A 230686-nucleotide genomic window follows, 5' to 3' on the forward strand; every position below is an offset into this window, starting at 1 on the left:
TGCCTCCTCAACGATTATAACATAGCGCTAATCTTCGAAAGAGATATTCGCCTTGTGCTGGAAGAACTCAATAATTGCAATCCTGACGATATTCCTGAGAAGAAGGTCATGTCATTAGGATTAAAAGTTTCCAGGCTGAATGAAAGATTTCAATTCCTTCAGGATCGTTTTGAGAAAGCATGTATATATCTCACAAAGGAAAACTTTAAACCTTTAAATCATCAACTACATTTGAAAAAATCAATTAGCAATAAAGATAAGGCCCTTTTCAGTTCTTTCGTTAACTCGCTGCCATAAAAAAGCCCCGCAAGGGGCTTATTGTTGAAATCTTTCAGGCGTTACTCCGCATGATTAGAAGCATACACGACAACTTCGGACAAAATCAAGCCTTATGTCGTAATAATGCTAAATTTCGTCACCTTCTTCGCCTAAACTGGTTGCAGATTGAAATTCTCTTGCGGCGTTTCCCTCCTCCTGCTGACAAATGCTTACCAGCGCCTCAAGAAACGGTTTCCAGTTGCGAGTCCATGTTCTGACGTGCAGATCCGGAACGCGCTTCAGTATCACTTTATAGGCTGCGGTAGACGGCACCGCAGAAAATCCATTTCCGCTGCAGCGCTCGCAGGTTTTAAACACCGGCGCGCCGCGCTCGCTTGTGGCCTTGCGGTCTAGAACCTCGCCTTTACCGCCGCAACGACAACGGGCGCTGATCGTTCCCTTGCCTTCGCAAGCATCACAGACCGCCGGTACAACCTCTGTTACCTCCATCCACTGCTCCCAGTCAGACGGTCGAACAGCACGAGAGCGGCAGGCCCAGTATGGAGCTTTACCCCATGGGTACGAAACCTTGCGGGTAATCTGTTCGCGGGTTGTTCGTCCGGTACCACTGCAGCTGTGACACGTCACGCTTGTAGCCGCCGAACGTGAATAATCAGCAAAGGCAAATTGTGCCAACATCTGCATGCACCATCCGAACTGCCCACCAGCTGCTTTGCGAACATTCTTCGGTGCGACATCCATCGCATATCGCGCCAGCGCCTGAACTGCGAGCTGTTCATCCGTTTTGCTGATTCCCGCTTTACCGAAGAACGCCGCCAGGCCGAAGCGCGCGCGGCTGCTGGTGGTACCAATTGCCGCCATTACATCTGTTCCTGTAAGGCGGTCCGGAGAAGTTCCCTTCACGTCGTCGCCGATATGCATTCCCTGAGGACTAAAATGTTTGAGTGATGCTTCCAGTTTCATGCGCTTGCCCCCGCTGTTTTAATGGTTTTAATAGTCTGCATTGCTGGATTGCCTATCTTTTGCGTATCGTCTGGTTTGAGTTTTCTGCTGTGGCGCCGAACGCTGCTTTGCTAACTCCTGGTCAATTGGCAGGAAGTGCCCGTTATAGAATCGTCGGTAAATCGTGCCTAGTTCACCGTTGCGCTGTTTGGTCACGTTAATTTCCGCGATACCTTTCGCTTGAGACTCAGGGTTATAAACTTCGTCGCGGTAAAGCATCATGATCAGATCAGCATCTGCCTCGATCTCACCAGAGTTTTTGAGGTCTGAGTTCATCGGTCGCTTATTGGGCCGCGACTCAACGCCACGAGAAAGCTGGCTCAGGGCAAGCACCGGCGTTTTATTAGATTTAGCCAGACGCTTGAGTCCTTTTGACACCTCACCAACGGCAAGGTCATATCGTGCAGTGCTTTCGATTTTGATGAGTGCCAAGTAATCCACAACCACCAGCGCTATTTCCGGATGCGCCAGTTGTAGGCGGGTAGCTATCTGTTGAATCTGATCTACTGTCAGATCGGTGGAATCAACCATCCAGATACTACGGCCTGTCAGGCGCTCTACACCGTTTGTCAGTCTGGCCCAGTCCTCATCTTCAAAATCAGCAGCCTTTTTCAGGCGCGAAACTGACATGCCGCCGGCAGCAGATACCATTCGCTCTCCGATCTGGATATTTGGCATTTCCATGCTGAAGAACAGCACACCACGGCCCTGCTCAGAAACTTTGTCGATGATATCCAGCGCCAATTCAGTTTTACCCATCGACGGACGCGCAGCGATAAACACCAGGTCTGTTGGTTCAATGCCGCCAGTCTTTGCATCAAGCTCTTCAATACCCGTCATGAGGCTTCTGGCTTCTTCGAGCCCGCGGTTGCGTGCATCTACCCGATCCACTACAGCAGGAAGAATGTCGTCGATGTGAACTGGCTGAACGGTCTTTTCTTCGAGAGAAATTGCGGCAATGCTGTTCTGTGCGGCCCTGAATGCCGATAAAGCTGCATCACCATTGTGAGCACTCCGCAGATCTGCCAGCGCCCTTTCAATAACAGCTTCGGCATCGCGAACAGCTGCATTACGCTCCAGCGTCGAAACGTAGGAAACAAGCGCCGACTTCGCCCATGCGATACGGCTTGAGTCCAGAATGATTGCGCTGTGCTTTGGCATGCTTTCGCAGAGCAATACAGGGTCGATAACACCGGCCCCTCGCGCCTGACGGCAGATCCCAGTGTAGATTTCTCGATACTGTGGTACCGAGAAGGCGCTGGACGGAACTCTGGAGAGAATATCCAGTACCTCAGGGTCAGCACCACGCAGAAAAATCGCGCCGATTACCGCACCTTCCAGATCTTCATTTTTCCAGACAGGGGTCATGCTACTACTCCTGACGCAATAGCGCGGAAACTTCCCCAGCCAAATGCCAGACGGTTGCGTCCACCATCTGTAACCCGATCCACGATTCGCTCACCAATCGTCTCTTTCAGCTGGTCGAAGGTGAGATTGCTGATCAGGATTGTTGGCAAAATACTTTCGTACCGGGCATTGATGATTTCCTGCAGGATAGTCATTTCAGTCGGGCTACCGAACTGAACACCCACTTCGTCGATAATCAGCAGATCCAGTGAAGCAAATCGCTCAATGACATCTTCCTCTGTCACATCAGCATTGTGGCGCCACGTGCTTTTCACAGCCCGTGTGAGGCGCATGACGTCGGTTATTTCCACTTTAGCGAGGTGATCGCGAATGATGCTTTTCGCAATAGAAACTGCCAGGTGGTTTTTACCAGTACCGCAGTTTCCGGTCATGACTAACCCGGTTCCGGCTTTCAGACGCTCAGGCCAACTGTGGGTGTAACGCTGACAGGACGCGAGATTTTTGGCCGCATCCTGATTGATAGCTTGGTAGTTATCGAATTCACATGCTTCGAAACGTCGTGCTATCCCCGCATTGTCCAGCAGGTCGGCCACACGTAATGCACGCAGACTGGATTCGATGTCCGCCAGTTCCGCTTTCACGCACTCCGGGCATTGGGAATGCTTGACGTTTTCAACGCCACGATAGGCTTTTCCAGTTAGGGAAATACGTTGATAGTCACCATGCATTTCACAGGTGGCAGCGTGTACCTCGCCAGATTCCCAACTCCCCCACTGCCATGGTTTTTTATGCTCTACAGCAAACGCCAGTTCTTCACGAAGCCCTTCGCGCTTTGCCACCAGAGCTTCCCTTTCTTCGCGTTGTTTAATATTCAGCATTGTGATATCTCCTGCTTACCAGTTGCAGTCTGACTGGCCGTAATCTTGTTCACTGAACCCTGATACAGGGAGCATTCCGGTTCGTACGTTGGTTTTGCCTGCGGGAGGCTGCCATACATCTTCGAAGTGCCGATCAGGACCGAAGAACGTTGCAGCCTGTTTGACGAACTGAGTCCCCTCGCTACCTGTGGCGCGAACATACCCGGCATAACGGCTTACACCAGCCAGCATTGCCTCAGTGGTAACACCGTCTTTGATTCGAGCTTTCCAGGCTTTCCAGGCAGCTGCCTTGGAGTTACCACCAGCACGTTTTGGGTATGCCTGCCATGCCTGCTCGAACTCGTTGGAATAGTTCTCTTTGGAAGAGCGGTTTTCAGAAGGGGCTTTCCCACGTGCGCTAATATCTTGTGATTCTTGTTTTGAATTTACTTGTGGATCATGTTTTGAATTTACTTGTGGATCTGGGGTCAGATTCTGACGGGTGAAAACGCCATTTTTGTCAGAATCTGACGGGTGAAAACCGTTTGAACATACAGAATCTGACGGTTCAGATTTTGAAGGGTCAGATTCTGACGGGTGAAAACCGTTAGTCCTGCGCTGCTTTTTCAGCGCTGCCACTTTGTCCTTCTCAATGCGTGCCAGAGCCTCGAGACGATCGGCATTCAAATGATAAAGATTGGACGTGTTGCGATTACCTTTACGACGTGATTCACGACGCAGCCAACCGGAAGACTCCAGTTCTGCAATGGCGGTCCTGACCGTGCTTTCCCCGAGCCCCAGTTGGCGGCAAATAGTTTCAACACTCGGATAGCACACACCATCATCATTCGAGTAGTCAGCCAGGCGTGCCATAATCACCAGCTTTGCACCCTTAACGTCATGCGCGGCGCATGCGTCCCAGACGTTACCGAGAATTTTGCTACTCATACAAACTCCTGAACTGGCGTGATTGTGTAGCCGCGAGCTGGCTCAAGACGAACTGCAAGCCCGTTATCGAGAGCACCAATTTTTCTCACTTTCAGGAAACCTGCACGTTCAAGGGCCTTGATCTCCTTAAACATTGCCTGCTTTGAGCAGCAACAGAATTCGTAAAGTACCTGATGATCGATTACTCGTTCCCCTTCTCCATCCATAGAGCCGCCCATCAAAATGCGAAGCATGACCAACCGCTGAAGTGGGTTATCGAATGAATATTTACGTACGAAGTCAGAGTGATTCATGATTCCTCCAGCATGCCGTGACATGTCACACCTCATTATTCTCAGGGGTGGACTCTGTACCCTTTAGTTCTGGCCAGATGCGTTGCCAGTTTTCAGGGTTGAGTGACTGACGGCTTACAGCTCCTCCGCTTTGGATCTCAATTTGTACGCAAATTTCAGGACCAATCACTGAGCCGGTGCTCATAACCTTGCGCAAATAGTTGATTGTTGTCCCGCAACTTTCCGCGAAAGCCCTTTTCTGTCTTGGTGAAAGACTAGCCATGTATCTCTTTAACGTTTCCATATGATGCCTCTGGATAAATCAACAGGATTGATATTACCCACAGGTAATACAATAATCAATACCCACAGGTAATTTACCAACAGGTAACAACTGCTAGAATGAAAGCTATGGACAAATACGAGAAACGCCGCTTAAGGCTCATCCAGTTGCGGGATGAATACTGCAATGGCAACGCATCAGAACTCGCCAGGAAACTGGAGCGAGAGCCTTCCTACGTATCGCGAATGCTGTGGCCAGAAGGTAAGGCAGGCAAAAAACGAATCGCTGACGGGATGATAGAAGTTATTGAGAAGGCCTTTAATTTGCCAAGGGGATGGATGGATGAAATAGGCCTAGAGAATGCAAATGTTAGCTACGTAGGTCCTTACAAACCGAGCAGATCTTATCCTGTTATAAGTAATGTTCAGGCCGGTGCATGGTGTGAAGCTGTGGAAGCCTATAGCTTAAAAGACATAGACATGTGGCTTGAATCTGATGCTCATGTACAAGGTGATGCATTTTGGCTGAAGATTGAGGGCGACTCGATGACTTCACCCACAGGCCTTAGCATACCCGAAGGTACGTATGTTCTTTTTGACACAGGCAGGGAACCTATCAACGGTAGTCTGGTTATAGCTAAGCTTTACGACTCCAATGAGGCAACTTTTAAAAAACTTGTGCTCGACGGTGGAAAATCCTATCTGAAAGGTTTGAACCCACAGTGGCCCGTGGTGCCTATAAATGGTAATTGCCGCATTATAGGGGTTGCTATAGAAACGAAAATGCGCCTCGTTTAGAAGCCTATGATCCTACACCTCAAACCCGGTTCATCCGGGTTTTTTTATCCCTGAAATCACAAGCCAAACAGATAAAGAAATAAAAATCTATAACAATCATATAATTAGAAAATAAATCGCTTTTTATTACCCGTAGGTATTGATTTGCAATGTTACCTATAGGTATATTTCATCCATCGGCAAACAACGGAGCCAATGAGATGAAGAAATCTTCCCATCAAAATACAGGCAGCAAAAAATTTAATATCCACGACAAGCTCAGAGGTAGCAATACTCACTGGTCTCATCGTTTTTCAGCCCAGCCTCATGATGAAGGTTTTAATTACCAGTTCAGAACAACCTGTGTAGATGGGGTAGAGTTTGCGGTTTACGAGCGCATTGATAATTGTTTCGTGTTAGTTGATTTCTTCAAGTCCTATGATGAAGCATGTGATGACGCTAAAAATATAATCGATGATCATCCGGACATTAAGCGGATGTTTTCCGCCAATCAATTAAGATATTAATTAATAAATCTGAATTTAATTAACACCTTTACGGGTGAGGACAGACTCACCCTAAGGAAGTGAATATGCATAATTTACTTAACCCAATAAATAAGCCAGTAGATTATCCTCGTGAATTATTTGTTGACGAAAAAGGCAAGTATACACCAGGCAAAATAATGACATGTCAGATGGGCGGGGATTCTATGCAGCCAACCATCCAGCCATGCGAACTGATCGCTTTCGCTGACTGTGGCGGAAAGATCTCAGAGGCGGGTATTTATGTTTTTACCCGTGATGTTTTCGGGCGACCATGCGTATTCGTCAAGCGTGTTGAGCCAATGCCAAGCGGCGCTCTGGTGATAATTTCTGACAATCATCATTACGAGACTTTTACGCTTGATGCCGACGAGCAGAGCGATATGCAGGTGCATGGCCGTGTGATTGCCTCAATGACTATGAGGCGCTTCGTATGACTTTCATCAAAGACAGAGCAGCTTATAAAACTGCGCGGCTTTTCTTCGAGGCCTATGGCGAAGAATACCGCCATATCACAGACCTTTTCATGCGCAAAGCTTATGGAGTCTGAATATGCTTAGCAAAGATAGTTCAATCGAAACCGCTAAAAACACAGCAGATAACCTTTATCAGTTAATGGAGTTAATTAACTCGAACATTACTGATATGGATATTGAGCAAATAATTTCCTTATCAGGCCTCTGCCTCGATTTATCGGCTCAGGTTTCTATGTGGATGGATTCGGAGTTTGAACGCCGTGAAAAACAACGTAATTGAAACATATCGCCGACGAACTTTAAAAGCAGCGTTATTACGCCACCAGCGTAAAACAGGCAGTAACTGCATTGTTATAAAGCTTAATAAAGGCGGAATTAACACGGTCGAGTTAACAGAGATTCTTCTCGATGGATTATTACGAAAATTCGAAAGGCTCGCGATCAGTGAGTACGGGAATGTCGAAGGCGTAAAAGCTATCAAGGGAATTTACAGCAGCGCTGTCGATGTTAATGGCAGTGGTGAATTTCTTACGGATAGCGGGAAGGAATTAATCGACGAGCTCATTTCTGAGCTGGTTGAGTTCGTCAAAAAACAAAAAGTGGAGGCCCGGATCTGATGGCGCTGACAGCGATACGAATTCCTGAGTGGGTACACCTGCAGGCGGTCCATGTACTCCGCCAGTTCAGAGCCAGGCGAATTCATCCCTGCCGTATGCACGGCTCCGGAAATCTGAGCCTGAGGGTTAATCGTCGCTGGCGGCTGCTGTCCCGAGACGGCGGCCAGAACTGGGAAGTGATGTCACACGAACGCTATAGCAAAGTTAAGGATCGGAAATGAACGATAAACGCACCATAAGTTCGATTGACCTAGCGTTACAGAAACACGATACGCCAGTTGGTCCACTGTTCGTGGCAGTACGCCACGGGCGCACTAAAAAATGCTTCACCCGAGACACAGCAATCAGGTATCTGGCGTTCTTCATGACGACTGAAGCTTTCAGACGCTCTGGATTTAAGCAGCGTCACCCGCGGGTACGTATTGATCGCGATGACAGGGAGGTGTGGCGAGACGGGGAAACAAAGGCTGAGTATCTGGCCGCCCACCAGCGTTGTGTTCGCCGTCTGCGTCGCATCCTGGCGCGTAAGCGAGAAATGGAGAAATGGTGTGAGAAATGGGACGCGATGCATGACCGATTCGTTAAAGAGGTTGATGCACTGCAGGCCATCAAGCCGAAAGGAGTTCAGTGATGGTTAATTCAGCCTTTACTCCGGAGCCGACATCAACAGGCATCCGTTTTGGTAACCGCGTCATTGGTTATTCCGTCGCTGTTCGCCAGCTCGACAATGGCATCTATGACAAACGAATTCCGGATGGATTAGATCTGCTGGCTTGCGTGATGGAAGCGATTGAAAGCGGCTGGTTTACCCCGGGCATCGAGAAAGAAATCATCATTTGGCGCTGGATGCTTGTTGCCGTCTTCATTACCGAGGAGCAGGCAAAGAACGGCACGGTTGAGGTTGCCAACGATTCTGGAGGTTTTGACACCGCAGTTATCTACTCAGGACAACTCGGTTCAATCAGTGTTTATCCCGCGCCAGAGCGGTTCGCACTCGCAAGCCATGTGGAAGGGTTAGCCATTGAGAAATACGGTCAGGAACTCGGCCAGCAGATGGCGCTGCGCATGTACCGGGACATGTTAGATACGGACCCTGAGAACGGGCTTCAACTCTCAAAAATGGGCCGGGAAGGTTTTAATCTCCTTCATGACAGCTTCATTGAACAGATTCAGAAAGAAGGTATGCCTGACATGCCGGTTATGCACTGAGGAGGACGAAAATGAACACTGTAACGATCAATAACAAACAGCTGCCGGCAGTCGAATATCGTGGTCAGCGCGTTGTGACGCTGGCGATGATTGATGAAGTCCACCAGCGACCAGAAGGCACCGCCCGTGCAGCATTTAATCGCAATAAAGACCGCTTTGTTCGTGGTGAGGATTATGAAGAATTAGGTGCAGACACCATACGTACGGACCTTCCCGTTGGCGTTTTTTCGAAATATGCGCCATCAGGTATTGTCCTCTTCGAATCAGGCTACCTGATGCTGACGAAACCATTTAACGATGATCTGGCCTGGAAAGTACAACGCGAGTTGGTAAGTGGTTATTTCCGTCATCAGCAACCACAACCATTGACTGAAATCGAGATGATCGCCGCGATGGCCGCCGATGCCGTTCGCCAGCAAAAGCGCCTGAATCATGTTGAAGAGCAGATCGAAACAGTCACAGAAGCTGTGGAGAACATCAAACGCGGGACCATGCGCGCCGGATATGTCGGTTACCGCCAGGTGGTAGCCAAAAGCGGAATGAGTGACGCCAAGTGCCGAAATTTGGTCAATGCCTACCGCATCCCTACAGACACGCACGAATTTATGACTCCAGACGGGCTGTTGTCACGTAGGGCTATCGTCGAACTGGAGCCGTTTATGGCCGCGTTTCGCCAGATGATGTCAGAAGCTGAACCGCGCGGCACCCGCTGGTATCACCCTAAAATGGGCCTGTTCCAGGCGATTGGGTGGGAGGGTTAAGAATGCACAAATTCTTCGTGGAGACAAACAACCTGAACACTATCAGCGATTGCCTGCAGCAGCTTGTTAACGCAGAAGAAGCGCAGCTCAGCATTGAAGAGCAACTGGCGAGATCGAACAGCTGCAGTGACTGGAGCGCATGGCGGAAAAAGGCTGAAAACGCGCTACGGGTGATCAAAGGTAAGCGACGCATCATCACAGCTCGTCTGGCTGTCCTGCGCCATGAGGAGAAGGAACGCAACCTGCAGCTGCACCAGCAGCACAATGATTTTCTGGTTCAGGCTCTTCGCGAAATTGTAACGCCCTCTTCTTTCGCGCGGTGCGTTCGCCTGGCTAAAGAAAAAGTGGAGGAGAACCATGCAAACCAGTGCTGAAATTATTCTTCTGGTGCCGAATGACTGGGTTAGCGAAAAGGTTCTGATTGCGGTTACCGGGCTTAAGCCCGGAACCATCACCCGAGCCAGAAAAGAATCCTGGATGCTTGGTCGCGAGTACCTGCACATTTCACCAGATGGCAATCCAAAGCCTTCGAGCGAATGCATGTACAACAGAAAAGCAGTTGATCAGTGGATCGAGGCTCAGAAAAAAAATCAACCAGGTGCGAAGACAGCATGAAAAGCAGTACACTCGTCAACGCTCCTGGACGTCAGGAGGGATTAATGGCTAATGCATCATACCCGACAGGCGTCGAAAACCACGGCGGTTCACTCCGCATCTGGTTTGTATATAAAGGCAAGCGTGTCAGGGAAAACCTCGGTGTCCCTGATACTGCCAAAAATCGCAGGATAGCCGGCGAGCTTCGTTCTTCAGTTTGTTTTGCGATAAGGATGGGAAATTTTGACTATGCGGAAAAATTCCCAAACTCACCGAACCTTGCCCGGTTCGGTCAGGATAGAAAGGAAATTACTGTGCTGGAGCTTACCGAAAAGTGGTCTGAGCTGAAGAGGATGGAAATCAGCTCTAACACTATGAGTCGGTACGAATCCATCATAAAAAACATGCTTCCGCGCATCGGCGAAAACAAAATGGTTTCTGCGGTGACCACTGAGGATTTGCTGTACGTGAGAAAGGAGTTGCTGACGGGTTTTCATGTAATGAAGAAGGATCACCGGACACAGGTTAAAGGCAGGAAGTCTTCGACCGTGAATAATTACATGATGCTGATGGCCGAGATCTTCCAGTTCGGAGCGGATAACGGTTATGCGAAGGAAAACCCGTTTAGCGGAATTAACCGCCTCAAAAAAGCGAAAGGTGAACCAGATCCACTCACGACAGAAGAGTTTATCCGGTTTATCCAGGCTTGCGGCCACCAGCAGATGAGAAATCTCTGGTCGCTGGCAGTCTATACTGGAATGAGGCATGGGGAGTTGTGCGGTCTGGCGTGGGAAGATATCGATCTGCATGCCGGAACCATCACAGTGAAACGCAACCTTACCCAGACGAATGAGTTCACCCTGCCAAAAACCGACGCAGGCACTGACAGGGTGATTTATCTCATTCAACCAGCTATTGATGCCCTGAGGAATCAGGCCCAGCTGACGCGCCTTGGCCGGCAGTATGAGATTGAAGTGAAATTGCGGGAATATGGTCAGTCAGTCATACACCCTTGCACTTTCGTTTTCAGTCCTCAATGCGTCAAGCATGGGCCTCGTAGAGGATATCACTACGCGGTTAATTCGATTAATAAAATTTGGGCCCCGATAATCAAGCGCGCCGGAATACGGTACCGCAACGCCTACCAGTCGCGACATACTTATGCGTGCTGGTCATTATCAGCTGGGGCAAACCCAAACTTTATAGCAACTCAAATGGGACATACCGATGCACAGATGGTTTACAAGGTGTATGGAAAGTGGATGTCAGAGAAGAGTGCCGAACAGGTTTCCCTGCTCAACCAGGCGCTTTCACGCTTTGCCCCATCACTGCCCCAAAGCATGGTTGTAGCACAGTAGTAATCTGTAAATTCAAGTGGTTAGCAGCTCTATTGCTACATTTGTATAACACGGGGCACAAAATGCCCTCGACCATAAAACGCGCTTATGTTGTGATCGGGGTTCAATAAATCACTAAACAAGGTATACTCCGGAGTTGTTTATTGTACTAAACGCTCCTGTGAGAGGATGCTACTGCGCACCTATGACTCAATTCGCTTCTCCAGTTCTGCATACGTTGCTGGATACCGACGCGTATAAACTGCACATGCAGCAAGCCGTTTTCCACCATTACTATGACGTTCATGTCGCGGCGGAATTCCGCTGCCGTGGCGACGACTTGCTCGGTATCTACGCAGACGCCATTCGTGAACAGGTCAATGCTATGCAGCATCTGACGCTGCAGGACGAGGAATATCAGTGGCTTTCTGGCCTGCCTTTCTTCAAAGCCGACTACCTGAACTGGCTGCGCGACTTCCGCTATAAGCCGGAGCAGGTCACCGTGGTTAACGATAACGGCAAGCTGGATATTCGCCTTGCAGGTCCGTGGCGGGAAGTGATCATGTGGGAAGTGCCGCTTCTGGCGGTAATCAGTGAGCTGGCTCACCGCTACCGTTCCCCGGAAACAGGCGTAGCGCAGGCGGTGGCCTCGCTGGAAAAAAAACTCGCTGACTTCTCCACGCTGACCGCAGGGCTGGACATGTCCCGCTTCCGCCTGATGGACTTTGGCACCCGCCGCCGTTTTTCGCGCGACGTACAGGAGGCCATCGTTAAACGTCTGCAGCAGGAGCCGTGGTTCGTGGGCACCAGTAACTACGATCTGGCCCGTCGCCTCAATCTGACGCCAATGGGTACCCAGGCGCACGAGTGGTTCCAGGCGCATCAGCAAATTAGCCCTGACCTCGCCAACAGCCAGCGCGCAGCGCTGGCCGCATGGCTTGCGGAGTACCCGAATCAACTCGGAATTGCCCTCACGGACTGTATTACGATGGATGCCTTCCTGCGCGACTTTGGACCTGAATTTGCGGAGCGTTATCAGGGGTTGCGCCACGATTCCGGAGATCCGGTTGAGTGGGGCGAGAAGGCGATTGCTCATTACGAGAAACTGGGCATTGACCCGATGAGCAAGGTGCTGGTCTTCTCCGATAATCTCGATCTGGCGAAAGCCGTCGAACTCTATCGCCATTTCAACGCCAGAGTGAACCTGAGCTTCGGGATCGGTACCCGGTTAACCTGCGACATTCCTCAGGTAAAACCTCTGAATATCGTGATAAAGCTGGTGGAATGTAACGGCAAACCGGTGGCGAAACTCTCCGACAGCCCGGGCAAAACCATCTGCCATGACAAGGCGTTTGTCCGCGCGTTGCGCAAAGCCTTCGATCTTCCCCAGATCAAAAAAGCCAGTTAAGCGCTTAAGGGAGCCTTCATGGCTCCCCTCTTCTTATTTATTTCTCAATTCTTCCCTTTTGACCGCGAAATTTACTTGTCTGATAGCGGATGGCAGGTAACATAGATATCCCCCCATAAGGGTGGACAAGTGTTTATTTTTTCCGACTATTAACAGAGAGAATATTATGAGCGTTGTGCCTGTAGCCGACGTACTCCAGGGCCGTGTCGCCGTTGACCAGGAAGTCACCGTGCGCGGATGGGTGCGTACCCGCCGAGATTCTAAAGCTGGCATCTCCTTCCTTGCCGTCTATGACGGTTCCTGCTTTGATCCTGTACAGGCCGTCATTAATAATTCTCTGCCCAATTACAATGATGACGTTCTGCACCTGACGACGGGCTGTTCCGTTATTGTCACCGGCGTGGTCGTGGCATCCCCGGGCCAGGGTCAGAGTTTCGAAATTCAGGCTTCTGCCATTGAAGTCACCGGCTGGGTTGAAGATCCGGATACCTATCCGATGGCGGCTAAACGTCACAGCATTGAGTATCTGCGTGAAGTGGCGCACCTTCGTCCACGTACCAACCTGATTGGTGCGGTTGCTCGCGTACGTCATACGCTGGCGCAGGCGCTGCATCGTTTCTTCGATGAGCAGGGTTATTTCTGGGTGTCTACCCCGCTGATCACCGCGTCCGATACGGAAGGCGCCGGTGAGATGTTCCGCGTCTCAACGCTGGATCTCGAAAACCTGCCGCGCACCCCGGAAGGTAAAGTGGACTATGACAAAGACTTCTTTGGTAAAGAGGCCTTCCTGACCGTATCCGGTCAGCTCAACGGCGAAACGTACGCCTGCGCGCTGTCTAAAATCTACACCTTTGGCCCTACCTTCCGTGCCGAAAACTCCAACACCAGCCGTCACCTGGCGGAATTCTGGATGCTGGAGCCTGAAGTGGCGTTCGCCAACCTGGACGATGTCGCGGGTCTGGCGGAAGCGATGCTGAAGTATGTCTTCAAAGCGGTGCTGGAAGAGCGTCCGGACGACATGAAATTCTTCGCCGAGCGCGTAGACAGCGACGCGGTAGCCCGTCTGGAGCGCTTCGTCTCTGCCGATTTTGCGCAGGTGGACTACACCGACGCGGTGGCGATCCTCGAGAAATGCGGTGAGAAGTTCGAGAACCCGGTTTACTGGGGCGTAGACCTGGCGTCTGAGCACGAGCGCTATCTGGCCGAGAAGCATTTCAAAGCGCCGGTTGTCGTTAAAAACTACCCGAAAGACATTAAGGCCTTCTATATGCGCCTTAACGAAGACGGTAAAACCGTGGCAGCGATGGACGTCCTGGCGCCGGGCATCGGTGAAATCATCGGTGGCTCTCAGCGTGAAGAGCGTCTGGACGTGCTGGACGCGCGTATGGAAGAGATGGGTCTTAACCCTGCGGACTACAGCTGGTACCGCGATCTGCGTCGTTACGGTACCGTACCGCACGCTGGTTTTGGTCTGGGCTTCGAGCGTCTGATCGCCTACGTGACCGGTGTGCAGAACGTTCGTGACGTGATTCCGTTCCCACGTACGCCCCGTAACGCCAGCTTCTAATCGGCAAAAGACTAAAATGGCCAGCCTGTGCTGGCCATTATTTTATTCTGCATTGTCAGTTTTCGTCAGCGTAAAGTCAGCATCTTCAAACCTTCACCCCGTCACAACCACTACCTGTTACGTTTTGTTTCCGCAAAATATCCAGCCACAAAAAATAAACCACATTCTTATTGCGCTTATTACATCCTCAAGCAATAGCACAAATTTCAACCAGTTTTACAGCCATCCAGAAGGCTTTTCGGCGTCATAAGAAAAAACGAGTCGTTTATCGTCTGTTTATATGAATTGCCTTTATCCAAATTAATCATAAGGAATTCATATATATAGGATAGATACTGTCGCTTAATTCACCAGGGCGTTCTGAAGTTTGAGGTGGTTCACAAAGTTCCCAAAAATACACATTTAGTTACATATATTTTCTTTTGGTAACTCAATCTTGAGAATTGTAGCACTTTCAGGCTAGCGAAACGCTTCGGCGAATGGAAAGATGCCTGTCAGATACATAAAGACACCAAACTCTCATCAATAGTTCCGGAAATATTTATTGACAGAATTTATTGACGGCAGTGGCGAGTGTCATAAAAAAACCAATGAGGGTAATAAATAATGATGAAGCGCAATATTCTGGCAGTGGTAATCCCTGCCCTGCTGGTAGCCGGTGCAGCCAACGCTGCAGAAATCTATAACAAAGACTCTAATAAACTGGATCTTTACGGGAAAGCGGTTGGTCTGCATTACTTCTCTGACTATGCTGGCAACGATGGCGACCAGACTTACGCTCGTCTGGGCTTCAAAGGCGAAACGAAAATCAACGACCAGCTGACCGGTTATGGCCAGTGGGAATACAACTTCCAGGGTAACAACTCCGAAGGCGCCGATGCTCAGAGCGGTAATAAAACCCGTCTGGCGTTCGCAGGTCTGAAATTCGGTGATGCAGGCTCCTTCGACTACGGTCGTAACTATGGCCTGGTGTACGATGCAATCGGCATCACCGATATGCTGCCAGAATGGGGTGGCGACACCGGCAAGAGCGATAACTTCTTCTCCAGCCGTAATGGTGGTCTGGCGACTTACCGTAACAGCGGCTTCTTCGGCCTGGTTGACGGTCTGAACTTTGGCGTTCAGTACCTGGGCAAAAATGACCGTGATGATGCAGTACGTTCTAACGGTGACGGTTGGGCAACCTCAGTTAGCTATGATTTCGAAGGCTTTGGCGTTGTGGGTGCATACGGCGCAGCTGACCGTACCAACAGCCAGCAAAAACTGGACTGGGGTAAAGGCGATAAAGCTGAGCAGTGGGCAACTGGCCTGAAGTATGACGCAAACAACATCTACCTGGCAGCACTGTACGGCGAAATGCACAACGCCGCGCGTTTGAGCAGCAAAGGTTTCGCTAACAAATCTCAGGACTTCTCTGTTGTCGCTCAGTATCAGTTCGACTTCGGTCTGCGTCCATCCATCGCTTACTACAAATCTAAAGCGAAAGACGTAGAAGGCATTGGTGATGAAGATTTCATCAACTACATCGAAGTTGGCGCGACTTACTACTTCAACAAAAACATGTCCACCTATGTTGACTACCAGATCAACCAGCTGAAAGATGACAACAAACTGGGCATCAACAACGATGACACTGTAGCACTGGGTCTCGTCTACCAGTTCTAATCAGTACACCTCTTTGTTATATGCTTAATGAACAGGGCTTCGGCCCTGTTTTTTTATGCCTGACAGAAAATAATGGCGACTTTTGAAAAGCCGCACGCTTTTCGTCGCAAACGGTTGGCATTTTGTAAATCTACCGTTAACCTGATAGCGGATTTCACTTCTGTAATCACAATGGAACTTCGTCATGTTTGAGAACATTACCGCCGCTCCTGCCGACCCGATTCTGGGCCTGGCCGATCTGTTTCGTGCCGACGACCGCCCTGGCAAAATCAACCTGGGTATTGGTGTATATAAAGATGAAACCGGCAAAACTCCGGTACTGACCAGCGTTAAGAAAGCTGAGCAGTATCTGCTGGAAAACGAAACCACCAAAAACTACCTCGGTATTGATGGTATCCCTGAATTTGGTCGCTGCACCCAGGAGCTGCTGTTCGGTAAAGGCAGTGCAATTGTGAGTGACAAACGTGCCCGTACGGCACAGACCCCGGGCGGTACCGGCGCGCTGCGCGTGGCGGCGGATTTCCTTGCGAAAAACACCTCTGTGAAGCGTGTCTGGGTAAGCAATCCAAGCTGGCCGAACCACAAGAGCGTGTTTAATTCTGCGGGTCTGGAAGTGCGTGAATACGCCTACTACGACGCAGCAAACCACTCTCTGGACTTTGACGGCCTGCTGGCAAGCCTGAGCGAAGCGCAGGCGGGTGACGTGGTGCTGTTCCACGGCTGCTGTCACAACCCAACCGGTATCGATCCAACGCTTGAGCAGTGGGAACATCTGGCGAAGCTGTCCGTAGAAAAAGGCTGGCTGCCGCTGTTTGACTTTGCCTACCAGGGCTTCGCCCGTGGTCTGGAAGAAGATGCCGAAGGCCTGCGCGCGTTCGCCGCGGTGCATCAGGAGCTGATCGTTGCAAGCTCCTACTCCAAGAACTTTGGTCTGTACAATGAGCGTGTAGGTGCCTGTACGCTGGTTGCGGCTAACGATGAGACCGTCGATCGCGCGTTCAGCCAGATGAAATCCGTTATCCGCGCTAACTACTCTAACCCGCCGGCACACGGTGCATCTGTCGTTGCGACTATCCTGAGCAACGATGCGCTGCGCGCCATCTGGGAACAAGAGCTGAACGATATGCGTCAGCGTATTCAGCGCATGCGCCTGCTGTTTGTGAACACCCTGGCGGAGAAAGGCGCGGATCGCGACTTCAGCTTTATCATCAAACAGAACGGCATGTTCTCGTTCAGCGGCCTGACCAAAGAGCAGGTTCTGCGTCTGCGTGAAGAGTTCGGCGTGTACGCCGTGGCGTCTGGCCGCGTGAACGTTGCAGGCATGACGCCTGACAACATGGCGCCGCTGTGCGAAGCGATTGTCGCCGTACTGTAATTTGCGCCCACAAAAAAGCCTGCGTTATGCAGGCTTTTTTTATGCGGGTTACCAGACAGGCATTTCATCCTGAAGGAACGGATTATGGAGCCGTTCATAGCCCAGCGTCGACATCGGACCGTGCCCAGGGATAAACGTCACATCATCACCCAGCGGCAATAACTTCTGTTTAATCGACTGAATCAGCTGCCCGTGATCGCCGCGCGGAAAATCGCTGCGTCCTACGCCACCTTTGAAAATCACATCGCCGGAGATCAGCAGACGGGACTGGTCATCAAAGAAGACGATATGGCCTGGCGTATGCCCAGGACAATGCAACACCTGTAAAGTCACATTCCCTATGCTAACGCGCTCTCCTTCGTTCAGCCAGCGATCGGGCGTCAGGGGCTGACACTCATCCAGGCCAAACATGCGGCTTTGGGCGGGTAACCCCTGTAGCCAGAACTCATCTTCTTTTTCCGGACCGACAATCGGCACGCCGTAGTGTTCAGCCAGTTCAGCCGCTGCGCCCACATGGTCGAGGTGACCATGCGTCAGTAAAATCTGCATAAGCGTCACGCCGCTGTCGGCGACTTCCTGCTTGATCTTCTCAGCGTCACCACCGGGATCGACAAGCGCGGCCAGTTTAGTCTGTTCGCACCAGATGAGTGAACAATTCTGGGAGAACGCGGTAACCGGAATAATACGATAGTTCATACTGCTCCTGTGTTTCGTTATTACCAGTGCCGAACCGGACCGGTATCAATATGCACAAAGTTGCTGCTGGGGTAATATCCTACACCACCTGCGCGCATAGATAACGCAGCTTTGCGAATATTGGCTAACGAAACGCCCTCAATATGGAAATCCATTGCCTGTCCCTTCGTGTGATAGCTTTTTTTCGCTACCCCGCGACTGTGGGCGCGCAGTTCATTATTGGTATCAACAGAGCGATAACCAGAAATAAGCTGCACCGGCTTGCTGGTGCCCAGCAGGCCCTGAAGGCGGTAAAGCTGATCAAACAGTCCTGGGTCGATGGCTTTAATTTTATTCGCGCGGAAATCACGGAAAAAATGGTTAAGTCTTGCTAATTCATCCTGAATATAGCCTCTGCCATCGAAGAATTCCGCTTTTAACGACTCACCGGTATGAAGATTGTTGAGCGTTAAAACTCGCGGACGAGGTGTCGAGAGGGTGGCAAATGCTGGCGTCGGCAAGATGGCCGCTGCGCCAAGCGCAACACCACCTAACGCCAGCAGTTTGCGGCGATTAGCGTCAAATTTGTCCATGATAATCAGGTCTACAGGTAAAAGAAATCGTAATATGCTTAGCGCACGAAGGGCACCTTAACTGGCAAAACCGGGTACGTCAAGGCGCCCAACCCCAGTGAATACGCGGCTTGCAGCGATATTGCCCCTTATTCACCCTAACTTACGACAATCATTTTTCCCGAACTGCTTCATTTACCTGATTAATTGTTCCGCTTTTGGCAAAATTTGTGCGCCGGATCGCGCGGTGAGATCATAATTGTAAATATCTGTACGGTACTGAGTCCGCCCGTCTTCGCCCACAAACGCCGTCAGATAGTAGAGATTGACCGGAATATTGTGGCGAATATTAACGTAACGCGTATCCCCTTGTTTCAGGGCATCCGAAATGCGCGTATCGTTCCACCCTGCATCCTGCAGCAGCATATTGGCCAGCTCCGAGGCTTTGTTCACACGCACGCAGCCAGAACTCAGCGCGCGCGTATCTTTCTGGAACAGGTTGTGGTTCGGCGTATCGTGCAGATAGATAGCGTCAGAACTCGGCATATTGAATTTGTAACGCCCTAAAGAGTTATGCGCCCCCGGTGCCTGCTGGAAACGGAACGGCAGGTTTGACGCCGTGATTGTCGACCAGTCGACCATATAAGGATCGATAGCCTCTTTACTGTTCCATCCACGCATCACCGTATAGCCATGACGTTCCAGATAACCCGGATCGTTCCAGACCTTCGGCAGAATGTCTTTACGCGCCAGCGTCGGTGGCACGTTCCACGGCGGGTTAACGACTACGTTATTGAGCGCGCTGCTCATCATCGGTGTTTTGCGGTCCGGACGCCCGACAATCACGCGCGACGCCAGTTTTTCGCTACCGTCCTGGTAATAGACCAGGGAATACGCCGGAATGTTAACCATAATGCCGGTAGAGAGGGTTCCCGGCAGCAGGCGCAAACGCTGGATATTGAGCGCCAGCACCCCTGCCCGCTGCGCAGGCGATACGTTCAGCCAGTCTCGCGTCGTCTGGCCAATGACGCCATCGGCTCCCAGCCCCTGAGCGGCCTGGAATTGCTTCACTGCCGCAACCAGCTCGCGATCGTATGCTGCGGGTTTATTGCTGACGGCAATCGCTTTTTTCTCTTTCACGGGCGCTGACGGGCTGACCGCCGCATTTTGCGGATCGTCGCCTGGCAGGGCGATATGTGGCCCGCCTTCAAGAAGACCCGAGCGCGTCAGGATCTCGCGCAGAGCAGGCACATCGCTGCTCCACTGCCCCGGACGCAGCGTCGCGGTGCCGCGCATCTGCGGCCATGGGCGCGAGTCGCCCACCAGCGCGAGGAGAGACTGGTGAAGCGTGGCGTATTGTGGATGCGCCGGTGCGAGGCTGGCAATAAAGCGCGGCAGTTCGCCATTATCGAGGGCTAACTGCCACTGGTTAATCACCGACAGCGCTGGCGTCACGAGCTTGTACGGCTTATCGCTGTACAGCCAGCGGTTGCCATTGACCGGAATACCCGCCACGAACTGCAGGTAACCCATCATGGCATCGGAAAGCACCACATCTCGCGCCTCCCCTGTTACGGCAGGATCGGTTAACAGCTCAACCCACTTTGTAAACTGCGGCTGAAACCCTGCAATTGCGACCTCCGCCAGCTGTTGCTGAAAGGCACGCACGGCATCGCGGTTTTCCCACATCGGTTTCATATCGCGGGCGGCATAAAGCAGCGTGAGCTGATTGAGATAGACAGGCGTGTAGCCTGACGGCAGCCCCGACTGCAGCTGCTGGCTGAGCGATTCGGCGTCGATGCCTTCCGGCAGCGGCTTAATACCGGCCATGATCGCTGTCGCCGGAGATTGCTCCAGCGGCTGGGACAACGACGTAGGCTGCGTGCCTGTCGTTGCCGAGCTGTCAGTCGGCACAATTTCAGGCTCGTCGGCCTGGGCGGTTAACAGTGGAGCAAACATCACTGCCAGACATAAACTTAGCGCCGACAGCTGACGACCACATTCTTTCTTAAGCAACATCCCTTGCCCCCTGTTTTCACGACATGCCCATCACGTTGGGGCTTTCTTTCATTATAGGTAGACGGCTAAGCTGTTGCCTTACCTTATGTAAAGAAGTTTAAAGATAACGCAGCCCTAAGCACAAGTTAAGTTTAAAAAAAAAGCGGCGCCAGAGCGCCGCTTCGGGTCAGAAGACACTTCAGGAAGCGTCCGCCGTAGTTTCCGGCAGTGACTCCGGCGGCTGCGGCGCAAAGCCGCGCAGCCCGACAACGTGAACGTGCTCGCTGTTCTGGAACACTTTACGCACCAGCTTGTAGGTTGTCCCTTTTTCAGGGCTAATGTTCTCCGGTGCGGCAATGATGAGCTGCATATCGAGACGTTCGCAAAGCTCAAACAGCGTGGCAATGGAGCGCGCATCAAGACGCGCCGCCTCATCCAGGAACAGCAGTCGGCATGGGGAGATGTCTTTGCCGCGCAGACGACGTGCCTCATCTTCCCAGCTCTGCACCACCATCACCAGAATCGACATCCCGGTACCGATGGCTTCACCGGTAGAGAGCGCCCCGGACTCCGCACGCAGCCAGCCGTCTGAACCACGGTTAACCTCAACTTCCATTTCCAGGTAGTTACGGTAATCCAGCAGCTCTTCACCGATGGTTTGCGGCGTACGCTGGCCCATATCAATCTGCGGATTCAGGCGCTGATACAGCTTCGCCAGCGCTTCGGAGAAGGTCAGACGGTTGCTGTTGAACAGATCCTGGTGCTGCTCGTGCTGCTCAGACAGCACTTCCAGCAGCGTCGCGTGGGCTTCACGCACGTTGACGTTGAGGCGCACGCTGTTCACCTGGCCAAACGACACGCTCTGCAGACCCTGGTTCAGCTGGCGAATGCGGTTCTGCTCGCGCTGAATAGTTTTGCGGATGATATTCGCCACGCTGCGGGAGCTGATCGCCAGCTTCTGCTCGCGAGAGGTCAGCTCTTCCGTCAGACGCCCCAGCTCGATTTCCATCTGCTCGATAGCCTCGACCGGATCGTCAGTACGAATGATGTCCTGACGAATACGCTCGCGCAGGTGCTGGTAAACCGCCACGAAGAACTGGATTTTACGTTCAGGGCGTTTCGGATCTTCGGACATGCGCAGAACATCGCGCAGGTGTTCGTTATCCGCCACCGCCAGACGCAGCGCACCCAGCGCCTTATCCGACATGGAACGCAGCTCATCGGCAGAGAGATACGCCAGCTCGCGACGGTGCAGACGACGCTCAACGTTATTGTCTTTCACCATGCGCATTACCGCGCACCAGCCTGCCTTGGCGGTCACGACCTGCTCGCGCATTTCATGGTAGTCGCGCTCCAGCTTGCGCAGGCGACGGGTCAGGTTATCCATCTCCGCTTCACAGAAGGTCAGCGCTTTTTCCAGCTGATTGCGACGCGCGCGGTTATTGCTGAGCTGAGCATGCAGCTCGTCACGACGAATGCGCGCGCGCTCTTCCGCCCCGCTGTCGGCACGGACGCCGATATCCTGAAGCTCTTTCTGCAGGTCGTTTAACAGCTCTTTCTTGGTGTCGAAGGAGCTTTTCAGCGAGGCCAGCACCTGGTTGTACTGGTTCAGCTGAGCGGAGTGGCTGCGCATTGCTTCGCGGGCGCGGGTACGCTCCGCTTCCGCCTGCTCAAGGCGCTGACGCAGCTTTTCATTCAGATCGCTGTTACCGCTCAGCATTTCTGCCGAATCGGAGTAGCCGAAGTGGGCGCGACGCTGCACCACTTCCGTCAGGGCGAACGCCTGCTGACGCGCCTCGCGCTGCACCTGCTGCGACCAGGCATAGTCTTCTTTCAACTGCTCAAACTGTTCCGGGTCGCTCTGCAGGACAGAGACAACCGGCTCCAGCTTCGCCAGCTGATTGCCGTGCTGCTGCACGAAGCGCGCGGCTTCCTGCGCTTCATCCAGGCGCTCCTGGATCTCGTCCACGCGATCGGCCAGGGTGTCATCCGCCAGCAGATTCAGGCGCGGCAGAATACGGTTAAGGGCCGCGACGCCCTCTTTCGCCTGCTCGAACTGGACGCGGCTCTGCTGGTTGTCGCTTTCATGACTGGCAATCGCCCGCTCCAGCTCGCCGCGACGGGTATTGAGCTTGCGAATTTCCGCTTCCGGATCAGCTTCAAAGGCCACGGCCAGATGGCTGCCGATAAAGCGGCTAAACGCCTGATGCAGGCGCTGGGTTTTCTGCACGTCAAACGACAGCGTCGCAAAACGTTCAGATAGCGTTTCACGCTCGGCGTGCAGGCTTTCGATGCGGCTTTCGCGCGCGGCGCGGCCAAACAGCGGCAGTTCCGGGAAGCGGGAATAGCGCCACTGACGGTCGGCGATTTTGACCACCACCGCTTTTTCCAGCTCGTCGACGCTAAATACGCTGTCATCGAACGACTGCGGATCCCCTTCGATCAGGTAAAGATCTTCCGGGCAATCTTCCAGGCCGGCAAGCTGCTCAGAAATCAGCGACAGATCCGGCACCACAATCGCATTACGGGATGGACCGTACAGCGCGGAGAAGTATGGCGCATCGTCCAGACCGACATCGTCGTAAATCTCGGACAGCAGCACGCCGCCAAAACGCTCCGCCAGGGCATTGAGACGCGGGTCTTCCGCACCGCCCGGCTGGCTTAAGCGTTCAATTTCTTCGTCGACTTCACGCTTGCGCGTGCCGACTTCATCACGCTCAACAATGGCTTCGCGCTCACGCTCCAGCAGCTGCTGCAGGTATTCGGTCACTTCCTGACTGGATTCAAACTGCTCGCCGCACTGCTCACTGAGCTGGTTAAGGCTGCTCTGGGCCGCCAGCCAGACCGGTGCACGCTGCAGAAGCGCTTGCGAACGGGACTGCAGCTGTTCCAGCTCCTGACGCAGGGTCATACGCTGTTCGCTGGCGCTGGAGACCGTGTCTGAAAGCGCAGCGATACGCGCCTCGAGTTCCTGATGCAGGGCCTCAAGCTCGTCAAAATCGTAATTTTTGCCCTGACGTTTGCAGAATTCCGCCAGCAGACGCTCGGCTTCCTGCTGCTCGCGCAGGCGCTGTTCCAGCTCGTTCAGACGCATACGCAGCGGCTGAACCTGCTCGGCCAGATGGCGTTGGTTCACGCCGTCGCGCAGCAGTTCACGGGCAACGTCCCAGGCTTCGTTACGCGCCAGCGGGCCGTTAATCGCCACAACCAGCTGATAGGCCTGCTCAAACTGGCTGTGTGCCGTTTGCGCAACGCTCATTTTCTGTTCGAGGGACAGCAGTTTCTCAGTGGCTTCCTGCTCTTTGGCCTGGAAGGTATCCAGCCACTCGTCGGCGCTTTCCGGCGTCAGGTCAGGCAGATGGCACAGCTCTTTCGCGCGCTGTAATGCCTGCAGTGCCTGGGTGTACTGGATCGCGCGCGTCTGCTGCACGTCCAGCGCCTGCTGGTAATCGGCAAGCTGGCTTTTCAGCTCATCCACTTCCAGCTCGGCCGCTTCGGCGCGGGCTTCGTTCTCTTCCTGCATCTCGGCGGCTTCGGCCACCACTTCATTTTGCTCTTCAAGACGAATTTGCAGCTCGTCGAGGTCCGCTTCATAGCGCTCGATTTTTTCCTGCTGACGGAGCGCAGTTTGCACCAGGTTCAGGTGATCGCTGGCGGCCTGGTAGTCGGCTTCCAGGTCGCCCTCGGAACCGTTGTGCTCACCGAGCTCGCGCGCCATTTCGACGTGCTTGTACTGCTCGGCCACCAGCTGTTTGCGGGAGGTAAACAGCTCGCGGCGATATTCTAATGCCTGATCGAGGTGGACGCGGCGCTCGTTGGCGTGGCGCATGTAGTCCGCCGCCACGTAGTTGGTGGCTTCGCTGATCAGGTGTTTAAACAGGTCACGGTCAGACTGGGTAACGCGAATCGCTTCCAGCGTCATGCGGTTTTCACGCAGCGCCGCTTCCATGTCCTGGAAGGCCTTACGCACGCCGCTGTTTTCCGGCAGCAGGTAGTCGCGCAGGGAGCGGGTAATGGCGCTGGAGATACCGCCGTACAGGGACGCTTCGATCAGGCGGTAGTATTTGCTACGGTCTGATGCGGTACGCAGACGACGCGCCACCACGCCGAGATCGAACATCAGCGAGTGGTAGTCGGTAATCGAGTTGAACTGCTTGAACTGCACGCCTTCGATCGCTTCGAGCTTATCTTTCAGCTCCTGGAGCGTCAGCACGCGCGCCTGGCGTTCGTTCAGGGTTTCCGTCAGCAGCGCCGTTGGCTGCATGGACGTTGGCAGCCCCTGGATGGCGAACGGTTTAATATCGACTTTACGATCGCGACCGGCAACCTGCTGCAGGCGTACGCCCACCACCACGCGCTGATGGCGGGAGTTAATGACGTCCAGAACCGAATAGCAGACGCCGGCCTTCAGCTTCCCGTGCAGACCTTTGTCACGGGAGCCGCTTGTGGCACCCGCTTCAGTGGTGTTACGGAAGTGAAGCAGCGTCAGGTCAGGGATCAGCGCCGTGACAAAGGCCGCCATGGTGGTGGATTTACCCGCCCCGTTACCGCCGGAGAGCGTCGTGACCAGCTCATCCAGATCGAACGTTCGGGCAAAGAAGCCGTTCCAGTTAATCAGCGTCAGTGAGCGAAATTTACCGCGTTCAATCATTACTCTTCCTCCCCGCTATCCGGCAGATTCTCTTCATGCTCATCATTGAGCTGCAAATGGTTTTCCACCGGCATCGCTTCACCGTCGCGGATCATGCGAAGCTGCGCTTCACGCGCGTCATCGCCCGCACGCACGTCGGCGCCGAAGCGGAAGACAGATTCCGTAATGCGGAATTTGCTGCTGTCGTGACCCATAAACCAGACCATCCCCAGACGACGCAGACGGTTCAGGGAAGAGCGAACCTTTTCCTGTAATTTCTGACGGTCAAGATCCGACCCTGTGGAGCGGTTGTTCACCAGCTTGAGCAGCTTGCTCTCATCTGCCAGCGTCAACAGCTCGTCGTAAAGCTCCTGCTGGGTGAAGATCCCTTCATTCGCCAGACGTTCCGGGCTGAGGTAGAGGTAGCAAAGAATTTTGCCGACCATCATATCCAGCTCGGAGAGCACGGAACGCGGAATCAGCGTCGTGGAGCGCGGGCGCAGGTAGAAAAACCCTTCCGGCGCGCGGATAAGCTCCACGTTGTAGCGTGCGTAAAACTCTTCCAGATACTCCTGGAAGTCCATCAAAAAGGCGTGATTATCCAGCTCGTCTAAGCCAATGTGACGACCGGCACGCAGCTGGCTGTCCAGCGCCGGAAATAACGGATTCGCCAGCGCCTGTGCCAGCTTAACCGGCATCACTTGTTCAATATTTGTCAATGACATGCGCCTGTACCTTGGCTCCGTAATCGTTAATTGGCTGCCACTTCGGCGGCAGTCCGGTGAAGTCTGCTTGCGCGATACCCAGGCGAACCGCCTGGTCTACCACAATGCGGGCAACGTCGAAGTGGCGCGCGCGCGGATATTGCGCCAGATAGTCGCGCACCACGAGTCCAAGATCCAGCGGAGCTTGTCTGGTTTTATAGACCGCGAGCTGTTCTTCGATCATCGCCGCAAGCTGCTCGCGAATTTCGTTAAATTCTTCGTATTCGAGATCCGGCGGCAGTTCACCGGTCACCTCTTCATCGCGCAGCGCCATCTCTTCGTCGCGCATATCCAGCAGACGATCGGCATTGGCGTAGGTCAGCGCCCACGGCGCATCGAAATAGGTCTGCACCGACTGGCGCAGACGCTGGGCAAAGACGCGGTTCTTATCCATATCGATCGCGGTACGGATAAATTTATGCACGTGTCGGTCATAGCCAATCCACAGGTCGATCGACTGCTGGCCCCAGCTGATGATACGGTCCAGCTTGCTCTGCAGGTCGAACACTAAACGATCGATAAAGTGCAGATCGTCGTGCGCCAGCGTCGCGTCCTGGATGCGCAGCAGGTTCGCCTGCAGCTTATCCCCTGCGGCTTCCAGCGTATCCTGCAGCTCACGCAGCGTACCGGAGGTTTCTGACAGCAGAAGTTCACAGCTGGAGATGGCCGCTCGCCAGTCTTTATTCAGCAGCTGTGCGATATCGTCTTTCACCTGCTGCTGCTGTTCGTCCATCAGGCGCTGGGTCAGATCGATACTGTCGAAGATTTCCGCCACTGAATATTTCAGCGGTGCATAGACGTTTCGGTGCCAGTGGAATTCGTCACCGTCTTCATCTGCCGCATCGGCGGCGCGCTTAAGCTCACCCGCCACGATCGACAGCTGCATGGAAAGACGCAGCGTGGAAAATTCACGCTGGCGGATATAATAATCGGTGATGCCGATGCCCAGTGGCGTCAGGCGATAGATGGCGTTTCCTTCCGCCTGCTCGCTGGTAAAGCGGTTCAGCAGACGTTGACGCACCATATCGTTGATCGCGTTGTTGGCACGGACGCTAATGGTTTCGCTGGTTTGCTCAAACGCATCACTGACGTGGCGGAACGCATCCACCAGTTCACCCTCGCTCATTTCACCATCCAGCCGCTCGCCGTTCAGCGTGGCGACCGCCAGCAGGAAAGAGAGTCTGTCTACCGGCAGCGAGATGGAGAAATCGTTTTTCCTGGCCCAGGCAACCAGTTCGGGGACTGTCTGGGAAAATTCACTCATAGGTTATCCTTGCATCTGCGGCTTGTGCGCGGTGACGTGAATATAGCGGCCAAGGCTGACAAAAGGCTCCTGACGGCAATACCGCGTTTCCAATTCTGTTAAGGTGTCAAAACAGTCACGCTGTTTGTGTTTTTCACGCAGATAATCATGAAACACCCTGACGCCCGTCTTCCCGACAATCTGCCAGCCAATCGCTTCCAGCCAGCCATAAACCTGCTGTGGATCGCGCGGATAGTCCGGGGAAAGCGTGCGCTTTTTCTTTTTGGGCATCCCGACCTGGACATAGTCGAAGTTTCCCGCAACCATGTTGTGCATCAGGAAGCCGTTAGCATTGTAGAACATCAGCGACAGCGTGCCGCCCGGGCGCAACATCGACCACAGGGTTTGTAACACGCTTTGCGGATCGGCAACCCACTCCAGCACCGCATGAAACAATATCAGATCAACCTGGGTTTCCAAATGCTGTGCGATGTCCTGAGCGGCGCATTGTATAAAATGCATGTTGTCGCTCACACCTTTCTCTTCTGCCGCACGCGTCGCGCGGGCGACCATTTCAGCAGAAAGATCGCAAAGCGTGACGTGATGACCGCGTTCAGCCATTTTTATGGCCGTCTGCCCTTCACCACCACCGGCGTCCAGCACGCGCAACGTTTGGCCGCCGAACGTAGCCAGAATGGTGTCCAGATCCTGCCAGAGGATCGTCTGACGGAGCTGCCCCTTCGTGGTGCCATAAATGTTGCGCGAAAATTTTTCCGCGATGTCATCAAAATTGCGATCCCGCATTGGGAGAGTTCCACTCGCTAACTGCAAAACCGCTATTTTGTCACACCCGCGCGGAGAATGAACCTCTCTGGTGTAATATCACCGGCAATCACCTGCTATATGGTCAAAAAAGGAACCAAAAAGGATGCTTTTTACCCTTAAGAAATACATTGGAGGGATGATGCTTCCCCTTCCGCTGCTGCTCATCATCATCGCGCTGGGGCTGGCGCTGGTGTGGTTCAGCCGCTTTCAGAAGAGTGGCAAAACGCTTATCACGCTCGGCTGGCTGGTCTTGCTGCTGTTGAGCCTGCAGCCGGTCGCGGATGGCCTGTTACGCCCCATCGAAAACAGGTACCCAACATGGCAGGGAAATCAGAAAGTGTCGTACATCGTGGTGCTGGGCGGTGGATATACCTGGGATCCTGACTGGGCTCCGAGCTCAAACCTGATCAACAACAGCCTGCCACGGCTGAACGAAGGTATTCGCCTGTGGCTGGCAAATCCGGGATCAAAAATGATCTTCACCGGCGCGGCGGCCAAAACGAACCCGGTGAGTACGGCTGAAGCAGGCGCCAGGGTCGCGGAATCTCTCGGCGTGCCGCGTTCCTCAATCATCACGCTGGACAGCCCGAAAGACACCGAAGAAGAGGCTGCTGCAGTGAAGCAGGCGATTGGCGATGCCCCGTTCCTGCTGGTGACTTCCGCCTCGCACCTGCCGCGCGCGATAATTTTCTTTGAGAAGCAAGGCCTGCACCCGCTTCCCGCACCAGCAAACCAGATGGCCATCGACGCACCGCTCAACCCGTGGGAACGTGCGATCCCCTCCCCGGTATGGCTGATGCACAGCGACCGCGTCGGCTACGAGACGCTCGGACGCCTCTGGCAGTGGCTGAAAGGATCCTCAGGCGAGCCAGGGCAAGAGTGATTTTGTTGCCAGATCGAAGTTTGCGCGATTGAATCGTCCGGTGTTCACCAGCTGCGCGACTTCGTCCCAGAGCAGGTAGAGCCAGCGTCGCCAGAGAAACGCTTCCGCAACGGGGGCGCGTTGAAGGTAATGCCACAGTAAGCCTTCCGCCGCCCCGCTGTCGCTGAGCCTGAACAGCTCATATTCGCGCGGTGCCCAGAGCATGATGCCCGGCCCCACCATTGCCAGAAGCTGATCGCTGCGGGCGTCTTTGAGCATGCTGCGCAGGGTGAAGTTACCGTGGATCAGCACGCAGTTATCGTTAAAACCTTCGAACAGCGCCGGTAAACACTCCCGGGTGCGAAACAGGATACGTTTGTCCTGCATGGTTAAACCGGTATTGTTGAACTGGTTAAGCGTTCCCCACAGCACTTCAACCCGCTGGCGGTACCACAGCGGCCAGAGGTTTTCCTGGGTGCTGTCAACCGGTCCGACAAGTCCACGGCTATCCTGACGGTGCCAGGCCAGCAGCGCCTCGACAATCTGGTCTTTTAGCTGTTCCCAGCGTTCCGGCGTTCGCGCGGGCGCTTCAACGGGCACACCGCGTAAACGTTCAATCAGCAGTACGTCCGGGCCGGGGTGTTCCTCATGGGTCATCACGCCATACACCGTCGGCATACGCACGGTTCCCTCCCGCGCCAGCATCGACATTTTCCATGCAAGCTGCCTGGCAACGCCGGGTGACGTGAAACTTCTTGCCATTAGCGGCATTGGGTTACCCTGACTGTCGTAAAGCGACCAGAGCGCGGTATCGGCTTTTTCACTCACGCATTCGACCCGGCTTAACTTTTCACCCAGCAGATGGCTAAGTTCGGCACGCAGCTGTTCCATATGAGATTACCCCCATTAAGACTACTGCTTTTATAATGAGCGTCCTTAATGAAGATGTCACCCGGAAGAGATCAATCAGGAAAAAGAAAGTGAAAAATAAACCGGAGAGTGCATCTCTCCCAACGGAGAGATGCTGGTAAGATTAACACAGTTCGGCGCGAACGCGCTCAAGATCTTCAGGGGTGTCTACGCCCGTGCCGGGTACTTCCTCAGCAACAGCAACGTGAATTTTCTCGCCGTACCAGAGCACGCGAAGCTGCTCCAGCATTTCGATATGCTCCAGCGGGCTCGGCGCCCAGGCCACATAGCGGCGAATAAAGCCGGCGCGATAGCCGTAGATCCCAATATGACGCAGGAAGGTATCACCGATGGTCTCTTTAGAAAGCGCAAAGCGATCGCGATCCCACGGGATCGTGGCACGGGAGAAATAGAGCGCATAGCCTTCCGCATCCATGACGACCTTCACCGCATTCGGGTTGAAAGCTTCTTCTGCATGATGAATGGGTACCGCCAGCGTGGCCATTCCGACCTGACGCTGCGCCAGGTTTTCGGCCACCTGACGGATAATGACAGCGGGGATCATCGGCTCGTCACCCTGCACGTTTACGATAACCGTATCATCACTGAAACCGCATTTCTCAACCACTTCCGCCAGACGCTCGGTGCCGGACTGGTGATCTGCGCGGGTCATGCATACCTCACCGCCTGCCGCCTCAACCGCACGAGCGACATCCGGATGATCGGTGGCAACAATCACGCGGTCAGCACCGGATTCACGCGCACGTTCAAGGACATGCACGATCATCGGCTTGCCATTGATATCCACCAGCGGTTTACCCGGCAGACGGGTTGAAGCGTAACGCGCAGGAATAATGACAACAAAACTCATGGTTTGCTCTCTTCTGCCACCAGGGAACGGGCTTCGTTTTCCAGCAATACCGGAATACCGTCACGCAGCGGGAAAGCCAGGCTGTCCAGCTTGCAAATGAGCTCTTGTTTGTCCTGGCTGTAGTAGAGTTTGCCGTTGCATACCGGGCAGGCAATAATTTCAAGTAAACGGTGATCCATAGTTCCTCCGTATGGGTAATCGCTAAAGCTTAACACATTCCTTTTTCAGGGCGTGCCTGTTTCCCAGCCACTTCGACAGGATGTAAACAATCCGTCAGGTACCTGGCCCAGCGTCACGTCGTCGGCCCCCTGCCAGCGCGCGAATTCGCTAATGGCGGACGTTAACCCTTTTTCCAGGCTCGCCGTCACCCTCACGCCCTCTTGCAAATAAAGCGCAATGATTTCAAGCGTGCCGGTCTTGCGGTGCATTTTGGCATCCATGCGCCCGACCAGCTGCCCCTTATGCAGGAGCGGTAAAACAAAGTAGCCATACTGGCGCTTTGGGGCCGGGGTATAACATTCCAGCCGGTAGCTGAAATCAAAGAGTTGCTCGGCGCGTTTTCTGTCCCAGACGACCGGGTCGAAAGGCGACAATACTGCGCTGTGGGTCGCCTGCAGTTTCCCCTCCAGGGCCTGAGGCAATAGCGGGAGGAGATCCGCATGTAGCCACATTTCGCCCAGCGTTTCCACGGTAACGGGAATGACGCGCTGTTCGCGTTGCCACATGTCCAGCAGCGGTTTCAGCGCGGGCTGGCGCAGGCGATAATAATCTGCCAGCCATTGCGAGCGAAAAATCCCCAGGCTGCGGGCGCTGTTTTCTAACATAATGGCCTCGGCCGCCTCCTGAGTAAGCAGGTCGCGCTCGTCGTCCCAGTGGGGCATCACGCGATGCGTGAGGTCGTAGACGCGTTGAAAATTACGCCGCTCAATCACCATGACTTTGCCTGAGGTAAACAGGCCTTCGAGATGACGCTTGTGCGGCTTCCACTCCCACCAGCCGCTTGTACCTTTGCGCGGGTGTTCAAAATCGGCGGAGCGTACAGGACCGTTTTCCTGAATATGCGCGATGAGCTGCTCTATTTCAGCCGCATGTTCCTGCATCCACGCCTGCCGGTATTTCCAGCCCATCTTTTCCGGCGCAAGCATACGGTGACGCACAAGGGCAAAATCGCTGCGGGGAAGGAAGCAGGCTTCGTGCGCCCAGTACTCCATCAACTCCCCCTTGCTGAGCGCCTCATCCAGCCACTGAGAAGGATAGCTCCCCAGGCGGCTGAACAGCACCAGGTAAGGGCTACGTGCCACAATATTAATGGTGTCGATCTGGAGTAGCGACATGCGCTGTACGGTAGAGAGAATATCGGCAGGCTGCGCGCGGCGGCGGGGCTTTTTGAGCAGCCCCTGCGCGGCAAGGTGGAGATTACGTGCGGCTGAGAGCGAGAGTTGCGGTAAAGACATGCGTTTTCCTGTCAGTCAAAGCGCCACCAGAACCGCGTAAGCCTTTAGTGCACCAACGCAATCAGTTCCTTGAGCAAATGTTCCGGCTGCTCACCGCTGAGTTCGGCGTCAACCGGCAGATACCACCAGTTATCTTTCGCAAAGGCGCGGCATTTCACCGCATCTTTTTCGGTCATGATCAGCGACTGCCCGGGTACGGTCAGGGCAGCGACCTGCCCTTCCACCAGCGCCTGGTGGTCGGCCAGCGGAACGCGTTTTTCCAGCCGGGCACCACACTGTTCCAGCGTCGCGAAGAAGCGCGGCGGATGACCAATGCCCGCCATCGCTACCAGTGAAGGCAACTCTGAAACCGACCGGCGTTCACCCGTCACCAGGTTGATTGCCAGACCCGGCTGCAGGTGCATCGGGATTTCACCCGTTTTCGCCTCACCACCGTTCACGATCACCGCATCCACGGACGTCAGACGCGAAGCGCGTTCGCGCATGGGTCCGGCAGGTAACCACCAGCCGTTCCCAAAACGGCGAACCCCGTCGATGACCACAATCTCTTTATCTCGCGCCAGGGCATAATGCTGCAGACCATCGTCAGTGATAATGATCTGTACCGCATGTTCGGCAAGCAGGGCCCGGACGGCATCGCTGCGCACCGGGGAGACCGCAACAGGGGCGCCAGTACGCTGGAAAATCAATACCGGTTCATCACCCGCTTCAGCCGTCGTGGTTTCCGCTGTCAGCAACAGCGGGTAATGCGCCGCTTTACCACCATATCCCCGCGATACCACGCCCGGGCGTATACCGCGCTTTTGCAACTGCTCCACCAGCCAGATCACCACCGGCGTTTTGCCGTTGCCGCCCGCCGTAAGATTACCGACAACCACAACGGGCACCGGCGCGCGCCAGGCCCGCTTCACCCCAAGACGATAAAGCAGACGGATAATGCCGCTCACCAGGCCGTAGAGCCAGGAGAGCGGCAAAAGCAGCAGCCACAGCGGGGATTCACCGGACCAGATGCGTGCAATCATTCGCCGAACTGCATCTTATGAAGCTGAGCGTAAACGCCGCGGTGTTCCAGCAGATCAGCATGGCTTCCGCGTTCAACAATGACCCCATCCTCAACCACGACGATTTCATCAGCCTGCTCGATAGTCGACAGACGGTGTGCAATCACCAGCGAGGTGCGGTTCTTTTGCAGCTCATCCAGCGCCGACTGAATCGCGCGTTCAGATTCCGTATCCAGCGCAGAGGTCGCTTCGTCCAGGATTAGGATCGGGCTGTCGCGCAGCAGCGCTCGGGCAATGGCGATACGCTGACGCTGCCCACCGGAGAGCAGTACACCGTTCTCGCCGATGATGGTATCCAGACCGTTATCCATCTTGTTGATAAAGTCCATGGCGTAGGCCATACGTGCGGCGTTCTCAATCTGCTCGCGGCTGTACTCTTCAGTGCGTGCATAAGCAATATTGTTTGCCACGGTATCGTTGAACAGGTGCACGTTCTGGGAGACCAGCGCCACCTGGTTACGGAGCGACTGCAGGGTATACTCCCGCAGATCGTGACCGTCTAACAGAATTTCACCTTCGTCAATGTCGTAGAAACGGGTGATCAGGCTGGCAATGGTCGATTTACCCGAGCCGGAACGGCCTACCAGCGCAACGGTTTTCCCCGCCGGAATGGTCAGGTTGATATTGCGCAGAGCCGGTGTTTCGCGGCCAGGATAGGTAAAGGTCACATTGCGGAACTCAACGTCGCCGTTCGCGCGCTCAATGACGCGTTTGCCTTCATCTTTTTCCTGTTCGGAATCCAGAATGCTGAAAAGGGTCTGACAGGCCGCCATCCCACGCTGGAACTGGGCGTTGACGTTTGTCAGTGATTTCAGCGGACGCATCAGGGCGATCATTGAGGAGAAGACCACGGTGATGGTACCCGCCGTCAGCGTCTCCATGACGCTCGGGAAGCTTGCCGCATACAGAACGAACGCCAGCGCCAGTGAGGCAATCAGCTGAATAATCGGGTCGGAGATAGAAGAGGCCGAGACCATTTTCATCCCCTGCAGACGCATTTTGTTGCTCACTTTATCAAAGCGTTTGGTTTCAACGTCCTGACCACCAAAAATCAGCACTTCTTTATGCCCTTTCAGCATCTGCTCTGCGCTGGTAGTCACCTGCCCCATCGTATTCTGCATATTCTTGCTGATATTACGGAAGCGTTTTGAGACGACGCGGATAGCAATAGAAACCACAGGTGCCAGAACGATAAGGATGAGCGACAGCTGCCAGCTGTAGTAGAACATCATCACGAACAGGCCGATAATCGACGCGCCCTCGCGCACAACCGTAATCAGCGCGCTGGAAGAGGAAGAGGCAACCTGCTCGGAGTCGTAGGTGATCCGCGACAGCAGCGTCCCGGTTGACTGCTTGTCAAAGAACGCAACCGGCATGCCCATCATGTGACTGAACAGCCGACGGCGCATGGTCATCACCACTTTCCCGGATACCCAGGAAATGCAGTAGCTGGAGATATAGCTGGTGATACCGCGTAAGATCATCAGTCCGATAACCACCAGAGGCATCCATAGCAGCACTGAGCGATCCGTTTTACCAAAACCGTCGTCCAGTAACGGTTTGAGAAGCGATAGCATAAAGGTATCGCTGGCTGCGTTGAGGATTAACGCTACACCCGCCACGATCAAGCCTGCTTTAAAAGGGGCAATCATCGGCCAGAGTCGGCGGAACGTTTGCCACGTGGAGAGATCTTTGTCGTTATGCATTCAAAAAACCAGCATTGTTGAAATAGCCGCATATTCTACCCGTTATCGACGGGCGCGCCAAACCACTGATGATACCAACGTGGTAAAATTTGCTCTCGCAAGCGCCGGATTTGCCAGTGATGTTGCGAGAATGTCACCGATATTTGTCCTGAATGAGGGGTATCGTGCCAGATATACCCCTCTTTTCGATAACGTCGAACGACTTTTGCCGACGGGAAATGCCATGCGTTATAGCGGGCCGCAGAATCCAGGGCGATTTGTCCTTCCACCCGCTGTACCAGCGGCAATGAAGACGAGGTATTGCTGCCATGATGGGGGACCTGTATGAGCGTGGCCCTCAGATGACGCCAGTAATGGCTAAGCATAGCCTGTTCCGCCTGCACTTCAATGTCCCCTGTTAGCAGAACGCTTTGCTCCCCATCGTCCACCTTTACCACACAGGAATGGTTATTCCCCTGGGCCGGGTAATTTTCAGGAGGCCAATGGACGGTGAAGGTTAATCCCTGCCATTCCCATTTTTGCCCACGAAAACAAGGGCGGTGCCCCGTCCTGCGTAACGGACTTCTTACCCATATATCCGGCCATGCTTTTTGCAACGACGCGAGGCCTCCTGCATGGTCGAGGTGTTCATGACTGAGAATCACTCCTTCTGGCCGTAGGTGATGCCAGCGAAGCCAGGGAATAATTAACCGCTGCGCGCTGTCTCCGCCCGGCCAGGCGAGCCCGGTATCAAAGAGAATGGCTTTTCCCTGCCTTTCAATCACCATGGACAGCCCCTGCCCCACGTCCAGCATATGCAGCGTCCAGCTCTCGCTTTTTTCCGCTCGCCAGAGGGGAAATGTCAGTAAGACGCTGCCTGCAAAACAAATGGCAGGAACGGTTTTCCAGGCACGAAAACGCCAGGCAATAATACTCAACCACAGCAGTAATGCCATGATTTGCCAGCGTTGATCAACATTCTGCCAGCCATCTGGCAGGCGCATCAGTAGCCAGAAGAGTCCCGCAAGCGACTTATCGGCGGCAAACCAGATGGCACTTTCTACCGCAGCCAGCGGTAGCAAATGGAGCAGCATACCGAGCAGGATCAGCGGGACGGAGACAAACGTTACCAGGGGAACGGCAAAGAGATTCGCGACCAGGGAGGAGAAGCTGAAGCCATGGAAAATCAGAACCTGTAACGGCATGAGCAGCAGCAACATCCCGACCTGCAGATAAATCAGGTTCAGTAGCGGTCGCATCCGTCGTGTCCAATTCCAGTCGGGAAGAGGCAGCCACTGAAACCAGAAAATCAGCGCGGCGACGGCAAAGGCTGACAGAACCAAACTCTGCGAAAGTACGGCCAGGGGATCGTTAATCAGTATCGCCGCGATGCAGCAACTCCAAACCTGCCAGGGAGACCATTGACGGCCAGTAATCCGCAACAGAGCAAGCACCGCAAGGGCGATGATCGTCCTCAGCGCAGGCGGTTGCAGACCGGTAAGCCAGGCGTAGAAAGCAGCAAAGAACGACCCGGCAAGGAGAGGCATTTTCCAGTGGACGCGGTGGCTGGGTAATAAAAACTGGAGTCCACGTGCAAGTAACCAGACGAGAGAGGCTGCCAGCGCGATATGCAGACCCGAAATCGCCATCAGATGCAACGTGCCGGTTTCCCGCATCAGGTCTTTTATTTCACGGGGTACTTCCAGGCGTTCTCCCATCCCAAGCCCCAGGATAACCGCTCCCCATCGGTAAGCTGAAAGTCGGTTTTGCAGCGACATCAGATATTGCGCTCGCAGGCTGCAGCGCCCGTCGACGATCTCCGCACGGGTGAAGCGCCCGCTCAGCGTTTGATGTCGGGCAAAAGCGCTGCGCTGAGAATCATAACCGCCGTCGTTGAGTTCGCCGTGTGCAGGCCTGAGCCTGAGCGTCACGCTCCAGCGCTGCCCTGCACACGCCTTTTGCGGCAGATAATTGCCATACAGCGTTACGCCGGTAGAGGCCCACCAGCGCTTGCCATTGACGCTTAGAATGCTTCCCTGATGTTGAGTGGCGCCGTCGGTCGCGGTGAGCTCTATCTCAGCCTGCACGGCCCCCGTTGTTAAATGCTGCATCGGCCAGACGCTCTCCTGCGCGGCCAAAATGCCCCAGGCACAAAATAACAGCGTCATACCCGCATACCTCAGTCGACTGTTTTGCCATACCGCTAGCACTATCCCGCCAGCCAACATTGCCCACACGGTGTAGGGGGAAGGCAGTTCAGGTAACCAGAGTAACGGAACTATCGCCAGAATGGCGCAGATGCTAAGCGCGGGAATTCCCATTGCTACCTCCCTGTTTCAGGGTGGCAGTATGCAAGCAAGCTGAGCGGTCGTCAGGTGTGAAGAATACGATTTACGGCAAGCGCAGCAAGGTATTTAACGGGTTGCAGAAAACGAAACGGAAAATGCGGGGCACCTTCAGAAAGAAAGCGACGGGTACAAAAAAAGCACCCGCAGGTGCTTTCTTTCGAACCCAGTTTAACCGGCTGGCTAAACTCAGTTGCCGTAAATATTGGCGCGATCGCGCAGTTCTTTACCCGGCTTAAAGTGTGGAACGTACTTACCTTCCAGCTCGACTTTATCGCCAGTTTTCGGGTTACGCCCGGTACGTGGAGCACGATAGTGCAGAGAAAAACTACCGAAACCGCGGATTTCAATGCGCTCGCCCTGGGCAAGAGTGGAGGCCATATGCTCCAGCATCTCTTTTACGGCATCTTCCACTGCCTTGGCAGGGATATGCGGTTGCTGACTGGCAAGTCTTTCAATCAATTCTGACTTGGTCATGATTCCTCCGGTTCCTTTCAAACCAATTAGCTGAACAGCTCATTAAACAAGGGCGGCCGTAGCCGCCCTTTGTTATTGATTACAGGACGAATCCTGTAATCTGTCAAGTTTGCTCCTCATCCTTCGCGCTGTAAATGCGTTACAGCGCAAATGATGCTGAGAACCTGATATTACTCGCCTTTAGCTGCTTTGAAAGCTTCAGCCATTGCGTTGTTAGAGAAGTTTGCATCTTCCTGTTTGTTAACAGTTGCGATTGCATCTTTCTCATCAGCTTCGTCTTTAGCACGAACAGACAGGCTGATTGCACGGTTCTTACGGTCAACACCGGTGAACTTAGCTTCAACGTCGTCGCCTACGTTCAGAACCAGAGTGGCATCTTCAACGCGGTCACGGGAAGCTTCAGAAGCGCGCAGGTAACCTTCAACGCCGTCAGCCAGTTCTACGGTTGCGCCTTTCGCGTCAACTGCAGTGACTTTACCGTTTACGATTGCGCCTTTCTTGTTCAGTGCAACCCAGTTGTTGAACGGATCTTCTGCGAGCTGTTTAACGCCCAGGGAGATACGCTCACGCTCTGCGTCAACCTGCAGAACAACTGCAGCGATTTCGTCGCCTTTTTTGTATTCACGAACTGCTTCTTCGCCTGCAACGTTCCAGGAGATGTCAGACAGGTGAACCAGGCCATCGATGCCGCCGTCCAGGCCGATGAAGATACCGAAGTCAGTGATAGACTTGATTTTACCTTCAACACGGTCGCCCTTGTTGTGGGTTTCCGCGAACTGCTGCCATGGGTTGTTTTTGCACTGCTTCAGGCCCAAGGAGATACGACGACGTTCTTCGTCGATATCCAGAACCATCACTTCCACTACATCACCAACGTTAACAACTTTGGATGGGTGGATGTTTTTGTTGGTCCAGTCCATTTCGGAAACGTGCACCAGACCTTCAACGCCTTCTTCGATTTCAACGAAGCAGCCGTAGTCAGTCAGGTTGGTTACGCGACCAGTCAGTTTAGTCCCTTCTGGGTAACGCTTAGCGATAGCTACCCATGGATCTTCGCCCAGCTGTTTCAGGCCGAGGGATACACGAGTACGCTCGCGGTCGAACTTCAGCACTTTAACAGTGATTTCGTCGCCCACGTTCACGATTTCGCTTGGGTGCTTAACGCGTTTCCACGCCATGTCGGTGATGTGCAGCAGGCCATCAACGCCGCCCAGGTCAACGAATGCGCCGTAGTCAGTGAGGTTCTTAACGATACCTTTGACTTCCATGCCTTCCTGCAGGTTTTCCAGCAGCTGATCGCGTTCTGCGCTGTTTTCGGATTCGATAACGGCACGACGGGAAACAACAACGTTGTTACGCTTCTGGTCCAGCTTGATTACTTTGAACTCAAGCTCTTTGCCTTCCAGGTGCAGGGTGTCACGAACTGGACGAACGTCTACCAGAGAACCTGGCAGGAACGCACGAATACCATTCAGCTCAACAGTGAAGCCACCTTTAACTTTGCCGTTGATAACACCGACCACAGTTTCAGCTTCTTCGTAAGCTTTTTCCAGCGTGATCCATGCTTCGTGACGTTTCGCTTTCTCACGAGAAAGCAGGGTTTCACCGAAGCCGTCTTCTACTGCGTCCAGAGCAACGTCAACTTCGTCGCCAACCTGGATTTCCAGCTCGCCCTGGGCGTTTTTGAACTGCTCTGCCGGAATGGCGGACTCAGATTTCAGACCGGCGTCAACCAGTACTACGTCTTTGTCGATAGCAACAACAACACCGCGAACGATGGAACCCGGGCGGGTTTCGATTTCTTTTAAGGATTCTTCAAACAGTTGAGCAAAAGATTCAGTCATGTTTAATCTTCAGGTTAATATTAACGTCCACCTGGCTCCATGCCGGATGGGGTTGTTTCACATACCCGCCGTCAATCCATTGCAGCGGGGGTACTGCTAAATCGGTCGCGATTACGCGAGTGCCAGTTTTTGGCGCGCATATTGTAGCGCTTTTTCAATCACTTGCTCAATAGTTAAACTGGTTGAATCCAGAACTAATGCATCTTCTGCTGGAACAAGTGGGGCGACGGCGCGGTTACGATCGCGGTCATCGCGCTCTTTTATCTCGGATAAAAGGCGATCAAAGTTAACACTAAACCCCTTTTCCTGCAACTGAAGCATGCGGCGTTGAGCGCGTTCTTCCGAAGAGGCGTCAAGGAAAATTTTCACAGGTGCATCAGGGAATACCACGGTTCCCATATCGCGTCCGTCCGCGATCAAACCCGGGGCCTCACGGAACGCGCGCTGACGGCGTAACAGCGCCTCACGAACGCGCGGGAAGGCCGCTACCTGAGAGGCCGCATTCGCCACTTCCTGAGTACGGATTTCCCCGCTCACGTCTTCCCCTTCAAGGATGACTTCCAGGTTGCCATTGGTCGACACGAAACGCACATCAAGATGCGCAGCCAGCGGAACCAGCGCTTCTTCTGACGCCACGTCCACATGGTGATGCAGCGCAGCCAGAGCCAGCACTCGATAGATTGCTCCCGAATCTAAAAGATGCCATTGCAATGCTTCCGCCATCGCTTTGCACAGAGTCCCTTTCCCTGCGCCACTCGGCCCGTCAATGGTGATTACCGGGGCAATTGCCGTCATCTTTTTCTCCTTAAATAAGGCATACCGTTTACATGAACGCCGCGCATTATACGCGTCAACGTGCGCAACTGTTACCTTTGCGTGCAAATTACGGATTGATTGAAGCAGAGTGTAGAAGAAATGAACGGAAGTGTTCGTCAGGAAGCGTAAGGAAATGCCGCATCAGGTGATGCGGCAAGCGTCATCAGGCCAGCGTGCTAATGCGTGCCAGCTGTTCAAAGTAGTCCGGGAACGTTTTCGCCGTACATTTCGGATCGAGAATGGTCACAGGCGTGTCGGACAGTGCCACCAGCGAGAAGCACATCGCCATACGGTGATCGTTGTAGGTGCCGATCTCGGCAACCTGCAGTTTTGCAGGAGGCGTGACGCGAATGTAGTCTTCGCCCTCTTCCACCTCAGCACCGACCTTACGCAGTTCGGTCGCCATCGCAAACAGACGGTCAGTCTCTTTTACGCGCCAGTTGTAGATGTTACGCAGCGTGGTGGTGCCTTTTGCAAACAGCGCCGCCGTGGCAATGGTCATCGCCGCATCCGGAATATGGTTCATGTCCATGTCGATGGCCTTCAGCTCGCCGTGGGTACAGGAGATGAAGTCATCACCCCAGGTCACAACCGCGCCCATTTTTTCCAGCACGTCCGCAAAACGAATGTCACCCTGTACGCTGTTGCGACCAATACCGGTCACCTTCACGGTACCGCCTTTGATCGCGCCTGCCGCCAGGAAGTAAGATGCCGACGAGGCGTCGCCTTCAACAAGATAGCTGCCCGGAGACTGGTACTGCTGCGCCCCACGCACGACAAAACGCTGATAAGACTGGTTTTCCACCTCAACGCCGAAGGTTTTCATCAGGTGCAGCGTGATATCAATATACGGTTTGGAGACCAGCTCGTCTTTAATCGTGATAACCGTATCCTGCGGCGCCAGCGGCGCGGTCATCAGCAGTGCGGTCAGGAACTGGCTGGAGACGCTGCCGTCAACCTCAACGTGACCGCCGGTAAAGCCCCCGCGCAGACGCAGTGGCGGATAATTTTCCTGCTCCAGATACTCGATCTGCGCGCCGCCCTGACGCAGGGAATCCACCAGATGGCCAATCGGACGCTCTTTCATGCGCGGCTCGCCGGTCAGCACAATGTTGTTGCGCCCCAGACACAGGGCCGCCGCCAGCGGACGCATCGCGGTACCCGCGTTGCCCAGAAACAGCTCAAGCTCTTCACCCGTCTGCAGCGCGCCGCCGTTGCCGGTCACTTCGCAGCGGGTACGATCGTCGGAGAGAGTGTAATGAACGCCCAACGCTTTCAGCGCATTGAGCATATGGCGCACGTCATCGCTGTCCAGCAGGTTTGTAAGGACGGTGGTGCCGTTTGCCAGTGCTGCCAGCAGCAGAGCGCGGTTCGAGACACTTTTTGAACCAGGCAGATTAATGGTGCCATCTACCCGCGCGATAGGTTGTAACGTCAGGGATTCCATGAAAACTTAACTCTCAACTCAACATAATAAAAACCCCGCAGCAGGGCTACGGGGGTGAAAACAGCGCAATTAACCGTGGCGACGTTCGAAGTCGATCATGAAATCGGTCAGCGCTTTAACGCCTTCCAGCGGCATCGCGTTATAGATGGAGGCACGCATGCCGCCCACGACACGGTGACCTTTCAGCGCGTGCAGGCCGGCCGCGAAGGACTCTTCCAGGAACACTTTATCCAGGTTGCTGTCCGCCAGCTGGAACGGCACGTTCATGCGGGAACGATTAGCTTTCGCCACGTCGTTGCGGTAGAAATCGCTCTTGTCGATCACGCCATACAGCAGTTCGGCTTTCTGCTGATTCACTTTGTCCATCTGCGCCACGCCGCCGTTTTGCTTCAGCCATTTGAAGACCAGGCCGGAGAGGTACCAGGCAAACGTCGGTGGGGTGTTGAACATAGAATCGTTGTCGTTCAGCACGGTGTAATCAAGAATGGACGGGCACGATGTATGCGCTTTACCCAGCAGGTCTTCACGCACGATAACAATCGTCAGGCCTGCAGGGCCGATATTTTTCTGCGCGCCCGCGTAGATCACGCCATAACGGCTGACGTCAATTGGTGCAGAAAGAATGGTGGAGGAGAAGTCAGCGGCAACCACGACGTCTTTACCGAAGTTCGGCGTCTCGTCGATGGCAATCCCGTCAATGGTTTCGTTCGGGCAATAGTGCAGATACGCTGCGTTATCAGAAAGCTGCCATTCGCTCATTGACTTCACGGCGCGCAGGCCGTCAACGGTCACTTTGGCGTCAATCACATTCGGCGTGCAGTATTTGTGCGCTTCTTTCACCGCACTGGCCGCCCAGTAGCCTGCGTCAACGTAGTCTGCCGTCGTTTTATCGCCCAGGATGTTTAGCGGTACGCCTGCAAACTGGCCGCGCCCGCCGCCGTGACAGAACAATACTTTGTAGTTCGAGGGAATATTCAGCAGATCGCGAAAATCCTTTTCTGCCTCTTCCGCCACCTGAATAAACTCTTTACCCCGGTGGCTGATTTCCATCACCGACGTACCGAGACCGTTCCAGTCACAAAGTTCCTGTTGAGCCTGTTTAAGCACGTCTGCCGGTAACATTGCCGGACCTGAACTGAAATTAAAGACTTGAGCCATTTCCCCTCACCACGCTAAAAGCCATAAGTTATAACTGTGGATATCGGTTTTATCATTCAGTGACACGCGCCGCAATGTCTAAAACTTATGACCCGTGAAATGTGCCCCACGTCACACAAAACAATCTGCCGCCTCGCCAGGACAAAACCGACAAAATGGCTGTCAGGTGATGCGTTTAGCCCGGCTAACCTTCGTCCATTCCGGATTTGCACAGCGGGGGCATAATTGACGATCCCCCGGCTGCATCGCGACGACATGGCTACATCTCACGCAGGCATACTCGCCTGGCTCAGGTACGGTTCTGAAACGCTCGATCAGCATATCCGGCAGGATGCACAGTCCCGGCCTCACCTCATCGTCAGAATAGTAATAGACGCTAATCTGCCCGTTGGTTTCCATGATCGCCAGACGCACCTGCCCGAGCTGTTCCACGCTGTTGAGGCGTAGCTCCATAAAGAACTCAAACTCGGTCATATTGGCGCTCTGAACGTTTTCCCAGGCCAGCTGACCGTCCTCGACGATAACGACCGGCTTCCCTTCAAGCAGATCTTCCAGCTTTTCACTTTTCGACATCAGCCACATGACAAGCCGGTAAAGCAGCGCCAGGGAGACAAAAACGATGAAGACCGGCACCATCGGCACATCATCATAGAAGGCGACATCCCCCGCCGCGGAACCCAGCGTCAGGATAATCAACACTTCAAAGAGCGACATCTGCCGTACGCCACGGCGGCCCGTGATTTTGAGAAACAGGAAGACGAGGACGAAGGTATACAGGCTGCGAAGCGCGACTTCGCCTAAAAACTCTGGAGGGACTTTATCAAACGCCATCCGCTGGAGATCAAACGCTTTCATTTTTCTATGCCTTAACAGTAGGTTACTGAGTGTAAGCATAGCTCAGGCATTTATTTTCGCCGAAGATAGCACCCGTCACGCAAAACCCGTATCATTGCGCGCTTTACGTACGATAAAAGTGAACGCCATGACTCAAACGTTTATCCCCGGCAAAGACGCCGCTCTGGAAGATTCCATCGCTCGCTTCCAGCAGAAACTGACCGACCTGGGTTTTAACATCGAAGAAGCCTCCTGGCTCAATCCGGTGCCTCATGTCTGGTCCGTGCATATTCGCGATAAAGACTGTGCCCTGTGCTTTACCAACGGTAAAGGCGCGACGAAAAAAGCGGCACTGGCCTCCGCGCTGGGTGAGTATTTTGAGCGTCTGTCCACCAACTATTTCTTCGCTGACTTCTGGCTGGGCGAAACCATCGCCAACGGCCCGTTCGTTCACTATCCGAACGAAAAATGGTTCCCACTGACGGAAGACGACGAACTGCCGGAAGGTATTCTTGACGCGCGTCTGCGTGCTTTCTACGATCCGGAAAACGAACTGACCGCCAGCATGCTGATCGATCTGCAGTCCGGCAACGACGATCGCGGTATTTGCGCCCTGCCCTTTACCCGTCAGTCTGACGAGCAGACCGTCTATATCCCGATGAACATCGTCGGCAACCTGTATGTGTCTAACGGCATGTCCGCCGGTAACACCCGCAATGAAGCGCGGGTACAGGGTCTGTCTGAAGTCTTCGAGCGCCACATCAAAAACCGCATTATTGCCGAATCCATCAGCCTGCCTGAAATTCCGGCAGACGTCCTGGCGCGCTACCCGGGCGTAGTGGAATCCATCGCCAAACTGGAAGCAGAAGGTTTCCCAATCTTCGCGTATGACGGCTCGCTGGGCGGCAAGTATCCGGTGATCTGCGTCGTGCTGTTTAACCCGACCAACGGTACCTGCTTCGCCTCCTTCGGCGCGCACCCGGACTTCGGCGTGGCGCTGGAGCGTACCGTCACCGAGCTGCTGCAGGGCCGTAGCCTGAAAGATCTCGACGTGTTTACGCCGCCAACGTTTGACGATGAAGAAGTGGCCGAGCATACCAACCTCGAAACCCACTTCATCGATTCCAGCGGCTTAATTTCCTGGGATATGTTCAAGCAGGACGCGGACTATCCGTTCGTGGACTGGAGCTTCGCCGGTACCACGGAAGAAGAGTTCGCGACGCTGATGGCGATCTTTAACGCGGAAGACCAGGAAGTGTACATTGCCGATTACGAGCACCTGGGCGTTTACGCGTGCCGCATCATCGTGCCTGGCATGTCTGATATCTATCCGGCGGAAGATCTGTGGCTGGCGAACAACAGCATGGGCGCGCATCTGCGCGAAACGCTGCTGGCTCTGCCGGGCAGCGAATGGGAGAAAGAGGATTATCTGAACCTGATCGCCCAGCTGGACGAAGAAGGCCATGATGATTTCACCCGCGTACGCGAACTCCTGGGCCTGGCGACCGGTAAAGACAACGGCTGGTACACCCTGCGCATCGGTGAGTTGAAAGCGATGCTGGCCCTGGCGGGCGGCGATCTGGATCAGGCCCTGGCCTGGACCGAGTGGACCATGGAGTTCAACCAGTCGGTCTTCTCTGCCGAGCGCACCAACTATTACCGCTGCCTGCAAACCCTGCTGCTGCTTGCACAGGAAGAGGATCGCGAACCGCTGCAATATCTGAATGCTTTCGTGCGTATGTACGGCGCTGAGGCCGTTGAAGCAGCCAGCGCAGCCCTGAGCGGCGAAGCGCCGTTCTATGGCCTGCAGGCTGTTGATAGCGATCTGAAAGCCTTCCCGGCGCATCAGTCGCTGCTGAAGGCCTACGAAAAGCTGCAGAAAGCAAAAGCCGCTTACTGGTCAAAATAAGCGCACATAACATTACCAGCAGTAGGCGTATTCAATCGTCTGGGCTATATTACGGGGCAATTTCATTGCCCCTTTTTTTATTTCCTTCGGCAAGGATTGTTGATTGTAATAATAAAGTTAAACACGGGTAAATATAATAATATTGATCTGGGCTTTACTGTTACTTTTTATGGTTAATACTCCATATTAATTAACTGATAAAGAGGTGGCCGAACGAGAAAATTCAACTCTTTTCATAACTTTTAAAATTTATTTTTATACGTATAATCAAATACTTACTCCGCATTTACTGTAAATCCATACACACTGCGGGCCTATAAGCCAGGCGAGATATGATCTATATCAATTTCTCTTCTATAATGCTTTGTTAGTATCTCGTCGCCGACTTAATAAAGAGAGAGTTAGTGTGAAAGCTGACAACCCTTTTGATCTTTTACTCCCTGCTGCGATGGCCAAAGTTGCCGAAGAAGCAGGTGTCTATAAAGCAACGAAACACCCGATGAAGACGTTCTATCTGGCGATCACGGCTGGTGTGTTCATCTCTATCGCTTTCGTCTTCTACATCACCGCCACCACTGGTACTGCCGGAATGCCTTTCGGCATGGCCAAACTGATTGGCGGCATTTGTTTCTCACTGGGTCTGATTCTTTGCGTCATTTGCGGCGCCGACCTCTTCACCTCAACGGTGCTGATTGTCGTGGCAAAGGCCAGCGGAAGAATTACCTGGGGTCAGCTGGCACGTAACTGGCTTAATGTTTACGTGGGTAACCTGGTTGGCTGTCTGCTCTTTGTTTTGTTGATGTGGCTTTCTGGCGAGTACATGACCGCCAACGGTGGCTGGGGCCTTAACGTCCTGCAAACCGCCGACCACAAAATGCACCACACATTTATCGAAGCCGTTGCTCTCGGCATCCTCGCTAACCTGATGGTCTGCCTGGCTGTATGGATGAGCTACTCGGGTCGTAGCCTGATGGACAAAGCCTTAATTATGGTTCTGCCGGTTGCGATGTTCGTTGCCAGCGGCTTTGAGCACAGTATCGCGAATATGTTCATGATCCCAATGGGCATTGTTATCCGCGACTTTGCGAGCCCGGAGTTCTGGACCGCAGTTGGTTCATCCCCGGAAAGTTTCTCTCACCTGACTATTATGAATTTCATTACTGATAACCTGATCCCTGTCACTATCGGGAACATTATCGGTGGGGGTCTGTTAGTTGGGTTGACATACTGGGTCATTTACCTGCGTGGCGACGATCATCATTGATGGTTTTCTCAGGCAGTAAATAAAAAATCCACTTAAGAAGGTAGGTGTTACATGTCCGAGCTTAATGAAAAGTTAGCCACAGCCTGGGAAGGTTTTGCGAAAGGTGACTGGCAGAATGAAGTAAACGTACGTGACTTCATTCAGAAAAACTATACCCCGTATGAAGGTGACGAATCCTTCCTGGCTGGCGCAACTGACGCGACCACCAAGCTGTGGGACAGCGTAATGGAAGGCGTTAAACTGGAAAACCGCACTCACGCGCCAGTTGATTTTGACACCTCCGTTGCTTCCACCATCACTTCTCACGATGCTGGCTATATCAACAAAGCCCTTGAGAAAATCGTTGGTCTGCAGACTGAAGCACCACTGAAACGCGCAATCATCCCGTTCGGTGGTATTAAAATGGTTGAAGGTTCCTGCAAAGCGTATAACCGCGAGCTGGACCCAATGCTGAAAAAAATCTTCACCGAATACCGCAAAACCCACAACCAGGGCGTATTCGATGTTTACACCAAAGACATTCTGAACTGCCGTAAATCTGGCGTTCTGACTGGTCTGCCAGATGCGTATGGCCGTGGCCGTATCATCGGTGACTACCGTCGCGTTGCGCTGTACGGTATCGACTTCCTGATGAAAGACAAGTACGCGCAGTTTGTTTCCCTGCAGTCCGATCTGGAAAACGGCGTAAACCTGGAAGCGACTATCCGTCTGCGTGAAGAGATCGCTGAACAGCACCGCGCGCTGGGTCAGATCAAAGAGATGGCGGCTAAATACGGCTGCGATATCTCTGGTCCTGCTACCAACGCTCAGGAAGCTATCCAGTGGACCTACTTCGGCTACCTGGCCGCAGTTAAGTCTCAGAACGGTGCAGCGATGTCCTTCGGTCGCGTATCCACCTTCCTGGATGCTTACATCGAACGTGACCTGAAAGCAGGCAAAATCACCGAGCAAGACGCTCAGGAAATGATTGACCACCTGGTCATGAAACTGCGTATGGTTCGCTTCCTGCGTACGCCTGAATACGATGAGCTGTTCTCCGGTGACCCAATCTGGGCAACTGAATCCATCGGCGGTATGGGCGTTGACGGCCGTACTCTGGTGACCAAAAACAGCTTCCGCTTCCTGAACACCCTGTACACCATGGGTCCTTCTCCGGAGCCGAACATCACCGTTCTGTGGTCTGAAAAACTGCCTCTGAACTTCAAGAAATTCGCCGCTAAAGTGTCCATCGACACCTCTTCTCTGCAGTACGAGAACGATGACCTGATGCGTCCGGACTTCAACAACGACGATTACGCTATTGCTTGCTGCGTAAGCCCAATGGTTGTTGGTAAACAAATGCAGTTCTTCGGTGCGCGTGCAAACCTGGCGAAAACCATGCTGTACGCAATCAACGGCGGCGTTGATGAAAAACTGAAAATGCAGGTTGGTCCTAAGTCTGAACCGATCAAAGGCGACGTTCTGAACTTCGACGAAGTGATGGACCGCATGGATCACTTCATGGACTGGCTGGCGAAACAGTACGTCACTGCGCTGAACGTTATCCACTACATGCACGACAAGTACAGCTACGAAGCTTCTCTGATGGCGCTGCACGACCGTGACGTTATCCGCACCATGGCGTGTGGTATCGCAGGTCTGTCCGTTGCTGCTGACTCCCTGTCTGCAATCAAATATGCGAAAGTTAAACCAATTCGTGACGAAGACGGTCTGGCTATCGACTTCGAAATCGAAGGCGAATATCCGCAGTTTGGTAACAACGACTCTCGCGTTGATGACATGGCGGTTGACCTGGTAGAACGTTTCATGAAGAAAATTCAGAAACTGACTACCTACCGTAACGCTATCCCGACTCAGTCTGTTCTGACCATCACCTCTAACGTTGTGTATGGTAAGAAAACCGGTAACACCCCAGACGGTCGTCGTGCTGGCGCGCCATTCGGCCCAGGTGCGAACCCAATGCACGGTCGTGACCAGAAAGGTGCGGTTGCCTCTCTGACTTCCGTTGCTAAACTGCCGTTTGCTTACGCGAAAGATGGTATCTCTTACACCTTCTCTATCGTGCCAAACGCGCTGGGTAAAGACGACGAAGTGCGTAAAACTAACCTCGCGGGTCTGATGGATGGTTACTTCCACCACGAAGCGTCCATCGAAGGTGGTCAGCACCTGAACGTGAACGTCATGAACCGTGAAATGCTGCTCGACGCGATGGAACACCCTGAGAAATATCCTCAGCTGACCATCCGCGTATCTGGCTACGCAGTACGTTTTAACTCCCTGACTAAAGAACAGCAGCAGGACGTTATCACCCGTACTTTCACTCAGTCCATGTAAGTGGAATTGACTGAAATCACGCGTTAACAAGCGTACAATAAAGGCTCCACGTCAGTGGGGCCTTTTTAGCACCCTCTCCACCTCAGTCTCTTTTGTCCGCTATCTATACTGAATGGATAACAGCCAAAACAGACTTAACACAGCCGGCTTTGAGCTGTGCATACACAGGCCCGGGACGGGCCGATGATGGAGATATCACCGCAATGTCAACTATTGGTCGTATTCACTCCTTTGAATCCTGTGGCACCGTCGATGGCCCGGGTATCCGCTTTATCACCTTTTTCCAGGGCTGCCTGATGCGCTGCCTGTACTGCCATAACCGCGACACCTGGGACACGCACGGCGGTAAAGAAGTCACCGTCGACGATCTGATGAAAGAGGTGGTGACCTATCGCCACTTTATGAACGCCTCCGGTGGCGGTGTGACCGCATCCGGCGGTGAAGCCATTCTTCAGGCTGAATTTGTCCGCGACTGGTTCCGCGCCTGCCACAAAGAAGGCATTCATACCTGCCTGGATACCAATGGCTTTGTACGTCGCTACGATCCGGTGATTGATGAACTACTCGAGGTGACCGATCTGGTGATGCTCGATCTCAAACAGATGAATGATGAGATCCACCAGAACCTGGTGGGCGTCTCCAACCACCGCACGCTGGAGTTTGCCAAATACATTGCCGATAAAGGCATCAAAACCTGGATCCGCTACGTGGTGGTACCAGGCTGGTCAGATGACGACGACTCCGCGCACCGCCTGGGGGAATTCACCCGCGACATGGGCAACGTCGAGAAAATCGAGCTTCTGCCCTATCACGAGCTGGGTAAACATAAATGGGTGGCCATGGGTGAAGAGTACAAGCTCGATGGCGTGAAGCCGCCGAAAAAAGAGACGATGGAACGCGTCAAAGGTATTCTTGAACAGTACGGTCACAAAGTGATGTATTAAAGAAAAGGCCCGGTGAAAACCGGGCCTTTTTATATTCTATTTAAAGACGCCGTTAATAACGGACGTCACAATCGCAGTACTCAACGCAATTAAGACCAGGTCGTCACCCACTACGCGCCATTCGTAGCCGGGATAGGAAGGAAGCTGGTCCAGCATTGAGGCCGGAACGGCCTTCTTCGCAATACCCGGAGGCAGTGGTTTACCGCGCGCCAGGTTTTTTGCGATCCCCGGGGGCAGAGACTTATAGCCCGTTAAGCCGTAATTCACGGCCAGATGACGGACATGATCGAAGCTCACGCGAGCATCAACGTCATTACCGACATCTTTGCTGTTTTTGAAGTTCTTATCCGATCTTCCAGGGTTATCCTGTCCGCTATTTTGCTTATTACCATGGTTACCGGAGTTACCAGAATTCCCGTTACCATGATTGCCGCCATTACCTTGTCCGCCACCGTTTCCGTGACCACCGCCGTTCCCGTTGCCAGGATTAGCCATGACCGGAGCCGTTGCAAACGTTAAAGACAACACTACGGCAAGTGCGGTAGTGGAAAAACGACGTATAGACATGATTGTTGCCTTTTAGTGGTAGAACTCATTTGAATTATCGCCAGGCGGGAAAAACAAACAATACGTAAAAGTCTTATATGTGACAGGGACAAAAAAGCCTGTCGATGACAGGCTTTTATTTAATCAGGCGTGTGCCACAGGCGTTGGATGTTCGCCCGCTTTACGCAGAAGCATTAAGAGATAAATAAACGACACGCTGGCGATCATGATAAACAGTAAATTGTCGGAATAATTTTGCATCAGCATCGCGGTAAACGTCGGCCCTAATAAGCTGCCGATGGTATAGCTCAGTAACAGCGCCTGGTTCATTGCCACGAGCTGGTGATGCTCAACTTTCTCACAGGCCCACGCCATCGCGACCGGATAAAGCGTGAAACCTGCCGCTCCAAGAATAAACAGCGCGGGTGCCATCGCGGCATTGCTGAGCATGGCGAGGCATCCCATGATCACCACGAAGACCTGAACGCGCAGCACCAGCAGACGGCCAAAGCGATCAGCCAGACGGCCAATTGGCCATTGTCCAACAATACCCGCACTCACCATCACCGCCATCCAGAAGCCAATTCCGGAGTCGCTGACGCCCTGATGGTTCAGATAAAGCGGCATCAGGCCATAGAGCGAGCCCAGTACAATCCCCGAGATAATGCAGCCGTTAACGCCCAGACGCGCCTGACGCAGTCTCAGCATGGGCCAGACGTGGGTTGCTTCCTGGTGTTCACTATTCTGGTTCACAATGCGGGTAAAGAGCAGCGGCAGGATTGCGGCCAGCACCATGCCCGTTACCCACGGCAGAACGCTCATCAGGTCGGTTGGCAGCTTGCTCACCATCAGTTGTCCCAGCACAGTGCCGACATAGTAAACCATCATGTAGGCAGCCAGCAGGCGTCCGCGGTTGCGGGAGGTACCGCTGCACATCAGCGCACTTTCAACGACCACCCAAATCATCGCGCAGCCTACACCGGCGATAAAGCGCCATGCCATCCAGCTCCAGAAGCCGACCATCAGGCCCAGCCCCGCACATCCGGCGGCGAAAATCAGCGAGGCCAGATAATAGCTGCGGTTAAAGCCAAAGCGCTTAATCAGGCTCCCGGTCACCAGCGTTCCAAGAAGGTTGCCGGTAAAAAAGGACGAGCTGACCATACCCACCTGCCAGGTCGGTAAGTTTTCATGGGCGAGCCACAGCGGGACGAGCGTATTTAACACTGCGATCGCCAGGGTCAACAAAAGCAGGCCACAGAGCAACAGCAGCACTGGCCGGGTATAGGTGGTCATGGATTAAAAACCGTGAGGAAGTTCAGATTTCGTGCGCATCATGCCACTGGCAAAAACAAAGTCAATCCACTGATTTAGCCGCCTCGCACAATATGTTCCCTGTCGATTTAAAAAACTTATCCTGCTAATGCCACGCCTGCTATAGATATTAATTATGTCTCTGTTTTCATTTATTAATGGGCAAAATTAAAACAAAACGACAGACGAAAAATTTCATGATCGAAAAAAGAAAAAGCCGGGCACTCTGGCCCGGCTTGATATAACCCAATACACCGTTAACTGGCGACAGCCATACCAACGGTCATATGCAACCCGTAGAACACGCCGCGACCAATCAGTTCACCCGCCAGTACCAGCACAAAAGCCAGTGACAGCAGCGGCAGCGCCGGCTGATATCCTTTGAGCTGAGGGGCAATCCAGAATACCAGCGCGGCGACCAGCAGAACGATACGCCAGGCCATCAGCGCACCGTAGTCCGGCACCAGGGCAGAGGCCTGCTGAATAGAGCTGTGAATGGTTGCCAGTTCAGAACCCTGCATCAGGGCGACTATCGCACTCACTACCAGCGCCAGCAGCGAAACAGCGGGCAGCAGACGCATTGCCCATCCGTCGACACCCGCCACGCGCAGCAGCAGGTAGCCCAGCAGCGGCCCGCCGATAAACATCGTCAGGAAGAAGCTCATTGGCGTCCAGACGCTGTACCAGGTGGGGACGGTATCGATGGTGTTATAGACACGTATCATCATCCACACGAACACCACGCCCAGCACCATGGTCACAATCAGCCACAGGCTGCGCAGACCCGCAGGCAACTTCTTCATAGCGGCCAGCAGCCAGCCCAGCCCACCGACGGCAAAGAAAATTGCGCCACTGGCGATCTCGTTACTGAGGGATGAGGCACCCACGCGGTTCAGGGAGTTAAACGCGCGCATCGGCGAACCCAGGTGCAGCGTAGAGGCGATAAAGCCGATCCCCATCAGCACCCACAGGCCAAACATACTCAACACCAGGCGCTGCTGCTGTTCAGCATTGAGACGAACTTTCAACAACGCCAGCGCGAGCACAATGAAGCCGCCCGCTACGCACTGACCAAAGACCGTGAAGATCATCAGCGGCCATTCATGCCATCCACTTCCCATCTCACACCTCCTTCGGATTTGCCAGGTAGCCGGTGGTGTCACCTGTAGGACGGCTGTTGGCGTTAGGTTTAATCACAATACTCGGCTTCGTGAAGTGCGCAGACGGCAGCGGTGCCACGGCGGCGAGCTGACCGTGTTTCTGACGCAGCTCTTCAATCGGGCCGAAGTCCAGCGCGCGCAGCGGACAGGACTCGACGCAAATCGGCTTTTTGCCATCCGCTACGCGGGTGTGGCAGCCGTCGCATTTGGTCATGTGGCCTTTAGCGGCGTTGTACTGCGGCGCGCCGTACGGACAGGCCATATGACAGTAGCGACAGCCAATGCAGACATCTTCATCCACCACCACAAAACCGTCTTCGCGCTTGTGCATCGCCCCGCTCGGGCAGACTTTTGAACAGGCGGGATCTTCACAGTGGTTACAGGCAATTGACAGGTAATACGCAAAGACGTTCTGATGCCAGACGCCGTTATCTTCCTGCCAGTCGCCCCCGGCGTATTCGTAGATGCGACGGAAGCTCACGTCCGGCGTCAGGTCTTTGTAATCTTTGCAGGCCAGCTCGCAGGTTTTGCACCCGGTACAACGGCTGGAATCAATAAAAAATCCATACTGAGTTGTCATCGGTTACTCCTTAAACCTTTTCAACCTGGACAAGGTTAGTGTGGGATGGGTTACCCTTCGCCAGCGGCGACGGACGCTGTGTGGTCAGTACGTTAATACTGCCTGCCTGGTCGATGCGGTTGGCATCCGGGCTGTACCAGGCCCCTTCCCCTAACGCCACCACGCCGGGCATCATGCGTGGGGTGACTTTGGCTTCAATATGCACCTCGCCGCGACCGTTGAAGATGCGCACGCGATCGCCATTGCTGATGCCGCGCGCTTTCGCGTCCATCGGGTTGATCCACATCTCCTGGCGGCAGGCGGCTTTCAGCACGTCGACGTTACCGTAGGTGGAGTGAACACGCGCTTTATAGTGGAAGCCGGTCAGCTGCAGCGGGAATTTCGCCGTCAGCGGATCGTTATAGTTTTCAAAGCCCGGCGTGTAGATCGGCAGCGGATCGATAACATCCCCTTCCGGCAGCTCCCAGGTGGAGGCGATTTTTGCCAGCGCTTCGGAATAGATTTCGATTTTGCCCGACGGCGTGGTCAGCGGGTTCGCCTGCGGATCTTCACGGAACGCTTTGTACGCCACGTGGTGTCCTTCCGGATCGCGCTGTTTGTACATCCCCTGCTTTCGGAAGGTATCAAAGTCAGGGAGGTCAGGAATCGCCTTACGGGAGAGTTCATGCAGATGACGCATCCACCCTTCCTGAGTACGCCCCTCGGTGAACTGCTGCTCAACGCCTAGACGTTTCGCCAGCTCAGAGATCATTTCATAAATGGTTTTGCACTCGAAGCGCGGTTTAATCGCCTGGTCGGTAAAGATCACGTAGGACATGTTGCCGCAGGAGGCGTCCAGCGCGAAATCCATCTGCTCAGAGGCGGTGCAGTCCGGCAGCAGGATATCGGCATATTTTGCCGAGGAGGTCATGTGGCAGTCGATCACCACAATCATCTCGCACTTCTTGTCGTCCTGCAGGATTTCATGGGTGCGGTTGATTTCAGAGTGCTGGTTGATGAGACAGTTACCGGCATAGTTCCAGATCATCTTGATCGGCACGTCCAGCTTGTCCTTACCGCGCACTCCGTCGCGCAGGGCGGTCATTTCCGGGCCACGTTCAATCGCATCGGTCCACATAAACATGGAAATGCTGGTCTGAACCGGGTTATCCAGCGTTGGCATACGTTCAAACGGCACTTCATATGAGCCTTCACGCGCGCCGGTGTTACCGCCGTGAATACCGACGTTGCCGGTCAGAATGGAGAGCATGGAAATGGCACGGGTCGCAATTTCACCGTTCGCATGACGCTGCGGACCCCAGCCCTGGCTAATGTAAGCTGGTTTGGCTGAGCCAATCTCACGCGCCAGCTGAACGATACGCTCTGCCGGGATGCCGGTGATGGTGGACGCCCACTCCGGCGTTTTTGCCACGCCATCGCTACCCTGACCGAGAATGTAAGCTTTGTAATGTCCGTTTGCCGGTGCGCTGGCTGGCAGGGTTTTCTCGTCATAGCCGACGCAGTATTTATCCAGGAAAGGCTGATCGACGAGGTTCTCGGTGATCATCACCCACGCCAGCGCTGAGACCAGGGCCGCATCGGTACCCGGACGTATTGGGATCCACTCGTCTTCACGTCCGGCACCGGTGTCGGTATAGCGCGGATCGATGATGATCATGCGGGCATTGGATTTGGCGCGCGCCTGTTCGAGGTAGTAGGTTACCCCGCCACCGCTCATGCGGGTTTCCCCCGGGTTGTTACCAAACAGCACGACCAGCTTGCTGTTTTCGATATCGGACGGACTGTTGCCGTCCGCCCAACCGCCATAGGTGTAGTTCAGGCCAGCCGCGATCTGCGCAGAAGAGTAGTCACCATAGTGATTGAGATAACCGCCGCAGCAGTTCATCAGGCGCGCCACCAGCGTTTTTCCCGGTGGCCAGGAGCGGGTCAGCGTGCCGCCGAGCGTCCCGGTACCGTAGTTCAGGTAGATGGATTCGTTGCCGTACTCTTTAATAAGGCGCTGCATATTGGTGGCGATGATGTCGTAGGCCTCATCCCAGCTAATCCGCTCGAACTTCCCTTCCCCACGCTTACCGACACGCTTCATCGGATATTTCAGGCGGTCCGGATTATAGACGCGGCGACGCATGGAGCGACCACGCAAACACGCACGCACCTGATGTAACCCTTCGTAGTTATCGTCCCCGGTATTGTCGGTTTCGACATATTTAATTTCGCCATCCACCACATGCATACGCAGCGGACAACGGCTACCGCAGTTAACGGTACAGGCACTCCACACCACTTTTTCCGGCGAAGTGGCCGGAGACAGAGCATCTGCCGCCGACGCCAGTCGGGTAAAAGGGAGCGTGAAGGCACTACTGGCTACCGCCAGGCCGCCTATTGCCGTGGTTTTCATCAACCCACGGCGAGTGACCTCGGCAGCCATTAATGCTTCAGGCGCGTTGATTTTCATAGAGACTCACTTTGGTTGCTCACAAAAAAAAGAGAGGCGGCGCAAACCGCTATGTAGTTTTATATATAACGAATATTATCGTTATCAGCTTTTTATGCTGGCTTTCATTCGAAGGAGTATTACTACTTTAGAGGGAGAGGTTATTGCGTCGTATCAAACCAAAGGCATAAAAAAAGCGCCCTGAGGCGCTTTTTTGTTTTAAGACAAATTATTAGCCGATGTACTGCTGGCCTTTCATGTATGGACGCAGCACTTCAGGGATCTCGATACGACCGTCTGCCTGCTGATAGTTTTCCAGCACGGCAACCAGGGTACGGCCCACAGCCAGGCCAGAACCGTTCAGGGTATGCACCAGACGGGTTTTCTTATCAGATTTGCTGCGGCAACGTGCCTGCATGCGGCGCGCCTGGAAATCCCAGACGTTAGAGCAGGAGGAGATCTCACGGTAGGTGTTCTGCGCAGGTACCCACACTTCCAGATCGAAGGTTTTGCAGGCACCAAAGCCCATATCACCGGTGCACAGCGCCATACGACGGTATGGCAGACCCAGCAGCTCCAGCACTTTTTCAGCGTGGCCGGTCATCTCTTCCAGCGCGTCCATGGATTCTTCAGGACGGACGATCTGCACCATCTCAACTTTGTCGAACTGGTGCATACGGATCAGACCGCGCGTGTCGCGACCGTAAGATCCTGCTTCAGAACGGAAGCACGGAGAGTGCGCCGTCAGTTTGATTGGCAGGTCGTCTTCGTCGATGATCTCATCACGCACGAGGTTAGTCAGCGGCACTTCCGCGGTTGGGATCAGCGCGTAGTTGCTGCTGTCTGCTTCCTCGTCCAGCGGACGGGTATGGAACAGGTCGCCGGCAAATTTCGGCAGCTGGCCCGTACCGTACAGCGTATCGTGGTTGACCAGATACGGCACATAGGTTTCGCTGTAGCCATGCTGCTCGGTGTGCAGATCCAGCATGAACTGCGCCAGCGCGCGGTGCAGATGGGCAATCTGGCCTTTCATCACCACGAAGCGAGAGCCGGTCAGCTTAACCGCTGCCGCAAAATCCAGGCCCGCGTGCATTTCGCCCAGCGTCACGTGATCGCGCACTTCAAAGTCAAACTCACGAGGCGTACCCCAGCGTTTCACTTCAACGTTGTCGTTTTCATCTTTGCCGACAGGCACGCTGTCGTCAGGAATATTCGGGATAGCCAGGGCAATATCACGAATTTCGGCCTGAAGAACATCCAGTTCAGCTTTCGCTTGATCCAGTTCTTCACCCAGCTTGTTCACTTCCAGGCGTAATGGCTCAATATCTTCCCCGCGCGCTTTCGCCTGGCCGATGGATTTCGATCGAGAGTTACGCTCTGCCTGCAGATTTTCAGTTTGTACCTGCAGTACTTTACGACGCTCTTCAAGAGCGCGCAGCTTATCTACATCCAGCTTAAAGCCCCGGCGTGCCAGTTTTTCAGCGACTGCGTCTGGCTCATTACGCAGCAGATTGGGATCGAGCATGCTTATCCTGTGCTTATCGAATTAAAATAGGAAATGTGACCACAGCCTGCGGCCACAAGGATACAATTGCCAACATTACCGCAACGATTGAACTAACGGTAGCGTTTTATAGGGCTATTTTGATCCTGTCCGGCGAGCCAGGTGAGCTTTTCACCAATCTTGCCTTCAAGACCTCTGTTTGTGGGGTGATAATAGCGCGTTTGTGCCATCTCCTGCGGGAAATATTCCTCCCCGGCAGCGTAGGCATTGGGTTCATCATGAGCGTAGCGGTATTCCTGCCCATACCCCATCTCTTTCATCAGTTTGGTCGGCGCATTACGCAGATGAACCGGTACATCGTAGTCCGGGCGTTCGCGTGCGTCAGACATCGCGGCCTTAAACGCGGTATAGACGGCATTGCTTTTCGGCGCACAGGCCAGATAGACAATCGCCTGCGCAATGGCACGCTCGCCCTCCGCAGGTCCAACCCGGGTGAAACAATCCCAGGCCGACAGCGCGACCTGCATGGCACGCGGGTCGGCGTTGCCGACATCTTCTGAGGCAATCGCCAGACAGCGGCGCGCGACGTATAGCGGATCGCCACCCGCAGTAATAATGCGCGCATACCAGTACAGCGCCGCATCCGGCGCGCTGCCGCGCACGGACTTATGCAGCGCCGAAATCAAATCGTAAAAACGGTCACCTTTATTATCGAAACGCGCGCTGCGTTCCCCGGCAATTTCGGTGAGCAGTTCCGGTTTTAGCACCCGCTTGCCGGCATCATCGACCTCGGCCATGTCGGCCATCATTTCCAGCGTGTTCAGCGCCCGACGCGCATCGCCGTTAACCAGCTCGGCAATCGCACGACGCGTCTCGTCAGGCAGAACGATATCCTGTCCGCCGTAGCCGCGCGATTTGTCGTCCATCGCCTGAGTGAGAACCTTTTCGATATCCTCGGTCGTCAGCGATTTGAGCAGATAAACGCGCGCACGGGAAAGCAGCGCCGAGTTCAGCTCAAACGACGGGTTTTCGGTGGTCGCCCCAATGAAGAAGATCGTGCCGTCTTCAATATGCGGCAGGAAGGCATCCTGCTGGCTCTTGTTGAAGCGATGGACTTCGTCGACAAAAAGAATGGTGCGGCGTCCGGCGTTGCGGTTCTGACGCGCACGCTCGATAGCCTCACGGATCTCCTTCACGCCGGACGTCACCGCTGAGATACGCTCAACGTCCGCGTTGGCATAACGGGCAATCACTTCTGCAAGCGTAGTCTTGCCGGTGCCTGGGGGCCCCCAGAGGATCATGGAGTGCAAATGCCCCGCCTCAATGGCGCGCGGCAAGGGCTTACCGGCAGCCAGCAGGTGCTGCTGACCGATGTACTGCGCTAAATTTTCTGGCCGCATACGGGCGGCCAGAGGTTGAAACGCGTTATCTGAAAAATCGAGCGACAGATTGCCCACTCACGCCTCTTACTTATTGCGTTGGTCGTCCACCGTTACGCCCTTCGGCGGGGTAAAGGTGAACTTCGATGCATCAACGGCGCCGTTCTGCTGAGATTTGAGCTGATAGCTGCTGCGCTGATCGTCCTGCTCAACCGCGCCGAACTGATTAATGGTACCGTTGGTGCTGACATTAATGGTGAACTGCTTCAGGTTGCCGTTGCTGCCTTTCGGCGTCAGGACAAACTCGTCACCCGTCTGTTTAATATTGTACTGCTGCCAGTCGCTGGCCTGGTTACGGGCAATCAGCATAAATGGCGTATTGCTGGTGGCATCTTTCAGCCAGGTCGCAGTAGCCTGCTCAACAAACGGGTTGTAGAACCATAAAGTTTTACCGTCAGACACCAGGATGCTTTCATCCGGCTGGGTCATGTGCCAGTTAAACAGATTTGGCCGTTTTACCCACAAGTCCCCCTGACCTTCCTGCACCGCGTTGCCGCTGCCGTCCGTCACTTTCTGCGTAAAGCTGGCGTGGAAGCTGCTTACTTTATCCAGTCGGCTTTTAAGGTCGCTGGCTGCATCAGCCCAGACGCTGCTGGCGACAAAACTGGTGAGTAATGCACAGGCGATGGCGATTTTTTTCATTGTTATTCCTTAAAATACGTCTTCCCGATATGGGGTTTCCGACTTCTATTCTGGACCTGCCCGGAGGCAGGCGACAGAAGAAAATGCTTAATTTTGGCTGATTTACCCTTCTTTGCAATCGCGGAAGGTTAATCAAACGGTGGCGGAGCCAGCACCTCGCGGTTACCGTTATGCCCCTGCTCGCTCACAATGCCCTGCGCTTCCATCTGCTCGATGATGCGCGCAGCGCGGTTATAGCCGATGCGGAACTGACGCTGTACGCCAGAGATAGACGCTTTACGTTTTTCGGTAACGAAATTCACCGCCTGATCGAATAACGGATCCAGCTCTTCACCGCCGTCAAAGCCACCGCCGCCGCCTTCGCTTTCCGTGTCGCTGGTAATACCATCGACGTATTGCGGACGACCGCGCGCTTTCCAGTCCTGCACGACCGCGTGCACTTCCTGGTCGCGCACGAACGCGCCGTGAACACGCACCGGAGAGGTGGAGTTCGGCCCGGAATAGAGCATGTCACCCATACCCAGCAGCGACTCTGCACCGCCCTGGTCAAGAATGGTACGGGAGTCAATTTTACTTGATACGGTGAAGGCGATACGCGTCGGAATGTTCGCTTTAATCAGACCGGTGATAACGTCCACGGAAGGACGCTGGGTCGCCAGCACAAGGTGAATACCGGCCGCACGCGCTTTCTGCGCCAGACGGGCAATCAGCTCTTCCACTTTCTTACCGACGGTCATCATCAGGTCAGCGAATTCGTCGACCAGCACCACGATATAAGGCAGTTTTTCCAGCACCGGATGCTGGGCATCCATGCTGTCACCCGGCTTCCAGTACGGATCCGGAATCGGACGGCCCATGCGCGCCGCTTCGGCGATTTTCTCGTTATAGCCGGCCAGGTTACGCACGCCCAGCGCAGACATCAGCTTGTAGCGGCGTTCCATCTCATTCACGCTCCAGCGCAGGGCGTTGGCGGCGTCTTTCATGTCGGTGACCACTTCAGTCAGCAGATGTGGAATACCTTCATAGACCGACAGTTCGAGCATTTTCGGGTCGATCATGATGAAACGCACATCTTCCGGCTGCGCTTTATAGAGCATGCTGAGGATCATGGCGTTCACACCGACGGACTTACCGGAACCGGTGGTACCCGCGACCAGCAGGTGAGGCATTTTTGCGAGGTCTGCCACCACCGGATCGCCAGCGATATCTTTACCCAGCACCACGGTCAGTGGAGATGGGTTATCACGGAACTTGGTGTTATCCAGCACTTCACGCAGGTAGACGGTCTGACGTTTCTTGTTCGGCAGCTCAAGACCAACGTACGGTTTGCCCGGTATCACTTCCACCACGCGCACCGCAACGGTTGACAGCGAACGCGCCAGGTCGCGGGACAGGTTGGAAATACGCGCGGCTTTTACGCCCGGCGCCAGGTTCAGTTCAAAACGGGTGATCACAGGACCCGGCGAGTAGTTCACCACGTCCGCCTTGATACGGAAGTCAGCCAGACGGGCTTCAACCAGACGGGCCATCTGCTCCAGCGCAAACGTATCAACCGGCTCGACTTCAGCTGGCGGCGGCGTCAGCAGATCCAGCGACGGCAGCGGCGTGCTTGGACGCTGCAGCGGACGGCTGTCACCGTTACGCATCAGCAGCGGGTGAATCAGGCTCTCCTGCGGCTGTGGCGCAGGCTGCTGGAACTGCTGTTGCTGCGGCTGCTGTGGTTGCACATACGGCTGTTGAACAGGTTGCTGTGCGTAGGTCGATGGTGTCTGCTGGCGCACAGGCTCAGCTTCCGGCATCACGCTCGGGGTAAATAAAGGCTCGCTTGGGCCATCATCCACCAGATCTTTCATCGGCGAGAATTCAAAGTCCGACAGCGAGAACGGATTTGCCCCTGCCGGCTGTTCACCGGAGTAACGCTGCTGCTGCGTTGCCGCAAACTGGCGCGCTAATTCAGCTTCTGCCGCATCATCTTCGTCTTCCAGCGCAGGTTCGTCGTGCTGATAGTCTTGACCGTAGCGCTGATTTTGCTGCGCAGCGAACTGGCGGGCCAGCTCGTCCTGCTGCATTTCATCAGCCTCATCGTCGTACTCAGACTCGCGCGCTTTTTCTTCAGCCATGCGCTGGGAAGGCAGCTTGATGCCATAAGAAGCAAGCTCACGGCGGGTTGGCACGCGGACGCGGTTAGGACGAGGCAGTTGCGGACCAATCCCCTCTTTCACCTGAGGACGCGGTGCGCCCCCTGTTGCCAGGCTAAAGACCGGTGCCGCCGCTGCTGCGGCCGCAGTAGCCTGCTTAACGCCTTCCGCTACGGGTGCTACAGCAGGCGTCGGGTCGACCGGCGGAACAGAAGGCGCCTTCGTAACCGGCTCCTGCACCGGTTCAGGCACAGGCTGATACCAGGCGGCCAGCTGTTCGCGTTCACGCGCACGGCGCTCTTCGACTTCTTCGAAATAGTACAGCGGTGGACGCGCAGGCTTCACCTCTTCCACGATTTCAGGCTCAGGTTCAGGTTCAGGCTGCGGTGCAACGTAAGGCTGCACAGGTTCAACGGGCTCAGGCACGTACTCCTGATAAGGCTGGGACACTGGCTGCTGATATTGCTGCGGTGCATACTCAGGCTGCGGCGGCTGATAAGGCTGCTGCCACTGTTCCTGCTGCACGGGGATGTAGCTTTCAGGTTCAGGCGCAATAACGGGCTCCGGCGTATGAACACCCGGCGCAGTCTGCCAGTCAACCTGAGGCTGCTGAATAACGGATTCCGGCGGCGGGACCGGCGCGGATGGCATCACGGCGTCGACAGGCGCGGCATACGCCTGCGCAGCGGTCGTCGCGGCGGCGGCAGCCGCAACCGGCTCGGTAACCGAGTGGCCGTTCAACAGTGGATCGTATTCGTCGAAGTCACCCGGCGTGGCATGGCTACCGGAAAAAAGCACATCATCAGGATCGACGGCGGTCCCTGCTGCACGATACTCAACCTGCTCGTCTTCATCCATGCGTTTACCGGAGAAGAGCGCCGCATCGGTTTTACGGCCCAGCGGGTTGGCAAATTTCTCAGCAACACGCTGGCGACGCGCCAGCGCACCGCGCAGAATTCGGGCACGACGAGACTCGCGACGCTGCACAGGCGCGTCGTCTTCCTCTTCATCTTCGTATTCGTCTTCATCCACCCACGTATCGTCACGACGGGTACGGTTACTGGCGAAGGTCAGAATGGTGAGGATAAAGCTGCCAATTTTCTCGGCAATGCTCACCCAGGACCAGCCGGTAAACAGCGTCAGCCCGGCGGCCCAGATGCACAGCAGCGCCAGCGTGCCGCCGCTGCTGTGCAGCATCGGCTGAAGCGCGGAACTTAATAAGCTGCCGATTACCCCGCCAGAGGCGAAGTACCAGATATCATCCGCATTGATCGCTGCCAGCCCGCAGGAAGTGAGAATCAGCGCCAGCGCGCCAATCAGGCGCAGCGAGACAGCGAAATAGTCGATGTAATCATCGTTCTGACGATGACGCCACGCAAACCAGCATCCGCCAATGATAATGACGGGAAGGGTGTAGGCCATCACACCGAAAATGAAAAACAGCGTGTCCGCAAGCCAGGCACCGGGGACACCGCCTAAATTATGGATAGGCTCATGCCATGCAGTTTGTGACCAGCTGGGATCAGAGGGGTTGAAACTGAGTAAGGCTGCCATCAGCCAGACGGCAAAAAGGGCAATAACAATCAGCAAAGCCTCGAGGAGACGACGTCCGCTGCTTAGCTTCGATAGTGTGACTTCTTTGTCTTCAGTGTATTCCTGGCTCAAGAAAGGCTCTCCAGGTATCAGGCATATCCTGCCTGTTTGCTAAAACGGACAACAGCGCCGGGACTCCCCGGCACTGTTGCTGTATGGATTAACAGGAGTGTAATCAAACTACGCTGATTTTGCACCTGTTCCGTGTTAGCGCGTCTTAATAACCAGACGATTGCTCTGTTTGACCTCTTCCATTACCACATAAGTACGGGTGTCGTTCACGCCCGGCAGACGCAACAGGGTTTCCCCCAGCAGCTTACGGTAGGCGGACATATCTGGCACACGGGTTTTCAACAGGTAGTCGAAATCACCGGACACCAGATGACACTCTTGAATTTCTTCAAGTTTTTGTACAGCGGCGTTAAATTGCTCAAACACATCCGGCGCACCACGATTCAGAGTAATCTCAACAAATACCAGAAGTGAGGCATCCAGATAATGCGGGTTCAGCAGAGCCGTATAGCCCTGAATAAAACCCTGTCTTTCCAGTCGGCGCACACGCTCAAGGCACGGCGTCGGGGAAAGTCCCACACGTTTTGAAAGCTCGACGTTGGAAATACGCCCATCCTTTTGCAATTCATTCAGAATGTTACGATCGATACGGTCGAGATCTTTGCCAGGGCGCTTCTTGCTATCTACCATTATTATTGTCTCTCTGTATTCCTTCCCTACTCCTGCCTGGACCCTGTGCACATCACTGTTCAGAGCCTGTACCCGTTAGTCATCACATCGCCTGGTTTTGTATTAGACGCGATGCGGATTCGGGTTCTGTTGGTAAGAAGACCGTTGCCCGAAGGCTGTCACCGACATCACGTATGGCGTCTGTCCACGCCATGCGTAGATTTCACTGACCCGGTAAAAATGGCATTTACGTGCATGCCTATGCGGCATACGGTTAACGCGGTTTTTTTTCTTCCTTGAATGTTTTCGCAAAAGCGCAGGGGATTGTCAAAGCAAAACATCGTTTTTTAGTACAACATGCCGGATATTCATTACGACAGGGTATTAATCCTCATTTTATTGCCTTATAAACGACCGGTTTTCTTAAGAAAGCGTGATGTTATCGCGCGCGATTCATCGTCCACGGCTATTACACAGATTGATATCAAAATTGCTGCGCTCTTTTTTTACGGCAACAAATTCCCTACAATCCAGCCAAATGTCTGCCAACAACAATGGGGATCTCATGGGCACGGCCAAACACAGTAAGCTGCTAATCCTTGGTTCTGGACCTGCGGGATATACCGCGGCGGTCTATGCTGCACGCGCTAACCTGCACCCGGTACTCATCACCGGTATGGAAAAAGGCGGTCAGCTGACCACCACCACCGAAGTGGAAAACTGGCCAGGGGACCCGAACGACCTGACCGGGCCGCTGCTGATGGAGCGCATGCACGAGCATGCCGCTAAATTCGAAACCGAAATTCTGTTCGATCACATCAACAAGGTCGACCTGCAGAACCGTCCGTTCCGCCTGACGGGTGACAGCGGCGAATACACCTGTGACGCGCTGATCATCGCTACCGGCGCCTCTGCCCGTTATCTCGGTCTGCCATCCGAAGAAGCGTTTAAAGGCCGCGGGGTTTCTGCCTGCGCCACCTGCGACGGTTTCTTCTATCGCAATCAGAAGGTCGCGGTCATCGGCGGCGGCAACACTGCCGTGGAAGAGGCGCTGTATCTGGCGAACATTGCCTCTGAAGTGCACCTGATCCACCGCCGCGAGACCTTCCGCGCGGAGAAGATCCTGATCAAACGTCTGATGGATAAGGTGGCAAGCGGCAACATCGTGCTGCACACCAACCGCACCCTGGAAGAGGTGACGGGCGACCAGATGGGCGTTGCCGGTCTGCGTATCCGTGATACCCAGAACACCGATAACGTCGAAACGCTGGAAGTGGCGGGTCTGTTCGTGGCTATCGGCCACAGCCCGAACACCGCGATCTTCGAAGGCCAGCTGGAGCTGGAAAACGGCTACATCAAAGTGCAGTCCGGCATTCACGGTAATGCGACTCAAACCAGCATCCCGGGCGTATTCGCGGCCGGCGACGTAATGGACCACATTTACCGTCAGGCGATCACCTCTGCGGGCACCGGCTGTATGGCCGCGCTGGACGCTGAACGCTACCTCGATGGACTGGCTGAACAAGGTAAATAATCTTTACAAGTCAGTAACAAACGTAAATAAAGGCGGCGATAAGTCGCCTTTATTGTCTCCCCGTTGTAACATTGCGCTGCCCAACTTCTAATAACGTCACCTGCAAAGTACGCAATGGAAAAAACCCGTCAACAAGAGTTAACACGCTGGCTGAAACAGCAAAGCGTTCTTTCCCGCCGCTGGCTTACGATTTCCCGTATTTTGGGTTTCATCAGCGGTCTGTTGATTGTTGCCCAGGCATGGCTGCTGGCCCGCATTCTTAATCACATGATCATGGAGAACATTCCTCGCGAAGCGCTCCTGCTGCCCTTTATTGTCCTGATCCTGATTTTTATCCTGCGCGCCTGGGTGGTGTGGCTGCGTGAGCGCGTCGGTTTTCACGCCGGACAGCACATCCGCTACGAGATCCGCCGTCAGGTGCTCGACAGGCTTCAGGAAGCCGGGCCCGCGTGGATCCAGGGTAAACCGGCCGGTAGCTGGGCGACGCTGATCCTTGAGCAGATTGACGATATGCATGACTACTACGCGCGCTATCTGCCGCAGATGGCCCTTGCCGTCTTCGTTCCGCTGCTGATCGTGATCGCCATCTTCCCGGTGAACTGGATGGCAGCGCTGATTCTGCTGGGCACCGCCCCGCTGATCCCGCTTTTTATGGCGCTGGTCGGGATGGGGGCAGCGGATGCCAACCGCAGAAACTTCCTGGCTCTGGGTCGACTGAGCGGTCATTTCCTCGATCGCCTTCGCGGCATGGAGACGTTACGCATTTTTGGCCGCGGTGAAGCGGAAACCGAAAATATTCGCCTGGCGTCGCAGGACTTCCGTCAGCGCACCATGGAAGTGTTACGCCTTGCCTTCCTGTCCTCCGGCGTACTGGAATTCTTCACCTCGCTGTCGATTGCCCTCGTGGCGGTCTACTTCGGCTTCTCCTACCTCGGCGCGCTGGATTTCGGCCATTACGGCACGGCGGTGACCCTTTCCGCCGGGTTCCTGGCGCTGATCCTGGCGCCGGAGTTTTTCCAGCCGCTTCGCGATCTGGGGACCTTCTATCACGCCAAAGCCCAGGCGGTTGGCGCCGCCGATAGCCTGAAAACGTTCCTGGAAACGCCGCTGGCCCACCCGGAGCGCGGTGATGTAACGCTGAATGCTAAAGACTCCGTGACCATTGAAGCGCAGGACTTTTCCATTCTGTCGCCCGAAGGCAAAGTGCTCGCCGGTCCGCTGAACTTTACCTTACCTGCCGGACAACGCGTGGTGCTTGTCGGCATCAGCGGTTCCGGGAAAAGTTCTCTGCTGAACGCGTTGTCCGGTTTTATGGCCTACACGGGTTCACTGCGGATCAACAAAACCGAACTGCGCAACCTCGATCCTGACGCCTGGCGTAAACAGCTCAGCTGGGTAGGCCAAAACCCGCAGCTTCCCGCCGCGACGCTGCGCGAAAACGTGCTTCTGGCGCGCCCGGACGCGCGTGAAGATGAGCTGCAATCGGTTCTCGACCGCGCCTGGGTCAGCGAATTTCTGCCGCTGCTGCCGCAAGGGGTGGATACCGTAGTCGGCGACCAGTCCGCCGGGCTGTCGGTCGGGCAGGCGCAGCGTGTGGCCGTTGCCCGCGCGCTGCTTAACCCATGCCAGCTTATGCTGCTGGACGAGCCCGCAGCCAGCCTTGACGCACACAGCGAGCAGCGCGTAATGGAAGCGCTTAACGCCGCCTCCCTGCAGCAAACCACCCTGATGGTCACCCACCAGCTGGAAGGGATTGCCGACTGGGACCAGATCTGGGTCATGGAAAACGGCCGTATTGTTGAGCAAGGCGACTACGCCTCTCTCGTTGCCGCCCAGGGGCCATTTGCGACCCTGCTGGCGAACCGTCAGGAGGATATCTGATGCGCGCTCTGCTGCCTTATCTTGCGCTCTATAAACGCCACAAATGGATGCTGACGCTGGGGATTGTGCTGGCGATTGTCACGCTGCTCGCCAGCATCGGCCTGCTCACGCTTTCCGGCTGGTTCCTGTCGGCCTCGGCCGTTGCGGGGTTCGCCGGTTTATACAGCTTCAACTATATGCTTCCGGCCGCCGGGGTTCGCGGTACCGCCATCACCCGTACTGCCGGGCGCTATTTCGAACGGCTGGTCAGCCACGACGCCACTTTCCGCGTGCTGCAGCACCTGCGTATCTATACCTTCAGCAAACTGCTGCCCCTCTCCCCTGCCGGGCTGGCGCGTTTTCGTCAGGGCGAGTTGCTTAACCGCGTGGTGGCGGACGTTGACACGCTGGATCACCTTTACCTGCGCGTGATTTCCCCTATCGTGGGCGCGTTTGTGGTGATTGTGGTGGTCACGCTGGGGCTGTCTGTTCTGGATGTTCCCGTTGCGCTGACGCTGGGCGGGATCATGCTGCTGACGCTTATCGTTCTGCCGCCGCTGTTTTACCGCGCCGGGAAATCCACCGGGGAAAACCTGACGCGCCTGCGCGGGGACTACCGCCAGCAGCTGACCGCCTGGCTTCAGGGGCAGGCAGAGCTGACCATTTTTGGTGCCAGCAAGCGCTACCGCGCGCGGATGGAAAGTACGGAGCTGAACTGGCATGAGGCCCAGCGCCGTCAGTCGGAGCTGACGGCCTTCTCTCAGGCGCTGATGATGCTGATCGGCGGCGTGGCGGTGATTGCCATGCTGTGGCTGGCTTCCGGCGATATTGGGGGAAACACACAGCCGGGTCCGCTTATTGCCCTTTTCGTTTTCTGTGCGCTGGCCGCGTTTGAAGCGCTGGCTCCGGTGACGGGCGCCTTCCAGCATCTGGGGCAGGTCATCGCCTCTGCCCTGCGCATCACCCAGATTGCCGAGCAGGAGCCTGAAGTCACGTTCAGTGCCGGGCAGACCGCTGTCCCTGAGCAGGTTGCGCTGACGCTTGAAGATGTTACCTTCAGCTATGACAAACAGGCGCAGAACGCGCTGGACGGTATCACCCTTTCTGTGAATGCCGGCCAGCGGATTGCGATCCTCGGCCGTACCGGCTGCGGTAAATCGACGCTGCTGCAGCTGTTGACCCGCGCCTGGGACCCGCAGCGCGGTCAGATTCGTTTTAATAATACGTTGCTGACCGATTTCAGCGAGCAGGCCCTGCGCAAAACCGTCAGCGTCGTTCCGCAGCGGGTGCATCTGTTTAGCGCCACCCTGCGCGATAACCTGCTGCTGGCTGCGCCAGAGGCCTCTGATGATGCGCTTCGCGCCGTGCTGGAACAGGTCGGTCTGCATAAGCTGCTTGAGGGCGATGGACTGAACAGCTGGCTCGGTGAAGGCGGTCGTCAGCTTTCCGGCGGAGAGCTGCGCCGTCTGGCGATTGCGCGCGCGCTGCTGCACGATGCGCCGCTGATGCTGCTTGACGAACCCACCGAAGGGCTGGATGCCACGACCGAGAGCCAAATCCTTGATTTGCTGGCCAATGTCATGACCGGTAAAACCGTCCTGATGGTCACGCACCGCCTGCGCGGACTGGCGAGTTTTGATCGGATAATTGTGATGGACAACGGACACATTATTGAGCAAGGTAGTCACGCAGAGCTGTTGGCGAAACAGGGTCGCTACTTCCAGTTTAAACAGCGTCTGTAGACTATATTTGTAGCGTCCTCACTCGCGTACTGGAGTTTTGCTGTCATGCGCCTGGTCCAGCTTTCTCGTCATAACATCGCGTTCCCTTCTCCTGAAGGGGCGCTGCGTGAGCCCAATGGGCTGCTGGCCCTTGGTGGTGACCTCAGCCCTGCGCGGCTGTTGATGGCGTACCAGCGCGGCATCTTCCCCTGGTTTTCTCCCGGCGACCCGATTTTATGGTGGTCTCCCGATCCGCGTGCCGTGCTGTGGCCAGAGCAGTTTCACCTGAGCCGCAGCATGAAGCGTTTCCATGCAAAATCACCGTACCGCGTCACCCTGAACCACGCCTTTGGTCAGGTCATTGAAGGCTGTGCCGAAGACCGGTTTGAGGGAACATGGATAACCCGCGATATCATTACCGCCTATCACCAGCTTCACGAGCTTGGCTACGCGCACTCCATTGAGGTGTGGGACGGCGGAGCACTGGTCGGCGGCATGTATGGCGTGGCGCAGGGGACGCTGTTTTGTGGTGAGTCGATGTTCTCCCGCGCGGTTAACGCCTCGAAAACGGCGCTGCTGGTCTTCTGCCAGGCGTTTGCCCAGCGCGGCGGACGCCTGATCGATTGTCAGGTGCTCAATGAGCACACGGCTTCCCTCGGCGCCGTTGAGATACCGCGACGCCAGTACATCGAGCATCTGGATGCCAGCCGTCAGGAAAAGCTCCCGCGCGACTTCTGGATACCGAGAACGCTCTTTATGCCCAATGCCTAAATGTTTTCCGCATATTTTTTGTGAGGGTGTTATAATTACGCCGCAGAGTAGCTTCTGCCTGTTGCCCCGCCGCCGTTTGGGACCTTCGCTTCAGATAACGTCCTGACGTTTATCCTGTTGTATCCCCTTTACGAATGCGCTTTCCGTTCGGTTGTACCGTGACGCTTGGGCAATGCGCCGAAACTGTTTTGCTGCGTTTCAAACGCGCAATTCTTTACTTAATTGATGAATTTCGGCATTATCTTGCCGGTTCAAAACTTGGTAGTGATACCCCAGAGGATTAGATGGCCAAAGAAGACAATATTGAAATGCAGGGTACCGTACTTGATACGTTGCCTAATACCATGTTTCGCGTAGAGCTGGAAAACGGTCACGTGGTAACTGCGCACATCTCCGGTAAAATGCGCAAAAACTACATCCGCATTTTGACGGGCGACAAAGTGACTGTTGAACTGACCCCGTACGACCTGAGCAAAGGCCGCATTGTCTTCCGTAGTCGCTAATTGTTTTCGCCTGTAATGGCAGATGAATATTTAAAAGGTCGGGTTAAACCCGGCCTTTTTTATTTGTGGCTTTAATTTGGCTATGCCGGGGGATGTATTTTTTGGCAACCTGGTGGCCTCATCCCAGTCCTTTTCCACAGGGAGAGGGCGAAAGGCAGGCATAAAAAAACCGGGCTATTGCCCGGTTTTTAAGACCTACGTAAGAAATCAGTGAGCCGCTTCCGGCTTGTGCTTCGCTGCACTCTGGAAATCGTACGTCAGTTCGTTCTTCGCCTGATCCAGCGCCACGGTCACCTGGCCGCCGTCCACCAGCGAGCCAAACAGCAGCTCGTTCGCGAGCGGTTTCTTCAGATTGTCCTGAATCACGCGCGCCATCGGACGGGCCCCCATCGCACGGTCGTAGCCTTTCTCGGCCAGCCAGTTGCGGGCCTCCTGGCTTACTTCCAGCGACACGCCTTTCTGATCCAGCTGAACCTGCAACTCGACGATGAACTTGTCCACGACCTGATGGATCACCTCGGTAGAGAGGTGATCGAACCAGATAATGTTGTCCAGACGGTTACGGAACTCCGGCGTGAAGATCTTCTTGATCTCCTCCATCGCATCGGTGCTGTTATCCTGGTGGATCAGGCCGATGGATTTACGCTCGGTTTCACGCACCCCGGCGTTGGTGGTCATCACCAGCACCACATTACGGAAGTCCGCTTTGCGCCCGTTGTTGTCGGTCAGCGTCCCGTTGTCCATCACCTGCAGCAGGATGTTGAACACGTCCGGGTGCGCTTTCTCGATTTCATCGAGCAGCAGTACCGCGTGCGGATGCTTGATCACCGCGTCGGTGAGCAGCCCGCCCTGGTCAAAGCCCACGTAGCCCGGAGGCGCACCAATCAAACGGCTGACGGTGTGACGCTCCATATACTCGGACATATCAAAGCGCAGCAGCTCAATGCCCAGTGCTTTAGAGAGCTGAACCGTTACCTCGGTTTTCCCCACGCCGGTCGGGCCGGCAAACAGGAAGGAACCGACAGGCTTGTGCTCATGCCCCAGTCCTGCGCGGGCCATCTTGATCGCTTCGGTTAAGGCCTCAATGGCTTTATCCTGACCAAAGACCAGCATTTTCAGGCGGTTGCCGAGGGTGCGCAGCGTGTCGCGGTCGCTCTGAGAAACGCTCTTCTCAGGGATACGCGCGATGCGGGCCACCACGGACTCAATATCCGCCACGTTAACGGTTTTCTTACGCTTGCTGGCCGGCATCAGGCGCGCACGCGCCCCGGCCTCATCAATCACGTCAATCGCCTTATCCGGCAGATGACGGTCGTTGATGTATTTCACCGCCAGCTCCACCGCCGCACGCACCGCTTTCGCGGTGTAACGCACGTCGTGGTGCGCTTCATACTTCGGCTTCAGGCCGTTGATGATCTGCACCGTTTCCTCGACGGACGGTTCGGTCACGTCGATCTTCTGGAAGCGGCGCGCCAGCGCGCGATCTTTCTCAAAGATGTTGCTGAACTCCTGGTAGGTGGTGGAGCCAATCACGCGGATCTTGCCGCTGGAGAGCAGCGGTTTGATCAGGTTAGCCGCATCCACCTGGCCACCGGAGGCCGCCCCTGCGCCGATGATGGTGTGGATTTCATCGATAAACAGGATGCTGTTGGTGTCCTGCTCCAGCTGTTTTAACAGCGCCTTGAAGCGTTTTTCAAAATCACCACGGTATTTGGTGCCCGCCAGCAGCGAGCCGATGTCCAGCGAGTAGATGGTGCAGTCGGCAATCACTTCCGGTACGTCGCCCTGCACAATGCGCCAGGCAAGGCCTTCGGCAATCGCGGTTTTACCCACGCCAGATTCCCCCACCAGCAGCGGGTTGTTCTTGCGGCGACGGCACAGCACCTGGATCGCGCGCTCCAGCTCTTTATCGCGGCCAATCAGCGGGTCGATACCGCCAACGCGAGCAAGCTGGTTAAGGTTGGTGGTGAAGTTTTCCATACGATCCTCCCCGCCTGCTTGCTCTTCATTGTTATTGACCTGATTGCTGGAATCCGATGCCTGGTTAGGCTCGTCTTTGCGCGTTCCGTGAGAGATAAAGTTAACCACGTCGAGGCGGCTGACTTCGTGTTTGCGCAGCAGATAGGCAGCCTGTGACTCCTGCTCGCTGAAGATGGCGACTAAGACGTTTGCGCCAGTCACTTCACTACGTCCGGAAGACTGGACGTGGAATACCGCGCGCTGCAGCACGCGCTGGAAGCTGAGCGTCGGCTGCGTGTCGCGCTCTTCTTCACTGGCAGGCAGCACCGGTGTGGTTTGTTCGATGAAGGCTTCGAGTTCCTGACGTAGCGCCACCAGATCCACGGAGCAGGCTTCCAGCGCTTCGCGGGCAGATGGGTTGCTAAGCAGTGCGAGCAGTAAATGCTCGACGGTCATAAACTCATGTCGGTGCTCACGCGCTCTGGCGAAAGCCATGTTTAAACTGAGTTCCAGTTCTTGATTGAGCATAGGCACCTCCCCCAATTTTATGCCTTATCAGGCCTTTTCCAGCGTACACAGCAACGGATGCTCGTTCTCCCTCGCATAGTCGTTCACCATCGCCACTTTGGTTTCCGCCACTTCGGCTGTGAAGATGCCGCAGATAGCTTTGCCACGATAATGAACGGTAAGCATCAGTTGCGTTGCACGTTCTACATCATAAGAAAAGAACTTTTGTAGCACGTCAATAACAAATTCCATCGGCGTGTAATCATCGTTCATTAACATAACTTTATACATAGATGGCGGTTTTAGCGCGTCACGCACTTTGTCTTCCGCCAGCTGGTCAAAATCCAGCCAGTCGTTGGTCTTACCCATTTTGCATAACCACTTTGAATCTACCTCAGATGTTAGATAACAATCATCTATTACTGTCATCCGCGATGTCTGTCACAAACTGTTGCAATAGCGTTAACTGCTTCAAACTTTGGTTGATTATTGTCCCATCTCCAGCGCCAAACGCTTGACGACGTCTTTCGTTTCTCTAAATTGTACAAGCGTGAGATGGCGAGGTTTTGAACAGCCCCCACTCCACCACCGGTTCATTCCATCTTAACTTATAAGATTTACGAAGGATGTCGAAGCATGGAAATGGGTACTGTTAAGTGGTTCAACAACGCCAAAGGGTTTGGCTTCATCTGCCCCGAAGGCGGCGGCGAGGATATCTTCGCTCACTATTCCACCATTCAGATGGATGGTTACAGAACGCTCAAAGCCGGGCAGTCCGTCCGGTTCGATGTCCACCAGGGACCAAAAGGCAATCATGCAAGCCTTATCGTCCCCATTGAAGCAGAGACGGTTGCATAGCTCTCTGTTTTATTGTGTACATCCCGCAGTCAAAATGCCAGCCCGATCGGCTGGCATTTTTATTTTCGGGTTATTCCCGAGCCAGCGCATCCACCGGATCCAGCCGCGCCGCGTTGCGGGCGGGCAACCAGCCAAACAAAATGCCGGTAAAGGTTGAACACAAGAATGCGGTAATAATGGCCACCGGCGAGAAGCCAATCTCCCAGCCGGGTAAAAAGAGCTGGAGCGCGAAGGCGATCATCATCGAGAGCGCAATCCCCATCGCACCGCCGACCAGACACACCAGCACGGCTTCAATCAAAAACTGCTGCAGCACGTCGCTGGCTCTGGCCCCGACCGCCATGCGGATGCCAATCTCCCGGGTACGCTCGGTTACCGACACCAGCATGATGTTCATCACCCCGATACCGCCGACGACCAGCGAAATCACCGCCACCAGCGTGAGGAACAGCTGAAGAGTACGTGTGGTCTTTTCTGCCGTTTTCAAGAGGCCGTCCATATTCCAGGTGAAGAAATCTTTCTTCCCGTGGCGCAGGGTGAGCAGCCGCTCAAGCTGCTGCTCGGCCATGGCGCTGTCGTAGCCCTCCTTCACGCGCACGGTGATGGAGTTGAGCCAGGACTGGCCCATAATCCGCCCGGAGATGGTGGTGTACGGCAGCCAGACGCGCAGGATCTTGCTGCTGCCAAACATCGACTGCTTCTCTTCCGCCACGCCGATGACCGTGGCAGGCATGTTGCCGACCAGGATCACTTCGCCCACCACGTTGGCTTTATTGGGGAAGAGCTGCCTGCGCGAGTTTGCGTCCAGCACCACTACCTGCGCCCTGCCCGCCAGCTGTTCGGCGTTAAAGGTGGCGCCTTCGCTGAAGGTCATACCGTAGACGTTGAAATAATCCCCGCTGACGCCGTTCGCGCTGGCCGCCACGTCAACATTGCCCACGCGCAGGCGCAGGTTCTGCGAAACCGCAGGCGTGGCGGAGTTGACCCACGGCTGCTTCTGAATGGCCGCCAGATCGTCGTATTTCAGCGCCTGCTGATACTGCGGCTCGTCGTCACCAAAGTCTTTGCCGGGATAGACGTCAATGGTGTTGGTCCCGATTGCGCGGATATCGGCCAGCACCAGCTGCTTGGCCGCGTCGCCCACCACCACAATCGACACCACCGAGGCGATACCGATGATAATGCCGAGCATGGTCAGCAGGGTACGCATTTTATTGGCCGCCATCGCCAGCCAGGCCATGGTCAATGCTTCACGAAAGCCGCTGGAAAATTGCCCCCATCCGGTTGATGCCGGAAGCACTTCTTTCGGCGCCGCAGCCCTGGACTCACGCGGCGGCGGGTTGCTGACCAGCTCGCCGTCGTGGATCTCAATGATTCGCTCCGCCTGCGCCGCCACCTGCGGATCGTGGGTCACGATAATGACCGTATGCCCCTGATCGCGAAGCTGGTGGAGGATCGCCATCACCTCTTCGCCGGAATGGCTGTCGAGCGCCCCGGTTGGCTCATCCGCGAGGATCACCTGCCCACCGTTCATCAGGGCACGGGCAATACTCACGCGCTGCTGCTGGCCGCCGGACAGCTGCGAGGGCTGATACTCCACCCGCTCCGCCAGCCCCAGGCGCGTCAGCAGCATCTGCGCGCGCTCGAGGCGTTTTTTCCGCTCGACGCCCGCATAGACCGCCGGAACTTCTACGTTCTGAGCGGCATTGAGGTGAGAAAGCAGATGGTAACGCTGGAAGATAAAGCCGAAGTGCTCCCGACGCAGCTTCGCCAGCGCGTCGCCGTCCAGCGTTGAGACGTCCGTCCCGGCCACGCGGTACGTGCCGCTGGTTGGTTTATCCAGGCAGCCGAGAATGTTCATCAGCGTCGATTTACCGGAGCCCGATGCCCCGACAATCGCCACCATCTCGCCCGCCTCCACCCGAAGGGAGATGCCTTTTAGCACCTCCACCGGGCCATCGCCCGACGGATAGCTGCGGCGAATGTCTTTCAGCTCAAGCAATGCCGTCATTTCGCGGCTCCGGGCAGGCTTTCGCTGATGACAACCTCCTCACCCTCTTCCAGTCCTTTCACCACCACCACGTCGGTGTCGTTGCGCGCGCCAATCACCACTTCGCGCTCGCGCGTTTCGCCGTTGCGCAGCACTTTCACTTTATAGCGGCTATCACCGGCGGACTCACCCAGCGCGGAGAGGGGAATGGTCAGCACGTTCTTCACGCCAGTCAGCTGGATATGCACCTGCGCGGTCATGTCGAGACGCAGCACGCCCTGCGGGTTCGGCACTTCAAAACGGGCATAGTAGAAGATGGCGTCGTTAACCTTTTCCGGCGTCGGGAGAATGTCTTTCAGCACGCCTTCGTAGCGCGTCTGCGGATCGCCCAGCACCGTAAACCAGGCATTCTGCCCCGGCCTGAGATGGATAACGTCCGCCTCCGAGACCTGGGCTTTGACCAGCATGGTGCTCATGTCCGCCAGCGTCAGAATGTTGGGCGCCTGCTGCGCGGCAATCACCGTCTGCCCCTGCAGCGTGGTAATTTGCGTCACTTCCCCGGCCATCGGCGCAACGATTTTGGTGTAGTCGAGGTTGGTTTTCGCCGTATCCAGCGAGGCCTGGTTGCGTTTGATTTGCGCGTCAATCGTGCCAATCTGCGCCTGCTTCACCGCCAGTTCCGTGGTGGCCGTATCTAAATCCTGCTGCGAGATCGCCTGGGTTTTGGCCAGCGCCTGCTGACGGGTCAGCGTCACCTGGGCCAGGTTACGCTCTGCCTGCGCCTGCGCGCGCTGCGCGCGCAGCTCCATCAGCGTGGCTTCCACCTCGCGGATCTGGTTCTCGGCCTGTTCAGGATCGATCACGCCGAGCAGCTGGCCTTTTTTTACCTTATCGCCAATCTCAACCGACAGCGTTTTCAGCTGACCGCTGACCTGTGCGCCAACGTCAACCTTGCGCAGGGCATCAAGTTTGCCCGTCGCGAGGACGTTTTGTTGCAGTTCGCCCGGACGAACAATCAGCGTCTGATACTGCGGCACCGGCGCATTCAGCACCTGCCATAGCCAGTACCCACCGGCTAACACCACGACCGCCAGCAGCAGAAACAGCGTTCTGCGTTTTCCCTTGAGGTTCATAAATATTCCAAATAAATGTTCTGGCAATGATAAATGCTGATTCTATCTAAACGACTCCTCAACGAAACCCCTGTTCTCCGAAATCGTCACAATTTGTTTACGAGACGTTGAACGTTCGTCTGCTGAAATAGAAATCTTCATCAAGAAGCAGGATCTAACATGTCTTCCATCGTCGATACACCTTTTTCAAACCTGCCACAGCCTGCATCGGGTTGGCAGCTCTTCAGTCATCTGGCTTCCGGTAAGCTCACGCCAGGGCTGGCGTGGCAAAACCCAGCCTATCGACGTAAATTCATGCTACGTTCGCTGGCGACGCCTGTAAGTACCGCTCGCCTGTTGACGAGCCTTGCAAAACAGCCGAGCCTGATGCAAATGCTGCAGGTGCAGCCAGGACTGCCGTGCCGTCTGCATCGCCCCTGGCTGACGGTGAATATGGATCGCCAGCAGGCCCTTGAGTCCCTTAACTGGCACTATCAAACGATGAGCCGCCATATGCCGGCATCGCTGCTCTCGGGCTATCTGTCGAAAAAGGGCTTCACGCTGCTCACCTTAACCGGTAAAGATGAAGAGCCATTTACCGTCCGCCTGTGCGCCGATGCGTTTCTGGATAAAGAAGGGGAAGCCACCCTCGCCTTCTGCGACCATCAGAATACGGTGCTGGCCGAGATGACCTTCACCCTGTGCCAGTTTGAGGGAAAATCGACGCTGTTTATCGGCGGCCTGCAGGGCGCAAAAGCCCACGTTCCCCATGAGCTGATCCAGGGTGCGACGAAGGCCTGCCATGGTCTGTTCCCAAAACGTCTGCTGGTCGAAGCTGCCATGACTCTCGGCACCGCCTTCCCGGTAGAACAGATTGTCGCCGTCAGTAACGACACCCATATTTATCGCAGCTGGCGCTACCGCAAGAAAAAAGAGGGGAAACTGTTGGCCGATTACGACAGTTTCTGGATCTCCATCGGCGGCGAAAAGCAGGATAGCGGCAACTTCATGCTGCCCCTCGTCATGCCGCGTAAACCGATGGAAGAGATTGCGAGCAAAAAACGCTCCGAATATCGCCGCCGCTACGCGCTGCTGGACAGCCTGATTCAGCAGGTGAACCAGGCGACTCAACGTTAATCCGCTCTCCCGCGTGCCAGCCACAGCACGCGGGAAAACATCTTCCGCAGCAGGGTCGGCACCGCCTCCACGCCCCGTCTCCCCGCTTCCGTCGCCACTTCAATGGCTAAATCCGGTTTTGAAGAACGATGAATAGCTTTGGCGATCACGCGCCGCATGTTCATCGGGACATCGACCGGCACCATGGCAATTCGGTGGAATACGTCGTCGAACCCCTGACGATACATAAAGTGTTCCATGTCCATGGCGGGCAGCATGGTTAAATGGTCGCGCTCTTCCTCGCGCTCGTTATTCAGCAGGCTACGCACGGTCGAGGCATATTTTTTGCCCGCCTCATCACCGTCGACCAGAACGTGCCACTCGATCCCCATCCGGCGGGCAAATTTTATCAGCGGCTTGAGTCCCGACTGGGCAAATTCAATCACCTTGATGCCTTCCGCATCAAAATGGTGGCCGCACTGGCGCGCCAGTTCGTTGATGACCCAGGTTTCCGTCTCTCCTTCCACCAGCAGCCAGCAGCGGGCAAAGAGCGACGACGCGCGGTTAAAGCGAATATGAAACGCGATGCGCCGCCCGTCTTCCGCGTTCAATCCACCCGGACCTAACCGGTAGGCGGAGACGCGGGAAGATTCACGCACCAGACGACAGACGTGCTCGACCGGCGTCAGCGATAATAATTCACCGGAATTGGTGGTCGTAACGCGCTGGAGCGGCAGCAGGTTCAGCAGATGCCATGCCACGGAGAGCATGATGGGATGAAGGCGCGTTTCCGGGTCTTCCACCAGCAGCAGCGGCCTGGCGTCCCGGTCAAGACGAACGGTGCCTTTGGCCTGCAGAAGCGTTGAAAACAGACCCAGCAAAATCACCCGATGGGTACGACCGCCGGGCCGGTCGATCATCCGGTTAATGATATCGAGGTAGCGCCAGCTGCGCTGTTCGTCATGAGAGCGGCGGCGCATCAGGCGATGGCGCGACTCCGACGTTCCCTGCTCGGAAAAATAGTGCTCCAGCAGCTGTACCATTGCGGACAACCCCTGACGAATTTGACCGTCGGTCAGATTCTGCGGACGCGACACCAGCTCTCTCGCCAGAAAATCCAGCTCGCGGGCGGTGACTTCCACTTCCGGCATATTCGGTACAGTACCGTTACGAATGCGCCGCATAAAACGCGCGTCGCGCAGTCGCAGCACCGGCGTCAGGCGGATCAGATGGCGGGCCAGATCGTCGATATTGTCCAGCGGGATCGGGCTGGCCTTCTCATCAAGAAAATCACGCAGGGTCAGCACGCCCTCGTTTTCCGCCATCTCCCCTTCCAGCCGGTAGAATATCCGGTGGAAACCGTCATCGCACGGTACCCAGCAGGGTGACAGCGGGCGGAAGCGACGCACCCGATGGCGCCCGGGTTCGGATTCGCGGAACGTCAGGATGATATGCAGGTGCTTCTCGCGCCCCGTCACGTCGCCGGGGGGGAACCAGAAATCGTCGCGAACGAAGTGATAAAGATCGTCTTCGGGCGAAAGCAGTAACGTCAGCGCATCCAGCAGGCTGGACTTACCCCAGGCGTTCTCGCCGATCAGGACGTTGTTCTGTTCCAGCTGCAGCGACAGGCGGTTAATACCGCGAAACCCGACAATTTCCACACGTTCGAGAAGCATAAATCCCCCGCGCAATGTTCACTTTTTCCTTTAAGTTATCAGCAGTATAGCGGGAGGCGCCCTGTCACGACAGCACAACATTCACCCTGACGAGAATTGGTCTATGCTCTATTTACCGCTGATTTGAACAAGGATTGACATCACATTGCCTTAAATCAAATTAATCGAATTTATTTAAGTGGCGAAGGGGTGTTATTGGTTTCTAAAATACGGACTCTTTGAGTCGTCATCCCTTTATGGCGATATATCCCGCGCGCGGGAAAGCGTGCGGAAAATTATTTGAGGTGGTTATGTTTAGAAAATTGGCAGCAGAATGCTTTGGTACATTCTGGCTGGTATTTGGTGGCTGCGGTAGCGCCGTTCTGGCAGCAGCATTCCCGGAATTAGGTATCGGTTTTGTCGGCGTCGCGCTGGCATTTGGTTTAACCGTATTAACCATGGCATTTGCCGTGGGGCATATTTCCGGCGGTCATTTTAACCCGGCAGTGACATTAGGTTTATGGGCCGGCGGTCGTTTTCCGGCGAAAGAGGTAATTGGTTATATTGTCGCTCAGGTGGTGGGCGGTATTATCGCAGCGGGCGTTCTGTACGTCATTGCCAGCGGTAAAGCTGGCTTCGACGCGGCGGCCAGCGGCTTCGCCTCTAACGGCTTCGGCGAGCATTCTCCGGGCGGTTATTCCATGCTGTCTGCCATCGTGATTGAAATTGTGCTGACCGCAGGTTTCCTGCTGGTGATCCACGGCGCAACCGACAAACACGCGCCAGCCGGTTTCGCGCCGATTGCCATTGGTCTGGCACTGACGCTTATCCACCTGATCTCCATTCCGGTTACCAACACCTCCGTTAACCCGGCACGCAGCACCGCCGTCGCCATCTTCCAGGGCGGCTGGGCGCTTGAGCAGCTCTGGCTGTTCTGGGTGATGCCGATTATCGGCGGTATCCTGGGTGGCGTGCTGTACCGCACCCTGCTGGAAAAACGCGATTAATTGCGCGCGGTGTCGGGTGGCGCTAACGCTTACCCGACCTACGTGAGTGTGCACTTGTAGGCCGGGTAAGGCGCAGCCGCCACCCGGCTTTTTTATTGCCGCTTTACTGAACAGTCTTTATTGGGTAGTGTCTCTGGCGCTCAACAGATACTCAAAAGGACCGGCTGTTCATGTTTTCAGGACTCCTCATTATTCTGCTGCCCCTGATTGCGGGCTATCTCATCCCGCTGCACAGAGAATCCGCATTACGGCTTATCAACCGTTTTCTCAGCTGGATTGTTTACGTCATTCTTTTCTTTATGGGGATCAGCCTGGCCTTCCTGGATAATCTGGCGTCGAATCTGCTTTCCATCCTGCATTATTCTGTGGTCACCGTGGTGGTTATTTTGCTGTGTAATATCGCCGCATTATTCTGGCTTGAGCGCACCATTCCGTGGAAAAACCATCATCATCAGGAAAAACTGCCTTCCCGAATTGCGATGGCGCTGGAATCATTAAAACTGTGCGGCGTCGTGGTGCTCGGTTTTCTTCTTGGGCTGACCGGCTGGGCATTTTTACAGCACGCGACAGAGGCCAGTGAATATACGCTAATTTTCCTGCTGTTCCTGATCGGTATCCAGCTGCGAAATAATGGCATGACGCTGAAGCAAATTGTTTTAAACCGTCGGGGAATGATGGTTGCGGTCATTGTGGTCGCCAGTTCCATGGTGGCGGGCGTGATTAACGCTTTTATTCTCGACCTGCCGCTGAAAACCGGTCTGGCGATGGCGTCAGGCTTTGGCTGGTATTCCCTCTCCGGTATCCTGCTGACCGAATCCTTTGGCCCGGTCATCGGCAGTGCCGCTTTCTTTAACGATCTGGCGCGCGAGCTGCTCGCCATTATGCTGATCCCGGGGCTGGTTCGCCGCAGCCGCTCTACCGCGCTGGGCCTGTGCGGCGCGACGTCGATGGACTTTACCCTGCCAGTATTGCAACGCTCTGGTGGACTGGAGATGGTGCCCGCCGCCATCGTTCACGGCTTTATTTTAAGCCTGCTGGTTCCGGTTCTGATGGCCGTCTTCTCGGCCTGATACCTCTTTGGCGGTAGGGTGCCTGCCGCCAAAATTGCGCTAAATCAATCTCCCTCTATTTTGTAGCAGAAAGCCCTTTTCTCCGTTCTGGCACAGGCATAATCTTAAACATGTATATCAAATATAACTTTAACAGGTGTGATTATGTTTTGTGTGCAATGTGAACAAACCATCCGTACCCCGGCAGGCAATGGCTGCTCTTACGCACAGGGTATGTGCGGCAAAACCGCAGAAACATCTGACCTTCAGGACCTGCTGATTGCCGCCCTGCAAGGCCTTTCCGCATGGGCGTACAAAGCCCGCGAATACGGCATCATCGACCACTACGTCGACAGCTTCGCCCCGCGCGCCTTCTTCTCCACGCTGACCAACGTTAACTTCGACTCTCCGCGCATTGTCGGCTATGCCCGCGAAGCCATTGCCCTGCGTGAAGCGCTGAAGGCGCAGTGCCTGAAGGCGGATGCTAACGCCCGCGTGGAAAACCCGATGTCTGACCTCCAGCTGGTAAGCGACGATCTCGGCGATCTGCAGCGTCAGGCGGCCGAATTCACCCCAAACAAAGACAAAGCGGCGATTGGCGAGAACATTCTCGGCCTGCGCCTGCTGTGCCTGTACGGCCTGAAAGGCGCTGCGGCCTATATGGAACACGCGCACGTGCTCGGTCAGTACGATAACGACATCTACGCCCAGTACCATAAAATCATGGCGTGGCTGGGCACCTGGCCTGCCGATATGAACGCGCTGCTGGAATGCTCAATGGAAATCGGCCAGATGAACTTCCGCGTGATGAGCATTCTGGATGCGGGTGAAACCGGCACCTACGGCCACCCGACGCCGACGCAGGTCAACGTCAAAGCGACCGAGGGCAAATGCATCCTGATCTCCGGTCATGACCTGAAAGATCTCTACAACCTGCTGAAGCAAACCGAAGGCACCGGCGTTAACGTCTATACCCACGGTGAAATGCTGCCAGCGCACGGCTATCCGGAGCTGCGTAAATTCAAGCACCTGATCGGTAACTACGGCAGCGGCTGGCAGAACCAGCAGGTGGAATTTGCCCGCTTCCCCGGTCCTATCGTGATGACCTCTAACTGCATCATCGACCCGACCGTGGGCGCGTATGACGACCGCATCTGGACCCGCAGCATCGTCGGCTGGCCGGGCGTGAGCCATCTTGAAGGTGACGATTTCGGACCGGTGATAGCGCAAGCGCAGCAGATGGCAGGCTTCCCGTACAGTGAGATCCCGCATCTGATCACCGTCGGCTTCGGTCGTGAAACCCTGCTCGGTGCCGCCGATTCGCTGATCGATCTCGTCAGCCGCGAAAAGCTGCGCCACATCTTCCTCGTCGGCGGCTGCGACGGCGCGCGCGGCGAGCGTAACTACTTCACCGATTTCGCCACCCGCGTGCCGGAAGACTGCCTGATCCTGACCCTGGCGTGCGGTAAATACCGTTTCAACAAGCTGGACTTCGGCAACATCGAAGGCCTGCCGCGCCTGATCGATGCGGGCCAGTGTAACGATGCTTACTCGGCCATTATTCTGGCGGTCACGCTGGCGGAAAAACTGGGCTGCGGCGTCAACGATCTGCCGCTCTCCCTGGTGCTCTCCTGGTTTGAGCAGAAAGCGATTGTCATCCTGCTGACCCTGCTCTCTCTGGGCGTGACCAACATCGTGACCGGCCCGACAGCGCCAGGCTTCCTGACGCCGGACCTGCTGGCCGTGCTGAACGAGAAATTCGGCCTGCGTTCCGTGACCAACGTTGAAGACGATATGAAGCAACTGCTGAGCGCGTAAGGAGCTATTCATGACCATGCCAACCTCACACTGCCCGTGGCGGATGCAGGTGCATCACATCCATCAGGAGACGCCGGATGTGTGGACGCTGTCGCTGCTGTGCCACGACTACTATCCGTACCGAGCAGGCCAGTATGCGCTGGTCAGCGTTCGCCATTCTGCGGACACCCTGCGCGCCTACACCCTCTCCTCCACGCCGGGCGTCAGCGAATACATCACGCTCACCGTCCGCCGCATTGATGACGGCGCGGGCTCGCAGTGGCTGACCCGTGACGTGAAGCGCGGGGATTATATCTGGCTCTCCGACGCGCAGGGTGAATTCACCTGCGACGACAAAGCGGACGATAAATTCCTGCTGCTGGCGGCGGGCTGTGGCGTGACGCCGATCATGTCGATGCGCCGCTGGCTGGCAAAAAACCGCCCGCAGGCCGACGTGCAGGCGATCTTCAGCGTGCGCTCTCCGGACGATGTCATTTTTGCCGAGGAGTGGCGTGATTATCCGGTGACGCTGGTGGCTGAGCACAACGCGACGCACGGTTTTGTGCCCGGTCGCCTGAGCCGCGAGCTGCTGCAAAGCGTGCCGGATATCGCGAACCGCACCGTGATGACCTGCGGCCCGGCGCCGTACATGGCTATCGTGGAAGAAGACGTGAAAGCGCTCGGCGTGACCCGTTTCTTCAAAGAGCAGTTCTTCACGCCGGTGGCAGAAGCGGCAACCAGCGGGATTCAGTTCACCAAACTGCAGCCTGCGCAGACCTTCTTTGGCCGCGTGGGCACGACGCTGCTGGAGGCGCTGGAAAGCAACAACGTACCGGTGGCGGCAGCCTGCCGTGCCGGGGTGTGCGGCTGCTGTAAAACAAAGGTGGTTTCCGGGGAGTACACCGTCACCAGCACCATGACGCTGTCCGACGCGGAGATTGCCGAGGGTTACGTGCTGGCATGCTCGTGCCATCCGCAGGGCGATCTGGTCCTCGCATAAACAATAAACGTTCGTTCGTAGGCCCGGTAAGCGTCAGCGCCACCGGGCTTTTTTGCCGGGTGGCACTGCGTTTACCCGGCCTACAACCCCCCTACCGCCACGCAGGTGCTTTCCCCAGCGCAAACCGCCCTGCCCCTAAAAACGCCACCGCCAGCGAGCCGATAAAGAAGTACACCAGGCTTTCAATCGCCCATGCGCCGACCTTGTCGAGCGCGAATGTCTCATCCAATCCCACCATCAGCCATGCCACGATCATCGTAAACGCCAGCACCAGCGCGGCCGGGCGCGTAAAGAGCCCGACAATAATCAGGATCGGCGCCACCACTTCGCCAATCAATACGCCGTAGGCGATAAACCCCGGCAGCCCTTTCTCCACCAGCATACCGCTGATAAAGCCCACCCCGCCAAACAGCTTATGCAAACCGTGAAAGAGCATCAGCCCGCCGACGGCAAGTCGTAACAAGAGTTTGCCAAGATCGTCGCACGATAGCTTTTCATTAACAGCAATTAACAATGATTTAACCATTTGAAATGATTCCTGTTTTCACTGAGATATGACCAGATTATGCTGAAGCGTTGCGCGTGAAAAGCACCTTTTAATTGGGGGGATCTGACGGGCAATACGGAGACTTTCTTCTAAGCTTGTAAGCGTTATCACAAAAAGGAGACGGACAACCATGAAACAAACCGTGGCTGCATATATAGCGAAAACGCTCGAACAGGCTGGCGTAAAACGTATCTGGGGCGTCACCGGCGATTCCCTGAACGGACTCAGCGACAGCCTCAACAAGATGAAGACCATCGAATGGATGCCGACCCGCCATGAAGAGGTTGCCGCGTTCGCCGCAGGTGCTGAAGCGCAGCTTACGGGTGAGCTGGCCGTCTGCGCCGGATCCTGCGGGCCGGGTAACCTGCACCTGATCAACGGCCTCTTCGACTGCCACCGCAATCACGTGCCGGTGCTGGCGATTGCCGCCCATATCCCCTCGTCCGAAATCGGCAGCGGCTATTTTCAGGAGACGCATCCGCAGGAGCTGTTCCGTGAATGCAGCCACTATTGCGAACTGGTTTCATCCCCGGAGCAGATCCCGCAGGTTCTGGCGATCGCCATGCGCAAGGCCGTGCTGAATCGCGGCGTGTCCGTGGTCGTTATCCCGGGCGACGTGGCGCTCAAGGCCGCGCCGGAAGGAGCCAGCACCCACTGGTACCATGCCCCGCAGCCGGTGGTGACGCCTGCCGAGGAGGAGCTGAAAAAGCTGGCGCAGCTGCTGCGTTACGCCAGCAATATCGCCCTGATGTGCGGCAGCGGCTGTGCGGGCGCGCATAAAGAGCTGCTGGAATTTGCCGGAAAGCTGAAAGCCCCGATTGTCCACGCCCTGCGCGGCAAAGAGCACGTCGAATACGATAACCCCTACGATGTAGGCATGACCGGGCTGATCGGTTTTTCTTCCGGCTTCCACACCATGATGAACGCAGACACGCTGATCCTGCTCGGCACCCAGTTCCCGTACCGCGCGTTTTACCCGACGGATGCCAAAATCATTCAGATTGATATCAACCCGGCCAGCATCGGCGCGCACAGCAAGGTCGATATGGCGCTGGTGGGCGACATCAAATCCACCCTTGCCGCCCTGCTGCCGCTGCTGGAAGAGAAAACGGACCGCAAATTCCTTGATAAAGCGCTAAGCGACTATCGCGATGCCCGCAAGGGTCTGGACGACCTGGCCAAACCGAGCGACAAAGCCATTCACCCGCAGTATCTGGCGCAGCAGATCAGCCATTTCGCAGACGAAGACGCCATTTTCACCTGCGACGTAGGCACGCCAACCGTCTGGGCGGCACGCTACCTGAAAATGAACGGCAAACGCCGACTGCTCGGCTCGTTCAACCACGGCTCGATGGCTAACGCCATGCCTCAGGCGCTGGGCGCAAAAGCGACAGCGCCGGAGCGTCAGGTGGTAGCGATGTGCGGCGACGGCGGGTTCAGCATGCTGATGGGTGATTTCCTGTCGGTGGTGCAGATGAAGCTTCCGCTGAAAATCGTGGTCTTCAACAACAGCGTGCTGGGCTTCGTGGCGATGGAGATGAAGGCCGGCGGCTATCTGACGGACGGCACCGAGCTGCACGATACCAACTTTGCCCGCATCGCCGAGGCCTGCGGCATCACCGGCATCCGCGTTGAGAAAGCCTCCGAGGTGGATGAAGCCCTGCAGCGCGCCTTCTCCATCGACGGTCCGGTGCTGGTGGACGTGGTCGTCGCCAAAGAGGAGCTGGCGATCCCGCCGCAGATCAAGCTGGAGCAGGCCAAGGGCTTTAGCCTGTACATGCTGCGCGCGATCATCAGCGGGCGCGGTGACGAGGTGATCGAACTGGCAAAAACCAACTGGCTCAGGTAAAACATCTGGCATCGCCTTTTTAAATATAAGGACATGCCATGATTGATTTACGCAGTGATACCGTTACCCGCCCGAGTCGCGCCATGCTCGAAGAGATGATGGCCGCCCCGGTCGGGGACGACGTCTACGGCGATGACCCGACGGTCAACGAACTGCAGCGCTATGCCGCAGAGCTGAGCGGAAAAGAGGCCGCCCTGTTCCTGCCCACCGGCACGCAGGCCAACCTGGTGGCGCTGCTCAGCCACTGCGAGCGCGGGGAAGAGTATATCGTCGGCCAGGGCGCGCATAACTATCTCTACGAAGCGGGCGGTGCCGCGGTGCTCGGCAGCATTCAGCCGCAGCCGATCGACGCTGCGCCGGACGGCACCCTGCCCCTTGATAAAGTCGCAGCGAAAATCAAAGCCGATGATATTCATTTTGCCCGCACCCGGCTGCTCAGCCTTGAAAACACCCACAACGGCAAGGTCCTGCCGCGCGAATACCTGAAGGCGGCGTGGGAGTTTACCCGCGAGCGCGGGCTCGGTCTGCACGTGGATGGCGCGCGCATCTTCAACGCCGTGGTGGAATACGGCTGCGCGCTGAAAGAGATTACGCAATATTGCGACTCGTTCACCATCTGCCTCTCTAAAGGGCTGGGCACCCCAGTGGGTTCCCTGCTGGTGGGCAATGCGGACTACATCAAGCGTGCCAACCGCTGGCGTAAAATGACCGGCGGCGGCATGCGCCAGGCGGGTATTCTGGCGGCTGCCGGGCTGTATGCCCTGAAAAACAACGTGGCACGCCTGAAGGACGATCACGACAACGCCGCGTGGATGGCGGCGCAGCTGCGTGAAATTGGCGCCGACGTGATGCGCCACGACACCAACATGCTGTTCGTCCGCGTGGGCGATGACCACGCCGCTGCGCTTGGCGAGTTCATGAAAGCACGTGGCGTGCTGATCAACGCCTCACCTGTGATGCGTCTGGTCATGCATCTCGACGTCAACCGCGAGCAGCTGGCCGACGTGGTAAAACACTGGCAGGCGTTTTTACAGCGATAAGGAGCATCACGTGCCGCAACGCATTCTGGTGCTCGGCGCCAGCGGGTATATCGGTCAGCATCTCACCGCGGCGTTAAGCCAGCAGGGGCACCAGGTGCTGGCTGCGGCACGCAATACCGAACGCCTGCAAAAACTCGGTTTGCCGGGCGTTACCTGTCACAACGTTGACCTCAACTGGCCAAAGGCGCTTCCCGCGCTGCTGGAAGGGGTCGACACGCTTTACTACCTGGTGCACAGCATGGGTGAAGGCGGAGATTTTATCGCCCACGAGCGTCAGGTAGCGATGAACGTCCGCGATGCCCTGCTGCAAACCCCGGTGAAGCAGGTGATTTTTCTTAGTTCACTTCAGGCACCTGAACGCGAGCAGTCCGATCACCTGCGCGCCCGCCAGCTGACGGCGGACATCCTGCGGGGGGCCAATATCCCCGTCACCGAACTGCGCGCCGGGATCATCGTCGGCGCGGGGTCTGCCGCCTTCGAAGTGATGCGCGATATGGTCTACAACCTGCCGGTACTCACGCCGCCGCGCTGGGTCCGTTCGCGCACCACGCCGATTGCGCTGGAGAACCTCCTGCATTATCTGGTGGCCCTGCTGGATCACCCGGCGGAGAAACATCGCGTGCTGGAAGCGGCAGGCCCGGAAGTGTTGAGCTATCAGGCGCAGTTCGAACATTTCATGCGCGTCAGCGGCCGCCGCCGCTGGCTGATCCCCATTCCCTTCCCGACGCGCTGGATTTCGGTGTGGTTTTTGAATGTCATCACCTCGGTGCCGCCGACGACCGCCAAAGCGCTGATCCAGGGGCTGAAGCACGATCTGCTGGCCGACGATCGCGCGCTGCGCGCCTTAATTCCTCAGGATCTGATCCGCTTTGACGACGCCGTGCGCAATACGCTCAAGGAAGAAGAACAGCTGGTGAACTCCAGCGACTGGGGCTACGACGCCCAGGCCTTTGCACGCTGGCGGCCTGAGTATGGTTATTACCCGAAACAGGCGGGCTGCACGGTGAAAACCTCCGCGAGCCTGGCCGCGCTCTGGGAGGTAGTGAACCAGATTGGCGGCAAAGAACGGTATTTCTTCGGTAATCTCCTCTGGCAAACGCGCGGGGCGATGGACCTGCTGGTGGGGCACCGGCTGGCGAAAGGCCGCCCGGCACGCCCGTATCTTGAGGTGGGCGACGCAGTCGACAGCTGGAAGGTGATCATCGTCGAACCGGAAAAACAGCTGGCGCTGTTGTTCGGCATGAAAGCCCCGGGGCTGGGCCGACTCAGCTTTACCCTGAAAGACAAAGGCGATCATCGTGAACTGGACGTGCGCGCCTGGTGGCATCCGCACGGAATGCCGGGTCTGTTCTACTGGCTGTTGATGATCCCTGCCCACCTGTTTATCTTCCGGGGAATGGCGAAACGCATTGCGCAACGGGCAGAACAAAAGACGGAAAAGATCTAAATAAAACTCTCTTTCTTTCACCTTTCCCATTGCATAGCGCCGTAATTCACGAAAGAATGCGCACGAAATTCTTTTCAACACAGTGGATAGCTATGAAGGTACTGGTTACCGGGGCGACCAGCGGCTTAGGCCGAAATGCGGTCGAATTTCTGCGCAACAAGGGCATTAGCGTCAGGGCTACCGGTCGCAACGAAGCGATGGGTAAACTGCTGCAAAAAATGGGCGCAGAGTTCGTCCATGCCGACCTGACGGAGCTGGTCTCCTCGCAGGCGAAGGTGATGCTCGCCGGTATCGACACGCTATGGCACTGCTCCAGTTTTACCTCCCCGTGGGGGACCCAGGAAGCCTTCGATCTCGCCAACGTGCGGGCCACCCGTCGTCTGGGGGAATGGGCCGTTGCCTGGGGCGTGCGTAACTTTATCCATATCTCCTCCCCGTCGCTCTATTTTGATTATCACCACCATCGCGACGTGCAGGAAGATTTCCGCCCTGCTCGCTTTGCCTGCGAGTTTGCCCGCAGCAAGGCGGCCAGCGAAGAGGTGATCGACCTGCTGGCGCAGTCAAACCCGCATACCCGCTTTACCGTCCTGCGCCCGCAAAGCCTCTTCGGACCACACGACAAAGTGTTTATTCCGCGTCTGGCGCAGATGATGCACCATTACGGCAGCGTGCTGCTGCCGCGCGGCGGCGATGCCCTTGTGGATATGACCTACTACGAAAACGCCGTTCACGCCATGTGGCTGGCCAGCCAGCCGGACTGCGATAAGCTGATCTCCGGTCGCGCCTACAACATCACTAACGGCGAACCCTGCACGCTGCGCAGCATTGTGCAGCGGCTGATCGACGAGCTGCAGATCAACTGCCGTATCCGTTCCGTGCCCTACCCAATGCTGGATATGATTGCCCGCAGCATGGAGCGCTTTGGCAGTAAAACAGCCAAAGAGCCTGCGCTGACGCATTACGGCGTCTCTAAACTCAACTTTGACTTCACGCTGGATATTTCGCGGGCGGAGAATGAGCTGGGGTATAAACCGGTTGTGACGCTGGATGAAGGGATTATGCGCACGGCGGCGTGGCTGCGGGATCACGGGAAGCTGCATCGCTAGCCTTTTTGCCCGGTGGCGGTCTCGCCTGACCGGGCCTACAACTGCTCCGTACTGCCCCCTCGCCCCATTAGCCTCATGTACGAAAACGGCAACCCGAAGGTTGCCGTTTGCTTTTACAGAGCCGTCCAGGCATCAGCCCATGCCAGGCCAGCGCCGGGTTCGTAGTATGCCGGGGCATTGTTACACCAGCCGCTGTACGGGAACGGTTTGCACTGGAACAGTTTACCGTGGTTGTTCACGATATCACCTGCGTTGTACTTGCTGTTCGCGCTCCAGGCGGCGTAAGAGCCGGAAGTGCCTTCGTCCTTAGACTCGGCTTTCGCTTTCACATTCAGCAGGTAGGACGTGGTGCTGGTCAGTTCACCATCGCTGACGGTCAGGCCGATTTCGTACTGCTGAGCCGTTGCCGACTCTGGCGCCTTGAAGGTCACCACCGCTTTGTCCTGACCGGTCACGGTCTGGCCATCCTGGGAACGCCAGGTGTAGGTCAACTTGTTACCGTCGGCGTCAGTGGAGCCTTCCGCGCTCAGGGAAACCTGCGCACCCGCTTCAACCGCCCCGATTGGGCCCGCAATCTGCGCCACAGGGGCGTGATTCACGGTAGCCGGTTCAACAGGGGTGGTATCTTCCGCTGGCGTCGTATCCGCTGGCGGCGTGGTGTCAGCCGGGGTTTTGTCTTCCCCTGGGGTCACGGCTGAGCCGTCGTCGTTAATGATGTTCACGTTATAGAACTTCTTAACGCAGTTGGTGTAGTCACCCTCTTTGAACGCGCTGAACGGCGTCTGGTACCCCACCAGCTGGCAGGAGTAGGTCTTACCGTCCGGCGTATCCGGGCTCCACCCCCAGTCCTGCTCCCAGTAGATCTTCAGCGCGCCGGCGCCGCCTTCATCGAACTGCTTCATGTTGGCGCAGCCCAGCACTTCATTCGCCGGAACAGGCACTTTCAGGTAGTTCGCGAACTCTTTGTAGTACTTGATGCGGTTTTCAGACTGGGCAATCTCGGTTGGGCCGCCGCACTCTACGCCACCGTTGATGATCTGGGTGGTCACGCCGAAGCCCGGAACCAGGCCGTTGGCTTTATCGTGATCGTTTGGCTGCCAGGTGCCGTCGATAACCTGCAGCATGCTTGGTTTTGGCGGCTGCGGATAGGCGAAGAAGAAGATCGCACTTGCCAGGTTCAGCCAGGTATCTGCCACCAGCTCAGGTTTGTCGAGCAGGGTACGGACGGTGCCAAACATCGCTTCAGAGAACGGACCGTAGTTATAGTTGTAAGACAGCTGCTTCGCGCCGCGGCCAAAGTAGCTTACGAAGTCGCCGTCTTTGTCCTTACCGCATGGCCAGGTCTGTCCCTGCCAGATGTCAGGGTTACATTCGCCGTTATAGCCGCCTTTCTGGCCTTCGGTCCACCCCATTTCACGGACGTGAACCAGGGCCTGACGCCACTCGGCTTCCGGACGCCAGCTCTCATGGCCGCCGGTTTCCTGCGCAAAGTGGGCGAACATGGTCGCCAGCTCTTTGCGGCAGATGGCATCGCTGTCGCGACCATCGTTATAGGTCTTACACAGTGCCGGGAATTTACCAACAGCCTTCAGGAAGTTACTGTAGGTATAAGACTGAGCGCGCAGCGGGAAGAGATATTCCCAGTCGCTGGCCTTCACGATCCCTTCAACGCGCTTGACGTTGTCAGGGTTCGAGGCACGACCTGGCTCAATCTGCTCAACGAGGCTATTGTCCAGGGTCGCAATGGTATCCTTCACCGAAACCATCAGCGGGAAATTGGTCAGCTCTTTTTCCTTTTTCGCCAGATCGCTGGCTTTCATGGTGTACGGCTCACTGCTGGCCGCCTGCAGTGATGCAGCCTGGGCCATAAAGGGTGCAATACATGCCCCCGCCACGAGAACGCTCAGTAATGTCCTTTTCGTCATTTCAAATAATCCTGTATTTAAGCAACTAGGGTGAGTACATTCCCGGCTTATGTATTACTCCCTTAATAAATAAGCCAGAGAGTGTGGTTCTTTTTCATTTTCTGAAGAACACCGAAAGGAATTCTTCAAAAAATAAAAATAATGCTACGGTTATTTACCCGATTTTATTTGCTGATACTTCGCCCACACTTTATGGGCATAACGCATGCGCTGCGGATAATTTTCTTTTTTCAATCCGGCGTTATACGCGCCCACCGCTTCCCAGTTATAGCCATACACGTTTATCATCCCGGACAGGATGGAGGCGCCGACCATAATGGAGGTACAGGGCTCATTAATAAGCTGATTTTCATCAATACCCTGACGTTCTAACTCACTGAAGTGTGAGCTGTTAATCTGCATCAACCCGACGTCACGCGTGCCGTCGTGGTTCCAGCCTACCGCGTGGGGATTCATTCCGGATTCGACTTTGGCAATTGCATACAATAACCACGGATCGACATGATAATAATGTCCGGCGTTATCCCAACAGTTCGCGAATACGCTTTGACTAAACAGCAGTAAAAATATAATCACGCGTTTCATGAGCACCTGCTTTTTAAATACTGAACCTCTTTCCGCTCATCATTAGCGATAATTCTGAAGTGTTGGTCACACCCGAAGTGGGGTGTGACCAACTATTGCGGGTTGATATCATTCCCGCAATCCACGGTTCAGAAGGTTATTTGCAGTCTGTTGAAGGACCTTCTTTCACCCATACATCGCTGTTAGCCGGGTTGTCACCGCGGGTCCACCATTTGGCACGGTAAACGTTGCCCTGGTAGGTTGTGGTTTCGCCGCCGTTATAAACCAGGTCAGAACGCCAGTTCATCTTCACGTTGCTGACCAGCTCCCAGGCATCCACACCGAAGCCAGGCTGGTTGCCTTGCGTCCAGTACTTCGCTTTCCACACCAGATGGTCGAAGCTCACGGTATCGCCACTGTTGTAGATTTTGCTGGCATCCCACGCGGCATATTTGCTGGCGTTAGCATCGACAGGCGCATCGCAGCTACCGGTTGCAGACCCTTCGTCAGATGGCGGGGTCACGTCATCAGACGGAGGCGTAACTTCATCAGACGGTGGTGTAACGTCAGCCGGTTTCGGATTCACGGTAACCTGCACGTTAGACTGCACGCTGGTTTTGCCGTCGCCTACAACTACGCTCAGCGTATAGGTAGACGTGGTGGCAACGTCTGGCGCAGTGATCGTCACGTTCGCGGTATCGGTACCGGTTGCATGCATATCCGCTGGCACGCTCCAGGAGAAGGTCATCGCATCACCGTCTGGATCCACAGCCTGCGCGTGCAGAGCATAGGTTTCTCCTGCCTGCAGCGTCACTGCCTCCATTGCGTTCACGACTGGCGCCTGGTTAGCTTTTGGCGCTTTATTCACAACCTGCACATCAATGGCGTTGCTCAGGCCTTTAGCATCCGTAACCGTCAGGCGGAACACCATGGTCTGGTCGCTGGTCGCTGCCGCAACGTTGAAGGTGGCTTTCGCTTTGGTGCTGTTGGAGAGAGTTACAGATGGGCCAGAAACCTGGGTCCATTTGTAGGTAATCGCATCGCCGTCTGGATCGCTGGAAGCAGAACCATCAAGCGTGACGGTTGCCGGGCCAGAGACGTTCTGATCCGCAGAAGACGCGATTGGCGCATGGTTGGTGACGACCGGATCGACCGGGGTAGAACCGCCCAGCAGACTTTCGTTCATCGCGTTCAGGATGTCGCCGGTATCAGAGTCAATAGACCAGGCAAAGAGTCCGCCCAGGTTTTTCGACAGCACATACTTGCCTTTAGCGGCGGTAGAGCGTGCATCTTCATAGGTGATCAGGTCGCCGGTAGACTTATTGAAGACATATGGCGCTTCAGCATTCGCGTCGTAACCATATTCCCAGCCAGGCTTGCCTTTGTACTCGTTAACGATCTGACGGTAGTCGACCACGCCAGGTTCCCAGGTACCTTTCACCATACCGGTTGCGGTACCCGTGAATGGATTGTCACCGGTGTAGCCATGCACGCCAGTCCAGCCGCGGCCATACATGCCCGCACCCACCACGATCTTGCCTGGCTGTACGCCCTGAGCAAGCAGCGCGTCCACGCCGTTCTCGGTGGTGTAGTTCGTGTCCGGACGCCATGACGGCGCGCGCAGTGCGGCCTGGTGGCCCAGCTCGGTGTTGCTCCAGCCGCCGTAGAAGTCATAGCTCATCAGGAAGATGTGGTCGAGGTACTGCTGAGCAGCGGTGTAATCCACGTGTTCAATCTTATCGCGGCCAGCACCGATGGCGCTGGTCAGTTCATAGGTACGGCCAGTCTGTGCAGACAGCTCGTTCAGCATGGTGCGCAGGTCATGCATCAGGGCGGTATACGTCGCTTTATCCTGCTGCGGGTTACCCAGGTGTTCGCTCACGCCGCCGCCGCCAGGGAATTCCCAGTCGATATCCACACCGTCAAAGAACTTCCAGGTCTGCAGGAAATCTTTCACAGAGGAGACGAAGCGGGCACGGATTGCCGGGTCGCCCATGTGGAAGAACGGATCGGACAGCGTCCAGCCACCGATGGATGGCAGCACTTTCAGGTCCGGATGCGCTTTTTTCAGCGCCATCAGCTGGCCAAAGTTACCTTTGTACGGGTCGTCCCAGTTGGAGACGCCAGACTGCGGTTTTTGCAGCGCAGCCCACGGATCGTGAATGGCGACGGTATAGTCCGGACGACCCGCGCAGTCGCGCTGCAGTACGGAGAAGCTGTTACCGCCTTCAACGGTTTTCAGGCCATCGTTGATGCCGTCGCCGCCACAGATTGGAATGAAGCCATAGAGGATGTGGTTAAGGTTCGCTGCCGGGATTTTATCAACCGGGAAGTTACGATCGTAAACGCCCCATTCAGGGAAATACGCCGCAACCACTTTATCAGTATGTTTGGCGAACGTTTTGTTGTTCTCCTGCAGCGGCGCGTTCAGCGGCAGCAGATGGCTGCCGTCGGTGTCCGCCACGATGATCAGCTTGCTGGCGCTTTTGGTACAGCCGCTGGCATTACAGACTTCCACCTGCTCCTGATAACGTCCGCCCTTTTTCACTTTAAAGGTGGCTGAGCCGCTTGCACCAGCTGCGCCGGTCCACACGGTTTTACCATCCAGCAGCACTTTTGCAGACGTTGGCGCGTCGCCGCTCCACACGTTCCACTCGACTTTCACATCCACGCCGTCGTTATGTACCTTGACGAGGCTGTTGTAATCCTGCGCGGCCTGATCCACCTCGACCAGCGCAAATTTGTCATTGCCGGAGCCGATGGTCGGTGCACCTGGCGCAGCAGCGAATGCAGAACCGGTTGCCGCTGCAATAAAGAGCGCCAGATATTTAGGCTTAATAAATTTCATTTTTCTTTCCTGATAAATTTATTCGTAAACGAAATTGATCCATGTCTTCCTTTAGAACATGGAATGATATTCACATAGTGCGTTTTTAAATACGCAGACAGCCGTTATCCAAACCTTAAAGACGCGTTGTATTCCTCCATTAAAAGATACAAGCTAAAAATCCGTGTAGCTTATGCCTTTTACGATACACTGAGGATAAAAGGTCGTCCTTCTCTTTCCTCGTCGAAAATATTGATAAAAAAACTTGACCCGGTTATTTAATAGGTATTCACAAATAGCTGGCAGGTATAGAGCGCTATTCCAGCAAAAGCCAGATAAGGTCCGAAAGCGATGGTTAGGTTATTTTTATTCGATTTATTTAATAGCAAATAGCCCACTATGCCACTTAATGCGGCAATTAATTCAATCGCAGGCAGTGACTGCCAGCCGCACCAGGCGCCCAGCGCCGCCAGCAGCTTGAAATCGCCGTAGCCCAGCCCTTCCCGACGAGTAAGCAGACGAAACGCCCAGTACACCAGCCAGAGCGAAAGATAGCCTGCCACCGCGCCGAGCAGCGCATCACGCAGGGGCAGCCCGTGGCTGAAGGCGTGGAACAGCAGCCCGGCCCAGAGCAGCGGCTGCGTCAGGCAGTCGGGCAGCAGCTGGTGCTGTCCGTCAATCATCGCCAGCGGCAGCAGAAAGGCCGCCAGCACCCACAGCGAGAAAAGGGATGCTAAGTCCGGTATCCACCGGGCGGTGAGGCCAAAGAACACCGCCGTCAACAGCTCGAGTAAAAATAACCGCAGCGGAATCGGCGACTTGCAGCAACGACAGCGTCCCCTCAGCACCAGCCAGCTCAGCAGCGGAATGTTCTCCCATGCGCGCAGAGCATGCTGGCAGACGGGACAGTGTGACGCCGGGAAAAGCAGGTTGCTGCGGCTCTCCTCCTCTAGCACCATCCCCGGCACGCGATCCACCACAACGCCGAGAAAGCTCCCCAGGATCGCGCCGAATACGCCGCTCATCGCGGCAAACCCGACGGGATAACTCTCCCGGACGAGTATCAGCCCGTTCATGCCACTTTTTTCCAGGTCAGCTGGATTTCGGCCTTCACGTCGCTCAGGTGATCCACGGGCGTGAGGTTCATTTTCTCCAGCCTGACGCCTGACGCGAGGTTCATCTCTCGCAGCCAGTTTTTTAATTCATACACGTTGACCCGGTTCACGACAAAGGCCAGAGTCTGACCGTCCTGACGAATATCGGTCAGCGTCAGGTTGATTTCATGCGCGCTATTCTCCACCACGCTGCGTGGATTATCGGTTTTCACCTGTAGCACCGGCAGATGATTTTTATCAATTTCTGTTTTCATCCAGTTTACCGTTTCAATTTGTCGCGCCAGCGTCGCCTGGCTATTTTTTATCATGTTATCCAGGGGAATTATCCCTGCGTAATAGATGACGGCGCTGCATAAAGCTCCCGCCGCTATTTTTAAAATGAATTTTTCTCTGGTGCTGTATTGTTGATAACGAGATGTAAACTGTGCAATTCGCGCTTTCATTTATATTTCCCTGTAATCATGGCCGTATACGGCGCGTCCTTTGAAATAGGCTGTAACGTAAAATCAAAATTCGTGCTGGCCTGATGAATGAATTCCTGTAATGCCTGCGCGTTTTGCGCACTCACGCTTAATGTCAGGGCTCCCTGCGTGTCGTCATATTCAAACAGCGTAATTTCCATCGACGGAACGGACTGACGGATCTTTTCCAGTTCGTCCATCTGCAAAAAAATGCCTTTAGGCTGCTTCTTGATGTTCTGTCCAAAATGGTACTTAAGGTTGGTCTGGTGACGCATACTCGGAAAATGGTGTTGATAAAGCTCAACCATCTCCTGCTGCACCTGATTTTCCCGATCTGCCAGCATCCACGCCAGGGTGATGCGGGGGCCGAGCAGCAGACCCAGAGAGAGAAGTCCCATCACCGCGATGGCGGCCTTCATCCCTTTCGCCGCCCTCGCGCTGGTCGCTTTCGCGCTGAACGCACCGTGCAGCACGTTGACGCGGCACGCCCGCCACTGCGGCTGGATCAGCACCAGCGGATGTTCTGCCGCCAGCTGTTCGTCAACCCCAATGCCTGGCGGGATGTCCCCGTAGCAGCGGACCTCGCCCTCTCCGGCTTTTTGCATCAGCAGCGGCAACAGGCCAACCTCAACGTTACAGGCGATATGCGGGGACAAGCGCAACCAGTAGTTCTCTTCCCGCGCAACCAGCGTGCTTCCACCCGCCGTGACCGGCAGCAGCCAGGCGTCAGGCAGGACCTGAATGACCTTCAGGCCCGCCTCGTGAAAGCGGGTCAGCCACTGCTGCAGGCGGGCGGAATCTATCGCCACGGCGTCCACCTCGGCGCCTTTTTTGTTCAGCACCGTCCAGTGGAGATCGTCCACCTCACCAATCAGAGTCTCCTCCGCCATCCACGAGAAGGCGGTCGCCTGCGACGCCATTTTCTTCGGCAGCGTAAAGTGGCGGAAGATCATCTCACTGGCGGGCAGCAGCAGACACACGCGCGCAGCCAGAGGATGGTCGGCAAGGGTATGCAGCGCCTGCGGGGTGTCCAGGGTTGTAACCTGTTCGCTTCCCGACTCACACCACATGATTTTCCCGTCCTCACGGCTGTCGGGACAAACAAAAAGGACCTGTTTCATAGCGTTCTACTTTTCTTATTCAATCATTCGGTAACGACGTTGCCACGTCACAATTTCACCGGCTTCGTTATTCACCTGAAGCTGGCTCACCACGCGAAGCGTTAACTCATCGGTATTGCCGGTGTAGTTGACGCGAAAATACCGGCTGTTGATGGAGAGCAACCCGGCCACCTGCGGCAACTCTTCCTTCAACTGCGGGAAGGCCTGTTCCAGCGCTTTGCTGAAGACGTCCATACTTTCCCAGCCGGTTTCCGGCCGCGACTCAATCAGGCGTACGGCATCGTCCGCGGTGAGTTTTCCCGGGAACAGGGCTGCCAGTAAGGGCGCCTGCTCCGGCGTCAGAGTATTGACATCCACCTTGCTGGCCGAGTCCGGCAGCGCGCATAACAGCTTGCTCACTTTCGGGTACGCTGCAGCAGGAAACGCCGGCAGCAGCTTGATCTCGGCAAGGGTGCGCATCATCTGATTCGCAGGCTGACGCGCCGGCACTACGCCAGACCAGGCGTCCATCTCCGCGCCCTCTTTCACCGTCGTGGCGTCGCCGTCGAGATAATCCACCAGCTGCTGATAAATTTCTTCCGCCGCCGTCTGGCTGATGCCGCCGTCCGTCAGGATCTGCTCGACAATCTTCTCTTTTCGCGGTTTTTCCGGCACGGTTGACGCATTTTGATCCTGAGCCACTTTGTCTGCGGCCAGCAGGTTATTGACGTTGAAGCAGTCCTGCGCGTCGTCGACCTGGCTGACCACCGTATAGTCTTCACCCTGCGTCTCCAGCGGCAGGTGCCAGTCGCCCGCCGGGTCGAGCGGTTTGCTCTCGCCGCTGGCGTCGTTCTGCAACCGGTCTTTCACCACTTTTTCCTGCGCCTGCATTGCCCAGCGCAGCTGCTGCTGGCTCACCTGATAGTGGGTTTTCTGCAAATTACGGCAGAACTGCTGGCTGATTTTGGCCGCCAGGGCCGACATCATGACCAGCAGGATCAGCACAACCAGCAGGGCAACACCGCGTTGCTGATGGACCCGGCTCATGGCTTCACGTCCGGCGCAGGCGCATTTTGCGGGGCAGGCGCGTTTTCTGCCGCCGGTGCCGCCGCTTCTGGTATCTCTCCCGGCGTGGTAAACACCCAGCGCCAGGTGTCGCCATTTTCCATGGTCAGCGTAAGCTCCACGCCGTCTGGCAGATGGGCAGAGTCACCCCAGCTTTTTTGCCAGCCCTGGTGATAAAACCGCCACTGCATCGCTTTCACCTCGCTGACGATAGGCACTTCATCGGGTTTGACGTCCGCCGGGCTGTCAATCACCGGCCAGACGTCGCGATACAGACGCCCTTCTTCCAGCCGCCAGCGCACGCGCTCCAGCTGGACCGTGCCACTCACGCCGTTCAGCGTGGTGAATTCCACGGCATCGCCATCCTGTAAAAACAGATCCGGTGCGTTGCGCGGCGCCCGCGCCTGCAGCTGGAAAAAATCGCGCTCCATCAGGCTCCAGGCACGCTGAAGCTGATTAAGCTTCGCCGCGCGGGTATCGGTTGCCGAACTGGTGCGCATCGCGCCGTCGAGAATTTGCCAGGCCAGGGTGCTGATAACCGCAAAAATGGTCAGCGCAATCATGATCTCCAGCAGGGTAAAACCGCGCTGGCGTCGGCTCGTCTTCACTTGCTCTCTTCTCCCGGCCCAATGATCTGAAGCGAAATGACCGGCTGGCTTTTATCGCCTTCGGCGTAAACGCGGATGGCATTGGCCCAACCGCTATTGGCGGTTTTCACCCGCTGCTTATGCCAGTACCAGCTGCGCCCCCCCATGATTTCCGTCCCCTGCTCCTCGGCATCGGGAAAATCGGTTTTGCTGAGCTGGGCTTCAGCCAGCTGATTTTCTGCAACCCAGCTGGCCTGCAGCGTTTCGGCCAGCCCGTGGGTGAAGCGCACGTTCAGGGAGACGGAATTCATCAGCGCCAGCGCGGCGGTGGAGAAAATGACCAGCGCCACCATCACCTCCAGGAGCGTCATCCCGTTCTGCTTAACCTTGCCTTTAGTCATCGTTCTCTACCGAAACCGGGGCCGCGCCCTGCGACACCACGCGGAAGTGATGCTGTTTGTCGTAACTTTGCAGCGTCAGCGTAAAACGCCCAATCTCACCGTCCGGCAGAAAGAGGATCTGGGGGTCGGCCTCGACGTTAGCCGCCAGACGCTGAGGCGAGAGCGACACGTGCATCTCTTCCGGGAAATCGCCCTTCGTGGTAATACGGCCGGCGGATAACGGCACCCAGTGACGTTCGCCGTTTTTATCGTCGAGCGTGACCAGCTGATATTTATCGGTAGCGATCACCAGCCCGACAATATTTCCGTCCATGACCGCGCGGTCTGAACCATAATCAACGAGGGCTTTTAATTGCTGACCAAATATATCCGCACCGCTGCGTGAGGGTATTGTTGAGACAACCATCATGGCGCAACTGGCAAATATCACCAGCGCCAGAATAATTTCCAGCAACGTAAAGCCGCGTTGATTCTTCATTATTTCTCTTTCTTATCCTGAGACCAGTTCGTAATATCGTCTGCGGTGTTGGCTTCGCCATCAGGACCGGCAGAGAAGACGTCTACGGCGCCGTGTTCACCCGGGCTGACGAGCAGATAATCGTTGCCCCACGGATCCTGCGGCAGGCGGCGAATATAGCCGTCGGCGCGGTAGCCGTTGGGAATAGGCGCGATCTCAGGCTTGGTCACCAGCGCCTGCAGACCCTGCTCGGTCGTTGGGTAGCGGTGGTTATCGAGCTTATACATATCCAGCGAGCCTTCGAGCGCAACAATATCGCTGGTCGCCTTTTGCGCGTCCGCTTTTTCTTTATTACCCATTAAATTGGGCACCACCATACTCGCTAAAACGCCGAGAATAACGATCACCACCATTAATTCGAGCAAGGTGAACCCCGCCTGGCGAGCCAGACGTTTTGTTTTTATAGCCATGATTTAACCTACCATATTATTAAGTTGCAGAAGCGGCTGTAATATTGACAGCACGATGAATAAAACAATCGTCGCCATGGAGACCACCAGCGCCGGTTCAAATACCGAGAGCGTTAACGTAATACGATGCTGTAGCGCCGACTCCTGGTTTTCCGCCGCGCGGTCCATTAAGTTGCCTAACTCGCCGCTCTCTTCGCCGGAGGCAATCATGTACAGCATGGTGGGCGGGAATAATTTCGCCTGCTCCAGCGCGGCATAGAGCGAGGCCCCCTGACGCACGGTATCCGCCGCCTGCTCCAGCACCTGCCGGGCGTAGAGGTTTTCGATACCGTCCATCGCGATATACATCCCTTCAAGCAGCGGCACGCTGCTCGCCTGCAGGATGCTGAGCGTGCGGATATAGCGGGCGCTGTTGATCGCGCACACCAGCTTTTTAATCGGCGAGCCGTTCACCAGCCAGCTGTGCCAGCGAAAACGGTTTTTGGCGTTTCTGAGCCAGGTCTTAAAGCCAACAAACCCGCCGCCGAGGATCCGCACGATGTAGATCCCGTACGCCTGCAGGAAATCGCTCACCGCAATCAGCGTGCGGGTGGTGATCGGCAGCTGCTGCTTCATGTGGGTGAACTGCTCGATCACCTGCGGCACCACCGCCACCAGCAGAATGCTGATGACCGCGATGGCGACCACGGTGAGGGTAATCGGGTAGACCATCGCCTGCGTCAGCTTGCTCTTCATCTTCTGGCGCTGCTCGTTGTACTCCGCCAGCTTCTCCAGCACGTCGCCCAGGTGGCCGGTTTTTTCACCGGCCATCACCAGCGTGCAGTAGAGCTTGTCAAAGGCGCGCGGGAACTGGCTGAAGGCGTCGAACAGGGTGTGACCTTCCACCACCTTCTCGCGGATCTCCACCACCATTGCCGCCAGCTTTTTGTCTTCCGTTTGCTTCGAGATCGCCTTCAGCGCGCTCTCGAGCGGCAGTGCGGCGTTGACCAGCGTGGAGAGCTGACGGGTAAACATCGACAGCACCGGCGTGGAGAGCCTGGCTCCGGTTTTTGCTTTTCCGGCAGACGCCGCTTCACGGGTTTCGCTGATGCTGACGGGCATCAGCTTTTGCTCGCGCAACATCTGGCGAACCTGCTTTTGCCCCTCGGCCTGCAGCGTGCCGCGCTGGGTTTTGCCTGCGACATCCGTCGCCGTCCAGGCGTAGAAGGCCATTACGCATCCCCCCCGCGCTCGGCGGTCACACGCATCACCTCTTCCAGCGAGGTGACGCCACTAATCACCTTCAGCAGCCCGTTTTCGCGCAGGCTGTAAGCCTGCTTAAAGAGCTGCGTCTCGATGGACATTTCGTCTTTATCTTCATGAATGGCGCGGCGCATGGCGCTGTCCACCACCAGGAACTCGTGAATACCGGCACGGCCCTGATAGCCGCTCTGGCGGCAGTGTTCACAGCCCACCGCGCGATAAATGGCTTTTGGCGGCGCCTCCATAAAGCTAAACAGCGCTTTTTCATTGGCATCCAGCGGACTGGTGGTCCGGCAGTGCGTACACAGCCGACGCACCAGACGCTGGGCAATGACACCGAGCAGCGATGAACCGATTAAAAAGGACTCCAGCCCCATGTCCCGCAGACGCGTAATCGCCCCGGCGGCGCTGTTGGTGTGCAGCGTAGACATGACCAGGTGACCGGTGAGCGACGCCTGCACCGCAATTTGCGCGGTTTCACCGTCACGAATTTCCCCGATCATCACCACGTCCGGGTCCTGACGCAGAATAGCGCGCAGCCCGCGGGCAAAGGTCATGTCCACGCGCGGGTTAACCTGCGTCTGCCCCAACCCTTCCAGCTCATATTCGATCGGGTCTTCCACGGTCAGGATGTTGCGTTCGTGACCGTTCAGCGCCGAAAGAATGGCGTACAGGGTGGTACTTTTACCGGAGCCTGTCGGCCCGGTGACCAGGATAATGCCGTGCGGGCGCTCAATCAGCCCTTTTAACTTCTCCAGCTCTTCATCGATCAGGCCCAGCTTGTTGATGTCGGGCTTGAGATTGCTTTTATCGAGCAGGCGCATGACCACGCGCTCGCCGTACTGGGACGGAATGGTCGAGACGCGCACGTCGATCGCCTTGCGGCCAATGCGCAGTGAGATACGGCCATCCTGCGGCAGACGTTTTTCGGCAATGTCGAGTTTCGACATCACCTTGATACGCGACACCAGCAGCGGGGCGAGCTTACGCGCCGGTTGCAGCACCGGGCGCAGCACGCCGTCAACGCGGAAGCGAATGCTCAGCGTGCGCTCAAAGGTTTCGATATGGATATCCGACGCGCCGTCCTTAACCGCCTCGCCGAGAATGGCGTTGATCAGGCGGATCACCGGCGAGTTTTCGTCGTTATCAAGCAGATCTTCGTTATCCGGGATCTCCTCGGTTAACGCCATCAGGTCGATATCCGCATCCATGTCGTCCACCAGCTGCTGTGAAACGCCGCTGCTCTGCTGCCAGATTTTGGCCAGCATCTCGTCAAACGCTTCCGGCGTCACAGTAACCGGGACGAACGCGCGGCCCAACACCCGGCGCACTTCCAGCAGTGCTAACACCGGGGTGTCCTCACGGATATAGACGTCATTGTTGTAAAGCAGAACGCCGTTATCTTTTGCGTAGCTGCTGCTACACAGTGTTTTACTCAGTTCGTCCACGTTGCCCCTCCGCCTTACTCTTTAAACGGATTGCGTGTCGCGCGGGTTTTCACCGGTGCGGCGTGAGGGCTTGCTGAAGGAAACGCGGGCAGGACGGCATTGTCGCTCGGCTCAACAATACCGAGCTTTTTCTCTTCCACGCGCTGCATCTGGCGCACCCGGATCTGGTCATATTTCTCTTTCGAGGCCGCGCTGTAGTTGTCGTCGTCACGCAGGACGGTGGTATGAATGAACACCATCAGGTTGCGCTTGGAGGTATCCTGGGAGGTGTAGCGGAACAGCTGACCGACCAGCGGGATATCGCCGAGCAGCGGCACTTTGGACACGGACTGTTTGGTCACATTTTCCATCAGACCGCCAAGCACCACCGTCTGGCCACTGTGGACCATCACTTCGTTATTGATCGTGCGCGTATTGAAGGTCGGGCCGAGGCTGGAGTCTTCCGTCGCGCTGTTGTCGACGCTGGAGACTTCCTGCTCAATCTTCAGATGGATCATGTCGCCATCGTTAATCTGCGGCACAATTTTCAGCTTGGTACCGACCGTCTTACGCTCAACGGAGTTAAAGACGTTATCGCCGCTGGTGGTTTGCGAACCGGAAAGTACCGGCACATCCTGGCCCACGTTGAACGACGCTTCTTTGTTATCCAGCGTGACCACGCTTGGCGTGGAGAGGATGTCATTTTTGCCGTCGGTGGAAAGCGCAGTCACCAGCGCACCAAAATCACCGTTAAAGAAGCCGGTCGCCAGGCCAGTGAAGCTCGCCCCTTTCATGGTGCCATTTTTAATCTGGCTGATTGGCAGGCCGGTGGAGCCGAACTGCACGCCGCCGTGCTTGCTGGTCCACTGCACGCCGAGATCCAGGCCGTTCCCGTCCTGCACTTCCGCGATGATGGCTTCCACCAGCACCTGCGGACGACGGATGTCGAGCTTGTCGATCACCTTCTCAAGGGAGTTCATCACGTTAGGCTGGGCGGTAATCACCAGCGAGTTGGTTGCTTCGTCGGCGGTAATGTTCAGATCGCTGGACGCTGGCGCGGTTTTCGACTTCGGCGCGCCGGCCTTGTCCTTCAGCTGCTCGCCGATGCCGGTGAGTACCGGCACCACCTTGGTGGCGCTGGCATACTTGAGATAGAAGACGCGGGTATTCCCCTCGTTGTTCTGCTCGCGATCCAGCTGATGGATCAGGGAGCGGGTCCGCGCGCGCGCATCTTCCGAACCGCTGATCACCAGGCTGTTGGTTTCGTCATCGGCCACCACTTTGGTCGCCAGCTGCGGCGCGTTCTGCCCTTTCTGCTCTTCGTTGTTGAGGTTATTCAACATCTCCGAGAGCTCTTTGGCGGACGCAAAGCGCAGCGGCACGATTTCACGACGCTGAATACCGTCTTTGTCCACGCGCTGAACCAGATCCACCAGGCGGTTCACCACCGAGGCTTTACCGGTTAGCAGCAGGACGTTGGACGGCTCAAAGTGGACCACGTTACCGATGCCGGTGGCATCGTTGAGCTGACGCAGCAGCGGCGCCAGCTCGCGAACAGGCACGTTTTCCATGCGCACGACGCGGGTGATGATCTCGTCGCCTTTGCCCGGATTTTTACCGTCGGCCAGCGGCGCACCGGCGGTGCGGGCAATGCTCGAGCGCACCACTTTAACCATGCCGTTATCCATCGGGATCACCGACAGGCCGTACAGGTCCAGCACGCTCAGGAAAAACTGGTAATATTCGTCTTCCGTCAACACGTTATAGGTTCTGACCGACACCGTGCCCTGCACGGACGGGTCGACCAGAATGGTTTTGTTCAGATTGCGGCCTACCGTATCAATAAATTCGCGGATATCGGTGTTTTTAAAGCTGGCGCTAAAGTTAGCTGCGAGCAGCGAACTGGAATATAACGACAATGCGGTCAGCGCCACGCACGCCCAAGGAAATTTCTTCATGTCTGTACACTTGTTAATTGTTTAGAACATTGACCCGAATATTTTCAAGGTGAGCGTGACGTCTGACGACGACCTCCGCTTCTTTCATTTTCGACCAGTTGGCAATAATATCTTTTGCCTTTTTTGCATCGGTCATATCGACAGAATTGACTTTTACCGCCACATCACCTTTTTCCAGACCGGCATGACTGTAGAAGTCAGAGGCATTCCTTGGATTAATGTTGTAGCCTTCCAGTTGGCCCTTTTCGATAAGTGGCTTTAACACCAGATAATCATCCAGATGCACGCTTTCAGCACCAGCATCTTTCGTCGATTGGGTTACCGGGCCGCTGTCAACGCCGCCCTTAAAATAGTCAGGTTTATTTAACGCCAGTACCTGCGTAGCACCTTCGTAATTAACCACCACATTGTCTTTGTTTATTTCCTGAATAAAGGCATCGTTAAAACCGGTCAGCGCTTCGCCTTCGCGATAGCTCTTTTGACCACCCGGCGTTTTGATCACGGCGAAGGACAACCAGGCATCGTCGCTGCGGACGATCCCCTCAATTTCGGCAGCGAGCGGGGCTTTTCCGGCCGCTGGCAGGTTGTCCTGACGCACGGCGGCGGTGAAAAGTGAAAATGTCTTTTCTTCCTGACGTTTTTTTTGCGGTTTCGCCGCTGCGTTCGCGAGTTTATTCGTCACTTTTTTATAATCTTTAAAAATGACGTAGCCTTGCTGACCGCAAAAAATCAGCAATACAAACATAATACAGGGCGTTATCCACCGTGAAAAAAGTGAGAGCCTCATTATTCATCTGGCCTTTAGCAAAGCGGAAATAAGCAGCGTCATGCTGCGCCAATATGTGACATAAATAGTAATTAGCGGCCTGACAATCGACCACCTGCTTCGCCGTTAACTTTGATAAAGAAAAAGATTGACCGTCAAAAAAACCAGTGTTAGAGGTAGCCGACAGGTTATTTTTACCCTGCCCGTAAATTGACCATGACGCACCCTTGCCGTACTTTTCTGGGCCATTGCTATTCATGCCCAGAGACGGTAAGTCGTTATGTATCAGAGTCATTTTAAATTTAATCACCCGCCTTTTCGAAAAATCACCCGCGCCTCGGGCGATTTCTTCGTGCCGTATCACCAGGATATTTTCAACCTGCTGAAAGAGAAAACCCAACAGGCGGGGATTATTGGGCTCTTTGCTGATGATGCCCCGCTGCTGGGCCAGTTCAGCGACGCCCTGAAATCCGCAACCCCTGACGTTATTGCCATCAACGCGTTTCCAAAACTGAGTGCCAGTAGCCTGCTGTATAAACTCAACCCAGGAACGAAAGAGAGCAAAAACCGGCTTCAGGCGGTGGATGCCATCCTGCACCAGTGGCAGGGGGGGAAAAGCAGGACGAAAGTGCTGGTGATTAGCCATACCGATGCCATGAAAGAGACCTGTCGGGAGGTGCTGGCTCTGCTGCTGACGCGCGCGCAGGAGCTGGAGTTTCGTCTGTCCGTCGTACTGATGGGTGCAGCGGATCGGGAAGCCGTTCTGATGCAGCAGTCTGAACTGCGTGAATATGCGCATACCTGCCACACCCTGCGACCCCTTACCTGCCGGGAGTTTCTCAGCTACGTTCAGGCGCAGTGTGAAGCGCACGGGTGTGAGCACTCGCCGTTGACCCCGGCGCGCGTGCGTAAAATGCATGCGCTGACCAAAGGGAATATCAGCAAGCTGAACGAGCTGGCGCACCTGTCGATGCTCGCCGCCTGGACCGAAAGCGCAGAACAGGTTAGCCCGCGTCATCTGCGCCTGGCGGCCGGTGAGATCCTGCCTGCGAAAAAACACGGTATGCGCCTGGCTACCGTGGGGCTGTTCGCCTCCGTGCTGTTCGCTGCCTGCGGCTGGTATTTGACCTCCTCGATCGGAGCAAGACTTCCGATTCAACTGCCGGTGCCCGCGAGCTGGAAACAGCAGACGCCCATCGAGCAGGCGCCGGTGGTGCCGGCTATCGACAACGAGGTGGTTAATCAGCCGGATGCGATGCATCAGCTCTATCTGATGTGGGGGTATGACGCCTCGGCGGACGATGCCCTGTGCCAGAACGCCGCGAAGGTGAACCTGATGTGTAAGCAGGGAAATGCCTCACCGGACGCGCTGGCCCAGGAAGGGTATCCGTGGGTGAGTGAACTGAAAACCGGCAACCACCTTAACTATGCCGTGGTCGCCCGCGTCGGGGATAACTCACTCGACCTGCTGATGAATAACCGCACCTGGCAGGTAAGCCGTCACTGGTTTAACCAGCATGCCACCGGCAATTATACCCAGCTCCACCGCCTGACGCCGGAAGGCAAAGACGCCATCAGCGCCACCAGCGATGCGAAGGACATGGGGTGGCTGGATCAGCAGCTGAGCCAGGCCCTTGCCGAGCCGGAAACCCACGCTCAAACCTGGACGACGGAGATGATGAAACGCACCCGCGAGTTCCAGCAAAAAATGCATCTGCGCGTCGACGGTATCCCGGGTGAAGAGACGCTGATGCAGTTGATGCGCGACACTAACACCACGCCGAGCGTGCTGCTTCAGACCCCCCATGCCGCACCGGACGCGAAAACGCAGGAGAAGCATTCCTAATGTCTACCATCTGTCTTGCGGCTCAGCGCAGCTACGTTTCCGGGGAGGCGGTCTGGTTTTCGTACCGCATTCCCCGCCTGAGAAAAATCGCTTCTAACGCCTTTTTAAGAATATTAAGCCTCTGCGTCATTCTGATGGCGGGGCTGTACGCCCACGTATACTGGCAACTGCGCCACCCTGCGCCGGAGCCGGTAAAAAAAGTGAACGTGGCGAAGCCCGAGACGCAGCTTTCCGATATGCACTACGTGTACGTGAGCAAGCCGTTCCCGCATCCGCACCCGAAACCCGTCCCGGTGCAGGCCGACGTCCCTGCCATGCAGGATCTGCCGATTAACAGCGACGACGCCGACTGGCAGCAGATGCCTGACGGCACGGTGCCGCACGATACCTCGCGGGATACCCTCCCCGGAACGGAAGCGCACGACGATGCCGTCGCCCCCCGCACGGAGGGTGACGACGCATCATTAACCGAACTGTTTAAGCAGGCGTTAAAAGAACAAGCGCAGGATTATTCGCAAGGGAAAATACCCGCACCGCCGATTGACGAAACGCAGGATAATACTCAGGCGGGCACATTACATAAAGAAAGTTCCCGGTCTCCATTAAGTAAAAAGGGAGACCGGCTGGAATAGTTAATATTTTTCAGGCAGGTTGGTGATATTAAGGAGCCGACCCTTTTCCACCACAATGTATTGACCTTTTTTCAGATCGGAGAGGATTTTTATAATCGTACTGCGTGCCAGGCTGGTGTATTCCTGAATATAATCATAAACATTAATATCGCGTTGATGATGTACAATCAGTTCATTAATTTCCAGCAAAAATTCGCGCACGACAGAATAGGCGCTGCGGGCAACCAGCACGTCATCGCGCTTGCTCAGGAGACAGATATACCAGGCCAGCACCTTGGTGAGTTCAGGCCACAAGCCTTTCTCGGTCATCAGTTGAGAGAAAACGCTTTTCGGAATCGAGCGCACCACGGTATTCGAGCGGACCAGGCCATACATATGGGACGAATGATAAAAAATGGAAGAGAGTCCAAAAATGCACTGCCCCTGCAGGGTGAACAAGCAGAGCTCGTCGGATTCGCGGCGGAATTCCACTTCACCGCTGACGATAATATGAATAAATTCATTATCGACGGTGGAAATTTTTTGCCATTTCTTTAACGATTTTTCTTCAAATCCTTCCGTTGCGGAAATGATTTTTTCTATTTCATGATGAGGACGTAATTTTTTGCCGTAAATGCTTAACATTGTTATACCCGAATTAAGATGTAAATTTTAGATAAAAAATGGCCACGGTGGAACCACCGAAACTATTCGTATAATCCTGATAAAAAACTTCAAGGAGAATTGATAATAAAAATCACTATGCAGGTGTTATTTTTTATAAATACTTAGCAAGCTATACGTCTATCTTAAATGAGGGTACTTTTAAGTCAATTAACTAAAAATGAATTGAGAATGTACTTAAGATTAATCTCAAGAAAACTAAGGTAATACGGCCTGGTCAGGGGCAGCCCTGAGGACTACCCTTGCCCGTACTTCTCTAAAAGCGCCTCGGCGATGGCCAGGGTTTCTACGTCAGCCACGCCGTTCCACAGCGCGGGGCGGAAGTGCATCTGAAACGCGCTGATCACCCTCTTCTGCTGCTGTTCCGTGGCGTTGTCCGGCACCTCGTAGCCATAGCGTTTCAGCACATCAAGCAGCGCACCGCGCTCGACCTCCTGATAGCGCGGCCGCCCGTTAAGATAGAACGCCACGCGCGCGGGATCGGGCCAGGCTCCTATCCCCTGCTGCGCCAGCTGCTGCCACGGAAACAGCGGGCCGGGATCGTCTTTACGCTGCGGGGCAATGTCTGCATGGGCAACCACGTTCTGCGGCTGAATGTCATAGCGGGCAATAATGTCCCTGGCAAGCGGGATCAGCGCTGCAATCTGCGCAGGCGCAAACGGGGTAAAGGTTTTCACGCCGCCACGCGTTTGCCAGCCGCGGTTCTCGAGCTCAATCCCCACGGACGTATCATTAATCCGGTTGGTGCCGCGCCAGAAGCTAATGCCCGCATGCCAGGCCAGCTCGCTCTCGGGAACCAGCTGCCAGATGCGCGGCTTGCCGTCCGGCGCCGGGGGGCTGGCAGGGATCAAATAGTGAGAGCTGACGTTTTTATCCGTCAGCGTGGCCAGCGAGCTGTCAAAATCATCCGCGGTGTAGTGGATCACCAGCACCTTGATGCGCGGGTAAGCCGCCTGCGCCTGATGACGCGTATCCAGCTCGTAGGCACCTTTATCGATAATCCCCTTTTCCGTAACGCACCCTGCCAGCAGCAGCGCCAGCAGGAGCGTGGCAAACGCACGCCTCATCGCAGGGTTTTCACCGCCGTACCGCTTACGCTCACCATCAGCATGCTGCCGTCTTTCCCGACCGTTTCGTAGTCAATATCGATTCCCACGACCGCATCCGCGCCGAGGGCTTCCGCCTGCTCGCCGAGCTCTTTAAAGGCGATTTCGCGTGCTTTGCGCAGCTCTTTTTCGTATGCGCCAGAGCGGCCACCCACGATATCGCGGATACCGGCAAAAAAGTCACGGAAGATATTGGCGCCGAGAATCGCTTCGCCGGTGACCACGCCGCAGTACTCGGTTATTGTCTGTCCTTCCAGGGTTGGCGTTGTTGAAAACTGCATGGTTTCTCTCCTTCTTTAGCGTTCAATGCCTTAGGCACAGCATTATCGGTTCGTTACGCTATGATTGAAAGGATAGTTAATAAATAAGGAAATCAACATGCGCTATTCAGCTTTAACACTTTTAGTGCCCTGCGCGCTGGTGCTCAGCGCCTGTACCACCACGGTCACGCCAGCCTTTAAGGATATCGGTACCCGCAGCGGCCCCTGCTTTGAGGGCGGCCCGGACACCGTGGCGCAGCAGTTCTATGATTACCGCATTCAGCACCGCAGCAACGACCTCACCGGCCTGCGCCCGTATCTGAGCGATGGTCTGGCAAAACTGCTTAACGATGCCTCCCGCGATCCGCAGCACAACGCGCTGCTGAAATCCGACCCGTTCTCCAGCCGCACCACGCTGCCGGACAGCGCAGAAGTGGCCAGCGCGTCAACCATCCCGAACACGGATGCCCGTAATATTCCGCTGCGCGTGAAGCTGACGCAGGGCAGCCAAACCTGGCAGGACGAAGTGCTGATGATCCGTGAAGGCCAGTGCTGGGCGGTGGACGACGTACGCTACGTGGGCGGCAGCGTGCATGCCCCGGCCGGCACGCTGCGCCAGTCGATTGAGAACCGCTAATTCATCAGTGATAAAAATGTTACCCCCGTAAAATGTCCGGCATTTCTCGCGGAATGCCGACATTTATACTCGCCGCCTTTGCCCTTCGCTATTTTGTGCTATGTTTAAGAGGAAATACGGGTTATATTTAACTTTTAACGCAGAAATATTGCATAACTATTCTGTCAACGGTACTATCTGCGGCCTCAATTGCTATAGATTGCCTGGATGAGTAAAGACTGCCCCGATGAGTATTAAACTAAACGGCATTAACTGCTTCTACGGCGCACACCAGGCGCTGTTTGACATCACGCTGAACTGCCCGGAAGGCGAAACGCTGGTTTTGCTTGGCCCAAGCGGTGCAGGCAAAAGTTCCCTTCTGCGCGTCCTTAATCTGCTTGAAATGCCTCGTTCAGGTACGCTGGCAATTGCCGGTAACCATTTTGATTTCGCAAAGACGCCGTCTGATAAAGCGATTCGCGAGCTGCGTCAAAACGTCGGCATGGTCTTCCAGCAATACAATCTCTGGCCGCACCTGACGGTGCTGCAAAACCTGATTGAAGCCCCGTGCCGCGTGCTGGGCTTAAGCAAAGATCAGGCCATCGCGCGTGCCGAAAAGCTGCTGGAGCGTCTGCGCCTCAAGCCCTACAGCGACCGCTACCCGCTGCACCTGTCCGGTGGTCAGCAGCAGCGCGTGGCCATTGCCCGTGCGCTGATGATGGAGCCTGCGGTACTGCTGTTTGATGAACCAACGGCCGCGCTGGACCCGGAAATCACCGCTCAGATCGTCAGCATTATTCGCGAGCTGGCGGAAACCAACATTACGCAGGTTATCGTTACCCACGAAGTGGAAGTGGCGCGTAAAACCGCCAGCCGTGTGGTGTACATGGAAAACGGGTATATCGTTGAGCAAGGTGATGCGAGCTGCTTCGCTAACCCGCAAACCGATGCCTTCAAAAACTATTTATCTCATTGATTGTGTCAGGGGAAATATAATGAAAAAAGTATTACTTGCCGTGCTGCTTGCTGGCGTTACCCTTTCCGCTACCGCAGCTCAGACCATTCGTTTCGCCACGGAAGCCTCTTACCCTCCGTTTGAGTCCATCGATGCGAACAACAAAATTGTTGGCTTCGACGTGGACCTGGCTAACGCCCTGTGTAAAGAGATCGATGCGACCTGCACCTTCAGCAACCAGGCGTTCGACAGCCTGATCCCAAGCCTGAAGTTCCGCCGTATCGACGCCGTAATGGCCGGTATGGACATCACCCCGGAGCGTGAAAAGCAGGTGCTGTTCACCACCCCTTACTACGATAACTCTGCCCTGTTCATTGGTCAGAAAGGCAAATTCACCTCTGTCGATCAGCTGAAAGGCAAAAAAGTGGGCGTGCAGAACGGTACCACGCACCAGAAATTCATCATGGATAAGCATCCGGAAATCACCACCGTGCCATATGACAGCTACCAGAACGCGAAGCTGGATCTGCAGAATGGCCGTATCGACGGCGTATTTGGTGATACCGCTGTCGTGACCGAGTGGCTGAAAGCCAACGACAAGCTGGCGCCAGTGGGCGACAAAGTGACCGATAAGGATTACTTCGGTACCGGTCTGGGGATTGCCGTTCGTCAGGGCAACACTGAGCTGCAGCAGAAATTCAACGCTGCGCTGGAAAAAGTGAAGAAAGACGGCACCTACGAAACCATCTACAAAAAATGGTTCCAGAAGTAATTCCTGATGAATGAAATTTTTCCTTTAGCAAGCGCCGCCGGGATGACCGTCGGCCTTGCCGTTTGCGCACTGATTATCGGCCTGGTGCTGGCGATGTTCTTTGCGGTGTGGGAATCCGCGAAATGGTTCCCCGTCGCCTGGACAGGCTCCGCGCTGGTCACCGTGCTGCGTGGGCTACCGGAAATTCTGGTGGTCCTGTTCATCTATTTCGGCTCCTCACAGCTGCTGCTCACGCTCTCGGACGGCTTCACGATTAATCTCGGCTTTGCGCAGATCCCGGTGCAGATGCAGATTGACAACTTCGACGTCAGCCCGTTCCTGTGCGGCGTCATTGCGCTCTCCCTGCTCTACTCCGCGTACGCGTCGCAAACCCTGCGCGGTGCGCTGAAAGCCGTGCCGCAGGAACAGTGGGAGTCGGGTCAGGCGTTAGGGTTGTCGAAATCCGCCATCTTCTTCCGTCTGGTGATGCCGCAGATGTGGCGTCATGCCCTGCCGGGCCTCGGCAACCAGTGGCTGGTGCTGCTGAAAGATACCGCGCTGGTGAGCCTGATCAGCGTTAACGATTTGATGCTGCAAACCAAAAGCATCGCCACCCGTACCCAGGAGCCGTTTACCTGGTACATTGTGGCGGCGGCAATCTACCTGGTGATCACGTTGCTCAGTCAGTACATCCTCAAGCGTATTGACCTGCGAGCGACGCGCTTTGAACGGAGACCAGGCTGATGCTTGAATACTTTCCCGAGTTGATGAAAGGGCTGCACACCAGCCTGACGCTGACCGTGGCGTCCATTATCGTGGCGCTGATCCTGGCGCTCATCTTCACCATCATCCTGACGCTGAAAACGCCGGTGCTGGTGTGGATTGTGCGCGGGTACATCACCCTGTTTACCGGTACGCCGCTGCTGGTGCAGATCTTCCTGATTTACTACGGCCCGGGCCAGTTCCCGTCGCTGCAGGAATATCCGGTTATCTGGCATCTACTCTCTGAGCCATGGCTGTGTGCCCTGATTGCCCTTTCGCTGAACAGCGCGGCCTATACCACCCAGCTGTTCTTTGGTGCGATCCGCGCCATTCCGGAAGGCCAGTGGCAGTCCTGCGGGGCGCTGGGCATGAGCAAGAAGGACACGCTGGCGATCCTGCTGCCGTACGCCTTTAAGCGCGCGCTCTCCTCCTACTCCAACGAAGTGGTGCTGGTGTTCAAGAGTACCTCGCTGGCCTATACCATCACCCTGATGGAAGTGATGGGACACGGACAGCTGCTGTACGGGCGCACCTATGACGTGATGGTGTTCGGTGCGGCGGGCGTGGTCTATCTGGTGGTGAACGGCCTGCTGACGCTGATGATGCGCCTTATTGAGCGTAAAGCGCTGGCGTTTGAGCGCAGGAATTAACCGCGCAAGTGCATAAAACGGTATTCATGGAGCGGGTAACCTGATGGGTTATCCGCTTTTTTTTCGCGTTAAAAATAATACTTAATCATTTTTATTGCATATAAATTCATTAACTGGCATTGTACATCCAGGCCGCAGACACGGCGCATCAATAAGACAGACGGGAGCATTACAATGAAAAAGTTAGTTCTGGCCGCATTACTCGCCACCTTCGCCGCTGGCGCATCCGCTGCGGATAAAATCAATTTCGGCGTGTCCGCCACCTATCCGCCGTTTGAGTCGCTGGATGCCAGCAACCAGATCGTCGGTTTTGATATCGATCTGGCGAAAGCGCTGTGCAAAAAGATGCAGGCCGACTGCACCTTTACTAACCATGCTTTTGACAGCCTGATCCCGTCGCTGAAATTCAAAAAATACGACGCAGTGATCTCCGGGATGGACATCACGCCTGAGCGCAGCAAGCAGGTTGCGTTCACCGACCCGTACTACGCCAACTCGGCGGTGGTGATTGCGAAGAAAGGCGCGTATACCTCTTTCGATCAGCTGAAAGGCAAACGCATCGGGATGGAAAACGGCACCACCCATCAGAAGTACCTGCAGGACAAACATCCGGAAGTGAAAACCGTGGCCTATGACAGCTACCAGAACGCGATTATCGACCTGAAAAATGGCCGTATCGACGGCGTCTTCGGCGATACCGCCGTGGTGAACGAATGGCTGAAAACCAACCCGCAGCTGGGCACCGCAACGGAAAAAGTGACCGACCCGCAGTACTTCGGCACGGGCCTCGGCATCGCGGTACGTCCGGATAACAAAGCCCTGCTGGAAAAACTGAACGGCGCGCTGAAAGCGATTAAAGCGGACGGAACGTATCAGAAAATTAGCGAGCAGTGGTTCCCGCAGTAAGATTTTTTTACCGGGTGGCGGCTTCGCCTTACCCGGCCTACGGGGGGAGTTGTAGGCCGGGTAAGCGCAGCGCCACCCGGCACTCTCTCACAGCGGCACAAAGAACCTGAACCGCGCCCCGCTCGCCGACTCCATCAGCCTGATCCCGCCGCCGTGCAGCTCCAGCATCCGTTTCACGATTAACAGCCCCAACCCGCCGCGATTCTCCCGCGATGCCTGGGTGTTGAGCGCCGACGGCCGCTGGAACAGATCGTCGCGCAGCGAGGCATCCACGCCCGCGCCGCTGTCGGACACTTCGACCTGCAGCTGTTCATTTTCCTGCCACACCGCCAGGCGAATTTCTCCGCCGCCAGGCGTATGGCGCATCGCGTTATCCAGCAGGTTGGTCACCACGCGTTCAATCATCGACACATCGGCGTTTACCATCGGCAGCGGCCCCGGCACGTCAATATGCAGATTGACCTCGCGCGTGCGGGCCGTGAGCTCAAACTTCTGCGCCACGTCGGAAATCAGCTCCGCCATTGCGAACCGCTCGCGCTGGGGTTTAATACCGCCGTGTTCAAGGCGCGCCAGCTCAAACAGCTGCTGCGAAAGATGCCGGACTTTTTGCCCCTGACGCAGCGCGGTGGCGAGATACTGCTGGTGCTCCTGCGGCGTCAGGGTGGCGGATTTGAGCGACAGGGTTTCGAGATAGCCCAGCAGCGAGGTGAGCGGCGTGCGGAGATCGTGCGAAATATTGGCGATAAACTCACGACGCTGACGATCGCTGTCGGCCAGCCGATCCCACTGTTGGGTGATTTTGCGCGCCAGCTCGATAAAGCTGTTGCGCAGGATCGCCACTTCATCTTTTGCCGCCGCGTCCGGCGTCTGTCCCGCCAGCAGCCTGATGGCGCTTATGCTGTCCTGCTCCAGCCCGGCGACCTCCACCGTCAGCTGTTTGACCGGGCGCGTGACCCAGTACCAGACCAGCAGCCCTGCCAGCAGCCCAAACAGCGCGACCCACAGCAGCGACCACAGGACGGTACTCCACAGCGCCTTGTGCCAGGCCATTTCCGCCAGGGCGTTTGACTCCTCGCCCTGCAAAATAATGTACAGATAGCCTTTTAGCTCGCCGTCCTGCCGCAGCGGCGTAGCGCTAAAGACTTTTTGATTTTGACTGCGCGGATCGTCGCCCAGTACCGGCATGGCCGTGCCGCTCAGGAAGCTCTGCACCGGCGCCAGGTCGATTTTTTGCCGCTGAATATGGCCCGGCGGGGCAGCGTCGGCGAGGATATCGCCGTCCGGGGAGACAACGTAGAGCTCAACGCTCGGATTAAAGGTCATCAGCCGGCCAAAAAGCGGTTTCAGCGCGCTGCGGTCGACCCTGCCCTGCGCATCCAGAATCGGTTCGCGCTGGACGATCTGCTGCGCCAGCCCGCCCGATAACCGCTGCACCATCGCATTACCGTACTGCATGCTGCTGTAGAGCTGTACCGCGCAGGCGACGGCGGCGCAGAGCATCATCAGCAGGATGAAGAGCAGCGTCAGGCGCTGGCTCAGGCTAAAGCGACGCATCATGCTGCGGCTCCGCAAATTTGTAGCCCTTGCCCCAGACGGTGCGAATGATCTCCGGCTCGGCGGCGTCCTTCTCTATCTTGATGCGCAGGCGGTTGATATGGGTGTTGACGGTATGCTCGTAGCCTTCGTGCTGGTAGCCCCAGACCTGCTCCAGCAGCGCCAGACGGGAGAACACCTCGCCGGGATGACGGGCAAAGAAGTAGAGCAGCTCGAACTCGCGCGGGGTGAGGTCCACCACCTGGCCGTGAAGCAGCACGCTGCGCGCCAGCGGATCGATGGTCAGCCCGTGCGCCTGAATATGTCCGTCAGCTTGCGCCTGCCCCATCGCCTGCTGGCGACGAAACAGCGCTTTGATCCGCGCAATCAGCTCCTGCACGGAGAACGGTTTTGCCAGATAGTCATCGGCGCCGGTTTCCAGCCCGGTAATGCGGTCGGTTTCGCTGCTGCGGGCGCTGATGATGATCACCGGCAGGTAGCGCGTCATCTGACGGATGCGGCGGCAAATCTCCAGACCGTCAACGTTGGGCAGCATCAGGTCGAGGATCACCGCATCCCACGTCTGGGCGTCAAGACGCTGTAAGGCGTTGCCCCCGTCGGGCTCGTGGGTGATGGCGTAGCCTTCGTCTTCTAAATTGAGTCGCAGAAGCGCCGCGATATCGTGGTCGTCTTCTACCAGCAGGATCTGCTTCATGGGTAAGCCTTCATTCATTTCTTATGACGTAAGCTTACCTGATTTCGCAGGGATGAAGAGTTCACATTTTGTTTAAGATTTTACGAGCAACGTCAACACTTCATAATGCGCGGTGTGCGGGAACATATCGAAAAGCTGAACGCGTTCAACGCGATAGCCCGGCAGTTGAGCGATGTCTTTCGCCATGGTCTGCGCGTTGCAGCTGGAATAGATGATGTATTCCGGCGCCATCTGGCTCAGGTAGTCGCATAGCGCATTCCCGATGCCGCGGCGCGGCGGGTTAACCAGCACCAGTTCCGGCACGTTGCCCTGGCCGGTGGCGAACTGCGTGGAGTCGAGCGCCTGGAAGCGCAGATTCGTTAACCCCAGCTCAGAGGCAGACTGCTTCGCGCAGGCAATCGCTTCGGCAGAGATCTCAATCCCGGTGAGCTGCATCTCCGGCGTGGCGCAGTGCAGGCCAAACCCGCCCACGCCGCAGAACAGATCCCACATATGGTGAACGTTCAACGCACGCACCCAGTCGCGGGCGGTGGCGTACAGGCTGCTTGCCACGGTCGGGTTGGTCTGGAAGAAGCTTTGCGGGCGGATCCACAGCGGCACGCCGTTGAAGCGCTCCGCCAGCGCGTGCTGGTCGGTGAAGAAAATCTCTTTCTCCCCTTCCATGATCGCCATATGCACCGGCTGAATGTTCGCCGTAATGACCTTCAGCTGCGGAAGCTGCGCCTGCAACCAAGGCAGGGCCGCGCGCAGCTGCTCAAGCTTAGTTTCAGAGCGCAGCACGAAGCGCAGCATCATGCCGCCGTCGATCTGGCTTTCCGTCAGCAGAAGGTATTTCAGCTCGCCGCGCTTGCGGGCCACGTTATAGGGCGTTAACCCTGCCCGGGCAATAAACGGCTTGAGTGCGGCAAAGACCGGTGCAAAGGAGTCAGGATACAGCGGGCAGTCGGTTAAGTCTTCCGGCGTGCCGTCGCGGTGCAGCATCCCCAGCAGCGGTTTTTCTACGCTGCCGCTGACCACCATTTTGGCTTTATTGCGAAAACCCTGTTCCGGGCCGCTGACGGGTGCGCACCACTCGCCCACCGCGTGTGCTGCCAGCAGCTGTTGCAGGTCGGCCATTTTGGCGGTGAGTTGTTGAGAGACCGGCTGTTCTATCCACTGACAGGAGCGGCAGCGTCCGGCGTCATAGAGTGCGCACTGCATATGAAAACCTTAAGAATCACGAGGGCTGCGATTATACACATTATTGCAGGCGGAAGAACCGCCGACTGGAGGCCGGAACGAAGAGGAGACAGAGCACCAGCATATCCGGCAGCTTTTGCATAAACAGCGCGCGCAGGATCTCACGTTTGGATTCACCGGCAATGCTGAACAGCTCCGGGTAGCCGTAGCCCAGCGAGGCGGCCCACAGATAGCTCGCCGCGGTAATCTGCGTCAGCATATAGACCCAGCGCGCCCAGTTGCGCCCTTTGACCAGCGAAAACGCGCAGTAAATCTCGATAAACACCAGCACCAGGCTGCTCAAAAAGACCAGCGTCAGATTCCACGTCTGCACGCTGCGGTGAATGAATTCACCGATGCCGCGCACGCCCAGGGTGTTTAAAATCATCAGCACGTCCAGGCAGCGGATCATAATAATGGCGAGCGCCGCCACCTGAACCAGTGCAGGTACGTTAGGACGCGCGTGCGTAATACGTGGTTTTTTTAATAATCCCAATGTTTTACTTCCCTGAAAAACAGTGCCGCGTCATGCGCGGCACATCACTGGAAATTTTAAATCCTTCAGCCGCGTCTTGCACGCTGGATATCGCGCACGCGCTGTTTTTCCGCGCGCGCCATCAAATACCAGGCGATAAATCCGACAATTCCGACCACGCCGAGGATGATAGAGGCCAGGGCGTTAATCTCCGGGTTGACCCCCATGCGCACGCTGGAGAAGACCAGCATCGGCAGCGTCGTCGCCCCCGGGCCGGAAACAAAGCTGGCGATCACCAGATCGTCGAGCGACAGGGTAAACGCCAGCAGCCAGCCAGAGATCACCGCCGGCATAATCATCGGCAGCGTGATGATGAAAAAGACCTTCAGCGGCGTCGCGCCGAGATCCATCGCCGCCTCTTCAATGGAGCGATCCAGCTCGCGCAGGCGCGAGGCGATCACCACCGCGACATAGGCGGTACAGAAGGTGACGTGCGCCAGCCAGATGGTGAGCATCCCGCGATCCGCCGGCCAGCCGATGGCGTGCGCCAGGGCCACGAACAGCAGCAGCAGCGCGAGACCGGTGATCACGTCCGGCATAACCAGCGGGGCGGTGATCATAAAGGCGAAGCCGTTCGAACCGCGAAAACGCCCGAAGCGCACCATCACCAGCGCGGCGATCGTGCCCAGCACGGACGCCATGGTCGCCGCCAGCGCCGCAATGGTCAGGCTCAGCCCCACCGCGCTCATCATCGCATCATCGTGGAACAGCTCGCTGTACCAGCGCGTCGACCAGCCGGCCCAGACCGTCACCAGTTTGGAGCTGTTAAACGAGTAGATCACCAGCATCAGCATCGGCGCATACAGGAAGGTAAAGCCGATGACCAGGATCGCAATTCGCCACGGGGAGCGCACTACCGGTAAGTTGTTCATCCGCGATCTCCCATCTGTTTCTGCTGATGCTTGTGGAACCACATGATCGGCACGATCAGCAGCAGCAGCATGATAATCGCCACCGCCGACGCCACCGGCCAGTCGCGGTTATTGAAGAACTCCTGCCACAGCACGCGGCCAATCATGATGCTGTCTGGCCCGCCGAGCAGTTCCGGGATCACAAACTCCCCCACCGCCGGGATAAAGACCAGCATCGACCCGGCGATAATGCCGCCTTTGGTCAGCGGGACAATGACGCTGAAGAAGGTTTTTAACGGACGGGCACCGAGATCGAGCGACGCTTCCACCAGCGAGTAGTCGATACGCGTCAGCGCCGTGTAGATCGGCAGCACCATAAACGGCAGATAGGCGTACACAATGCCAATATAGACCGCGAGATTGGTGTGCAGGATCGTCAGCGGCTGATCGATAACGCCTAACCACATCAGAAAATTGTTCAGCACGCCGTTGTTTTTCAGGATCCCCATCCACGCGTAAACGCGGATCAGGAACGAGGTCCACGACGGCAGGATCACCAGCAGCAGCAGGATGTTTCGCGTCGACGGCTTGCTGTGCGCCACCGCCCACGCCAGCGGATAGCCCATCACCAGACAGCAGAGCGTCGAGATCGCCGCCACCTGCAGCGACTGCAGATAGGCTTCGAAATAGAGCGGATCGTCGGTGAGCTGCAGGAAGTTACCCAGGTTTAAGGTCAGCGTCAGCTGCCCGTCGGCCCAGTCCAACAGGTTGGTGTAAGGCGGGATCGCCCGCGCCATTTCCGCCAGGCTTATCTTGAAAACAATCAGGAACGGCAGCAGGAACAGCAGGATCAGCCACACGTATGGCATGGCGATCACCAGCTTGCGGCCGTGCTTCATCTGCATGCGCGTCAGCCAGTGGGCAAAGCCGCCCGGCTTTTCGACGCGGGCTGGAGGTTCAAGTGTACTCATTGGCCGCTCCTTATACCGTCAGCACAACGCAACTGTCTGCATCCCAACACAGGCGCACTTCGTCGCCCCAGGTCGGCTGCCCCTTGCGGTAGCGATGTTCGTTTTGTAACTGTGCGCTGAGCATCTGCCCGCTTTTCAGGCGCACGTGGTAGATGGAGAGATCGCCCAGATAGGCAATGTGCACCACTTCGCCCACGGCAAAGTTATAGCCATCGGCAGGCGGATCCTCACAGAGCATGATCTTCTCCGGACGCAGCGCGACGTAAACCGGCACGTTATCCACCACCGAGTTATCCGGATCGACCTTAAGCGGATGCTGCAGCCCCGGCGATTCGATGACCAGACCGTCTTCCTGACGATCTTTCAGCAGCCCCTCGAAGACGTTAACCGAGCCGATGAACTCCGCGCTGTAGCGGGTGGTCGGATGCTCATAAATCTCTTCCGGCTCGCCAATCTGAACGAACTTCCCGCGGTTCATGATGGCGATACGTCCGGCCATGGTCATGGCCTCTTCCTGGTCGTGGGTGACCATCACGCAGGTCACGCCCACGCGCTCGAGGATATCGACCACTTCAAGCTGCATACGGTCGCGCAGCTTTTTATCCAGCGCGCCCATCGGCTCATCAAGCAGCAGCAGTTTCGGGCGTTTTGCCAGGCTGCGGGCCAGGGCCACGCGCTGGCGCTGGCCGCCGGAGAGCTGGTGCGGCTTACGCTTGGCGAACTCCTGCATGTGCACCAGGCTCAGCATCTCGGCCACGCGCGCGGTAATTTCAGCCTTCGGCAGCTTATCCTGCTTCAGGCCAAAGGCGATGTTCTGCTCCACCGTCATATGCGGGAACAGCGCGTAGGACTGGAACATCATGTTGATCGGGCGCTGATACGGCGGCACGCTGGAGAGATCCACGCCGTCGAGCACGATCTGCCCGGCGGTGGGCTGTTCAAAACCGGCCAGCATACGCAGCAGGGTCGATTTACCACAGCCAGAGGCCCCCAGAAGGGCAAAAATTTCGCCTTTATAGATCGTCAGGCTGACGTCGTCCACGGCATGCTGGCCATCGAAAGATTTGGTGAGGTTACGAATTTCAAGCAGCGGGGTCAGCGCTTTACGGACTTTCGCCTGCGGGCGGGGGATCGCGTCATTCACGGGGTGTTCTCCGGTAGAGATCAAATCATGGTGCAGGCGCACCAGAACGGTGCGCCTGTTGCCGGGGGCGCTTCGCTTGCCCGGCCTGTGACAAAGGGTTATTTACCGCTTTTCACCTTGGTCCACGCGCGGGTACGCACGCGGTCAATTTTTGGATCCTGAACTTTCAGGGTGAAGAGCTTGGCGAACACATCCGCTGGCGGATAGATAGCCGGGTTATTACGGATTTCTTCGCTCACCAGCGGCACGGAGGCCTTGTTACCGTTCGCATAGTAAACGTGGTCGCTGATGTGGGCGATCACCTCAGGACGCATCAGGTAGTTGAGGAACTGATAGGCTTCGTCTTTGTTTTTCGCATCAGCCGGCATCGCGAAGACGTCGAAGAACGCCAGCGCCCCCTCTTTCGGAATGAAGTAGGAGACGTTCACGCCGTTTTTCGCTTCTTTCGCGCGGTTTGCCGCCTGCCATACGTCCCCTGCCCAGCCGATCGCGACGCAGATGTCGCCGTTCGCCAGGTCGTTAATGTACTGGGACGAGTGGAAGTAGCGAATGTTTGGACGCAGCTTCAGCAGCAGATCGGTCGCCGGGCCGGTGTAATCATCGGCCTTATTGCTGTTCGGATCTTTGCCCAGATAGTTCAGCACGGTCGCGAAAATCTCTTCCGGCGCATCGAGGAAGGAGACGCCGCAGCTTTTCAGCTTCTCGAGGTTTTCCGGCTTCAGCACCACGTCCCAGCTGTCCAGCTTCACGTCCGGGCCCAGCGCGGCTTTGACTTTATCCACGTTGTAGCCGATACCGGTGGTCGCCCAGAGATACGGCATCGCGTATTTGTTGTCCGGGTCGTGCTTAGCCACCAGCTTCAGCACTTCCGGATCGAGATTTTTCCAGTTCGGTAATTTGCTCTTATCCAGCGGCTGGAAGACGCCTGCCGTCAGCTGGCGCTCCAGGAAGCTTGCGGAAGGCACCACGAGGTCAAACCCGGTGCTGCCCGCCATCAGCTTTCCTTCCAGCACTTCGTTGGAATCGAACACGTCGTAGACGACTTTAATGCCGGTCTCTTTTTCAAAATTTGCCACCGTGTCCGGCGCAATATAGTCAGACCAGTTATAAACGTGCAGCGTTTTTTGTTCCGCAGCGAGCGTGCCGGCAGAGACGGCCATCAGAGCACCCGCAACCAGACCCGATAACCATTTTTTATTCAAGGCGATCATAGTGTTATTCCTTCTGAAAGCTCGTTAACAAACGAACTAAAACTGTGCAATCAGGATATATGCAAAAATCATGCATAGTTTGTCGCTCTGCTCAAAATAAAAAGAAACCTCTTTACCCGGCAGCTTCCGCTCGCTTTTTTAAGCATCGCAAGAATAACTGTAGCCCGTGTCCCCGGCTATAGCCCAGACGAAAAAACGCCTTTTATCAATTTTTTATGCAGGTTAAGTCTACGTGATAAGCCGAAACGGCCTTCAGGGAGGTGAAATATTCTTTAAAGAAAGGTTAAAAGCAGCAGAAAAAATGGCCTTCTGCAGCCGCTATGGCAGCGACTGCGCAAAAGTCAGACAGGCTTAGTGAAGAAAATTGGGAGATGCATCATTATTCTCTGCATCATCTTCCGCGCTATACAGCAGATGGTGTGCATTGGCTTCCATCATAACCATGGAAATTTGCTCTTCGCTCAAGCGCATAAACCAGGCGAACTGCTTGAACGACAGCCCTGCCCCGGAGAATAAAGACTGGCAAACGACCAGTTTTGGCAGATTATCATCCTGTATGTCGAGAAATGCCTTCACCGTCAAAGAACTGGCATTGATTGCCGACAGGTCGGAAGCCAGCGCCAGCAGCGCGGAGGGCTTCACTTCGGCCAGCGCGGAGAAAAGGATCACGTCGTTAATCAGATCGATTTTGGCATCGAAAATGCCGTCGAAATTCTGCATATGAGGCAGATGCAGCGCCTGGCAGGAATCACATTCGAAGAACGTAATTCCGGCATCATCAAGCCATTGACGTAACGTATCCAGTGTAGGTACGACCTGTAAATCCATCGCGATGCAGCCTCTTTAATAAAAACTTCGCATAGGGTACTTAAAAAGCGCGCGGTAATCCATTTAACCACCCGTTTTCAGACAGTAGCCCGGCGTCGCATGACGCTCGATCCATAAGATCATTTTACCCGCAATATCGACCCCTGTGGTTTTTTCCACACCTTCCAGCCCCGGCGAGGCGTTCACCTCCATGACCAGCGGCCCGCGCGTCGCGCGCAGAAGATCTACACCCGCCACGTCCAGCCCCAGGGTTTGCGCCGCTTTCACGGCAATTTCCCGTTCGCGATCGCTGATATCGGCAATTCTGGCAATGCCGCCGCGGTGAAGGTTAGAGCGGAAATCGCCCTCTTTGGCCTGACGTTCGATCGCCGCCACCACCTCGTTACCCACCACGAAGCAGCGAATATCGCGCCCTTTCGCCTCTTCGATATACTCCTGCACCAGAATGTGGGCATTGAGGCCCCGGAAGGCATCAATCACGCTCTCCGCCGCCTGACGGGTCTCCGCCAGCACCACGCCAATGCCCTGCGTGCCTTCCACCAGCTTGATCACCAAAGGCGCGCCGCCCACCATGTCGATCAGATCGCTGGTGTAGTCCGGGGAATGGGCAATCCCGGTGACGGGAAGATCGATCCCCTGACGGGCAAGAAGCTGCAGCGAGCGCAGCTTGTCCCGGGCGCGGGAAATGGCGACGGATTCGTTGAGCGGGTAGCTGCCCAGCATCTCGAACTGGCGCAGCGCGGCGGTGCCGTAATAGGTAATCTGGGAGCCGATGCGGGGAATCACCGCATCAAAGTGCGGCAGCTTGCGGCCTTTGTAGTGAATCGACGAGGCGGCTGGATCGATGTTCATATAGCAGGACATCGGGTCGAGGATTTCAACCTGATGCCCGCGTTTCGCCGCCGCTTCTCGCAGGCGCTTACATGAATAGAGCGTTCCATCCCGGGACAATATGGCAATTTTCACCCTGCACCTCTCTGAAGACATGGAAAAAGCCTGCGTATCATATACGCAGGCAGGCGCAGGATAAATGGACTATCGCGTCGCCCAGCCCTGTTTGTGCAGGTAATCAAGAATAAACGGGCGATTTTCTTTAATGATGGTGCGGCGAATATGGTCAGTCCAGGTGTCGCGGCGGTTATTGCTGCCGCGCGTCATGTAGTAATTCGCCAGCTCTTCATCGTAGTGATTCAGGACATCCTGATCGACCGGCTGGTAGTGGTTTTCATGCACCAGCATCGCCGCAGGAATGCGCGGCTTCAGATCCGGGTTATCCGCCGGCCAGCCAAGGCACAGGCCAAACAGCGGCAGCACGTGTTTTGGCAGCTTCAGCAGGTCGGTCACACTTTGAATGTTGTTACGCAGGCCCCCAATGTAGACGCCGCCTAACCCCAGCGACTCCGCCGCCGTAAAGGCGTTTTGCGCCATCAGCGCGGTATCCACCACGCCCAGCAGCAGCTGTTCGGCCAGGCCCAGCTCGGCCTCAGGGCAGATCTGCAGGTGGCGGTTAAAGTCGGCGCAGAATACCCAGAACTCGGCAGCCTGAGCCACATGCTTCTGCCCGCCGGTCAGCGTCACCAGCTGTTCACGCATCGCCGGGTCGGTAATGCGGATAATGGAGCTGCACTGCAGGAAGCTGGAGCTGGAGGTCGCCCTTGCGCTGTTAATAATCGCTTCGCGCTGCGCATCGGTAATCGGCTCATCGGTGAAGTGGCGAATGGAACGATGGGAAAGGAGCAGGTCTATGGTTGGCGTCATCTTGTCTCTCTTTGTCTTGCTTAAACCGTATGGCAGCCAGTATAGGCAATGATATGCGCGGTGTAATTGGCGAAACATAGCTCATAGATATTATAACGACAGGCGAAACCTTCTTTAATGACGACAGGTTATGGGGCACTATACGTGTCATTCGCCGTCAGGCTTGTTTTTTTGAGGAGAGAGAAATGTTTGCAGTTATTTTTGGTCGTCCAGGGTGCCCTTACTGTGTGCGCGCGAAAGAGCTGGCTGAGAAACTGACCGAAGAGCGCGATGACTTCAACTTCCGCTATGTGGACATCCACGCGGAAGGCATCACCAAAGCCGATCTGGAAAAAACTGTCGGTAAGCCGGTTGAAACCGTACCGCAGATCTTCCTCGATCAGAAACACATTGGCGGCTGCACCGACTTTGAAGCTTACGCCAAAGAGCACCTGGGCCTGTTTGCTGCCCAGTAATGAAATGAAAGGACGCCCTCACCGAGAGGGCGTTTTTATTTGTGGTGTCGTCGGTTATGAAACAGACTTCGCACAAATAAGTAGCAGAGCGCGCCAAGGGCGCACCAGAAAACAGCGCTCATCAACCACGCCAGCTCCTGCCAGAAACTCCGCGTAGAGATATACAGCAAGCGCATCATCAGCAAACAGAGCGGCGCGGCCAGCATGGCGCCCAGCAGTGGCTTCACCACCTCCCCTTTACGGGAGAGAAAACTGGCTGCTGCCCCCGGCAGGGTAAAAAAGAGCAACCCGAGCTCCGGATGACCCGACGCCCTGAATGCCCCTTTCACGTTAAAAGCAAGCGACATGCATACGACCGTGAACAGCAAAAAGCAGCTGATCACCCCCGCCCAGTTTCGTTTCATATTCAACCTATCCTCCTGACTTATCTCTATCAAATACACTTTCGTCGGGTAGACGCCCAGTCAGATAAAGCAATGCGGCAATCCTTGCCAAAGTACGCACAGGGTGATGCGATAATCAGTAGCTGTCAGTAGCTAATGCGATTAAACTACACGCCAGCTAATGTTTTAGGGAATAAAGCAGGAAACAGGGAGCGTTAACGCTTTTCCCTGACCCCAAAAACAGTAGCCCAAAAAGTCCTTTCATTCAACAACTTACTGGTAAACAAGAAGTTAGCCTCCGTGAATATAAACGTCGCAGACTTGTTAAATGGGAATTACATCCTGTTATTATTTGTGGTACTGGCGCTGGGTCTTTGCCTGGGTAAATTGCGCCTGGGTTCGGTTCAACTCGGTAATTCCATTGGCGTTTTAGTCGTCTCCTTATTATTAGGCCAGCAGCACTTCAGCATTAACACGGACGCGCTCAACTTAGGTTTTATGCTGTTTATTTTTTGTGTTGGCGTGGAAGCGGGGCCGAACTTTTTTTCTATTTTCTTCCGCGACGGCAAAAATTATCTGATGCTGGCGCTGGTGATGGTCGGCAGCGCGCTGCTGATCGCGTTAGGGCTGGGTAAACTGTTTGGCTGGGATATCGGGCTAACGGCCGGTATGCTGGCAGGCTCGATGACCTCCACTCCGGTGCTGGTGGGTGCCGGTGATACCCTGCGCCACTCCGGGATGGCCGGGGAACAGCTCTCCACCGCCCTCGACCACCTGAGCCTGGGCTATGCCCTGACCTATCTGATTGGTCTGGTAAGCCTGATCGTTGGCGCACGCTACCTGCCAAAACTGCAGCATCAGGATCTGCAGACCAGCGCCCAGCAAATCGCCCGCGAGCGTGGTCTGGATACCGACTCCAAACGTAAAGTTTATCTCCCGGTGATCCGCGCCTACCGCGTCGGGCCGGAGCTGGTGGCATGGGCAGACGGCAAAAATCTGCGCGAGCTGGGGATTTACCGCCAGACGGGCTGCTACATCGAACGTATCCGCCGCAACGGCATTCTGGCGAACCCGGACGGCGACGCGGTGCTGCAGATGGGCGACGACATCGCGCTGGTGGGTTACCCGGACGCCCACGCCCGTCTCGACCCGAGCTTCCGTAACGGCAAAGAGGTGTTCGACCGCGACCTGCTCGACATGCGCATCGTCACCGAAGAGATCGTGGTGAAAAACCATAACGCCGTAGGCCGCCGCCTGGCGCAGCTGAAGCTGACCGACCACGGCTGCTTCCTCAACCGCGTGATCCGCAGCCAGATTGAGATGCCGATCGACGACAACGTGGTGCTCAACAAAGGTGACGTGCTGCAGGTCAGCGGCGACGCGCGACGCGTAAAAACCGTGGCCGACCGCATCGGCTTTATCTCTATTCACAGCCAGGTCACCGACCTGCTGGCCTTCTGCGCCTTCTTTATCGTTGGCCTGATGATCGGGATGATCACCTTCCAGTTCAGCAACTTTAGCTTCGGCATCGGTAACGCCGCCGGGCTGCTGTTCGCCGGGATCATGCTGGGCTTCCTGCGAGCGAACCACCCGACCTTCGGTTACATTCCGCAGGGCGCGCTGAACATGGTGAAAGAGTTCGGTCTGATGGTCTTTATGGCGGGCGTGGGCTTAAGCGCGGGCAGCGGCATTGGCCACAGCCTGGGTGCCGTTGGCTGGCAGATGTTGGTTTCCGGACTTATCGTCAGCCTGGTGCCGGTGGTTATCTGCTTCCTGTTCGGCGCCTACGTGCTGCGCATGAACCGCGCCCTGCTCTTCGGGGCGATGATGGGGGCGCGTACCTGTGCGCCTGCTATGGAAATCATCAGCGATACCGCGCGCAGCAACATCCCGGCGCTGGGGTATGCAGGTACATACGCTATCGCTAACGTGCTGCTGACGCTGGCGGGTACGCTGATTATCATCATCTGGCCAGGACTCGGATAACTCCTAAGAATGCGCGTGGCGGAAAATATTTTTGTTACGCGCAGAACTTTTTTATCAGGGGGCAGTCATAACTAGTGCCACTGCTTTTCTTTGATGTCCCCAATTTGTGGAGCCCATCAACCCCGCCGTTTTGGTTCAAGGTTGATGGGTTTTTTGTTGTCTGAAGTTCGTGCCTTGTGGCGAACAGCCATAGGCAAAGCCTTCCTACGCCGTTTCAATCGCATATAGCAGTTCAACCAGATCAACCGCACTTACATCATCCCAGCGAAGGTAGCTCGACAGAGAGCTTGTTCCCGAATCTTGCCCTAAAACGCGCTGGCATATTGCCTGGTGGTCAACGGATGCAGATACCCAGACAGCACCACTCTGCTGACAAAAGTAGGTCGAACCTTTCAACCCATCTCTCTGAATACGTTTCTTCCAGGTGTCTACCTGCTGTGTCGTTACTCTTAAACTCATCATTTCCCCTGAGTAAATCAAGCATTCCTACATGGTGATCAATAAAATATCAGGATGAATCAGCGTGGAAAATATACGTGTTTGATTTTTATCCTGACACAACATTCAGCAGAGCAGAAGCCATGCTTCATCCAACACCAGTTCCTGCTGTGAAAGATATCTATTTTTGGTGGTTTAAAGAAATCCCCCCCTGGTGTTCCTATTGAGGGATGCATTACTCAAGATGGATACACGTTGCTCTATGTCGGTATTTAACCCGATAAAAAATCAAACCTAATAGCCGCGCTAATCTTCGGCATCGCATCAAAACCCACTATAACGGTAACCCAGAAGGTTCAACACTCAGGCGCACACTGGAAGTTCTGCTTGTGGCGAAGAACAATTTCCCGCTCCGTCGTGTTGGTTCAGGCAAGAGAACGACATTTACTCATCCTAGCGAGCAATGGTTGGATCAATGGATGGAAAAGAATGCTAAGGTTTATTGGGTCGCAGATGAAGAACTTTGGGTGCTGGAAAAGACGTTGATTTCCAGCACTCCCTTACCATTAACCTTCAGGGGAAACAACCACGCCTTTAAACCCATGCTCTCAGTAATGCTCAGTTAAGCCATGGCTGAAGCCAAAGTAATGGAGATCGCAGATGAAACAGGATCTAGCAGGAGTATAGTTGCAGAAATGATGAGGCAAGCTGTGGAAGTGGACTGAACCAAATATGAAATCCGCCGCTTTCTAAGCTAGTTCTTCACGATAATTTTGTTACATCAGCGGTGGGTAAGACTCAGTAAAAACAATATTCCTGCATACCTTTGGGTATGAGTCGGTGATGCGCTGATCTTTTGCGGGCGGCAAACTTATCGAAAAAAGCCTAATGCGTCACGAAGGCATGCCCGCAATCGATATTAATGCACTGGTTGTACCGTTCCTATTTGGTATCAAAATCACCCTTTTTTCACACTACATATCCAGTTGTCCCGGTCCGCTTCGGTCAAAATCCCGGTGTGGATCATGTTGGAGAGAAGGCGTATGATTTTTGCGAATGGTACGTTCATTGCGGAATAATGACAACCACTAGCTGTTTTGTTATGTCTTGCAAATTGTGTCGTTGATGGTACAAATAGACTGAAGGATAAAAAGCTAACAGGAGGATGAATGAGCGTTATCAATCCAATAAGTTCTAATATATTTAATGCTGAATTATTAAACTCTCCAGCAGCGGCACTTGCAGCGTGGATATCCATCTTTGGAGCTGTTATAACCTTGCTCACAATCGTTGCCAGAGCATTATTCAAATATCGGAGGTCTCATGATTTAATACTTAAAAAATCCGGAATCCCAGCTTTTTTACTAAATTTCTTCTTTATTCGAATATCATTAAAAAAACTGCCTACTATCACATGGGTTGAAAAAACCGTAACCATTCTTTTTTCGCTTCTTTTTTTGTATTCTATTTATCTTTTTGGACCAGCGCTCATCCAAGCCATTAAGACTCCGCCAAATAGTACGATACTTTACTGGAAAAGTTCAGGCGAGTCATTTTACATATCAAATAAAATCGCGACTGCGGCTACAATTTTCTCCGTTCCTGACTGGGAAATTTCAAAGGATGATTGCACGCAACCATTCCCTTCTTATACAGAGAAATACAAGTCATTAACAATTGAACAAAAAGAAGATCTTTGTAAATTGCTAAACACTGATGAAGGAAAGGCTTTCATTGATAAATCGATTAAGAAGTTCATCAAAGACAAAATTTTTATTTACTCCATTACTCCAATGGGCATGTTTATTTTATTATGGCTATCCATGGGCTTAATGCTCACCATTCACTATTCTAAAAAAGTTAGAAAATACATTCTAACGGAACAAAAAAATGCAATTCTTTGGGTAAATGGCGAATTCAAGGCAGAAGGTATTTATGCAATATATCAAGAGTTAGAACGATAAACTCTTTTTTACACTCAACAATTGTCATGTGTATAAAGAACTTCCAGCTCCTTACGGCTTACACGATCACATAAGGCGTAATGTTGTTTCCATTCAATATACTGTAACACCCCGGCTAACTCAACGCTGAAAGAGTTCGCAGCAGCAGCTTTTTCAGCGGTTTGGTGGTACATCACGCGTTGTACCTGCGAGAACTGGAAATGATGTATTTTCTGGTGGAATCTGCGTTTATGCGCGCGGGCGTGCTAACCCAGCAATGGACTAATAGTCAAAGCCCTTATGATGCTTCTGACACGATCCTGAAACTTATGGACAGGCACTAATGTGCTTTCTCAAACGCTGGCTCAAATCTCAGAACCAGTTTTTCTTCTGGACCTATATACCCATCATCCTCACGTTCATTTTTGGCTATGTCCTTGACATTTATTTCCCTGAGATTAGCCAGGGATTCACCCTCCTGTTTTACTTGGTTACACTGGGGCTGGCTTATTGGATATGACATTGAGGACCATAAAATCTTCACGTTTACTAATAAGGAAATGTCTACACCCACACATTTCTGACTTGGAGACGAGAACCGCTCGCCAAACTGGTTTTGTAAAAGCTTCTTTTAATCCGCTTCTGTATGAGCTTTTTCTGTCCTTCCTGCTTTTCCCTCTTCTCTCACCGGCCATTAATATATATGATTTAATGCATATGATAAATGACATTCAGGATGACCGAATGCTCCACCCACTCCACCTCTTCAAAACCCTCTCCGACGAAACGCGGCTCGCCATCGTCATGCTGCTCCGCGAAGCGGGCGAACTGTGCGTCTGCGATCTCTGCGCAGCCACCGCCGAATCTCAGCCGAAGGTTTCCCGCCATATGGCGCTGCTGCGCAAGTCCGGGCTGGTGATCGACCGTCGCGAGGGTAAGTGGGTCCATTACCGTCTCTCTCCCAACATGCCTGCATGGGCGGCAGCCGTTATCGACACCAGCTGGAACTGCCTGCGGGAAGAGACGCGTATGAAGCTGAAAAACCGGCTTCCGGGTTCGTGCTAATCAAAACACATTCACAAAAACAGATATAAAGGAGTAAGCGATGTTTCTGGCAGGGGCAATTTTTCTGTTTACGCTGGTGCTGGTCATCTGGCAGCCCAAAGTACTGAGTATCGGCTGGAGCGCGACTATTGGCGCCGTGCTGGCGCTGGCCAGCGGCGTGATTCACATTAACGATATTCCGGTAGTCTGGAATATCGTCTGGAACGCCACGGCAACGTTTATCGCCGTTATCATTATTAGTCTGCTGCTGGATGAGTCCGGCTTTTTCGAGTGGGCAGCGCTGCACGTCGCTCGCTGGGGGAAAGGTCGGGGGCGATTGCTGTTTACCTGGATTATCCTGCTGGGCGCAGCCGTCGCAGCGCTGTTTGCTAATGACGGCGCGGCGCTGATCCTCACGCCTATCGTCATCGCCATGCTGCTGGCGCTGGGGTTCAGCAAGCAGGCCACGCTGGCGTTTGTGATGGCGGCAGGTTTTATCGCCGATACCGCCAGCCTGCCGCTGATTGTCTCCAACCTGGTCAACATCGTGTCGGCGGACTTCTTCGCGCTGGGGTTCAGCGAATACGCCTCGGTGATGATCCCGGTGGATATCGCTGCAATTGCCGCAACGCTGGTGATGCTGCACCTGTTCTTTCGCAAGGAAATTCCTCCAGAATATGACCTGGCGAAACTCCAGGAGCCTGCGCGGGCCATTCACGACCTCCCGACGTTCAGAACGGGCTGGATCGTCCTCCTCCTTCTGCTCGTCGGTTTCTTCGTGCTTGAACCTCTCGGCATTCCGGTCAGCGCCATTGCGACCGTCGGCGCGCTGATTTTATTCGCTGTCGCAAAACGCGGACATGCGATAAATACCGGAAAAGTGCTGCGCGGCGCGCCGTGGCAGATCGTCATCTTCTCGCTGGGGATGTATCTGGTGGTGTATGGCCTGCGTAATGCCGGGCTGACGGACTCTCTCACAGGCGTACTGAATAGCCTGGCCGGACACGGGCTGTGGGCCACCACGCTGGGAACCGGGTTCATCACCGCGTTCCTGTCATCCATAATGAACAATATGCCCACGGTGCTGATTGGCGCGCTCTCCATTGACGGCAGCACGGCAACAGGATTGATAAAGGACGCGATGATTTACGCCAACGTGATTGGCTGCGATCTGGGGCCAAAAATCACGCCTATTGGTAGTCTCGCCACCCTGCTCTGGCTTCACGTGCTGGCGCAGAAAAACATGACGATTACCTGGGGCGGCTATTTCCGGACGGGCATCATCATGACGCTGCCGGTCCTGTTTGTGACGCTCGCCGCCCTGGCGCTACGTCTCTCCTTCACACTGTAATGAGCCACTGATATGAGCCACATCACCATTTACCACAACCCCGCCTGCGGCACCTCGCGCAACACGCTGGAGATGATCCGCAACAGCGGCGCGGAGCCAGAGATTATTCTCTATCTGGAAACCCCGCCGTCGCGCGATACGCTGACCGCCCTGATTGCCGATATGGGCATTTCGGTGCGCGATTTGCTGCGTAAAAACGTGGAGCCCTATGAGCAGCTCGGCCTTGCCGACGATAAGTTCACCGACGACCAGCTTATCGATTTTATGCTGCAACACCCGATCCTGATTAACCGTCCGATCGTGGTGACGCCGCTGGGCACCCGCCTGTGCCGCCCGTCTGAAGTCGTCCTCGACATTCTGCCGGACGCGCAGAAAGGGGCGTTTACGAAAGAAGATGGCGAAGCGGTGGTGGACGCCAGCGGGAAGAATATCCTGAAAAAATAATCCATCCTCAGGTGGACGACAGGGCCAGCGCCCGGCGGGCCCTGAACGCCTGGAGAAAACAACCGCCCGCTAGCTCGCCACGCAGACCCGGTTGCGCCCCTCACGTTTTGCACGATAAAGCTCACGATCGGCTCGCGCCAGGGCTGACTGCACGCCATGTTCAATCTCCAGTTCATCCGGCGTCATGCATACGAGCCCCATGCTGGCGGTGAAGCGGATCGTCTGCCCGTTGAAATCGACGTTCTGGCTTGCAAGGCTCATCCGTACGCGCTCGGCGATCTCAGCGGCCGTCTCCAGAGAGGTCTGCGGCATTGCCACGACAAACTCTTCCCCGCCGAAGCGGGCGACAATGTCGCTGCCTCTCACCAGTGCCGGAAGCGCGTTGCCAATATGCTTCAGCACCGCATCGCCGCCGTCATGGCCCCAGGTGTCGTTAATACGCTTGAAGAAATCCAGATCCATGCTCATCAGGCACAGGGGCTGCTGATGCCGACGGGCAAGATTGCAGGCCCGCAAAGACCACTCATCAAACTGGCGACGGTTTGCCAGCCCGGTGAGCGGATCGAGCCGCGCCTCCTGCTGGAAACGCGCCCGCTGCAGGGCGTTGACGTGGATGTAATGCATCAGAAACCACTGCGTAATGGAGATAACCAGAATCGCCAGCGCCGTCCACAGAGCCTGATAATACCAGCCGTGCAGCACGTCTTTTCTGGCCAGCCCGACGGCCAGCACCCATTTGCGTTCGTTGAGGTTAAGAAATACTCCCATACGTTCAACGCCATCAATCGGAGAGGTATATCGTTGGACCTGTGCGGTATCGCTTGCGTATTCCAGCAGCTTCGCGAGGCGCGGGTCGGAGGTGTTCAATTGCGAACCGTCATTCGCCCCCATACGGGCAAGCTGCACCGCATTGTCACGATCAAGGACCGCCATCGCCCCACCCTGACCTAAATCGAAGCCCTGCGCTTCCATTTTGCGAAACATATCGTTCATGGTGTTACCATTGAAGAAACCCAACGCACCACCTAGAAAGCGACCATGTGCGTCGCGCACTGCACGGAACATCACGAAGCCCAACATGTTTTTATCCGTGCCGTTGCTCTGCCAGTAAAACAAACTTTCGGTAACTTCATCCCGGCGAAAATCAGTAAACAGAGGGTGCTGCCGAAAGCTGGCCTGCGTAAGCGTAGAGGCGTCCAGAGCGCGCTCAAAAGGAAATAGCGCGCGGCTGCTGAGAAAATCACCGTCTTCATCAAAGACGACAACGCCATCCAGCCAGGCGCGCTTGAGCTCCCCTTGCAGGAATGGCTGCGCGTTTTCAGGCGTGACCGTATGGTTGAGCAGAAAGGCATTCCCGATAAAGCGCATCTGGTAGCGCATCGCGTTAAGGCTGGTATCAAACTGCTGGGACTGGAGTATGGCCGTATTGCGAAGGATACGTGCGGCGTTATCCTCCACATAGCCGCGCTGGTAGAGCAGATGCCCAATCAGCAGACTCGCCTGAACCACAATCAACAGTACTAACAACGCTCTCTTTTTTGCCAGACTGACCTGCACGAACCAGGTACTTACTTTTTCACCCAACGCCAACCTCAACCACTGAACAGTAAATAACCACCGCGGTGGATAGTCACGTGTTCGGTCCGGATTGTCAACATGGAGAAAAATCGTAATACATTGAAAAATATGAACTAATTTTCTTTATTTAACGGTGTAATGCCCGCAATCCTCCCCACCATCGCCCGAATCTCCTCCCGGCTTAACGGCGCCCGGTCGGTGACATAGTGCAGCGTCATCCCTTCGATAAACGCGTCCAGCGCGCGGGTGGTGACCGGGTCGAACCACTGCTCCAGCGTGGTCTGGCTCATCTTCATCCAGTCCTGCATCACCGTTTTGAGCGCCGCGCTGCGGTGCATAAAGGCGTAGAGCTGATACATCAGCGCCATGTTGTGCGGCGTGGTCACCTGCGAGCTGTGGATCAGCGTGGTGATGGATTCGCACGCCATTTCCGGCCCGGTGACGCCCGCGAAGAAATCCCGGTACTGCTGCGACATCTGGCGGGTAAACCACGTGAAGGCCTCCTCCAGCAGCGGCTCCATGCCGTCGAAATAGTAGGTCATCGACCCCAGCGGCACGCCCGCGCAGGTGGCGATTTTACGGTGCGTGACGGCGTGAATACCGTGTTCAGCAATGGTGTCGAGCGTCGCCTGCAGGATCTTCTCCCGGCGATGCGGATCGTTGGGTGGTCTGCTCATCAATTCCTCACCTGGTTTGTGTACAAATGTACACAAACTTGCTAGTGTTGTCGCTATTGTTGTACTTCTGGTGCTATCCCGATGACGCTGACCTCTCCCCGCAAAGCCCTGCAGCTCCGCCTGTGGGCGCTGTTTATGTTCTTCTTCATTCCCGGTCTGCTGATGGCCTCCTGGGCCACGCGCACCCCCGCCATTCGCGATATTTTGTCCGTCTCTACCGCGGAAATGGGCATCGTGCTGTTCGGCCTGTCGATAGGCTCCATGAGCGGCATTCTCTGCTCCGCGTGGCTGGTAAAGCGCTTCGGTACGCGGGCGGTGATCCGCACCACCATGTGCTGTGCGGTAGTTGGGATGATCGTGCTGAGCGCGGCGCTGTGGTTTGCCTCACCGGTGCTGTTTGCTCTGGGGTTGACGGTGTTTGGCGGCAGCTTTGGTTCGGCGGAAGTGGCGATAAACGTGGAAGGGGCAGCGGTCGAACGTGAGTTGAACAAAACCGTGCTGCCGATGATGCACGGCTTCTATAGCCTCGGCACGCTGGCCGGTGCGGGCGTGGGGATGGCGCTGACGGCCACTGGCGTGAGCGCGAATCTGCATATTCTGCTGGCGGCGCTGGTGTGCATCATTCCCATTCTGACCGGCATCCGGTCCATCCCGGACGGCACCGGTAAAAACTCCGCGGACGAACAGCATTCTGCCGAAAAAGGGCTGCCCTTCTACCGCGATTTCCAGCTGATGCTGATCGGCGTGGTGGTGCTGGCGATGGCGTTCGCGGAGGGGTCCGCCAACGACTGGCTGCCGCTGCTGATGGTGGACGGTCACGGCTTTAGCCCGACCTCCGGCTCGCTGATTTACGCCGGGTTTACGCTGGGGATGACCGTCGGGCGCTTCACCGGCGGCTGGTTTATTGACCGCTACAGCCGCGTGGCGGTAGTGCGCGCCAGCGCCCTGCTCGGCGGGCTGGGTATCGCGATGATCATTTTTGTGGATGTGGACTGGATTGCCGGCGTCTCGGTGATCCTCTGGGGGCTGGGCGCGTCCCTCGGCTTCCCGCTGACCATCTCTGCCGCCAGCGATACCGGCCCGGATGCCCCGACGCGCGTCAGCGTGGTGGCAACCACGGGCTATCTCGCCTTCCTGGTCGGGCCGCCGCTGCTCGGCTTCCTCGGGGAGCACTACGGGCTGCGCAGCGCCATGCTGGTGGTGTTAGGGTTGGTCATCATCGCGGCGCTGGTGGCGCGCGCGGTGGCAAAGCCGGAAACGAATCAAACGACACTGGAGAAGGGATATGAGCGTTAAACTGATCGCCGTCGACATGGATGGCACATTCCTGAGCGATGCCAAGACCTACAATCGCCCGCGCTTTCTGGCGCAGTACGCGCGCATGAAGGCGCAAGGCATTCGCTTCGTGGTCGCCAGCGGCAACCAGTACTACCAGCTCATCTCCTTTTTCCCGGAGATTGCGCATGAAATTTCATTCGTCGCCGAAAACGGCGGCTGGGTCGTGAGTGAGGGTGAAGACGTCTTTAACGGTGAACTGTCGAAAGCCCATTTCGAGACCGTCGCGAGCGTCTTAAACGACGTTCCCGGCATTGAGATTATCGCCTGCGGGAAGAGCAGCGCCTACACTCTCAAGTGCTATGACGAGGGCTTTAAGGCCATCGCGGCGAAGTATTATCACCGTCTGGAAATGGTCAGCGATTTCGACAACCTGAACGATATTTTCTTCAAGTTCGGACTCAACGTGTCCGATGATGAAATTCCGCGTATTCAGGCGCTGCTGCATGAAAAGCTCAGCGACATCATGGTGCCCGTCACCACCGGTCACGGCAGTATCGACCTCATTATCCCCGGCGTGCATAAGGCCAACGGCCTGCGGATCCTGCAACAGCGCTGGGGGATAGAGAGCAGCGACGTGGTGGCCTTCGGCGACAGCGGCAACGACGTGGAGATGCTGCGCCAGTCCGGGTTCAGCTTTGCGATGGCAAATGCCAGACCACATATCAAAGCGGCAGCGCGTTTTGAAGCACCGCACAATAACGATGAAGGCGTGCTGGATGTGATTGAGAAGGTGTTGAACGGGGAGGCACCGTTTAATTGACCGCGTGCGGTCTGGTGCCCTTACCCTAGCCCTCTCCCACAGGGAGAGGGCATAAGAATTAAGGTTGCAGAGCGTTTCCGACGCGCTTGTCTTTCAGGAATACCACCATCAGGCCAACCCACAGCACGCCATTGGCGAGGTTAAACAGGCTGAACAGCCCGTTACCGCCCATCGCGTAGGCATGCTTGCTCACCTCGATACCGACGGTAAAAATCAGCATCTGTAGCATCCCCATCGCCGCGGAGACCGTGCCCTTACTCATCTCGCTGGCAAACAGCGTCAGGCGCACCAGCCCGGCGTTCGCCACGCCAATCCCGAAGGCGTAGATACTCAGCCCCGCCGTCATCCACAAATAAGCGTGAGATGACGCGACGGTTGCCACCGCCGCCAGAATCAGCCCTGCCGCAATCGGCCAGCCGCCCATGATAATCAGCGAGCGCACGGTGCGGCGTGACGTCAGACGAGCCAGCACCAGGTTACCGATAATCAGCGCGCCAAAGATCGGCACCTGCAGCAGGCCGTACTCGTAGCTGCTGAGCTTTTCACCGCTGATGATAATGACCGGAGACTGGGCAATCCACGCCAGCAGCGGCAGGCTAACGAACCCGGTCGCCAGCGCGCCCGCTACAAAGCGGCCGTTTTTCAGCACCTCTTTGTAATCCCGACCCAGCTCTTTCAGCGAGAGTTTCTCGCCGATGCGGGTGGCGGTTTCCGGCATCGCACGGTGCAGGCCAAAGAACGCGATGGCGGCGAGAACGGCAAAGAGCACAAACATCCCTTCCCAGGGGGCCATATGCACCCATGCGGCGCCCACCAGCGGCCCGAGCAAGGGAGCGATCAGCGCCACGTTCGCCATCAGCGCGGTGATTTTGATACACACCGCCTCTTCAAACGACTCCTGAATGGCCGCATACCCCACGGCGCCGATAAAGCACAGGCTCACCCCCTGCAGGAAGCGCAGCAGGGTAAATTGTTCAATATTTTGCGCCAGCAGCGTGGCAAGACAGGTCACGATAAACCACACCACGCCCGTCAGCATCACCGGACGACGGCCAATACGATCCGACAGCGGGCCTAACAGCCACTGCAAAAACATGCCGCCGGCCAGATAGGCGGTCATGGAGGTCGGTACCCACTCAATTCCGGCGTTGTATTGCGCCACCACGGCCAGCATACCGGGCTGAATCATATCGTTGCCGATATAGGTAGAAAATTCGTAGAGCACCAGACACAGGGGGAAAAGCAACGCCTGACGACCCAGACGTGAACCTGAAGAAGAACGGTTTAACATGCAATCTCTTTATAATGACAAAATCGCGACGAGTGTAATGAAATGCCGCAGCCCGAGATAGTGATTTATCGAGGATAAACAGAAATAAAGCACATATCGTCTTCGTTTAAGGTTTCCTTAATTTGACAGATTTATGATAGCCCCATTACTCGTCAACGACCCCAAATTATGTCTCTCACCTCCAGCCGTTCAGAATTGTCTAAGTTACAGACAAATAAGACAAAACGCCTTTACCGCTTGCCGTCCCGCTTTTATGGTTATCAGCTTTTCATACTGATAGTCCTTGCCGTGGTGTTTACGTGGCTATCGCGCAATGAAGCGCTCGACAGATGGATCACCGGCTTCTGGTATGACGCGGCGACGCAGAGCTTCCCGCTGCAGAAAGACCACCTGCTGGATCTGCTCAACCATCGTCTGGCGAAGTACATTGCCATCGCTTTAGGCGCCGTGGCGCTGTTTTACGGCGCGTACAAGCGTAACGCGAGGCTGGTTACGGCGGCGCTGCTGATGGGGCTTGGCGCGCTGGTCGTGGGCGTGCTGAAAAGCATGAGCCATCACAGCTGCCCGTGGGACCTGGTGGAATATGGCGGTAAGGCGATGTCCTATCCCCTGTTCAGCGCCGTCCCGGCGGACAGCGGCCCGGGGCGCTGCTTCCCCGGCGGCCATTCTTCCAGCGGCTTTATGGTGATGGGACTGTTTTTTGCCTTCTGGCGCGAGCGGCCGCGTCTGGCCTGGAGCTTTGTCGTTCTCGGCATTTTGCTGGGTCTGGCGATGGGCTTCGGTCAGGTCATGCGCGGGGCGCATTTTTTCTCTCACAACCTGTGGGCCGGGTGGTGGGTCTGGTTTTCCCAGGTGGCAGTCTACGGGCTGGTTTCCACCCGGTTTGCTAAAGAGTGATAACGCTATGCTAGAGAATCTGAATTATCAGCTGTTTTATCTGATCAACGCCACCCCGGCCTCGCCCGAGTGGATGATCGACTTCGCCACCTTTCTGGCAAAAGATCTGATCAGTATCGTGCCCGCGCTGGCAGCCATCCTCTGGCTGTGGGGACCTCGTAGCCAGGTGAAAGCGCAGCGCAAGCTTGTAATCAAAGTGGCGATGGCTCTCGGCGTAAGCGTCCTGGCAAGTTACATTCTGGGCCGTGCGTTCCCGCACGATCGTCCGTTTGTCGATCACGTCGGCTATACCTTCCTGCACCATGCGCCGGATGACTCTTTCCCGAGCGATCACGGTACGGTGATCTTCACCTTCGCACTGGCCTTCCTGTTCTGGCATCGCCTGTGGTCGGGTGCGGTGCTGATGGTGGTCGCGGTGGCCATCGCCTGGTCTCGCGTGTATCTGGGCGTCCACTGGCCGCTGGATATGGTGGGTGGCTTCCTGGTGGGGCTGATTGGCTGCGTGAGCGCGGCTATCCTGTGGAGCCTCATCGGGGAAGCGCTCTACCGTGCGCTTTCTTCACTCTATCGCGCCATTTTCGCCATCCCGATCCGCAAAGGCTGGATACGTGACTAACCCCGACCTGACAGGTTACACTTGAACCCCCGCCCTGCGGGGGTTCATTTTTTTATGCCGAGGAACTATGGAAACACGTCGCGATGACCGCATTGCTCAGCTGCTGCAGGCGCTGAAGCGCAGCGATAAGCTGCATCTTAAGGAAGCCGCCAACCTCCTCGGCGTCTCGGAGATGACCATTCGTCGGGATCTGAACAGCGAGAGCGCGCCCGTCGTGCTGCTGGGCGGATACATTGTGCTTGAGCCGCGTAGCGCCAGCCATTATCTGATCAGCGACCAGAAGACGCGCCTGGTGGAAGAGAAACGCAAAGCCGCGCGGCTTGCGGCTTCCCTGGTACAGCCGCACCAGACGCTGTTTTTTGACTGCGGTACCACCACGCCGTGGATTATCGAAGCCATCGACAGCAGCATTCCGTTTACCGCCGTCTGTTATTCCCTGAACACCTTTCTGGCGCTTCAGGAGAAACCCGAGTGCCGGGTGATCCTCTGTGGCGGTGAGTTTCACGCCAGCAACGCGATCTTTAAGCCGCTCAACCTGCAGGACACGCTCAGCAACCTCTGCCCGGATATCGCGTTTTATTCTGCCGCGGGCGTCAATGTGCGCCAGGGGGCAACCTGCTTTAACCTGGAAGAATTACCGGTCAAGCACTGGGCGTTGAGCGCCGCGCAGTACCATGTGCTGGTGGTCGATCACAGTAAGTTTGGTAAGGTGCGTCCGGCAAGAATGGGCGAGCTGGCGCAGTTCGATGCCATCGTCAGCGATTGCCGCCCGGACGACGAGATTGTGGCCCACGCGAAAGCGCAGCAGGTGAAGTTGATGTATTGAGGTTATGCCGGGTGGCGGCTTCGCCTTACCCGGCCTACAACGGCTCGAACGTAGGCCGGGTAAGCGCAGCGCCACCCGGCAAAAACTTAGCTAAACCAGCTGCCGAACCACCCGTGGAATTTCATCATCACGAAATCCCACATCCGGCTGAAGAAGCCGCCCTCTTCCACCGCTTCCATCACAATCAGCGGACGCTGTTCAATCGACTTACCGTTAAGCTGGAAATCAATCGTCCCAACCACCTGGCCTTTTTTCAGCGGGGCGGTGAGCTGCGGGTTGGTCAGAGTGTAGCTGGCCTTCAGGTTTTTCAGCTGGCCGCGCGGAATGGTTACCGAGCCCGCCTCACCCGCGCCCAGGTTCACCTCGCTCTTGTCACCAAACCAGACGCGCTGGCTGACGAACGTGGCATCCGGTTTAATCGGCGTCACGGTTTCATAAAAGCGGAAGCCCCAGGTCAGCAGTTTTTCTGATTCGTTAAAACGAATGCGGTCGGTTTTGGTGCCCAGCACTACCGAAATCAGGCGCATGTCGCCCTGGGTCGCGGAGGCCACCAGGTTATAGCCTGCACCCGCCGTGGTGCCGGTTTTCATCCCGTCCACGTTGACGTTGCTGCTCCACAGCAGGCGGTTGCGGTTCGGCTGGCGAATTTTGTTGAAGGTAAACTCTTTCTCTTTGTGGATGGCGTATTCATCCGGCACGTCGTGGATTAGCGCTTTCCCCAGCAGCGCCATGTCGCGCGCGGTGCTGAACTGGCCCGGCGCATCCAGGCCGTGAACCGTTTTGAACGTGGTGTTGGTTAAGCCCAGCTTCTGCGCGTAACCATTCATCAAGCCAATGAAAGAATCCTGGCTGCCGGCAACGTAGTCGGCCAGCGCGATGCACGCATCATTTCCCGACTGAATAATCACCCCTTTATTCAGATCGGAAACGGAGACCTGATCCCCTGGCTTCAGGAACATCACGGAAGATCCGCGCAGGGCCGGATTGCCGGTCGCCCAGGCGTCTTTCCCGATGGTCACCATATCGTCCAGCTTGATCTTGCCCGCTTTCAGCGCCTGGCCTACCACATAGCTGGTCATGATTTTGGTCAGGCTTGCCGGATCGAGTTTCTCATCCGCATTCCCTTCCGCCAGCACTTTACCGCTGGCGTAGTCCATCAGGATCCAGGCGCGCGCATCCATAGGCGGCGCTTCGGGCGCAGCCTGTTCAGCTGCGTAGAGCGTTGGTGCAAACAGGAAAAGAAGCGCAGAGCCTGCCGCCAGGCTGCGCAGAGAAGTCATTTTACGCGTCATAAATGCCACCCGAGTGTCCATTCAAAAATTACGTCACATCACCGTGTCGCAAGAAGCGATGAGTAATAGCGCACTAAAACCGTTAAAGAAACCCAACGAGGGTAAAGTTATTAAAGTTTATGCAATAACATTCAGATACGCTTTGATTAAGGCGATTTTTTTGTCTTCTGTTGCGTAATTGTTAGGTTTATCTCACCATGGCGAAAAGCTGATTCGGATTCACATCTCATCGGGAGTAAATATGATTACGCTGTGGGGCAGGAATAATTCGACCAACGTTAAGAAAGTGCTCTGGACGCTGGAAGAGCTGGATTTACCGTTCAATCAAATCATGGCAGGCATGGCGTTCGGCGTGAACAAGGAGGCCGACTATCTGGCCATGAACCCGAATGGCCTGGTGCCGCTGCTGCGCGATGATGAAACGGACGCGACGCTTTGGGAGTCCAACGCGATTGTGCGTTACCTCGCCGCCCAGTACGGTCAGGGCCGCCTGTGGGTAGAAAACCCGGCCCGCCGCGCCCAGGGCGAAAAGTGGATGGACTGGGCGAACCAGACGCTGTCTCCGACCCACCGCGTGATCCTGATGGGGCTTATCCGCACGCCGGAAGCGGAACGCGATTATCCCGCGATTCACGCCGCGCAGGATGCCTGCGAAAATCTGTTTGCGATGATGGATGACGAGCTGGCGAAGCACGCCTGGTTCTCCGGCGAGGCGTTCGGCACCGGCGATATCGCCGTGGCGCCATTCGTCTGGAACCTGACCAACATGGGCCTGAAGTGGACGCCGCGCCCGCACCTGGAGCGCTGGCTTAAACAGCTGAGCGATCGCCCGGCGTACCGTAACGTCGTGATGATCCCGGTTACCTGATTACGCGCCGGACGGGCTGACTTTCAACAGCTGCCCGTCCGTCTCGTCGGTCAGGACATACAGATACCCATCCGGCCCCACCCGCACATCGCGAATACGCTGATCCCGGTCGCCCAGAATGCGCCCGTCCTCTGTCACCTTGTTACCCTCCACGCTCAGCACGATCACGTCCTTCTCCTTCAGCGCGCCGATAAACAGCTTGTTTTTCCACTGCGGGAAGACGTCGCTGTTGTAGAACGCCATGCCGCTTACCGCGGGTGAGACTTTCCAGACGAACAGCGGCTTCTCGGTACCCTCAACGTGCTCGCCTTTGGCTTCCGGGATTTTCAGCCCGCTGTAGTTAATGCCGTGCGTGGCCAGCGGCCAGCCGTAGTTCTTACCCTTCTCCGGGATATTGATCTCATCCCCGCCGCGCGGGCCGTGCTCGTTCAGCCACAGCGTGTCGCTCCAGGGGTTCATCGCCATCCCCTGCGGGTTGCGGATGCCGTAAGACCAGATTTCAGGTCGCGCACCGGGGGTATTCACAAAGGGGTTATCCGGCGGGACTTTTCCATCTTCGGTGAGGCGCACCACTTTGCCCTGCAATTTATCCAGATCCTGCGCCGTGGGACGCTGGTTATTCTCACCGAGTCCGATAAAGAGGGAGCCTTTGCCGTCGAACACCAGCCGTCCGCCGAAATGGTTACCGGTTGAGAGTTTCGGCATCTGGCGGAACGCCACCTGGAATCCCTCGATGCGGGAATAGTCGTCGCTCAGGCGGCCAAAGCCCACCGCCGTTCCGGCTTTGCCGTCATGCCCAGCCTCGGCGTAGCTCAGCCAGACGCGGCGCGACGTTTCAAAATCCGGCGCCAGCACCACATCCAGCAATCCTCCCTGGCCGTTTGCCCAGACTTTCGGTACGCCGACAATCGGATCGGAGAGCCCTTTTCCGGCCTGCCAGCGTTTGAGCTGGCCACCCTTCAGGGTCACCAGCAGCCCGTTATTATCCGGCAGGAATGCCAGGGACCAGGGGTGATCGAGTCTGTTTTGCAGCACCTCGACCTTAACCGCCTCTGGCGCGGCTAGAAGTGAAAACGGAATAAATAACGCAGGCAGGGAAATCAGCGAGGATCGAGGCATAACGCGCTCCTTTATCGGCATATGGCTTAAAGATTAGCCACTGCGTCCGGGCGCGTTACCACTTTTACAAAAGCTTAATCAGAAGGGGGAGTTGCCTCCCCCGGGATCAGTGCTGTTCGAGCTGTTTGTGCTCGTTCAGACACATGATGCATAGAGAGAGCGTTGTCAGGCAGTTTTCAAGCTTCTCCGCGTTTACGGCGATAAAATTCGGGCAGTCGTGGCGTCCGTTCATCAGACACACCCCTGCAATGGAGAGCACCTCGGCGGCGCGGCGCAGCGCGACTTCTTCACTTTCGCCGTAGTTCGCCTGCAGGGCCGGTGCTTTTTCACGCATGAAATTGCAAAGTTCAAACAGGTTATCACGCAGATGTTCGCTTTCGCTGACTGACATATACCCTTTTGCCTTCCTCAACTGCAGGTACGCGGCCAGGTCGATTCGGGCGTTGATCAGCTTGTTCAGCAGATCGCGTTTTAGTCTGTCAACGGTCATGCTCTTTCCTCCTCTGTCAGCCATTGTGCATAGTCAGGATAAGTACATTTTTTGTACAGTTTAATGCCTGGGATCAATTTTTATTAACTGATTAACATTATTTACAATGTTACAATCTCTGCCCGGCGCATCCGCCTTGCAAAGAGTGTATAAATCCCCCGCGATACGCTGTAAAATCCCGCCCTGATAACTCCATAATTGATGAATTTTTAACCTATGAGCAATGTTACGCACCAGCCGAAAATCGGCTTCGTCTCCCTGGGCTGCCCGAAAAACCTGGTGGATTCAGAACGCATCCTGACCGAACTGCGCACCGAGGGCTATGACGTGGTGCCAAGCTACGACAACGCCGATATGGTGATCGTTAACACCTGCGGGTTTATCGACAGCGCGGTCCAGGAGTCACTGGAAGCCATCGGTGAAGCGCTGACCGAAAACGGCAAAGTGATCGTGACCGGCTGTCTGGGCGCGAAAGAAGACCAGATCCGCGAAGTGCACCCGAAGGTGCTGGAGATTACCGGCCCGCACAGCTACGAGCAGGTGCTGCAACATGTTCATCACTACGTGCCAAAACCCAAGCACAACCCGTTCCTGAGCCTGGTGCCGGAACAGGGCGTGAAGCTGACGCCGCGCCACTACGCGTACCTGAAAATTTCCGAAGGCTGCAACCACCGCTGCACCTTCTGCATCATCCCGTCCATGCGTGGCGATCTGGTGAGCCGTCCAATCGGCGAAGTGCTGGCGGAAGCCAAACGTCTGGCCGATGCGGGCGTGAAGGAACTGCTGGTCATCTCCCAGGACACCTCAGCTTACGGCGTGGACGTTAAGCACCGCTCCGGTTTCCACAACGGCGAGCCGGTGAAAACCAGCATGGTCGGCCTGTGCGAGCAGCTGTCCAAACTCGGTATCTGGACACGTCTGCACTACGTTTACCCGTACCCGCACGTTGACGACGTGATCCCACTGATGGCGGAAGGCAAGATTCTGCCATACCTGGACATCCCGCTGCAGCATGCCAGCCCGCGTATCTTGAAGCTGATGAAACGTCCTGGCTCCGTTGACCGTCAGCTGGCCCGCATCAAGCAATGGCGTGAGATCTGCCCGGATCTGACCCTGCGCTCCACCTTCATCGTTGGCTTCCCGGGTGAAACCGAAGAAGATTTCCAGATGCTGCTCGACTTCCTGAAAGAAGCGCGTCTGGACCGCGTCGGCTGCTTCAAGTACAGCCCGGTAGAAGGCGCAACCGCTAACGAGTTGGCGGATCAGGTGCCGGAAGAGGTTAAGGAAGAGCGCTGGAACCGCTTCATGCAGCTTCAGCAGCAGATTTCTGCCGAGCGTCTGCAGGAAAAAGTGGGCCGCGAGATCATGGTTATCATCGACGAAGTGGACGAAGAAGGCGCGATTGGCCGCAGCATGGCGGACGCCCCTGAAATCGACGGCGCGGTGTACCTGAATGGCGAAACCAACGTTAAGCCGGGTGATATTATTCGCGTGAAGGTTGAAAACGCGGATGAGTATGACCTGTGGGGTAGCCGGGTTTAATTCCCCCCACTCCGCTTTTGTAGGCCGGGTAAGGCGAAGCCGCCACCCGGCACATTTCACTGCACTACCCCTTTATCCTCGGATCCAGCGCGTCGCGCAGCCCATCCCCCAGCAGGTTAAACGCCAGCACGGTCAGGAAAATCGCCAGGCTCGGGAAAATCGCCACGTGCGGCGCAATCACCATATCGGCCCTCGCCTCGTTCAGCATCGCGCCCCACTCCGGCGTCGGGGGCTGTGCCCCTAACCCCAGAAACGACAGGCTGGCCGCCGAGATTATCGACACGCCGATACGCATGGTGAAGTAGACCACGATGGACGACACCGTCCCCGGCAGAATATGGCTGAAGAGGATGGTCGCATCGCTGGCCCCCATACTGCGGGCCGACTCGATGAAGGTCTGCTGTTTCAGCACCAGCGTGTTGCCGCGCACCAGGCGGGCAAAGGCCGGAATCGAAAACACCGCGACCGCAATGATGACGTTGGCCATGCCGCTGCCCATGATCGCCACCACGGCAATCGCCAGCAGAATGCCGGGGAAGGCAAACAGCACGTCGCAGATGCGCATGATGATGCGGTCCCACCAGCCTTCGTAATAGCCGGCGACCAGCCCCAGCACGATCCCGATTGCCGCGCCGATCAGCACCGCAAACACCCCGGCGGCGAGCGAGATCTGCGCCCCCACCAGCACCCGGCTAAAGATATCCCGCCCGAGAGAGTCCACGCCGAACCAGTGGAGCATCGAGGGCCCGTCGTTCAGGCGGTCGTAGTCAAAATAGTTTTCCGCATCAAACGGCGCCACCCACGGCGCCACGATCGCCACCACGATCAGCAGCAGCACGAACAGCCCCGCCGTCATCGCGACCGGCTGGCGGCGGAAACGCCGCCAGAATTCAGACCACGGGGTGCGGATGTGGTCCGGTTTTAGCCCCGGCATGGCGTTTAATACGGCCTGACGCCGCCAGTTCAATAATCGCATCTTACTTATACCTGATGGCCGGGTTAATGGCGGCGTAGAGCACGTCCACCACGAGGTTGATAAGAATAAACTCCAGCGAGAAAAGCAGGACTTCCGCCTGAATCACCGGGTAGTCGCGCATCTCGACGGAATCGACCAGCAGACGTCCCAGCCCCGGCCAGTTGAAGACCTTTTCCACCACGATAGAGCCGCCCAGCAGGAAGCCAAACTGCAGCCCCATCATCGTCACCACCGGGATCATCGCATTGCGGAACCCGTGCTTGAGAATGACCCACTTCTCGCTGACCCCTTTCGCCCGCGCGGTGCGAATATAATCTTCGCTCAGCACGTCAACGAACGAGGCGCGGGTAAAACGGGCCATTACCGCCGACACGGCAGCCCCCAGCGTCATCGAGGGCAGGATGTAATGCTTCCAGGTATCGGCCCCGACGGTGGGCAGCCAGCCCAGCTCAACGGAGAAGATCTGCATCAGCAGCATCCCCAGCGCGAACGCCGGGAAGGAGATGCCGGTCACCGCCAGCGCCATGCCGAGCTTGTCCGGCCAGCGGTTACGCCAGACGGACGCCACAATCCCGGCGCCAAGTCCGAACACCACGGCCCAGCTCATGCTGGCTATCGTTAACCAGAACGTGGGCATAAAGCGGGTGGCGATCTCCTCCGACACCGGACGACGCGACACCATCGAGATACCAAAATCGCCCTGCAGAACGTTGCCAATATAGTGCAGAAACTGCATATACAGCGGCTGGTCAAGACCCAGCTGTTTACGCACCAGCTCAATGACCGTGGCATCCGCTTCAGGCCCGGCAACCAGACGCGCCGGATCGCCCGGCAGCATATGGACAAACAAAAACACCAGCACCGCCACAATCAGCAGCGTCGGGATAAGCCCCAGCAGGCGTTTACAAACATAGTTCAGCATGGGCGTTATTTTAAATCCGCATCGTCAAAGCTAAAGCCCGTGTCCGGCATGATGTAGAACCCGGTCAACGCTTTGTTATGGGCTGACACCAGTTTCTCCACCACCAGCGGCACCCACGGCGACTCTTTCCAGATGATGTCCTGCGCGTCCTTGTAGAGGCGTGCTTTCTCCTCCGGTTTGGTGGTTTTCAGCGCGTCAGCCAGGTCTTTGTCCACCTGCGGGTTGCTGTAGAATGCGGTATTGAACAGGGTTGGCGGCCAGTTCTGCGAGGCAAACAGCGGCGACAGCGCCCAGTCGGCTTCACCGGTCGAGGCCGACCAGCCGGTGTAGAACATCCTCACCCCGCTCTCTTTCTGCCCTTTCCCCTCGACCTCTGCCGCACGCTGCCCGGCATCCATGGCGGTAACCTGCGCCTTAATCCCCACCTGCGCCAGCTGCTGCTGGGTAAACTGCAGCACCTTCTGGGCGGTACTGTGGTTATGCGACGACCACAGCGTGGTGCTAAAGCCGTTCGGATAGCCCGCCTCTTTCAGCAGCTCGCGCGCTTTGGCCGGATCGTACGGCCACGGCTGATAGCTTTGCGCATACGCGATAGCCGGCGGCAGCACGCCGGTGGCCGGGGTGGCATAGCCCGCAAAAGCGACCTTCACCAGCGCCTGACGGTTAATGGCATAGTTAATGGCTTCGCGCACCTTCGGATTATCGAACGGCTTTTGCGTGACGTTCATGCTGATGTAGCGCTGCATGATCGACGGGCTGGCGACCAGCTCCAGCTTGCTGTTTTTCTCCAGAATGGCGGCCTGCTCGTACGGGACCGGGAAGGCAAACTGCGCCTCGCCGGTTTGCAGCATCGCCGCACGGGTATTGTTATCCACCACCGGACGCCAGGTGATGGTGTCCAGCTTCGGCAGCCCTTTCTGCCAGTAGCCCGCGTATTTCTTCACCTTCACAAAATCGGTCTGGTTCCAGGTGACCAGCTCGTACGGACCGGTACCCACCGGGTGGAAGCCAATCTCCTTGCCGTATTTCTTCAGCGCGGCAGGGGAGATCATCGCCGTCGCCGGGTGCGCCAGGATATTGATAAACGCGGAGAACGGCTCTTTCAGGGTGATTTTTACCGTCGCCGGGTCGACCACCTCGGTTTTGGCGATGTTTTTATAGAGGTTATAACGCTTGAGGCTGTTCTCAGGATTGCTGGCGCGATCGAGGTTTACCTTCACCGCGTCCGCATTAAAGTCGGTGCCGTCCTGGAACCTCACCCCGGTTTTGAGCTTAATGGTGTACACCAGCCCGTCATCCGAAACGGTGTACCCCTCCGCCAGCACGTTTTTAAGCTTCATCTCTTTATCCAGGCCAAACAGGCCCTGGTAGAACGATTTCGCCACCGCCTGGGAGAGCGTGTCGTTAGCGTCATACGGATCCAGCGTGGTGAAGTTAGAGCCGACGGCGACCACCACATCTTTGGCAGCGAACGCGGGGGCAGCGGCCAGGGCTGCCGTCACGCTCGCGGCTAACAACCATCTACGCGCTACAAATGTAACCATTATGTTCTCCTGCCTGTTGAAAGTTATAACCGCGAAAAGGCATTGTCCTGACGCGGGGGAGCCACGAAATGACCCGGACCGACCTCACGCAGCGCCACGCGCTCCACGGCCTCGCCGCGTTTACGAATATTGCTCGGCATTTCATCCTGCAGCAGCACGCGCTGGCCGTGACGATGCGCCGGATCGGCGACCGGGACCGCCGCGATGAGCTTGCGGGTATAAGGGTGCTGTGGGTTCTCGAACACCGCCCTTCGCGGCCCGATTTCCACGATTTGCCCCATAAACATCACCGCCACGCGATGGCTAATGCGCTCAACCACCGCCATGTCGTGCGAGATAAACAGGAAGGCGATCCCCATATCCCGCTGTAAATCCAGCAGCAGATTGATGATTTGCGCCCGGATAGAGACATCCAGCGCCGAGACGGATTCATCCGCAATCACCACTTTCGGGTTCAGCGCCAGCGCGCGGGCGATGCAGATACGCTGCCGCTGCCCGCCGGAAAACTCGTGCGGATAACGCCAGGCGTGTTCCGGCTTCAGGCCAACGCGCTCCAGCAGCCAGGCCACGCGACGCTGCGCCGCCTCGCCGTCGAGCAGGTTATGCACCCGCAGCGGCTCCATGATCGAATACCCCACCGTATGTCGCGGATCGAGGGAGGCATACGGATCCTGAAAAATAAACTGAATATCCCGCCGCACCGCCTGCAGCCTGCTGTCCGGAAGGGTATCAATGCGCTCGCCGTTAAAGGTAATGCTTCCCTCCTGCGCGTCCACCAGACGGAGCAACGCGCGCCCGGTCGTGGATTTACCGCAGCCGGACTCCCCTACCAGCGCCAGCGTTTCGCCCGGCCAGAGGTCGAAGCTGACGTTTTCCACCGCGTGCACTTCGCGCTTTACGCGGTTCAGTACACCGCTGCGCAGCGGAAAACGCGTGACCAGATTGCGCACTTCCAGAATGGGCTTGCCCGGCACCACGGTGTCCTGCTCGCGTTCCTCCTCCTGCGGCTCAGACGCCTCCAGGGAAATCAACGGAAAACGACGCGGCAGATCGCTGCCGTTCATCGCCCCCAGGCGCGGAACCGCCGCCAGCAGCACTTTGGTGTAAGGATGCGCGGGCGCGTGAAAAATCTGTTCAACCGGTCCGGTTTCCACCGCGCTGCCCTTGTGCATCACCAGCACCCGATCGGCGATATCGGCGACCACGCCCATATCGTGGGTGATGAAAATCACCCCCATCTCCATCTCCTGCTGCAGCACCTTGATGAGCTGCAGGATCTGCGCCTGAATCGTCACGTCCAGCGCCGTCGTTGGTTCATCGGCAATTAGCACAGCTGGACGGCAGGAGAGCGCCATGGCAATCATCACCCGCTGGCGCATGCCGCCGGAAAGCTGATGCGGATAGCGGCCCAGGATGGCCTGCGCCTCCGGAATGCGCACCAGCTCCAGCATGCGTCGGGCCTCGTTGAGCGCTTCATCACCGCTTAGCCCCTGATGCAGGCGGATGGACTCGGCAATTTGTTCCCCGACCGGGAACACCGGGTTCAGGGAGGTCATCGGCTCCTGAAAGATCATCGCAATGTCCGCCCCGCGCACGCCCTGCATCTGCGCGCCGCTCAGCTCGTTTAAATCAATGACCTGACGGTTACGGCGGCGCAGCAGCATTTTCTCGCTGCTGATTTGCCCGCCCGTCTGTTCCAGCAGGCGCATCAGCGCCAGCGCGGTGACCGATTTCCCGGAGCCGGATTCGCCAACAATCGCCAGCGTCTCGCCGCGCCTGAGCGTGAACGATAAATTCTGTACTGCGGGGATGAACTGCCGCTCTTCCTGAAACGCAATATTCAGCTGATGGACAGCCAGCACTTCGCGGTTGTCCAGCTCTTCACTGTGCGGCACGCGCTGCCCCCTTATTCACGATAGATCCCCGTGCTCGGCTCATCGCCGGCATAGCCCCAGGCGCGGTACATGCCTTCACTGTTGAACGGCAGGGCCACGTTGCCCTCGCGATCCACAGCAATGAGTCCGCCGACGCCGCCCAGGGCAGGCAGTTTCTCCATCACCACGCGCTCGCAGGCTTCGCTGAGGCTTAAACCGCCGTAATCCATCAGCGCGGTGATGTCGTAGGCCGCAAGGGCACGAATAAACACTTCCCCGGTGCCGGTACACGACACCGCCGCCGTCGCGTTATTGGCATAGCAGCCGGCGCCCGGCAGCGGGCTGTCGCCCACGCGTCCGGGGAGCTTGTTGGTCATCCCGCCCGTGGAGGTTGCCGCCGCGAGGTTGCCCGCTTTGTCGAGCGCCACCGCGCCGACCGTGCCCATTTTGCTGCGCTCATCCAGCGGCGCAGTATGGTCAAGCTGCGTCATACCCGCCGAACGGGCGTCCAGCAGCTGCTGATAGCGCGCCTCTGTGGAAAACAGATCGGGCGATACCGGCTCCATTCCGTGTTCGAAGGCAAACCTCTCCGCCCCCGCGCCCGTCAGCAGCACGTGCGGGCTCTCTTCCATCACCAGACGCGCGGCCAGCACCGGGTTACGCAGGTGGCTGACGCCTGCCACGGCCCCCGCTTTCAGGGAGATACCGTCCATGACGCAGGCATCCAGCTCGTGGGTTTCATCCCGGGTAAAGACCGAACCGATCCCCGCATTAAATAACGGGCACTCCTCCAGCAGGCGTACCGCCTCGGTGACCACGTCCAGCGCGCTCTCGCCCGCTTCCAGCATTTTCTGGCCCGTTTCGACAATGGCGTACAGCGCGTCGATGTAGCGCTTTTCCTGCTCAGGAGTGAGCTGTGCACGGGTGATTGCCCCGGCCCCGCCATGAATTGCGATTACCGCCTTAACCATTCGCATCACCCGTTAGCCTGTTTTGCGGCTTTTTCTATAAATATCATTATCGTCGACGAAACTTCAGATGATTTTTGAATATAGAAAGACGTAACAGTGATGTAAAGCGTACACCCTCCGGTCATACAGTTAGCCGCACTTTTCTGCCATAATGGACGCTTTCGTTGTTACTCCGCAGGAGCCCACCATGGATTTTACCGCCGGACTGATGCCGCTTGAGACGGCACTCACGCAGATGCTTGACCGAGTTTCCCCGCTGCATGACGTTGAGACGCTGCCCCTCGTGCGCTGTTTTGGCCGTATTGCCGCACGCGATATCGTCTCCCCGCTCAACGTGCCGGGGTTTGATAACTCCGCGATGGACGGTTACGCGGTACGCCTGGCGGATCTCCAGACGGGTAACGCCCTGCCGGTGGCGGGTAAAGCCTTTGCGGGTCAGCCGTTTAGCGGCGAATGGCCTGCGGGCACCTGCGTGCGCATCATGACCGGCGCGCCAGTTCCGGCTGGCTGCGACGCTGTCGTCATGCAGGAAGAGACCGAACAGACCGACGACGGCGTGCGTTTTACCGCCAGCGTCAAAGCGGGCCAGAACATCCGCCGCACGGGCGAAGACATCACCCTCGGCGCGACCGTTTTTGCCGCCGGGCAAAGGCTGACGGTGGCGGAGCTGCCGGTGCTGGCCTCGCTCGGCATCGCGGAAGTTGACGTTATCCGCAAAGTGCGCATCGCCGTTTTCTCCACCGGCGACGAGCTGCAGTTTCCGGGCCAGCCGCTGCAGGACGGCCAGATTTACGACACCAACCGCCTGGCGGTGCACCTGATGCTGGAGCAGCTGGGCTGCGAGGTGATTAACCTCGGCATCATTCCAGACGATCCGGAAAAACTGCGCGCGGCGTTTATCGAGGCGGATAAATCCGCCGACGTGGTCATCAGCTCCGGCGGCGTCTCCGTGGGCGAAGCGGATTACACCAAAACCCTTCTTGAAGAGCTGGGCGAAATCGCCTTCTGGAAGCTGGCGATCAAGCCGGGCAAACCGTTCGCGTTTGGCAAGCTTCCACACAGCTGGTTCTGCGGCCTGCCGGGTAACCCGGTCTCCGCCGCGCTGACCTTCTACCAGCTGGCGATCCCGCTGCTGGCGAAGCTTTCCGGCAACAAGGCCAGCCCGCTGCCGGAACGCCTGCGCGTGCGTGCCGCCACGCGGTTAAAAAAATCGCCGGGCCGTCTCGACTTCCAGCGCGGCATTCTGGCGCGCGGCGCGGACGGTGAGCTCGAAGTGAGCACCACCGGACATCAGGGTTCGCACATTTTCAGCTCCTTCAGTCTGGGCAACTGCTTCATCGTGCTGGAGCGCGAGCGCGGCAACGTGGAAGCCGGCGAATGGGTTGAGGTCGAGCGCTTTAACCACCTGTTCGGAGGCTGACATGACGGTGGAGCTGAGCGATCAGGAGATGATGCGCTACAACCGCCAGATTGTGCTGCGCGGGTTTGATTTCGAAGGTCAGGAAGCGCTCAAGGCGGCCAGCGTGCTGGTCGTCGGGCTGGGCGGGCTGGGCTGCGCCGCCGCGCAGTACCTTGCCGCGGCGGGCGTAGGAAGCATGACGCTGCTGGATTTCGATACCGTGTCGGTGTCCAACCTGCAGCGCCAGACACTGCACAGTGACGCGACGGTGGGCCAGCCGAAAGTGGAATCCGCCAGGGCTGCGCTGGCGCGTATCAACCCCCACGTTCAGTTCACGCTGATTGACGCAATGCTGGATGACGACGCGCTCTCCGCGCAGATTGCCCGGCACGATCTGGTCCTGGACTGCACGGATAACGTCACCGTCCGTAATCAGCTCAACGCGGGCTGTTTTGCTCACAAAACCCCGCTGGTCTCCGGCGCGGCGATCCGCATGGAGGGGCAAATCAGCGTCTTCACGTACGCCGAGGGTGAACCCTGTTACCGCTGCCTGAGCCGTCTGTTTGGCGAGAATGCGCTGACCTGCGTTGAGGCGGGCGTGATGGCGCCGCTCGTCGGCGTGATTGGTTCACTGCAGGCAATGGAAGCGATCAAGGTGCTGACGAATTACGGCACGCCGGCAGCGGGGAAAATCGTGATGTATGACGCGATGACCTGCCAGTTCCGCGAGATGAAGCTGATGCGTAATCCGGGGTGTGAGGTGTGTAGTCAGTAAAAAGTCGGGTGGCGGCTTAGCCTTACCCGACCTACAACGGCTCGAACGTAGGCCGGGTAAGCGCCAGCGCCACCCGGCAGCCGCGTCAGATGGACGTCCGTCCAAACGCCCCCTGCCAGTCCTGCTCAAACTTCACAATCGCTGCGTCTACCGCCGGAGAGGTAATAAACTGCTGCGCCACGTCCAGCGGCAGCGTGATGGACTCGCAGCCTGCCAGCAGGCAGTCCAGCGCCTGACGCGGGGTTTTAAAGCTCGCGGCCAGCACCTTTGACTGCGGCGCGTGCAGCGTCAGCAGCTGTTGCAGCTCAATTACGGTCTGAATCCCGTCCCCGCCCTGCGCGTCCACGCGGTTAACGTAAGGGGCCACATACTCTGCCCCCGCCAGCGCGGAGAGCATCCCCTGCGCGGCACCGTAGACCGCCGTGCCCAGGGTCGGGATCCCTTCCGCCTTCAGCATCTTGATCGCCGCAAGCCCTTCTGCGGTCACCGGCACTTTCACCACCAGATCGTTAATGATGGCGCGCAGCTTACGTGCGTCTTCCACCATCCCTTCGGCGGTGGTCGCCATCACCTGCGCTAACAGACGGCCTTTACCGCCCAGCGCGTCGTGCAGCGCGGGCAGCAGTTCGTCGAGCGGCGTTTTACCGGCCGCAACGATGCTTGGGTTGGTGGTCACGCCCGCCAGCGGGAAGATACGCGCCAGCTTTTTGACTGCCGCAACGTCAGATGTGTCGAGATAAAGTTCCATGATGTCACCCTCAAAATTAGCCTGCACTTACCCTATCACGACAAAACCTGCTCAAGAGTTGACCTGCATCAAGATAACTTTCATTCGAAAGTAATTTAATCTTCATATGCAAGATGAGAGGCGAAAAACATGATCTTCAATATTCAGCGTTACTCTACCCACGACGGCCCCGGAATTCGTACCGTGGTGTTCCTGAAAGGCTGCTCGCTGGGCTGTCGCTGGTGCCAGAACCCGGAAAGCCGCTCCCGCAGCCGGGACGTGCTGTTTGATGCGCGTCTGTGCCTGGACGGCTGCGACCTTTGCCAGCAGGCGGCACCGGGCTGCATCGAACGCGCGCTGAATGGCCTGGTCATCCACCGCGAAAAGCTGAGTGAAGAGACGCTTGATGCCCTCACCGACTGCTGCCCGACGCAGGCGCTGACCGTTTGCGGCGAAGAACAGCAGGTCGAGGAGATCATGGCGACCGTACTGCGCGATAAACCCTTCTACGACCGCAGCGGCGGCGGGATCACCCTCTCCGGCGGCGAACCGTTTATGAACCCGGAGCTGGCGCACGCGCTGTTTAAAGCCAGCCACGACCAGGGTATCCACACCGCCGTCGAAACCTGCCTTCACGTGCCGTGGCACTATATCGAGCCGTCATTACCGTACGTCGATCTGTTCCTCGCCGACCTGAAGCATGTCGACGGTGACGTTTTCAAGCAGTGGACGGACGGTTCGGCTAAGCGCATCCTGGACAACCTGAAACGCCTGGCCGCCGCCGGGAAAACGATCACCATCCGCGTGCCGCTGATCCAGGGCTTCAACGCGGATGAAGCCTCCATCACCGCCATTACCAACTTCGCTGCCGATGAACTCGGCGTCGACGATATTCATTTTCTGCCGTATCACACGCTGGGCATGAACAAATACACCCTGCTCGGTCAACCCTACTCTGCCCCTGACAAACCGCTGGATAACCCTGCCCTGCTGGACTTCGCACAGCAGTACGCCTGCCAGAAAGGGTTAACCGCGACCTTACGAGGATAAACCTATGACCACCCTGAATCTCAACACCCTCAGCGAGCGCATTAAGGCGCACAAAACGGCCCTGGTGCATATCGTGAAGCCGCCGGTCTGTACCGAGCGCGCCCAGCATTACACCGAAATGTACCAGCAGCACATGGACAAGCCGATCCCGGTGCGCCGCGCCCTGGCGCTGGCGCATCACCTGGCCAAGCGTACCATCTGGATCAAGCACGACGAGCTGATCATCGGGAACCAGGCAAGCGAAGTGCGCGCCGCGCCGATCTTCCCGGAATACACCGTCTCCTGGATTGAGAAAGAGATTGACGACCTGGCGGACCGTCCGGGCGCGGGCTTTGCGGTGAGCGAAGAGAACAAGCGCGTGCTGCATGAAATCTGCCCGTGGTGGCGCGGCCAGACGGTGCAGGACCGCTGCTACGGCATGTTCACCGACGAGCAGAAAGGCCTGCTGGAAACCGGCATCATCAAAGCCGAAGGTAACATGACCTCCGGCGACGCGCACCTGGCGGTGAACTTCCCTCTGGTGCTGGAGAAAGGTCTCGACGGCCTGCGCGCCAAAGTGGCCGAGCGCCGCTCGCGCATCAACCTGACGGTGCTGGAAGACCTGCACGGCGATCAGTTCCTGAAGGCGATCGATATCGTGCTGGAAGCGGTGAGCCTGCACATCAAACGCTTCGCCGATCTGGCGCGCGAGATGGCCTCCACCGAAACCCGCGAAAGCCGCCGCGACGAGCTGCTGGCAATGGCGGAAAACTGCGACGTGATTGCCCACGAGCCGCCAAAAACCTTCTGGCAGGCGCTGCAGCTGTGCTACTTCATTCAGCTGATCCTGCAGATTGAGTCCAACGGCCACTCCGTCTCCTTCGCGCGTATGGACCAGTATCTCTATCCGTACTACCGCCGCGACGTGGAGCTGAACCAGAGCCTGGACCGCGAGCACGCCATCGAGCTGCTGCACAGCTGCTGGCTGAAATTGCTGGAAGTGAACAAGATCCGCTCCGGCTCGCACTCGAAGGCTTCCGCCGGTAGCCCGCTGTACCAGAACGTCACCATCGGCGGCCAGAAGCTGGTCAACGGTGAGCCGATGGACGCGGTGAACCCGCTCTCCTACGCGATTCTGGAATCCTGCGGTCGCCTGCGCTCCACCCAGCCGAACCTGAGCGTGCGCTACCACGCGGGCATGAGCAACGACTTCCTCGACGCCTGCGTGCAGGTGATCCGCTGCGGCTTCGGGATGCCGGCGTTCAACAACGATGAAATCGTCATTCCGGAATTCATCAAGCTCGGCGTTGAGCGCGACGACGCCTACGACTACGCGGCCATTGGCTGTATCGAAACCGCGGTGGGCGGCAAGTGGGGCTATCGCTGCACCGGCATGAGCTTCATCAACTTCGCCCGCGTGATGCTGGCCGCGCTGGAAGGCGGCCGCGACGCCACCAGCGGCAAGGTATTCCTGCCGCAGGAGAAAGCCCTCTCCGCCGGTAACTTCGACAACTTCGAGGAGGTGATGGCGGCCTGGGATAGCCAGATCCGCTACTACACCCGCAAATCCATCGAGATTGAGTATGTGGTGGACACCATGCTGGAAGAGAACGTCCACGATATTCTCTGCTCGGCGCTGGTGGACGACTGCATCGAGCGCGCGAAAAGCATCAAGCAGGGCGGCGCGAAGTATGACTGGGTCTCCGGCCTGCAGGTGGGCATCGCTAACCTCGGCAACAGCCTGGCGGCGGTGAAGAAGCTGGTGTTCGAACAGGGCGTCATCGGCCAGCAGCAGCTGGCGGCGGCGCTGGCCGATGATTTCGACGGGCTGACCCACGAGCAGCTGCGCCAGCGCCTGATCAACGGCGCGCCGAAGTACGGCAACGACGACGACAGCGTGGACATGCTGCTGACCCGAGCCTATCAGACCTACATTGAAGAGCTGAAGCAGTACCATAACCCGCGCTACGGCCGCGGCCCGATCGGCGGTAACTATTACGCGGGCACCTCTTCCATCTCTGCGAACGTGCCGTTTGGCGCGGCGACGATGGCGACGCCGGACGGACGTAAGGCGCATACCCCGCTGGCGGAAGGGGCCAGCCCGGCTTCGGGTACGGACCACCTCGGCCCGACGGCGGTAATTGGCTCGGTGGGCAAACTGCCGACGGAAGCGATTCTCGGCGGCGTGCTGCTGAACCAGAAGCTGAACCCGTCAACGCTGGAAAACGACAGCGATCGCCAGAAGCTGATGGTGCTGCTGCGCACCTTCTTCGAGGTGCATAAGGGCTGGCATATCCAGTACAACATCGTCTCGCGCGAAACGCTGCTGGAGGCGAAGAAACACCCGGACCAGTACCGCGACCTGGTAGTGCGCGTCGCAGGTTACTCGGCGTTCTTCACCGCCCTGTCGCCGGATGCGCAGGACGATATTATCGCCCGTACTGAGCATACGCTGTAAGAAAACGCCCGGTGGCGCTGCGCTTACCGGGCCTACAGAGTCTCCCCGTAGGCCGGGTAAGGCGAAGCCGCCACCCGGCTTTCTGACTTTCATTCGAAATTAAATTTGTGCTCCTCGTCACCTTGTTATTAGAATGTTTCAAAACGCAGTGACCCAGGAGCACAGTATGACCGTTAAAGTTATCGTCACCGATATGGACGGAACTTTCCTTGATGATGCCAAGCAGTACGATCGTGACCGCTTCCAGGCACAGTTTGAACAGCTTAAAGCCCGCGACATTGAATTTGTTGTCGCCAGCGGCAACCAGTATTACCAGCTCATCTCCTTCTTTCCGGAGCTTAAAGATCGGATCTCCTTCGTGGCGGAAAACGGCGCGCTGGTGTTCGATCGCGGCGAGCACATTTTTCACGGCGAGCTGACGCGCCATGAATCGCAGATCGTGATTGGCGAACTGCTGAAAGACAAAGGGCTGAACTTCGTGGCCTGCGGGCTGGAGAGCGCCTACGTCAGCGATAAAGCGCCGGATGCGTTCGTGGCGCTAATGGCAAAGCACTACCACCGCTTAAAGCGCATCAGCGATTACCGCGACATTGACGACGTGCTGTTTAAGTTCTCCCTGAACCTGCCGGACAGCGATATCCCGACTCTGGTGGATAAGCTGCACGTCTCCCTGGACGGCATCATGAAGCCGGTCACCAGCGGCTTTGGCTTTGTCGATTTGATTATCCCCGGCCTGCACAAAGCGAACGGCATCAGCCGTCTGCTGAAGCGCTGGAAAATCTCTCCGCAAGAGTGCGTGGCCATTGGCGACAGCGGCAACGATGCCGAGATGCTGAAGCTGGTGAAATATTCCTTTGCGATGGGCAACGCGGCAGAGAGCATCAAAGAAATCAGCCGCTACAGCACCGATGACAACAACCATCACGGCGCGCTGAACGTCATTCAGGCCGTGCTCGACAACCATTCCCCGTTCGACGCCTGATCCTCTTCTCGCCGGAGCCCTGCTCCGGCACCCTCACTCATTTTCCCGTCCTGTGGCGCACGTCAAGTTTTTAAACTTGCATTAACTTATTTTTAACTTAAAGTATCACTTGTAGACACTTTTACTTTCGAATGAAAGATGCGAGGCAGTTATGACCTTTACCAGTGAAACCTTGCCGGCGGATCACAAAGCGGCAATCCGTCAGTTGAAACGTGAATTACGCGCGCAGATCGGCGACGTGCAGGCGGTGTTCGACAAGCTCAGCGACAGCATTGCCACCCGCGTGGCGGAAATTAACGCCCTCAAAAATAAAGGTGAATCCGTCTGGCCGGTGATTCCGTTTAACGATGTGAAAAACGGCACGATTACCGACGCACAGCGCGAGGCCGTTAAGCGCCGCGGCTGCGCGGTGATTAAAGGTCACTTCCCGCGCGAGCAGGCGCTGGCGTGGGATCAGTCGATGCTCGACTACCTCGATCTGAACAAGTTTGACGAGGTGTACAAAGGGCCAGGCGATAACTTCTTCGGCACCCTGACCGCCTCCCGTCCGGAGATTTACCCGATCTACTGGTCGCAGGCGCAAATGCAGGCGCGCCAGAGCGAAGAAATGGCGCAGGTGCAGTCGTTCCTGAACCGCTTATGGACGTTCGAGAGCAACGGCAAGCAGTGGTTCGACCCGGACGTGAGCGTGATTTACCCGGATCGTATCCGCCGCCGTCCGCCGGGAACCACCTCGAAAGGGCTGGGCGCGCATACCGACTCCGGCGCGCTGGAGCGCTGGCTGCTGCCGGCATACCAGCAGGTTTTCGCCCGCGTGTTTGACGGCAACGTCGAGAAATACGATCCGTGGAACGCCGCGCACCGTACCGAAGTGGAAGAGTATACCGTCGATAACACCACCAAATGCTCGGTGTTCCGCACCTTCCAGGGCTGGACGGCGCTGTCGGACATGATCCCCGGCCAGGGGCTGCTGCACGTAGTGCCGATCCCGGAAGCAATGGCGTATATTCTGCTGCGTCCGCTGCTGGACGACGTGCCGGAAGACGAGCTGTGCGGCGTGGCGCCGGGGCGCGTGCTGCCGGTTTCCGAGAAGTGGCACCCGCTGCTTATCGAGGCGCTGACCAGCATTCCTGCGCTGGAGGCGGGTGATTCGGTGTGGTGGCACTGCGATGTGATCCACTCCGTCGCGCCGGTGGAAGATCAGCAGGGCTGGGGCAACGTGATGTACATCCCCGCCGCACCGATGTGCGAGAAGAACCTCGCCTACGCGAAGAAGGTCAAGGAAGCGCTGGAAACCGGCGCGTCGCCGGGAGACTTCCCGCGCGAGGATTATGAAAAAACCTGGCAGGACCGCTTTACCGTGAACGATCTCAACATCCACGGCAAACGCGCGCTGGGCATGGTCTAGCTGTCGTACAGCCCTTCCCGCTCCACGGCGGTGCGTCGTTTCCCCTGACGTATCCGCCGTACCGATTCCCGCACGGCCAGCGTGCCGTTCAGCAGCAATGTGCCCACCGGCGCGTCCGGGCGCATGAGCCGCTGCTGGAGCATGTGTACCGCTTCCGTTCCCAGCTCATCGCGGGGAACATGCACGGCCGTTAATGGAACATCCTGAATCGCCGCCAGGTTAAAGCCGTCGATGCTCATCACCGAGACGTCCTGCGGCACGCGCAGGCCGTGGTTTTGTAAGGCGCTGATGGTGCCCGCCGCCATAAAGTCGCCACCAACCAGGAACGCCGTCGGCAGGTCTTTTCCCTGCTGCTGATTTAGCCAATCGCTCACCAGCTGCTCCGTTTCGCGCGCGCTGAAGCTGGGCACCACCAGCAGATCGCGCCTGTCGTTGAACGCCAGGTTGTGAGACTGCCACGCGTCGCGGATCCCCGACAGGCGCAGCTCCATCGTGTAGCGACGCAGGCATAGCACGTTCATCACCTCGCGGTGTCCCATCTCGAACAGGTACTCCGCCGCCCGCTCGCCGATGGCGCGGTGATCCGGGGCGACGGCAGGCAGGCGCATGCGGCGGTCCCGGCAGTTAATCAGCATGCAGGGTTTGCCCACGTCCACCGCCAGATCGTGGATATGCGGATCGTCAATACCGAGAAGAATGGCCGCCTGCGTATCCGGCTCGTTCATCCGCGCCAGAAACAGCTGGGCGTCGCTGTCGTTCTCCTCCAGCGCGCAGTAGCGCAACCGGACCTCGTGGGAGGCAAGTGCTTTGCTCACGCTCTGGATCACGCGGTAGTAAAAGATGTCGGACCGCTCGTCAAACGCCCGCTGCGGGGCAAAAACCACCAGGCTGTTAAGCAGCAGACGCCCGGCCGCCATGCCGTCCATTACCCCCAGCTCGCGCGCGCACGCCAGCACCTTTGCACGCGCTTTTTCGCTGGTATTCGCTTTCCCCGCCAGCACCCGCGACACGGTGCTGATGGAGAGCTGCGTGCGGGCCGCGATTTCGGTGATTTTTAGCCTTTTGTCCATTTTGTGATCTGGCTCCATTTGCGAAATGAAAAAATTTTCATAGCGTGTTTGTCAGGCAATAACTGGCATGAATGCCATCATGCCAGAGTGTTTTCGTCGGTTATGAGAAATTTTGCACAAAATCCACTTTTGCCCACTCATTTTCTTCCTTAAGGTGAACTTGTCACACAGCTTCCATACTAGTTGTATAGCAACTTAAGCATTATAAGCGGATAGAAATCAAAGGCATAACAATCTGTGTGACACCTGAACCTCCTTCCCCTTACCGTCCGTCTTGTGGAGAGTAAAATGAGTCAGGACATCAATAACACCATTGCGACAAGCAAAACCCGTCGCGTCATCAAGAACCTGCGCTGGTACGTGCTGGTGCTGTTCTTACTGGGCGTCACCGTTAACTACATCACCCGAAATTCCTTAGGTATTCTCGCTCCGGAGCTAAAAGAGAGCCTCGGGATCACCACCGAGCAATACTCCTGGATCGTCGGCGCGTTTCAGATCGCCTATACCATTTTCCAGCCCCTGTGCGGCTGGCTGATTGACGTCATTGGCCTCAAGATTGGCTTTATGGTCTGCGCCGGGATCTGGGCGCTGATGTGTATTTTCCATGCGGGCGCCGGAAGCTGGCTGCACCTGGCCATACTGCGCTTCTTTATGGGGGCTTCAGAAGCCGCTGCCACCCCGGCGAACGCCAAAACCATCGGCGAATGGTTCCCGAAATCAGAGCGTCCCGTTGCCGCCGGTTGGGCGGGCGTGGGCTTCTCCATCGGCGCGATGCTGGCTCCCCCTATCATCTACTTTGCTCACGCCTCGTTCGGCTGGCAGGGGGCGTTTATGTTTACCGGCGTGCTGGCGCTGCTGTGGGTGATCCTCTGGTGGGCGTTCTACCATAACCCGGAGCAGCACCCGAACCTGAGCAAGGACGAGCTGGCGTTTATCAAGCAGGATAACGAACCGGCGCCGGTCAAACTGCCCTTCCTGACCGCGCTGAAAACCGTTTCAAAAAACAAACGTTTCTACGGTATCGCCATTCCGGCCTTTATGGCAGAACCGGCCTGGGCGGTGCTGAGCTTCTGGGTGCCGCTGTACCTTGCCAAAGAGCACGGTATGGACCTGAAGCAGATTGCGATGTTTGCCTGGCTGCCGTTCCTCGCCGCCGACCTCGGCAGCGTGGCAAGCGGCTACCTGACGCGTCTGTACACCCGTCTGTTCGGCTGCTCCCGCGTGAACTCGGTTGTCGCCAGCTCCGTGACGGGCGCGTTCCTGATGATCTCGCTGGCCATCGTGGCCATTACCCGCGACCCGTATATCACCATCGTGCTGATCTCCATCGGCGGCTTCGGGCACCAGATCATCTCCTGCATGCTCAGCGCCCTGGTCGTGGAGTCGTTCGACAAAGGCCAGATGGCGACCGTCAACGGCATGCGCGGCTCGGCGGCGTGGATCGCCAGCTTCCTGTTCTCGCTGTTAATCGGTGTGACCGCCGACAAAATCGGCTTTAACCCGCTCTTTATTGCCATGGGCTTCTTTGACCTGATTGGCGCTCTCTTCCTGGTAGCATTTATTGCTGAACGTCGCGCGAAGCGCGCCTGATAGTGGATGTATTGCATATGAAAACCCTGAAAAACTGGACCCTTGATACGCAGTCGGCAAACCATCTGGAACTGCTGGTCGATAGCCAGCACCGCCTGTGCCTGTATGTGCTGGAAGAGAACCTGTTCCGCGTGCTGATCAAACGCAAGGGCGAGCTGGCGCTGGACCGCACCTGGAGCATCGCACCGGAAAAAGACGTGCCGTGGGAAGGTCGCCGTCGCGACGATATCAGCGGCTTCTCCTGCCCCGCCTGGACGCTGACGCAGCAGGACGATACGTTAACCGTGGCAACCGAGCAGCTGCGCGTCACCGTCCACCAGCCGCTGTGGCTGGAGTGGCACTACCGCAATGACGCGGGCGAGTGGCAGCCGCTGGTCAACGACCGCCCCACCAGCGCCTACCTGCTGAACGCCCACGGCGACGGCGTGGCGCACTATCTGAGCCGCCGCAAGGACGAGCGTTTCTACAGCCTGGGTGAGAAAGCGGGCGATCTGCAGCGCAACGGTAAACGCTACGAGATGCGCAACCTCGACGCGATGGGATACAACGCCGCCAGCACCGATCCGCTGTACAAGCACATTCCGTTCACCCTCACCCGCCGCGACGACGTGAGCTACGGCCTGTTCTACGACAACCTGAGCAGCTGCTGGCTGGATCTCGGTAACGAGATCGATAACTACCACACCGCCTATCGCCGCTGGCAGGCGGAAGCGGGCGATATCGATTACTACCTCTTTACCGGCAGACGCGTGCTGGACGTCACTAAAGCCTTTGTTCGCCTGACCGGAAGAACGCTGTTCGGACCGAAATGGAGCCTGGGCTACAGCGGCTCAACCATGCACTACACCGACGCGCCGGACGCGCAGAATCAGCTGATGAACTTTATTCGCCTGTGCGAAGAGCACGCCATTCCGTGCGACTCATTCCAGCTCTCCTCCGGCTATACCTCCATCAACGGCAAGCGCTACGTCTTCAACTGGAACTATGACAAAGTGCCGCAGCCGAAGGTGATGAGCCAGGCGTTCCACGACGCGGGGCTGCGGCTTGCGGCCAACATCAAGCCGTGCCTGTTGCAGGACCATCCGCGCTACAGCGAAGTGGCTGAACGCGGTCTGTTCATTCGCGATTCAGAAACCGATGCACCCGAACGTTCCAGCTTCTGGGATGACGAAGGCTCACACCTCGACTTTACCAACCCGCAGACGGTGCAGTGGTGGCAGAACGGCGTCACCACGCAGCTGCTGGAGATGGGCATCGACTCCACCTGGAACGACAATAACGAATATGAAGTGTGGGACGGGGAAGCCCGCTGCTTTGGCTTCGGCCAGGAGATTGCCATCAAGCATATTCGCCCGGTGATGCCGCTGCTGATGATGCGCGCCTCGCTGGAAGCGCAGCAGCGCTATGCGCCGGAAAAGCGTCCGTATCTGATCTCCCGCTCCGGCTGCGCCGGGATGCAGCGCTACGTCCAGACCTGGAGCGGCGACAACCGCACCAACTGGGACACCCTGCGCTATAACATCCGCATGGGGCTGGGCATGAGCCTGTCCGGGCTGTTCAACGTCGGGCACGACGTCGGCGGTTTCTCCGGCGACAAGCCGGACGCCGAGCTGTTCGTGCGCTGGGTGCAGAACGGCGTGATGCACCCGCGCTTTACCATTCACTCGTGGAACGATGACCACACGGTGAACGAGCCGTGGATGTATCCGGGCGTCACGCCTGCCATTCGCGGCGCGATTGAGCTGCGCTACCGCCTGCTGCCGTATCTCTACACCCTGCTCTGGCAGGCGCACGCCGACGACGAGCCGATGCTGCGCCCGACCTTCCTCGACCACGAGCACGACGCGCAAACCTTCAAAGAGTGCGACGACTTCCTGCTGGGCCGCGACCTGCTGGTCGCCAGCGTCGTCGAGGCCGGGCAGCGCGAGCGCCGCGTCTGGCTGCCGGATAACGAAACGGGCTGGTACGATTTTTACACTCACGCGTGGTATGCGGGCGGGCAATCCATCGTCCTCGATGCGCCACTCGAAAAACTGCCGCTGCTGGTGCGCGCCGGAGCCGCTCTGCCGCTCAGCGAGCGCATCACGCATGTGAGTGCCGAAAAAGATACGACCCGCGAGCTGAAGCTGTTCCCGGTGAAAGGCGTCGGCACAACCTCGGGGCTGCTGTTTGAAGACGACGGTGAAAGCTGGGGCTACCTGAACGGCAATGCGCTGTGGGTGGAATGGGAGATGGTGTGCGATGGCGCAAGTATCAACCTGAAGGTGAACGTGCGCGGCGACTATTGTCCGGCATGGAAGGCACTGAAGGTATCATTACCGGCGGGGGAAAAACGTACGCTGCGGGTGAACGGGATTGAAAGGAGTGAGTGGGTGCTCTGAACATTGCCGGGTGGCGGCTTCGCCTTACCCGGCCTACAAAGTCACCCGTAGGCCCGGTAAGCGAAGCGCCACCGGGCTTTTTTTTAGCCGTCGATACCTTTGCTGCGCAGGTAATCTTCGTAGTTACCGGTGAAGTCCACCACGCGCTCTGGCGTAATCTCGATCACGCGGGTTGCCAGCGAGCTGACGAACTCACGGTCGTGAGAGACGAAGATCAGGGTGCCCTGATACATCTCCAGCGCCATGTTCAGGGATTCGATCGATTCCATATCCAGGTGGTTAGTCGGTTCGTCCATCACCAGGATGTTTGGTTTTTCCATCATCAGCTTGCCGAACAGCATGCGGCCTTTCTCGCCACCGGAGAGCACTTTAGCCGGCTTTTTGATGTCGTCCTGGCTGAACAGCAGACGGCCCAGGATGCTGCGCACCGCCTGCTCGTCGTCGCCTTCCTGCTTCCACTGGCTCATCCAGTCAAAGACGGTCAGGTCATTTTCGAATTCGTACTCATGATCCTGCGCGTAGTAGCCAATCTGCGCGTTCTCGGACCATTTCACGGTGCCGTTGTCCGGCTGCAGTTCGCCGACCAGGGTTTTCAGCATGGTGGATTTACCCACGCCGTTGGCGCCCAGAATGGCAATCTTCTCGCCCACTTCCAGCAGCAGGTTGAAGTTTTTAAACAGCGGGCCTTCATCGAAGCCTTTGGTAAGGGCCTCCACTTCCAGCGCGTTACGGAACAGCTTCTTGTCCTGCTCGAAGCGGATGAACGGGTTCTGACGGCTGGAGGCTTTAACCTCTTCCAGCTTGATTTTGTCGATCTGACGCGCACGCGAGGTCGCCTGACGCGACTTAGAGGCGTTAGCGCTGAAGCGGCTAACGAAGGACTGCAGGTCCGCAATCTGCGCTTTCTTCTTGGCGTTGTCCGCCAGCAGACGCTCGCGCGCCTGGGTGGCGGCGGTCATGTACTCGTCATAGTTGCCCGGATACACGCGCAGCTCGCCGTAGTCCAGATCCGCCATGTGCGTACAGACCATGTTCAGGAAGTGACGGTCGTGCGAGATGATGATCATGGTGCTGTCGCGGTCGTTGAGCGTCTGCTCCAGCCAGCGGATGGTGTCGATGTCCAGGTTGTTCGTGGGTTCGTCGAGCAGCAGGATGTCCGGGTTAGAGAACAGCGCCTGAGCCAGCAGCACACGCAGCTTCCAGCCTGGCGCAACTTCGCTCATCGGGCCGTAATGCTGTTCAACCGGAATGCCGACGCCCAGCAGCAGCTCGCCCGCACGCGCTTCCGCAGAGTAACCGTCCATCTCGCCGTACTGCGTTTCCAGATCGGCCACCTTATAACCATCTTCTTCGCTCATTTCGGCCAGCGCGTAGATGCGATCGCGCTCCTGCTTCACTTCCCACAGCTCCGCGTGCCCCATGATCACGGTGTCCAGCACGGTGAACTCTTCGAAGGCGAACTGATCCTGACGCAGTTTACCGATACGCTCGTTCGGATCGAGCGACACGTTGCCGAGGGTCGGCTCCAGATCGCCGCCGAGGATCTTCATGAAGGTGGATTTTCCGCTACCGTTGGCGCCAATCAGGCCGTAACGGTTGCCGCCGCCAAATTTGACGGAAATGTTTTCGAACAGCGGCTTACTGCCAAACTGCATAGTGACGTTGCTGGTAACTAACACGGGGAGATTCCTGCGAAAAGTGTGATAAACACGGCATTATGCCACAATTCCGAATTGAGATCCCGTGTTGCGGCAATCCACTAAACTTTAACAAAATCGAAAAAAATGTGATTTCGTACACATCTGAATTCCCTGTTAGCGGGAATGCACATATAATGCGCTCCCATCACAGATTCAGACTTATCAACTCATCGCCTTAATGGCTTAGATACCTCGCACAACATGAACATGAAATTAACAGCGCTTTTTGCGGCGGCGTTAGCCGTAGTAGGTTTTTGTAAGACCGCGTCTGCGGTGACTTATCCCCTGCCGACCGACGGAAGCCGTCTGGTGGGTCAAAACCAGGTGGTGACGGTGCCTGAGGGTAACTCTCAGCCGCTGGAGTATTTCGCCGCGCAGTACCAGCTGGGCCTGTCTAACATGCTGGAAGCGAACCCGGGCGTTGACCCGTATCTGCCAAAAGCAGGTACCGTGCTGAATATTCCTCAGCAGCTGATCCTGCCGGATACCGTTCATGAAGGTATCGTGATCAACAGCGCCGAAATGCGTCTGTATTACTACCCGAAAGGCACCAACACCGTTATCGTGCTGCCAATCGGTATCGGCCAGCTGGGCAAAGACACCCCGCTGAACTGGACCACCAAAGTTGAACGTAAGAAAGCGGGCCCAACCTGGACCCCTACCGCCAAAATGCACGCGGAATACATCGCTGCGGGCGAACCGCTGCCAGCCGTTGTGCCAGCCGGCCCGGATAACCCGATGGGTCTGTATGCTCTGTACATTGGTCGTCTGTACGCGATTCACGGCACCAACGCCAACTTCGGTATCGGTCTGCGCGTAAGCCACGGCTGCGTGCGTCTGCGTAACGACGACATCAAGTTCCTGTTCGAAAACGTGCCGGTCGGTACGCGCGTGCAGTTCATCAACGAACCGGTGAAAGCGACGTCTGAGCCAGACGGCAGCCGCTACATCGAAGTGCACAACCCGCTGTCCACCAGCGAAGACCAGATCAACAACAACGAGATCGTGCCGATTACGCTGAACAGCGCGGTGCAGTCCGTGACCTCTCAGCCTGACGTGGAAACCACCATCGTCGACCAGGCGATTCAGAACCGTTCCGGTATGCCGGTGCGTCTGAATTAATCACGCGCATCAAAAAAGCGGGCTTCAAGGCCCGCTTTTTTTTATCCGTTATTCACGATAACAATCCCGCCGTGGTCGTACCGATAGTGGCAGTGGGCATACTCCAGCGCGGTGCCATCTTCCAGATAAATGACCTGCTCCACCTCCAGCACCGGATCGGTTTCCTCACAGACCAGATGCTCTCTGTCCAGCGCGCTGGGCTTTAGCGCCCGCACCACCCGGTATGACCCCATAATTTTCAGCCCCAGGGTCTCCTGCACGTACTGGAACACCGAACCTTCAAGATGGCTTTTCGTCAGGCCCGGCACCAGATTCATCGGCATCACCGTGGAATCCAGCGACATGGGTTCGCCGTTTAATAAGCGCAGACGAATAAAGTCATAGACGGGCGCATCGGCGTTAATCATCAGCGACGCCTGCTCTTTTTCGTTCGGGAAGCGCAGTTCAAAATGCACCACCTGGCTCGTGACCGTGCCCAGATGTGCCCAGGTTTTGGTGGCACCGAAATAGTCGCTGCCGGAAAGATCCCACTGCGAGAGCTGGAGGAAGTTTTTGCGGATGAACGTCCCTTGCCCCTGGCGGGTATAGACCAGCCCTTCGACGATCAGCTGGCGCATCGCCTGCTGGATGGTCATCCGGCTGGTGCTGAACTCCGCCGCCAGCGCAAACTGGTCCGGGAGCGGTTCATTGGCGGCGTACTGCTGGCTGATAATGCGTTTCTTGATTTCCCGCGCTATGGTGATGTACTTCGCCGCCATCGTCCTTCCTTACAGTTAGTTTTCTATCCCGCTGTTTTTCAACGCCACTCGCTCGGCAATCTTGAGGAAAGGCAGGTAGAAGAATACACCAAATACGATGATTGCCAACTGCACTACCACCGCCCGCCAGTCCCCTGCCGTCGCCAGCCAGGCGCTGAGAATCGGCGGCGTGGTCCACGGGATCATCACCACGCAGCGCGACATGAATCCCAGCGTGGTACAGAGCCAGGCGAAGTAAATGCCGATGGCGGGCAACAGCACAAACGGGATCATCAGCGGCAGGTTAAAGACAATCGGCAGGCCGAAGATCACCGGCTCGTTGATGTTGAACAGGCCCGGCGCCAGCGACAGGCGCGCTACCTGCTTCGCCGACTGCTGGCGCGAGAAGATAAATATCGCAATCAGCAGCGAGATCGTGCTGCCGGTTCCGCCCACCATGCCAAACGTCGGCACGAAGATGTTGTTGATGATGTGCGGAATGGGCTGGCCGTTGGCGAAGGCCAGCATGTTCTCGTTGGTGTTGATCAGCAGGAACGGCTCCAGCACCACGCTGTTGACCACCGACTGATGAATACCGAGCGTGAACAGGAAGTTGCCGAAGCTGTAGATGAAAATCGTCCCCGGCAGGCTGGTGTTGATCAGCCGCAGCGGCTGCTGGATAAAGGTGGTAATGAGATGGATCAGATCCGTGTGCAGCACGTTTGCCAGCACGGCCGCCAGCACCGCGAACAGGGAGAGCGTGAGGATCGTTGGGATCAGCGCGGTAAAGGATTTGCTGACCGCTGGGGGCACATTTTCCCCGAGCGATATGTGCAGCGCCTTCAGGCGCGAAATCGCGATAAACACTTCCGTTGAGAGCAGCCCAATCAGCACCCCGGCGAAAATCCCGGTGGAGCCGATATTGGCGAAGGTCAGCACCTGCGTGACGTTCACCGCGGCGTCGCTGCCAACGGGCGTAACCTGTAAGCGCATCGGCATCATGATGATAAAACTGCTGACGGCGATAACCACTGCCGAAACCGGGTTGTCGAAATCTTTGTTGCGCGCCAGTGACCAGGCGATCATCGGGGCCAGCAGCAGCGCGGCGATGTTAAGCGTGCCGTTGATAATCGCCTCGCCCCACACTTTGAAGTGTGCCAGCGTATCGCCGTGAAAAATCCACGGGAACACCACGTTGTTCACCAGCACCGCCAGGCCGGCGAGGATGAAAATCGGCATCACCGTGGCGAAGGCGTCGCGCAGGGAGCGCAGGTGCACCTGGTTTGCCAGGCGCGCCGAGAACTCAACAAACTTATCGACAAAGGACTGCATGTGCGGTGTGATTTTTGTTTCAGACATAGCGGCGTGTTCCCATCAATCAGTCACAAAAACGGCCCGGCAGCGTACGGCTTACATCTCGCGTCCGTTGGTATGGATAACCTGTTTTAACCACGCGTAGCTCTTCTTCGGCACGCGCCTGAGGTCTTTCAGGTCGTGGTTTTCCCGGTTGACGTAGACCACGCCGTAGCGCTTACGCATGTCGCCCTGGGAGCTGAGAATGTCGATTAACCCCCAGCCGAGGTAGCCCATGACCTCTGCCCCATCCTCGAATATCGCCGCTTTCATCGCCTCGATGTGCGCCCGGTGGTAGTCGATGCGGTAGGTATCCTCGATGGGGTTGACGCCATCCCAGGACTCAATCACGCCAATGCCGTTTTCAATCGGGAAGACCGGCATGCGCCAGTCGTTGGCGTAGCGGGTAATGATGGTGCGAAAACCGAGCGGGTCGATCTGCCAGTTCCACTCGGTGGCTTTCAGGTAGGGGTTATTTTTCTCGCCGTGCAGCAGGTAATAGTTGACCGGCGTGCCTTCCGGGATCGCATCGCTGTCCAGCGTTTTGCTGGCGTAGTAGCTGAAGGCCATATAGTCGTTTCTGGTGCGCGCCAGTAGCGCTAAATCTTCGGCGCGGTAGATATCACCAAAGCCTTCCTGCTCCACCACCGCCATCACCGCCGGGCTGTAGCCCTGCCCGGCAAAGACGCGCAGCAGGTTCTGGTTGAGGAACTCGTCATACTGCTGGGCGCAGAAGATATCGCGCGGTTTGCAGGTGGCCGGGTAAACCAGCTGGTGCGCCAGCATGCCGCCCATCAGCTGGCCCGGTTTCGTCTGGTGCAGATACTCGGTCAGCGCCATGTGCGCCACCATGGTATGGTGCTGCAGCTCGTACAGCTCGCGCAGGGTTTGATCGCCTTTCATGTAGCCAGAAATGCGGAATGCTTCCGGCATATGGAAGATGTTCTGCTCGTTGAAGGTCAGCCAGTACTTCACGCGGTCGCCAAAGCAGTCGATCATCTTTTTACCGTAGCGGATAAAGGCGTCCATTACGCGGCGGTCATTGAAGCCGTTGTACTCCTGCGCCAGCGCCAGCGGCATATCGAAGTGGTAGAGGCAGATCATCGGCTCAATACCGCGGGCGATGAGATCGTCAATAAAGCGGTCGTAAAACGCGATGCCCTCGTCGTTGAACGCGCCGTCACCCTGCGGACAGACGCGGCTCCAGGAGATCTGGAAGCGGTAGCAGTTCATGCCCAGATCCTGCATCAGGTCGAAATCTTCCCGGTAGCGATGGTAGGAGTCGGTCGCGACTTTCCAGTCGGAGATGTTCTCCCCAGCTTCGCGAATGTCGTACACCGACATCCCCTTCCCGCCCTCGTTCCAGGCCCCTTCCGTCTGCATGCTCGATACCGAGTTGCCCCATAAAAAGTTGGCCGGCAGCTGATTGCTCATGTTTCCTCCCTATATGACTAGTCATTTAAAATTTCATGACTAGTCATATAGGCGAAGATGGCATGTCGATCAAAGCGGAGGATCGTTTTTTGTGAGGTAGGTTAGAAAGAAGACGTCGGGCAGGAAAAATGTATCGCGCCAACCCTGTTATTGAGGCCGGTGCGTTAGCCTATGCAAAATCACATTTCCCGATCGTGCCGCTGGCTGGCCTCATAAAATCACTATTAACTTAATGAGCACGAACCACGGCCCAGGCCGAAAAATAAAAATCTCAACCCTATCAAATGGAAAATGACGCTCATGAAGATATCTACTAGCCGTATCGCATTCGCTCTCAGCTTAGCGTTGCCATGCTCAATGACTCACGCGGCAACGGTGTATACGGGTGATAAGGTGCAGGGGGTGCCGGTTATCTCGACTCTGGATGTATCAGACCTGACAGCAGGACAACATCGCTTCATGTTCGAGGGGGTTGAGACAGGAACAGGACAGCGCTGGTATGTCCCCATCATGGTGGCAAAAGGCAAAACGGACGGGAAGAACGTTCTGCTGCAGGCGGGCGTCCACGGGGATGAGCTAAACGGAGTGCGCATCGTACAAAAAGTGATGGAACAACTGGACCCCGCAAAAATGAACGGCAGCGTTATTGGCATTATAGGTCCAAACCGTTCTGGACTTGAAAGGGTCTCCCGGACATGGTCCGTTTCAACCGATGGGGGCGAGACGATCGACTACAACCGCGTGCATCCAGGAAAAGAAACGGGTAACCCTGCCGAGCGTCAGGCATGGATGATGTGGAATAAGGTTTACAAGGGAAATGTCGACCTGGCGATTGACTATCACACCCAGTCTACCGGAACGGCTTATCCGCTGTTCATTTATGCCGACTACCGCAATGCGGATGCCCGGACGATTGCAGAACTTTTTCCGGCCGATCAAATTAAGAAAGATCCCGGCGAAGCCGGCTCAATGGAGACAACCTTTATTCAAAATGGTATCCCGGCGATAACGGCCGAGACGGGAGAGCCGAGGATTTACCAGCAGGATATGATTGCCAGGGGTGTAGAGGGTGCCCTCAATGTACTGATTCATTACAAGGTGATTGAAGGCAAAATCGGCGCAACCGCCATCAGCAATAAAACGTATATTGGTAATGCGATCAGTTCAATACGAGCGACCACGGGCGGGTTTGCGGAAGTTTTCGTTAAACCCGGCGACACGGTAAAAGCAGGACAAGAGGTCGCCCTGCAGCGAAATGCATTCGGTGATGTTGTCGCGAAGTATTCAGCAGAGCGGGACGGCAAAGTACTGTCAGTTGGAACAGATGTCGTGAGAGAACCCCGAGCCCTGCTGGTAAGAATCCTTGAGCAAAACCCAGCGGCAACCTGCAAAGACGGTTGCTGATTCCCACCACAGCCCATCGTTGAATCGGCAAAAGCGTGCTCAGTGAAATAAGCCGCTTTCGCCGATTTCTGTACCGATGGGCAAACAAATTTAAAAATTACCTGATGCGGAGAGTTACTGTTGCGCGAGCTGATTACGGCGATACTCTCCCTGCCGCTCCAGCATCCAGCCGGGATACTCGCGCGGCAGCGCGCTCACCGCATCAAGCTGCCTGAGCTCGTCTTCGCTTAAGCGGATCCCGGTGGCGGCAATGTTGTCGTCCAGCTGTTCAACGCGTTTCGCGCCAATGATGACGCTGGTCACCGCCTTCTGGTGCAGTAGCCACGCCAGCGCGATTTGCGCGACGGAGACGCCCTTACTTTCGGCAATCACGCGCATCACGTCCACGCAGTCAAAGGCGCGCTCTTTGTTCACCGGCGGGAAGTCAAACTCCAGACGGCGGCTACCGGCTTCGCTCTGCCCGTCGCGGCCATATTTTCCGCTCAGCAGGCCGCCCGCCAGCGGGCTCCAGACCATCAGCCCGACGCCTTCGCTCTGCATCATGGGGACCAGCTCGCGCTCAAGATCGCGTCCGGCGATGGTGTAATACGCCTGGAGGGATGCGAAGCGCGCCAGCCCGAGGCGCTCGGAAATGCCCAGCGCTTTGGCAATCTGCCACGCCGCCCAGTTCGAGACGCCGATATAGCGCACGTGACCGTGCTGCACCAGGTTATCCAGCGCATACAGCGTCTCTTCAATCGGCGTGGCCGGGTCGAAGCCGTGCAGCTGATAGAGATCGATATGATCCAGCTGCAGGCGGCGCAGGCTCTCCTTCACGCTGCTGATGATGTGATAGCGCGAGCTGCCGCGCGAGTTCACTCCTGCCGTTCCGGTTTCGCCGAACACTTTGGTGGCGACGACCACGTTCTCGCGCGGAACGTTCAGGTTTTTCAGCGCCTGCCCGAGGATCGCCTCCGAACGGCCTTCCGAGTAGACGTCGGCGGTGTCGATAAAGTTGATGCCCGCGTCCAGCGCGCGGCCCACCAGCTGCTCGGCTTCATTTTGCTGGAGCTGGCCAATCTTGCCCCACATGCCGCCTTCACCGCCGAACGTCATGGTGCCGAGGCAGAGTTCAGAAACGAACAGTCCGGTATTGCCCAGTTTTTGATAACGCATAACGCTTTCCTCGCATGTCGATTGGGTGTCTGTTAGTTATACCCGCCCCTCTGCTATCGCGAATGTGGCGTTCCTGTCCGTTTCTTGCCCAATCCTCTGAATATTTATCCGCGCGGGGCGTCGCCAAAGACGCTGTAGTCCGGCAGCCGCACCTGCTGATACGGCTCCCAGCCGCCGCCGAGCGCCTTGTAGAGCGCCACCAGATCGAGTGCGCTTTGCACCTGCGCCTGTGCGCGCTGCTGCTGGGCCTGCGCCAGCTGCCGCTGGGCGTCCAGCACGTCGATAAAGCTGGCGATCCCCTGACGATAGCTGTCGCTCGCCAGGTCAAAGGCGTTTTGCAGGGCATCAATGGTTTTCGCCAGGCCCGCTTCACGCTGCTGGTCGGTGCGATAGCTCACCAGCGCATTTTCGACATCGCCGAGCGCAGTCAGCACCGTTTGACGATAGTCCAGCACCGCCGCCCCCTGCTGCGCGCGCGCCACCTTCACGCTGGAAACCAGTCGACCGCCCTGGAAAATCGGAATGGAGACCTGCGGGCCAAAGCTGTAGAAGTGGCTGCTCCAGTCGGTCAGCCAGTTGGTTTCGCTGTTGCGCAGGCCAAACTGCCCGGAGAGGGTAAAACTCGGGAACAGCTGGGCCACCGAGACGCCAATCTGCGCCGTGGCGGCATGAAGATTCGCCTCCGCTTCGCGCACGTCCGGACGGCGTCGCGCGAGCGTAGACGGAATGCCGGTTTGCACGATATCCGGCAATGCGGGCATCGGCTGCACGCTTTGTAACTCCGCATCGAGCGCCCCCGGCGGCTTGCCAAGGAGGATCGCCAGGCCATTCATCGCCTGCCGCGCCTGCGCCTGGTACTGCGGCAGCTGCGCCTCCAGGTTACCCAGTTGCGCCCGCGCATTCTCCACATCCATCTGCGGCGACAGCCCGCCCCGCTGGCGGCTTTCGGTCAGATCCAGCGTCTGCTGCGCGCTTTTAATCTGGGTGTTCAGCGTGGCGATAATGCTCTGCGCCCCGCGCAGCTGGAGCCACGCGCGCGCCACTTCCGCCTCCAGCGACACCAGCGCGTCGTTACGCTGCTCGATAGCGGCTTTCTGCTGCGCTTCGGCGGCTTCCACCTGTCGGCGCACCTTGCCCCAGAGGTCAATTTCCCACTGGGCGTCGAAGCTGCCCTGGTAGAGGTTGATCGGCTGCGTCAGGGGGCCTAACGCGCCCCGCAGCTCAGGATCGACATTATCCAGCTGGTCATACACGCCGTGGGATTTCAGCTCCCCTTCCAGCCCGAGCTGCTGGCGCGTCGCCTGCAGATTGCCGTTCACCGACGGGTAAAACGCCCCGCCCGCCTGGTTAATCTGCTCGCGCGCGCCGGCGATGCGCAGCACCGTCTGCTGCAGCGTCAGGTTTCCGGCGATGGCGCGCTCAACCAGGCTGTCGAGCTGCGGCGAGCCGAAGGTCTTCCACCAGCGCGGGTTGGTCGCGGCGGAGGTCGTCTGCGATTTTACCCCGCTGTCGCCCTTATCGTTCCAGTGCGTCACGGCAGGCGGCGCGGGCGGCTGATAGTCCGGCCCGACGGCGCAGCCTGCCAGCAGCATCATTATCATCAGGGGGTGTAAACGTCTGTGTATCATCAATGTGCTCCTGCACTCCCCTCGCTCTTAACCGGCGAGAGCAACAAACAAAACGGAATCAATAGCAAGGCCACGGCGCTCAGAAGGGTAAAGACGTCGATGTAGGCCAGGAAGCGCGACTGCTCGATCATGGTCTGGTACAGGCGTCCGGTGGCAATCCCGGTGGGATCGCCCACCTGGGTCGTGAAGTTCTGGATCGCCTGGGCGCTTTCGCGTATTGCCTGCTGAAACTGCTCGTTAAACGGCGAGGCGTGGTACGCAAGGTGCGCGCTATGCGCCTGAGACCGTTCGGTGATGGCCGCCGTCGACAGCGAGATCCCGACCGAGCCCGCGACGTTACGGAACATAGTGAACAGCGCCGCCGCGTCGGCATTCAGCCGTCTTGGGATCGAAATAAAGGCAATGGTGGTCAGGGGCACAAACAGGAACCCCAACCCCAGCGACTGGGCGCTGCGGAACAGCACCAGGGTTTCAAAGTCGATATCCGGGGTCAGCGTGCGCGACCAGAAGAACGACACCGCCAGGCAGGTAAAGCCAAAGGCGATAATCCAGCGCGTCTGCACCACCGGCATCAGCTTCAGCACCAGCGGGATCGTTAATACAATCAGCACCGCCCCCGGCGACAGCACCAGCCCGGACCAGGTGGCGGTATAGCCTAAATCCTGCTGCGCCAGCTGGGGGATCACCACCGAGCTGCCGTACAAAATCATCGCCATCCCCGCCATCAGCAGGCTGGAAATTGCAAAGTTGCGGTCCTTCATGCAGTGCAGATCCACCACCGGTTTTTTGGCATACACCAGCCAGTAAATGGCACCGATAATGCCGATTAGCGTTAACACCGCGAAGGTACGGATAAAGTTCGAGTAGAACCAGTCCTCATCTTCTCCCCGGTCAAGCATCACCTGCAGGCAGCCAAGCCCTAAAGCGATCAGGCCGATCCCCGTCCAGTCGATGGTCAGCTTCTCTTTAGACTTGCTCTCCCACGGCGGATCTTCCAGCAGCTGGTAGATCGCCAGCACCGTAACAATCCCCACCGGGATATTGATGAAGAACACCCAGCGCCAGGAGTAGTTGTCGGTGATCCAGCCCCCCAGCGTCGGGCCGAGGACCGGTGCAACGATAATCGCGATGGAGGAAAGGCCGAACGCTTTGCCCCTGTCCTCCGGCTTAAAGTAGTCGAGCAGTACCGACTGCTGCGTGGGCTGCAGCCCGCCGCCAAAAAAGCCCTGCATCACGCGGAACAGGATGATCTGCCACAGCTCGGTGGCGATGCCGCAGAGGAACGAGCAGACGGTAAACATGACGATGCAGATCAGGAAGAACTGCTTGCGGCCAAATACCCGGCTCAGAAACGCCGAGATGGGCAGCACGATGCCGTTCGCGACCAGGTAGCTGGTTAATACCCAGGTGGATTCGTCATAGCTGGACGAGAGTGAACCCGCCACGTGGGGCAGCGCCACGTTGACGATGGTGGTGTCGAGGATCTCCATAAACACCGCCAGGGTGACGACAATCGCCACCGCCCACGGATTGCTGGCGGGCTTCCAGCTGTCGTGGCTGTGATCCGTCATTCCACCGTCACCTTCGGCGCGACCGACAGCCCCAGCGGCAGCGGTTTGTTCGGATCGAGCCCCTTATCAATCACGATTTTCACCGGCACGCGCTGCACAATTTTGACAAAGTTACCGGTGGCATTTTCAGCCGGGAAGGCGGAGAAGCGCGAGCCGCTGCCCTGCTGGATACTGTCAACGTGGCCCTCAAGCGCCATATCCGGCCACGCGTCGACCGACACGGTGACTTTATCACCGGGCTTCATGCGCTCAAGCTGGGACTCTTTGAAGTTCGCCACCACCCACACGTTCGGCGAAACCAGGGAGAACAGCGCCGTACCCGCCTGCACCAGCGTACCGGGCTGCACGTTGCGTTTGGTGACAAACCCGTCGAACGGGGCGCGAACTTCGGTGTAAGAGAGGTTCAGATTGGCCGTTTCCAGCTGCGCTTTGGCCTGTTCGACCTGACGCTCGCGCGCTTCAACGTTGGTTTCCTGCTGGCGGATTTGCAGCTGTACCTGCTCTGCCACTTCCAGCTGCGCCTGAGCGCTGGCCAGACCCGCCTGGGCACTGCGCAGTTGCGCATTCGCAGAATCAATACTTTGCTGGGTGGTCGCCCGCGGATCGACGCCGCGCTGGCGGCGATACTCCGCCTGCGCGTTCGCCAGATCGGCCTGCGCTTTCAGCACCTGCGCTTTGGCTTCGTCACGCTGGGCGGGATACTGCACTTTGGAGAGTGCGAGCTGCGCCTGGGCCTGGTGCAGCTGCGCGATAGCCAGCCCAAGCTGGGCCTGAGCCTGATCGCGCTGCGCGGTGGTATCACGCGGATCGATGACCACCAGCAGATCGCCTTTTTTCACGCGCTGGTTATCGCGCACCCGCAGCTCGGTGACGTAGCCTGCCGTTTTCGGGGCAATCGTCACCACGTCGCCGTCGGTAAAGGCGTCGTCGGTCGTCTCTTCGTTGCGGGTTAAAAACCACCAGACCAGCGCCACGACGACCATCACCACCACGACAATGCCGAGGATAATTAACGGTTTTTTGCCCGGGCGCTTACGCTCATTATTGTTTTTATCCTGCTCGTCAGCAGGTGGAGTTTGATCTTCAGCCATAGTTCAGCAACGGTCCTGTCAGTGAGCGGCATCACACTATGCCGTTCACTAAAGCTAGGACGTTGCTATACGTTTGCCAGGAAAAACTGACAAATTGCGCACTATATGAGAAGGAATATTCCGAAACCGATCGCCGCGGCCCAAACCAGCATCGGGATTGACCAGAGATGGAAGCGCCACCAGATGCGGCGATCGTTGGCCATGCGCAGGGCTATCAGGTTGGCCAGCGAGCCGGGCAGCAGCCCAAACCCGCCGATATTCACCGCCCAGGCCAGCAGCGTGTCCGGCGGAACATAGTTGAGCAGCAGAATGGTGGAAGGCACGTTGCTGATAAACTGCGACAGGCCAATCGCCGTCAGCCACAGTCCCGGCTGAGACAGCGTGCTGACGCTGTGGAGCACGTTTTGCAGCACCGGAAGCTGAATAAGCAGATGCACATCAATAAACATCACCATAAAGACCAGCAGCAGCGTCCAGTCCACGCTGACCAGCACGCGTCGCGCGAGGACGACAAAGCCCGCGGCGACAAGCAACACGCCCGCCACCTCATACTTCAGCTCCAGCGCGAACAGAAAGACGATGTATAACCCGAGGCAGCTCCAGACCAGACGCGGCTGCCACTGCGGGCCCGTGGTGCCGCTGTGGTACTGCAGTTTTTTATCCGGAAAGGCAAACCAGCAGACCGCCAGCAGCGACAGCATCATCACCAGCGCCAGCGGCGCCATCTGCCAGGTAAAAGCGGCGAACGACAGCCCGGAACGGCCCCAGAGGAGGATATTTTGCGGGTTACCGATGGGCGTAAACAGAGAACCGGCATTAACGGCGAGCGCTTCGAAGATGATCAGCCGGCTTACCGGGATCTCGCAAAGCTTACGCAGCGTGAGGGTGAGGGGCACGATGATAAACAGCGCCACGTCGTTGGTCAGAAACGTCGACAGCACCGCGGCGGAGAACACCATAAACAGGGACAACCTGCGCTCGGTGGCAAAGCGGCGCACCATTTTACGGCCCAGAACGTCAAAATAGCCGCTCAGCTCAACCCCTTTGGTGAGCATCATCAGGCCGCTCAGGGTAATGATGGTGCGCCAGTCAATGGCAGCGGGCCAGGCCTGCGGCGCAAACGGCACAAAGAGGCTTAACCCTGCGCCAATGAGTAATAAGAGATGGAAGAAACGATCGCGTGCCAGGGCCTGCAGTCCAGGGATTTTCATTCAGCGGAGGGACCATATTTAAGGGTAAATTCGCGAAACTTCACCAGCGTCTCTTCGCTGACGTGGTGTTCCATGCCTTCCGCATCCCGGCGGGCAATCTCCGGGCTGACGCCCAGCACCAGTAAAAAATTCTCGACAAGCTGGTGGCGCTCGCGGCTCTCCTGCGCGAGTTTCTCCCCTTCCGGCGTCAGAAAGACCCCGCGCCAGGGGATCATTTCAATTAGGCCCACGGAGGCGAGACGTTTTAACATTTTTGCGACAGTTGGCTGCGATACCCCCAGCCTGGCGGCCATATCGACCTGACGCGCTTCCCCGACCTCACGAATCAGATCGGAAATGAGTTCAACATAATCATCAATCAGTTCACGCCGGTGCGCTTCTCGGACCTGGCGAAAACCTTCGACATGCTCTTCAACATTCACCAGTTGCGTCGTTTTTTTAATGGTTGGCTTACCTGCGCGACGGTTCATTGTACTTCCTCAGTGGGGTGACGCTTCCAGCGCCCGGTATCGAGAGCGCACATTGTAAACCATCCCTCCACAAGCACAAAAAATTAACGAAATAGCCATAGCTATACAATATAGCCTGTGCTATATCTGTATGTAATGCAGTCACCCTTCACGGATCGAAGGGATCAAAAATCAGGAGGTCTTATGAACGAATTCAAGAGGTGCATGACCGTGTTTACCCACTCCCCCTTTAAAGTGCGCTTAATGCTGCTGAACATGCTGTGCGACATGTTTAACGGTAAACCGCATCAGGATGACAAACCTTCCCACTAAGCGGCGTTGCGGTACGCCGCTTCATTTTCCCGTCACAATCTCGCTCTAAACTGGCTTCCAGCCGCCTTATTCCCGATCTTTTTTACGGATTTGCAATCCCCTTCGCAAAACATCTGCTTAGCAACTGTTGATATTATTTAGCGCTCGCACTATCTTCTTGCAGCCCTGCACAATTTGCGGCTCGCTGAAGCGGACCCTCATTCCCTCTCCACGCACTGTCAGGCAGGTTATGACCCTTGACGCCAGGGTGAGCACATGGCGTTTTCATCCATGATAGTGACCTATGAATGTAACCCTGATAGATACCGTTGTGACCCGCAGCCGGGCCTTAAGCCCGTGGACGGGTTTTTACTTTTTGCAGTCATTACTGATTAACTTTGCGCTGGGTTATCCCTTTAGTCTGCTCTACGCGGTGGCCTTCACCTGCATTCTGCATGTGCTATGGCGCGCCGCCCCGCGCGCGCAAAAAGCGTTAATCGGCATCTGTTCACTGGTTGCTGCACTCTATTTCCCGTTTGGTCAGGCGTACGGCTCGCCAAACTTTAATACCCTGCTGGCGCTGCACTCGACCAATATGGAAGAGTCGACGGAGATCCTGACGATCTTCCCGTGGTACAGCTACGTGGTCGGGCTCTTTATCTTCGCATTGGGCGTTATCGCCATCCGTCGTCAGCCGGGCGAGAAAAAATCCTGGGGTAAGATCGACATACTCTGTCTGGTGTTCAGCGTTGCCGTGGCGTTTGTCGCCCCCATCCAGAACATTCCCTGGGACGGTAAGCTAAGACTTATTAACATCGGCTATCCGGTTTTCCGCTTCGTGAAAGACGTCGTTGTCAATAATAAAGAGGTTCTCGACGAACAGGCCCGCATGGCTGAGCTTTCCAATATGAAAGACACCTGGAACGTGCTGGCCGTGAAGCCGAAATATCACACCTATGTGGTGGTGATTGGCGAAAGCGCGCGTCGCGATGCAATGGGCGCGTTTGGCGGCCACTGGGATAACACCCCGTTTGCGAGTTCGGTCAAAGGCACCCTGTTTACCGATTATGTCGCGGCCAGCGGCTCGACGCAGAAATCACTCGGTCTGACCCTTAACCGGGTGGTGGATGGCAAACCGCAGTATCAGGATAATTTCGTCACCCTGGCAAACCGCGCGGGTTTTCAGACGTGGTGGTTCTCTAATCAGGGGCAAATTGGCGAATACGATACGGCGATTGCCAGCATCGCCAAACGGGCTGACGAAGTGCAGTTCCTGAAAAATGGCGACTTTGAAGCTGACAAAAACACTAAAGACGAAGCGCTGCTGAAAATGACGGCGCAGGTCTTCGCCACCCCGCGCACCCAGCCGCAGCTGATCGTCCTGCACCTCATGGGGTCGCACCCACAGGCCTGCGATCGGACAGGCGGAAAGTACGCGGAGTTTGTGCAGTCCAAAGAGACCTCCTGCTATCTCTACACCATGACGCAAACCGACGACCTGCTGAGCAAGCTGTACGATCAGCTGCGCAATACGGGCGACAGCTTCTCCATGGTCTATTTCTCGGATCACGGGCTGGCGTTTAAAGAGCGCGGTAAAGAGGTGCAGTATCTAGCGCACGATGACAAGTTCCAGCAGAACTTCCAGGTGCCGTTTATGGTGCTGTCGAGTGACGATAAAACGCATCGCGTCATTAAAGCACGCCGTTCAGCAAATGATTTCCTGCAGTTTTTCTCGCAGTGGACGGGGATTACCGCCGGGCAGATAAAAAATGTTTATCCGTTTGTCTCTAACAAGAAAGCTCCCCCAGTATACGTTACCAACTTCAAGTTACAGAAAGTTGACTACAACCATCTGGGTACGGATATTTTTGATATTAAGAATAAGTAATTGCCGTCTCGTGCGGACCGATGCCCTCTCCCACGGGGAGAGGGAACCAACACTCAAAACGGCAACCTCAGGTTGCCGTTTTGCTTTTATCTTCGACAAAAAAAATCCGCCACAGTGGGCGGATTTTTTATTTAATCACCGAAGTGATTAGAAGCGGTAACCTACGCCCGCGATCCAGGTGCCAACGTCAACGTTGCGGATACGGCTCTGCTCATAGGAGAAGTCCAGAGCAACGTCCTGGATTGGGTTGAACTGCAGGCCTGCGCCATAGGAGAAGCCGTAGTCGCTGTTGCTTGCAGTGCGGTTCAGACCTTCGTTTTCGGTCTGCTGGAATTTACCGTAGCCAACACCTACAACACCGTAGATGCTTGCCCAGTCGTTCAGACGGTAAGCTGGACCAGCAGTGATACCGTAGTACTGGCCTTTGTTGTATGCGCCGTTTTCAGAACGATCTTTCTCGGTGTAGGTGAAAGAACCGATCACGCCCAGTGGGTTGTTATCCTGCTCGTAACGATACTTCAGGTTGAAACCGTTAGCTTTGTTCATCACGCCCTGATAGTCGCTCTGAGCGTAACCACCAGTAACAGTAGAAGTAGCAGCTACAGCGGTACCTGCGGAAACAGCCAGTACAGCGGCCAGTGCTGAAAGACATGCAATTTTTTTCATAACCACCTCAAATGTGATCCAAGTAAGTCCGTAAGTTTTAAATATATCAAAAAAATTTGCGAAACTCTTTGTGATTCGTGATGTCTAATGAAACCTTTCCTGTAACAGAACGTTTCCAGCGTAAGCTATCTCTTTCAAATCACATGCAATTTTCACTACTAAATGCGCATAGTGCGCGTCTGCGCCGTTACATTCATCCAGATTATTCCTAATCTGACAGGCGATAAATCCACCAGCGCTTATCCATTTTACGGATTTCACCTGCTTTTTTTTCAACAGCGCCTCAACCGTCGCCGCATATTTCCTTTACACTGCAACCTTTACCTCATTTGACATAAGCTGACAGGAGAAAGGATGCCTGGGTTATCCCGCACGTCGTCGGTCTGGTTGCCGGTTGCAGTCATACTCATTGCCATGTTGTCCATTCAAAGCGGCGCCTCGCTGGCAAAATCGCTTTTTCCACTGGTTGGCGCGCCCGGGGTGACCGCCCTGCGTATTGTTCTGGGCACGGCGATACTGGTGGTCATTTTTAAACCGTGGCGACTGCGCTTTAAAAAGGAGCAGCGTTTACCGCTGCTGTTTTATGGACTCTCCCTGGGGGTGATGAACTACCTGTTCTACCTCTCCATCCAGACGATACCGCTGGGTATTGCCGTCGCGCTGGAGTTTACCGGCCCGCTGGCGGTGGCGCTGTTCTCCTCCCGACGTCCGGTCGATTTTATCTGGGTTGTGTTGGCCGTACTGGGCTTATGGTTCCTGCTGCCGCTGGGCCAGAGTGTTTCTGAGATTGACCTGACGGGCGCAGCGCTGGCGCTGGGCGCAGGTGCCTGCTGGGCTGTCTATATCCTCACCGGCCAGCGCGCAGGGGAAGAGCACGGACCGGCAACGGTGGCGCTGGGTTCCCTGATTGCGGCCATCGTGTTTGTGCCCATCGGCATGGCGCAGGCGACAGAATCGATCTGGCAATGGTCCGTCATGCCCATCGGGCTGGCGGTTGCGATTCTCTCTACCGCACTCCCCTACTCTCTGGAGATGATTGCCCTTACGCGTCTGCCGACGCGCATATTTGGCACCCTGATGAGCATGGAGCCTGCGCTTGCAGCCATTTCCGGGATGGTGTTTCTCGGTGAAACCCTGACATTGACCCAGACGCTGGCGCTCTGCTCGATTATCGCGGCATCAATGGGATCGACGCTCACCATGCGCCCCGAACCTAAAGTTGAGAAAGTGGATATCAACTAAGGCCATATATTCTGCATGGCTTCCACGCCATGCAGAATAAAGGCCAAAAAGACAGTCGTTATAATTTCTTACACTCTGATTTCTGCCAGCTAAATATCCCTCTGCGCTGACTTCCTCATTCAGCAATTAAGATTGATCTGTATCAATTTAAAAATTACTCAACATTTTCAATAGATTAAATTCTCAACCTCCTTCTCGCTATTAAACCGATAGGCACAGCCAAACCGCAGAGAAAAAATCCGGTGCTATACTTAGTTCCGTAATTACCTGGGACATAAACATCAAGAGGATATGAGATTATGAGTACCGCTAAACTGGTGAAAACGAAAGCGTCTAATCTGCTTTATACCCGTAACGATGTATCGGACAGCGACAAAAAAGCGACTATTGAGTTGCTGAATCGCCAGGTGATCCAGTTCATCGATCTTTCGCTGATCACCAAACAGGCCCACTGGAATATGCGCGGTGCAAACTTTATTGCCGTTCATGAAATGCTGGATGGCTTCCGCACAGCACTGGTTACCCACCTCGATACGATGGCTGAACGTGCCGTTCAGTTAGGCGGCGTGGCGCTGGGTACCACACAGGTGATCAACAGCAAAACCCCGCTGAAAAGCTATCCGCTGGATATCCATACCGTTCAGGATCACCTGAAAGAGCTGGCGGACCGCTACGCGATTGTGGCGAACGATGTGCGCAAAGCGATTAGCGAAGCGAAAGACGAAGATACCGCAGATATCTTCACCGCCGCGTCCCGCGATCTGGATCAGTTCCTGTGGTTCATCGAATCTAACATCGAATAATTCATACGAATTTTCTATCAAACCCTCGCCTTCCGGTGAGGGTTTTGCACATCTATGGTGCACGTTTTTTGCCTGAGAACGTGCAAAAGTGAAGAAATTGTAATAATCACCTCACACAACCGTTAACGGAAGATTGTTTTTTCGTCAGAATTTACGCTAAATATCTCCCCGTCAGTTGAGCCAAACGAAGCGCACCAAAACAGTGCCCCACTTTGGTGCAATAAAACCTCATTGCCCCATTTATTGTGCAATGCATGACATCATCCCCTTTGCAAAACAACAGCTTGTAAAGTTGGCACGATTTTTTCATTGTGCCACCTGTTCTCGCAGGGGATCGCCCCGTGGATATAAAAGGAAATGCTATGAAGTCTGTATTAAAAGTTTCACTGGCTGCACTTACCCTGGCTTTTGCGGTGTCCTCTCAGGCTGCCGACAAACTGGTTGTGGCGACCGACACGGCGTTCGTTCCGTTTGAATTCAAACAGGGTGATAAATACGTTGGTTTTGATGTGGATCTGTGGGCCGCAGTCGCAAAAGAACTCAAGCTGGATTACACCCTGAAGCCGATGGACTTCAGCGGCATCATCCCGGCGCTGCAAACCAAGAACGTTGATCTGGCGCTGGCGGGTATCACCATTACCGACGAGCGTAAAAAAGCGATCGACTTCTCTGACGGCTACTACAAAAGCGGCCTGCTGGTGATGGTCAAAGCCGATAATAACGACGTAAAAAGCGTGAAAGATCTCGACGGCAAAGTGGTGGCAGTGAAGAGCGGCACCGGGTCAGTTGATTACGCGAAAGCGAATATCAAAACCAAAGACCTGCGCCAGTTCCCGAACATCGACAATGCGTACATGGAGCTGGGTACCGGCCGCGCTGACGCAGTGCTGCACGACACGCCAAACATCCTGTACTTCATCAAAACCGCGGGCAACGGCAAGTTCAAATCTGTGGGCGAATCTCTGGAAGCTCAGCAGTACGGTATCGCCTTCCCGAAAGGCAGCGACGACCTGCGCACGAAAGTTAACGGCGCGCTGAAAACGCTGAAAGAGAACGGCACCTATAACGAAATCTACAAAAAATGGTTCGGTACCGAGCCTAAATAATTTCACCTGAATTCAGGTTTGTAACGCCCGGTGGCGCTGCCGCTTACCGGGCCTACATTTTTCGTTTTTCACCACGGTATACAGGAATACATCATGCAGTTTGACTGGAGCGCCATCTGGCCTGCCATTCCACTCTTGCTTGAAGGCGCTAAAATGACCCTGTGGATTTCGGTCCTGGGTCTGGTTGGCGGGTTGATTATCGGTCTTGTCGCCGGTTTCGCCCGCACCTACGGTGGCTGGATTGCAAACCACATCGCACTGGTTTTCATCGAAGTGATCCGCGGCACCCCCATTGTCGTGCAGGTCATGTTCATCTACTTCGCCCTGCCTATGGCATTCACCGACCTGCGCATCGACCCGTTCAGCGCCGCCGTCGTCACCATTATGATCAACTCGGGCGCCTACATTGCGGAAATTACCCGCGGTGCGGTGCTGTCGATTCATAAAGGGTTCAGTGAAGCCGGTCTGGCATTAGGCCTTTCACGTCGCGAAACGATCCGCCACGTTATTCTGCCGCTGGCGCTGCGTCGCATGCTGCCACCGCTGGGTAACCAGTGGATCATCAGCATTAAAGATACGTCGCTGTTCATTGTTATCGGCGTGGCCGAACTGACCCGTCAGGGGCAGGAGATCATTGCTGGCAACTTCCGCGCGCTGGAAATCTGGAGTGCGGTGGCCGTTGTCTACCTGATCATTACTCTGGTTCTGAGCTTCGTTCTGCGTCGTCTTGAAAGAAGGATGAAAATCCTGTGATTGAATTTAAAAACGTTTCCAAGCATTTTGGCCCAACCCAGGTGCTGCACAATATCGATCTGAACATCAAACAGGGTGAAGTGGTGGTGATTATCGGGCCATCCGGCTCCGGTAAGTCGACCCTGCTGCGCTGCATCAACAAGCTGGAAGAGATCACCAGCGGCGATCTGATTGTCGACGGTCTGAAGGTGAATGACCCGAAAGTGGATGACCGTCTGATTCGTCAGGAAGCGGGCATGGTGTTCCAGCAGTTCTACCTGTTCCCGCACCTGACGGCGCTGGAGAACGTGATGTTTGGCCCGCTGCGCGTGCGCGGTGCCAACAAAGCGGCGGCAGAAGCGCTGGCGAAAGATCTGCTGGCGAAAGTCGGCCTCGCAGAACGCGCCCATCATTACCCTTCCGAGCTGTCCGGTGGTCAACAGCAGCGCGTGGCGATTGCCCGTGCGCTGGCGGTCAAACCGAAGCTGATGCTGTTTGATGAGCCTACGTCCGCACTCGACCCGGAGCTGCGTCACGAGGTGCTGAAGGTCATGCAGGATCTGGCGGAAGAAGGGATGACGATGGTTATCGTGACCCACGAAATCGGCTTCGCGGAGAAAGTGGCGTCCCGCCTGATCTTTATTGATAAAGGCCGTATCGCGGAAGACGGTAACCCGCAGGAGTTGATTGCGAATCCGCCGAGCCCGCGTTTGCAGGAGTTCCTGCAGCACGTCTCCTGATCCCTCGCGTTACGCTAAGCCGGGCCTGCCCGGCTTTTTTACGCCAGATTGTTCCCAAAAATCCCCCTCCGCGTCCCGACTTCTATACTTATCATTTTGTTCGACATTTTCACCGGAGGACGCCGTGCCGTGGATCCTGTTGCTGTTGATTAGCCTGTTTAGTGCGCCATCGTTCGCCGTCGCGATCCCCGGTGTGACCACCGGAACAACCGCCAGCCAGCAAAATACGCCCTCTCCGGAACCGGATGTTGAACAGAAGAAAGCGGCTTACGGCGCGCTTGCCGACGTTCTTGAGAACGACACCTCCCGAAAGGAATTAATCGAGCAGTTGCGCAAAGCCGCCGCCACGCCGCCCCAGGAAACCGTTCCGACCCTCACCCCTCCGCAGGAGGAGGAGCAAAAAACGGTGCTGGAAAATGTCACCGACGTGAGCCGCCACTATGGGGAAGCGCTCTCCTCGCGCTTTGCCCAGCTCTACCGCAACCTGATTGGCTCACCGCATAAGCCGTTTAACCCACAAACGTTTACCGCCGCCGCCATGCAGTTCCTGATGCTGGCCGGTGCAGTCTTCCTTTTTTACTGGCTGGTGCGCCTGTGCGCGTGGCCGCTGTACCGCAAAATGGGGCAATGGGGACGCAGAAAGAATCAGCAGAAAAGCAGCTGGCTGCACCTGCCGCTGATGATCGCCTCAGCGTTTATCATCGATTTACTGCTGCTGGCGCTGACGCTGTTCTTAGGCCAGATGCTGGCCGACAGGCTGAACGCGGGCAACAAAACCATCGCCTTCCAGCAGTCGCTTTTCCTGAATGCCTTTGCCCTGATTGAGTTCTTCAAGGCGCTGCTGCGGTTACTCTTTTGCCCTCACGTGCCGGCGCTGCGTCCCTTCTCCATTCGGGACGAGAGCGCAACATACTGGGCGCTGCGCCTGAGCGTGCTCAGCGGGCTGATTGGCTACGGTCTGCTGGTTGCCGTGCCGATCATCTCCAACCAGGTGAACGTCCAGTTTGGCGCGCTGGCAAACGTCATTATCATGCTCTGCATTACCGTCTGGTCGCTGTACCTTATCTTCCACAATAAAAAGACCATCACCGAGAGCCTGCTGCATCTGGCCGATCGTTCCCTCTCGTTCTTCAGCCTGTTTATTCGCGCATTCGCCCTGGTGTGGCACTGGCTGGCAAGCGCCTACTTCATCGTATTGTGCTTCTTCTCGCTGTTCGACCCGGGAAACAGCCTGAAATTTATGATGGGGGCAACATTCAAAAGCCTGGCCATTATCGGCATCGCGGCATTTGTCTCGGGGCTGCTGTCGCGCTGGATCTCGAAAACCATCACCCTGTCGCCGCAGGTACAGCGTAATTACCCTGAACTGCAAAAACGGGTGAACGGCTGGATGTCGGTATCCCTCAAGGTAGCGCGCATTCTCACCGTCTGCGTGGCGATCATGCTGCTCCTTAACGCGTGGAGCCTGTTTGATTTCTGGAACTGGCTGCACAACGGCGCAGGTGAAAAAACGGTCGACATTCTGATTCGCATCGCGCTGATTTTGTTCTTCTCTGCCGTCGGCTGGACGCTGCTGGCGAGCCTCATCGAGAACCGTCTGGTGTCGGATATTCACGGCAGGCCCCTGCCCAGCGCGCGGGCCCGCACCTTGCTGACGCTGTTCCGCAACGCGCTGGCGGTCATCATCAGTACCATCACCATCATGATTGTGCTGTCAGAAATCGGGGTGAATATCGCCCCGCTGCTGGCCGGTGCAGGTGCCCTGGGGCTGGCGATCTCCTTCGGGTCGCAAACGCTGGTGAAGGATATTATTACCGGCATCTTTATCCAGTTTGAGAACGGGATGAACACGGGCGATCTGGTGACCATCGGGCCGCTGACCGGCACGGTGGAGCGGATGTCGATTCGCTCGGTGGGCGTGCGTCAGGATACCGGGGCGTACCACATCATCCCCTGGTCCTCGATCACCACCTTTGCCAACTTTGTGCGCGGCATTGGTTCCGTGGTGGCGAACTACGATGTGGACCGTCATGAGGATGCCGATAAAGCGAAGCAGGCGCTGCGCGATGCGGTAGAAGAGCTGATGCAGATGGAAGATATTCGCGGACTGGTGATTGGCGAGCCGTCATTTGCCGGCATTGTCGGGCTGACGAACACGGCCTTTACCCTACGCGTGTCGTTCACCACCCAGCCGCTGAAGCAGTGGACGGTGCGCTTTGCGCTCGACAGCATGGTGAAAAAGCACTTCGATCTGGCGAACGTGCGGATGCCGGTACAGACGTATCAGGTCCTGCCGCCGCCCGCAGCGCCGCTCCCTCCGCAGGAGCCGACGCTGTAGCCGGGTTGCCGGGTGGCGGCTTCGCCTGACCCGGCCTGCGACGCAGCGCTATTTGCAGCGTTTGTTATCGTCCATAAATGACCAGGCGATAAAGCGGCTTTGCTTCTGGCCCTGCGCCATCTCTTTTTTCACTACTTTCACCGCGCCCGCTTCGGTGAGCGCGCGGTAAAGTGGCGGCAGGTTATCTCCGCGGGAAACCAGCGTCGTAAACCACTTCACCTGACGGCCAAACTGTTTGCTTTCCGCAATCATGCGCAGGATAAAGGCCACCTCGCCGCCTTCACACCACAGCTCCTGCTGCTGACCGCCGAAGTTCAGCGCGGCGTCTTCAGCCTGACCCAGGTTGCGGCGCTTGCGCTCGCTGCCCGCGCGGGCTGCTGCCGCCGAATCGTGGAACGGCGGGTTGCACATCGTGGCGTCATAGGTTTCATTTTTATGAATAATGCCGTTGAAGATTGAGGCGGCCTCTTTCTGACGACGCAGGCGAATGGCGCGGCTTAATCCCGGGTTAGCGTTGATAATCGCCTGGGCGCTGGCGAAGGCCTCAGCACCGATTTCGCTTCCGGTAAAGCGCCAGTGATACTCATGCGCGCCGATCAGCGGGTAAATCAGGTTCGCCCCGGTGCCGATATCCAGCACGGTCGCCTGCTGAGGAATAATGCCATCACGGTCTTCAGCCACAAGATCGGCAAGGTGATGAAGGTAATCCGCGCGGCCCGGAACGGGTGGGCAGAGAAAGCCTTCCGGAATATCCCAGTTCGCCACACCGTAGTAGTGTGCGAGCAGCGCTTTGTTCAACATTTTAACCGCCTGGGGGTCAGCAAAGTTGACCGAAGGTTCACCCGCGGGGGTCTGGACAATGTAGTCCTTTAACGGCGGGCAGCTCAGGCATAACGCATTCATGTCGTAGCGGCTGCGGTGGCGGTTTCGTGGGTGCAATCCCGGCTTTTGGGAAGTCATGGCGTTCTCCTTTAAACAGCGGCGTAAGATACCCTTTGCTGGCCTAACGGTAAATCTTTCTCTGCGGCGCTGAAAAAGCCGCCATAAATCAAACACCTTTATGTCTATGATCTGTCAGCGTAATGTCAATTTTTATCGTTCAAAAAATAAGCAGATCATCATCAAATATTTGCGCTAAGTCACACTCGTCAGGCTTCTAAACTTAAGGGGAATCACCTGTTGTTTCCTCATGAGGATGTGATTATGAAAAAGTACCTGACCCTTGTTGTTATCGCCTCCGCCCTGACGACCGCGTCATTTTCTGCGATGGCCGTTCAGTCGCTGACCCAGAGTACCGACACCAGCCAGCTTCAACCTGCAGGCACCGTCTCCGTAAGCCGCGCCAGTAACCTGGACGATCTGCAGAATAAACTGGCGGAAAAAGCCCGCCAGGAAGGTGCAAAAGGCTTCGTGGTGAATTCCGCTGGCGGAGATAACCATATGTACGGCACAGCGACCATCTATAAATAATCTGCCCCACCCCATGACTGCATCTGCCTGCCAGATGCAGTTTGCTCTCTTCCTCGCCTTGATTGTTCATTTTTTAACCCCACATTAAAAGCAGGGCATGACACCATTTCAGGAGGATGCTATGGCTTCCGGTTGGGCGAATGATGACGCCGTAAACGAACAGATCAACAGTACGATTGAAGATGCGGTTGCGCGCGCTCGCGGTGAAATCCCACGCGGCGAAAGCCTGAAGGAGTGCGAAGAGTGTGGAGAACCTATCCCGGAGGCGCGGCGAAAAGCCATGCCAGGGGTAAGGTTATGCATTACCTGTCAGCAGAATAAAGATTCAAAAAATGCTTCACATTCAGGTTATAATCGCAGAGGTTCGAAAGACAGCCAGTTACGTTGACTTTCCTTTACCTAAGTTAACCGCCGGGGCGCTTACCTTTACGCTCACGATTTTTAGCGAACCGCGTAGCAAAATGTGCCCTTCATTTTTGTTCTGTAAAGCGCATCCACAAGAAGTGTAAAGCGCCACTTTGAATTTATTAGTAATCAATAAGTTATTTGTCATTCAATTTTTTTGATTGACCACGTCAATTCTCTTCGATTTTATCTCTCAAGAAAAAACGTGATACTCATCACATCGACGGAACATCGTCCCCTTAACAGAAACACCTGCGAGAGATTACTTATGAAAACCATCAAATATGCTGTAGCTGCTGTTGCCCTGTCCGCTCTGTCTTTCGGCGCTTTCGCCGTAGAGCCAGTCTCTTCTGCTCAGGCACAGAACATGAACAAAGTCGGTGTGGTGAGTGCTGATGGCGCGACCACCCTGGACGGTCTGGAAGCCAAACTGGCTGAGAAAGCGGCTGCTGCCGGTGCAAGCGGATACACCATTACCTCCGCTAACGGCAATAACAAGCTGAGCGGTACCGCGGTTATCTACAAATAATCGCCTGAATGAATGCTGTCCCCTCGCCAAACCCTCTGGTGAGCTGCTCCAACCCTCATTGACCCTGTTGTTTGTTACCCTTGCTTGCCCGTCCGCCACTGGACGGGCTTTTTTTTGCCTAAAACGCCGCGTCCACGCGTTTGAGACCGGCCTCGACCGTATCAACTTCCCCGGTTGCCAGCAGGCAGCAGGCCATCTGCAGCTTAATGGACTGCGGCACAGGCACGTTTCCGGCGAGGCACTGTTCAATCCAGTGCGCGGTGGTGTGCGGGTCTTTCGCTTCAGGGAGAATGACGTCCGTATTCTCTTCCCCGCGCGCCAGAACAGCGCGCGTACCGGCAGAATCGATCAGCATCAGCTGAGGGCAGCGGAGTGGATTGGCATACACCTCACCTTCTGTACCGTGCATCAGCAGCGCCCTGCCGCCAATCTCCTCAAAAAATTTCCCGACACGCCCCACGTATTCCGGGTGCGATACGCTGGAAAGGCGCAATGCGGCATCTTCTGCAAACGGCGTCGCCAGCTTCGCCAGGGTGTGGGCGCTGTTGCGCACGCCCATCCGCCAGCGCATATCCAGCTGCTTTTCCAGCGGCGGGCACAGGGCTCCGACGGGGATGTAAACCGGCTGATGGCCATCCAGCTTCGCCTGCGCCTGTCCTGCATGACGCGTTGGCTCAATCCCCAACATGCCGAAAATGGTCTCCGTCAACACGCGGGTGGGATCTTCGCTGACCCCGTGAACCACCACCGGGAACCCCAGCTTATGCAATAAGATCGCCAGCAGCGGAGTGAGGTTTGCCTGCTTGCGCGCGCCGTTATAGCTCGGGATGACAATCGGCATCGGTTTTGCCACCGGCGGCGTCAGGCGCAGCGTTTGCGCCTGCATCGCCTCGTAAAAACCGCGCATCTCCGCTTCGCCTTCGCCTTTGATACGCAGCGCAATCAGGATGCCGCCCATCTCCAGGTCAGGTACCTCGCCATCGAGCATTCGGGTATACAGGGCGCGAGCAGTTTCATGGTCCAGATCGCGGGCGTGGTTTTTGCCCCTGCCTACCTCTTTGATAATCTTGCGATAATCCACGACATCTCTCCTGAAAATATCCTTCTGGTAACAATATAGCCCTGTTAAACGTTCGGACGTTAGTTTTTTTCTACATCATCAACGTTCTGTTTTTAAGGATAAAAAAGAAACTCAAGCATTATTTCAATTATTTGTGATTCCTGCAGAAGATTCTTAATGCACCATTATTTGTTTAAATAACCAGCGGAAAGTCATTAAGGGTCAACGGTGAAAACGTCCAGGCAACGCTCTCACCAGAAACATATCAGGATTTGTTATGAACAAGGTTGCTTTAGGTTTAATCATCGCCGCAGCGGTGGGATGTTCTGCATCCACGTTTGCGGCAACAAACGGTGAAGGTCAGATCAATTTCACCGGTGAAATTATCGATTCTGCTTGTCAGGTCGTGAATGGATTAAGTAATCCATTAAATGTTCAGCTGGGAAAAGTGTCTAAAACGGTATTTACCGGCGCTGGCTCTACCAGCACATTAACGAAGTTTGATATTCAGTTAACGAATTGTCCTGACACGGTCACCTCCGCAGCCATTAATTTCGGCGGTACGCCAGATGCGAATAACAACGCTACGCTGGCCTTAACGCCAGATAGCGATGCGGCGACCGGTGTGGCAATTCAGTTGGTTGATGCCTTAGAGCAGCCTGTCAGCCTGTATACGCCATCGCAGCAGTATCAATTAACCTCCGGTACGGCGGTTAACGATCTGGAATTTGGTGCCCGTTATATCCAAACCGGCGCTGCGATCACCGCAGGCCCTGCTAACTCTGTATCGACCTTCACCGTTATTTATAACTGATCTTATCAATCCTGAGATATTAATGCTTTTGCGGGCATTAATATCTCATCTATTTATTGAGAAATCTGTATGCGCCACGGTTATTTACTGAGCACGCTTTTACTGGTAGCCGCCACTGCACATGCGGGCGTCATTATTAATGGCACCCGTCTGGTCTACCAGGGAGATAAAAAGGAATCATCTCTTGGTCTTTCAAATCCAGATGCGACGGATTATCTGGTGCAGTCCTGGGTTGATTCCGGCGGTAAAAACCTGGCCAAAGCCCCGTTCCTCATCACCCCGCCGCTTTTCCGTCTGGATGCCAAAGAAGATAACGTTCTGCGCGTGGTACGCACGGGCGGAAATTTGCCTGAAGACAGGGAATCCCTGTACTGGTTGAATATTAAAGCGATCCCTTCCTCAAAGCAGGTGGAAGGCGTGAATACGCTGCAAATTGCGATTAATACCCGTATTAAATTGCTGTATCGCCCGTCTGCGGTAAAAGGCAGACCAGAAGACGTGGCCGATAAGCTTGAATGGCGTCGCGAAGGTAACGAGCTGGTGGTGAATAACCCCACGCCGTTTTATATGAATTTCCAGGCGGTCACCCTGAATGGTCAGAAAGTGACGAAAGCGACCTGGGCCGTTCCAAAAACAGAAACGCATTTTGCCATACCGGGTAATGTCAGAGGCTCGAACGTGACGTATTCCATTATTACTGATTACGGCAGCATCAGCCATACCTGGTCGAAATCCGTTCATTAATACTTTTCCCCGGTAATAAAATAATCATGTACAGCCATAAAAAGCCGTTCATCTGCCGATTTTCGTCATTGCTGGTCATTCTTTTTGGCCTGGCGATGGCGATCTTTGCGCATCAGGTTATGGCTGATGATTATTTTAACCCTGCCCTGCTGGATATTGATAATCCCCAGCAGGGAAAAACCGATTTATCCGTCTATGAAAAAGGCCCAGGCCAGGCGCCGGGTAAATATCAGGTTACGGTGTTTATCAATAATAATAAAATTGATACCCGCGATGTCACCTTTACGCTGCAGAAAGACGATCACGGCAACAGCACGCTGCAACCTTGCTTTACCGTGGACGATTTAAAAAGCCTCGGGATCAAGACCCAAAAATATCCGCAGCTGAAAGCCAAAGGCCAGTGCGCCGATTTACACGCCATCCCTGCGGCATCCGCGACCTTCCGCGTTCGCAACCAGCAACTGCTGCTGAGCATTCCCCAGTCGGCGCTCGGTCAGGTGCCTCGCGGCTACATTGACCCAAAAGAGTTTGACGAAGGAATTAACGCGGGCCTGCTTAACTACAGTGCAAATGCCAGCCAAAGCCATGCGCGCCAGCCGGGTGAACAGGATAACAGCAGCCAGTACGTTAACCTGCGTCCGGGTTTGAACATTGGCGCATGGCGCATTCGCAACTATTCCACCTGGAATCGCAGCACCACGGGTAACGAGGAGGACCAAAAATTCACCTCCGTATATACCTACGCGCAACGCGATATTGTGGCGATGAAAAGCGACCTCACCGTCGGCCAGAGTTCCTCGCCTTCCGACGTTTTTGACAGCGTACCCTACACCGGCGTGGAGCTGAAATCCGATAACGACATGCTGCCGGACAGTGAAAAAGGCTACGCCCCCATTATTCGCGGCACCGCCCACAGTAACGCGCAGGTGGTGGTACGCCAGAACGGTTACATCATTTATCAGAACACGGTCGCCCCCGGCGCGTTCGAAATTAACGATCTCTACCCCACCGGCAGCAGCGGCGATCTTCAGGTCACCGTGAAAGAGACCGATGGCAGCGAAAGCCATTTCGTCGTGCCGTTTGCCTCCGTGCCGGTATTGCAGCGTGAAAAAAATCTGCGCTACAGCGTGACTGCCGGACGCTACCGTTCTTATGACAACGACGTCGAGAAGACCCCGTTTGCCCAGGGCAGCGCCATCTACGGTTTACCCTACGGTTTCACCGCCTACGGTGGCGTGCAGCAGAGCAGCCATTACCAGTCTCAGGCGGCTGGCGTCGGGAAAAACATGGGCGATTTAGGCGCCTTTTCCATTGACGTGACCCGCGCGAAGGCCCTGTTGAAAAAACAGCAGGCCAGCAAAGGCCAGTCGTGGCGCGTGCGCTATAGCAAAGACATCGCCCGGTCAGGCACCAACTTCTCGCTGGCCGGCTATCGCTATAACAGCAAAGGGTTTTACACCCTTGAAGACACCATGGAGTCATATACCCGCTCCGACGACTGGTCTGCACCGCAGCAGCGCCGCGCCCGAACCGAAGCCACCATCGACCAGACGCTGGCGGAAGGCTGGGGATCCGTCACCCTGAGCATGGTGAAAGAGACGTACTGGAGTCAGAGCCAGAACATGACCTCGATGAGCGTCAGCTACAACAATAGCTGGCACGGGGTGAGCTACAGCCTCAGCTACAGCATGAACAAAAACACCCAGGACAGCGATGAAGACGGTAACGAGGTGACAAACGACAACCAGTTCTCGCTGAGCGTCTCGGTGCCGCTGGACCGCTGGATGCATAACACCTGGGCCACCTACAACCTGAACAACACCAAAGACGGCACGACGCAGAACATCGGCCTGAACGGCACGGCGCTGAAAGAGGACAACCTGAACTGGAACATCCAGGAAGGGCTGAGCAGCACCGGCAGCGGTAACTCCACCAGCATCAACGCCGATTATAAAGCGACCTATGGCGAAGTGAGCGCAGGCGTCAGTCAGGATAAATATCAGCAGACCGTGAACGTCGGTTTGCAGGGCGGCGTGGTTGCCCATGCGAACGGAATAACCCTGAGCCAGCCGCTCGGTGACACCATCGCGCTGGTGAAAGCGCCGGGCACGCACGGAACCCATATCACGAACCAGACGGGCGTCGAGACCGACTTCCGCGGCTACACCGTCGTGCCTTTTGTTACCGCGTATCGCCACAACACCATCGCGCTGGATACCGAAACGCTACCGGACAACGCCGACGTCACCCACGCGGCGCAGATCGTGACGCCAACCCGCGGGGCCGTGGTGCGCGCCAGCTTTAACACCCGCGTGGGTAACCGCGTCCTGATGACGCTTACGCAAAAGGGTAAACCGCTGCCCTTCGGCGCAACGGTCACCACCGAGGATAAGGACAGCGAATTTATTGTCGGGAATGACGGCCAGACCTACCTCTCTGGTCTGCCGCAGCAAGGGCATCTCTACGTTTCCTGGGGACAGGGGGCGAACGAGCACTGCGTCGCTGACTATGCGCTAACGGATGAGAAAGAGAAAACCAGCATCATTAACGCTGCCGCGCAGTGTCACTGATCCACCGTTCAGGCTAACGATTATGCAAATGATTAAACAGTGCTTTTTCTTACTGGTTCTGGGAACCGCCGCGTTATTTATGCCGCATGCGAAGGCGACCTGTACTACGCCAGACCTGCCGAAAATGATCAACGTGGCCTCTATCTCCGTTCCCACGACGCTGGCCGTTGGCGAAACGATCCCGGGTACAGAGCAAATCGCCCATATCGCCGGTAATTGTGACAATGCGGAAGATAAGGGGCTGGAAATTGTCTCTTGTTACTACGGCACAGGGTCTGAGATTCCAGGCCTGAAAGGTGTTTACGATTCCGGAGTCCCTGGGATCGGTGTGGCCCTGATGAACGATCAGGGGCAGCGCATCAGCGGAGCCGGAGGCGTTAACTGCATTTCCACAGGAACGCCGTTGGGTTATGTTTCCAGCGATGGCAAACAGACCTTTAATTTCGACGTTACGCTGGAGTTGGTCAAAACCAGCGATACCGTAGCGTCAGGCACGCTGAATCAAAGTCAGACCCGTTTTGGGATCGGGGTTTATCACCACGAAGGGCTGGGCGATCCCAACACCATCTCCTATGCTGGCAACGTTATTCTGAAAGAGGTCACCTGCTCCGTCCTGCCGAAAAACCTGACGGTCAATCTGGGGGATTTCCCGGTCAGCGATTTTATCAGCGTGGGGATGCTCTCTTCCCCGGCACGAAACTTTGACGTCACGGTGAACTGCAACAGCACCGTACAGCCTGAAGTGAAAATTACCAGCTCAAACGGCTATGAAACGGCCTTCGAAGGGGTGCTGAAACTCACGCAGCAGACTGGCGCCGCGACGGGCGTCGGTGTCCGAATGCTGTTCGACGACAATATCGCCACCTTTGATACCTACGTTAACACCCGAAGCGAAGCCATTGCCAACGAAACGCTGACCATACCGTTTGAGGTGCGCTACGAGCAGGTCAGCGACGTGGTCACTCCCGGTCCGGCCAACACCGTTGCCACCATCACGCTTGCTTATAAGTAACTGACATGAAGAAGATAATTGCGTTTCTGGCGCTGGGGCTGATCGCCCAGGCACACGCCGAGGATATTCAGATCCAGATGACGGGCAACATTTACGCCAATACCTGCATCATCGACAGCGCCAGCCGGAACCTGACGGTGGATTTAGGTCAGGCGGCATCCGGTGATTTTAAAGACGTGGGCGATACCGGCGAGTGGAAAGACTTTTCCCTGTCAGTATCCCACTGCCCGCCAAGCCTCGCGCTTGCCACCGCCTACTTCTATGGCCAGGCGGACAGCACGCACCCCACTAAATTCGCCAATATCGGCAGCGCAAAGGGGCTGGCGCTGGAGCTGGCAGACCGGCAGGACAATATTCTCATCGCTCCGCAGGCGAGCTTTAACGCGGTGATTAATCAAAACGATCACACGGCCACCTTCCCACTCGCCGCACGCTACTACGCCACCTCCATGCCGGTGAGCGCGGGGACGTTCAGCAGCGTGGTGCAGGTGACCTTCACTTACCAGTAGGACCGCGCCCCTTAGCACGGATGCTTTTCCTGCGCCCGGCGGTCAGTGTTGCCGGGCGTTTTTTTACCTCGGGGACCTCTGGCTGTTCAATCGGAAAGATCGGCAGCGCGTTTAACAACCGTTGGCCGTAATTTTTAGTGAGCAGACGCTTGTCATAAATCACCACCTCCCCCCAGCAGCCGTGGCTACGGATCAGACGCCCGACCTGCTGAATAAGATTAAACGACGCCGCAGGTAAACTCTGCACCTCAAACGGATAACGGTTGAGGCTCTTCAGCCACTCGCCCTCGGTGATAACGACCGGGCTGTCGATGGGCGGGAAAGCAATTTTATGAATATGCACCTGCGTCAGGTAATCGCCCTTCAAATCCAGACCTTCCGCGAAGGACTGCAATCCTACCAGCACGCTGCGCTCGCCGTTATCGATGCGCTTGCGATGGGTTTCCACCAGCCGGTAACGGGGCTGGTCGCCCTGGACCAGCAGAAGCAGGCGCAGGTCGGTCACATGTTCCAGAAAACGCTGCATCGCCCGTCCGCTGGCAAACAGCACCAGCATGCCGGGGTACTTTCTGCTCTCAACCTGTTCGCGGAAGTAGGCCGCCATCTCCGCAATGTGCTGCTCTTCGTTGTCAATAAGCGGCTCATACTTCATGCGCGGGATCACCAGCTTCCCCTGCTCGCAGTGGTTAAACGGCGAATCCAGCGCGACAAAACGATCGCCCGCTTTCTCTTTCAGGCCGCTCATCTCCTGCAGCCGCGAGAAGCTGTTCAGGGAGCGCAGCGTGGCGGAGGTCACGACCACGTGCGGCACGCTGCGCCAGATGAGCTTTTCCAGCTGATCGGCCACACGGATGCCCACGCAGTGGAAAAACAGGTGGACCTGGCCGTCGCGCATTTCACGGGTGGCCCATTTGGTGACCGGCGCGCCCGACGCCTGCGCCATCGAGGCCAGCCGCCAGAGCTTGCTCTGGGCTTCGAACATGCCGAGCGCACGGTTCATTTGCAGCAGAATGCGGTGCAGGCGAACAACGTCATGGGTGCCGGTTTTCTCGCTGAGATCGTTTAAGAACATCTCCGCCAGCCCGCGCAGCTTTTCCAGATGCTTCGCCAGCTGCTGGCAAATCTCCATCACCTCCTCCGGCAGTTCGCCCATCGCAAAGCGGTGTTCCGCCTCCTGGGTTGCGGGAAGATAAAGATTCAGGATGTTGTTCAGCGACGAGATAAGGCTGTAAACCTCTTCGCAGTGGTCGCTCAGACGCTCCGGCACCGCCAGCGGCGGCGTGGTTTTCGGCCGGAACTGCTCCATGCAGGTGGCGACAAGCTTGCAGAAGAGATCCAGCTGCAGGCGGAACCAGGGGGCGGTAATTTCTGCGCTCATCTCCAGCGCGTCGCGCGCCACGTCGGGCAGATGGTGGCCTTCGTCGAGCACCAGCAGCAGGTTTTTCGGCTCAGGCAGCACCGCTTCACTCTCCAGCGCCGCCATCACCAGGGCGTGGTTAGCCACCACCACTTCGGCTTCCTGAATTTCACGCCGGGCGACGAAGAACGGGCATTCGCGATAATAGTGACAGTTGCGGTTCAGACAGCTGGCTTTGTCCGTGCTGAGCCTGCGCCACAAATCGTCGCTGATGGCTTTATCGGTGTGATCGCGCAGGCCATCCCATTTATAGCCATCGAGATCGCCTTTCAGCGTTGCGCAGAGCTCCTGCTCGGCTTTGTTGTTTGGCGTGAGATCGTCGTCGAGGAACGCCAGCAGATCCTGTTGCGACGCCTCGCTGCTGGCAAGCCCTGCCAGGTTACGCGGGCAGACGTAGCGCCCGCGACCAAAGGCGGCCGTAAACCGCAGGTCGGGGATGATTTTGCGCAGCAGGGGCAAATCTTTGCTGAAGATCTGGTCCTGCAAGGCCACGTTGGCAGTGCTGACCACCAGCGTTTTGTCTTCCTCCCGCGCGATGGCGATGCCGGGAATGAGATACGACAGGGTTTTCCCGACGCCGGTCGGGGCTTCAATCGCCAGATGTCGCCCGTCGTCCCCGGCGAGCGTTTTTGCCACGTCGGCAATCATCTGCCGCTGCGGCGCTCGGGGGATAAAATCGGGGATCTGCTGCTGTAGCGCCTTATACCAGGCGCCTATTTGCGCTTTCAGCGCCGCGGTTAAAGCCATTGGAAAACCTGAAATACTGTATAAACAGCCACTATTGTGGCACTTTCTCTTCGCTGCCGCAAAAAGAAAAGCCCGGCTTTACGACCGGGCTTCCAGATTACTGCGGGTTAGCAGGCTTGCGCGGGCGGCGTCGGCGCTGCCCTTCCCCTGCCGGCTTGCCTTCGCCGCTGCGCCACGGATTGTCACCGGCCGGTTTGCTGTCGTTGCCACGACGCGGCGGTTTGCCCGCTGTCTTCGGCGCGCCACCTTCGGCACGACGCGGCTGCTGGCCGCGACCACCGCCGCCCTGACCGCGACCGCCCTGGCGACCGTTCTGAATCGGCTCGGCTTTGATCGACGGATCCACTTCATAACCCGGGGTTTCGATGCGCGGGATCTCTTTCTTCAGCAGGCGTTCGATGTCGCGCAGGAGCTTGTGCTCGTCCACGCACACCAGAGAGAGCGCTTCACCGGTGGCCGCCGCACGACCGGTACGGCCGATACGGTGCACGTAGTCTTCCGGCACGTTTGGCAGCTCGTAGTTCACCACGTGCGGCAGCTCTTCAATGTCGAGGCCACGGGCGGCGATGTCGGTCGCCACCAGCACGCGGATGTCGCCAGACTTGAAGTCCGCCAGCGCACGGGTACGCGCCCCCTGGCTCTTGTTGCCGTGGATCGCCGCACTGCGGATGCCGTCTTTGTTCAGCTGTTCCGCCAGGTGGTTCGCGCCGTGCTTGGTGCGGGTAAAGACCAGCACCTGCTGCCAGTTACCCTGGCCGATCATCTGGGAGAGCAGTTCGCGCTTGCGCTTTTTATCCACAAAGTGAACGTGCTGCGTCACCTGCTCAGAGGCGGTGTTGCGGCGCGCCACTTCCACTTCCAGCGGGTTATGCAGCAGCTTTTCCGCCAGCGCCTTGATCTCGTCGGAGAAGGTCGCGGAGAAGAGCAGGTTCTGACGACGCGGCGGCAGCTTGGCCAGCACGCGGCGAATGTCGTGAATAAAGCCCATGTCGAGCATGCGGTCGGCTTCGTCCAGTACCAGAATTTCGATGTTATCCAGCTTCACCGCGTTCTGGTGTTCCAGATCCAGCAGACGGCCCGGCGTTGCCACCAGCACGTCCACGCCGCCGCGCAGCTTCATCATCTGCGGGTTGATGCTGACCCCGCCGAACACCACCAGCGAGCGAATGTTGAGATAGCGGCTGTAGTCACGCACGTTCTCGCCAATCTGCGCGGCCAGCTCGCGGGTTGGGGTGAGGATCAGCGCACGAACCGGACGACGGCCTTTGGCGTGCGGCTGATTTTTTACCAGCAGTTCTAACAGCGGCAGCGTAAAGCCCGCGGTTTTACCGGTGCCGGTCTGGGCGCTGGCCATCAGGTCACGGCCCTGAAGAACGGCAGGAATAGCCTGTTGCTGGATTGGGGTTGGCTCAACGTAGCCCTGCTCTGCGATCGCGCGCAGAATTTCCGGGTTCAGGCCAAGGGAATCAAAAGACATAAAAACTCCGAACCGCCCCGACCATCACAGGTGTAGTTTTCAGGGAGATATAACAATTGAGAGGACAAAAACCACAATGTCGCGAAGGGGCGGAGTGTAGCAGCTTTTGTGACGTGGCGCATAAAATATCCCTCCGCGTTCCCTCGACGGGGATGCAAATCAAGCATAATCTTAATCAATCGATTGATTAATTTTTAATGCCGCCATGAATACAACACCCACAACAACCAAAGGTGAACAGGCCAAAAACCAGCTTATTGCCGCCGCGCTGGCGCAGTTTGGCGAGTACGGGCTGCACGCGACCACCCGGGATATCGCGGCGCTGGCGGGGCAGAACATTGCGGCGATTACCTACTATTTTGGCTCAAAAGAGGATTTATATCTCGCCTGCGCCGAGTGGATTGCCGATTTTATCGGCACGCAGTTTCACCCGCACGTCGAGGAGGCCACCGCGCTGCTCGGCCAGCCGTCGCCCGATCGCGAGGCCATCCGCCAGCTGATCCTGAGTGCCTGCCACAACATGATCCGCGTGCTGACGCACGACGATACGCTCAACCTGAGCAAGTTTATCTCCCGCGAGCAGCTCTCCCCCACTGCCGCCTACCAGCGGGTACACGATCGGGTCATTGCCCCGATGCATACCCACCTGACCCGGCTGATCGCCGCCTATACCGGGCGGGATGCCAACGATACCGCGACAATTTTGCATACCCACGCCCTGCTGGGTGAAATCCTTGCCTTCCGTCTGGGCCGGGAAACCATCCTGTTACGCACCGGCTGGACACAATTTGATGAGGATAAAGCCGCGCAGATCGGTGAGGTGATCGCCTGTCATCTCGATCTGATCCTGCAAGGCTTAACGCAAAGGAGCCTGAAGTCATGAAAAAACCTGTCGCCATCATTCTGGTGGTCGTTGTGTTGCTTGCCGCGGGCGTCGGTGGATGGCTGTGGTACCAGAGCCATCAGGATAAAGGCCTGACGCTGTACGGTAACGTGGATATTCGCACGGTGAACATGAGCTTCCGCGTGGGCGGACGTCTCGCCTCGCTGAACGTGGACGAAGGCGATGCCATTAAAAGCGGGCAGACGCTGGGGATGCTGGACAAAGCGCCCTATGAGAACGCGCTGCTGCAGGCCAAAGCGGGCGTCTCCGTTGCGCAGGCGCAGTATGACCTGATGCTGGCCGGCTATCGCGACGAAGAGATCGCCCAGGCCGCTGCCGCCGTCAAACAGGCGCAGGCGGCCTATGACTACGCGCAGAACTTCTACGCTCGTCAGCAGGGGCTCTGGAAAAGCCGCACCATTTCCGCGAATGACCTGGAAAATGCGCGCTCCTCCCGCGACCAGGCGCAGGCAACCCTGAAGTCCGCGCAGGATAAATTAAGCCAGTACCACACCGGTAACCGCCCGCAGGATATCGCCCAGGCGAAAGCCAGCCTTGAACAGGCGCAGGCCCAGCTGGCGCAGGCAGAGCTGGATCTGCACGACACCACGCTCATCGCACCGTCTGACGGCACGCTGATGACCCGCGCCGTCGAGCCGGGCAGCATGCTCAGCGCCGGAAGCACCGTTTTAACCCTGTCGCTCACCCGTCCGGTGTGGGTGCGCGCCTACATTGATGAGCCCAATCTCGGCCAGATGCAGCCGGGCCGCGAGCTGCTGCTCTATACCGACGGTCGCCCGGACAAGCCGTATCACGGCAAGGTGGGCTTTGTCTCCCCTACCGCCGAATTCACGCCGAAAACGGTTGAAACGCCGGACCTGCGTACCGACCTGGTGTATCGCCTGCGCATCATCGTGACCGATGCGGACGACGCCCTGCGCCAGGGCATGCCCGTCACCGTAAAAGTGAACAGCGGGGAACGACATGAATGACGCGGTTATTCAGCTCAACAGTCTGGTTAAACGCTTTAAGGGGATGGATAAGCCTGCGGTCGCGCCGCTGAACTGCACCATCCGGAAAGGCTACGTGACCGGGCTGGTCGGTCCGGACGGCGCGGGGAAAACCACGCTGATGCGGATGCTGGCGGGGTTGCTGAAGCCGGATGAAGGATCGGCCCGCGTGCTGGGCCTGGATCCGATAAAAGACGACGGCCCGCTCCACGCCATGCTCGGCTATATGCCGCAGAAGTTTGGCCTGTATGAAGACCTGACGGTGATGGAAAACCTGAACCTGTACGCCGACCTGCGCAGCGTCACCGGAGAAACCCGGGAGAAAACCTTCGCCCGCCTGCTGGAATTTACCTCGCTCGGCCCGTTCACCGACCGGCTGGCGGGCAAGCTCTCCGGCGGGATGAAGCAGAAGCTGGGGCTGGCCTGCACGCTGGTGGGCGAGCCGAAGGTGCTGCTGCTGGACGAGCCCGGCGTCGGCGTCGACCCGATATCGCGACGAGAACTGTGGCAGATGGTGCACGAGCTGGCGGGCGACGGGATGCTAATCCTCTGGAGCACCTCCTACCTCGACGAAGCGGAGCAGTGCCGGGACGTGCTGCTGATGAACGAAGGCGAGCTGCTCTATCAGGGCGAGCCGACGACGCTGACGCAGAGCATGGCCGGGCGCAGCTTCCTGCTGCACAGCCCGCAGGCGTCCAACCGCTCGCTGCTGCAGCGGGTGCTCAGGCTGCCGCAGGTCAGCGACGGGATGATTCAGGGCCGCTCGGTGCGGGTCATCCTCAAAAAAGAGGCCACCGTCGACGATATTCGCCGGGCGCCTGGGATGCCGACGATTGAGATAGAAGAGACGGCGCCGCGTTTTGAAGATGCGTTCATCGACCTGCTGGGCGGCGCGGGGACCTCCGAGTCGCCGCTTGGGGCGATCCTGCACACGGTGGAAGGTACGCCAGGCGAAACGGTGATCGAAGCCAAATCCCTCACCAAAAAGTTCGGGGATTTCGCCGCCACTGACAACGTGAATTTTGCCGTGAAGCGCGGCGAGATTTTTGGCCTGCTCGGACCAAACGGCGCGGGAAAATCCACCACCTTTAAGATGATGTGCGGCCTGCTGGTGCCGACGTCCGGCAAAGCGCTGGTGCTGGATATGGATCTCAAAGTCAGCTCCGGCAAGGCGCGCCAGCACCTGGGTTATATGGCGCAGAAGTTCTCGCTGTACGGCAACCTGACGGTCGAGCAGAATCTGCGCTTTTTCTCCGGCGTGTACGGCCTGCGCGGACGGGCGCAGAACGAGAAAATCCGCCGCATGAGCGACGCCTTCGGGTTAACGACGATTGCTTCCCACGCCACCGACGAACTGCCGCTCGGCTTTAAGCAGCGGCTGGCGCTGGCCTGCTCGCTGATGCACGAGCCGGATATTCTGTTTCTGGACGAGCCGACCTCCGGCGTTGATCCCCTCACCCGCCGCGAGTTCTGGCTGCATATCAACAGCATGGTGGAAAAAGGGGTAACCGTGATGGTGACCACCCACTTCATGGACGAGGCGGAGTACTGCGACCGCATCGGGCTGGTGTATCGCGGCAAGCTGATTGCCCACGGCACGCCGGACGACCTGAAAAACCAGGCCGCCGACGACGCGGTGCCGGACCCGACCATGGAGCAGGCGTTTATCACCCTCATCCACGACTGGGATAAGGAGAATGCCCATGCGCAGTAACGCCATTTCCTGGCGCCGGGTGCGCGCCCTGTGCGTAAAAGAGACGCGGCAGATCGTGCGCGATCCCAGCAGCTGGCTGATTGCGGTGGTGATCCCCCTGCTGCTGCTGTTTATCTTTGGTTACGGCATTAACCTGGACTCCAGCAAGCTGCGGGTCGGGATTTTACTCGAACAGCAGAGCGAAGAGGCGCTGGACTTTACCCACGCCATGACCGGTTCGCCCTACATTGATGCCACCATCAGCGACAACCGCCAGGAGCTGATCCAGAAGATGCAGGCCGGGAAGATTCGCGGTCTTATCGTCATTCCTGTGGATTTTGCCGCCAACATGGCGCGGGCAAATACCGATGCGCCGATCCAGGTCATCACCGACGGCAGCGAGCCGAACACCGCGAACTTCGTGCAGGGCTACGCGGAGGGGATCTGGCAACTCTGGCAGATGCAGCGCGCGGAAGACCGGGGCGAGACGTTTGAACCGCTTATCGACGTGCAGACGCGCTACTGGTTTAACCCCGCCGCCATCAGCCAGCACTTTATTATTCCGGGCGCGGTGACGATTATTATGACGGTGATCGGCGCGATTCTGACCTCGCTGGTTATCGCCCGCGAGTGGGAGCGCGGCACCATGGAGGCGCTGCTTTCCACCGAAGTGACGCGCGTCGAGCTGCTGCTGTGCAAGCTTATTCCCTACTACTTCCTCGGCATGCTGGCGATGCTGCTCTGCATGCTGGTGTCCGTCTTTATCCTCGGCGTGCCGTACCGCGGCTCGCTGGTGGTGCTGTTCTTTATCACCAGCCTGTTTTTACTCAGCACGCTGGGGATGGGGCTGCTCATCTCCACCATCACCCGCAACCAGTTTAACGCCGCGCAGGTGGCGCTGAACGCCGCTTTCCTGCCGTCGATTATGCTGTCCGGGTTTATCTTCCAGATAGACAGCATGCCTGCCGTCATCCGCGCCGTGACCTACATTATCCCGGCGCGCTACTTCGTGAGCACGCTGCAAAGCCTGTTCCTGGCGGGGAATATTCCGGTAGTGCTGATTATCAACACGCTGTTTTTAATGGCGTCGGCGGTGATGTTTATCGGGTTGACGTGGATGAAAACCAAACGGCGGTTAGATTAAGGAGCGCGCATGTTTCACCGTTTATGGACGTTAATACGCAAAGAGCTGCAATCCCTGCTGCGCGAGCCGCAAACCCGCGCCATTCTGGTGTTGCCGGTGCTGATCCAGGTTTTACTGTTCCCGTTTGCCGCCACCCTTGAGGTGACCAACGCCACCATTGCCATTTACAACGAAGACAACGGCAAACATTCCGTCGAGCTGACGCAGCGCTTTGCGCGTGCGAAGGCCTTTACCCACATCCTGCTGCTGAAAAGCCCGCAGGACATTCAGCCCACCATCGACACGCAAAAAGCGCTGCTGCTGGTGCGGTTCCCGGCGGATTTCTCCCGCAATCTGGATACCTTCCAGACCGCGCCGATGCAGCTGATCCTCGACGGGCGCAACTCCAACAGCGCCCAGATTGCGGCCAACTACCTCCAGCAGGTGGTTAAGGATTACCAGCAGGAGCTGATGGACGGCAAACCGAAGCCCAACAACAGCGAACTGGTGGTGCGCAACTGGTATAACCCAAATCTGGACTACAAGTGGTTTGTGGTGCCGTCGCTGATCGCCATGATCACCACCATCGGGGTGATGATTGTGACCTCTCTCTCCGTCGCCCGCGAGCGCGAACAGGGCACGCTGGATCAGCTGCTGGTCTCTCCGCTCGCCACCTGGCAAATTTTCGTCGGCAAAGCGGTGCCGGCGCTGATTGTCGCCACCTTCCAGGCGACCATCGTGCTGGGCGTGGGAATATGGGCCTACCAGATCCCGTTCGCCGGATCGCTGGCGCTGTTTTACTTCACGATGGTGATTTACGGGCTGTCGCTGGTGGGGTTTGGGCTGCTGATTTCCGCACTCTGCTCGACGCAGCAGCAGGCGTTTATCGGGGTATTCGTCTTTATGATGCCCGCGATCCTGCTCTCCGGGTACGTCTCGCCGGTTGAGAATATGCCGGTGTGGCTCCAGGATCTGACGTGGATAAACCCGATACGCCACTTTACGGATATCACCAAGCAGATCTATCTGAAGGATGCGAGTCTGGATATTGTCTGGGGAAGTTTGTGGCCGCTACTGGTCATCGCGGCCACGACAGGCTCAGTGGCCTATGCGATGTTTAGACGCAACATCGCGTAGCTTTTTCTCTTTGGTCAGCAACGAGACCACCGCAGGCCCTGCGAGGATTGCCAGACCCGCCAGGGCCAGCAGCAGGTTGTTTTGCAGCACGCGTGACAGCAGCCACAGAACAATCATCGCCGCACCAAAGTACCATGTGGTGGTGAGCTCTTCGAGCACGTCACCCACCTCGCGCCAGCGCGCGTCATGGTGGCGCTGTAAAAACAGCATCGACAGCACGGTGACGCCGTAAAGGACGCATAGCCCCAGGCCAACACGTACCAGCGTGCCGCTCATCCAGCCCATCACCAGTACGGCCACGACCAGTAAATGCAACATTATCTGCCAGCAACTCAGGCCAGTTGCGACACGAACACGTTGTTGCCACTTCATGGCTTCTCTCCTGAAGGATTTTTCTCTGCTTAATCAGACTACCGCACTTTACGGAAAATTCCGTAACGCCGCATCTTTTTGTGACGACGACTACACTTTATTTTCATCGGGATAGTCACTCAGGAAGGAGCTTATGACGAAAAAAATGCAGCATTTCTCGCTTAAAGTGCTGACGATAAACATTCATAAGGGCTTCACAGCATTTAACCGCCGCTTCATTTTACCGGAGCTGCGCGACGCGGTGCGCACCGTCAGCGCGGATATTGTCTGCCTGCAGGAGGTGATGGGCGCGCACGAAGTACATCCGCTTCACTTTGAGAACTGGCCCGACACGCCGCACTATGAATTTCTGGCCGATACCATGTGGAGCGATTACGCCTACGGCCGCAACGCGGTCTATCCTGAAGGTCATCACGGCAACGCGGTGCTGTCGCGTTATCCCATTGAACATTATGAAAACCGCGACGTTTCCGTCGGGGAGAGCGAAAAACGCGGCCTGCTCTACTGCCGCATTACCCCGCCCGACCTTGAGCTGCCCATCCACGTCGGCTGCGTTCATCTGGGACTGCGCGAAGCCCATCGTCAGGCGCAGCTGAAAATGCTGGCCGAATGGGCCAACGCGCTGCCTGACGGTGAACCTGTTGTCGTGGCAGGCGATTTCAACGACTGGCGCCAGCGGGCAAACCATCCGTTGAAGGTGGATGCCGGGCTGGAGGAGATCTTCACCCGGGCGAACGGCAGGCCTGCGCGCACGTTCCCGGTCCGTTTCCCGCTGCTGCGGCTTGACCGCATCTACGTTAAAAATGCCCACGCCAGCAGCCCGACCGCCCTGGCGCTTCTCAACTGGCGGCATCTTTCCGACCATGCCCCGCTCAGCGCGGAGATCCACTTATGAAATGTTCCTGGCAGGAAGGCAACCGGATCACGCTGCTGGTCAACGGGGACGAGTATTACCCGGCCGTGTTTAAGGCAATTGATAACGCCCAGCAGAAGGTGATCCTCGAAACCTTTATCTGGTTCGAAGACAACGTCGGCAAGCAGCTGCACAGCGTGCTCCTGCGCGCCGCACAGCGCGGCGTCAAAATTGAAGTACTGCTGGATGGCTACGGCTCGCCGGACCTCAGCGATGGGTTCGTCAATGAACTGACCGCCGCAGGCGTGGTATTCCGCTACTACGATCCCGGCCCTCGCCTGTTCGGCATGCGGACCAATCTTTTCCGCCGAATGCACCGCAAAATTGTGGTGGTGGATGAGACGGTAGCGTTTGTCGGCGGCATTAACTACTCGGCGGAACATATGTCCGACTACGGCCCGGAAGCGAAGCAGGATTACGCCATTCGCATTGAAGGCCCGGTGGTGCAGGACATCTTGCTGTTTGAGCTGGAGAACCTGCCGGGGAAAGAGGCCGTACGCCGCTGGTGGCGACGCCGCCATCGCCCGGAAGAGAACCGGAAGCCCGGCGAAGCGCAGGCGCTTTTCGTCTGGCGCGACAACGGCGAGCACCGGGACGACATTGAACGTCACTATCTCAAGATGCTGGCCAACGCCAAGCGCGAAGTGATCATCGCTAACGCCTACTTTTTCCCGGGCTATCGACTGCTGCATGCCATGCGAAATGCAGCAAGACGCGGCGTGCGCGTGAAGCTGATTGTCCAGGGCGAGCCGGATATGCCGATCGTCAAAGCCGGGGCGCGGCTGCTGTACAACTACCTGGTGAAGGGCGGCGTCCAGATCTACGAATATCGTCGTCGACCGCTGCACGGCAAAGTCGCGCTGATGGACGATCACTGGGCCACCGTGGGCTCCAGCAACCTCGATCCGCTGAGCCTGTCGCTTAACCTTGAAGCCAACCTGATCATTCACGACCGCCAGTTTAACCAGACCCTGCGGGATAACCTGCAGGCGTTGATCGTTAACGACTGCGTGCGCGTGGATGAGTCTATGGTTCCCAAACGCACCTGGTGGAACCTGGGCATCAGCGTGGTGGTGTTCCACTTCCTGCGGCATTTCCCGGCGATGGTCGGCTGGCTGCCGGCGCATACGCCGAAGCTGGCGCAGGTGGACCCGCCGGTACAACCCGAAATGGAAACCCAGGACCGCATAGAAGCGGAAGACGGAGGCAAACCCTGATGTCAAAATCGCATCCACGCTGGCGTCTGGCAAAAAAGATCCTCACCTGGGTATTCTTTATTGCCGTCGCGGTGCTGCTGGTGGTCTACGCGCAGAAAGTGGACTGGGAAGAGGTGTGGAAGGTCATCCGCAACTATAACCGGATGGTGCTGCTGGGCGCGACGGGGCTGGTTATCGTGAGCTACCTGATGTACGGCTGCTATGACCTTCTGGGTCGGGCCTACTGCGGCCACAAGCTGGCCAAACGTCAGGTGATGCTGGTGTCGTTTATCTGCTACGCCTTTAACCTGACGCTGAGCACCTGGGTCGGGGGGATTGGCATGCGCTATCGCCTCTACTCGCGGCTCGGCCTGCCGGGCGGGACCATCACGCGTATTTTTTCCCTGAGCATTACCACCAACTGGCTGGGCTATATCCTGCTCGGCGGGGTGATCTTCACCATCGGCGTCGTGCAGCTGCCCGCGCACTGGTATATCGACGAGGCCACGCTGCGCATTCTGGGCATCGTGCTGCTGCTGATTATCGCCGTTTATCTCTGGGCCTGCGCGTTTGCAAAGCGCCGCCATATGACCATCAAAGGGCAAAAGCTGGTCCTGCCCTCGTGGAAGTTTGCGGTGCTGCAGATGGCGGTCTCCAGCGCCAACTGGATGGCCATGGGGGCGATTATCTGGCTGCTGATTGGCGAGGACGTCAATTACTTCTTCGTGCTGGGCGTGCTGCTGGTGAGCAGCATTGCCGGGGTGATTGTGCACATTCCGGCGGGGATCGGCGTGCTCGAGGCGGTGTTTATTGCCCTGCTGGCCGGGGAGCATGTTTCTCAGGGAACGATTATCGCCGCCCTGCTGGCGTACAGGATGCTGTATTACTTCCTGCCGCTGGCGCTGGCAACGGTCTGCTATCTGGTGCTGGAAAGTCGGGCGAAAAAGCTGCGGGCGAAGAATGAGAGGATGCTAGCGAAGTGAATAAGTCGGGTGGCGGCTTCGCCTTACCCGACCTACGGTTCGCGCTTCGCAGGACGGGCAAGGCGAAGCCGCCACCCGGCAAAGCAATCTTAACGACGGTTGCCTAAAATCCGCAGCAGCATCAGGAACAGGTTGATGAAGTCCAGATAGAGCGTCAGCGCGCCCAGAATCGAGTATTTGCGCAGGTTTGAACTGTCGCGCACGTCGATCTGCTCGCCGATGTTTTTCAGCTTCTGGGTGTCATAGGCCGTCAACCCGACGAAGAGCACCACCCCGATATAGGTCACGGCCCACATCAGCGCGTCGCTCTTGAGCCACAGGTTCACCAGTGACGCCAGCACAATCCCGATCAGCCCCATAAACAGCATGCTGCCGAAACCGCTCAGATCGCGCTTCGTGGTGTAGCCGTACAGGCTCATCGCACCAAACATCCCGCCGGTGACCACGAAGGTGCTGGCGATGGAGGAGTAGGTGTAAACGATGAAAATACTGGAAAGCGTCAGCCCCGTTAGCGCCGAATAGAGCATAAACAGGGTCGTTGCCATGCCGGCACTTAGCTTGTGCACCAGACCCGAAAGCACAAACACCAGCGCCAGCTGCGCAATAATCAGCCCAAAGAAGGTGATTTTGCTGGAGAAGATAAACATCATCAGCTCCGGCGTATTCGCCGCATACCACGCGATAAACGCGGTAAGCAACAGGCCGACCGTCATCCAGCCGTACACCTGAGCCATATACGTCTGCAGGCCGCTACGGGTCTGCTGCACTATTGAATCGGAACGCGGAAATCGGTCCATGATTCACTCCTGATTAAGATTAAGTAGACACACTCGTTAAGAGTAACACATCCACGTAAACCGACTACCAACGGCTGGCGGCCTGTTTATCGCTGTCGCGAGATTCTACCCAGCGATCGCCTTCCGGCGTGGCTTCGCGCTTCCAGAACGGCGCTTTGGTTTTGAGGTAATCCATAATGAACTCCCCTGCCGCAAACGCGCTGCCGCGGTGCGCGCTGGTCACCCCGACAAAGACAATCTCCTCGCCGGGCCACATCTCGCCGATACGGTGAATCACCGTGACGCGTCCGAGCGGCCAGCGGCCTCGCGCCTCGACCACTATCTCCGCCAGCGATTTTTCGGTCATGCCGGGATAGTGCTCCAGCGTCAGCGCCTTCACGCTGTCACCGAGGTTGTGATTGCGCACTTTGCCGGTAAAGGTCACGACCGCACCGTCTTCGTCGCGTTCCGCCAGCCAGCTGTATTCCGTCCCTACGTTAAAGCGCTCAGGGCCAACCAGAATGCGGGTTTCACTCATATTAGCCCCCTGTGACCGGCGGGAAGAAGGCCACTTCATCCCCGGCCTTCAGCGGATGGGTAAGCTCCACCAGCGTCTGGTTAACGGCGGCCAGCAGCTTGCCTTCGTCGAGCGCCAGCGCCCAGCGGTCGCTCTGTGCCGCCAGATGCGCACGCAGGGCCGCAACGTTTTCAAAAGACGCATCCAGCGTCAGGCTGTCGGTATTCACCAGCTCGCGCACCTGCGCAAAAAAGAGCACCTTAATCATGGCTGTCCACCTTAAAATCTCCGGATTTGCCGCCGCTTTTTGCCAGCAGGCGAACCGGGCCAATCACCATGTCTTTCTGCACCGCTTTGCACATGTCGTAGATGGTCAGCGCGGCCACGGACGCTGCCGTCAGCGCCTCCATCTCCACGCCGGTTTTGCCGGTTAAGCGGCACAGCGATTCAATGCGCACGCGATTGTGCTCCGGCTGCGCCTGCAGGTTTACCTCCACCTTGCTCAGCATCAGCGGATGGCACAGCGGAATTAAGTCCCAGGTGCGCTTGGCGGCCTGAATACCGGCGATGCGGGCGGTGGCAAAGACATCACCCTTGTGATGGCTGCCGTCGATAATCATCGCCAGCGTTTCCGGCAGCATGGTGACGAACGCTTCGGCGCGCGCTTCGCGCACCGTTTCCGCTTTGGCGGAGACATCCACCATATGCGCTTCGCCAGCGGCGTTAATGTGGGTCAGTTGTGACATAGCTTATTTCTTTAAATGGGGATGGAAATTACACGGACGGGTACGGGCATCCAACTGCGGGGCGATGATGTTTTCCCACGCGGTGCGGCAGGCTTTGGTCGAGCCCGGCATGGCGAAAATCAGGGTGTTGTTCGCCACCCCGGCAACGGCGCGCGACTGGAGCGTGGAGGTGCCAATCTCTTCAAAGGAGAGCATGCGGAACACCTCGCCGAAGCCTTCCACCTCGCGATCGAACAGCGGGATCAGCGCTTCGGGGGCCTGATCGCCTGCGGTAAAGCCGGTGCCGCCGGTGAGCAGCACCACCTGCACCTCATCGCTGGCGATCCACTGAGAGACCTGCGCGCGAATGGCGTAGCGGTTCTCCTTCACGATCGCTTTATCGACGATGTGATGCCCCGCGTCATGGGCCGCCTCGCGCAGCCAGTGGCCGGAGGTATCATCCTCTTCGCCACGGCGGTCGGAAACGGTAAGGATAGCAATGCGTGTCGGGATAAATTCTGCGCTTACCTGACTCATCTTCTGATTCCTTCTTAAGCCTGATTACCCGCCGATGTAAGACAGGTTCTGAGTAATGCCGGTATTGCCCTGATGCAGGAAGTGGGTCTGTTTTTTATGCGTCAGCGCTTCAGAAATGCGCGCTTCAAGTGCCTCCTGCTGGGCATCGTCTGCCAGCAGATCGCGCAGGTCCACGCCGCCGTCCCCGAACAGGCAGAGATGGAGTTTGCCGACGGAAGAGACGCGCAGGCGGTTGCAGCTGGCGCAGAAGTCTTTCTCGTAAGGCATGATAAGCCCAATTTCGCCTTCGTAATCAGGATGGCAGAAGACCTGCGCCGGGCCGTCGCTGCGCTGGCGGATCTGGTGGATCCAGCCGCGTTTCAGCAGCGCGTCGCGCAGCACCATGCCGGAGATGTGATGACGGCGGAACAGCTCGCTGCCCTCGCCGGTTTCCATCAGCTCAATAAAGCGCAGCTGAATGGGGCGGGATTTGATCCAGGCGAGGAAGGTGTCCAGCTGATGGTGGTTGACGTCGCGCATCAGCACCGTATTGACTTTGACCTTCTCGAACCCGGCGCTGAACGCCGCGTCGATGCCGTCCATCACCTGGCGGAATTTATCCTGGCCGGTAATGGCGTGAAACTGGCGGGCGTCGAGACTGTCCACGCTGACGTTAATGGCGGTTAAGCCCGCATCGCGCCAGGTGGCCACGTCGCGCGCCATGCGGTAACCGTTGGTGGTCACGGCAATCTGGCGAATGCGGTCGTTTTCACGCACGGCGGCAATGATGTCCGGGAAATCACGGCGCAGAGAGGGTTCACCGCCGGTCAGACGCACTTTTTCGGTGCCGAGCTCAGAGAAGGCGCGCGTGACGCGGCGCACTTCATCCACGGAGAGAAAGCCGTTATTGGTGACGCTGCCCGGTTTGTAGCCGTCGGGCAGGCAGTAGGTGCAACGGAAGTTGCACACATCGGTAATCGACAGACGTAAGTAATAAAACTTACGCGCGAAAGCATCAGTAAGTTGTGAAGCCATGTACACCTTTCCAGATACGGGAGGCACAGTCATTTCTTTCTGTACCCTGGTGGCAAATTCGCCACGGCCAGAGCGCCATATCTTTCGACACAGGCACAAGGGCTAGAGTGTATGTTTTCAGTGTTGAAAACGTGGTTAAGGCGATAGTAGCGCGGAAAGTCTGACAGCGCCATTATCGCTTTTCGCTATATAATTGCGTATATAGCGAATCAATCCTGCATTTTCGCTACAGAATACCTAAAAACTGCACTTTCACATTGATATACGTCATTTTGCTTCGGGTGAGGCATCGTCTTTTAGGGGTAGTTAGGTTACTGTTACGCGATCGAACGTGATAAGGAATACGTATGCGCAATCGCACTTTTGCGGATCTTGACCGAGTGGTCGCTCTTGGCGGAGGCCACGGCCTGGGCCGCGTTATGTCCTCTTTGTCGTCACTCGGCTCAAGGCTGACAGGGATAGTGACCACCACCGATAACGGCGGCTCAACCGGGCGGATCAGACGTGCCGAAGGCGGTATTGCCTGGGGCGATATGCGCAACTGCCTGAACCAGTTAATTACCGAGCCGAGCGTCGCGTCGGCGATGTTTGAGTACCGTTTTGGCGGCAATGGCGAACTTTCCGGGCATAACCTCGGAAATCTGATGTTAAAGGCGCTGGATCACCTGAGCGTAAGGCCTCTTGAAGCCATCAATCTGATCCGTAACCTGCTCAAAGTGGACGCATTCCTGATCCCCATGTCTGAACAACCGGTTGACTTGATGGCCATCGACGCCGAAGGGCATGAAGTGTACGGCGAGGTGAATATTGACCAGCTTCTGCTGCCGCCCAAAGAGCTGATGACTTACCCGAGCGTGCCGGCGACGCGTGAAGCCGTAGAAGCAATTGGCGATGCGGATTTAATTCTGATCGGCCCGGGCAGCTTTTACACCAGCCTGATGCCGATCCTGCTGGTGAAAGAGCTTGCGCAGGCGCTGCGCCGCACCCCGGCGCCGATGGTCTATATCGGTAACCTGGGCCGTGAGCTGAGCCCGGCAGCGGCGAGCCTGTCGCTGGCGGACAAGCTGGACCTGATGGAGCAGTACGTCGGTAAGAAAATTATCGACGGTGTCGTGGTTGGGCCAAAAGTGGATGTGACAGGGATTGGCGATCGCGTGGTGGTGCAGGAGCCGCTGGAGGCCTCAGACATCAAGTACCGTCACGACCGCCACCTGCTGCGCGAGGCGCTGGAGAAAGCGATTCAGGCGTTGGGTTAACAAAAACCCCGGTGGCACTGCGCTTACCGGGGCGACAAAAGACGCTAAACCTGTAGGCCCGGTAAGCGCAGCGCCACCGGGCAAAAAACTCACGATGCCGCGATAAACAGATCCCGTAGCTGATGAAGCTGGTCGCGGATCTGCGCCGCCTCTTCGAACTCCAGGTTCTGCGCGTGCTGCATCATCTGCCCTTCCAGCTCGTGAATCTTCTGCTGCAGCGCTTTTGGCGTCAGCACGACGGTATCTTCTTCCACCACTGAACGCGCCTTGCCGCGGCCTTTCGCTTTGGTTTTGGCAATGTTCTGGCCCAGCGCCAGAATATCCACCACCTTCTTGTTCAGCCCCTGCGGCGTAATGCCGTGTTCTTCGTTGTAGCGCTGCTGTTTCTCGCGGCGGCGCTCCGTCTCACCGATCGCTTTCGCCATCGACGGGGTAATTTTGTCACCGTACAGAATCGCTTTACCGTTGACGTTACGCGCGGCGCGGCCAATGGTCTGAATCAGCGAACGCTCGGAACGCAGGAAGCCCTCTTTATCCGCGTCCAGAATCGCCACCAACGAGACTTCCGGCATATCCAGACCTTCCCGCAGCAGGTTAATCCCTACCAGCACGTCAAACTCGCCCAGGCGCAGGTCGCGGATAATCTCCATGCGCTCCACGGTATCGATATCCGAGTGCAGATAACGCACCTTCTCGCCGTGCTCTTCGAGATACTCGGTCAGGTCTTCCGCCATACGCTTGGTGAGCGTGGTCACCAGCACGCGCTCGTTAATGGCGGAACGGGCGCGGATCTCAGAGAGCAGGTCGTCTACCTGCGTCGCCACCGGACGCACCTCGATAATCGGGTCCAGCAGCCCGGTCGGACGCACTACCTGGTCAACCACCTCATCGCCCGATTTTTCCAGCTCGTAGTTGCCCGGCGTGGCCGAGACGTAGATGGTTTGCGGCGCCAGCGCCTCAAACTCTTCGAACTTCATCGGGCGGTTATCCAGCGCTGACGGCAGGCGGAATCCGTACTCCACCAGCGTCTCTTTACGCGCCCGGTCGCCGCGGTACATTCCGCCGATCTGCGGGATCGTGACGTGGGATTCGTCGATCACCAGCAAACCGTCGGCCGGAAGGTAATCAAACAGCGTCGGCGGCGGCTCGCCCGGCCCGCGCCCGGAGAGGAAGCGGGAGTAGTTTTCGATGCCGGAGCAGTAGCCCAGCTCGTTCATCATCTCCAGGTCGAACTGAGTACGCTGGCTGAGGCGCTGCTCTTCCAGCAGCTTATTGTTCGCCAGCAGCACTTTGCGGCGCTCGGCCAGCTCCACTTTGATCTCTTCCATCGCCTGCACGATACGCTCGCGCGGCGTCACGTAGTGCGTTTTCGGGTAGATGGTGAAGCGCTGGATCACCGACTCAACGTGTCCTGTAAGCGGGTCGAAGAGCGACAGGCGTTCGACCTCCTCGTCAAACAGCTCAACGCGCAGCGCCATATCGTCCGATTCCGCCGGGAAGATGTCGATCACTTCGCCGCGCACGCGGAACGTACCACGCTGGAAGGCCTGGTCGTTGCGGGTGTACTGCAGCTCCGCCAGACGACGCAAAATCGCGCGCTGGTCGATGATCATCCCCTGCGTCAGGTGCAGCATCATCTTGAGATAGAGATCCGGGTCGCCCAGGCCGTAAATCGCCGAAACAGAGGCCACCACAACCACATCGCGACGCTCCAGCAGCGCCTTAGTGGCCGACAGTCGCATCTGCTCAATGTGTTCGTTCACCGACGCATCTTTCTCGATGAAGGTATCAGAGCTCGGCACATAGGCTTCTGGCTGGTAGTAATCGTAGTAGGAGACGAAATACTCAACGGCGTTTTCCGGGAAGAACTCTTTCATCTCGCCGTAAAGCTGCGCCGCCAGGGTTTTGTTGGGCGCCAGCACCATCGTAGGGCGCTGGAGATCCGCAATCACGTTGGCAATGGTAAAGGTTTTACCCGAGCCGGTAACCCCGAGCAGCGTCTGGTGCGCCAGCCCATCTTCCAGCCCCTCTTCCAGACGACGGATCGCTTCAGGCTGATCGCCAGACGGACGGAAAGCAGAATTCAATTTGAACGGTTTACTCATGGGCGACAACCTGATGACGTTATAAGCGGCAGGTGAATAATTTTACTCCTTGTTGCCAGGAATGCCAGTAAAAAACACTGGATGAAAAACCAGTAGCATGTCAGGATATTTAGCATAGCGCCTGAATGATTAGCGTGATAGCGGCCAAAATTTGGACAGTGGCAACATAAAACACCAGTCAGGTCAGGTTATCCCCAGAACTTTTTCTTTTTTAACATTTGTCAAGCCAGGTAATGATAGTTTTATGGCAACGGGTGACACTTTCATGACGGGAATTGATTTTATCTAACCAGTTAAAAAATAAACGATATTTTCTAAAGCCGCGTTTCGCGTCAATTTGGGCGTAAGCCGCGTCTTCTCTCGCTTATCGCGTGTTTTCTAACTCTAATGCACATGGTTATCCACAGGAATAGTGGATAACTGCTTCCAGCCCATACAGACTGGCGCTCTGCAAATTCCCGGATTTTCCCACGAGGCGGCAGCAAAAAATTTTTATAGCTCTTTTTTGCTGATTAACAGTCGCGTCATTCATAACCAACTGACGAGATCTTGCTCACATTTCCATCATTTCTGGCTCTGCACCACAACTCAACACCGTCGGCACCGTCGATGTGCAATCCCCCTTTTTAACCCCCGCGCTTCTGTGGCTTATTCCTAAAAAAGACGCTTTTTTAATCACTTTCCGCTTTATGGCAGGGGTTTTGCAGTTTAACAACGAGCCACACCTACACACATTTTTAAGGAGAGAAAGATGTTGAGCCTGCGTGCAGTGAATCAGTTTTACGGAAGTCAACATACGCTATGGAATGTGGATTTAGATTTTCCGCAAGGGATGTGTACAGGCGTCGTTGGCCTGCCGGGGATGGGGAAAACCACCCTCATGAACTGCATCGCCGGGAAAGTGCCCGTCGAAAGCGGCAGCATCATCTGGTATGAGGCGGGCGCGCCGCCGCGCGATTTGCTCAATCCGCCACCAGAACAGCGTTCCGGGCCGGGAATAGGCTATGTCTCGCAGGACAGGCGGATCTTCTCCCAGCTCACGATTGAGGAGAACCTGCATATCGCCATGCGGGCGACGGGGAAACCGAACCCGGAGGCGAAAAATGACGTTTACGACCTGTTCCCGGCGCTCTATGCCTTGCGACGAACCCGCGCCAACATGCTCTCTCCGGACGACCAGTATCAGCTGGCGCTGGCTAATGCGCTGGTGAACCGCCCTCACCTGCTGATCCTGGATGAACCGCTGCACGGCGCGGGGCACAGCGTTGCCCAGAAGCTGGTGCAGCTGCTGGGGCGCTTAAACCGGGAGTTAGGGATGACGGTGCTGTTAGCGGAGCAGCAGCTGTCGTTTATCCGCCGGGTGGCGGACCGTTTCTGTCTGCTCTATCGCGGGCGTAACGTGGCGCAGGGCCACGTTAACGAACTGGATGACGAGCTTATCGCTCACTGGATGTCGCGGGAAGCAAAACGCTGAGATCGAGATAACGTCCGGTTTCGGCATTTTCCGCGCCGTCAGCCAGCCAGGGGATCTCCCCGAGGCACGGCGCGGGAAGGACGCGCCTGAGCGTCGCCAGATACGCCTGATGGCGTTTACCCGGCGCAACCACGTCGTTGGCTATCCAGCCCGCAAGACGCAGCCCTGCCTGCTGTACGGCCTGTGCGGTCAACATGGCGTGATTGATGCAGCCCAGCTTGACGCCGACGACAAGAATGACCGGAAGCTGCTCGGCCTGCACCCAGTCAGCAAACGTCTGCGTGTCTGAAAGCGGCGTAAACCAGCCGCCGGCCCCTTCCACCAGCACCCAGTCGGCCTGATTTTCCAGCGTCCGCAGTCCGGCAGACAGCACGGCGAAATCAATCGGACGGCCTTCATCCGCGCTGACAATGTGCGGCGAGGTCGGTTCGGCAAAGGTGTACGGATTAACTGCAGAATAGGCGAGTTCACGCGTGCTGTTACGCTGGAGCGCCAGCGCGTCGGTGTTGCGTAACCCTTCCGCCGTCATCTCGCTGCCGGACGCCACGGGCTTATACCCGGCGGTGTTTTTCCCGAGCAGCCGTGCCGCCTGCAGCAATGCCGTGCTGGCAACCGTTTTGCCCACTTCTGTGTCCGTGCCGGTGACAAAATAACGTTCAGTCACGTTCGATAACCCCATGAAAAAGTTGATAGGAGAGCGGGAAATGCCCCCGCTGCTGCGGCCAGGCCAGCTCAAGGCGCTGCAGCTGCCCCCGGGTAAGCGGTTTTTTCTCGCGTCCGGTATGCAGGTGCGTGGCGCCGATGCCCTTCAGCGAACGCATGGCGCTGAACGCATCGCTAAAATTGAGCGTGATGGTCTGCATCGTGCTGCGATAGCGCCAGCCTGCCAGCGCCTGCGTCACCTGCTCATGCGATAAAAACCGGTTAGCGTGCGGCTGTTCATCGACTGCCCGCCAGGCCTGATTCAGCTCCGGCAGCGAACTTTCCAGCAGGGTGGTAAAGGCCACCTTCCCGCCCGGCCGCGTCACGCGATAAAGCTCGCGCAGGGCCTGCGGCAGGCTACTGCACCACTGAACCGCCAGATGGCTCCAGACCAGATCGAACTGCGCGTCCGCCAGCGGGATCGCCTCGATATCGGCCAGCAGATAACGATCTGCCGCCTGCCGCTGGCGTGCCTCTTCCAGCATCCGGGCTGAGAGATCGATAGCCGTCACCTGGCTTCCCGCCCCGCGCCAGTAGCGGCTGTTGCTGCCGGGACCACAGCCGGCGTCCAGCACTTGCGCAAACGAGGTCTCGCCAAGGGCGGCCAGAAGCCCCTGCGCGCTCAAACGCTGCAGCTCATCATGCTGCGAATAGCTCTGCGCGGCGCGGCCGAATGCCGCCGCGATGGCCTGCTTATTCACCGGCATCATGGAGCGCCTCCAGCAACGTCTCAATATCCTGTGCTTCATGCGCCGCCGTCAGGGTTAAGCGCAGCCGCGCCGTGCCCGGTGGGACGGTGGGCGGGCGGATGGCCGTGACCCACATGCCCCGCTGGCGCAGCGCCTGTGCCAGTGCCAGCGCGCGGGCATTTTCACCGACAATCACCGGCTGGATAGCGCTCTGCGAATCGGGACTGTGGAAAGGCAGCGCCGCGAGTCCCTGACGGAAGCGCGCAATATGCTCTGCCAGCCGCTGGCGACGCTCATCTCCTTCTGCGCTGCGTATCACCGCCAGCGACGCTGACAGCGCTACGGCCTGCGCCGGAGGCATGCTGGTGCTGTAAATCAGGTGGCGGGCAAACTGCAGCAGATAGTCGGCGACGGGTTCGCTGCACAGCACGGCGGCGCCGCTGACGCCAAAGCCTTTGCCGAAGGTGACAATCAGCAGCTCCGGCTTCACGTTTTGCTGGTATGCGCTCCCGCGCCCTTCGTCGCCCATCACGCCAGTGCCGTGGGCATCGTCCACCAGCAGCCAGGCATGCTGCCGCTTTGCGGCCTCGTGTAGCGCGGCAAGCGGCGCGCTGTCGCCGTCCATGCTGAACACCCCTTCCGTGACCGCCAGCTGTTGTCCGTCGCAGGGTTTATCCAGCAGCGCAGCAAGCTGCCCCGCATCGTTATGGGCAAAACGCCGCAGCTGCGCCGGGCTTAAATTTGCCGCCTCCAGCAGGGAGGCGTGGCTTAAGCGATCGGCGACAATGCGATCGTCCTTGCCCATCAGGGCCGTGATGACCGCCTGGTTGGCGGCAAAGCCGGAGATAAACAGCAGCGCGCGCGGGTAGCCCAGCCAGTCGGCAAGCGCCTCTTCCAGCGCCTGATGCGCCGTGGTGTATCCGCTGACGTGTCCCGATCCGCCGCTGCCCACGCCAAACCGCTCCGCGCCCTGCTGCCAGGCGCGGATAATGGCCGGATGCTGGCTGAGCCCGAGATAGTCGTTGCTGGAGAAATTGCAGAACTGCTGGCCTTCACGGGTAAGAAAACGGCCCGCGCCGTTTTCCACCACCCTGCGAACGCGAAATGCCTCTGCCGCCCGACGCTCGTCGAGCGCAGAGTTGATACGTGCCTGCCAGGTCATACGGCTGCCGCGTTGTAGAACTGGTCGGTGTCGGCGTTAAAAATCTGCTGCTCCAGCTGCTGCTGTTGCTCGTTATCGCCCGTCAGCACCTCGGTCTGATGCGGGTTCAGCCCCAGCTTGCGGAACAGCTGAACGTCTTTGTCCTCTTCCGGGTTCGGCGTGGTCAGCAGCTTGCAGCCGTAGAAGATGGAGTTGGCCCCGGCCATAAAGCACATCGCCTGAGTCTGCTCGTTCATCTGCTCGCGGCCCGCTGAGAGGCGAACGTAAGACGTTGGCATCATGATGCGCGCCACCGCGATGGTGCGGATAAAATCAAACGCATCCACGTCCTCGTTATCCGCCAGCGGCGTGCCCTTGACCTTCACCAGCATGTTGATCGGCACGCTTTCCGGCGGAGTCGGCAGGTTCGCCAGCTGCAGCAGCAGGCCCGCGCGGTCTTTCACCGTCTCGCCTAAGCCCACGATGCCGCCGGAGCAGACCTTGATCCCCGCGTCACGCACCTTATCCAGCGTATCCAGACGCTCCTGGTAGGTACGCGTGGTGATGATATTGCCGTAAAATTCCGGCGAGGTGTCGAGGTTGTGGTTGTAGTAATCCAGCCCCGCCGCCGAGAGGCGCTGCGCCTGCTCTTCGTTGAGCGTGCCGAGGGTCATGCAGGCTTCGAGGCCCATCTCCTTCACGCCCTTCACCATCTGCTCCAGATACGGCATGTCGCGATCGTGCGGGTTCTTCCACGCCGCGCCCATGCAGAAGCGGGTTGATCCAGCGTTTTTCGCCTTGCGCGCGGAGTCGAGGACCTGCTCGACCTCCATCAGGCGCTCTGACTCCAGACCGGTTTTGTAGCGCGCGCTCTGCGGGCAGTATTTGCAGTCTTCGGGGCAGGCGCCGGTCTTGATCGACAGCAGCGTGCTGACCTGAACATGGCGGGGATCGAAGTGCTGGCGATGCACCTGTTGGGCTTCGAACATCAGCTCAAGGAAAGGTTTGTTGAATAATTCAGTAACTTGCGACATCGTCCAGCGTGCGTGGTGAGCCATCGGGCTTCTCCAAAGGGTTTTGTTAATTTTCGGTTCGGTTTATACTCGTAAACCTAAAACTTTTCAAAATGGTTTACAAGTCGATTATGACCCTGGACGATCTCGCCTTCGACAAGCAGCATATCTGGCACCCTTACACCTCCACCACCCGCCCCCTTCCCGTCTATCCGGTGGCCTCCGCCCACGGCTGCGAGCTGCACCTCGCCAGCGGCGAGCGGCTGGTTGACGGGATGTCCTCCTGGTGGGCGGCGATTCACGGGTATAACCACCCGCGCCTGAACGCGGCGATGAAGGCGCAGATTGACCAGATGTCGCACGTGATGTTTGGCGGGATCACCCACCAGCCCGCGGTGGATTTATGCCGCCGTCTGGTGGCGATGACGCCTGACTCGCTGGAGTGCGTGTTCCTGGCGGATTCCGGCTCCGTGGCGGTGGAAGTGGCGATGAAAATGGCGCTGCAGTACTGGCATGCGAAGGGCGAAGCGCGCCAGCGTTTCCTCACCTTCCGCAACGGCTATCACGGGGATACCTTCGGAGCGATGTCGGTGTGCGATCCGGACAACTCCATGCACAGCCTGTGGAAGGGGTATCTGCCTGAAAACCTGTTCGCCCCTGCGCCGCAGAGCCGCTTCGACGGCGAGTGGAACGAGATGGACATGGTCGGCTTCGCCCGACTGATGGCGGCGCATCGTCACGATATTGCTGCCGTCATTCTTGAACCGATCGTGCAGGGCGCGGGCGGAATGCGGATGTACCACCCGGAATGGCTGAAGCGTATTCGCAGGATGTGCGACCGCGAGGGCATTCTGCTGATTGCCGATGAGATCGCCACCGGCTTTGGCCGCACCGGCAAGCTGTTTGCCTGCGAACATGCGGGTATTGCGCCGGATATTCTATGCCTCGGTAAAGCGTTGACCGGCGGCACCATGACGCTCTCCGCCACGCTCACGACCCGCCAGGTGGCCGACACCATCAGCGACGGTGAAGCCGGCTGCTTTATGCACGGCCCGACGTTTATGGGTAACCCGCTGGCCTGCGCCGTGGCGAGTGAAAGCCTTGCGATTCTGGAGAGCGGCGAGTGGCAGACGCAGGTTGCGGCGATAGAAGCGCAGCTGAAATCGGAGCTGAGCGCCGCCTCGGGCGCGAATTTCGTGGCGGACGTGCGCGTGCTGGGCGCCATTGGGGTGATTGAAACCACCCATCCGGTGAATATGGCGGCGCTGCAGCGCTTCTTCGTGGACCAGGGCGTGTGGGTCCGGCCTTTCGGCAAGCTTATCTATCTGATGCCGCCGTACAGCATCACGCCAGAGCAGCTTCGAAAATTAACCGACGCGGTTGTAACAGCCGTTAACATTCCCGCGCATTTCACGATTTAACCCAATGCATTACACTTGCTGAACGAGCGATCAACGAGGGTAAACCGTATGAAAATCATCAGTAAAGATCTGCGCGACGGTGAAAAGCTGCCGGAACGGCACGTTTTCAACGGCATGGGGTATCAGGGCGATAACATCTCCCCGCACCTGGCGTGGGACGAGGTTCCGGCAGGCACCAAAAGCTTTGTCGTGACCTGTTATGACCCGGATGCGCCAACCGGTTCCGGATGGTGGCACTGGATTGTGGCGAACCTGCCTGCCGACACGCGCGTGCTGCCGCAGGGTTCCGGTTCAGACCTGGTTGCCCTGCCTGAAGGTGCCATTCAGACGCGTACTGACTTTGGTAAAGCGGGCTACGGCGGCGCGGCGCCGCCAAAAGGGGAAACCCACCGCTATATCTTCACGGTGCACGCGCTGGACGTGGAGAGAATTGAGGTCGATGAAGGCGCGAGCGGCGCGATGGTCGGGTTTAACGTGCATTTCCATTCTCTGGGGAGCGCGTCGATTACGGCGATGTATTCGTAAAAAAAGCCGGGTGGCGGCTACGCCTTACCCGGCCTGGATTTCGTACTCGTAGGCCCGGTAAGCGCAGCGCCACCGGGCAAAAAAATCACAGCACCGAAGGTAACAGCCCCACCAGCCGCCCTTCTTCCAGAAGCTGCATCGCCTTATCAATATCCGGGGCAAAGAAGCGGTCATCATCGTAATGCGTGACGTGCTCGCGCAGCACCTGGCGCGCCTGCTCCAGCAGCAGGCTGGATTTGAGCCCTTCACGCAGATCGATACCCTGACTTGCAGCCAGCCATTCCACCGCCAGCACGCCGCGGGTGTTGGAGGCCATCTCCCACAGACGACGTCCTGCAGCCGGTGCCATCGAAACGTGATCTTCCTGATTGGCCGAGGTTGGCAGGCTGTCCACGCTGTGCGGGTGCGACAGCGCCTTGTTCTCGCTTGCCAGCGCTGCGGCCGTCACCTGAGCAATCATAAAGCCCGAGTTGACCCCGCCGTTACGCACCAGGAACGGTGGCAGCTGGGACATGTGTTTATCCATCATCAGCGCGATGCGGCGCTCGGACAACGCGCCGACTTCGGCAATCGCCAGCGCGATATTATCCGCCGCCATTGCCACCGGCTCGGCGTGGAAATTACCGCCGGAGACCACCTCGTTTTCCTGGGCGAACACCAGCGGGTTATCGGACACCGCGTTGGCCTCCACCAGCAGCACCTCCGCCGCCTGGCGCAGCTGCGTCAGGCACGCGCCCATCACCTGCGGCTGGCAGCGCAGGGAATACGGATCCTGCACCTTCTCACAGTTGTGGTGTGACTCCGCGATCTCGCTGGTGTCGGTAAGCACGTGACGGTACATCGCGGCGGCATCAATCTGTCCCCGCTGACCGCGCACCTCGTGGATGCGGGCATCGAACGGGCGACGCGAGCCCAGCACCGCTTCGGTGGTCAGCGCACCGCACACCACCGCCGAGGCAAACAGATCTTCCGCTTCAAACAGGCCGCGCAGCGCGAAGGCGGTCGATGCCTGAGTGCCGTTCAGCAACGCCAGCCCCTCTTTCGCCGCCAGCGTGATCGGCGTTAAGCCGGCTTTTTTCAGCGCCTCTTTCGCAGGCAGCCACTCGCCCTGCCAGCGCGCTTTGCCTTCGCCCAGCAGCAGCAGCGACATGTGCGCCAGCGGCGCGAGATCGCCGGAGGCACCGACGGAGCCCTTCGCCGGGATCCACGGATAGACCTCCGCATTAACCAGCGCCATCAGCGCCTGAATCACGCTCAGGCGAATGCCGGAGAAACCGCGCGCCAGGCTGTTGATTTTGAGCACCATCATCAGACGGACAATCTCATCGTCAAGCGGCTGACCCACGCCCGCCGCGTGCGACAGCACCAGCGAACGCTGCAGGTTTTCCAGATCGTGCGTCGCGATGCGGGTCTGCGCCAGCAGCCCAAAGCCGGTATTAATCCCGTAAGCCGTGCGCCCTTCGGCAACGATGGCTTCAACGCAGGCCACGCTGTCGTTAATGGCGGCGTGGGCGCTTTCATCCAGCGACAGGGTGACCGGCTGACGCCAGACGTTACGCAGCTGCTTGAGCGTCAGTGAGCCGGGAGTGAGTGTTAACGCGTTCATTCA

212 protein-coding genes, 1 pseudogene and 1 riboswitch (2 of these 214 cut by a window edge) are annotated in these 230686 nt (G+C 56.6%); of the genes and pseudogenes, 97 read left to right on the forward strand and 116 right to left on the reverse strand.

What is annotated here, in order from left to right; translation table 11 throughout:
* Window positions 1–297: the end of a hypothetical protein gene (locus ACOTXI_RS02110; protein WP_016240226.1), read on the forward strand. It extends 654 nt beyond the left edge of the window; only the last 297 of its 951 coding nucleotides appear in the window; its start codon lies beyond the left edge, outside the window; it ends in the stop codon at window positions 295–297.
* A gap of 108 nt (window positions 298–405) precedes the next feature.
* On the opposite strand, the gene ACOTXI_RS02115 is transcribed toward ACOTXI_RS02110, so the two are convergent.
* The 6 genes from ACOTXI_RS02115 to ACOTXI_RS02140 are packed head-to-tail and all read right to left on the reverse strand — an operon-like array spanning window position 406 to window position 5030.
* The gene (locus tag ACOTXI_RS02115) at window positions 406–1242 is read right to left on the reverse strand and encodes an antitermination protein (protein WP_421633860.1); all 837 of its coding nucleotides are present in this window, start codon (window positions 1240–1242) and stop codon (window positions 406–408) included.
* Window positions 1243–1269: 27 nt separating this feature from the next.
* On the reverse strand, window positions 1270–2649 hold the full coding sequence (locus tag ACOTXI_RS02120; RefSeq protein ID WP_323619720.1) for a replicative DNA helicase: 1380 nt from the start codon (window positions 2647–2649) through the stop codon (window positions 1270–1272).
* Window positions 2646–3527 carry an ATP-binding protein gene (locus tag ACOTXI_RS02125; protein ID WP_228861752.1) on the reverse strand — a complete coding sequence of 294 codons (882 nt, stop codon included), beginning with the start codon at window positions 3525–3527 and terminating at the stop codon, window positions 2646–2648. The genes ACOTXI_RS02120 and ACOTXI_RS02125 overlap by 4 nt, the downstream gene beginning before the upstream one ends.
* Window positions 3528–3542: 15 nt before the next feature.
* On the reverse strand, window positions 3543–4454 hold the full coding sequence (locus ACOTXI_RS02130) for a helix-turn-helix domain-containing protein (RefSeq protein WP_323619717.1): 912 nt from the start codon (window positions 4452–4454) through the stop codon (window positions 3543–3545).
* The gene (locus ACOTXI_RS02135) at window positions 4451–4747 is read right to left on the reverse strand and encodes a hypothetical protein (RefSeq protein ID WP_058660279.1); all 297 of its coding nucleotides are present in this window, start codon (window positions 4745–4747) and stop codon (window positions 4451–4453) included. The genes ACOTXI_RS02130 and ACOTXI_RS02135 overlap by 4 nt, the downstream gene beginning before the upstream one ends.
* Before the next feature lie 25 nt (window positions 4748–4772).
* On the reverse strand, window positions 4773–5030 hold the full coding sequence (locus tag ACOTXI_RS02140; RefSeq protein ID WP_213320056.1) for a transcriptional regulator: 258 nt from the start codon (window positions 5028–5030) through the stop codon (window positions 4773–4775).
* 107 nt (window positions 5031–5137) lie between these two features.
* On the opposite strand from ACOTXI_RS02140, the gene ACOTXI_RS02145 reads away from it, so the two are divergent.
* The 16 genes from ACOTXI_RS02145 to aspC all read left to right on the forward strand — a co-directional run bounded on the left by ACOTXI_RS02145 (window position 5138) and on the right by aspC (window position 17339).
* The gene (locus tag ACOTXI_RS02145; RefSeq protein WP_111969765.1) at window positions 5138–5806 is read left to right on the forward strand and encodes a LexA family protein; all 669 of its coding nucleotides are present in this window, start codon (window positions 5138–5140) and stop codon (window positions 5804–5806) included.
* A gap of 200 nt (window positions 5807–6006) precedes the next feature.
* Window positions 6007–6312 (forward strand): hypothetical protein, encoded by a 306-nt coding sequence (locus ACOTXI_RS02150; protein ID WP_058660281.1) that lies wholly within the window; start codon window positions 6007–6009, stop codon window positions 6310–6312.
* 65 nt (window positions 6313–6377) lie between these two features.
* Entirely contained in the window at window positions 6378–6767 is a 390-nt protein-coding gene (locus ACOTXI_RS02155; RefSeq protein ID WP_111969742.1) for a S24 family peptidase, read from the forward strand.
* A 115-nt stretch (window positions 6768–6882) separates the two neighbouring features.
* A complete protein-coding gene (locus tag ACOTXI_RS02160) occupies window positions 6883–7086 on the forward strand; it encodes a hypothetical protein (protein WP_110820593.1) in 204 nt (67 codons plus the stop codon).
* The gene (locus ACOTXI_RS02165; protein WP_150325238.1) at window positions 7067–7423 is read left to right on the forward strand and encodes a hypothetical protein; all 357 of its coding nucleotides are present in this window, start codon (window positions 7067–7069) and stop codon (window positions 7421–7423) included. The genes ACOTXI_RS02160 and ACOTXI_RS02165 overlap by 20 nt, the downstream gene beginning before the upstream one ends.
* Window positions 7423–7644 carry a hypothetical protein gene (locus ACOTXI_RS02170; RefSeq protein ID WP_045261750.1) on the forward strand — a complete coding sequence of 74 codons (222 nt, stop codon included), beginning with the start codon at window positions 7423–7425 and terminating at the stop codon, window positions 7642–7644. The genes ACOTXI_RS02165 and ACOTXI_RS02170 overlap by 1 nt, the downstream gene beginning before the upstream one ends.
* Window positions 7641–8054 carry a hypothetical protein gene (locus tag ACOTXI_RS02175; protein ID WP_333020659.1) on the forward strand — a complete coding sequence of 138 codons (414 nt, stop codon included), beginning with the start codon at window positions 7641–7643 and terminating at the stop codon, window positions 8052–8054. Before ACOTXI_RS02170 ends, ACOTXI_RS02175 begins: the two co-directional genes overlap by 4 nt.
* Window positions 8054–8632 carry a hypothetical protein gene (locus ACOTXI_RS02180; RefSeq protein ID WP_421633861.1) on the forward strand — a complete coding sequence of 193 codons (579 nt, stop codon included), beginning with the start codon at window positions 8054–8056 and terminating at the stop codon, window positions 8630–8632. Before ACOTXI_RS02175 ends, ACOTXI_RS02180 begins: the two co-directional genes overlap by 1 nt.
* Window positions 8633–8643: 11 nt before the next feature.
* On the forward strand, window positions 8644–9393 hold the full coding sequence (locus ACOTXI_RS02185) for an ORF6N domain-containing protein (RefSeq protein WP_251843151.1): 750 nt from the start codon (window positions 8644–8646) through the stop codon (window positions 9391–9393).
* A 2-nt stretch (window positions 9394–9395) separates the two neighbouring features.
* On the forward strand, window positions 9396–9767 hold the full coding sequence (locus ACOTXI_RS02190; RefSeq protein WP_063932928.1) for a hypothetical protein: 372 nt from the start codon (window positions 9396–9398) through the stop codon (window positions 9765–9767).
* Window positions 9751–10008, forward strand: a complete 258-nt coding sequence (locus ACOTXI_RS02195) for an excisionase family protein (protein ID WP_058657756.1) — start codon at window positions 9751–9753, stop codon at window positions 10006–10008. Before ACOTXI_RS02190 ends, ACOTXI_RS02195 begins: the two co-directional genes overlap by 17 nt.
* Before the next feature lie 44 nt (window positions 10009–10052).
* On the forward strand, window positions 10053–11345 hold the full coding sequence (locus ACOTXI_RS02200) for a tyrosine-type recombinase/integrase (protein WP_058657755.1): 1293 nt from the start codon (window positions 10053–10055) through the stop codon (window positions 11343–11345).
* Window positions 11346–11529: 184 nt separating this feature from the next.
* A complete protein-coding gene (pncB, locus tag ACOTXI_RS02205; protein WP_021240866.1) occupies window positions 11530–12732 on the forward strand; it encodes a nicotinate phosphoribosyltransferase in 1203 nt (400 codons plus the stop codon).
* A gap of 166 nt (window positions 12733–12898) precedes the next feature.
* Window positions 12899–14299: an asparagine--tRNA ligase gene (asnS, locus tag ACOTXI_RS02210; RefSeq protein ID WP_023615887.1), complete on the forward strand. Its 1401-nt coding sequence runs from the start codon at window positions 12899–12901 to the stop codon at window positions 14297–14299.
* Between the two features lie 606 nt (window positions 14300–14905).
* Complete coding sequence (ompF, locus tag ACOTXI_RS02215; protein WP_008499948.1) at window positions 14906–15964, forward strand: porin OmpF; 1059 nt, start codon at window positions 14906–14908, stop codon at window positions 15962–15964.
* 184 nt (window positions 15965–16148) lie between these two features.
* On the forward strand, window positions 16149–17339 hold the full coding sequence (gene aspC / locus ACOTXI_RS02220; protein ID WP_008499949.1) for an aspartate transaminase: 1191 nt from the start codon (window positions 16149–16151) through the stop codon (window positions 17337–17339).
* A gap of 48 nt (window positions 17340–17387) precedes the next feature.
* Here aspC and ACOTXI_RS02225 read toward each other — a convergent pair whose 3' ends face one another.
* The 7 genes from ACOTXI_RS02225 to cmoM all read right to left on the reverse strand — a co-directional run bounded on the left by ACOTXI_RS02225 (window position 17388) and on the right by cmoM (window position 28025).
* Window positions 17388–18035, reverse strand: a complete 648-nt coding sequence (locus ACOTXI_RS02225; RefSeq protein ID WP_008499950.1) for an MBL fold metallo-hydrolase — start codon at window positions 18033–18035, stop codon at window positions 17388–17390.
* Window positions 18036–18055: 20 nt separating this feature from the next.
* Window positions 18056–18607 (reverse strand): YcbK family protein, encoded by a 552-nt coding sequence (locus ACOTXI_RS02230; RefSeq protein WP_008499951.1) that lies wholly within the window; start codon window positions 18605–18607, stop codon window positions 18056–18058.
* 174 nt (window positions 18608–18781) lie between these two features.
* Window positions 18782–20605 carry a L,D-transpeptidase gene (gene ldtD, locus ACOTXI_RS02235; protein ID WP_103786700.1) on the reverse strand — a complete coding sequence of 608 codons (1824 nt, stop codon included), beginning with the start codon at window positions 20603–20605 and terminating at the stop codon, window positions 18782–18784.
* A gap of 178 nt (window positions 20606–20783) precedes the next feature.
* Window positions 20784–25235: a chromosome partition protein MukB gene (gene mukB / locus ACOTXI_RS02240; protein WP_058654658.1), complete on the reverse strand. Its 4452-nt coding sequence runs from the start codon at window positions 25233–25235 to the stop codon at window positions 20784–20786.
* A complete protein-coding gene (mukE, locus tag ACOTXI_RS02245; RefSeq protein WP_008499954.1) occupies window positions 25235–25939 on the reverse strand; it encodes a chromosome partition protein MukE in 705 nt (234 codons plus the stop codon). The genes mukB and mukE overlap by 1 nt, the downstream gene beginning before the upstream one ends.
* Window positions 25920–27242, reverse strand: a complete 1323-nt coding sequence (gene mukF / locus ACOTXI_RS02250; RefSeq protein WP_008499955.1) for a chromosome partition protein MukF — start codon at window positions 27240–27242, stop codon at window positions 25920–25922. Before mukF ends, mukE begins: the two co-directional genes overlap by 20 nt.
* A 3-nt stretch (window positions 27243–27245) precedes the next feature.
* Window positions 27246–28025 (reverse strand): tRNA uridine 5-oxyacetic acid(34) methyltransferase CmoM, encoded by a 780-nt coding sequence (cmoM, locus tag ACOTXI_RS02255; protein WP_032649174.1) that lies wholly within the window; start codon window positions 28023–28025, stop codon window positions 27246–27248.
* A gap of 124 nt (window positions 28026–28149) precedes the next feature.
* On the opposite strand from cmoM, the gene elyC reads away from it, so the two are divergent.
* Complete coding sequence (gene elyC, locus ACOTXI_RS02260) at window positions 28150–28929, forward strand: envelope biogenesis factor ElyC (RefSeq protein WP_058654659.1); 780 nt, start codon at window positions 28150–28152, stop codon at window positions 28927–28929.
* On the opposite strand, the gene ACOTXI_RS02265 is transcribed toward elyC, so the two are convergent.
* The 13 genes from ACOTXI_RS02265 to ACOTXI_RS02325 form a co-directional block, all read right to left on the reverse strand.
* On the reverse strand, window positions 28906–29799 hold the full coding sequence (locus ACOTXI_RS02265; RefSeq protein WP_048027209.1) for a YcbJ family phosphotransferase: 894 nt from the start codon (window positions 29797–29799) through the stop codon (window positions 28906–28908). The genes elyC and ACOTXI_RS02265 overlap by 24 nt on opposite strands.
* Before the next feature lie 142 nt (window positions 29800–29941).
* Window positions 29942–30688, reverse strand: coding sequence for a 3-deoxy-manno-octulosonate cytidylyltransferase (gene kdsB / locus ACOTXI_RS02270; RefSeq protein WP_058654660.1), 747 nt, complete (start codon window positions 30686–30688; stop codon window positions 29942–29944).
* Window positions 30685–30867 (reverse strand): protein YcaR, encoded by a 183-nt coding sequence (gene ycaR / locus ACOTXI_RS02275; RefSeq protein ID WP_006174474.1) that lies wholly within the window; start codon window positions 30865–30867, stop codon window positions 30685–30687. Before ycaR ends, kdsB begins: the two co-directional genes overlap by 4 nt.
* Before the next feature lie 45 nt (window positions 30868–30912).
* Window positions 30913–32142, reverse strand: coding sequence for a winged helix-turn-helix domain-containing protein (locus ACOTXI_RS02280; protein WP_058654661.1), 1230 nt, complete (start codon window positions 32140–32142; stop codon window positions 30913–30915).
* Between the two features lie 44 nt (window positions 32143–32186).
* Window positions 32187–33164 carry a tetraacyldisaccharide 4'-kinase gene (gene lpxK, locus ACOTXI_RS02285; RefSeq protein WP_008499962.1) on the reverse strand — a complete coding sequence of 326 codons (978 nt, stop codon included), beginning with the start codon at window positions 33162–33164 and terminating at the stop codon, window positions 32187–32189.
* Window positions 33161–34909, reverse strand: coding sequence for a lipid A ABC transporter ATP-binding protein/permease MsbA (gene msbA, locus ACOTXI_RS02290; RefSeq protein ID WP_008499963.1), 1749 nt, complete (start codon window positions 34907–34909; stop codon window positions 33161–33163). Before msbA ends, lpxK begins: the two co-directional genes overlap by 4 nt.
* A 35-nt stretch (window positions 34910–34944) precedes the next feature.
* Window positions 34945–37209, reverse strand: coding sequence for a ComEC family protein (locus ACOTXI_RS02295; RefSeq protein ID WP_058654662.1), 2265 nt, complete (start codon window positions 37207–37209; stop codon window positions 34945–34947).
* A 213-nt stretch (window positions 37210–37422) separates the two neighbouring features.
* Window positions 37423–37710, reverse strand: a complete 288-nt coding sequence (gene ihfB, locus ACOTXI_RS02300; protein ID WP_008499965.1) for an integration host factor subunit beta — start codon at window positions 37708–37710, stop codon at window positions 37423–37425.
* Window positions 37711–37880: 170 nt separating this feature from the next.
* Window positions 37881–39554: a 30S ribosomal protein S1 gene (gene rpsA / locus ACOTXI_RS02305; RefSeq protein WP_008499966.1), complete on the reverse strand. Its 1674-nt coding sequence runs from the start codon at window positions 39552–39554 to the stop codon at window positions 37881–37883.
* Window positions 39555–39665: 111 nt separating this feature from the next.
* Window positions 39666–40349 carry a (d)CMP kinase gene (gene cmk, locus ACOTXI_RS02310; protein WP_008499967.1) on the reverse strand — a complete coding sequence of 228 codons (684 nt, stop codon included), beginning with the start codon at window positions 40347–40349 and terminating at the stop codon, window positions 39666–39668.
* A gap of 184 nt (window positions 40350–40533) precedes the next feature.
* Window positions 40534–41817: a 3-phosphoshikimate 1-carboxyvinyltransferase gene (gene aroA / locus ACOTXI_RS02315; RefSeq protein ID WP_058654663.1), complete on the reverse strand. Its 1284-nt coding sequence runs from the start codon at window positions 41815–41817 to the stop codon at window positions 40534–40536.
* Window positions 41818–41886: 69 nt separating this feature from the next.
* Window positions 41887–42975 carry a 3-phosphoserine/phosphohydroxythreonine transaminase gene (serC, locus tag ACOTXI_RS02320; protein ID WP_025912936.1) on the reverse strand — a complete coding sequence of 363 codons (1089 nt, stop codon included), beginning with the start codon at window positions 42973–42975 and terminating at the stop codon, window positions 41887–41889.
* Between the two features lie 162 nt (window positions 42976–43137).
* Window positions 43138–43830, reverse strand: coding sequence for a DUF421 domain-containing protein (locus ACOTXI_RS02325; protein ID WP_058654664.1), 693 nt, complete (start codon window positions 43828–43830; stop codon window positions 43138–43140).
* A 127-nt stretch (window positions 43831–43957) separates the two neighbouring features.
* Between ACOTXI_RS02325 and ycaO the strand changes: the two genes are divergently transcribed.
* From ycaO to pflA, 4 genes are all read left to right on the forward strand, one after another.
* A complete protein-coding gene (ycaO, locus tag ACOTXI_RS02330; RefSeq protein ID WP_045417297.1) occupies window positions 43958–45718 on the forward strand; it encodes a 30S ribosomal protein S12 methylthiotransferase accessory factor YcaO in 1761 nt (586 codons plus the stop codon).
* A 406-nt stretch (window positions 45719–46124) separates the two neighbouring features.
* Window positions 46125–46982, forward strand: a complete 858-nt coding sequence (gene focA, locus ACOTXI_RS02335; RefSeq protein WP_008499974.1) for a formate transporter FocA — start codon at window positions 46125–46127, stop codon at window positions 46980–46982.
* Window positions 46983–47033: 51 nt separating this feature from the next.
* A complete protein-coding gene (gene pflB / locus ACOTXI_RS02340; RefSeq protein WP_023310992.1) occupies window positions 47034–49316 on the forward strand; it encodes a formate C-acetyltransferase in 2283 nt (760 codons plus the stop codon).
* Between the two features lie 203 nt (window positions 49317–49519).
* Window positions 49520–50260, forward strand: a complete 741-nt coding sequence (gene pflA / locus ACOTXI_RS02345) for a pyruvate formate lyase 1-activating protein (protein WP_008499976.1) — start codon at window positions 49520–49522, stop codon at window positions 50258–50260.
* Between the two features lie 36 nt (window positions 50261–50296).
* Here pflA and ACOTXI_RS02350 read toward each other — a convergent pair whose 3' ends face one another.
* The 10 genes from ACOTXI_RS02350 to lrp form a co-directional block, all read right to left on the reverse strand.
* Window positions 50297–50827, reverse strand: a complete 531-nt coding sequence (locus tag ACOTXI_RS02350; RefSeq protein ID WP_008499977.1) for an anti-virulence regulator CigR family protein — start codon at window positions 50825–50827, stop codon at window positions 50297–50299.
* Window positions 50828–50950: 123 nt separating this feature from the next.
* A complete protein-coding gene (locus ACOTXI_RS02355) occupies window positions 50951–52099 on the reverse strand; it encodes an MFS transporter (protein WP_008499979.1) in 1149 nt (382 codons plus the stop codon).
* Between the two features lie 275 nt (window positions 52100–52374).
* Window positions 52375–53238 (reverse strand): dimethyl sulfoxide reductase anchor subunit family protein, encoded by an 864-nt coding sequence (locus ACOTXI_RS02360; protein ID WP_008499980.1) that lies wholly within the window; start codon window positions 53236–53238, stop codon window positions 52375–52377.
* A gap of 1 nt (window position 53239) precedes the next feature.
* Window positions 53240–53857 carry a DMSO/selenate family reductase complex B subunit gene (locus ACOTXI_RS02365; RefSeq protein ID WP_008499981.1) on the reverse strand — a complete coding sequence of 206 codons (618 nt, stop codon included), beginning with the start codon at window positions 53855–53857 and terminating at the stop codon, window positions 53240–53242.
* Between the two features lie 10 nt (window positions 53858–53867).
* Window positions 53868–56312 carry a dimethylsulfoxide reductase subunit A gene (dmsA, locus tag ACOTXI_RS02370; protein ID WP_087855561.1) on the reverse strand — a complete coding sequence of 815 codons (2445 nt, stop codon included), beginning with the start codon at window positions 56310–56312 and terminating at the stop codon, window positions 53868–53870.
* Window positions 56313–56523: 211 nt separating this feature from the next.
* Entirely contained in the window at window positions 56524–57816 is a 1293-nt protein-coding gene (serS, locus tag ACOTXI_RS02375; protein ID WP_008499983.1) for a serine--tRNA ligase, read from the reverse strand.
* Between the two features lie 92 nt (window positions 57817–57908).
* Window positions 57909–59252, reverse strand: a complete 1344-nt coding sequence (gene rarA, locus ACOTXI_RS02380; RefSeq protein ID WP_008499984.1) for a replication-associated recombination protein RarA — start codon at window positions 59250–59252, stop codon at window positions 57909–57911.
* Between the two features lie 9 nt (window positions 59253–59261).
* Window positions 59262–59876, reverse strand: a complete 615-nt coding sequence (gene lolA, locus ACOTXI_RS02385) for an outer membrane lipoprotein chaperone LolA (protein ID WP_021240884.1) — start codon at window positions 59874–59876, stop codon at window positions 59262–59264.
* Window positions 59877–60004: 128 nt separating this feature from the next.
* Window positions 60005–63679: a DNA translocase FtsK 4TM domain-containing protein gene (locus ACOTXI_RS02390; protein WP_087855562.1), complete on the reverse strand. Its 3675-nt coding sequence runs from the start codon at window positions 63677–63679 to the stop codon at window positions 60005–60007.
* 135 nt (window positions 63680–63814) lie between these two features.
* Window positions 63815–64309, reverse strand: a complete 495-nt coding sequence (gene lrp, locus ACOTXI_RS02395; protein WP_000228469.1) for a leucine-responsive transcriptional regulator Lrp — start codon at window positions 64307–64309, stop codon at window positions 63815–63817.
* 544 nt (window positions 64310–64853) lie between these two features.
* On the opposite strand from lrp, the gene trxB reads away from it, so the two are divergent.
* From trxB to infA, 5 genes are all read left to right on the forward strand, one after another.
* The gene (gene trxB, locus ACOTXI_RS02400) at window positions 64854–65822 is read left to right on the forward strand and encodes a thioredoxin-disulfide reductase (protein ID WP_021240886.1); all 969 of its coding nucleotides are present in this window, start codon (window positions 64854–64856) and stop codon (window positions 65820–65822) included.
* Between the two features lie 114 nt (window positions 65823–65936).
* Window positions 65937–67703 carry a heme ABC transporter permease/ATP-binding protein CydD gene (gene cydD, locus ACOTXI_RS02405; protein WP_039266070.1) on the forward strand — a complete coding sequence of 589 codons (1767 nt, stop codon included), beginning with the start codon at window positions 65937–65939 and terminating at the stop codon, window positions 67701–67703.
* The gene (gene cydC, locus ACOTXI_RS02410; protein WP_021240888.1) at window positions 67703–69424 is read left to right on the forward strand and encodes a heme ABC transporter ATP-binding protein/permease CydC; all 1722 of its coding nucleotides are present in this window, start codon (window positions 67703–67705) and stop codon (window positions 69422–69424) included. Before cydD ends, cydC begins: the two co-directional genes overlap by 1 nt.
* A 45-nt stretch (window positions 69425–69469) precedes the next feature.
* The gene (gene aat / locus ACOTXI_RS02415; protein ID WP_008499991.1) at window positions 69470–70174 is read left to right on the forward strand and encodes a leucyl/phenylalanyl-tRNA--protein transferase; all 705 of its coding nucleotides are present in this window, start codon (window positions 69470–69472) and stop codon (window positions 70172–70174) included.
* A 284-nt stretch (window positions 70175–70458) separates the two neighbouring features.
* Window positions 70459–70677 carry a translation initiation factor IF-1 gene (gene infA, locus ACOTXI_RS02420; RefSeq protein WP_002211347.1) on the forward strand — a complete coding sequence of 73 codons (219 nt, stop codon included), beginning with the start codon at window positions 70459–70461 and terminating at the stop codon, window positions 70675–70677.
* A 207-nt stretch (window positions 70678–70884) separates the two neighbouring features.
* On the opposite strand, the gene clpA is transcribed toward infA, so the two are convergent.
* Window positions 70885–73164 (reverse strand): ATP-dependent Clp protease ATP-binding subunit ClpA, encoded by a 2280-nt coding sequence (clpA, locus tag ACOTXI_RS02425; RefSeq protein ID WP_014831269.1) that lies wholly within the window; start codon window positions 73162–73164, stop codon window positions 70885–70887.
* Between the two features lie 27 nt (window positions 73165–73191).
* Complete coding sequence (gene clpS / locus ACOTXI_RS02430; protein WP_006174393.1) at window positions 73192–73512, reverse strand: ATP-dependent Clp protease adapter ClpS; 321 nt, start codon at window positions 73510–73512, stop codon at window positions 73192–73194.
* Between the two features lie 267 nt (window positions 73513–73779).
* On the opposite strand from clpS, the gene cspD reads away from it, so the two are divergent.
* The gene (cspD, locus tag ACOTXI_RS02435; protein WP_008499993.1) at window positions 73780–74001 is read left to right on the forward strand and encodes a cold shock-like protein CspD; all 222 of its coding nucleotides are present in this window, start codon (window positions 73780–73782) and stop codon (window positions 73999–74001) included.
* 70 nt (window positions 74002–74071) lie between these two features.
* On the opposite strand, the gene macB is transcribed toward cspD, so the two are convergent.
* Together macB and macA are read right to left on the reverse strand one after the other, a co-directional pair.
* Complete coding sequence (gene macB, locus ACOTXI_RS02440) at window positions 74072–76012, reverse strand: macrolide ABC transporter ATP-binding protein/permease MacB (protein WP_008499994.1); 1941 nt, start codon at window positions 76010–76012, stop codon at window positions 74072–74074.
* Window positions 76009–77124, reverse strand: a complete 1116-nt coding sequence (gene macA, locus ACOTXI_RS02445; protein ID WP_008499995.1) for a macrolide transporter subunit MacA — start codon at window positions 77122–77124, stop codon at window positions 76009–76011. The genes macB and macA overlap by 4 nt, the downstream gene beginning before the upstream one ends.
* A gap of 159 nt (window positions 77125–77283) precedes the next feature.
* Between macA and ACOTXI_RS02450 the strand changes: the two genes are divergently transcribed.
* Window positions 77284–78240: a VirK/YbjX family protein gene (locus ACOTXI_RS02450; RefSeq protein WP_008499996.1), complete on the forward strand. Its 957-nt coding sequence runs from the start codon at window positions 77284–77286 to the stop codon at window positions 78238–78240.
* On the opposite strand, the gene ACOTXI_RS02455 is transcribed toward ACOTXI_RS02450, so the two are convergent.
* Complete coding sequence (locus ACOTXI_RS02455; protein ID WP_008499997.1) at window positions 78237–79895, reverse strand: ATP-dependent endonuclease; 1659 nt, start codon at window positions 79893–79895, stop codon at window positions 78237–78239. The genes ACOTXI_RS02450 and ACOTXI_RS02455 overlap by 4 nt on opposite strands.
* A gap of 290 nt (window positions 79896–80185) precedes the next feature.
* Here ACOTXI_RS02455 and aqpZ point away from each other — a divergent pair, with 290 nt between their 5' ends.
* The 4 genes from aqpZ (at window position 80186) to hcr (ending at window position 84727) form a co-directional block, all read left to right on the forward strand.
* On the forward strand, window positions 80186–80881 hold the full coding sequence (gene aqpZ, locus ACOTXI_RS02460; protein ID WP_008499998.1) for an aquaporin Z: 696 nt from the start codon (window positions 80186–80188) through the stop codon (window positions 80879–80881).
* 170 nt (window positions 80882–81051) lie between these two features.
* Complete coding sequence (locus tag ACOTXI_RS02465) at window positions 81052–81951, forward strand: lysine exporter LysO family protein (protein WP_023292898.1); 900 nt, start codon at window positions 81052–81054, stop codon at window positions 81949–81951.
* Between the two features lie 144 nt (window positions 81952–82095).
* Window positions 82096–83748, forward strand: coding sequence for a hydroxylamine reductase (gene hcp, locus ACOTXI_RS02470; RefSeq protein ID WP_058654666.1), 1653 nt, complete (start codon window positions 82096–82098; stop codon window positions 83746–83748).
* Window positions 83749–83758: 10 nt separating this feature from the next.
* Window positions 83759–84727, forward strand: coding sequence for an NADH oxidoreductase (hcr, locus tag ACOTXI_RS02475; protein WP_058654667.1), 969 nt, complete (start codon window positions 83759–83761; stop codon window positions 84725–84727).
* 91 nt (window positions 84728–84818) lie between these two features.
* Here the strand turns inward: hcr and ACOTXI_RS02480 are convergent, their stop codons facing one another.
* The gene (locus ACOTXI_RS02480) at window positions 84819–85253 is read right to left on the reverse strand and encodes a DoxX family protein (RefSeq protein ID WP_008500002.1); all 435 of its coding nucleotides are present in this window, start codon (window positions 85251–85253) and stop codon (window positions 84819–84821) included.
* A gap of 151 nt (window positions 85254–85404) precedes the next feature.
* On the opposite strand from ACOTXI_RS02480, the gene poxB reads away from it, so the two are divergent.
* The 4 genes from poxB (at window position 85405) to ACOTXI_RS02500 (ending at window position 90716) form a co-directional block, all read left to right on the forward strand.
* Complete coding sequence (poxB, locus tag ACOTXI_RS02485; RefSeq protein ID WP_025912921.1) at window positions 85405–87123, forward strand: ubiquinone-dependent pyruvate dehydrogenase; 1719 nt, start codon at window positions 85405–85407, stop codon at window positions 87121–87123.
* Window positions 87124–87161: 38 nt separating this feature from the next.
* Window positions 87162–88163 carry a low-specificity L-threonine aldolase gene (gene ltaE, locus ACOTXI_RS02490; RefSeq protein WP_058654668.1) on the forward strand — a complete coding sequence of 334 codons (1002 nt, stop codon included), beginning with the start codon at window positions 87162–87164 and terminating at the stop codon, window positions 88161–88163.
* A gap of 10 nt (window positions 88164–88173) precedes the next feature.
* Window positions 88174–89610: an SDR family oxidoreductase gene (locus ACOTXI_RS02495; protein WP_058654669.1), complete on the forward strand. Its 1437-nt coding sequence runs from the start codon at window positions 88174–88176 to the stop codon at window positions 89608–89610.
* A gap of 92 nt (window positions 89611–89702) precedes the next feature.
* Window positions 89703–90716: an NAD-dependent epimerase/dehydratase family protein gene (locus ACOTXI_RS02500; protein ID WP_008500006.1), complete on the forward strand. Its 1014-nt coding sequence runs from the start codon at window positions 89703–89705 to the stop codon at window positions 90714–90716.
* A gap of 113 nt (window positions 90717–90829) precedes the next feature.
* Here the strand turns inward: ACOTXI_RS02500 and ACOTXI_RS02505 are convergent, their stop codons facing one another.
* The 16 genes from ACOTXI_RS02505 to ACOTXI_RS02580 all read right to left on the reverse strand — a co-directional run bounded on the left by ACOTXI_RS02505 (window position 90830) and on the right by ACOTXI_RS02580 (window position 107376).
* Entirely contained in the window at window positions 90830–92641 is a 1812-nt protein-coding gene (locus ACOTXI_RS02505; RefSeq protein WP_008500007.1) for a chitinase, read from the reverse strand.
* 150 nt (window positions 92642–92791) lie between these two features.
* The gene (iagB, locus tag ACOTXI_RS02510) at window positions 92792–93226 is read right to left on the reverse strand and encodes a type III secretion system invasion protein IagB (RefSeq protein WP_008500008.1); all 435 of its coding nucleotides are present in this window, start codon (window positions 93224–93226) and stop codon (window positions 92792–92794) included.
* 136 nt (window positions 93227–93362) lie between these two features.
* Complete coding sequence (locus ACOTXI_RS02515; RefSeq protein ID WP_087855564.1) at window positions 93363–96053, reverse strand: glycosyl hydrolase family 18 protein; 2691 nt, start codon at window positions 96051–96053, stop codon at window positions 93363–93365.
* A gap of 257 nt (window positions 96054–96310) precedes the next feature.
* Window positions 96311–97108, reverse strand: a complete 798-nt coding sequence (locus ACOTXI_RS02520) for a prepilin peptidase (RefSeq protein ID WP_058654671.1) — start codon at window positions 97106–97108, stop codon at window positions 96311–96313.
* Window positions 97105–97590, reverse strand: coding sequence for a type II secretion system protein GspM (gene gspM / locus ACOTXI_RS02525; RefSeq protein WP_021240906.1), 486 nt, complete (start codon window positions 97588–97590; stop codon window positions 97105–97107). Before gspM ends, ACOTXI_RS02520 begins: the two co-directional genes overlap by 4 nt.
* Entirely contained in the window at window positions 97587–98729 is a 1143-nt protein-coding gene (gspL, locus tag ACOTXI_RS02530) for a type II secretion system protein GspL (RefSeq protein ID WP_058654672.1), read from the reverse strand. The genes gspM and gspL overlap by 4 nt, the downstream gene beginning before the upstream one ends.
* 15 nt (window positions 98730–98744) lie before the next feature.
* Window positions 98745–99755: a type II secretion system minor pseudopilin GspK gene (gspK, locus tag ACOTXI_RS02535; RefSeq protein WP_008500014.1), complete on the reverse strand. Its 1011-nt coding sequence runs from the start codon at window positions 99753–99755 to the stop codon at window positions 98745–98747.
* A complete protein-coding gene (gene gspJ / locus ACOTXI_RS02540) occupies window positions 99752–100381 on the reverse strand; it encodes a type II secretion system minor pseudopilin GspJ (protein ID WP_025912913.1) in 630 nt (209 codons plus the stop codon). The genes gspK and gspJ overlap by 4 nt, the downstream gene beginning before the upstream one ends.
* Complete coding sequence (gene gspI, locus ACOTXI_RS02545; protein WP_023292909.1) at window positions 100378–100761, reverse strand: type II secretion system minor pseudopilin GspI; 384 nt, start codon at window positions 100759–100761, stop codon at window positions 100378–100380. Before gspI ends, gspJ begins: the two co-directional genes overlap by 4 nt.
* A complete protein-coding gene (gene gspH, locus ACOTXI_RS02550) occupies window positions 100754–101239 on the reverse strand; it encodes a type II secretion system minor pseudopilin GspH (RefSeq protein WP_008500017.1) in 486 nt (161 codons plus the stop codon). Before gspH ends, gspI begins: the two co-directional genes overlap by 8 nt.
* A complete protein-coding gene (gspG, locus tag ACOTXI_RS02555) occupies window positions 101239–101688 on the reverse strand; it encodes a type II secretion system major pseudopilin GspG (RefSeq protein WP_039025173.1) in 450 nt (149 codons plus the stop codon). The genes gspH and gspG overlap by 1 nt, the downstream gene beginning before the upstream one ends.
* Before the next feature lie 3 nt (window positions 101689–101691).
* A complete protein-coding gene (gene gspF / locus ACOTXI_RS02560) occupies window positions 101692–102900 on the reverse strand; it encodes a type II secretion system inner membrane protein GspF (protein WP_058654673.1) in 1209 nt (402 codons plus the stop codon).
* A complete protein-coding gene (gene gspE, locus ACOTXI_RS02565; protein ID WP_058654674.1) occupies window positions 102900–104378 on the reverse strand; it encodes a type II secretion system ATPase GspE in 1479 nt (492 codons plus the stop codon). Before gspE ends, gspF begins: the two co-directional genes overlap by 1 nt.
* A gap of 14 nt (window positions 104379–104392) precedes the next feature.
* Window positions 104393–106315 (reverse strand): type II secretion system secretin GspD, encoded by a 1923-nt coding sequence (gene gspD, locus ACOTXI_RS02570; protein ID WP_023343662.1) that lies wholly within the window; start codon window positions 106313–106315, stop codon window positions 104393–104395.
* Between the two features lie 13 nt (window positions 106316–106328).
* Complete coding sequence (gspC, locus tag ACOTXI_RS02575) at window positions 106329–107060, reverse strand: type II secretion system protein GspC (protein WP_025912911.1); 732 nt, start codon at window positions 107058–107060, stop codon at window positions 106329–106331.
* On the reverse strand, window positions 107011–107376 hold the full coding sequence (locus ACOTXI_RS02580; RefSeq protein WP_126287221.1) for a hypothetical protein: 366 nt from the start codon (window positions 107374–107376) through the stop codon (window positions 107011–107013). The genes gspC and ACOTXI_RS02580 overlap by 50 nt, the downstream gene beginning before the upstream one ends.
* Between ACOTXI_RS02580 and ACOTXI_RS02585 the strand changes: the two genes are divergently transcribed.
* Together ACOTXI_RS02585 and ACOTXI_RS02590 are read left to right on the forward strand one after the other, a co-directional pair.
* Window positions 107362–108927 (forward strand): ExeA family protein, encoded by a 1566-nt coding sequence (locus ACOTXI_RS02585; protein ID WP_058654675.1) that lies wholly within the window; start codon window positions 107362–107364, stop codon window positions 108925–108927. The two genes, ACOTXI_RS02580 and ACOTXI_RS02585, sit on opposite strands and share 15 nt — an antisense overlap.
* Window positions 108927–109559 carry a hypothetical protein gene (locus ACOTXI_RS02590; protein ID WP_058654676.1) on the forward strand — a complete coding sequence of 211 codons (633 nt, stop codon included), beginning with the start codon at window positions 108927–108929 and terminating at the stop codon, window positions 109557–109559. The genes ACOTXI_RS02585 and ACOTXI_RS02590 overlap by 1 nt, the downstream gene beginning before the upstream one ends.
* Here ACOTXI_RS02590 and ACOTXI_RS02595 read toward each other — a convergent pair whose 3' ends face one another.
* The 3 genes from ACOTXI_RS02595 to ACOTXI_RS02605 all read right to left on the reverse strand — a co-directional run bounded on the left by ACOTXI_RS02595 (window position 109560) and on the right by ACOTXI_RS02605 (window position 111609).
* Window positions 109560–110183 carry a helix-turn-helix domain-containing protein gene (locus ACOTXI_RS02595; protein ID WP_055321943.1) on the reverse strand — a complete coding sequence of 208 codons (624 nt, stop codon included), beginning with the start codon at window positions 110181–110183 and terminating at the stop codon, window positions 109560–109562.
* A gap of 275 nt (window positions 110184–110458) precedes the next feature.
* Window positions 110459–111289 (reverse strand): N-acetylmuramoyl-L-alanine amidase, encoded by an 831-nt coding sequence (locus ACOTXI_RS02600; RefSeq protein ID WP_058654678.1) that lies wholly within the window; start codon window positions 111287–111289, stop codon window positions 110459–110461.
* Window positions 111286–111609 (reverse strand): heavy metal-binding domain-containing protein, encoded by a 324-nt coding sequence (locus ACOTXI_RS02605; RefSeq protein ID WP_008500028.1) that lies wholly within the window; start codon window positions 111607–111609, stop codon window positions 111286–111288. Before ACOTXI_RS02605 ends, ACOTXI_RS02600 begins: the two co-directional genes overlap by 4 nt.
* 97 nt (window positions 111610–111706) lie before the next feature.
* Here ACOTXI_RS02605 and ACOTXI_RS02610 point away from each other — a divergent pair, with 97 nt between their 5' ends.
* The 6 genes from ACOTXI_RS02610 to artJ all read left to right on the forward strand — a co-directional run bounded on the left by ACOTXI_RS02610 (window position 111707) and on the right by artJ (window position 116228).
* Window positions 111707–112225, forward strand: a complete 519-nt coding sequence (locus ACOTXI_RS02610; RefSeq protein WP_058654680.1) for a lipoprotein — start codon at window positions 111707–111709, stop codon at window positions 112223–112225.
* Window positions 112226–112451: 226 nt separating this feature from the next.
* The gene (gene artP, locus ACOTXI_RS02615; protein ID WP_008500030.1) at window positions 112452–113180 is read left to right on the forward strand and encodes an arginine ABC transporter ATP-binding protein ArtP; all 729 of its coding nucleotides are present in this window, start codon (window positions 112452–112454) and stop codon (window positions 113178–113180) included.
* Window positions 113181–113199: 19 nt separating this feature from the next.
* On the forward strand, window positions 113200–113931 hold the full coding sequence (gene artI / locus ACOTXI_RS02620; RefSeq protein ID WP_008500032.1) for an arginine ABC transporter substrate-binding protein ArtI: 732 nt from the start codon (window positions 113200–113202) through the stop codon (window positions 113929–113931).
* Between the two features lie 6 nt (window positions 113932–113937).
* Window positions 113938–114654, forward strand: a complete 717-nt coding sequence (gene artQ / locus ACOTXI_RS02625; RefSeq protein ID WP_103786702.1) for an arginine ABC transporter permease ArtQ — start codon at window positions 113938–113940, stop codon at window positions 114652–114654.
* On the forward strand, window positions 114654–115322 hold the full coding sequence (gene artM, locus ACOTXI_RS02630) for an arginine ABC transporter permease ArtM (RefSeq protein WP_008500034.1): 669 nt from the start codon (window positions 114654–114656) through the stop codon (window positions 115320–115322). Before artQ ends, artM begins: the two co-directional genes overlap by 1 nt.
* 174 nt (window positions 115323–115496) lie before the next feature.
* Entirely contained in the window at window positions 115497–116228 is a 732-nt protein-coding gene (gene artJ / locus ACOTXI_RS02635) for an arginine ABC transporter substrate-binding protein ArtJ (RefSeq protein ID WP_008500035.1), read from the forward strand.
* 87 nt (window positions 116229–116315) lie between these two features.
* Here artJ and ACOTXI_RS02640 read toward each other — a convergent pair whose 3' ends face one another.
* The 11 genes from ACOTXI_RS02640 to nfsA all read right to left on the reverse strand — a co-directional run bounded on the left by ACOTXI_RS02640 (window position 116316) and on the right by nfsA (window position 126992).
* Complete coding sequence (locus ACOTXI_RS02640) at window positions 116316–117785, reverse strand: sensor histidine kinase (RefSeq protein WP_058654681.1); 1470 nt, start codon at window positions 117783–117785, stop codon at window positions 116316–116318.
* Window positions 117769–118476: a response regulator transcription factor gene (locus ACOTXI_RS02645; protein WP_008503450.1), complete on the reverse strand. Its 708-nt coding sequence runs from the start codon at window positions 118474–118476 to the stop codon at window positions 117769–117771. The genes ACOTXI_RS02640 and ACOTXI_RS02645 overlap by 17 nt, the downstream gene beginning before the upstream one ends.
* Before the next feature lie 72 nt (window positions 118477–118548).
* Complete coding sequence (gene rlmC / locus ACOTXI_RS02650) at window positions 118549–119676, reverse strand: 23S rRNA (uracil(747)-C(5))-methyltransferase RlmC (RefSeq protein WP_008503449.1); 1128 nt, start codon at window positions 119674–119676, stop codon at window positions 118549–118551.
* A 40-nt stretch (window positions 119677–119716) separates the two neighbouring features.
* Entirely contained in the window at window positions 119717–120190 is a 474-nt protein-coding gene (locus ACOTXI_RS02655) for a YbjO family protein (protein ID WP_008503448.1), read from the reverse strand.
* Between the two features lie 65 nt (window positions 120191–120255).
* Window positions 120256–121101 (reverse strand): putrescine ABC transporter permease PotI, encoded by an 846-nt coding sequence (potI, locus tag ACOTXI_RS02660; RefSeq protein ID WP_008503447.1) that lies wholly within the window; start codon window positions 121099–121101, stop codon window positions 120256–120258.
* Complete coding sequence (gene potH, locus ACOTXI_RS02665) at window positions 121098–122051, reverse strand: putrescine ABC transporter permease PotH (RefSeq protein WP_008503446.1); 954 nt, start codon at window positions 122049–122051, stop codon at window positions 121098–121100. Before potH ends, potI begins: the two co-directional genes overlap by 4 nt.
* A 10-nt stretch (window positions 122052–122061) precedes the next feature.
* On the reverse strand, window positions 122062–123195 hold the full coding sequence (potG, locus tag ACOTXI_RS02670; protein WP_021240929.1) for a putrescine ABC transporter ATP-binding subunit PotG: 1134 nt from the start codon (window positions 123193–123195) through the stop codon (window positions 122062–122064).
* A gap of 98 nt (window positions 123196–123293) precedes the next feature.
* Window positions 123294–124406: a spermidine/putrescine ABC transporter substrate-binding protein PotF gene (potF, locus tag ACOTXI_RS02675; RefSeq protein WP_008503444.1), complete on the reverse strand. Its 1113-nt coding sequence runs from the start codon at window positions 124404–124406 to the stop codon at window positions 123294–123296.
* A gap of 351 nt (window positions 124407–124757) precedes the next feature.
* Complete coding sequence (locus tag ACOTXI_RS02680; RefSeq protein ID WP_003858385.1) at window positions 124758–125234, reverse strand: YbjN domain-containing protein; 477 nt, start codon at window positions 125232–125234, stop codon at window positions 124758–124760.
* 63 nt (window positions 125235–125297) lie between these two features.
* Window positions 125298–126200, reverse strand: a complete 903-nt coding sequence (gene rimK / locus ACOTXI_RS02685; RefSeq protein WP_032623133.1) for a 30S ribosomal protein S6--L-glutamate ligase — start codon at window positions 126198–126200, stop codon at window positions 125298–125300.
* A 69-nt stretch (window positions 126201–126269) separates the two neighbouring features.
* Window positions 126270–126992: a nitroreductase NfsA gene (nfsA, locus tag ACOTXI_RS02690; RefSeq protein WP_008503442.1), complete on the reverse strand. Its 723-nt coding sequence runs from the start codon at window positions 126990–126992 to the stop codon at window positions 126270–126272.
* A gap of 185 nt (window positions 126993–127177) precedes the next feature.
* On the opposite strand from nfsA, the gene ACOTXI_RS02695 reads away from it, so the two are divergent.
* The gene (locus ACOTXI_RS02695) at window positions 127178–127447 is read left to right on the forward strand and encodes a GrxA family glutaredoxin (RefSeq protein WP_006809455.1); all 270 of its coding nucleotides are present in this window, start codon (window positions 127178–127180) and stop codon (window positions 127445–127447) included.
* A 35-nt stretch (window positions 127448–127482) separates the two neighbouring features.
* Here ACOTXI_RS02695 and ACOTXI_RS02700 read toward each other — a convergent pair whose 3' ends face one another.
* Window positions 127483–127851, reverse strand: coding sequence for an inner membrane protein YbjM (locus ACOTXI_RS02700; protein ID WP_023326986.1), 369 nt, complete (start codon window positions 127849–127851; stop codon window positions 127483–127485).
* 279 nt (window positions 127852–128130) lie between these two features.
* Here ACOTXI_RS02700 and ACOTXI_RS02705 point away from each other — a divergent pair, with 279 nt between their 5' ends.
* Both ACOTXI_RS02705 and ACOTXI_RS02710 read left to right on the forward strand, forming a co-directional pair.
* The gene (locus tag ACOTXI_RS02705; RefSeq protein WP_008503440.1) at window positions 128131–129816 is read left to right on the forward strand and encodes an aspartate:alanine antiporter; all 1686 of its coding nucleotides are present in this window, start codon (window positions 128131–128133) and stop codon (window positions 129814–129816) included.
* Window positions 129817–130541: 725 nt separating this feature from the next.
* A complete protein-coding gene (locus tag ACOTXI_RS02710; protein WP_330998468.1) occupies window positions 130542–130880 on the forward strand; it encodes a GIY-YIG nuclease family protein in 339 nt (112 codons plus the stop codon).
* Between the two features lie 259 nt (window positions 130881–131139).
* Here ACOTXI_RS02710 and ACOTXI_RS02715 read toward each other — a convergent pair.
* Window positions 131140–131196, reverse strand: a pseudogene (locus tag ACOTXI_RS02715) (ogr/Delta-like zinc finger family protein); the annotation flags it as partial.
* Window positions 131197–131423: 227 nt separating this feature from the next.
* Between ACOTXI_RS02715 and ACOTXI_RS02720 the strand changes: the two are divergent.
* The 4 genes from ACOTXI_RS02720 to arsC all read left to right on the forward strand — a co-directional run bounded on the left by ACOTXI_RS02720 (window position 131424) and on the right by arsC (window position 135036).
* On the forward strand, window positions 131424–132218 hold the full coding sequence (locus ACOTXI_RS02720; RefSeq protein ID WP_058654683.1) for a DUF6216 family protein: 795 nt from the start codon (window positions 131424–131426) through the stop codon (window positions 132216–132218).
* Between the two features lie 723 nt (window positions 132219–132941).
* Window positions 132942–133262 carry a metalloregulator ArsR/SmtB family transcription factor gene (locus tag ACOTXI_RS02725; RefSeq protein WP_058654685.1) on the forward strand — a complete coding sequence of 107 codons (321 nt, stop codon included), beginning with the start codon at window positions 132942–132944 and terminating at the stop codon, window positions 133260–133262.
* Between the two features lie 40 nt (window positions 133263–133302).
* Window positions 133303–134592, forward strand: coding sequence for an arsenic transporter (locus tag ACOTXI_RS02730; RefSeq protein WP_058654687.1), 1290 nt, complete (start codon window positions 133303–133305; stop codon window positions 134590–134592).
* A gap of 12 nt (window positions 134593–134604) precedes the next feature.
* Window positions 134605–135036 (forward strand): glutaredoxin-dependent arsenate reductase, encoded by a 432-nt coding sequence (gene arsC / locus ACOTXI_RS02735; protein WP_021240937.1) that lies wholly within the window; start codon window positions 134605–134607, stop codon window positions 135034–135036.
* A 69-nt stretch (window positions 135037–135105) separates the two neighbouring features.
* On the opposite strand, the gene ACOTXI_RS02740 is transcribed toward arsC, so the two are convergent.
* Entirely contained in the window at window positions 135106–136620 is a 1515-nt protein-coding gene (locus ACOTXI_RS02740) for a sensor domain-containing diguanylate cyclase (RefSeq protein WP_058654688.1), read from the reverse strand.
* Window positions 136621–136727: 107 nt separating this feature from the next.
* The gene (locus ACOTXI_RS02745) at window positions 136728–137291 is read right to left on the reverse strand and encodes a TetR/AcrR family transcriptional regulator (RefSeq protein WP_021240939.1); all 564 of its coding nucleotides are present in this window, start codon (window positions 137289–137291) and stop codon (window positions 136728–136730) included.
* Window positions 137292–137372: 81 nt separating this feature from the next.
* Between ACOTXI_RS02745 and ACOTXI_RS02750 the strand changes: the two genes are divergently transcribed.
* Window positions 137373–138587 (forward strand): MFS transporter, encoded by a 1215-nt coding sequence (locus ACOTXI_RS02750; protein WP_058654689.1) that lies wholly within the window; start codon window positions 137373–137375, stop codon window positions 138585–138587.
* A complete protein-coding gene (locus ACOTXI_RS02755; protein WP_058654691.1) occupies window positions 138577–139389 on the forward strand; it encodes a Cof-type HAD-IIB family hydrolase in 813 nt (270 codons plus the stop codon). Before ACOTXI_RS02750 ends, ACOTXI_RS02755 begins: the two co-directional genes overlap by 11 nt.
* A gap of 58 nt (window positions 139390–139447) precedes the next feature.
* Here ACOTXI_RS02755 and ACOTXI_RS02760 read toward each other — a convergent pair whose 3' ends face one another.
* Window positions 139448–140680 carry an MFS transporter gene (locus tag ACOTXI_RS02760; RefSeq protein ID WP_021240942.1) on the reverse strand — a complete coding sequence of 411 codons (1233 nt, stop codon included), beginning with the start codon at window positions 140678–140680 and terminating at the stop codon, window positions 139448–139450.
* Window positions 140681–140848: 168 nt separating this feature from the next.
* Here ACOTXI_RS02760 and ACOTXI_RS02765 point away from each other — a divergent pair, with 168 nt between their 5' ends.
* From ACOTXI_RS02765 to deoR, 3 genes are all read left to right on the forward strand, one after another.
* Window positions 140849–141577 carry a phosphatase PAP2 family protein gene (locus ACOTXI_RS02765; protein ID WP_021240943.1) on the forward strand — a complete coding sequence of 243 codons (729 nt, stop codon included), beginning with the start codon at window positions 140849–140851 and terminating at the stop codon, window positions 141575–141577.
* 7 nt (window positions 141578–141584) lie between these two features.
* Window positions 141585–142193, forward strand: a complete 609-nt coding sequence (ybjG, locus tag ACOTXI_RS02770; RefSeq protein ID WP_058654692.1) for an undecaprenyl-diphosphate phosphatase — start codon at window positions 141585–141587, stop codon at window positions 142191–142193.
* Between the two features lie 67 nt (window positions 142194–142260).
* A complete protein-coding gene (gene deoR / locus ACOTXI_RS02775; protein WP_023292922.1) occupies window positions 142261–143019 on the forward strand; it encodes a DNA-binding transcriptional repressor DeoR in 759 nt (252 codons plus the stop codon).
* 86 nt (window positions 143020–143105) lie between these two features.
* Here deoR and dacC read toward each other — a convergent pair whose 3' ends face one another.
* Window positions 143106–144311, reverse strand: a complete 1206-nt coding sequence (dacC, locus tag ACOTXI_RS02780; protein WP_058654758.1) for a serine-type D-Ala-D-Ala carboxypeptidase — start codon at window positions 144309–144311, stop codon at window positions 143106–143108.
* A 241-nt stretch (window positions 144312–144552) separates the two neighbouring features.
* Between dacC and ACOTXI_RS02785 the strand changes: the two genes are divergently transcribed.
* On the forward strand, window positions 144553–145179 hold the full coding sequence (locus ACOTXI_RS02785) for a glutathione S-transferase family protein (RefSeq protein WP_103786704.1): 627 nt from the start codon (window positions 144553–144555) through the stop codon (window positions 145177–145179).
* Here the strand turns inward: ACOTXI_RS02785 and ACOTXI_RS02790 are convergent, their stop codons facing one another.
* A complete protein-coding gene (locus ACOTXI_RS02790) occupies window positions 145180–146298 on the reverse strand; it encodes a PQQ-dependent sugar dehydrogenase (protein ID WP_023326977.1) in 1119 nt (372 codons plus the stop codon).
* Between the two features lie 106 nt (window positions 146299–146404).
* Window positions 146405–146788 carry a biofilm formation regulator BssR gene (gene bssR, locus ACOTXI_RS02795; RefSeq protein WP_021240947.1) on the reverse strand — a complete coding sequence of 128 codons (384 nt, stop codon included), beginning with the start codon at window positions 146786–146788 and terminating at the stop codon, window positions 146405–146407.
* Window positions 146789–147004: 216 nt separating this feature from the next.
* Between bssR and rimO the strand changes: the two genes are divergently transcribed.
* Window positions 147005–148330, forward strand: a complete 1326-nt coding sequence (rimO, locus tag ACOTXI_RS02800; protein ID WP_008501203.1) for a 30S ribosomal protein S12 methylthiotransferase RimO — start codon at window positions 147005–147007, stop codon at window positions 148328–148330.
* Between the two features lie 64 nt (window positions 148331–148394).
* Here the strand turns inward: rimO and gsiD are convergent, their stop codons facing one another.
* Genes gsiD through iaaA form a run of 5 tightly spaced genes read right to left on the reverse strand, consistent with a single transcriptional unit; the run spans window position 148395 to window position 154617 of the window.
* Window positions 148395–149306, reverse strand: coding sequence for a glutathione ABC transporter permease GsiD (gsiD, locus tag ACOTXI_RS02805; RefSeq protein ID WP_021240948.1), 912 nt, complete (start codon window positions 149304–149306; stop codon window positions 148395–148397).
* A 1-nt stretch (window position 149307) separates the two neighbouring features.
* Window positions 149308–150228, reverse strand: coding sequence for a glutathione ABC transporter permease GsiC (gene gsiC, locus ACOTXI_RS02810; RefSeq protein WP_008501201.1), 921 nt, complete (start codon window positions 150226–150228; stop codon window positions 149308–149310).
* Window positions 150229–150233: 5 nt separating this feature from the next.
* Window positions 150234–151772: a glutathione ABC transporter substrate-binding protein GsiB gene (gene gsiB / locus ACOTXI_RS02815; RefSeq protein ID WP_008501200.1), complete on the reverse strand. Its 1539-nt coding sequence runs from the start codon at window positions 151770–151772 to the stop codon at window positions 150234–150236.
* A gap of 23 nt (window positions 151773–151795) precedes the next feature.
* Window positions 151796–153667 carry a glutathione ABC transporter ATP-binding protein GsiA gene (gsiA, locus tag ACOTXI_RS02820; protein WP_058654695.1) on the reverse strand — a complete coding sequence of 624 codons (1872 nt, stop codon included), beginning with the start codon at window positions 153665–153667 and terminating at the stop codon, window positions 151796–151798.
* Window positions 153668–153678: 11 nt separating this feature from the next.
* The gene (iaaA, locus tag ACOTXI_RS02825; RefSeq protein WP_025912889.1) at window positions 153679–154617 is read right to left on the reverse strand and encodes a beta-aspartyl-peptidase; all 939 of its coding nucleotides are present in this window, start codon (window positions 154615–154617) and stop codon (window positions 153679–153681) included.
* Between the two features lie 187 nt (window positions 154618–154804).
* Between iaaA and moeA the strand changes: the two genes are divergently transcribed.
* Both moeA and moeB read left to right on the forward strand, forming a co-directional pair.
* Window positions 154805–156037, forward strand: a complete 1233-nt coding sequence (gene moeA, locus ACOTXI_RS02830; RefSeq protein WP_058654697.1) for a molybdopterin molybdotransferase MoeA — start codon at window positions 154805–154807, stop codon at window positions 156035–156037.
* Window position 156038: 1 nt separating this feature from the next.
* Window positions 156039–156791, forward strand: coding sequence for a molybdopterin-synthase adenylyltransferase MoeB (gene moeB, locus ACOTXI_RS02835; RefSeq protein WP_008501196.1), 753 nt, complete (start codon window positions 156039–156041; stop codon window positions 156789–156791).
* 85 nt (window positions 156792–156876) lie between these two features.
* Here moeB and fsa read toward each other — a convergent pair whose 3' ends face one another.
* Window positions 156877–157539, reverse strand: coding sequence for a fructose-6-phosphate aldolase (gene fsa / locus ACOTXI_RS02840; protein ID WP_058654699.1), 663 nt, complete (start codon window positions 157537–157539; stop codon window positions 156877–156879).
* Between the two features lie 129 nt (window positions 157540–157668).
* Between fsa and ACOTXI_RS02845 the strand changes: the two genes are divergently transcribed.
* From ACOTXI_RS02845 to ACOTXI_RS02860, 4 genes are all read left to right on the forward strand, one after another.
* The gene (locus tag ACOTXI_RS02845; RefSeq protein ID WP_025912885.1) at window positions 157669–158568 is read left to right on the forward strand and encodes a glycyl-radical enzyme activating protein; all 900 of its coding nucleotides are present in this window, start codon (window positions 157669–157671) and stop codon (window positions 158566–158568) included.
* A 4-nt stretch (window positions 158569–158572) separates the two neighbouring features.
* Entirely contained in the window at window positions 158573–161005 is a 2433-nt protein-coding gene (locus ACOTXI_RS02850) for a formate C-acetyltransferase/glycerol dehydratase family glycyl radical enzyme (protein WP_058654700.1), read from the forward strand.
* A gap of 166 nt (window positions 161006–161171) precedes the next feature.
* The gene (locus tag ACOTXI_RS02855) at window positions 161172–161987 is read left to right on the forward strand and encodes a Cof-type HAD-IIB family hydrolase (protein WP_058654702.1); all 816 of its coding nucleotides are present in this window, start codon (window positions 161172–161174) and stop codon (window positions 161985–161987) included.
* A 151-nt stretch (window positions 161988–162138) separates the two neighbouring features.
* Window positions 162139–163395 carry a DUF1479 domain-containing protein gene (locus ACOTXI_RS02860; protein ID WP_045333975.1) on the forward strand — a complete coding sequence of 419 codons (1257 nt, stop codon included), beginning with the start codon at window positions 162139–162141 and terminating at the stop codon, window positions 163393–163395.
* Here the strand turns inward: ACOTXI_RS02860 and ACOTXI_RS02865 are convergent.
* Window positions 163392–164465 carry a LacI family DNA-binding transcriptional regulator gene (locus ACOTXI_RS02865; protein ID WP_058654703.1) on the reverse strand — a complete coding sequence of 358 codons (1074 nt, stop codon included), beginning with the start codon at window positions 164463–164465 and terminating at the stop codon, window positions 163392–163394. The genes ACOTXI_RS02860 and ACOTXI_RS02865 overlap by 4 nt on opposite strands.
* Window positions 164466–164753: 288 nt before the next feature.
* Here ACOTXI_RS02865 and ACOTXI_RS02870 point away from each other — a divergent pair, with 288 nt between their 5' ends.
* Together ACOTXI_RS02870 and ACOTXI_RS02875 are read left to right on the forward strand one after the other, a co-directional pair.
* Window positions 164754–166055: an MFS transporter gene (locus tag ACOTXI_RS02870; protein ID WP_008501189.1), complete on the forward strand. Its 1302-nt coding sequence runs from the start codon at window positions 164754–164756 to the stop codon at window positions 166053–166055.
* 17 nt (window positions 166056–166072) lie between these two features.
* On the forward strand, window positions 166073–168436 hold the full coding sequence (locus tag ACOTXI_RS02875; protein WP_421633862.1) for a TIM-barrel domain-containing protein: 2364 nt from the start codon (window positions 166073–166075) through the stop codon (window positions 168434–168436).
* A gap of 83 nt (window positions 168437–168519) precedes the next feature.
* Here ACOTXI_RS02875 and ACOTXI_RS02880 read toward each other — a convergent pair whose 3' ends face one another.
* Complete coding sequence (locus tag ACOTXI_RS02880; protein ID WP_008501187.1) at window positions 168520–170115, reverse strand: ABC-F family ATPase; 1596 nt, start codon at window positions 170113–170115, stop codon at window positions 168520–168522.
* Between the two features lie 222 nt (window positions 170116–170337).
* Between ACOTXI_RS02880 and ldtB the strand changes: the two genes are divergently transcribed.
* Window positions 170338–171258, forward strand: coding sequence for a L,D-transpeptidase (gene ldtB, locus ACOTXI_RS02885; protein ID WP_044596939.1), 921 nt, complete (start codon window positions 170338–170340; stop codon window positions 171256–171258).
* 41 nt (window positions 171259–171299) lie between these two features.
* Here ldtB and ACOTXI_RS02890 read toward each other — a convergent pair whose 3' ends face one another.
* Genes ACOTXI_RS02890 through ACOTXI_RS02900 form a run of 3 tightly spaced genes read right to left on the reverse strand, consistent with a single transcriptional unit; the run spans window position 171300 to window position 174782 of the window.
* Window positions 171300–172016 (reverse strand): GntR family transcriptional regulator, encoded by a 717-nt coding sequence (locus ACOTXI_RS02890; protein ID WP_058654708.1) that lies wholly within the window; start codon window positions 172014–172016, stop codon window positions 171300–171302.
* Between the two features lie 15 nt (window positions 172017–172031).
* A complete protein-coding gene (locus ACOTXI_RS02895) occupies window positions 172032–173354 on the reverse strand; it encodes a PTS sugar transporter subunit IIC (RefSeq protein WP_023292937.1) in 1323 nt (440 codons plus the stop codon).
* 51 nt (window positions 173355–173405) lie between these two features.
* Window positions 173406–174782 carry a glycoside hydrolase family 1 protein gene (locus tag ACOTXI_RS02900; protein ID WP_008501183.1) on the reverse strand — a complete coding sequence of 459 codons (1377 nt, stop codon included), beginning with the start codon at window positions 174780–174782 and terminating at the stop codon, window positions 173406–173408.
* Between the two features lie 300 nt (window positions 174783–175082).
* Here ACOTXI_RS02900 and ACOTXI_RS02905 point away from each other — a divergent pair, with 300 nt between their 5' ends.
* A complete protein-coding gene (locus ACOTXI_RS02905) occupies window positions 175083–176186 on the forward strand; it encodes a succinylglutamate desuccinylase/aspartoacylase family protein (RefSeq protein WP_058654710.1) in 1104 nt (367 codons plus the stop codon).
* Window positions 176187–176300: 114 nt separating this feature from the next.
* On the opposite strand, the gene ACOTXI_RS02910 is transcribed toward ACOTXI_RS02905, so the two are convergent.
* From ACOTXI_RS02910 to mntR, 6 genes are all read right to left on the reverse strand, one after another.
* Entirely contained in the window at window positions 176301–177341 is a 1041-nt protein-coding gene (locus ACOTXI_RS02910) for an aldo/keto reductase (protein WP_058654713.1), read from the reverse strand.
* A gap of 104 nt (window positions 177342–177445) precedes the next feature.
* Entirely contained in the window at window positions 177446–178969 is a 1524-nt protein-coding gene (locus ACOTXI_RS02915) for an efflux transporter outer membrane subunit (RefSeq protein WP_045405936.1), read from the reverse strand.
* Window positions 178969–180540 carry a DHA2 family efflux MFS transporter permease subunit gene (locus ACOTXI_RS02920; RefSeq protein WP_008501179.1) on the reverse strand — a complete coding sequence of 524 codons (1572 nt, stop codon included), beginning with the start codon at window positions 180538–180540 and terminating at the stop codon, window positions 178969–178971. The genes ACOTXI_RS02915 and ACOTXI_RS02920 overlap by 1 nt, the downstream gene beginning before the upstream one ends.
* Window positions 180537–181631, reverse strand: a complete 1095-nt coding sequence (locus ACOTXI_RS02925; protein WP_008501178.1) for an HlyD family secretion protein — start codon at window positions 181629–181631, stop codon at window positions 180537–180539. Before ACOTXI_RS02925 ends, ACOTXI_RS02920 begins: the two co-directional genes overlap by 4 nt.
* A 101-nt stretch (window positions 181632–181732) precedes the next feature.
* Complete coding sequence (locus ACOTXI_RS02930; RefSeq protein WP_008501177.1) at window positions 181733–182842, reverse strand: anion transporter; 1110 nt, start codon at window positions 182840–182842, stop codon at window positions 181733–181735.
* On the reverse strand, window positions 182839–183312 hold the full coding sequence (mntR, locus tag ACOTXI_RS02935; RefSeq protein ID WP_008501176.1) for a manganese-binding transcriptional regulator MntR: 474 nt from the start codon (window positions 183310–183312) through the stop codon (window positions 182839–182841). Before mntR ends, ACOTXI_RS02930 begins: the two co-directional genes overlap by 4 nt.
* 183 nt (window positions 183313–183495) lie before the next feature.
* Here mntR and mntS point away from each other — a divergent pair, with 183 nt between their 5' ends.
* Window positions 183496–183624 (forward strand): manganase accumulation protein MntS, encoded by a 129-nt coding sequence (gene mntS, locus ACOTXI_RS02940; RefSeq protein WP_008501175.1) that lies wholly within the window; start codon window positions 183496–183498, stop codon window positions 183622–183624.
* A gap of 283 nt (window positions 183625–183907) precedes the next feature.
* Window positions 183908–185491, forward strand: coding sequence for a phosphoethanolamine transferase (locus ACOTXI_RS02945; RefSeq protein WP_008501174.1), 1584 nt, complete (start codon window positions 183908–183910; stop codon window positions 185489–185491).
* Between the two features lie 147 nt (window positions 185492–185638).
* On the opposite strand, the gene ompX is transcribed toward ACOTXI_RS02945, so the two are convergent.
* Window positions 185639–186157, reverse strand: coding sequence for an outer membrane protein OmpX (gene ompX, locus ACOTXI_RS02950; protein WP_008501173.1), 519 nt, complete (start codon window positions 186155–186157; stop codon window positions 185639–185641).
* A 354-nt stretch (window positions 186158–186511) separates the two neighbouring features.
* Here ompX and rhtA point away from each other — a divergent pair, with 354 nt between their 5' ends.
* The 6 genes from rhtA to ybiO all read left to right on the forward strand — a co-directional run bounded on the left by rhtA (window position 186512) and on the right by ybiO (window position 193118).
* Window positions 186512–187399, forward strand: coding sequence for a threonine/homoserine exporter RhtA (rhtA, locus tag ACOTXI_RS02955; RefSeq protein WP_058654715.1), 888 nt, complete (start codon window positions 186512–186514; stop codon window positions 187397–187399).
* Window positions 187400–187698: 299 nt separating this feature from the next.
* A complete protein-coding gene (gene dps / locus ACOTXI_RS02960; RefSeq protein WP_008501171.1) occupies window positions 187699–188202 on the forward strand; it encodes a DNA starvation/stationary phase protection protein Dps in 504 nt (167 codons plus the stop codon).
* 362 nt (window positions 188203–188564) lie between these two features.
* Entirely contained in the window at window positions 188565–189308 is a 744-nt protein-coding gene (glnH, locus tag ACOTXI_RS02965) for a glutamine ABC transporter substrate-binding protein GlnH (RefSeq protein ID WP_008501170.1), read from the forward strand.
* 93 nt (window positions 189309–189401) lie between these two features.
* Entirely contained in the window at window positions 189402–190061 is a 660-nt protein-coding gene (gene glnP / locus ACOTXI_RS02970; RefSeq protein ID WP_003858462.1) for a glutamine ABC transporter permease GlnP, read from the forward strand.
* The gene (glnQ, locus tag ACOTXI_RS02975) at window positions 190058–190780 is read left to right on the forward strand and encodes a glutamine ABC transporter ATP-binding protein GlnQ (RefSeq protein WP_008501169.1); all 723 of its coding nucleotides are present in this window, start codon (window positions 190058–190060) and stop codon (window positions 190778–190780) included. Before glnP ends, glnQ begins: the two co-directional genes overlap by 4 nt.
* A gap of 124 nt (window positions 190781–190904) precedes the next feature.
* Window positions 190905–193118 carry a mechanosensitive channel protein gene (gene ybiO / locus ACOTXI_RS02980; protein ID WP_008501168.1) on the forward strand — a complete coding sequence of 738 codons (2214 nt, stop codon included), beginning with the start codon at window positions 190905–190907 and terminating at the stop codon, window positions 193116–193118.
* A gap of 48 nt (window positions 193119–193166) precedes the next feature.
* Here ybiO and rlmF read toward each other — a convergent pair whose 3' ends face one another.
* Window positions 193167–194078, reverse strand: coding sequence for a 23S rRNA (adenine(1618)-N(6))-methyltransferase RlmF (gene rlmF / locus ACOTXI_RS02985; protein WP_421633863.1), 912 nt, complete (start codon window positions 194076–194078; stop codon window positions 193167–193169).
* A gap of 243 nt (window positions 194079–194321) precedes the next feature.
* Here rlmF and mcbA point away from each other — a divergent pair, with 243 nt between their 5' ends.
* From mcbA to ybiJ, 3 genes are all read left to right on the forward strand, one after another.
* The gene (gene mcbA, locus ACOTXI_RS02990; protein WP_008501166.1) at window positions 194322–194588 is read left to right on the forward strand and encodes a DUF1471 family periplasmic protein McbA; all 267 of its coding nucleotides are present in this window, start codon (window positions 194322–194324) and stop codon (window positions 194586–194588) included.
* Window positions 194589–194709: 121 nt separating this feature from the next.
* Window positions 194710–194976: a DksA/TraR family C4-type zinc finger protein gene (locus ACOTXI_RS02995; RefSeq protein ID WP_008501165.1), complete on the forward strand. Its 267-nt coding sequence runs from the start codon at window positions 194710–194712 to the stop codon at window positions 194974–194976.
* A gap of 285 nt (window positions 194977–195261) precedes the next feature.
* Window positions 195262–195522 (forward strand): DUF1471 family protein YbiJ, encoded by a 261-nt coding sequence (ybiJ, locus tag ACOTXI_RS03000; RefSeq protein ID WP_013097471.1) that lies wholly within the window; start codon window positions 195262–195264, stop codon window positions 195520–195522.
* 118 nt (window positions 195523–195640) lie between these two features.
* On the opposite strand, the gene ybiB is transcribed toward ybiJ, so the two are convergent.
* Window positions 195641–196603, reverse strand: coding sequence for a DNA-binding protein YbiB (ybiB, locus tag ACOTXI_RS03005; protein ID WP_008501163.1), 963 nt, complete (start codon window positions 196601–196603; stop codon window positions 195641–195643).
* Between the two features lie 256 nt (window positions 196604–196859).
* Here ybiB and ACOTXI_RS03010 point away from each other — a divergent pair, with 256 nt between their 5' ends.
* From ACOTXI_RS03010 to ACOTXI_RS03030, 5 genes are all read left to right on the forward strand, one after another.
* Window positions 196860–197396: a fimbrial protein gene (locus ACOTXI_RS03010; protein ID WP_008501162.1), complete on the forward strand. Its 537-nt coding sequence runs from the start codon at window positions 196860–196862 to the stop codon at window positions 197394–197396.
* 69 nt (window positions 197397–197465) lie between these two features.
* Window positions 197466–198140, forward strand: coding sequence for a fimbrial biogenesis chaperone (locus ACOTXI_RS03015; RefSeq protein ID WP_008501161.1), 675 nt, complete (start codon window positions 197466–197468; stop codon window positions 198138–198140).
* A gap of 26 nt (window positions 198141–198166) precedes the next feature.
* Entirely contained in the window at window positions 198167–200710 is a 2544-nt protein-coding gene (locus tag ACOTXI_RS03020; protein ID WP_421633864.1) for a fimbria/pilus outer membrane usher protein, read from the forward strand.
* Between the two features lie 22 nt (window positions 200711–200732).
* Window positions 200733–201722 carry a fimbrial protein gene (locus tag ACOTXI_RS03025; RefSeq protein ID WP_008501158.1) on the forward strand — a complete coding sequence of 330 codons (990 nt, stop codon included), beginning with the start codon at window positions 200733–200735 and terminating at the stop codon, window positions 201720–201722.
* Window positions 201723–201727: 5 nt separating this feature from the next.
* Window positions 201728–202231: a fimbrial protein gene (locus ACOTXI_RS03030; RefSeq protein WP_008501157.1), complete on the forward strand. Its 504-nt coding sequence runs from the start codon at window positions 201728–201730 to the stop codon at window positions 202229–202231.
* Here the strand turns inward: ACOTXI_RS03030 and dinG are convergent.
* Together dinG and rhlE are read right to left on the reverse strand one after the other, a co-directional pair.
* Window positions 202218–204395 (reverse strand): ATP-dependent DNA helicase DinG, encoded by a 2178-nt coding sequence (dinG, locus tag ACOTXI_RS03035; protein WP_008501156.1) that lies wholly within the window; start codon window positions 204393–204395, stop codon window positions 202218–202220. The genes ACOTXI_RS03030 and dinG overlap by 14 nt on opposite strands.
* A gap of 97 nt (window positions 204396–204492) precedes the next feature.
* The gene (gene rhlE / locus ACOTXI_RS03040; protein WP_008501155.1) at window positions 204493–205872 is read right to left on the reverse strand and encodes an ATP-dependent RNA helicase RhlE; all 1380 of its coding nucleotides are present in this window, start codon (window positions 205870–205872) and stop codon (window positions 204493–204495) included.
* Between the two features lie 205 nt (window positions 205873–206077).
* Between rhlE and cecR the strand changes: the two genes are divergently transcribed.
* The 5 genes from cecR to ACOTXI_RS03065 are packed head-to-tail and all read left to right on the forward strand — an operon-like array spanning window position 206078 to window position 211718.
* Entirely contained in the window at window positions 206078–206755 is a 678-nt protein-coding gene (cecR, locus tag ACOTXI_RS03045; protein WP_008501154.1) for a transcriptional regulator CecR, read from the forward strand.
* Window positions 206752–207747 (forward strand): secretion protein HlyD, encoded by a 996-nt coding sequence (gene hlyD, locus ACOTXI_RS03050; RefSeq protein WP_008501153.1) that lies wholly within the window; start codon window positions 206752–206754, stop codon window positions 207745–207747. The genes cecR and hlyD overlap by 4 nt, the downstream gene beginning before the upstream one ends.
* Complete coding sequence (locus tag ACOTXI_RS03055) at window positions 207740–209479, forward strand: ATP-binding cassette domain-containing protein (protein WP_008501152.1); 1740 nt, start codon at window positions 207740–207742, stop codon at window positions 209477–209479. Before hlyD ends, ACOTXI_RS03055 begins: the two co-directional genes overlap by 8 nt.
* Window positions 209469–210602 carry an ABC transporter permease gene (locus tag ACOTXI_RS03060; protein WP_008501151.1) on the forward strand — a complete coding sequence of 378 codons (1134 nt, stop codon included), beginning with the start codon at window positions 209469–209471 and terminating at the stop codon, window positions 210600–210602. The genes ACOTXI_RS03055 and ACOTXI_RS03060 overlap by 11 nt, the downstream gene beginning before the upstream one ends.
* 9 nt (window positions 210603–210611) lie before the next feature.
* Window positions 210612–211718, forward strand: a complete 1107-nt coding sequence (locus tag ACOTXI_RS03065) for an ABC transporter permease (RefSeq protein WP_008501150.1) — start codon at window positions 210612–210614, stop codon at window positions 211716–211718.
* On the opposite strand, the gene ACOTXI_RS03070 is transcribed toward ACOTXI_RS03065, so the two are convergent.
* The gene (locus tag ACOTXI_RS03070; RefSeq protein ID WP_008501149.1) at window positions 211680–212090 is read right to left on the reverse strand and encodes a YbhQ family protein; all 411 of its coding nucleotides are present in this window, start codon (window positions 212088–212090) and stop codon (window positions 211680–211682) included. The two genes, ACOTXI_RS03065 and ACOTXI_RS03070, sit on opposite strands and share 39 nt — an antisense overlap.
* 133 nt (window positions 212091–212223) lie before the next feature.
* Here ACOTXI_RS03070 and ACOTXI_RS03075 point away from each other — a divergent pair, with 133 nt between their 5' ends.
* From ACOTXI_RS03075 to ACOTXI_RS03085, 3 genes are read left to right on the forward strand one after another with little or no spacing between them, the layout of a single operon-like run.
* Window positions 212224–212985, forward strand: coding sequence for an endonuclease/exonuclease/phosphatase family protein (locus ACOTXI_RS03075; protein ID WP_008501148.1), 762 nt, complete (start codon window positions 212224–212226; stop codon window positions 212983–212985).
* On the forward strand, window positions 212982–214220 hold the full coding sequence (gene clsB, locus ACOTXI_RS03080) for a cardiolipin synthase ClsB (protein ID WP_058654720.1): 1239 nt from the start codon (window positions 212982–212984) through the stop codon (window positions 214218–214220). Before ACOTXI_RS03075 ends, clsB begins: the two co-directional genes overlap by 4 nt.
* Entirely contained in the window at window positions 214220–215182 is a 963-nt protein-coding gene (locus tag ACOTXI_RS03085) for a lysylphosphatidylglycerol synthase domain-containing protein (protein ID WP_008501146.1), read from the forward strand. Before clsB ends, ACOTXI_RS03085 begins: the two co-directional genes overlap by 1 nt.
* A gap of 89 nt (window positions 215183–215271) precedes the next feature.
* Here the strand turns inward: ACOTXI_RS03085 and ACOTXI_RS03090 are convergent, their stop codons facing one another.
* The 6 genes from ACOTXI_RS03090 to moaA form a co-directional block, all read right to left on the reverse strand.
* Entirely contained in the window at window positions 215272–215979 is a 708-nt protein-coding gene (locus tag ACOTXI_RS03090) for a Bax inhibitor-1/YccA family protein (protein ID WP_008501145.1), read from the reverse strand.
* A 64-nt stretch (window positions 215980–216043) separates the two neighbouring features.
* Window positions 216044–216496 carry a molybdopterin synthase catalytic subunit MoaE gene (moaE, locus tag ACOTXI_RS03095; RefSeq protein ID WP_008501144.1) on the reverse strand — a complete coding sequence of 151 codons (453 nt, stop codon included), beginning with the start codon at window positions 216494–216496 and terminating at the stop codon, window positions 216044–216046.
* 1 nt (window position 216497) lies between these two features.
* The gene (gene moaD, locus ACOTXI_RS03100) at window positions 216498–216743 is read right to left on the reverse strand and encodes a molybdopterin synthase sulfur carrier subunit (RefSeq protein ID WP_008501143.1); all 246 of its coding nucleotides are present in this window, start codon (window positions 216741–216743) and stop codon (window positions 216498–216500) included.
* Entirely contained in the window at window positions 216736–217221 is a 486-nt protein-coding gene (moaC, locus tag ACOTXI_RS03105; protein WP_008501142.1) for a cyclic pyranopterin monophosphate synthase MoaC, read from the reverse strand. The genes moaD and moaC overlap by 8 nt, the downstream gene beginning before the upstream one ends.
* Window positions 217222–217224: 3 nt before the next feature.
* Window positions 217225–217737 carry a molybdenum cofactor biosynthesis protein B gene (gene moaB / locus ACOTXI_RS03110; protein WP_008501141.1) on the reverse strand — a complete coding sequence of 171 codons (513 nt, stop codon included), beginning with the start codon at window positions 217735–217737 and terminating at the stop codon, window positions 217225–217227.
* A 24-nt stretch (window positions 217738–217761) separates the two neighbouring features.
* Window positions 217762–218751, reverse strand: coding sequence for a GTP 3',8-cyclase MoaA (moaA, locus tag ACOTXI_RS03115; RefSeq protein WP_008501140.1), 990 nt, complete (start codon window positions 218749–218751; stop codon window positions 217762–217764).
* A riboswitch (molybdenum cofactor riboswitch) is annotated at window positions 218739–218873 on the reverse strand. It overlaps the preceding gene by 13 nt.
* Before the next feature lie 225 nt (window positions 218874–219098).
* Here moaA and yvcK point away from each other — a divergent pair.
* Window positions 219099–220007: a uridine diphosphate-N-acetylglucosamine-binding protein YvcK gene (gene yvcK, locus ACOTXI_RS03120; protein WP_008501139.1), complete on the forward strand. Its 909-nt coding sequence runs from the start codon at window positions 219099–219101 to the stop codon at window positions 220005–220007.
* Window positions 220008–220096: 89 nt separating this feature from the next.
* Here yvcK and uvrB read toward each other — a convergent pair whose 3' ends face one another.
* Window positions 220097–222112 (reverse strand): excinuclease ABC subunit UvrB, encoded by a 2016-nt coding sequence (gene uvrB / locus ACOTXI_RS03125; protein ID WP_008501138.1) that lies wholly within the window; start codon window positions 222110–222112, stop codon window positions 220097–220099.
* Between the two features lie 751 nt (window positions 222113–222863).
* On the opposite strand from uvrB, the gene ACOTXI_RS03130 reads away from it, so the two are divergent.
* Window positions 222864–223586, forward strand: a complete 723-nt coding sequence (locus ACOTXI_RS03130) for an ABC transporter ATP-binding protein (protein WP_058654723.1) — start codon at window positions 222864–222866, stop codon at window positions 223584–223586.
* On the opposite strand, the gene bioD is transcribed toward ACOTXI_RS03130, so the two are convergent.
* From bioD to bioB, 4 genes are read right to left on the reverse strand one after another with little or no spacing between them, the layout of a single operon-like run.
* Entirely contained in the window at window positions 223549–224250 is a 702-nt protein-coding gene (bioD, locus tag ACOTXI_RS03135; protein ID WP_023343618.1) for a dethiobiotin synthase, read from the reverse strand. The two genes, ACOTXI_RS03130 and bioD, sit on opposite strands and share 38 nt — an antisense overlap.
* On the reverse strand, window positions 224243–224998 hold the full coding sequence (gene bioC, locus ACOTXI_RS03140) for a malonyl-ACP O-methyltransferase BioC (RefSeq protein WP_058654724.1): 756 nt from the start codon (window positions 224996–224998) through the stop codon (window positions 224243–224245). The genes bioD and bioC overlap by 8 nt, the downstream gene beginning before the upstream one ends.
* A complete protein-coding gene (gene bioF, locus ACOTXI_RS03145) occupies window positions 224982–226139 on the reverse strand; it encodes an 8-amino-7-oxononanoate synthase (protein ID WP_058654726.1) in 1158 nt (385 codons plus the stop codon). The genes bioC and bioF overlap by 17 nt, the downstream gene beginning before the upstream one ends.
* A complete protein-coding gene (bioB, locus tag ACOTXI_RS03150; RefSeq protein ID WP_008501133.1) occupies window positions 226136–227176 on the reverse strand; it encodes a biotin synthase BioB in 1041 nt (346 codons plus the stop codon). The genes bioF and bioB overlap by 4 nt, the downstream gene beginning before the upstream one ends.
* An 86-nt stretch (window positions 227177–227262) precedes the next feature.
* On the opposite strand from bioB, the gene bioA reads away from it, so the two are divergent.
* Together bioA and ACOTXI_RS03160 are read left to right on the forward strand one after the other, a co-directional pair.
* On the forward strand, window positions 227263–228552 hold the full coding sequence (gene bioA / locus ACOTXI_RS03155) for an adenosylmethionine--8-amino-7-oxononanoate transaminase (RefSeq protein WP_072205913.1): 1290 nt from the start codon (window positions 227263–227265) through the stop codon (window positions 228550–228552).
* A 48-nt stretch (window positions 228553–228600) separates the two neighbouring features.
* Window positions 228601–229077, forward strand: coding sequence for a kinase inhibitor (locus tag ACOTXI_RS03160; RefSeq protein WP_021240999.1), 477 nt, complete (start codon window positions 228601–228603; stop codon window positions 229075–229077).
* A gap of 85 nt (window positions 229078–229162) precedes the next feature.
* Here the strand turns inward: ACOTXI_RS03160 and hutH are convergent, their stop codons facing one another.
* Window positions 229163–230683 (reverse strand): histidine ammonia-lyase, encoded by a 1521-nt coding sequence (gene hutH / locus ACOTXI_RS03165; RefSeq protein ID WP_058654730.1) that lies wholly within the window; start codon window positions 230681–230683, stop codon window positions 229163–229165.
* Window positions 230680–230686, reverse strand: the final stretch of a protein-coding gene (gene hutU, locus ACOTXI_RS03170) for a urocanate hydratase (RefSeq protein ID WP_008501128.1). The gene runs 1682 nt beyond the window's last position; 7 of the gene's 1689 nt are visible here — the last part of the coding sequence; the start codon falls outside the window, past its right edge — the gene reads right to left on this strand; it ends in the stop codon at window positions 230680–230682. The genes hutH and hutU overlap by 4 nt, the downstream gene beginning before the upstream one ends.

The sequence above is a fragment of the Enterobacter cloacae complex sp. BZL2005 genome, from assembly GCF_049238885.1.
GTDB lineage: Bacteria > Pseudomonadota > Gammaproteobacteria > Enterobacterales > Enterobacteriaceae > Enterobacter > Enterobacter roggenkampii.

Excerpts from the sequence above, each read along its gene's own strand:
- ACOTXI_RS02115 (WP_421633860.1), bottom strand. The coding sequence starts at position 1,242 with ATGAAACTGGAAGCATCACTCAAACATTTTAGTCCTCAGGGAATGCAT.
- ACOTXI_RS02120 (WP_323619720.1), bottom strand. The coding sequence starts at position 2,649 with ATGACCCCTGTCTGGAAAAATGAAGATCTGGAAGGTGCGGTAATCGGC.
- ACOTXI_RS02125 (WP_228861752.1), bottom strand. The coding sequence starts at position 3,527 with ATGCTGAATATTAAACAACGCGAAGAAAGGGAAGCTCTGGTGGCAAAG.
- ACOTXI_RS02130 (WP_323619717.1), bottom strand. The coding sequence starts at position 4,454 with ATGAGTAGCAAAATTCTCGGTAACGTCTGGGACGCATGCGCCGCGCAT.
- ACOTXI_RS02135 (WP_058660279.1), bottom strand. The coding sequence starts at position 4,747 with ATGAATCACTCTGACTTCGTACGTAAATATTCATTCGATAACCCACTT.
- ACOTXI_RS02140 (WP_213320056.1), bottom strand. The coding sequence starts at position 5,030 with ATGGAAACGTTAAAGAGATACATGGCTAGTCTTTCACCAAGACAGAAA.
- ACOTXI_RS02145 (WP_111969765.1), top strand. The coding sequence starts at position 5,138 with ATGGACAAATACGAGAAACGCCGCTTAAGGCTCATCCAGTTGCGGGAT.
- ACOTXI_RS02150 (WP_058660281.1), top strand. The coding sequence starts at position 6,007 with ATGAAGAAATCTTCCCATCAAAATACAGGCAGCAAAAAATTTAATATC.
- ACOTXI_RS02155 (WP_111969742.1), top strand. The coding sequence starts at position 6,378 with ATGCATAATTTACTTAACCCAATAAATAAGCCAGTAGATTATCCTCGT.
- ACOTXI_RS02160 (WP_110820593.1), top strand. The coding sequence starts at position 6,883 with ATGCTTAGCAAAGATAGTTCAATCGAAACCGCTAAAAACACAGCAGAT.
- ACOTXI_RS02170 (WP_045261750.1), top strand. The coding sequence starts at position 7,423 with ATGGCGCTGACAGCGATACGAATTCCTGAGTGGGTACACCTGCAGGCG.
- ACOTXI_RS02175 (WP_333020659.1), top strand. The coding sequence starts at position 7,641 with ATGAACGATAAACGCACCATAAGTTCGATTGACCTAGCGTTACAGAAA.
- ACOTXI_RS02180 (WP_421633861.1), top strand. The coding sequence starts at position 8,054 with ATGGTTAATTCAGCCTTTACTCCGGAGCCGACATCAACAGGCATCCGT.
- ACOTXI_RS02185 (WP_251843151.1), top strand. The coding sequence starts at position 8,644 with ATGAACACTGTAACGATCAATAACAAACAGCTGCCGGCAGTCGAATAT.
- ACOTXI_RS02190 (WP_063932928.1), top strand. The coding sequence starts at position 9,396 with ATGCACAAATTCTTCGTGGAGACAAACAACCTGAACACTATCAGCGAT.
- ACOTXI_RS02195 (WP_058657756.1), top strand. The coding sequence starts at position 9,751 with ATGCAAACCAGTGCTGAAATTATTCTTCTGGTGCCGAATGACTGGGTT.
- ACOTXI_RS02200 (WP_058657755.1), top strand. The coding sequence starts at position 10,053 with ATGGCTAATGCATCATACCCGACAGGCGTCGAAAACCACGGCGGTTCA.
- pncB (WP_021240866.1), top strand. The coding sequence starts at position 11,530 with ATGACTCAATTCGCTTCTCCAGTTCTGCATACGTTGCTGGATACCGAC.
- asnS (WP_023615887.1), top strand. The coding sequence starts at position 12,899 with ATGAGCGTTGTGCCTGTAGCCGACGTACTCCAGGGCCGTGTCGCCGTT.
- ompF (WP_008499948.1), top strand. The coding sequence starts at position 14,906 with ATGATGAAGCGCAATATTCTGGCAGTGGTAATCCCTGCCCTGCTGGTA.
- aspC (WP_008499949.1), top strand. The coding sequence starts at position 16,149 with ATGTTTGAGAACATTACCGCCGCTCCTGCCGACCCGATTCTGGGCCTG.
- ACOTXI_RS02225 (WP_008499950.1), bottom strand. The coding sequence starts at position 18,035 with ATGAACTATCGTATTATTCCGGTTACCGCGTTCTCCCAGAATTGTTCA.
- ACOTXI_RS02230 (WP_008499951.1), bottom strand. The coding sequence starts at position 18,607 with ATGGACAAATTTGACGCTAATCGCCGCAAACTGCTGGCGTTAGGTGGT.
- ldtD (WP_103786700.1), bottom strand. The coding sequence starts at position 20,605 with ATGTTGCTTAAGAAAGAATGTGGTCGTCAGCTGTCGGCGCTAAGTTTA.
- mukB (WP_058654658.1), bottom strand. The coding sequence starts at position 25,235 with ATGATTGAACGCGGTAAATTTCGCTCACTGACGCTGATTAACTGGAAC.
- mukE (WP_008499954.1), bottom strand. The coding sequence starts at position 25,939 with ATGTCATTGACAAATATTGAACAAGTGATGCCGGTTAAGCTGGCACAG.
- mukF (WP_008499955.1), bottom strand. The coding sequence starts at position 27,242 with ATGAGTGAATTTTCCCAGACAGTCCCCGAACTGGTTGCCTGGGCCAGG.
- cmoM (WP_032649174.1), bottom strand. The coding sequence starts at position 28,025 with ATGCGGGATCGCAATTTTGATGACATCGCGGAAAAATTTTCGCGCAAC.
- elyC (WP_058654659.1), top strand. The coding sequence starts at position 28,150 with ATGCTTTTTACCCTTAAGAAATACATTGGAGGGATGATGCTTCCCCTT.
- ACOTXI_RS02265 (WP_048027209.1), bottom strand. The coding sequence starts at position 29,799 with ATGGAACAGCTGCGTGCCGAACTTAGCCATCTGCTGGGTGAAAAGTTA.
- kdsB (WP_058654660.1), bottom strand. The coding sequence starts at position 30,688 with ATGAGTTTTGTTGTCATTATTCCTGCGCGTTACGCTTCAACCCGTCTG.
- ycaR (WP_006174474.1), bottom strand. The coding sequence starts at position 30,867 with ATGGATCACCGTTTACTTGAAATTATTGCCTGCCCGGTATGCAACGGC.
- ACOTXI_RS02280 (WP_058654661.1), bottom strand. The coding sequence starts at position 32,142 with ATGTCTTTACCGCAACTCTCGCTCTCAGCCGCACGTAATCTCCACCTT.
- lpxK (WP_008499962.1), bottom strand. The coding sequence starts at position 33,164 with ATGATTGCACGCATCTGGTCCGGTGAATCCCCGCTGTGGCTGCTGCTT.
- msbA (WP_008499963.1), bottom strand. The coding sequence starts at position 34,909 with ATGCATAACGACAAAGATCTCTCCACGTGGCAAACGTTCCGCCGACTC.
- ACOTXI_RS02295 (WP_058654662.1), bottom strand. The coding sequence starts at position 37,209 with ATGGGAATTCCCGCGCTTAGCATCTGCGCCATTCTGGCGATAGTTCCG.
- ihfB (WP_008499965.1), bottom strand. The coding sequence starts at position 37,710 with ATGACCAAGTCAGAATTGATTGAAAGACTTGCCAGTCAGCAACCGCAT.
- rpsA (WP_008499966.1), bottom strand. The coding sequence starts at position 39,554 with ATGACTGAATCTTTTGCTCAACTGTTTGAAGAATCCTTAAAAGAAATC.
- cmk (WP_008499967.1), bottom strand. The coding sequence starts at position 40,349 with ATGACGGCAATTGCCCCGGTAATCACCATTGACGGGCCGAGTGGCGCA.
- aroA (WP_058654663.1), bottom strand. The coding sequence starts at position 41,817 with ATGGAATCCCTGACGTTACAACCTATCGCGCGGGTAGATGGCACCATT.
- serC (WP_025912936.1), bottom strand. The coding sequence starts at position 42,975 with ATGGCTCAAGTCTTTAATTTCAGTTCAGGTCCGGCAATGTTACCGGCA.
- ACOTXI_RS02325 (WP_058654664.1), bottom strand. The coding sequence starts at position 43,830 with ATGAAAGCGTTTGATCTCCAGCGGATGGCGTTTGATAAAGTCCCTCCA.
- ycaO (WP_045417297.1), top strand. The coding sequence starts at position 43,958 with ATGACTCAAACGTTTATCCCCGGCAAAGACGCCGCTCTGGAAGATTCC.
- pflB (WP_023310992.1), top strand. The coding sequence starts at position 47,034 with ATGTCCGAGCTTAATGAAAAGTTAGCCACAGCCTGGGAAGGTTTTGCG.
- pflA (WP_008499976.1), top strand. The coding sequence starts at position 49,520 with ATGTCAACTATTGGTCGTATTCACTCCTTTGAATCCTGTGGCACCGTC.
- ACOTXI_RS02350 (WP_008499977.1), bottom strand. The coding sequence starts at position 50,827 with ATGTCTATACGTCGTTTTTCCACTACCGCACTTGCCGTAGTGTTGTCT.
- ACOTXI_RS02355 (WP_008499979.1), bottom strand. The coding sequence starts at position 52,099 with ATGACCACCTATACCCGGCCAGTGCTGCTGTTGCTCTGTGGCCTGCTT.
- ACOTXI_RS02360 (WP_008499980.1), bottom strand. The coding sequence starts at position 53,238 with ATGGGAAGTGGATGGCATGAATGGCCGCTGATGATCTTCACGGTCTTT.
- ACOTXI_RS02365 (WP_008499981.1), bottom strand. The coding sequence starts at position 53,857 with ATGACAACTCAGTATGGATTTTTTATTGATTCCAGCCGTTGTACCGGG.
- dmsA (WP_087855561.1), bottom strand. The coding sequence starts at position 56,312 with ATGAAAATCAACGCGCCTGAAGCATTAATGGCTGCCGAGGTCACTCGC.
- serS (WP_008499983.1), bottom strand. The coding sequence starts at position 57,816 with ATGCTCGATCCCAATCTGCTGCGTAATGAGCCAGACGCAGTCGCTGAA.
- lolA (WP_021240884.1), bottom strand. The coding sequence starts at position 59,876 with ATGAAAAAAATCGCCATCGCCTGTGCATTACTCACCAGTTTTGTCGCC.
- lrp (WP_000228469.1), bottom strand. The coding sequence starts at position 64,309 with ATGGTAGATAGCAAGAAGCGCCCTGGCAAAGATCTCGACCGTATCGAT.
- trxB (WP_021240886.1), top strand. The coding sequence starts at position 64,854 with ATGGGCACGGCCAAACACAGTAAGCTGCTAATCCTTGGTTCTGGACCT.
- cydD (WP_039266070.1), top strand. The coding sequence starts at position 65,937 with ATGGAAAAAACCCGTCAACAAGAGTTAACACGCTGGCTGAAACAGCAA.
- cydC (WP_021240888.1), top strand. The coding sequence starts at position 67,703 with ATGCGCGCTCTGCTGCCTTATCTTGCGCTCTATAAACGCCACAAATGG.
- aat (WP_008499991.1), top strand. The coding sequence starts at position 69,470 with ATGCGCCTGGTCCAGCTTTCTCGTCATAACATCGCGTTCCCTTCTCCT.
- infA (WP_002211347.1), top strand. The coding sequence starts at position 70,459 with ATGGCCAAAGAAGACAATATTGAAATGCAGGGTACCGTACTTGATACG.
- clpA (WP_014831269.1), bottom strand. The coding sequence starts at position 73,164 with ATGCTCAATCAAGAACTGGAACTCAGTTTAAACATGGCTTTCGCCAGA.
- clpS (WP_006174393.1), bottom strand. The coding sequence starts at position 73,512 with ATGGGTAAGACCAACGACTGGCTGGATTTTGACCAGCTGGCGGAAGAC.
- cspD (WP_008499993.1), top strand. The coding sequence starts at position 73,780 with ATGGAAATGGGTACTGTTAAGTGGTTCAACAACGCCAAAGGGTTTGGC.
- macB (WP_008499994.1), bottom strand. The coding sequence starts at position 76,012 with ATGACGGCATTGCTTGAGCTGAAAGACATTCGCCGCAGCTATCCGTCG.
- macA (WP_008499995.1), bottom strand. The coding sequence starts at position 77,124 with ATGAACCTCAAGGGAAAACGCAGAACGCTGTTTCTGCTGCTGGCGGTC.
- ACOTXI_RS02450 (WP_008499996.1), top strand. The coding sequence starts at position 77,284 with ATGTCTTCCATCGTCGATACACCTTTTTCAAACCTGCCACAGCCTGCA.
- ACOTXI_RS02455 (WP_008499997.1), bottom strand. The coding sequence starts at position 79,895 with ATGCTTCTCGAACGTGTGGAAATTGTCGGGTTTCGCGGTATTAACCGC.
- aqpZ (WP_008499998.1), top strand. The coding sequence starts at position 80,186 with ATGTTTAGAAAATTGGCAGCAGAATGCTTTGGTACATTCTGGCTGGTA.
- ACOTXI_RS02465 (WP_023292898.1), top strand. The coding sequence starts at position 81,052 with ATGTTTTCAGGACTCCTCATTATTCTGCTGCCCCTGATTGCGGGCTAT.
- hcp (WP_058654666.1), top strand. The coding sequence starts at position 82,096 with ATGTTTTGTGTGCAATGTGAACAAACCATCCGTACCCCGGCAGGCAAT.
- hcr (WP_058654667.1), top strand. The coding sequence starts at position 83,759 with ATGACCATGCCAACCTCACACTGCCCGTGGCGGATGCAGGTGCATCAC.
- ACOTXI_RS02480 (WP_008500002.1), bottom strand. The coding sequence starts at position 85,253 with ATGGTTAAATCATTGTTAATTGCTGTTAATGAAAAGCTATCGTGCGAC.
- poxB (WP_025912921.1), top strand. The coding sequence starts at position 85,405 with ATGAAACAAACCGTGGCTGCATATATAGCGAAAACGCTCGAACAGGCT.
- ltaE (WP_058654668.1), top strand. The coding sequence starts at position 87,162 with ATGATTGATTTACGCAGTGATACCGTTACCCGCCCGAGTCGCGCCATG.
- ACOTXI_RS02500 (WP_008500006.1), top strand. The coding sequence starts at position 89,703 with ATGAAGGTACTGGTTACCGGGGCGACCAGCGGCTTAGGCCGAAATGCG.
- ACOTXI_RS02505 (WP_008500007.1), bottom strand. The coding sequence starts at position 92,641 with ATGACGAAAAGGACATTACTGAGCGTTCTCGTGGCGGGGGCATGTATT.
- iagB (WP_008500008.1), bottom strand. The coding sequence starts at position 93,226 with ATGAAACGCGTGATTATATTTTTACTGCTGTTTAGTCAAAGCGTATTC.
- ACOTXI_RS02515 (WP_087855564.1), bottom strand. The coding sequence starts at position 96,053 with ATGAAATTTATTAAGCCTAAATATCTGGCGCTCTTTATTGCAGCGGCA.
- ACOTXI_RS02520 (WP_058654671.1), bottom strand. The coding sequence starts at position 97,108 with ATGAACGGGCTGATACTCGTCCGGGAGAGTTATCCCGTCGGGTTTGCC.
- gspM (WP_021240906.1), bottom strand. The coding sequence starts at position 97,590 with ATGAAAGCGCGAATTGCACAGTTTACATCTCGTTATCAACAATACAGC.
- gspL (WP_058654672.1), bottom strand. The coding sequence starts at position 98,729 with ATGAAACAGGTCCTTTTTGTTTGTCCCGACAGCCGTGAGGACGGGAAA.
- gspK (WP_008500014.1), bottom strand. The coding sequence starts at position 99,755 with ATGAGCCGGGTCCATCAGCAACGCGGTGTTGCCCTGCTGGTTGTGCTG.
- gspI (WP_023292909.1), bottom strand. The coding sequence starts at position 100,761 with ATGACTAAAGGCAAGGTTAAGCAGAACGGGATGACGCTCCTGGAGGTG.
- gspH (WP_008500017.1), bottom strand. The coding sequence starts at position 101,239 with ATGAAGAATCAACGCGGCTTTACGTTGCTGGAAATTATTCTGGCGCTG.
- gspG (WP_039025173.1), bottom strand. The coding sequence starts at position 101,688 with ATGGCTATAAAAACAAAACGTCTGGCTCGCCAGGCGGGGTTCACCTTG.
- gspF (WP_058654673.1), bottom strand. The coding sequence starts at position 102,900 with ATGGCCTTCTACGCCTGGACGGCGACGGATGTCGCAGGCAAAACCCAG.
- gspD (WP_023343662.1), bottom strand. The coding sequence starts at position 106,315 with ATGAAGAAATTTCCTTGGGCGTGCGTGGCGCTGACCGCATTGTCGTTA.
- gspC (WP_025912911.1), bottom strand. The coding sequence starts at position 107,060 with ATGTTTGTATTGCTGATTTTTTGCGGTCAGCAAGGCTACGTCATTTTT.
- ACOTXI_RS02585 (WP_058654675.1), top strand. The coding sequence starts at position 107,362 with ATGTATCAGAGTCATTTTAAATTTAATCACCCGCCTTTTCGAAAAATC.
- ACOTXI_RS02580 (WP_126287221.1), bottom strand. The coding sequence starts at position 107,376 with ATGACTCTGATACATAACGACTTACCGTCTCTGGGCATGAATAGCAAT.
- ACOTXI_RS02590 (WP_058654676.1), top strand. The coding sequence starts at position 108,927 with ATGTCTACCATCTGTCTTGCGGCTCAGCGCAGCTACGTTTCCGGGGAG.
- ACOTXI_RS02595 (WP_055321943.1), bottom strand. The coding sequence starts at position 110,183 with ATGTTAAGCATTTACGGCAAAAAATTACGTCCTCATCATGAAATAGAA.
- ACOTXI_RS02600 (WP_058654678.1), bottom strand. The coding sequence starts at position 111,289 with ATGAGGCGTGCGTTTGCCACGCTCCTGCTGGCGCTGCTGCTGGCAGGG.
- ACOTXI_RS02605 (WP_008500028.1), bottom strand. The coding sequence starts at position 111,609 with ATGCAGTTTTCAACAACGCCAACCCTGGAAGGACAGACAATAACCGAG.
- ACOTXI_RS02610 (WP_058654680.1), top strand. The coding sequence starts at position 111,707 with ATGCGCTATTCAGCTTTAACACTTTTAGTGCCCTGCGCGCTGGTGCTC.
- artP (WP_008500030.1), top strand. The coding sequence starts at position 112,452 with ATGAGTATTAAACTAAACGGCATTAACTGCTTCTACGGCGCACACCAG.
- artI (WP_008500032.1), top strand. The coding sequence starts at position 113,200 with ATGAAAAAAGTATTACTTGCCGTGCTGCTTGCTGGCGTTACCCTTTCC.
- artQ (WP_103786702.1), top strand. The coding sequence starts at position 113,938 with ATGAATGAAATTTTTCCTTTAGCAAGCGCCGCCGGGATGACCGTCGGC.
- artM (WP_008500034.1), top strand. The coding sequence starts at position 114,654 with ATGCTTGAATACTTTCCCGAGTTGATGAAAGGGCTGCACACCAGCCTG.
- artJ (WP_008500035.1), top strand. The coding sequence starts at position 115,497 with ATGAAAAAGTTAGTTCTGGCCGCATTACTCGCCACCTTCGCCGCTGGC.
- ACOTXI_RS02640 (WP_058654681.1), bottom strand. The coding sequence starts at position 117,785 with ATGATGCGTCGCTTTAGCCTGAGCCAGCGCCTGACGCTGCTCTTCATC.
- ACOTXI_RS02645 (WP_008503450.1), bottom strand. The coding sequence starts at position 118,476 with ATGAAGCAGATCCTGCTGGTAGAAGACGACCACGATATCGCGGCGCTT.
- rlmC (WP_008503449.1), bottom strand. The coding sequence starts at position 119,676 with ATGCAGTGCGCACTCTATGACGCCGGACGCTGCCGCTCCTGTCAGTGG.
- potI (WP_008503447.1), bottom strand. The coding sequence starts at position 121,101 with ATGAACAACTTACCGGTAGTGCGCTCCCCGTGGCGAATTGCGATCCTG.
- potH (WP_008503446.1), bottom strand. The coding sequence starts at position 122,051 with ATGAGTACACTTGAACCTCCAGCCCGCGTCGAAAAGCCGGGCGGCTTT.
- potF (WP_008503444.1), bottom strand. The coding sequence starts at position 124,406 with ATGATCGCCTTGAATAAAAAATGGTTATCGGGTCTGGTTGCGGGTGCT.
- ACOTXI_RS02680 (WP_003858385.1), bottom strand. The coding sequence starts at position 125,234 with ATGGATTTACAGGTCGTACCTACACTGGATACGTTACGTCAATGGCTT.
- nfsA (WP_008503442.1), bottom strand. The coding sequence starts at position 126,992 with ATGACGCCAACCATAGACCTGCTCCTTTCCCATCGTTCCATTCGCCAC.
- ACOTXI_RS02695 (WP_006809455.1), top strand. The coding sequence starts at position 127,178 with ATGTTTGCAGTTATTTTTGGTCGTCCAGGGTGCCCTTACTGTGTGCGC.
- ACOTXI_RS02700 (WP_023326986.1), bottom strand. The coding sequence starts at position 127,851 with ATGAAACGAAACTGGGCGGGGGTGATCAGCTGCTTTTTGCTGTTCACG.
- ACOTXI_RS02720 (WP_058654683.1), top strand. The coding sequence starts at position 131,424 with ATGAGCGTTATCAATCCAATAAGTTCTAATATATTTAATGCTGAATTA.
- ACOTXI_RS02725 (WP_058654685.1), top strand. The coding sequence starts at position 132,942 with ATGCTCCACCCACTCCACCTCTTCAAAACCCTCTCCGACGAAACGCGG.
- ACOTXI_RS02730 (WP_058654687.1), top strand. The coding sequence starts at position 133,303 with ATGTTTCTGGCAGGGGCAATTTTTCTGTTTACGCTGGTGCTGGTCATC.
- arsC (WP_021240937.1), top strand. The coding sequence starts at position 134,605 with ATGAGCCACATCACCATTTACCACAACCCCGCCTGCGGCACCTCGCGC.
- ACOTXI_RS02745 (WP_021240939.1), bottom strand. The coding sequence starts at position 137,291 with ATGAGCAGACCACCCAACGATCCGCATCGCCGGGAGAAGATCCTGCAG.
- ACOTXI_RS02750 (WP_058654689.1), top strand. The coding sequence starts at position 137,373 with ATGACGCTGACCTCTCCCCGCAAAGCCCTGCAGCTCCGCCTGTGGGCG.
- ACOTXI_RS02755 (WP_058654691.1), top strand. The coding sequence starts at position 138,577 with ATGAGCGTTAAACTGATCGCCGTCGACATGGATGGCACATTCCTGAGC.
- ACOTXI_RS02760 (WP_021240942.1), bottom strand. The coding sequence starts at position 140,680 with ATGTTAAACCGTTCTTCTTCAGGTTCACGTCTGGGTCGTCAGGCGTTG.
- ACOTXI_RS02765 (WP_021240943.1), top strand. The coding sequence starts at position 140,849 with ATGTCTCTCACCTCCAGCCGTTCAGAATTGTCTAAGTTACAGACAAAT.
- ybjG (WP_058654692.1), top strand. The coding sequence starts at position 141,585 with ATGCTAGAGAATCTGAATTATCAGCTGTTTTATCTGATCAACGCCACC.
- deoR (WP_023292922.1), top strand. The coding sequence starts at position 142,261 with ATGGAAACACGTCGCGATGACCGCATTGCTCAGCTGCTGCAGGCGCTG.
- dacC (WP_058654758.1), bottom strand. The coding sequence starts at position 144,311 with ATGACGCGTAAAATGACTTCTCTGCGCAGCCTGGCGGCAGGCTCTGCG.
- ACOTXI_RS02785 (WP_103786704.1), top strand. The coding sequence starts at position 144,553 with ATGATTACGCTGTGGGGCAGGAATAATTCGACCAACGTTAAGAAAGTG.
- ACOTXI_RS02790 (WP_023326977.1), bottom strand. The coding sequence starts at position 146,298 with ATGCCTCGATCCTCGCTGATTTCCCTGCCTGCGTTATTTATTCCGTTT.
- bssR (WP_021240947.1), bottom strand. The coding sequence starts at position 146,788 with ATGACCGTTGACAGACTAAAACGCGATCTGCTGAACAAGCTGATCAAC.
- rimO (WP_008501203.1), top strand. The coding sequence starts at position 147,005 with ATGAGCAATGTTACGCACCAGCCGAAAATCGGCTTCGTCTCCCTGGGC.
- gsiD (WP_021240948.1), bottom strand. The coding sequence starts at position 149,306 with ATGCGATTATTGAACTGGCGGCGTCAGGCCGTATTAAACGCCATGCCG.
- gsiC (WP_008501201.1), bottom strand. The coding sequence starts at position 150,228 with ATGCTGAACTATGTTTGTAAACGCCTGCTGGGGCTTATCCCGACGCTG.
- gsiB (WP_008501200.1), bottom strand. The coding sequence starts at position 151,772 with ATGGTTACATTTGTAGCGCGTAGATGGTTGTTAGCCGCGAGCGTGACG.
- iaaA (WP_025912889.1), bottom strand. The coding sequence starts at position 154,617 with ATGGTTAAGGCGGTAATCGCAATTCATGGCGGGGCCGGGGCAATCACC.
- moeA (WP_058654697.1), top strand. The coding sequence starts at position 154,805 with ATGGATTTTACCGCCGGACTGATGCCGCTTGAGACGGCACTCACGCAG.
- moeB (WP_008501196.1), top strand. The coding sequence starts at position 156,039 with ATGACGGTGGAGCTGAGCGATCAGGAGATGATGCGCTACAACCGCCAG.
- fsa (WP_058654699.1), bottom strand. The coding sequence starts at position 157,539 with ATGGAACTTTATCTCGACACATCTGACGTTGCGGCAGTCAAAAAGCTG.
- ACOTXI_RS02845 (WP_025912885.1), top strand. The coding sequence starts at position 157,669 with ATGATCTTCAATATTCAGCGTTACTCTACCCACGACGGCCCCGGAATT.
- ACOTXI_RS02850 (WP_058654700.1), top strand. The coding sequence starts at position 158,573 with ATGACCACCCTGAATCTCAACACCCTCAGCGAGCGCATTAAGGCGCAC.
- ACOTXI_RS02855 (WP_058654702.1), top strand. The coding sequence starts at position 161,172 with ATGACCGTTAAAGTTATCGTCACCGATATGGACGGAACTTTCCTTGAT.
- ACOTXI_RS02860 (WP_045333975.1), top strand. The coding sequence starts at position 162,139 with ATGACCTTTACCAGTGAAACCTTGCCGGCGGATCACAAAGCGGCAATC.
- ACOTXI_RS02865 (WP_058654703.1), bottom strand. The coding sequence starts at position 164,465 with ATGGACAAAAGGCTAAAAATCACCGAAATCGCGGCCCGCACGCAGCTC.
- ACOTXI_RS02870 (WP_008501189.1), top strand. The coding sequence starts at position 164,754 with ATGAGTCAGGACATCAATAACACCATTGCGACAAGCAAAACCCGTCGC.
- ACOTXI_RS02875 (WP_421633862.1), top strand. The coding sequence starts at position 166,073 with ATGAAAACCCTGAAAAACTGGACCCTTGATACGCAGTCGGCAAACCAT.
- ldtB (WP_044596939.1), top strand. The coding sequence starts at position 170,338 with ATGAACATGAAATTAACAGCGCTTTTTGCGGCGGCGTTAGCCGTAGTA.
- ACOTXI_RS02890 (WP_058654708.1), bottom strand. The coding sequence starts at position 172,016 with ATGGCGGCGAAGTACATCACCATAGCGCGGGAAATCAAGAAACGCATT.
- ACOTXI_RS02895 (WP_023292937.1), bottom strand. The coding sequence starts at position 173,354 with ATGTCTGAAACAAAAATCACACCGCACATGCAGTCCTTTGTCGATAAG.
- ACOTXI_RS02900 (WP_008501183.1), bottom strand. The coding sequence starts at position 174,782 with ATGAGCAATCAGCTGCCGGCCAACTTTTTATGGGGCAACTCGGTATCG.
- ACOTXI_RS02905 (WP_058654710.1), top strand. The coding sequence starts at position 175,083 with ATGAAGATATCTACTAGCCGTATCGCATTCGCTCTCAGCTTAGCGTTG.
- ACOTXI_RS02910 (WP_058654713.1), bottom strand. The coding sequence starts at position 177,341 with ATGCGTTATCAAAAACTGGGCAATACCGGACTGTTCGTTTCTGAACTC.
- ACOTXI_RS02915 (WP_045405936.1), bottom strand. The coding sequence starts at position 178,969 with ATGATACACAGACGTTTACACCCCCTGATGATAATGATGCTGCTGGCA.
- ACOTXI_RS02920 (WP_008501179.1), bottom strand. The coding sequence starts at position 180,540 with ATGACGGATCACAGCCACGACAGCTGGAAGCCCGCCAGCAATCCGTGG.
- ACOTXI_RS02925 (WP_008501178.1), bottom strand. The coding sequence starts at position 181,631 with ATGGCTGAAGATCAAACTCCACCTGCTGACGAGCAGGATAAAAACAAT.
- ACOTXI_RS02930 (WP_008501177.1), bottom strand. The coding sequence starts at position 182,842 with ATGAAAATCCCTGGACTGCAGGCCCTGGCACGCGATCGTTTCTTCCAT.
- mntR (WP_008501176.1), bottom strand. The coding sequence starts at position 183,312 with ATGAACCGTCGCGCAGGTAAGCCAACCATTAAAAAAACGACGCAACTG.
- mntS (WP_008501175.1), top strand. The coding sequence starts at position 183,496 with ATGAACGAATTCAAGAGGTGCATGACCGTGTTTACCCACTCCCCCTTT.
- ACOTXI_RS02945 (WP_008501174.1), top strand. The coding sequence starts at position 183,908 with ATGAATGTAACCCTGATAGATACCGTTGTGACCCGCAGCCGGGCCTTA.
- ompX (WP_008501173.1), bottom strand. The coding sequence starts at position 186,157 with ATGAAAAAAATTGCATGTCTTTCAGCACTGGCCGCTGTACTGGCTGTT.
- rhtA (WP_058654715.1), top strand. The coding sequence starts at position 186,512 with ATGCCTGGGTTATCCCGCACGTCGTCGGTCTGGTTGCCGGTTGCAGTC.
- dps (WP_008501171.1), top strand. The coding sequence starts at position 187,699 with ATGAGTACCGCTAAACTGGTGAAAACGAAAGCGTCTAATCTGCTTTAT.
- glnH (WP_008501170.1), top strand. The coding sequence starts at position 188,565 with ATGAAGTCTGTATTAAAAGTTTCACTGGCTGCACTTACCCTGGCTTTT.
- glnP (WP_003858462.1), top strand. The coding sequence starts at position 189,402 with ATGCAGTTTGACTGGAGCGCCATCTGGCCTGCCATTCCACTCTTGCTT.
- rlmF (WP_421633863.1), bottom strand. The coding sequence starts at position 194,078 with ATGACTTCCCAAAAGCCGGGATTGCACCCACGAAACCGCCACCGCAGC.
- mcbA (WP_008501166.1), top strand. The coding sequence starts at position 194,322 with ATGAAAAAGTACCTGACCCTTGTTGTTATCGCCTCCGCCCTGACGACC.
- ACOTXI_RS02995 (WP_008501165.1), top strand. The coding sequence starts at position 194,710 with ATGGCTTCCGGTTGGGCGAATGATGACGCCGTAAACGAACAGATCAAC.
- ybiJ (WP_013097471.1), top strand. The coding sequence starts at position 195,262 with ATGAAAACCATCAAATATGCTGTAGCTGCTGTTGCCCTGTCCGCTCTG.
- ACOTXI_RS03010 (WP_008501162.1), top strand. The coding sequence starts at position 196,860 with ATGAACAAGGTTGCTTTAGGTTTAATCATCGCCGCAGCGGTGGGATGT.
- ACOTXI_RS03015 (WP_008501161.1), top strand. The coding sequence starts at position 197,466 with ATGCGCCACGGTTATTTACTGAGCACGCTTTTACTGGTAGCCGCCACT.
- ACOTXI_RS03020 (WP_421633864.1), top strand. The coding sequence starts at position 198,167 with ATGTACAGCCATAAAAAGCCGTTCATCTGCCGATTTTCGTCATTGCTG.
- ACOTXI_RS03025 (WP_008501158.1), top strand. The coding sequence starts at position 200,733 with ATGCAAATGATTAAACAGTGCTTTTTCTTACTGGTTCTGGGAACCGCC.
- ACOTXI_RS03030 (WP_008501157.1), top strand. The coding sequence starts at position 201,728 with ATGAAGAAGATAATTGCGTTTCTGGCGCTGGGGCTGATCGCCCAGGCA.
- dinG (WP_008501156.1), bottom strand. The coding sequence starts at position 204,395 with ATGGCTTTAACCGCGGCGCTGAAAGCGCAAATAGGCGCCTGGTATAAG.
- rhlE (WP_008501155.1), bottom strand. The coding sequence starts at position 205,872 with ATGTCTTTTGATTCCCTTGGCCTGAACCCGGAAATTCTGCGCGCGATC.
- cecR (WP_008501154.1), top strand. The coding sequence starts at position 206,078 with ATGAATACAACACCCACAACAACCAAAGGTGAACAGGCCAAAAACCAG.
- hlyD (WP_008501153.1), top strand. The coding sequence starts at position 206,752 with ATGAAAAAACCTGTCGCCATCATTCTGGTGGTCGTTGTGTTGCTTGCC.
- ACOTXI_RS03055 (WP_008501152.1), top strand. The coding sequence starts at position 207,740 with ATGAATGACGCGGTTATTCAGCTCAACAGTCTGGTTAAACGCTTTAAG.
- ACOTXI_RS03060 (WP_008501151.1), top strand. The coding sequence starts at position 209,469 with ATGCGCAGTAACGCCATTTCCTGGCGCCGGGTGCGCGCCCTGTGCGTA.
- ACOTXI_RS03065 (WP_008501150.1), top strand. The coding sequence starts at position 210,612 with ATGTTTCACCGTTTATGGACGTTAATACGCAAAGAGCTGCAATCCCTG.
- ACOTXI_RS03070 (WP_008501149.1), bottom strand. The coding sequence starts at position 212,090 with ATGAAGTGGCAACAACGTGTTCGTGTCGCAACTGGCCTGAGTTGCTGG.
- ACOTXI_RS03075 (WP_008501148.1), top strand. The coding sequence starts at position 212,224 with ATGACGAAAAAAATGCAGCATTTCTCGCTTAAAGTGCTGACGATAAAC.
- clsB (WP_058654720.1), top strand. The coding sequence starts at position 212,982 with ATGAAATGTTCCTGGCAGGAAGGCAACCGGATCACGCTGCTGGTCAAC.
- ACOTXI_RS03085 (WP_008501146.1), top strand. The coding sequence starts at position 214,220 with ATGTCAAAATCGCATCCACGCTGGCGTCTGGCAAAAAAGATCCTCACC.
- ACOTXI_RS03090 (WP_008501145.1), bottom strand. The coding sequence starts at position 215,979 with ATGGACCGATTTCCGCGTTCCGATTCAATAGTGCAGCAGACCCGTAGC.
- moaE (WP_008501144.1), bottom strand. The coding sequence starts at position 216,496 with ATGAGTGAAACCCGCATTCTGGTTGGCCCTGAGCGCTTTAACGTAGGG.
- moaD (WP_008501143.1), bottom strand. The coding sequence starts at position 216,743 with ATGATTAAGGTGCTCTTTTTTGCGCAGGTGCGCGAGCTGGTGAATACC.
- moaC (WP_008501142.1), bottom strand. The coding sequence starts at position 217,221 with ATGTCACAACTGACCCACATTAACGCCGCTGGCGAAGCGCATATGGTG.
- moaB (WP_008501141.1), bottom strand. The coding sequence starts at position 217,737 with ATGAGTCAGGTAAGCGCAGAATTTATCCCGACACGCATTGCTATCCTT.
- moaA (WP_008501140.1), bottom strand. The coding sequence starts at position 218,751 with ATGGCTTCACAACTTACTGATGCTTTCGCGCGTAAGTTTTATTACTTA.
- yvcK (WP_008501139.1), top strand. The coding sequence starts at position 219,099 with ATGCGCAATCGCACTTTTGCGGATCTTGACCGAGTGGTCGCTCTTGGC.
- uvrB (WP_008501138.1), bottom strand. The coding sequence starts at position 222,112 with ATGAGTAAACCGTTCAAATTGAATTCTGCTTTCCGTCCGTCTGGCGAT.
- ACOTXI_RS03130 (WP_058654723.1), top strand. The coding sequence starts at position 222,864 with ATGTTGAGCCTGCGTGCAGTGAATCAGTTTTACGGAAGTCAACATACG.
- bioC (WP_058654724.1), bottom strand. The coding sequence starts at position 224,998 with ATGATGCCGGTGAATAAGCAGGCCATCGCGGCGGCATTCGGCCGCGCC.
- bioF (WP_058654726.1), bottom strand. The coding sequence starts at position 226,139 with ATGACCTGGCAGGCACGTATCAACTCTGCGCTCGACGAGCGTCGGGCG.
- bioB (WP_008501133.1), bottom strand. The coding sequence starts at position 227,176 with ATGGCTCACCACGCACGCTGGACGATGTCGCAAGTTACTGAATTATTC.
- bioA (WP_072205913.1), top strand. The coding sequence starts at position 227,263 with ATGACCCTGGACGATCTCGCCTTCGACAAGCAGCATATCTGGCACCCT.
- ACOTXI_RS03160 (WP_021240999.1), top strand. The coding sequence starts at position 228,601 with ATGAAAATCATCAGTAAAGATCTGCGCGACGGTGAAAAGCTGCCGGAA.
- hutH (WP_058654730.1), bottom strand. The coding sequence starts at position 230,683 with ATGAACGCGTTAACACTCACTCCCGGCTCACTGACGCTCAAGCAGCTG.